This window comes from Curtobacterium phoenicis (assembly GCF_047238015.1).
Taxonomy (GTDB): domain Bacteria; phylum Actinomycetota; class Actinomycetes; order Actinomycetales; family Microbacteriaceae; genus Curtobacterium.
Genome location: NZ_JBDFLZ010000002.1, coordinates 1,763,915 through 1,994,600, shown reverse-complemented (window position 1 = coordinate 1,994,600; position 230,686 = coordinate 1,763,915). Strand labels below are relative to the sequence as shown.

Sequence of the window (230,686 nt, the reverse complement as noted above, 5' to 3'; positions counted from 1 at the left end):
AACGGCTCGGTCCGCACGGCCTCGTCGAGGATGTCGACGCTGGCGTGCAGGTCGGCGAAGGTCTCGAACAGCGGGATGACGTCGAGCACGGGGGCCGCCTCGACCGAGCCGAGCGCGGCGACCGCGAGCTCGTGCACGTTCGCCAGGTCCGCGGCGGACTGTGTGAAGGACACGATGTAGCGGTGGGCCGCACGGACGCCGAAGCGGGACTGGAGGTCCGCGATGGTCCGGAAGACCGACAGGACCTCTTGCGTGGTGTCGCTCAGCTCGCCACCGGCGCGGATCTCGGCGAGGGCGGTGCGGTGCACCTGGGAGTGCTGCCGGACCTCGAGCTCGGCGAGGTGGAACCCGAAGGTCTCGACCTGCCAGATGAGGTTCTGGAGCTCACCGTTCGCCGGGCGCACGGCACCGGCGGCGACGAGCGACGCCTGGATCGTGCGCAGGTCGGCGAGGAGTTCCTCGGGGCTCGCGTAGGCGGTGCGGTCGTCACGGCGACGGGTCGCACGGATGCGGGCGGCCACGAACAGCAGCGCTCGGCGGTGCGTCTCGTTCGGGGCGCGGACGCCGATGCGCTCGGCGACGGCCGGGTCGAGGCGCTCCTGCTCGGCGACGAGCGCGGTCAGGCCGGCGTCGGCGGGCGTCTCGCTCGCGTCGAGGGTGAGGGCGCTGCCGATGCGGGTCGCGGCTCGGGCGAGGCCGAGCAGGATGTGCTCGGACGCGATCTCGGCGGCCTGCCGGGTGACGTCGGCGGTCACGTGCGGGTTGCCGTCACGGTCGCCGCCGATCCAGGTACCGAACCGGACGAACGCCGGGGCGACCACCGGGGCACGCCCGGCGTCGTCGCCCTGCAGGCGGTCGTCGAGCAGGCGGTAGACCTGCGGGACGATCTCGAAGAGCGTCTGGTCGAAGACGCTCATGGCCGTGCGGACCTCGTCGAGCGGGGTCGGACGGGTGGTCCGGAGCGGCGAGGTCCGGAGGAGCGTCGTGATCTCCTCGAGCAGGCGCCGCTCGTTCTCGGCCCGCGCGGTGGCGTTCCGCGCACGGTCGCGCTCGTCGATGAGGTCGGTGATGCGTCGGACGGCCGTGGTGACGGCCCGTCGGCGGGCCTCGGTCGGGTGCGCGGTGAGGACCGGGTGGAACCGGAGGCCCTCGAGCCGCGCCGCTGCCTCGTCGGCGCCGACCTGCTCGACGAGGGAGCCGTACGTCGCCGGGAACGAGTCGCCGGGGAGCCCGCCGTCGTCCCCGCGCTGCCGGAGCACACGGACGCGGTGGTGTTCCTCGGCGAGGTTCGTGAGGTGGAAGTAGGTGGTGAACGCCTGCGCGACCGCCTCGGCCCGCTCGGCGGACATGCCGGCGACGAGTTCCTCCGCGCGCGCCGCCCCGTCGGTGCCCGAGCCCTCGTAGGCCTCGATCACCGCGGCACGCAGCGTCTCCACGTCGTGCAGCAGGTCGTCGCCGCCGACCTCGCGCAGCACCCGCCCGAGCAGGTTGCCGAGGTAGCGGACGTCGGAGCGGAGGTCGCTGTCGACCGCTCCGCTGACGTCGTCCCTGGCGCGTCCGTGACGCGTCTGGCCGTCGATCGCCGTCATGTCGTCCTTTCCGGGTCTGCCGGGGACGAGCCCCGGTATCCCAGCAGCGTATCGGGCCGCCGGGACGGGTGACGACAACCGTCCGGACGGACCAGCACCCGTCCGGCCGCACGGAACGGCGGCAGCAGCAGCCGACCGTCGCTGCGCGGACGGCCAGCGGTGGCGCCGGGACCGCGGCACGCGGCAGGAGCACCCCTGCTGTCGCCGTGCGCCGCGGTCCCGGCGGGTCGGAGACGCCGGGTCAGCCGGCGCGCGGAGCGGTCGTGGGCGTCCGCAGCGCCTCGAGCTCGGCGAGGAGCCGCCGGTCGAGCGCGTGGGCGGTCTCGACCTCGGCGATGACCCGCTCCTGCTCGTCGGCGTCCCACGGCGCCCGGTCGAGCTGCTCGCGGTAGGTGTCACCGAACGCCGCGGGGTCGGCGACCTGCTCGCAGATCCAGAAGAGCACGCCGTTCGTCTCGAAGCCGAAGCGCTCGCTCAGCACGGTGCCGATCGCACGGCCCCCGGAGAGGTCGCCGAGGTACCGCGTGTAGTGGTGCGCGACGAACCCACCGGGCCAGGTGGCCGCGACCTCGTTGAGCCGTCGCACGTAGGCGGTCGTCGCCGGCAGGGGGCACACCAGCTCGGGCCAGTCCGGTCCGACGAGGTACTCGAGGTCCGCACGGATCGCAGGCATCCGGGTGAGCTGCGGCGTCACGAACGGTGCCACGACGGGGTGGTCCGCCATCCGTTCGGCGGCGCGCTCGAGGGCGTCGTACACGAACGCGTACTGACCGAGGAGGTCCGCGTGGTCCGCCACGTCGCACGTCCCCGCGGCGAGGTCCTGGAGCAGCCCGTCGCCCGTCGCGGAACCCGCAGCACGCCGGGTGCGGCGGCGCAGCAGCTCCGAGAACGGCGTGACGGTGGTGTCCATGAGGTAAGGCTAACCTCACCTCCTGGACAGTCAAGCGCCACACCGATGAACCGAGACCCGAAGGAGAGGAGACTCGTCCCCGATGAGTCCCAAGCCGAACCGCCCCCAGCACGTCTTCGTCGTCGACCGCACCGAACGCCTGAGCCCCCACATGGTGCGGGTGCACCTCGGCGGTCCCGCCTTCGCCGACTTCGTGGCCGGTGCGGACCCCGATCGGATCGCCGCGACGGACCGGTACGTCAAGCTCCTGCTCGCGAAGCCGGAGCTCGGCCTCGAACCGCCGTACGACCTCGACGCACTCCGTGCGACGCTCCCGAAGGCGGACCTGCCGACCCGCCGCACGTACACGGTGCGGCACATCGACCACGCGGCCGGCACCATCGCGATCGACTTCGTGGTGCACGGCGACGAGGGACTGGCTGGTCCGTGGGCGGCCTCGGCGCGCCCCGGCGACCGGCTCGCGCTGTCCGGCCCGGGCGGCGGCTACGCGCCGTCCGGCGATCCCGCGGTCACGCACGTCCTCCTCGGCGACGACAGCGCCCTGCCCGCCATCGGGTCCGCCCTGGAGGCACTTCCGGACGCCGCCACGGGCGTCGCCCTGGTGGAGGTGGCCGGTCCTGCTGACGAGCAGCCCATCGCCCACCCTGCCGGTGTCGACCTGCGATGGCTGCACCGCGACGCCGCCGGCGCCGAGCCGGGCACGCTCCTGCTCGAGGCGGCGCGTGCGCTGCCCCGTGCCTCCCGGCCGGTGCAGGTCTTCGCGCACGGTGAGCGGTCTGCGGTGAAGGCGATCCGCCGACTGCTGCAGGACGACTGGGGACTCGAGAAGTCGGAGCTGTCGCTGTCCGCGTACTGGGCGCTCGGCCGGGCGGAGGACCGGTTCCAGGAGGAGAAGCGGGAGCCGATCGGGGTGATCTTCGAGGAGTGAGCGACGACGAGAGGGGATCCGGCGGCCGCTGGGCGCTGCCGCTGCGACGAGTGATGCCGTGGTGGTACGTCGGCGGTGCCGTCGCGACCATCGCGGTGACGGCGATCGTCAACCCGGAGGGCAACCAGTCCGCCGTCACGGCGTGGGGGCCGATCATCGGTCTCGCCGTCCGGGACCGCCAGCTCGCTGCCCGGGGACGAGTCGACCGGGGCCTCCCGCCCCGCGATCCGTCGGGTCGGGCGCCGAGATGGCCGGAGCCGGTGCTCGCCGTGCTCCTGACGGCGGGCGTGGTGGGCCTCGGACTCCTGCTCGACGCGCTGCTCGGCCACCGGACGGTCGTCACGACCTGGGTGGGCGGTGGCCTCGCCGCGGTGTGCGTGCTCGGGGTCGTCGTGGTCGGGCTGCTGCTCCGCCGACGACGGGCTGGCGACGGTGCCCGAACGGACGGTGCGGTCAGCGGACGGCGCTGAGGGCCCGCCGACCGGCGCCGGGTTGGATGACCGCATGACGAGTGAAGCATCCGACAGCGCCACCGACGGCCCCCTGCTGTCGCTGGTGTACTCCAGCCGCGCGGTCGTCGGCTTCGGGCTCGACGCACTCGACGAGCTGCTCGTGCACGCGCGCACGGCCAACGAGGCGGTGGGCATCACGGGACTCCTGCTCTACCGGGACCACCGGTTCCTGCAGTTGCTCGAAGGTCCCGAGGCGGCGGTGCGCGAGAAGATGGCCTTCATCACGGAGGACCCGCGCCACGACCACGTCACGGTGCTGCTCGAGGAGGACGTGGCCGAACGGCAGTTCCCGGGGTGGACGATGGGGTACGCCGCCGAGGACAGCCTGCGGCACGCCGAGGTCCCCGGCTACCGGACGACGTTCGACGACATCGACTTCCTGCCCGACGACCACGAGGCCGAGCCGATCGTCCCCGCGCTGCGCGAGCTCATCCGGTGGTTCCGGGAGACCCGACCGGCCGGCACCGAGCAGGCCACGGCGCAGCCGGCGTAGTGGCCGACGGGGTCGCGGCGTCGCTCACGCGGGCGCCGGCCCGGCCCGACCGACGATGGTCAGCAAGGCTGTCCAGTCCGACGGAGCAGCGCCGCCTCCGGCGCGCACGCCCTCGTACACGGCGCGCGCATCCTCGTACGCGGCGCGCGCATCGTCGTACCGGGCAGCGGCCTGGAGGACCGTGGCCGGGCTGAGTGGACCGGCCAGCGCGGCGAGGGCGCGGGCAGCGGCGGCGTCCGTCGCGGACCCGGACCGGTGGTGCGTGGTCCCGGTGCGGAGGTCCTCCACGGCCATCCAGAGTTCGAGCGTGCTCCTGACGACCCCGAGGACGAGGTGCAGTCCGATCAGGTCGGCGCCGCGGCCGAAGCGGGTCGCTGCGAGGGTGAGGTCGAAGCGCACGGCGTTCTCCGGCGACGGCTCCGGCAGCCGCACGGTCCCGCCCCGGACCGCGGCGTCGACCCGCCGTCCGTCGGCGAGGACGAGCCGGAGTCGCTGAACGGCGTCGTCGACGTCGTCCAGGGAGTCCTGCCATGCCCAGGGCGTCCCGGCGAAGAGACGCCCGGCGTCCACGTCGGCGGTCAGGTCGAGCTCGACGTCGAGGTCGCTCCACCGGTCGAGGCGGTCGGGTGTCACGACGGACCCGTAGGGACGAACGTCGAGGACGACGGGGTCGGCCGTGCCGAGCCGTTCAAGGAGATCGGTCTGCCAGTGCATGCCCGCACCCTACGAGGATCGGTAGCGTCACGGTCGTGGGGATGATCACGGACACGCGTCGGGGCGACTGGCTGCTGCCGCGCGCTGGCGGCTGGGCCACGGCGGGTGGCGTCGCCGGGACGGGCTTCGCGGCGTACGCGCGGGTGCTGCACCCGCTCGACGCACGGCGTCACGACCTCGCGGTCACCGACGGGTGGGGCCTGCACCCCGTCGTGGAGGAGCGCCGGTGGCGGTGGGCCGAGGTCGCGGCGCGCCGGGGTCGGGACCTGCACCCGCTGGTGCAGTGGACGCGGCTCACCGGGGCGGAGCCACCACGGACGTTCGAGACCGATGACGGGTGGACGGTCGGTCCGCCCGAGGAGGGGCAGCTCGACACGGACGTCCTCGCCGCGCTCACGGAGCACCTGGTGCCGGCGACGACGACCCCGGACGACCTGGTCGCCGCCGTGTGGGACGGGTGGGGCGACCTCAACGGGAGCTCCGCGACGATCTCCTTCTTCGTCGGGGAGCCCAGCGAGGAGGACATCCGTGAGCAGCAGCGCAGCGATGCCGAACGCGCGCTCCGGGAGGATGCCGTGCAACGAGGGCTGCAGGGGCCGGTGTTCGGGTGGCCGGGGCGGTCGTTCCACCTGATGACGGCGTCCATACGGTTGTTCGCGGACCCGACCTGGCTCGACTCCGCGGACCTCGAGGCCTGGCCGGCCGCCGGCCACACGCCGCAGATGCTGTGGCCGGAGGACCGCGCGTGGGTGCTCGCGACCGAGATCGACTGGGACGCGACGATCGTCGGTGGCAGCCGGGACCTCGTGGACGACATCGTCGGCGACGACCGGTTCGAGGCGTTCGAGGTGCGGGTGGACGACGACCTGAGCTGGGCGGGGGACGTGGACGACCAGGGTTGAGCCGTCGCTGTCGTCGGGTCGTGTGAGACTCCCCGGGTGACGAGCTGCTGCGCACCCGGGTGCGACTCCCCCGCGACGGACGACAGCGCTGTGGTTCCGCTCTGCGGCGTGCACCACGAGGCCGTGGTCGGCGCGGGCGGTGTCGAGGACGTCCTGCCCGGCCCGTGCCTGCTCTGCGGGTCCCGTGTCGGCGTCCGCTACCCGAGCGGCGCGGTGTGCGCGGTCTGCGAGTGGCGCTGGGGGGACGTCCCGGACGGTGACCTCGCTCCCCCGCGGGTCGACGTCGTGTACTACCTGCGGATGCGGGACGCGTCGGGCGACCGCATCAAGATCGGCACGACCGCGAACCCGCGGCAGCGCCTCGCGGCCATCGCGCACCAGGACCTGCTCGCGTTCGAGCGCGGGGACCGCACGCTCGAACGCCGCCGTCACGCGCAGTTCGCCGCGACACGCTACCCGGGCACCGAATGGTTCCGGACGTCGCCGGAGCTGCTCACCCACGTCGACACGGTCGCTGCCGGCGTCGCGGAGCCGTGGGAGCTGCTGGCCCGGTGGCGGAGCGAGGCGCTGGCGCTGCGGGGCTGATCGACGTCTGCGGTCAACCGCTCAGGTCTGTCGACGCGATCGGTTCGAACCGCATCGCGCCGCCGACCTCGCGGTACCGGACGAGGGCGAGGCACGCTCCTCGGAGGTCGCCGAGCGGCACGTCGCGCGCCGAATCGACGAACGCGGCGACATGCGATTCCGGCGCGGCTGCGCGGTGCACCGTCAGGGAGACGTGGGCGGTGTCGCGGACGAACGCCGGCGTGGGCGGTTCTCCGCCGTGCAGGGCGGCACCGACCTCGCGCATCCGTCGCCGGACGGCGAGCAGTCGGTCGTCGGCGAAGCCCTGTGCGAACACGCCAGCAGCCGAACCGCCGAGGCCGCGGAAGGACACCTGTGGCATCCCTCCACGGAGCGCTTCTCCGGCCGCCACCCAGTAGGCGTCGACGAGTACGGGGTCCACCTCGTCGCGGTACGGCTCGAGGCTGGTGACGGTCATGTGCAGATCGGACGGAGCGACCACGGTCTGTGGGCCGGCCATCCGGTCGGCGAGCGCATCCGTCGCCTCGACGAGTCGTGCGTGCAGCTCCGCGCCCGGGAGCACGACGAGGCTGAGCCCCCAGCGTGCATCGCCGTCCACGGGCGGGCGGTCGATCACGAGGTCCCCCGTCTCGTACGAGGAACGCGCACGGGCCCACAACGCGTCGTACCTCGACAGGTACTCGTGCACGGTCATGCGCTAAGCACACCACACCCGTCTCCCGACACGGTACGGTGCGGACGTGTCGACGTCGCCGCTGCCGTTCTCCCCGCTCCCGGTCGTGACCGGCGCGATGCACTACACCCACGGGCCGTCATCGAGACGGGCGGAGGGCGTGCCGCGGGGTCGGGTCGTGCAGTTCGACCTCGACGACAGCACGGTGTACCCCGGGACGACCAGGACCGTCCGCGTGTTCGTGCCCGCCCAGTACGACGGCTCGGAGCCGGCCGCGCTCATGGTCTTCCAGGACGGTCGGCTGTACCTCGACGATGCCGAGGACATGCGTGCCGGGACCGTCCTCGAGAACCTCGTGCACGAGGGCTCGATGCCCGTCACCGTCGGGGTCTTCGTCGACCCGGGCCAGCCGACGAACCGCAACGCCGAGTACGACCCTGCCGACGACCGCTACGTCACGTTCCTGCTGGACGAGGTACTGCCCGCCGTCGAGCAGCGAACCGGTGTCCGGTTCACCGACGACCCCGCGCGGCGCGCGATCTGCGGCGGTTCGAGCGGCGGCAACTGTGCGTTCACCGCTGCCTGGCACCGACCGGACGCATTCGGTCTCGTGCTCGGCTTCGTGTCCAGCTTCGCCCAGATCCCCGGAGGCGACCCGTACCCCGCACTCATCCGTTCGACCGAGGACAAGCCGATCCGGGTCTTCCTGGAGGCGAACCGCTTCGACCTGCGACACGACCAGCGGGAACGGAACTGGTACAGCGAGAACCTGCTGGTCACCGCCGCCCTCGCCGAACGCGGGTACGACCACCGACTCGTCCTCGGCGACGGCGGTCACAGCCCGAACCACGGCGGGGTGGTCCTGCCTGACGCGCTGCGGTGGCTCTGGCGCTGACGCCGGCTCAGCGGGCGTAGGCGTCCACGAACAGCGGCCCGCGCAGGTCGCGCAGGGTGTCTACGAGCTGCTCGATCGTCCGCTTCGAGATGCCGGACACCTGCAGGTCGTGCGGTCCGAGCGCGGGGAGCCGCCCGGTCCGGATGCGGACGACCTCCCACCCGACGGCGCGGACGGCGCGGTCCTTCCGCCGGTCGGTCTCCTGCCTCGGGCCCACGTGCTCGAGGCCGTGCCGCCCAGTGGAGTCGTACTCGATCGCGACGCGGAGCTCCGGCAGCACGATGTCCGGCCAGGCCTCGACGTGGTCGAAGAACGGTCGGTCGAGCCGGATCGCGTTCCGGTCGAAGGTGAACTCGAAGCGTTCGGAGAGGGCCGCACGCAGCTCGGCCTCGACCGCGGAGGCCATCGCGGGCGCGCAGACGCTCGTGAACGCTTCGCCCGAGGGCAGCCGAGGCGTCTTCGGACAGATCGTGCGCGGGACCGGGCGCCGTTCGCCCGCCCGCCGTGCTCCGGTACGGTCCGGGCGGTTCCGCGAGGTCGGGACCGCTCCGGCCGGGACACCCCGAGCAGGTGCGGCGGGCAGGGTCTGCCGGCCGGTCAGCCGCACGACCCGCTGGGGTGCGGGGACGGCCGCCGGCCAGTCGGCGGGCAGGACGGGCCACCGCTGCGGCTGTGCCTGCACGGCGCACTCGGGGCACCAGACCGACCGGCGTCGCTCACGGCCCGGCCGTCCGCGCTGCTCGGCGGGGGTGGCGACGAAGACGTGTCCGACGTCGCACTCCCACGTGAGCAGGACCTCGGCCGCCGGCGGGACCTGGGTCAGGACGACGCCGTGGTTCCACTCGGGGTGGTACTGCCTCACGAGCACCGGGTAGGACTCCCACGCGGCGCGGAACTCGCCGACGGCGTACGGCACCGCGACGCCACGCGACCACTGCCGGCGGCGCCACCACGCGTCCACGGGTTCGACCACACGGCCACGGTAGGAGCGACCGCTGACAACCGGTCGCTGCACAGACCGCGTGTGAGCACGTACTGTCCACAGGGCGACCCGGAGCCGTGGCGTCCGACGCGAGGGCGTGCCAGGGTCGAGAGCGTGTACACCGACATCACCGGCCCCGCCCTCCTCGCACACCGCGGCAGCGCCGTCGAGCCCGACGACTTCGACACCTTCTGGCGCGACACCCTGGCGTCGTCCCGCCGGCACCCCATCGCCGTCGAGATGCCGCGGGTCGACACCGGGCTGTCGACGCTCGACACGTACGACGTGTCGTTCGCCGGGTGGGACGGACAGCGCGTCCGTGGCTGGCTCACGGTCCCGGCGGGCACCACGGCCGACGCCCCGCTGCCGGCGGTGGTCGAGTACATCGGGTACGGCGGCGGCCGGGGGCTCGCGACCGAGCACCTGCTGTGGGCGTCCGCCGGCTACGCACACCTCGTGATGGACACGCGCGGCCAGGGCTCGGGCTGGTCCGTCGGCGACACCCCGGACCCCGACGGCAGCGGCCCGGCCTCGCCCGGCGTCATGACCCGGGGCATCGAGTCGCGCGAGACCTACTACTACCGGCGGCTCACGGTCGACGCGGTCCGCGCCGTCGACGCCGTCCGCTCGATCGACCTCGTCGACGCGGAGCGTGTGGCGGTCCTCGGCGTCAGCCAGGGCGGTGGCCTCGCGATCGCGGTCGCCGGCCTCGTCGAGGGGTTGGCCGGGGTGTTCCCGCGGGTGCCGTTCCTGTGCGACTTCCCCCGGGCCTCGGTGATCACCGACGCCGATCCGTACCGCGAGATCGCCCGGTACCTGACCGTGCACCGCGACCGCCGCGACCAGGTGTTCAGCACGCTCGCGTACTTCGACGGAGCCCTGCACGCCGCACGCGCGACCGCGCCCGCGTGGTTCTCGACGGCGTTGATGGACCCGATCTGCCCGCCGTCCACGGTGTACGCGGCCTACAACGCCTACGCGGGACGCAAGGAGATCACGGTGTGGGAGTACAACGGGCACGAGGGCGGCGGCGCGCACGAGGACACGGCGACGCTCCCCCGACTCGCGAGCGTGCTGGGCGGCTAGGGCCCGCCGAGCACGGGGCGCGCGCCGAGCCCGTGCCGCGCGCCGAGCCCGTGCCGCGCGCCGAGCCCGTGCCGCGCGCCGAGCCCGTGGCGCGTGCCGAGCCCGTGGCGCGCGCCGAGCCCGTGGATGTCCAGCCGGAGGCGGTTCAGCGGCCGAGTGCGTTCCGCGCGTACGCGACGAGGACGTTGGCGTGACCGTGCCCGAGGCCGTGCTCCTCCTTGAGCCAGGAGACGACCTCCATGTGCTGGTGGTCGTCGAGCCGGTCGGCCACCAGGTCCAGCCACTCCTGCACGGGGCGGCCGTACTTCGCCTCGATGCTCGGGAAGTACGACTGCGGCCCCGTCGCCTTCGTGCCCGCGGCTGGCGGCTCGGGCGCGGTCACTCGGTGCTGTGCGGTCATGCGCTCACGGTAGCGCCGCACGCGGCGCCACAGAAGGCCCCTCGTGCGCCGCTGAGCGTCATCGGACGTCACACCCGGCCCCGGTGTGACGGATTGTTCCGTCCCGTGGCGGCGTGTTGCGACGGCCGTTGTCGAGGTGCACACGTGCCTCCTACGGTCGCCGCATGACCGACACCACCGAGGTCCCCCGACGGGACGCGTCCCGCGTCCACGACGCGACGAGTGCTGCGGACGCGCACCGTGCCTCCAGGCCGGAACCCGCGGGCAGCGCGGCGATCGACTCCGGAGGCGCAGCCGACGACGCGCTCACCGCCGCCAGCCGCGCCGCCCTCGACCGCCCCGTCGTCCCGCTCCGCCACCCGGTCCGCTGGATCGCCGCCGCACTCGTGCTGATCATCCTGCTGAACTTTGTCGAGACGCTCTTCACGAACGAGCAGTGGGGTTGGCCCGCCGTCGGGAAGTGGCTGTTCAGTCCCGCGATCCTCACGGGTCTGCAGCTGACGCTCGTCGCGACGGGTCTCAGCGCGGTTATCAGCTTCGCGGGCGGGATCGTGGTCGCGGTCGCCCGACTGTCGCGGAACCCCGTGCTGTCCGGTCTCGCGTGGGGGTACGTGTGGCTGTTCCGGTCGGTGCCGCTCATCCTCGTGCTCGTGTTCCTCTACAACCTCGGGTCGCTGTACCCGACGATCGGCATCGGGATCCCGTTCGGTCCGCAGTGGGACATCCCGACGGCGAACGTCCTCGGCGACCTCGCGATCGGGGTGATCGGCCTGAGCCTCAGCGAGATCGCGTACGCGTCCGAGATCGTCCGCGCCGGGGTGCTCGCCGTCGACCACGGGCAGCTCGAGGCGGCGCAGGCCCTCGGCCTGTCGCGACGTCGACAGTTCACCCGGGTGGTGCTGCCCCAGGCGCTCCGCTCGATCGTGCCGGCCTTCGTCAACCAGATCGTCGGGTTGCTCAAGGCCTCGTCGCTGCTGTTCTACGTGTCGCTGCTCGACCTGTTCGGCGTGGTCCAGAACCTGTCGAGCACCTACCCGACCGACATCATCCCGCTCCTCGTGGTCGCGACGATCTGGTACCTCGCGTTGACGAGCGCCGTGTCCATCGCCCAGTACTACGTGGAGCGCTGGACGTCACGCGGCTCCGCACGGGCGCTCCCGCCGACGCCGTTCCAGCGGCTGCGTGCCGCGGTGCGGCGGGGCCGGCCTGGAGGCACGGATCACGAGGCGCAGGCCGCCTCGGCCCGGCGCGTGGTCACGTCCGGAGACAACGACGGGAAGGTCATCTCGTGAGCGCGTCCATCGCCGTCACCGGCGCCGTGAAGTCCTTCGGCGACCTGCGGGTCATCGACGGCATCGACCTGTCGCTCGCCGCCGGCAGCGTCACGGCCGTCCTCGGGCCGTCCGGCTCCGGGAAGTCGACGCTCCTCCGGGCGATCAACCACCTCGAACCGCTCGACCGGGGCGTCGTCACGATCGGCGGGGAGACGATCGGCGTCCGCCTCCGGACGCACCGCGACGGCTCGGCCCGCTACCGGGAGCTCCCCGAACGGCTGATCCGGCGCCAGCGGTCGCGGATCGGGTTCGTGTTCCAACGGTTCGAGCTGTTCCCGCACCTGACCGCGCTGGAGAACGTCGCCGAGGGCCCGATCGCCGCCGGGGAGCCCCGCGCGCGAGCGCTCACCCGCGCGCGGGAGCTGCTCGAGCAGGTGGGCCTCGGCGACCGCGGGGACGCACGGCCCCGGCAGCTGTCCGGCGGCCAGCAGCAGCGCGTCGCGATCGCCCGGGCACTGGCCCTGGAGCCGTCGGTCGTGCTCCTCGACGAGCCGACCTCCGCGCTCGACCCCGAGCTCGTCGGCGAGGTGCTCGGCGTCATCCGGTCCCTGGCCGACTCCGGGACGACGCTCGTGATCGTCACCCACGAGGTCGCCTTCGCTCGGGAGGTCGCCGACCACGTCGTCTTCCTCGACCACGGGCGGGTCGTCGAACAGGGGCCGCCGGCACAGGTCATCGACGCCCCGGAGCACCCGCGGACCCGCGACTTCCTCGCCCGCGTCCGCTGACGGCTCCGTACCGCCCTCCACCGAACCACACCACTGCCGATCCGAACCAGGAGAACCATGTCCACGATCACCCCTGCCCGCTGGCGCCACCAGGCCGGCGCCCTCGTCCTCGCCGCCGGCGTCGTCGTCGCACTCGCCGGGTGCGCCGCGAACGCCTCGGCCGGCACGTCCGCCGCCGCCGACGGGACCGTCACGATCGGCGCACACGCGAACGGTGCAGCGACCGAGACCAAGCTCACGGTCGAGGAGGACGCGAAGCTCCACGACGAGCTCCCGGCAGCGGTCAAGCAGTCCGGCAAGCTCACCATCGGCGTCGGTGCGCTGCCGTCCGGGTTCCCGCCCCTCGCGTTCACCGGCGACGACCAGAAGACGCTCACCGGTTCCGAGCCGGACCTCGGCCGCCTCGTCGCCGCCAAGCTCGGACTCGAGGCCGACGTGCAGAACGCGACGTGGGACAACCTCTTCGTCGGCATCGACAGCGGCAAGTACGACGCCGGGTTCTCGAACATCACCGTCACCGAGCAGCGCAAGGAGAAGTACGACTTCGCCTCCTACCGTCAGGACAACCTCGCGTTCCAGGTACTCGCTTCGGCCTCGTGGACGTTCGACGGCGACCCGGCGGTGCTCGCCGGCAAGACCCTGTCGGTCAGCTCCGGAACGAACCAGGAGAAGATCCTGCTCGAGTGGCAGAAGGAGCTCCAGGCGAAGGGGAAGGACTTCACGATCAAGTACTACCCGGACGGCAACGCGATCAAGCTCGCGCTCGACTCGGGGAAGATCGACGGCTACTTCGGCCCGAACCCGACCATCGCGTACCAGAACACCCAGAGCAAGGGCACCGCGAAGCCGACCACGACCGCGGGCACGTACTCCGGAGCCGGCTCGACCCTGCAGGGGCTCATCGCGGCGACCACCAAGAAGGGCAGCGGCATCGCGAAGCCCGTGGCCGCGGCGATCAACGAGCTCATCGCGGACGGCACCTACGCGAAGTGGCTGCAGGCGTACAACCTGTCGAACGAGGCCGTGAAGACCTCCGAGGTGAACCCGGAGGGGCTTCCGCTCGACAACAGCTGACCCGCCCACGTACGACGCCGCCCCGCTGCCGATCGGCAGCGGGGCGGCGTCACGTCCGGGCGTTCCTTCCGCACCACGGCTCATCACGCGCGCACGCGTCAGGCGGGGACCGCGAGGTTCCCGCGCGTGCGCGTCGTCCGGCGGCCCCACTCCGCGGCGAGCAGCTCGTACGAGCGGACCCGTGCGGCGTGGTCGTGGGTGATCGTCGTGACGAGCAGTTCGTCCGCGCCGGTGACGCGACGCAGGGTCTCGAGCTGGTCGGCCACGGACTGCGCGGTGCCGACGAACCGGGTCGCGACGCGATCGGCCACCGATGGCGCGTCCGCGGGGTCGAGGGGATCCGCGCGGGCCTCGCTCGGCGTCGGGTACGGGATCGCACCGACGCCCGAACGGATCGAGTGCACCCACCGGTCGTAGCCGAGGGCGAGTTCGTCGGCCTCGTCCGCGGTGCGGCCGACGACGACGTCCGCGGAGACGATCACGTGCGGCGCGGCGAGGACCCCGGGTCGGAAGGCCGCCCGGTACGCCGCCACCGAGTCGAGGACCGTTCCGGGCGACGAGTGGTAGTTCGCCCCGTAGGGCAGGCCGAGCGTTCCGGCGATCCGGGCGCTCTCGCCCCCGGTCGACCCGTGGATCCACAGCTCGACGGGAGCGCCGGACGCCGGGGGTGCCACCACCACGTCCCCGTCGCCGACGGTGTGCCCACCGGCGAACAGGTCCCGGACGAGCGCGAGTTCGTCGGCGAAGCGTTCGACGTCACCCGGTACCCGGCCGAGCAGCTCCCCCTGCAGCGCGAACCGGGACCCGGGGGCGATGCGGAAGGCGTACGGCGCCGGGACGAGCAGTCCGTCGACGACCTCGTCGGGACGTGTCGCGGGCGTCGGCGGCTTCGGGGCCCCGGGGGCGGGCGCCCCCGAACGGCCGAGCCCGAGGTCGATGCGCGGGCCGTACAGCGCCGCGAGCGTGCCGAAGGCCTCGGCGATCTGGAGGCCGCGGACGTTGCCGACGAGGGTGGCCGCGCTGCCGACACGGATCGTCGAGGTCGCGGCGGCGACGGCGCCGATCACGATGTTCGGTGCGCTGCCAGCGACCCCGGGGTTGAGGTGGTGTTCGGCCAGCCAGTACCGGGCGTACCCGACCCGCTCCGCCGCTCGGGCGAGGTCGATCGTGGCGTGCAGGGCGTCCGCAGCGGTGGAACCGGACGGCACCGGGACGAGGTCGAGGACCGAGAGCGGGGTGGTGCTCACGCCGACACCGCCTGCCGGTGCGTGATCCTGCCCGGGAGACCGAGGGTCTGTCTGAGGGTCGCCCCGTCGCCGTACGACTCGCGGTACACGCCACGCTCCTGCAGCAGCGGCACGACGCGGTCGACGAACTCGTCGAGGCCGTACGGGTTCGTGTGCGGCACGACGACGAACCCGTCGGACGCGCGTTCCTGCACGTACCGGTCGATCTCGGCGGCGAGGTGGTCGGGCGTGCCGACGAAGCCGCCACGGGTCGAGACCGCGATGACGAGCTCCCGTGTGGTGAGGTGCTCCGCCGCGGCCCGGTCCCGCCACTCCTGCACGGTGGCGCGGGGGTCCCGCACGTGCCGGACCCGGCCGCGCGTGATCGCGTCGGCGTCGACGTCCGGGTCGTCCGTCGGCAGCGGGCCGTCGACGTCGTGGTCGGACAGGTCGCGGTTCCAGACCTGTTCGAGGAAAGCGATCGCGGTGGCCGGGCTGACCTGGGCACGACGGATCGCCCGGGACTTCTCCTCGGCGTCAGCCGGGGTGTCGCCGATCGTGAAGGTCGCCCCGGGCAGCACGAGCAGCTCGTCCTCGGTCCGGCCGACGGCCGCGAGCCGGGCCGTGAGGTCCCGGCGGAACGCCCGCGCGTCCTCGAACTCGGTGTGCAGCGAGAAGACCACCTCGGCGTGCCGGGCCGCGAGGTCGCGCCCCTCGTCGGAGTCGCCGGCCTGCACGACGACGGGGTGCCCCTGCGGACTCCGTGGAACGGGGAAGGTCCCGACGACGTCGAACTGCGGACCGTGGTGGTCCACGTCCCGGATCCGGGAGCGGTCGGCGAACCGTCCGGCGGACAGGTCGGCGACCACGGCGTCGTGCTGCCACGTGTCCCAGAGCTCGCGGGACAGCTCCACGAACTCGGCGGCCCGCGCGTACCGCTCGGCGTGGTCGAGGAAGCCTCCGCGCCGGAAGTTCGCCCCGTGGAACGCGTCCGAGCTCGTCACGACGTTCCAGCCCGCGCGCCCCTCGCTCAGGTGGTCGAGGGTCGCGAGCTGCTTCGCGAGCTCGACCGGCTCGTTGAAGGTCGTCTGCAGCGTCCCGACGAGACCGATGTGCTCGGTGACACCGGCCAGCGCGGCGAGGACGGCGAGCGTGTTCGGCCGCCCGACGACGTCGAGGTCGTGGATCCGGCCCTTCTGCTCGCGGAGCCGCAACCCCTCGGCGAGGAACAGGAAGTCCAAGAACCCGCGCTCGGCGTTCCGCGCGAAGTGCTCGAACGAGGAGAACGCGATCTGGCTCTCGGCACGCTCGTCGCTCCACACCGTGGTGTTGTTGACCCCCGGGAAGTGCGCGGCGAGGTGGACCTGGCGCTTGCGGCTCATGCGGGTACCCCTTCGGTGGCGTGGCGGCTGACCGCGGGCGCGAGGCCGAGCCTCGTCCGGAGGTCGGCGGTGGGACGGGAGGCGACGTCCGCCCGGAGGCCGGCCGTCACGAGTGCGGGGACCAGTCGTCGGGCGATCGCGGTGCTGTCCTCGGGGATGCGCAGCGGCCGGAGCCGGACACCGGCGTACCCGAGCGCGCGGAGCCCGGCGATGTGCTCGACCAGTTCGGGCACCGTCGTGGCGAGCACGGCCGCGTCGGAGCTGGCGGCGTAGGACGACCCGGCAGCGGCGTCGAGCGCGGCGAGGTCGTCGGCGGCCTCCGCCGCCGAGGTCCCGATGAGGACGGCGACGTCCGCGAGGACCGGACGCACGCGGTCCGACCCGGCCACCTGCTCGGCGTCACGGACGAGCGCCAGGGCGTGTCGCGCCTCCAGGCCGGGGCCGGGCGTGACCAGCACGACGTCCGCGGCGTCGACGGCGAGGGCGGCAGCGTCGTCGCGGTGCGCGAGTGCGAACACCGGCGGCCGTCCCTGCGGCGAACGCGGCACGATCGACGCGCCGTGCACGGACACGTGCTCGCCGACGAACTCGGCGTTGTGTATCCGGTCCCGGTCGATGAACCGGCCGGTCGTCACGTCGCGGATGATCGCGTCGTCGTCCCAGCTGTCCCAGAGGCGGGTGACGACCTCGGCGACCTCGCGGGCCTCGGCGAAGAGATGCTCGCTGGTCTCGCCGCCGGGGCGCCGGCCGAAGAGGGCCGCTTCGCGCGGCGTCGGGCTGACCTGGAGACGCCAGCCGGCGCGGCCGAGCGAGACGTGGTCGAGGGTCTGGAGGCCCGTGGCGACGTGGAACGGTTCGGTGTGCGTCACCGAGACGGTCGGCACCAACCCGACCGACCGGGTCGCCGGGGCGACCGCGTTCGCGACGAGGAGCGCGTCGAGTCGACCGACGACCGTCGAGGTGTCGAGCTCGCCGGTCACGTCGACGGGTCCGGCGGAGAAGGAGTCCTCGATCGTGACGGCGTCGATGCCGGCGCGGTCCTGCTCGACGACGAGCTCGCGCCAGTGACGGAGGCTGCTCAACCGGGTGGCGGTCGGACCGGCGACACGCCACGCAGCGGGGTGCCAGCCGGCGCCGTGCAGGGCGGTGACGAGGGTGGTGCGGTCAGGCACGGTGCGCCTCCGGACGGTGCTGGGCGTCGGTCATGCCGTGACGCTACGGCGGATCACCGTGGTCGACGACCGGTGTTGCCGCGCATGACCGGACGTTGCGTCGTGTGACGCGAGCGGTGGCGCTGCGGCGTCGCGCACCGTCATGCGAGGGGGCGCTCGTGGTCGGCGGACCGCGGCGCCGCGTCGGCAGTGCACGGCGCCGGGCCGGGCCGCTACGAGACGCAGACGCCGGTGTGCGAGGGTCGGGGCATGACCGTCTGGTTCGTCACGCACGCGGAGCCCGTCGTGGACCCGGCCGCACCGATCGAGTCGTGGGGGCTCTCCCCCGTCGGTCGGGCGCGGGCCGGGGCGTGGCGTGCGCCAGCGGCCTGCCCCGTGGTGTCGAGCACCGAGCGCAAGGCCATCGAGACCGCGGAGCTCGTCGCCGAAGGCCGCTCCGTGGAGCAGGATCCGGCCCTCGGCGAGATCGACCGGAGCGCGACCGGGTACCTCCCGCTCGACGAGTTCGACGCCGTCGTCGAGGCGTTCTTCGCGCGGCCGTCCGAGTCGGTGCGCGGGTGGGAGCGGGCCGTCGACGCCCAGGAGCGGATCGTCGCGGCGGTGCGGTCGCACGCCTGCGCCGGCGATGTCGTGCTCGTGTCGCACGGTGCGGTGGGGGCGCTGCTCCTCGCGTCGTTGTCCGGCAGGCCGATCGCCAGGACCTTCGAGCAGCCGGGCATGGGCAGCGTGCTGACGCTCGACCCGGTGTCGTGGCGCGCGACGAGCGGCTGGCGGCGGCTGCCCCTGCCGGCCTGACCGCGCTGCCGGCCCGTCCGGCTCAGGCGGCTGCGGCTGCGGCTGCGGCAAAGCGACACTCGCGCCGGATGGACCCAGACGAGTGCTCCGGAAGCGACAGATCGTGCTGCGGAACCCGCGGAACACTGTCGCTCTCGCGAAAGCGACAGACCGCCAGCCGCGGTCGCGACCACGCCGCTACGCGGGCAGGCGCTCGCCGGCCTCGACGGCGACGTCGAGGCGGTTCTCGGCGGGCGGCAGCGGGCAAGTCGCGTGCGGCGTGTAGGCGCACGGCAGGTTCGTCGCCCGGTTGAAGTCGATGCTCGTCAGGCCCGAGCCGTCCGGTGCCGGCACGGCGAGGCTCCGCGTCGCGGCGTACGTCGTCACGCCCGAGGTCCGGTCGGTGAACAGCACGAGCAGTCCGTCGCCGTGCCCGTTGAAGGCCGTCAGGGTGCGCGGGCCGTCGAGGTCGAACCGCAGCACGCCCGGCGCGGTGTAGACGTGCTGGAGGCCGTCGACGACCGAGCCCACGGTGACCTCGCGCGGCTCGTCGAACGGTTCGAAGCGTGCCTCGACGACGAACGACGGGTCCGGCGCGTACGCCGGTGTGCCCCGGTAGGACGTGCGCAGCGGCGTCGAGGGCCGCCGTGGCCGGATGATGTCGCTGCCCCCGCGCCGAGCGACCTCGATCACGACGGTCTCGTCGCCGTCGCGCCAGAGCACGTCGACACCGGAGCGTTCGGCGAGCGACCCGAACCGGTGCGAGCCGGTCACGACCTGTCCGTCGACCTCGATCGACTCCCCCGGGTCGAGCGCGACGACGGGCCCGTCCGCGGAGGTGGACCACGCTCCGGGTGCGTCGTCGAACCGTTCGGGCTCGGCCTGCAGCCACCGGATGCTCGTGATCGCGAGGAACCCGTGCTCGCTCGCCCGCGCGGCTTCGTGCGCGTCGTGCCACGTGGTCCAGTCGGTGGCGAAGGGTGTGGTCGTCGAGGTGGTCATGCAGCGACGGTACGACGAGCAGCCGTCGGCCGCGACGCGGTCGGTAACACGGCGCCGTCCTGGAGGCACGACGCGGCTCCACGACGCTCGTCGCTCACCAGGGGTGGCTGATGCTCCGGGCGTGCACCGTGCCTCCCGTCCGCTGCCGCTGGGCCGGGACGGGTGCCGCCGTCTCGAGGCTCCGCGCGACGGCGGAGCACGCCGCGCCGCGCGCGACGGCGACGACGCCGGCGGTGGAGAACACGACCTCCGCGAACGGTCCACGCGGCAGGCGGTCCCGGAGGCGCGACCGGACCGCCTCGAGGAAGGGCTCACCGCCGAGGACCGCGGCGCTGCCGCCGATCGTGACCCGCGGCACGTCGAGGAGTTCGACCACGTGCGCGAGTGCCGACCCGAGCGCTGCGCCGCCCTCGGCGACGAGGTCGGCCGCGGCGGGCTCCCGGCACATCCGGGCGTAGGCGGCGCGGACGGCCGCGGCGTCGTCGGACGCGACCTGGACGTCGAGGACGCCCGCGGACACCGCGCGCCGGACCTGCTGCAGCGGCTGGCAGGCCTCCCACACCGCGGTCCACCGACCGTGCGCGTACACCGGCATGCCGCCGAACTCCCCCGCGTTGCCGGTCGAGCCCCGGACGACCTCCCCTGAGGCCACCGCGGCCGCGCTGAGTCCGCTCCCGAGGTGGACCGCCACGAGGTCCTCCGGTTCCCGTGTCGTCCAGGCCTCACCGAACGCCCCGGCCACGGCGTCCTTCTCGAGGTGCACCTCGGCACCGGTCCGTGCCGCGAGTTCGGCGGCGACCGGGTACGCGGACCACGGGCGCATCTGTGCCGGGGTCCGGAGTCGCTCGGAGTCGCGGTCGATCGGGCCAGGGACAGCGACGGTGATCCCGTCCACCACGCGGCCGGGCGCCTCGGCCCGGAGTCGTCCGACCGCGGCAGCCATCGCGTCGAGCACCGCTGCGGGGGCCGTCCGGGCCGCGATGTCGTGGTGCTCCGCGGCGAGCACCGTCCCGGTGAGGTCGACGAGGACCGCCTCGAACGCCGCTGGGTCGAGGTGCACGCCGATGCCCGTCCGTGCCGACGGCACCACGGCGAGCGCCCGGTCCCCGTCCTGCTGCACGAGTCCCTCGGCGACGAGTCGCGCCGTGATGTTCGAGACGGTCTGCGCGCTGAGGCCGGTGCCCCGGGCGAGTTCGACGCGCTGGACGGGGCCCGTGCGGCGGACGAGGTCGAGCACGAGGGCGCGGTTCCGGGTGCCGACGTCGGCGATGTTGGTGCCGCCGTGGGGCGTTCCACCGTGCAGCACGGTGCGGCGGGAGGGTTGACGGGGCTGCTCCATGCTCCTTAGCATCGCTGCTCGAGGGGTTTTGTCAATCGATTGGATTGAACGGTCCGGTCGGGTGGGCCCCTCGTGTTCGACCGAGGTCACGACGGGGTGGCCCGGGACCGAGAGGACGCTCGTGACGACGACGACACGAACAGGGACCGCAGTACCTCCGAGGCCGACGACCCGCAGCATCACCACCGCGGGCTCCGGCAGACGCCACCGCGAGAAGCACCCGTGGACCGCGGCCGAGAAGCGCCGCCTGCGGATCGGGCTCGCGTTCGTGTCCCCGTGGATCGTCGGCGTGCTCGTCTTCATCGGGTACCCGCTCGTGTACTCGTTCGTGATCAGCCTCACCCGGTACTCGGGCATGCAGGGCGCGACGTGGGTCGGGTTCGGCAACTACGTCGCGGCGTTCATCGACCCGCTGGTCCACACCGCGGTGGGCAACACGGTGTTCTACGCGGTCATCGCGGTACCGGTCGGCATCGTGGTGGCGATCGTCATCGCGGTCGCCATGAACCAGGACGTCCGCGAGATCAGCTGGTACCGGACGGCGCTGTACATCCCGTCGCTCATCCCGACGTTCGCGCTCGCGTTCATCTTCGTCGTGCTCGTGAACCCGCAGACCGGGCTCGTGAACCAGGCACTCAAGCTCGTGGGGATCCCCGCGACGAACCTGCTCGGGGACCCGACGACGGCGAAGCTCGTCATCGTCGCCCTCGCGCAGATGGGTGCCGGCAACGCGGCGCTGATCTTCCTCGCGGGCATGCGGGGGATCCCCAAGACGCTGTACGAGGCCGCGCGGGTGGACGGAGCCGGACCGGTGCGGCAGTTCTTCGCGCTGACGCTGCCGCTGCTCTCCCCGGTGATCCTGTTCAACCTCATCACCGGGATCAGCAACGGGCTGCAGGTCTTCACCGAGGCGTACGTGATCTCGTCCGGGACGGGAGGCCTCGGCTCGCCGGACAACGGGACCTTGTTCTACATGCTCTACCTCTACAAGAACGCGTTCAGCTACGCGCAGCTCGGGTTCGCGAGCGCGATGGCCGTCCTGCTGTTCCTCGCCGGGATGCTCCTGTCGGGGCTCGTCTACTGGCTGTCCAAGCGGTTCGTGAACTACGACGTGACCGGGGAGTGACGCGATGACCACCGAGACCACGAAGTCCGTCACCACCGTGGGGGCCCGCTCCACCCGGGACGACCGCGGCAGCTCACGGAACGCCGACGGGTCCGTCCGTTCCGTCTGGTCGTCGATCACCGCGCGCATCGTGCTCGTCCTGATGAGCGTGCTGTTCCTCGTCCCGATCTACTGGATGGTCATCTCGGCGCTGAAGGGCAACACCGAGCTCGGTGCCTTCCCCGCCACCTGGTTCCCGCACTGGCTCGACTGGGGCAACTTCGCGCAGGCCGTGCAGGCGATGCCGTTCTTCACGTTCTTCCGGAACACGCTGATCATCACGGTCCTCGTGACGGTGTTCTCGGTCGTGTCGAACCTCGTCATCGCGTACGGCTTCGCGTGCATCGACTGGCGCGGCCGCGACCGGCTGTTCTACGTCGTGCTCGCGACGCTGTTCATCCCGTTCCCGGTGACGCTCATCCCGATGTTCGACCTGTACGCCCGGCTCGGGTGGATCAACACGTTCCTGCCGCTCGTGGTGCCGGCGCTGTTCGGGTCGGCGTTCTACACGTTCCTGCTCCGGCAGTTCCTCCTGCAGATCCCGAAGGACCTGCTCGACGCCGCCCGCATGGACGGGGCGTCCGAGTGGCGGATCCTCTGGACGATCGTGTTCCCGCAGGCCCGTGCGGCCCTCGTGACCGTCGGCATCTTCGCCGCGGTCGGCGCGTGGAACGACTTCCTCGGGCCGCTCATCTACCTGCAGGACCAGAGCGTGCAGACCCTGTCGATCGGTCTGCAGGTGTTCCGGCTCAACAACTCTCAGGACTTCCAGTTCAACCAGCTCATGGCGGCGTCGGTGCTCATCATCCTGCCGCTCGTGGTCCTGTTCTTCGTGTTCCAGCGGACGTTCCTCAAGGGCGTCCAGATCGGGAGCTTCAAATGACCTCCGCGTTCAGCCGCCGTTCCTTCCTGCGGGGGGCGACCGCCACGGCCGGTGCCGGTGCCCTCGCGCTGCTCGCCGCGGGCTGCGCGACGGGGTCTCGGTCGTCGAACCCGAACCAGGTGTCGCTCTGGGGTGTCACGGGAACGTTCGTGCCGTTCCAGACGAAGGTGATCAAGCAGTTCCAGGAGCTGCACCCCGAGGTCGACGTCGTCGTCAACCAGGTCCCCTCGCAGGGCACCGGCGACGCGACGAGCATCATCACGGCCGTCCGCGGCGGCACCGCCCCGGACCTGTGGCTGCTCGACCGGTTCAGCGCCGCGCAGTACGCCGCGATCGGGCTCATCGAGCCGATCGACGACCTCATCGCCGAGTACGAGGACGAGTCGAAGGAGGAGTTCCTGTCGCAGTGGCTCGGGTTCGCGGTCGGCGAGGTCTCCTACGAGGGCAAGACGTACGGCCTCCCGCACGACACCGACGCCCGCGGCATGTTCGTCAACCGCACGATGCTCAAGGACGCCGGGGTGGACCTCGACGAGTTCGACTGGGAGCAGAACGGCCCGGTGACGATGGACCGGATGTGGGAGGTCAGCCAGCAGGTCACGAAGAAGTCCGGCGGCGACTACACGCACATGGGCCTCCTGCCCTGGTACGGCGAGGGCTGGCCGTTCACCTGGGGCCTCGGGTTGGGCGCGTCGTACTACGACCAGCAGGACTCGCGGATGACGATGGACTCGGCGAGCGTCCGGAGCATCTACGACTTCTACGCGGACTGGGCGGAGCGCCTGGACTACCGCGCGGCGGACACGTTCATCGCGACCTACGAGCCGACCGGACACCCGCCAGGACAGACCGCGTTCATGGGCAACCGGATGGCGTTCATGGTGAGCGTGCCGTCGACCATCCAGAGCTTCGACAACTTCGGCCCGAAGGACCTCGACTGGACGACCGCGTTCTTGCCCGTGCAGCAGGAGGGCGACCCGAAGTACACCTGGTCCGGCGGCTTCGCGCTCTGCCTGCCGAAGGGGTCGAAGAAGACCAAGGCCGTCTGGGACCTCATGAAGTACTTCACGGGCAAGCGCGGCCAGGAGACGTACATGGTCCCCGCGACGAGCGTGCCGACGAACATCGCCGCCCTCGAGGACCCGAAGGGCTCCGCGAAGTCGATCCGCTACTTCGTCGAGTCGATCACCGCGAGCACCTGCCGCCCGCCGCTGCCCGTCGGCGGTGCGTGGTGGGACTCCCTCGCCGACGCGCGTTCGAGCGTGCTCCTCGGGACCGCGACACCCGAGCAGGCCGTCGAGCGGGCGCAGAACCGCGTCGACCCGATGATGCAGACGTACGCGCCGTTCAGGCTGCCGAAGGACTACGACAAGGTCCGCATCTAGCGGACCGCCGCCTGTCCGTGCGGCGCGACCCGTGCCTCCAGGCCGTCACGACGCACCACGAGACCACCGGGACCAGCGCGTCCCGACCCGACCGACGAGGACCAGATCCATGCCCACCGCCCCCATCCGCGTCGCCGTCCTCGGCTTCTGGCACGTCCACGCCGGCGACTACGCCCAGCAGACCGTCGACCACCCCGACACCGAACTCGTCGCCGTCTGGGACGACGACGAGGCCCGCGGCCGCGAGGGCGCCGAGCGCTTCGGCGTGCCGTACACGGGCGACCTCGACGCACTCCTCGCCCGGGACGACGTCGACGCCGTGACGATCACCACCTCCACCGTCGTGCACCACGACGTCATCACCCGCGCGGCACGCGCCGGCAAGCACGTCTTCACCGAGAAGCTGCTCGCGCCGACCGTCGAGGAGTGCGAAGCGATCGTGCGGGCCTGCGACGAGGCGGGTGTCGCGCTCGTCGTCTCACTCCCGCGGCTCCACCACGGGTACACGACGGCGATCCGGGACGAGATCGCGAGCGGCCGCCTCGGCGAGCTCACGTACGCACGCGTCCGGCTGTCGCACGACGGCGCGATCGCTCCCTGGCTGCCCGAGCGGTTCTTCGACCCGGCGACGGCGATCGGCGGCGCACTGACCGACCTCGGCTGCCACCCGGTGTACCTGACGCAGCTGTTCCTCGGCGCGGCACCGGACTCCGTGTCGGCCGTGTACCGCTCGCTGACCGGTCGCGCCGTCGAGGACCACGCGGTCGTCACGGTCGGCTACCCGTCGCAGGCGATCGGGGTCATCGAGGCCGGCTTCGTCGCGGGCACGCCGTTCACCATCGACCTGTTCGGCACCACTGGCCGCCTCTCGTACACCGACGACGGCAACCGCCTCACCGCCGGCGGACCCGGCTACGGCGGCGAGACGGTCGACCTGCCGGTCCCGGACGACGCCCCGGACGCCTTCGCGCGGTGGGTGACGCACGTCCACGACGGCACCCGCGCCGACGACAACGTCGCGCGGGCGATCGAGCTCACGCGGCTCGTCGTCGCCGCGAACGCCGCAGCCGCCAACGCCGTCGCCGCGGACGCCGCAGCCTCGACCGACACCGCCGCACCCGCGGCGCCGACCCCCGCCCCCGCCTGACCCGCACGACACCACCAACCGGAGCACACGCATGACCACCTCCCTCGCCACCCCGATCCGCGTCGGCCTCATCGGCGGCGGCGGCATCGCCACGTTCCACATCAACGGCTACCGCGAGCACGCCGACACCATCACCATCGGTGCCGTCGCCGACGCCGTCCCCGCGACCGCCGAGGCGCGCGGTGCCGAGCTCGGCGTGCCGTCGTTCACCGAATACCGCGACATGCTCGACCAGGCGGACATCGACGCCGTCGACATCTGCCTGCCGCACCACCTCCACCGCGACGCGATCGTCGCCGCCGCGCGGGCCGGGAAGCACGTCCTCTGCGAGAAGCCGCTCTGCCTCACGCCGGAGGAGGCCGCCGACGTCGAGACCGCCGTCCGCGAGGCCGGCGTCACGCTCATGTGCGCCCACAACCAGCTGTTCATGCCCGCGGTCGCGAAGGCCAAAGCGCTCATCGACGGTGGCGCGCTCGGCACGGTGTACGAGGTCCGTACGACCGACTCGTTCCGGAACGAGTTCGACCCGTCGAACATGGGCTGGCGGGCGCACGCCTCGACGAGCGGCGGCGGCGAGCTCATCGACACCGGCTACCACCCGAGTTACCTGCTCATGCACCTCGCGGGTGGGGTCCCGGTGTCGGCGACCGCGATGCTCTCCACCCACCGCCTGTCGTTCATGGAGGGCGAGGACTCCGCGCAGTGCCTGTTCCGCTTCGACAACGGCGCCGTCGGGCAGCTCGTCACGAGCTGGGCGTACGAGCCGGCCGCCGGCACCGAACGGTTCAGTGTCGTCGGCGGGCTCGGCGCACTGACCAGCGACGGCACGACCCTCCGGTGGGACCTGCACGACGCGGACGGTCGACCGACGACCAGCGAGACCGTGACCTTCGACGAGGTCGACACGTTCTCGGCCGAGATCGCCGCGTTCGGCGCCTGCCTCCGCGACGGCACGCGCCCGATCCACACCGAGCGCGAGGGGCTCGCCGTCCTCGGGATGATCCTCGCCGCGTACGAGGGGGCGCGCACCGGTACGATCGCCCCCGTCCGCACGGCCGACCGCGCGGTGTCGGTGTGACCGCCCGCAACGGGGTCGACCGCCCGGGGTCGCTGTGATCATCGGCGACGGCGTCGCCGCGCTGCTCCGGACCGCCGCCGACGCGGTCCGGACGAGCGCCGGCGAACGGGCGGGCGACCTGGTCGAGGACGCCCTCCGCCGGACGCTCGAGGACACCATCACGATCGACGAGGACGGCTCCGCGTTCGTCATCACCGGGGACATCCCGGCGATGTGGATGCGCGACTCGACCACCCAGATGCTCCCGTACCTTCGGCTCGTGGCCGCGGCGCCCGCTGGAGACCCCGCCGCCCGGGAGCTCGCAGACGTCCTCGTCGCCGTCGTCCGGCGGCAGTTCGCCAGCATCGCACACGACCCGTACGCCAACGCGTTCAACCGCGGCCCGACCGGCGCCCACTACGACGACCGCGACCTCTGCGACGACCCGGAGGTCTGGGAGCAGAAGTACGAGGTCGACAGCCTCGCCTACCCGGTGCAGTTCGCCGCGGCGGTCCACCGCGCGACCGGCCGCACCGACCACCTCGGTCCGGAGGCCCACGCGGTCGCCCGGACGATCGTCGACCAGCTCCGGCTCGAGACCGACCACCGCCGGTCCTCGTACCGGTTCGTCCGCGACGTTCCCGAGCCGACCGAGACGCTCGTCCGCGACGGCCGCGGCACCCCCGTCGCGGTCACGGGTATGACGTGGTGCGGCTTCCGCCCCTCCGACGACGCCTGCACGTACGGCTACAACGTGCCGGAGAACCTGCACGCCGCGTCAGCACTCGGCGACCTGGCGATGCTCGCGACGGACGTCTGGGCGGACCGGGAACTCGCTGCCGACGCGACGGCGCTCCGTGACGGCATCCTGCGTGGCGTGACCGAGCACGGTGTCGTCCCGCACCCGCGCGACCCGGGCACGCGGGTCTACGCCTATGAGGTCGACGGTCTCGGCGGCGCGGTGCTCATGGACGACGCGAACACCCCCTCGCTGCTGTCCCTGCCGCTCGACGCGCCGGACGTCCTCGACCCGGTGGTCGCCACCGCGACCCGCGCGTTCGTCCTCGGGCCGGACAACCCGTACTGGTTCAGCGGGTCGGCCGCCGCGGGCATCGGGAGCCCGCACACCGAGCCGGACCGGGTGTGGCCGATCGCCCTCGCGGTCGAGGGACTCACCGGCACGCCGTCGCGCCGCCGGGAGCTGCTCGACGTCCTGATGGCGACCGACGCGGGCACGGGGCGCATGCACGAGTCCTTCGACGTGGACGACCCGTCGGCGTTCTCGCGGCCGTGGTTCTCGTGGGCGGACGCGATGTTCTGCGAACTCGCGTTCGCGGTGGCCGAGGACGCGGGCGCGTCGCTGGCGAGTGCCGCGCGCGTCGTCCAGGGGACCACCTGACGGACGGGAGGCACGGTTCGGCCCCGCCCCGTGCCTCCCGACCGTCGGCGGTAGCGTTGTGCCGTGGGGAACCGGGTCTCGTGCATCGTCCGATCAGCAGCGACAGCCGGCGAAGGCGCCGTACCGGCGCCTGCAGGCGACGAGCCCACGACCGAGGTCGTCGGGTCGTGGGACGTGCAGTACGTGCTGCCGTTCGGGTGGTGCGGGTTCGTGCCCGCCACGTTCTGGGCGGCACACGTGGACCGACTGGCCACGGCGATGGCCGCGGGAGCCGGGCCGGACCCGTCCGACACGGACGTCGTCGTGGCGTGGTCGGTGGCGGAGCGAGCCTTCACGCAGCGGTTGCCGGGAGTCGCCGCCGCGATCCCCGAGGCCGCGGAACCGCTGGGGCGCTTCCTCGAGGACGTCCGGTCGGTGGCCGACGGGACCGACCGGCCCGTCGTCGAGCTCGTGCTCGGGGAACTCGTCGAGATGTACTGGGACGAGGAGGACCTCGAGCGGTGGACGGCCGACCTCCGTCGTGAGACCGCCATCTGGGAATCACCCGGGACGGCTCTCGGCGACGAGCGCACCGAGCTCACCGAGCTCGGTCGGGCCGTCGCCTCCCGGGAACCCGATCGGACGTTCCTCTTGACCGGCGAGTGGACGCTCGGCGGCTCGGCAACGCCGAGCGATCGTCCTCCGCAGCTCTGACCCGTCGACCCCCGGTCAGGTGCACTGCCAGAGCACCGCGGCCCGGGCCCCGTCGCTGAAGACGTACGCGCGACCGGCGTCCCCGAAGTCGAACCCGAGTGGTCCCGACTCGATCGACGCCACGAACCCGAGGCCCACAGGCGTCTCGTCCTCCTGGATCCACTCGGGCTCGCCGCCGTACTGCCCTGCCGTGACCGCTCCGGCGGCATCGAGCACAGCGGCAGCGTCCTCACCACCCGTTGCCGTGACCGTCGCGGTTCCGAGGAGCATCGAGTCCGGCAGGAGGGGCGGGTACGCGGGTTCGGGGTCGTCCGGATCGCCGTGGGGTGAGACCGGCGGGTCGGCCAGCACGAGACCGCGGCCGCTGAACACGAACGCCGCGTTCGCCCCGCTGTCGGGGTCCCACGAGTCGCACGTCCCGGGGTCGAACTGGCACACGAACGCGCTGACGAGCGTGCCACGGTGCTCGATCTGCGCCGTGAACTGCATCGGTTCGTCGTGCTCCACGCACATCGGCCACTCCCAGCTCCGAGGGACCGCCGGCGCGCCACCGATCCGCGAGGCCGTGATCGGGGACGGGGAGTCGGACCGGTAGGCGCCCAGCACGACGGCAGCGGAGGACGGGCCGTGCGGGCGACGGGGGGCGGGTCGCGCGGCTGCCGGGGGTGCGGCCGCGACACGAGGGGTCTCCAGCGTCAGGCGGGTCCGCTCGGGGGAACCGCCCCGCCCCGGTGTGCCGAGCCGCTCGGCGACCACCGTGGTCCGGGAGCGACCGCCAGCGAGCGGCAGGTCCCAGCGGAGCAGCGGCCAGTCGGCACCGCCGCGCTCCCCGGTCCCCGGGTCCGGCCCGTTGTCCCGCGCACGGAGCATCCGGAGCACGCCCGCCTCGTCGAGCTCGGGCAACCCGGCGGTCCGCGCAGCCGTCAGGAGTCGTCCCGCCGCGCGTCGGAAGACCGCATCCTGGCGTCGCGCGAGCGGACCACCACGTCGGAACACCACCGCGTGCGTCGCGTGGACGACGACGAGCAGGGGTACCGCCCACGCGGCACCGATCCAGAACGACGTCGCGACGTCCCGGTACCGCCAGGCGTCCTCGTACACCGAGACCGCGACGAAGGCGGAGAATGCGAGGATCCACGCCGTGACGAACACGGCCGGCCACGGGTTGCGCGGACCGTTCCAGCGCGCCCGTGCGGCGTCGTCGGTGTCGACCTCGACGACCGTCCGTTGCTGCACGTCGCTCATCCGCTCCCCCGGTTCCGGACGCCCCACGCGCCACCCGCGCCCTGCGCATCCCCGGCAGCAGGCTACCGGTCCGCGACGGACGGTCGCGCGGGGTCGGGGTCGGGGTCGGGGTCGGGACAGGTGACGAAACGCGCGCGTTCCGACGTCGCGCGCGTCGATCCCGTGGTGCTTCGTCGCACCGTGCGCGTGCATCGATGCCGACGACGCGTGTGCGACGACCCGCGCGTCGATCACGACGTGTTCCGTCGTACTCGTGCCGTGCGCGACGCTCTGTCCGTGGCTGCGCGTCCCGTGTCCGGCGTCCGGTGTCAGGCGTGGCCGCGCCCGACGCACCGTCCGTGGGTGCGCGTCCCGTGTCCGGCGTCCGGTGTCGAGCGTCCTTCGTCCGGCGTCGCCGCGCTCGGCGCTCCGTTCGTGGGTGCGCGTCCGGCGTCCTGCGTCCGGCGTGGCCCGCTCGGCGCTACCGACGCGACCGCACGACGAGCGCCGCGGCGACCGCGAGCACCCCGCCCCACGCGAGCGGCCGTGTGACCCGCCGCCGCTTCGCCACCCAGCCGCCGTTCGTCGCGTTCCCGGTGTCGGCGGGGACGTGCAGGTTGCCGTCGGTGGGCTCCTGCCGGCCGCGGAGCGCGAACGTCTCCACCATCGGCTTCGTGATCAGGTGGAACAGCCCCGGGAACACGTACTGCAGCGGCACGAGGGACGCCTGGACCCGCCCGACGAACCGGTAGCGCTTCGGGTGCAGCGCCGCACGGACGACCGCGCGTCCGGCCCGTTCGACCGAGACCGTCGGCGGCAGCGGGTGCGAGGCCTTGCCGGTGTAGTTGGCACCGTTCTGGTAGATCGGGGTGTCGATCGTCGACGGCAGCAGCGAGGTGAAGCGGATCCCGGTCCCCGCGAACTCGTCGCCGAGGACGTCGACCAGACCGAGCGCGGCGTGCTTGCTCGTCACGTACGCCGACTGGTACGGCGCGCTGAGGAGCGACTGGATCGACCCGACCAGCACGTAGGTGCCCTTCCCGCGCTGCTTCCAGTGCGGCAGCAGGTGGGTGATCGCGTTGAGGTGGCCGTACAGGTTCGTGTCGACCACGCGCTTGAACGACTCCGTCGGGGTCTGCTCGAACAGGCCGTAGACGAACAGGGCCGCGTTGCCGACGAACACGTCGATCCGGCCGAACCGGGTCGTCGTCGTCCCGATGAGGTCGCGCACCGCGTGCTCGTCGGCCACGTCGGTGGGGATCGCGACGGCCTCGGGTGCGCCGAGCCGTCGGCACTCGGCGGCCGCTGCCTCGAGGCTGTCGTGGGACCGCGCGGCGAGCACGAGCGTGGCGCCCTGCCGCGCGAACTCGTGCGCTGCAGCCCTCCCGATGCCGCTCGATGCTCCCGTGACGACGACGACCTGACCGCGGAACCGATGTGTCATGCCCCGGTGTTACCCGGCGGCGCGTCCGACTCGGCACAGGAAGGACGCAGAGCGCCCGACACCGGAGCGTCGGTGCGGACCACTAGCGTGGGCGTGTGCACGACGACGCGGTGGACACCCTGGGCCACGACGGAGTGTGGTTCGACCCGCTCTGGCGTGTCGAGGTCGCGCTCACCCCGACGGAACGCGCCCTGCTCACCGCGTGGCCGGTCCGGCGCCTCGCGTTCGTCGCCCACGCGGGTGCGGCATCGATCACCACGACGCAGGCGTACTCCCGGCTGGAGCACTCCCTCGGCGTCCTGGCCCTCGTCGCCCACTTCGCCCCGGACGACCACGACGCCCGAGTCACGGCGCTGCTCCACGACGTCGGGCACCTGCCGTTCAGCCACACGCTCGAGGGGATCGCCGGGCTCGAGCACCACACCCTCGGACGTGCCGCGGTCCGGTCCCTCGCCGAGGACCACCCGATCGACGCTGAGCGGATCATCGCCCTCGACGACGGTCGCGTGGCCTCGGTGCTGACGCCGGCGCACGGCGGGCTCAAGCTCGACCACCTCGACTCGTTCCTGCGGAGCGGGCAGGTCCACGGTCGCACGACGACGCCCCCGCACGAGTTGCTGCGGCGGCTCCGGCTGGTCGACGGTGCGGTGGACGCCGACCCGGACGACGCCGCGGAACTCGTCGACCTCGCCGTCCGGGAAGCCCGTGCGCAGCGATCGACCGCGAACCTCGTGCCGGTCACGGTGCTCCGCGCGCTCGTGTCTCGTGCCGTGACCGACGGCGCGCTCGACGACACCGGGCTCTCTGCCGCGACCGACGACGAACTCTGGGGTGTGCTCGCCGCCCACCCCTCGACCGCGGCCGAGGCGCGCTCGCTCCGCCGGCACCCCGAGCGGTGGCGGCTCCGGGTCGGCCGGACCTCCGGCGTCGGCGTGTACCGCCACGTCGTCCGTCGCAGCTACCTCGACCTGCCGACCGCCGACGGCCGACGTGTGCACGACCCCCGGGTCGACGAACTGCAGGCGTCACTGCCGTACGAGGTCGCGGTCCGCCACGACGCCGACCCGAGCGGGGCAGGCGCAGGCTCGGGCGCGACGGGGGCGAACGCGAGCGGGACGGGCGCGGGCTCGACCGGCGCGAGCGCGACGAGCACCACGAGTGCGACGATGGGCCCATGCGCAAGGACGAGCTGACCGTCGAAGAGGCGACCGCCATCGCCGAGCACGCGAGGTCCGGCTCCCTCCCGCTCGACGACCCCGAGGTGCGGAAGGTCGTCGACCAGGCGAACCGGGTCCTCGTCCGCGCACAGATGTGGGGCGAGGACCGGAGCCCGAAGCTCCGCCGCCGACGCCGGTGGATCGCCGTCGGCGGCCTCCTCGTCGTCGCAGCGTGGGTGGCCGGGCTGATCCTCCCGCTCATCTGGCACCTCACCCGCTGACGAGCCGGAGCACCCCGGCGCCGCGAGACCTGCGGAATCCGGAGGAACGCTGGACCCCGCCGACGTTGCATCCGACAATTCCGCTCATGGATCAGGGACCAGCCATCGACCGACGTCGCTTCGTGACGCTCGGCCTCACGGGCGCCGCGGCCACCGCAGCCGCCACGACCGCCGCACTCGCGCGCGGCTCCGACACCGCCCGCGCGGCGACCACCGGCACCACGACGCTCCTCGCCGCCGACGAGTTCGACGGAGCCGCCGGCAGCGCCCCGAACCCGGCGATCTGGCGGTACGACCTCGGTGCCGGTGGCTGGGGCAACGGCGAGCTCGAGACGTACACGGACTCACGTCGGAACTCGCAGCTCGACGGCACGGGCAACCTCGTCATCACCGCCCGCCGCGAGGCCGACGGCACCTACACCTCGGCGCGACTGAAGTCCGAGGGCACCTACACCGCGCAGTACGGCCGGGTCGAGGCTCGCATCAAGATCCCGCGTGGTCAGGGCATCTGGCCGGCGTTCTGGATGCTCGGCGCCGACATCGGGCAGGTCGGCTGGCCGGCGTGCGGGGAGATCGACGTCATGGAGAACGTCGGCTACGAACCCACGCTGGTCCACGGCACGGTGCACGGCCCCGGCTACTCGGGCGCGAACGGCATCTCGTCGACCTACCGGAACCCGTCCGGCGCCGCCTTCGCCGACGACTTCCACGTCTTCGGTGTCGACTGGCGCCCCGACTCGATCACCTGGACCGTGGACGGCACGGCCTACCGCACGGTCACGCGCGCGGACGTCGGCACGAACCCGTGGGTGTTCGACGGGCCGTTCTTCGTGATCCTCAACGTCGCGGTCGGCGGCGGTTGGCCGGGCTCGCCGGACGCCACCACGCGGTTCCCGCAGCAGATGCTCGTCGACTGGGTCCGCGTCTCCCAGCTCGCCTGACGACGGCCTGGAGGCCCGTGGCGGCGCCGGCCCGTGCCTCCCGTCCGCCCGTCAGTTGCGAAAGCGACAGATCCCGCCTCCCCGCGCCGGTGGCCGTCGCGAAAGCGACAGAACGCGCCGCGCGCCGCGCGCAACGCGCGCAACGCGCGCGCCGTCAGCGCCCGCTGCGCGCCGCTCGCGCGGTCAGCCAGAGGTACGTCGCGTGGCCGGCGAGGGCGAGCCCGAAGAAGATCGCCGCGACGGCGTACACGCGGTCGAACTTGCCCTGCCCGATGACGAGCATGACGATGCAGAACAGCACGGCCGCGGACAGGACGGCGACCTGCACGGTCGACCAGAACTTGCGGAAGCGGGGCATGCCGGTGAAGCTCACCCGGCCATTGTCGCGCACCCGACCGAACGTCGCGACCGGGTGTCCGAGCACCCGGTGGACAGACCGGTACGGCCGTTCGTCCCCCAGATGAACAGCAGATGTCGTCAACCTGGCAAGGACCTGGCATCTTCGAACCCCACCCAAACCGGTCCGAGAAGCCCCCCGAATCGGGGGCATGACCTCGACCGATACCCCCGTTCTGGTGTCACCCGAGACCGAGGCCCCATCTCCGGTCCGCGCTGCCCGTGCCGCGCGCCTGCTCACCCTGGGACGCCAGATCGCGTCCTTCGGCACCATCGGCGCCGTCTGCTTCGTCATCGACCTCGCCGTGTACAACCTGCTCCGCGCCACCGTCCTGCCCGACGGCCCGATCTGGGCGAAGGTCGTGTCGGCCGTGGTGTCGACCGCCGTCGCCTGGATCGCGAACCGGTCCATCACCTTCCGCTCCGAGCGCGGCGTCGACCGTCGCGCCACCGTCCGCGAGGGGCTCCTCTTCGCCCTCGCGAACCTCGTCGGCCTCGGCATCGCGGCCGCCTGCCTGTTCGTCTCGCACTACGTCCTCGGTCTCCGATCCACCCTCGCCGACAACGTCGCCGGCAACGGGGTCGGCCTCGTCCTCGGCACAGCGTTCCGCTTCGCCGCGTACAAGGCCCTCGTCTTCCGTTCCACCGACGCTCGTCCCACGAAGGAGGCTCCGGCCTGATGACGACCACCCTCTCCGCCGCGCTGGTCACGGCGGCCGCTCCCCTGCTGCAGCCAGGCTCCCCCGCCACGTCCGACACCGTGCCGAACCGTGGCACCACGAACGTCCCGACCGGAGGCTCGGGGCAGCTCGCGCACGCCAGCTGGTCGCTGGGCGAGTGGATCGGGTACTCCGCCCTGGTCGCGGTCTCCGTGCTGCTCACGCTGGTCGCGCTGTCGACGCTGTGGTGGATGCTGCACGCGTGGCGCTCGCGCGACGCCCTCAAGGCGACCCGGTTCAGCGAGACGCCGCGTCCGGCGGCGCACCGCTTCACGCTGCTCGTGCCCGGCCGGCACGAGCAGGACGTCATGGGCCAGACGCTCGACATGCTCGCCACGCAGGACCACCCCGACTTCGAGATCATCGCGATCGTCGGTGAGGACGACCCGGAGACCGACGCCGTCGTCCGGGCCGCCGCCGCACGCCACCCGGAGCTCATCCGGGTGGTGGTCGACGACACCGCCCCGAAGAACAAGCCGAAGGCGATGAACCTCGCCCTGCAGTACGCCACGGGCGACATCGTCGGCGTGTTCGACGCCGAGGACGAGGTCTACCCGCACCTGCTCACCCTCGTCGACTCCCGGTTCCAGGAGACCGGCGCCGACGTCGTGCAGGGCGGCGTGCAGCTGATGAACTTCAAGTCGAGCTGGTGGTCGCTCCGCAACGTGCTCGAGTACTACTTCTGGTTCCGCTCGCGCCTGCACTTCCACGCCGAGTCGAAGTTCATCCCGCTCGGCGGCAACACCGTGTTCGTGACCCGCGAGCGACTCGAGTGGTCGAACGGCTGGGACGCCCACTGCCTCGCCGAGGACTGCGAGCTCGGCGTCCGTCTCAGCGCGGACAACGCCAAGGTCGTCGTCGCGTACTCCCCGGAGGCGGTCACCCGCGAGGAGACCCCGCCCACGTTCGCGTCCCTGCTCAAGCAGCGCACCCGCTGGAACCAGGGCTTCCTCCAGGTGCTCGGCAAGGGCGAGTGGAAGAAGCTCCCGACCCGCAAGCAGCGCTTCTTCGCGCGGTACCTCCTGACGATGCCCTTCATCCAGGCGGCGACCGGGCTCCTCATCCCGCTCAGCGTCCTGATGATCGCGTTCGTGAAGGTCCCGACCTCGATCGCGCTCATCTCGTTCATCCCGCTCGCCCCGACCCTCATGCTGCTGGCCGTCGAGATCGTCGGCCTCGGCGAGTTCGGGCGGCTCTACAAGGAGAAGGTCCGCGTCCGCGACTACGTGAAGCTCGTCCTCGGCCTGATCCCGTACCAGGTGTTCCTCGCCGCGGCAGCCGTCCGGGCGGTCGTGCGGCACGTCCAGGGCCAGAACGGCTGGGAGAAGACGGAGCACACCGGGCAGCACCGCACGCCCGCGCCCGAGGTCGTCGGCTTCCCGAACGCCGTGACCGCGGACGATCCCCGAACCGCCGACGACGCCCGTGAGCTGCAGACCACCGGAGGCACCCGATGACCGCCAGCATGACGAACACCACCGGCATCCCGATCCGGGGTGCGCTCTCCCGCAGCGGCGCGGCCGGCTGGGTCCGACGCCACGCCGTCAGCCTCGCCTGGCTGCTCCCCGTCCTCGCGGTCGCCGCCGCCGTGCAGCTCTGGAACATGACCGGCACGCCGCAGCGCATCGACGACGAGGGCACGTACACCGCGCAGGCGTGGGCGATCACCAACCTCGGTGAGCTCACGCACTACACCTACTGGTACGACCACCCGCCGCTGGGCTGGATCCAGATCGCGGCGTACACGTCCGTGACCGGTGCGTTCGCCCGCTACCCGTTCGCCGTCGAGGCGGCGCGTGAGTCGATGGTGTTCTTCACGGCGGTGTCGAGCGTGCTGCTGTTCGTGCTCGCCCGTCGCATCGGTGCCGCTCGTCCCACGGCAGCGGTCGCCGTGCTCCTGTTCGCACTGTCGCCGCTCGCGCTGCAGTACCACCGCACGGTCTACATCGACAACGTCGCGACCCCGTGGCTCCTCGCCGCGTTCGTGCTGGTGCTGAGCCGCCGCAAGCAGCTCGCCGGGTTCGCCGGAGCGGCCGCCTGCCTCGGCATCGCCGTGCTCTCGAAGGAGACGTACCTGCTCGCGCTGCCGTTCCTCGTCTGGATCGCGGTGCGCGGCGCCGACAGGAGCACCCGCCGGTACACGCTCAGCGTCGCCGGTGCCGTGCTCGCGGTGATCGGTGGCGGGTACATCCTGCTCGCCGCCGTCAAGGGCGAGCTCCTCCCCGGGCCCGGTCGGGTCAGCCTCCTCCAGGGCATCACCTACCAGCTCGGCTCGCGCACGGCATCGGGGTCCGTCTTCGACGGCGGCAGCCTCGCCAACCAGGCCGCCGCGCAGTGGTGGGCACTCGACCCGGTCTTCATCGTGCTCGGGAGCGTCGCCGCACTGGTCGGGTTGTTCCTCCGCCGGGTGCGCCCGATCGCCGCGATGCTCGTCTTCCTGCTCGCGTTCATGTTCCGCCCGAACGGCTACCTGCCCGTGCCGTACGTGATCATGCTCATCCCGTTCGCCGCGCTCCTCGTGGCCTGGACCGCCGACCGCGCCGTCGTCGCGATCGCCGGATGGTCCCGGAGCCGCAGCCGACTCCCCGGCGGCGTCCGTCGCACCTTCGGCATCGCCTGGGCGGCAGTCACGGTGGCCGCCCTCGCCGTCGCCGCACCGCTCTGGACCGCCCAGCTCCGCGGCTTCACCACGAGCGACCTCGACCAGCCGATGCAGCAGGCCGAGCGATGGGTCGGCGACAACGTCCCGAAGTCCTCGCGACTGCTCGTCGACGACGCGATGTGGGTCGACCTGGTCAAGGCCGGGTTCGCCCGCGACAACGTCGTCTGGTACTACAAGCTCGACACCGACGCCGCCGTGGAACGGCAGTCGCCGAACGGCTGGAAGGACTCCGACTACGTCGTCACCACGGACTCGATGCGGACCGGCGGCAACTCGTCGAAGGACGTCGCCGACGCCATCCGCAACTCGACCTCGGTGGCGGTGTTCGGCACCGGCGACCAGCAGGTCGACGTCCGACGGATCCACTCCGAGGGCGAGGCCGCAGCCGAGCGGGCGATCACGAAGGCCACGGACCAGCGGAAGGCGATGGGCACCGAGCTCGCCGCGAACCCCGCCCTCGAGGCGGACGCCGGCACGAAATCGCAGTTCCGCGCGGGCCAGGTCGACAGCCGGGCGATGATCGCACTCGGCCAGGTGCTCGCGGACCAGCGCGTCTCCGTCGACCGCTTCACCCCGCTCACCGGCGAGACCGGCCAGGCGTTCCGCCGCGTGGTCCTGCACGCCGACGACGCTGCCGCGACGACCCGGGTCGAGCGCACCCTCGACGCGATGTCGGACGCGTACCGCCCCGAATCGGTCGAACGGCACGGCACGGAGCTGGTCGTGACCTACGCGCCGATCGACCCGACCACCGCGCCCACCTCCGCCTGATCCGGCACCGGGGGTCCGGTCCGTCGCCGAGAGCGGCGTCCCGGGCACCCGCCCCAGCACGTACCCGAACCGCACCTCCATCCGAAGGAGCACCACCATGACCGCACGCACCCGCACCGCACGCCCCGTCGTCGTCGGCACCCTCGCCGCGGCCCTCGTCGCCGCCACCGTCGGCCTCGCACCCCAGGCGGCGTCGGCCGCGACCCCCGAGGACGGCTGGCTCCGCGTCGGGCACCTCTCACCCGACACGAAGGGCGTCGACGTCGAGCTGTCGAGCCTGTCCGGCGGCAAGAAGGTGTTCGAGCTCGACGACGTCACCTACGGCCAGGTCAGCCCGTACCAGGAGCTGCCCGTCGGCACGTACGTCCTGTCGATGCGCGCCGCCGACGCGCCGGACTCCACCCCGGTGATCTCGACCGACGTCACGGTCAGCGCGGGTGACGCGAACACGGTCGTCGCCTACGGCAAGAACTCGGACCTCAAGACCACCGCGTTCACGGACGACCTGCAGCAGCCCGGAGACGGGAAGGCGAAGCTCCGGCTCGTCCAGGCCGCGACCACGGCGAAGCGCGTCGACGTCGCCACCTCGACCGGCACCACCGTCGCGGAGGACGCCGCGTTCGGCACCGCCACCGGCTACGCCACGGTGAAGAGCGGGAAGTGGACGCTCGACGTCTCCGGCAGCGGGCAGCGCGGCACGGCGAAGGTCGACCTCGCCGGCAACACCGTCTCGACGCTGTTCGTCCTCGACGACAGCAAGGGCGACCTCACGGTCGTGCCCGTGACCGACGCGGCGGCGACCGCCGCCACCCCGAAGGGCGGCGTCCAGACGGGCGGCGGCGGCACCGCCGCGGACCGCCCGGTCACGGACGCGTTCCACGCGCTGATCGCCGCGTTCCGCAGCATCTTCGGTTGACGGCCTGGAGGCGCGGTGCCGGTGCGTCGACCGGCGCACCCGCACCGCGCCTCCCGTCCGGACCCCCACCCGACACCCAACGAGAGGCAGGCCCCGTGCAGCGCAGGACCTGGATCCCGGTCGCCGCGATCGCGGCCGTCGCCGTCGCCGCCGGCGCGGCGGTCGTCGCCGTCCACCCCTGGTCGGACGAGCAGTCGCCGCAGGCGGCATCGACCCCCACCTCCACCACCGCCCCCGACACCACCCGGTCCGCCGCACAGCTCCGGACCGCGTTCCTCGACCGCTACGTCGAGGACGGCCGAGTCGTCCGGAAGGACCAGGGCGGCGACACCGTCAGCGAGGGCCAGGCGTACGGCCTGCTCATCGCCTACGCCGCCGGCGACCGCTCGACGTTCGACGACGTGTGGCGCTGGACCGCGCGGCACCTCCTGACCGACGACGACCTGCTCGCCTGGCGGTGGACGCCGGAGGGCGGCGTCGCCGACGAGCAGTCCGCGAGCGACGCGGACCTCGACGCCGCGCGTGCCCTCGTCCTCGCCGGCAAGGCGTGGGACGAGCCCCGCTACACCGCCGCCGGGAAGCGCATCGCGTCGGCGATCCTCGAGCACGAGACGGTCGAGACGGACGCCGGCCGCATCCTGCTCGCGGGGCCCTGGGCCGACCAGGAGCCCTACCGGTACGACGCCTCGTACGCCTCACCTGCGGCGTACCGGATCCTGGCCGGGGCGACCGGCGACGACCGGTGGGACGAACTCGAGCGGGGGTCGCGCACCGTCACCGCCTCCCTCCTGCGTGCCACCGACCTGCCGAGTGACTGGTCGCAGGTGCACGCGGACGGCCGCGTCGAACCGATGCCCGCGTCCGCGGACGACGGCCGGGTCCTCTACGGCTACGACGCGATGCGCCTCCCGCTGCGGTACGCCGAAGCGTGCAGCACCGCTGACCGGGAGCTCGCCGGGTCGATCGCGCCGACGCTCCGACGCACGACGCAGCTCGCGGCGCAGCTCGACCTCGGCGGCACCGCGGTCACGGGCGACACGAACGCCCTCGCCTACGCGGCACGAGCGGCGGCCGAGCACGCTGCCGGCAGCACCTCGGCTGCGCGGGCCGACCTCGAGCGGGCCGACCGGACCGCGGCCACGACGCCGACGTACTACGGCGACGCGTGGGCGGCACTCGGTGCGACCATGCTCACCTCCGACGTGCTCGGCGGGTGCGCGGCCGGCTCCGGGAGCGACTCGTGAGCCGCCGGACCGCGTCGCACCGGACACCCGACGCTCGTCGCTCGCCGCGTCGCGGGACGCTCGCGATCGCGATCGGCGTCGCGGTGGTGCTCGCCGGCGGGGCGGTGGCCGGTGTCGCCGTTGCCGCGTCGAACGGCGGTGCACCGCAGGCCGCCAACACCGTCAGCGCGAGCGCGACCCGTGCCGCGGGCGCGACCGGCGCGGCGGGCAGGTCGGACTCCGCGACCGAGGGGTTCCAGGACCCGGCAGCCCCCGCGGCCACCTCGACGGCGACCCCGGTCCGCGTGGAGATCCCCGCGATCGGGGTGTCGAGCGGACTGGAGGACCTGCACCGCGGGCCGGCCGGCGAGCTCGACCCGCCGAAGGACTGGGACAGCGCGGGCTGGTTCAGCGACGGCATCGTCCCCGGACAGGTCGGCCCGGCGGTCATCGCCGGGCACGTCGACTCCCCCACGAGCGCAGCCGTGTTCTACCGGCTCGACGAGCTCGTCGCCGGCGACCGCATCACCGTGGGGATGTCCGACGGCAGCGAGCGGGTGTTCCAGGTGCAGCGCTCGGAGCGGGCCGCGAAGTCCGCGTTCCCGACGAGCGACGTGTACGGCACCTCCCCCACCCCGGCGCTGCGGCTGATCACGTGCGACGGCACGTTCGACACCGCCACCGGGCACTACACCGACAACCTCATCGTGTTCGCGACCCTCGTGCACGACTGACCGACCGACAGGAGACCGAGATGAACGAGTCACTGGTCATCATCCCGACGTACGACGAGGCGGAGAACATCCGCCCGATCGTGGCGCGCACCCTCGCTGCGACCGACGAGTCGGTGCACGTGCTGGTCGTGGACGACAACTCGCCCGACGGCACCGGGGAGATCGCCGACCAGCTCGCGACCGAGACCGACCGGGTGCACGTGCTGCACCGCACCGTGAAGGACGGCCTGGGCGGGGCGTACCTCGCCGGGTTCGCGTGGGGGCTCGAGCACGGCTACGACACGCTCGTCGAGATGGACGCCGACGGCTCCCACCACCCCGAGTACCTGCCCTGGATGCTCGAACTCGCCGACACGAACGACCTCGTCCTCGGCTCCCGCTGGGTCAAGGGCGGGCAGGTCGAGAACTGGCCGTGGTACCGCGAGGCGCTCTCCCGCGGCGGGAACCTCTACACCCGGTTCGCGCTCGGGATCGCGGTCCGTGACGCCACGGGCGGGTTCCGGGTCTTCACCCGCAGCGCGTTGGAGCGAATCGAGCTGGACGGGATCGCGTCGAAGGGGTACTGCTTCCAGGTCGACCTGTGCTGGCGTGCCCTCGAGGCGGGGCTGCGGGTCGTGGAGACCCCGATCACGTTCACCGAGCGGGAGCACGGGGTGTCGAAGATGAGCGGCAACATCGTCCGCGAGTCCCTGACCCTGGTCACGAAGTGGGGCATCGACCGACGCCTGCGCGAGGTGCGGGCCCTCGTCCGCGACCACCGACGCCTGCCCTCCGTGCGCACCAACGCCCACGTGGCGTGACGTCCGGCCTCAGTGGTCGCGCAGGGCGTCGATCAGTTCGCGCTTGCGCTTCGACGAGTACCCGGTGAGTCCGAGCTCCTTCGCCCGCTTCTTGAGGTCGGCGACCGTCCAGTCGTCGTAGGAGCCGGACTCACCGCCCTTCTTCCCCACGGCCTTCGTGCCCCGGGCTGCCGCGGCGTTGCTGATGCGCGCGGCCTTCTCCTTCGAGGCGCCCTCCTTGCGGAGCTCCTCGTACATGTCCGGCTTCTTCAACTGGTTCGGCATGGCCCGGAGGCTACGCCGACGGCCTCAGTCCTTCTCGGGGTCGTTGCCCCAGTTCATGAGCGAGTACCGCCACTTCGTGTCGTGCACGTCGCCCTTCGGCCGCTGCTTCGAGTGTCGTGCGACGTACCCGACGACCTTCTTCATGTGGGCGTAGTCGTCGTCGGTGTAGTCGCCCTGCTTCTTCTCGAGGATCCGCACGATGTGCCGGCCGCTCTCGTGCCCGGTCGACTCACCGCCGCCGTCGGACTTCTGCCCGACCTCCTTCGACTCGTCGGTGTCGAGCCACTTCTTCAGCTCGGAGGCGGTCATGTTCACGGCGTCCGCGAAGTCGTCGCGGATCTCCTTCTGGTCGTCGCTCATGCTCCGACCCAACCCGGTCGACCTGATCGTCGACGTGCGGTGCGCTCAGCGGACTGGTGCTCCACGTCCTCGGAGCGGCCGACGGGTTGTGTGGTGTGCGCGAAACCCCACGAAGGAAGAGGAAGACATGCGCGCAGTCGTCTGGCACGGCATCGGGGACATCCGACTCGACGAGGTCCCGGAACCCACCATCCAGCACCCCGAGGACGCGATCGTCCGCATCACGAAGAGCGCGATCTGCGGGACCGACCTGCACTTCGTCCGCGGAACGATGGCACCGATGGAGGAGGGCACGATCCTCGGCCACGAAGCGGTGGGCGTCGTCACCGAGGTCGGCGACGCGGTCCGCGGCTTCAGCCCGGGTGACCGCGTGGTCATCAACTCGACCATCTCCTGCGGTGCCTGCCGGTACTGCCGGATGGGCAAGACGGCGCAGTGCGACGTCGCGAACCCGAACGGACCGCAGGCGGGGACGAGCTTCTTCGGCGGCCCGCAGTCCACCGGGCCGGTGAACGGGCTGCAGGCCGAGTACGTACGGGTCCCCTGGGCGCGCAACACCATGCACCCGCTGCCCGAGAACGTCAGCGACGAGCAGGCGATCCTGCTGTCCGACATCTTCCCGACCGGGTGGTTCGGCGCGGAGCTCGCCGGCGTGACCCGCGGCGACGTCGTCGTGGTGTTCGGCGCGGGCATCGTCGGACAGTTCGCCGCCGCCTCGGCGTACAAGCTCGGTGCCGCCCGGGTCATCGTCGTCGACGGCGAGGAGACCCGGCTCGCCGCCGCCCTCGAGCAGCACTGCGAGGTCGTCAACTACAACACCGAGGACCCGGTGCAGGCGATCATGGACCTCACGAACGGCATCGGTGCGGACTGCGTGATCGACGCCGTCGGGGTCGACGCCGAGCGACCGAAGCACGGTCCGGCTGCGGTCGACGACCAGCAGGCGGCGGACTTCGACGACGAGGTGGCGCAGGTCGCGCCCGATGCCTCGGCGAAGGGCCGCGGCGAGGAACAGCAGTGGAAGCCGGGCGACGGGCCGTCGCAGGCCGCTCGCTGGGCTGTCGCGTCGGTCGCGAAGTACGGCCGGATCGGCATCATCGGCGTGTACGGACCGACTGCCGAGCACTACCCGATCGGCGAGGCGATGAACAAGAACCTCACCATCCGGATGGGGAACTGCGACCACCACTCGGTGACGCCGCCACTGATCGACATGGTCGCCGCGGGCCAGTTCGACCCCACCGCGCTCATCACCGAGCACGAGCCGATCGGCTCCGCGATCGAGGCGTACGAGGCGTTCGACCGGCGCGAGCCGGGCTGGATCAAGGTGGAGCTGGAGCCGACCCGATGAGCACGGGAGACCAGGCCACACCGTCCGACCAGTACGGATGGGCGGACCCGCGCACCCGCTACCCGAACGTCTCACCGGAGCCGCAGACGCAGACCGAGCCGGGCCTCCAGTCCGCGATGACGCCCGTCCCCGACCTCGGCGAGTCGACGTACCGCGGCACCGGCCGGCTCGCCGGCCGGAAGGCACTTGTGACCGGCGGCGACTCCGGCATCGGCGCGGCCGTCGCGATCGCGTTCGCCCGCGAGGGCGCCGACGTCGCGATCGCGTACCTGCCCGAGGAGCAGTCCGATGCCGACCACGTGGTCGAGCAGATCGAGGCGGCCGGTCGCACGGCGGTCGCGATCCCGGGCGACCTCCGCGACCGGTCGTACGCGAGCGAACTCGTCGAGCGGGCCGTCGAGGGGCTCGGCGGTCTCGACGCCCTCGTCAGCGTCGCCGGCAAGCAGCGCTGGCAGCCCGACCTGCTCGACATCACCGACGAGCAGTTCGAGGCCACGTTCGACGTCAACGTCTTCGGCCTGTTCCGGCTCGTCAAGGCAGCGCTCCCGCACCTGCAGCCGGGCTCGACGATCACGACGACGGCCTCGATGGAGGCCTACAAGCCCGCGCCGGACCGGCTCGACTACGCGGCGTCGAAGGGAGCGATCAACAACTTCTCGAAGGGGTTGTCGCAGCTGCTCGTCGAGCGGGGCATCCGTGTCAACGTGGTCGCGCCCGGACCGACGTGGACCGTCCTGCAGCCGAGCGGCGGGGTGGACCCGTCGACGCTGCCCGAGTTCGGGTCGAGCGAGTCGCCGATGGGCCGCGCGGCGCAGCCGGCCGAGCTGGCGCCCGCGTACGTGTTCCTCGCGTCGCAGGAGTCGAGCTACGTCGCCGGGGAGACGCTCAACGTGAACGGCGGCATGGTCACGCCCTGACGACGACCACCACGTCGGTCTGGGCGGTGGCCGGTCCGGTGCGCGATCCCCGGGATCCGCACACCGGATCGGCCACCGGCCGTTCGGGCGTCCGCCTCCTGACGCACACCGGGACGGACGGGCGCACCGCTCAGCGGCGACGCGGAGCGCTGCGCGGGGTGCGCCGACCGAGCCTGCGAGGGAGGACGGTCCGGCCGGCACCGTGCCTCCCGTCCGTCCGTGGTCGCGCTGGGGGCCGTGTGGCAGTTCCGTGACGAGGGGCGACGCGCCGCGCTGCGCCGCGCGGCGGCGCGGGGGCCGCTGGTGTCCCGGACTGCCGCAGGGCTGTGACACGCGGGACCTAGCGTGCCGCCATGACCTTCCCCACGCGCGAGACCGACGACGCCCCTGCTCAGGACGACCTGGTGGTCCTGCTGCTCGAGGTGGCGATCGCCGTGACGTTCACCGTCATCGTCGGCCTCGCCGTGTTCCTGGTGCTGCCGGTCACCCACTGACGCCGGACCGGACCTCGGCGTCGGCCGGCCGGAGCTCGACGACCGCCGCTGCGCCGGTGCCCGGGTCCTCGAGCCGGAGGACCGCACCGAACGCAGCGAGGTGCTGCAGCACGATCGCGAGTCCGATGCCGGCACCGGCGTGCGACCCGAGCGCACCGAACCGCCTCGGACCGTCCCGCAGCAGGTCCTCGGGGAACCCGGGTCCGGCGTCACGGACGGTGAGCGTGGCGCCCTCCGTGCGGAGGACGATCGGCTGGGCGCCGTGTCGTTCGGCGTTCGTCACGAGGTTCGTCACCGCTCGGGCGAGGTGCTCCGGGTCCACCATCACCGTGTCCGTCGGCCCGGTCTCCCGCTCGACGCGGCCGTCGAGTCCCTCGCGGCGGAGCACCTCGTCGACCGTGCTCCCGAGGTCGCGCGGGACCGCGTGCACGACCCCGGCCTCGTGGGCGGCACGGGAGAGGTCGAGCAGGTCGTCGAGGAGCTGGCGTAGGCGATCGGCCACCCGTCGGACCCGCTGGGCGTCCGGGCCGTCCGGCAGGAGTTCGGCGGCACCGACGAGGGCGGTGACGGGCGTGCGGAGGTCGTGCGCCACCTCTGCCGTGACCGCCCGCTCGTGGTCGAGGCTCCGCGCGAGGGCGGCAGCCGTCTCGGCGAGCCCACGGGAGAGCACGGCGACCTCGTCGTCCCCGGCGACCTCGTCCGGCGTCCGGCCCGCCACGGTGTCGTCGACGGCCGCCGCGGCCCGACGCAGTCGCGCGGTCAGTCGTCCGGCGGCGATCCAGGAGCCGACGGCGGCGACGGCCGCGGCCAGGACCGCGGCGACGACGAACGTGCGCTGCAGGGCGGCCCACTGGTCACGGACCGGCGCGTCGTCGATCCGGGTCGCGATGACGCCGGAGCTCTGACGACGAGCCGCCCACATCGAGTCGCCGTCGTCGTAGGTGACCGGGCCGCCGGCGTCCAGCGCCCGGCGCAGGGCGGCCGGGAGCGCCGAGGGGTCGTCGGTGGCGCGCGGCGGGAGGTTGCCGCCGAACGCCTGGGTCGCCGTCGTCTCGTCGAGCTGCGTGAGCGCCTGCTGCCGGAGCTGCGCGGTCGCCCCGTCGATCGCGGTCCGCGCGAACACCGCTCCGGCACCGACGACGAGCGTCGTCGCGAGGAGGGTCATGGCGACGGCGGTCCGGAAGCGGAGCGAGCGCCACCAGGGGACGCGCTCGTTCGGGGCCGCGGGGCGACGCACCGTGTCCGCGGAGGACCAGGCCCGGTTCATGCGCGGTCGGCCTCGATGCGGTAGCCGAACCCGCGGACCGTCTCGACGACCTCCGGCCCGAGCTTCCGCCGGAGCCGCTGCACGTTGGTGTCCACGATGCGGGGGTCCTGCCAGGTGCTGTCCCACGCCATCGCGACGACCTGCTCACGACTGAGCACCGCGCCGCGCTCCCGGAGCAGGGCCTCGAGCACGCGGAACTCGACCGAGGTGAGGCTCACCGGTGCGCCGTTCCGCTCGGCGCGTCGGGCCCGGAGGTCGATCCGGACGTCGCCGATCGTGACGACCTCGGAGACGACGCCCCGCGCACGACGGAGCACCGCGTGCAGCCGCGCCGAGAGGACGTCGGCGTCGAACGGCTTCGTCACGTAGTCGTCGGCGCCCGCGGCGAGTCCCGAGACCTCGTCCACGGCGAGGCTGCGGGCCGTGAGGAGCACCACGGGGACCCCGAGCGCCGTCAGCCGTCCCGTGAGGTCGAGGCCGTTCATCCGCGGCATCGCGACGTCGACGACGGCGATGTCGGGCACCTCGGCGTCCACCGCGGCGAGCGCGTCGACACCGTCGGCGGTCGGGGTCACCCGCCAGCCGCGGCGCAGGAGCAGCAGCTGGGTCGTCTCGCGCACGTCCGGGTCGTCCTCGGCGAGCAGGACGAGCGGGGCGGGTCCGTCGGCGTTCCCGCGTCTCACGGGCGCGTCTGGTCCGAGAGGAAGCCGAGGTCGCCCCAGAGGAAGTGCATCGTGGGGCGGACGGCCCACGCCGGCCGGTCGGCAGCGAACGTGATGCTGAGGCGTCCGTACCGCTGGACGGCACCGACGGTGGTGGGGTCGTCGAAGCGGACCGCGACCGGGTAGGTCGTGACGGTGCCGTCGGCGCAGTCGCAGGGGTTGTCGGTGAAGACGCCGGTCGCGAGTGCTCGGCTGCCGCCCCAGGAGGACCAGGTGAGGTCCTCGAGGCGTTGGTCGGCGGACTGGCACCAGATCGGGACGGACACCGGCTCGGCGACGGCCTGGTCACCGCAGCCGGCGTAGTACGCGGTGCGGACGGCGGGGTCGGCGCGGACCGGTGCGGCGTCGTGTCCGAGCGGTGCGGCCATGGCGCCGGTGGCGGCGACGAGGACGCTCACCACGGCGAGCGCGGCGGCGACGAGGCCGGTGGTCCGCCAGGGGCCGGTTCGGGTCATGGTGTGAGCCTCCGTCCTGTCGGTCTCGGTCGCGCTGCAGCGATGTGTCAGTCCCGTGACAGATGTTCCCACGGCCTCGTGCGGTTCGGGGACGCCGTGCGGTGGTCGGCGCGGCCGAGCTGTCGTGGTGCTGCGACGACGGGTGGCTACGGTCGGTGCCATGCAGCTCCGCTCGTCTCTCGTCCGTCCGGCGATGATCGTCGTCGCCGTGTCCACGCTCGCGCTCTCGGGCTGTGCCGTGTCCGGGTCCGTGGAGCCGTCGGGCTCGGCGACCGTCGCGTCGCCGGGGTCCGGCTCCCCCACGGTGGCGGCCTCCACACCGTCGGGGACGCCCGAGGCGGGTGCACCGTCCGCGGGCCGGACTCCGGGTGGACCGTCCGGCGCGACGGCGGACGGGTCCGGCGACAGCGGTGGCACCGGCATCGGCGGCAGCAGCGTCGACGGCGGCGGCGTGTTCCCGTCCGGGCAGCCTCCTCGGCCCGGCGCGCAGGACACGTACCCGGAGGCGACGACGGTCGCCGGGCTGCAGCAGGCGATCGCCGCGACGCCGCACCCCGGCCTGCAGATCTGCGACGGTGACCTCGCCTCGCTGGTGACGGCCTCGGGCGACCTCCGCGGGGACGGTGGTCAGCAGTACCTGGTGGACACGACGTGTTCGCTGGCAACCGCGAGCTCGCCGGACGAGGTCGCGGTGTACGACCGGCGGGGCGGGGGGCTCGTCCGGAGCGCGGTGCTGTCGGAGTTCACGGCGAACCGGCCGAAGCCGAGCGCCTACCCGTACCTGTGGCAGGGCCACACCGTGGTGCTCGCGTACGACGACGGGGCGTCCTACCGGCTCGTGCAGCTGTCGCCGCGGGGCGAGACCACGAGCGACGTCCGTCCGTTCCGCTGAGCGTCGACGGGTGCCGGTCGGTAGCGTCGGGTGGGTGACGACGGGGTCCTGCCCGCTCCCCCGCCAGCGACCCCGAGGACGCCATGCCCTTCCTGCACCGGACCACCGCCCCCATCAACGGCCGGCGGTCGCTGTGGTCGGACCCGTTCGGTCGGCTCGCGGTCCGCTGCGTGCAGCTCGTCGTGGTGGTCGTGGTGGCGTCGATGATCGTCCTGGCGACCGTGAAGCTCAGCCTCGTGACGATCCCCGTCCTGCTCGCGCTCATCGTGGCGTCGGCGCTGTACCCGCTCGTGTCGTGGCTCCGGCGACACGGGGTGCCGTCGGTGCTCGCGACGATCGCGTGCTTCCTCGCGGTGCTCGCGGTGATGGCCGGCGTCACGTGGCTGCTCGTCGCGGCCGTGGCGAACCAGTGGTCGCGCCTGCAGTCCTCGGCGGTGGACGGCCTCCAGCAGGTGCAGGACGTGCTCCACGACCTGCCGGTGCGGATCACCGACTCGCAGATCAACGACGCCGTCGACGGTGTGGTGTCCTTCGTCACGAGCCCCCAGTTCGGCTCCGGGGCGATCGCCGGCATCTCGGCCGTGACGAACTTCGTCACCGGCGCCGTGCTGATGGCCGTGATCCTCTTCTTCTTCCTCAAGGACGGCCCGGCGCTGTGGGAGTTCCTGCTCCGCCCCTTCACCGGCCGCCAGTACGACCGGGCGCGCCGGGTCGGCGACCGGGTCGTGCAGACGCTCGGGGGCTACGTGCGCGGGACGGCGGCCGTGGCGGCGTTCGACGCCCTCGCGATCGGGACCGGTCTGGCGATCCTCGGGGTGCCCCTGACGATCCCGCTCGCCGTCGTCGCGTTCGTGACCTCGTTCATCCCGATGATCGGCGCGCCCATCGCCGGCACGCTCGCGGCCCTCGTGACGCTCGTGTCGGTCGGACCGGTGCAGGCGGTCATCGTCGTCGCGATCGTGGTCCTCGTCAACCAGATCGAGGGCAACTTCCTCCAACCGGTGCTGATGGGCAGGACGCTGAGCCTGCACGGGCTCGTCATCCTCGTCGGCCTCACCGCCGGCACGATCCTCGGCGGTGTCACCGGCGCGATCATCTCGGTGCCGCTCCTCGCGGCGACGTGGGGTGTGGTGCAGGTGTGGAACGGGCCGGCGCAGCCGGCCGAGCCGTGGCGGCAGAAGCGCCGCGAGGACGTCCCCGTCGGCTGACGCCCCGACTGTCGGGTGGTCGCCGCGTCGGGTGGTCGCCGTTCCGACGGCGGCAGCCGTCCGCCGATCCCGCGACACGGCCGGGAGGCACGGTGCGCGTCCGACGTGCACCGTGCCTCCCGGCCGTGGCTGGCGTGGTCAGGACCGGGCGGGCCGCCGGAGGGGCGGTGCCACGAGGAGCACCAGCGCGATCCCGAGGAGTGCCAGGCCGGCCCAGCCGGCCGGAGCGAGGCGCTCGCCGACGACCAGGACCGCGAGGACCGTCGCGACCGCGGGTTCCAGGAGGGTGATCGTCGTCGCGGTGCTCGGTCGGACGGCGGCGAGACCGACGCCGAAGAGCAGGTAGCCGAGGAACATCGGGACGAGGGCCGTGTAGAGCGCCACCGCGGCGTCGGACGGTGCGGTGACGAACGGCGCGCCGGTCAGGAGGAGCGCGGGCAGCAGGAGCACCCCGCCGGTGCCGAACACCGCTCCCATGGACGCGGCTCGTCCTGCGCCGACACCCATCAGGCGGTGCGCCGCCCACGAGTAGACGGCGTACGTCGCCCCGGCGACGAGGCCGAGCAGCACGCCGAGCACCGTGGCGCCCGGGTCGGTGTCGGCTGGACCGGGTGCGTCGGTGGCGCCGTGTACTGCGCCCGCGCCGGAGAGACACAGCACGGCGCTGCCCGCGACGCCGATCGCCGCGGCGACCACCCACCGACGTCCGAGCGGACGGTGGTCGACGACGCGCTCGAGGACGCCCGATGCGAGCGGCGCCGACGCCAGCGACACCACCGTCCCGACGGCGACGCCCGCCACGTGCATCGAGCTGTAGAACGCGAGCGGGTACACCGCGACCGCGAGGCCACCGAGGACCACCAGCCCTCGGTGCCGTCGCAGCACCGGCCACGCGGCGCGCAGGGGTCGGACGGCGATCGCGGCTTGCAGAAGTCCGCCGATGCCGAGGGCTGCGGCGCCGATCGCGAGCGGACCCGCGGTGGGTGCGGCGGCAGCGGCGGCGCCGGTGGTGCCCCAGAGCACGGCGGTGACGATGATCGCGAGGACGCCCAGCCGGACCGAGGCAGGGCCGCGGCCCACGCCGTCGCGGTCGTCAGGTACTGCGGGCACCGGTCACCTCCGGGCCGTCGGGGCGGTGATGGTGGGCCCTGACGGACTCGAACCGCCGACATCTTCGGTGTAAACGAAGCGCTCTACCAACTGAGCTAAGAGCCCCTGCCGCTCCATCCTAGGGGTCGAGCCGCTGCGGACCCGGTGCGCGGCGGGTCATGAACACGTCGACGTCGTCCTCCTCGTCGCTGACGAACCCGTGCCGCTCGTACAGGCTGCGCGCGGCACTCCCCTGCAGCACGTTGAGCCGCGTCGCTCCGGTGTGCGGCTCGTCGAGCACGGTCCGCAACACTGCGGAGCCGATGCCCCGGCCCTGCACCTCGGGCGCGAGGTAGAAGTGCTCGATCCACCGGGTGTCGCCGTCGGGACGGGTCGTGACGGAGCCGACGTCCGTGCCGTCGACGACCACCACGCGGGCCCACTCCGGCCGCCACGCGTCCCGCATCCTGGAGCGCACCCGCTCCTCGTGGAACACCCCGAGCCGGGTCAGGTCATCGCGCAGCACCACCGCCCGGAGTTCGACCAACCAGTCGATGTCAGCGGCGACGGCTGGTCGGAGCGCGGTGTGCACCCGACTCAGCGTAGGGAAGGGGTTGTCGGCGGTCGCTCCGGATGGCATCGTCGGGCGCATGACGTTGCCCGCCGACGCGCACGTGCACAGCGAGTTCTCCTGGGACGCGGGATCGGACCCGGCATCTCCGGGCTCGATGCGGCGCACCTGCGAACGAGCGGTCCGGATCGGCCTCCCGGCGCTCGTGTTCACCGAGCACCTCGACCTCGAGGACCACTGGCGAGCCGAACCGGACGACCTCGGCACGCACGCCCGTGCCCTGGTCGACGAGCACGGCGCGGTCCGGCTGCCGCCGCTCGACGTCGACGGGTACCTGGACGCGATCGAGCGCTGCCGGCACGACTTCCCGGAGCTCACGATCCTGACCGGCGTCGAGTTCGGGCAACCGCACCTGTGGGACACCGCCGCGGCCGACGTGCTGAGCCGGGTCGACCGGGTGAACGGGTCGCTCCACATGCTGCCGCTGGAGGGTGCGGACCGTACCGAACCGGCCACGCTCTACCACCACCGGTCACCGTCGGACGTCATGTGGGCCTACCTCGAGGAACTGCCGCGGATGATCGCCGGCTCGGACTCCTTCGCGGTCCTGACCCACATCGACTACGCCGCCCGGGCGTGGCCTTCCGCCACCGCGGGACCGTTCGACCCCAGGGTGTTCGAGGAAGGTTTCCGCGCCGGGATGCGCGCACTCGCCGCGTCCCACCGAGCATTGGAGATGAACACCCGGCGGCTCTGGTCGTGGGTGCCGCAGTGGTGGGCCGAGGAGGGCGGGCGCGCCGTGACGTTCGGGAGCGACGCGCACAGTGCGGACGTCCTCACGTCGGGCTTCCCGGAGGCAGTGGCGATGGTGGAGCACTTCGGGTTCCGCCCCGGCCGGCGGCCCGAGGACTTCTGGACGCGCTGAGACCTCAGCGTTCGCGGCCGGGCATGGTGACGGCCCCCTGCCACACCCACACCCGGTACCGCGAGCCGTCGCGCCGTGCGACCTCCACCTGCACCGCGCGATCGGTGTACGCGACGACGACCGCTCGCTCCTGCACGCGGACCTCCACGAACCGCAACCACACGTCGACCACTTCACCGTCGGTCACCGGGGTCGCCGGCTCCGGGCCGATCTCCTCGCGCGTCAGGGTCACCGGGTACGGGCGCGTCAGGAACTCGTTGACCGCAGCGCGGGAGACATCGGTTCCGTACCGTCGGTTCTGACCCATGCCGACCATCGTGCCACGGATTCGAACACACGTTCGAACGGCAAGATGGAGGAATGGACCCCGCTGACGCGTTCCTCCACCACCTCACCCCGGCCCAGCCGTGGACCGACGTGGTCGCGATGCTCGAGCAACTCGGATGGACCCCCTGCGGAGCCGGCGACTGGGCGGTCGCGCTGCGCTCCCCGTCCGGGGCCCTCGCCGCGCGCATCAGCCCGTTCGACCCCGCCGGGCCGTACTCCGCGCTGCTGTACCGCCGCGCGGCCCACACCCGACAGGTGCCCGCGCTCGTCGAGCACCGCGTCCTCGAGGGCGGCGCCGACCTCACCGTGATGGAGTACCTCGAGCCCGTCTCCGAGGACGTCGGCGCCGAGTACCACCGTGCCCTCGCGGCGAGGGACCCGTCGGTTGCGGAACTCGCCGACCACATCGACCACGTGCACGCCCTGGGCCGGGCCGAGCAGCCGTGGTGGGGGCCCCTCGACGACAACCCCGCGAACGTCATGCACGGGTCGGACGGCCGACTCGTCGTCGCCGACCTCTTCTACGCGGACGGTCCCGCGCTGTACGCGACCGTGCGTGCCGACCCGGACCGGATCGTCCGCGACTACCCGGAGCACCTCCGGCGGTACATGACCGAGCTCCCGCTCACGAGCTCGGGCGGATGGCCCGCGGGCGATGCCGAGCGCATGCGAGCGGCGCTCGCCGCCGCGGACGCACGAAAGCGGATGGCGCTCGCCGCGGCCGACGGGCGGATGCGGGGTCGCTGACGCGACCGCTCCCGGACGGGAGGCGCGGGTCGGGCCCCCACCGCGCCTCCCGTCCGTTCTCGTGACCACGTGACTGAGTGAGCGTCGACTTCTCATCCCTCCGGATGATGCGCCGTGGCGCGCGCCGCGCGATGCTGGGTCCGCGGAGGGGAATCCGGTCGTCCGCGGCCGCGGTCGTGGGGGCCGCGGTCGCGGCTCGGGCCCGCTACTTCGTGAGCACCGCCGCGACCTCGGGGATCCGGTCGACGTAGCCGCGCACGAGGTCCCGCGCGACACTGACGCTGTCGACGAGCGGGTGCAGCGCGAACGCCTTGAGTGCTTCGTCCTTCGACCCCGTGAGCGCCGCCTGGATCGTGTGCCGCTCGACCGCCTTCACCTGGGACATGAGCCCGATCTGGTGGAGGTCGGGCTGGTCGGTCGTCATCGGGTGGACCCCGATCGCGTCGACCATCGTCGGGACCTCGACCACGGCGTCCCGCGGGAGACCGGCGATCGTGCCGTTGTTGCGCACGTTGAGGATCATCGTCTGGCGCTCGTTCCGGCTGATCGCGGCCATGACGCCGAGCGCGACCCCCGCGTACCCCTGGTGCGACGGGTCGGTCTCGCGCTCCTTCGGGTCGACCGGGTCGTCCTGCGTGCCGCCCTTCGCCTCGGCCATGTACGACGCGCTGCGGCGGGCGACGGTCTCCCGCCAGAGGTCGGCGACACCGTCGCCCGCGGCGGTGGCGCGCTCGTAGAAGGCGGACTGGCTCTCGGCGAGGAAATCACCGCGGGTCTTGCCGGACGAGACGATCGACCGGACCGCGTCACGGTTGAAGTAGTAGTAGTACAGGTACTCGTTCGGGATCGCGCCGAGCGAGCGGATCCAGTCGAGGCCGAAGACGTGGCCCTCCTCCATGGCGCCGAGCCGGCCGTCGTCGGCCATCAGCTCCGGGAGGACGTCGCGGCCGTCGTACATGACGCGCCGCATCCAGCCGAGGTGGTTCAGCCCCACGTAGTCCATCTGCACGCGCGTGTGGTCGAGCCCGAGCATGCCGGCGACCCGTCGACCGAGGCCGGAGGGGGTGTCGCAGATCCCGAGGACGCGGTCGCCGAGCACGGTCTGCATCGCTTCGGTGATGATCCCGGCAGGGTTGGTGAAGTTCATCACGTAGGCGTCCGGGGCGAGGTCACGGATGACCTTCGCCGCGTCGACCATGACCGGCACGGTGCGGATCGCGTACGCGAGACCGCCGGGGCCGGTGGTCTCCTGCCCGAGGACGTCCAGGTCGAGTGCGACGTGCTCGTCACAGCGGCGCCCCTCGAGCCCACCGACCCGCAGCGCGGCGAACACGAAGTCGCTGCCCTCGACGGCGCGGTGCAGGTCGGTCGTCGGTTCGAGCACGGGCGCGTCCGGGAACTCGGCGGCGAGCTCCGTGAGGATCGCGACCATGGCGTGCAGCCGGACCTCGTCGACGTCGTACAGCGCGACCCGCTCGACGCGGGGGCTGCCGGTGTCACGGAGCAGGGCCTGGTACACGTACGGCGTGCGGAACCCGCCGCCTCCGAGGATGCAGAGCTTCATGTGGTGATGACCTCTCCGCCGGCGTTCCGGCTGTGGGCGAGTGTGTCGTCGGGGGCGCCGGTCGTGGTGATCAGCGTGTCGACGTCGGTGAGGGAGCAGAGCCGGAGCGCTCCGGTCCCGGGGAACTTCGCTTCGGACGCGAGCAGCACGACGCGCTCGGCGGCGGCGATCATCGACTGCTTGATGGGCGCCTCGACCGCCATGTTGTCGACGACGTGCCCGTTCGCTCGAACACCGGTGCACGACAGGAACAGGACGTCCGCGCTCACCTGCTCGAGCGCGGCCTCGGCCAGCGACCCGACGAGCGTGCGGTAGTTGCGGCGCACGACCCCGCCGAGCAGGACCAGCCGGACGGCGTCGTCGTCGCGCAGGACGTCGAAGACCGCCAGGTTCGTCGTGATGACCGTGATGTCGCGACCACGGAGGAGCTCGGCCACGAGGGGCGTCGTGGTACCGATGTCGAGGATGACGACCTGGCCGTCCTGCACCATGGCCGCTGCGGCGACCGCCATGCGGTGCTTCAGGTCGTAGTCCCCGGCGGCCTCGAACGGGGCTTCGACCACCTCGTCGTCCTCGCCGCCGGACGCACCGCCGTGCGGTCCGCGCGACGGTTCGCGGGTCGTCTCGCCCGGCGCGACGACCGCGCCACCCCAGGTCCGCACGAGCTCCCCGTTGCGGTCCAGCATCTCGAGGTCACGGCGGATCGTCGCGGCGCTGACCCGCAGCGCGAGCGCGAGCTCCTGCACCGAAGCGGCGCCGTCGGCACGGAGGGCCTCGATGATGCGGTTCTGCCGCTCACGCAGGATCATGCGACCCACCGTAACCCACGATGCGCAGAATCGCGCAACAATGAACATGTCGCACCCCAGACTCGAACAGACTTAACAAATCTGGCGCAATCGAGTAACGTCGCCGCAACATCGATCGCACAGGCTCGAACACACGCGGTCGACCCCCTGATCCGCGACGACGAGGAGCAGCCGTGACCCAGCCGAACCCGACGCCGGCCCCCGGAGCCCTGCTCTTCGCGGGGGACGTCTACTGCGACCTGGTCTTCGCCGGCGTGACGGCCCCCGAGCAGGGCGCCGAGGTCTTCGCGGACGCGTTCACGGTGACGCCCGGCGGTGTCGCGAACCGTGCGGTCGCTGCAGCGCGGGCCGGTGCACCGACGAAGCTCCTCAGCCGACTCGGTGACGACGTCCTCGGGCGGCACGTCCACCAGGTGCTGACCGAGGAGCCACTGCTCGACACGTCCATGCTCGACCTCGTCCCCGGCGTCCAGAGCGCGGTGTCGGTCGCCCTCACCGGCCCCGAGGACCGCAGCTTCATCACCTACGAGGAGCACCTCGGTCCCCTGCACGTGCCGGACGACCTCGGCCCGGTCGCGGCGACGCACGTCGGCATCGCCCGGCCGCTCCCCGACTGGGTGTCCGCGCTCCGCCGGGGCGGGACGACCGTCGTCGGCGGCGTCGGGTGGGACCACACCGGCGAGTGGTCCGGCGACGTGCTCGACCGGCTCGCCGAGGTCGACGTGTTCGTCCCGAACGACGTCGAGGCCATGCGGTACACCCGCACCGACACCGCGCTCGAGGCCGCGAAGGTCCTCGCCGAGCGCGTCCCGCTCGCCGTCGTGACCCGCGGAGCCGACGGCGTGGTCGCGGTGGACTCAGCACACGGTGTCGTCACCGCGAGCACGCTCCCGGTCGACGTCGTCGACCCCACGGGCGCCGGCGACGTCTTCGTCGCGGCCTTCATGGCCGGCGGACACCACGGCTGGGACCTCGCCACGCGCCTCCGGTTCGGCGCGGCATCGGCCGCGTTCGCCGTCACCGGGCTCGGCGGCGCGGCGAGCGCCCCGCACCCCGACCAGCTCCGCACGTTCGTCCGCCGTGCGGCCCCGGACGACGACTGGTCGTTCCTGGACGCCGTCGCCCTCACGGACGCCTGACCTCCCGCTCCCTCCCACCCGAAGAACGGACCACCATGAAGCACTCCAGCAAGGCGACGCTCCTTCTCGGCGTCGCGGCGGCCGTGGCCATCGGCCTGACCGGCTGCACCCCGGGCGGATCGGCAGCGCCGGCCGCGTCACAGAGCCTCGGACCGGTGTCGAAGGACGTCGGGTCGGGCAAGACCACGCTGACCGTGTGGGACCAGAACACCGACACGGGCATCAACGACGCGCAGCAGGAACTCAACGACGAGTTCGAGAAGGCGCACCCGAACATCACCATCAAGCGGGTGTCCCGCTCCTTCGCCGACCTCAAGACCACCCTGAAGCTCGCTCTGTCGGGCAACAACCCGCCGGACGTCGTCCAGGCGAACCAGGGGTACCCGGACATGGGTGCCTTCGTGAAGGCGGGGTTCCTCCGCCCGGTCGACGACTACGCGAAGCTGTACGGCTGGGACTCGTACTACCCGTCGAGCCTCCTCAAGCTGAACTCGTTCTCGTCGGACGGGAAGACGTGGCAGGGTGACGACCTCTACGGCGTCTCGCAGACCGGCGAGCTCGTGGGCCTCTACTACAACAAGGCGGTCCTGCAGAAGGCCGGCATCGACTCCCCGCCGAAGACCGTCGCCGAGCTCACCGAGGACATGCAGAAGGTCAAGGCTGCTGGAACGCTGCCGCTGAGCTACGGCGACGTCGAGAAGAGCCCCGGCATCCACCTCTACGGTCTGGTGCTGTCCGCGCTCGCCGGTCACGACGCGGTGAACGACCTCGTCGCGGGCAAGTCCGGCAGCTGGACGGGCGACGACGAGGTGCAGGCCGCGAAGACCATCTCGGACTGGGTCGACAAGGGGTACGTGACGGAGGGCGCGAACGGCGTCTCGCGTGACGACGCCGTCGCCGCGTTCGGCAAGGGCCAGTCGGCGTTCCTCATCACCGGCACCTGGTACCAGGCCACCCTCGAGGCGGCGTCGTCCGCGAAGGACATCGGCTTCACCGCCCTCACCCCGGACGGCGCCAGCGGCCCGGTGACGATGGGCGGTGAGGGCCTTGCGTGGGCGATCACGTCGAAGACGAAGAACGCGAACGCCGCCGCGGCGTACATCGACTTCGTGACGAACAAGGACGCCGCGAAGGTGCTCGTCGACAAGGGGAACCTGCCGACCGTCGTGCCGGACGGCGACGACCCGGCCTCGGGCACGATCGCCGGCGACATCACGAGCAACTACGAATCGATCTCGTCGTCGAATAGCATCACGCCGTACCTCGACTACGCCACCCCGACCTTCTACGACACCATCACGGCGGCGATGCAGGACCTCGTCGCGGGCAAGGCCACCCCGGAGCAGTTCACGAAGACGCTCCAGGACGACTACGCCGGATTCGTGAAGCAGTAGGCAGGAGCACCGTGACCCAGTTCACCGGAACCACGGCGGGCGCTGCCGACCGCAGCGCCCGCCGTGGCCGGACCCGTCAGGCCACCGGCGGCGTCCGCAAGCGGCGACGGAGCCTCGTCGCCTACCTCTACGTCCTCCCGGCCTTCGTCGTGTTCGCGGTCTTCCTCGGCGTGCCGTTCCTGCAGAGCGTGCAGTACTCGTTCTACGACTGGGACGGCCTGTCGGTCGCGACGTGGGCGGGGTTCGCGAACTACGCGAGCGTCTTCACGGACGCGCAGCTCCGCGCCTCGTTCGGGCACGCGCTCGTCCTCATGGTCTTCTACGCCGCCGTTCCCGTCGCACTGGCACTGTTCCTCACCGCGCTCATCTCGCGGGCCAACGCGCTCCGGGGCATGTCGTTCTTCCGGACGGTGCTGTTCCTCCCCCAGGTGATCGCATCCGTCGTCGTCGCGACGATCTGGGTGTCGATCTACTCGGCCGACGGACTCCTCAACGACGCGCTCCGACTCGTCGGCCTCGGGCAGTTCGCCCAGGTGTGGCTCGGCGGGTACGACACCGCGTTGCCCGCGATCGGGTTCGTCGGAACGTGGCTCAACGTCGGACTCTGCCTCGTGCTGTTCCTGTCCGGCGTCGGCAACATCCACCCGAGCCTGTTCGAGGCCGCGCGCATCGACGGCGCCGGTGCCGCCCGGGAGTTCCTCTCCATCACCCTCCCGTCGCTCCGCGGGCAGATCGCCGCCGCGCTCACGCTGACCGTGGTGTCGGCGCTGAAGACCTTCGACCTCGTCTACGTCACGACGAGCGGCGGCCCCGGGAACTCGACGTCGGTCCCCGCGTTCGAGGCGTACAACCGGGCGTTCCAGACCGGGCAAGTGGGATCGGCGGCCGCCGTCGCCGTGTCCCTCACGGTCGTCATCATGATCGTCACGGCGCTCATCAGCCGCCTCCAGCCGAAGGACGTCGCATGAGGCTCTCCCTCCGCGAGAAGACCGTCGACTACGTCATCCTGTCGCTCTTCGCGCTGTTCGCGATCATCCCGCTCGTCGGCGTGCTGCTGTCCTCGGTCACGCCGTCGGCGCAGAACTCCGGCGGCTTCACGGTCCCGACCACGATCGACCTCGGCAACTTCGGCGCTGCCTGGAACCAGGGCCACTTCGCGTCGTACATGCTCTCGAGCGTCCTGGTGACCGTGTCGGTGGTCGTGCTCACCGCGGTCCTCGCCGTGTTCGCCGGGTTCGCCTTCGCGCGGCTCGACTTCTTCGGCTCGAACGTCATCTTCTTCGTGATGCTCGCCGGCCTGATGCTCCCCGCCGAAGCGTTCATCATCCCGCTGTACTTCAACCTGCGATCCGTCGGCCTGACCGACACCTACACGAGCCTGATCCTCCCGCAGACCGCGCAGTCCCTGGCGTTCGGCATCTTCTGGATGCGGAACCAGTTCCGCAGCTTCCCCGGCGAGGTCATCGAGGCCGCCCGACTCGACGGCGCCCGCGACGTGCGACTCCTCTGGCAGGTCATCGTGCCGTCGTCGGTCGCGCCGATCATGACGATGGCGCTCCTCATCACCATGTGGACCTGGAACGAGTTCCTGCTCCCCCTCGTCCTCATCACCAGCGAGGACCACCGGACCGCCCCGCTCGGCCTCGCGTTCTTCAAGGGCGCACACCTCACCGACTTCTCACTGCTCTCCGCCGCGGGGGTGATCGTCGCGCTGCCGATCGTCCTGCTCTACTTCTTCCTGCAGAAGCGCTTCATCTCCGGGATGCTCGGCGGCATCGCCGACCGCTGAGCGGGTGGTCGGCGGTCGCCGCGGGCTGCGCGTCGGGACGGGCCGACCACCGGACGGGAGGCGCGGTGCGGGCCCGCACCGTGCCTCCCGTCCGGCCGGTGGTCACGCCGGACGCGAGACCCCGTCAGAGGGCGCGCGCGTAGTCGACCGTCGGGTAGGCGACGAACCCGAGCGACTCGTAGAGCGCGCGAGCCGGCGCGTGGAACGGGTCGCCGCCCGTGCCGATGTGGACGACACGGACGCCGCGCCCCCGGAGCTGGTCGACGACGTCGACGCACAGTGCACGAGCGATGCCACGGCGGCGGGCGTCGGGGCGGACCGCGACGAGTTCGAGCCGTCCGGAGGTCCCGCCGGTGACGTTCCAGCCGACGTAGCCGAGCGGGCGATCGTCCTCCTCGGCGAGGGTGACGAACCGGTCCTCGGCCGGCGCGAGGAGCGACGGGACCTCGGCGCGGTAGTCGTCCTCCCAGCGACCGTGGTCGTGGGCGGTGACCTCGGGCCGGGCAGCGGGCAGGGACGTGGTGAAGAGCGGGCGGAAGACCTCGATGGTGAGGTCCGTCAGCGCCGGCAGGTCGGCCGGCGTGCAGTCGCGGATGCGCATGGGTGTCCTTCGGTTCGTGAGCGCGCTGACGAGCTCCCCTCCGGGTGGACGGGAGCGGTGGACGGCTCGGGGCCGTCGGTCAGCGGCGGGTGCGCCAGCTCGCGAAGCACTCCATGCCGACACGGTACGCCCGAGGGGCGCCTGCCCGACACCACCTGGTGGGGCACGGGAACGGCGGGTACCGTCTGCACCGTGCAGGGCATCGGGATGGTCGACGAAGCGGGACGCCTCCGTCTGATCGGGGCGGGCACCGCGGGTGCGGCGTTCGGTGTCGTCCTGGTGGTGCTCGTGTTGTCGTCGTGGACACCCGCGACCCCGACGGTGCTGGTCGTCGTCGGAGTCCCTGCCGGTGCCGCAGGGGCCGCGATCGGTGTGCTCACGACGATGCGCTCATGGCGACTCGACGGCGGCTACGAACACTCGGTCGAGGCGCAACGCTGGGTGGCGGAACGGGAGGTGCCCGCCGACGTCCCGGCCGAGGTCTGGATCCCGATTCTGCAGGCGCAGGCCGACCGCGAGGGCGCCGGGTGGGGCAAGGTCCTGCTCGGCGTGCTCTGGATCGCGATGTCGTGGTCGATGCGCGACCAGCACGGCCCGCTCATCACGACGATGCTCATCGCCCTCTGGGTCGGGCTCGCGCTGTGGGGCGGCGTGGTCGTCGTCCCCCGGGCGCGCGCGGCTCGGGCGCTGCTGCGCGAGCGGGTCGCCGCGCTCTCCTGACACGACCGGACGGTCCGCCCTGCGCGCTGCCCGGAACCACCCGCAGACGCGTGACTACGCTCGGCAGCATGCAGAGTCGCACCCTGGGCCGTACCGGCCGCGAAGTCTCCCCCGTCGGCCTCGGCACCTGGCAGTTCGGTGGTGACTGGGGTCCCGTCAGGGAGCAGGACGCGAACGCCGTGATGGACGCCTCCGTCGAGGCCGGCGTGACCCTCTTCGACACCGCTGACGTCTACGGCGACGGCAGGAGCGAGCAGCTCATCGGCGCCTGGCGGGCGTCGAACCCCGACGTGCCGCTGACGATCGCCACGAAGATGGGTCGTCGGGCCGAGCAGGAGCCGTCGAACTACGTCGCCGCGAACTTCCGCGAGTGGGTCGACCGCTCGCGGACCAACCTCCGCCAGGACACCCTCGACCTCGTGCAGCTGCACTGCCCGCCCACGCCGGTGTTCGAGGACGACGCCGTGTACGACGCCCTCGACGCGCTCGTCGCCGACGGCTCGATCGCTGCCTACGGCGTCTCGGTCGAGACGACCGACCAGGCGCTCACCGCGATCGCCCGGCCGGGCGTCGCGAGCGTCCAGATCATCCTCAACGCGTTCCGGCTCAAGCCGCTGGACCGGGTCCTCCCGGCCGCACGGGAGGCAGGGGTCGGCATCCTCGCGCGCGTCCCGCTGGCATCGGGGCTGCTCTCCGGCAAGTACACGCCGGACACCGAGTTCCCCGAGCAGGACCACCGCAACTACAACCGACACGGTGAGGCGTTCGACCAGGGCGAGACCTTCAGCGGCGTCGACTTCGAGGACGGCGTCCGCGCCGCCCAGGCCTTCGCCGCGTCCCTGCCCGAGGGCGTCTCGGTCCCGCAGGCCGCCATCGCGTGGGTGACCGCCCAGGACGGCGTCACCGCGGCGATCCCCGGTGCCCGCAACCCGGAGCAGGCACGCTCGAACGCCGAGGCCGGATCCCTCCCCGAGGTCGACGGCCTCGATCGCACCGTGCACGACCTCTACGACGAGTGGTTCCGCGCCACCGTCCACGACCGGTGGTGACCCGAGCCGGGCGTGCCGGACGCGCCCTCGTCGCCGCCACCGCCGCAGCCCTCCTGCTCGCCGGGTGCTCGTCCGGTGCGGTGATCGGCACGTCCGCGGGGACGACCACGGACGCTCCGCCGTGGCCGGCGCCGACCGACCTCACGACGCGAGCCGACGCCGCCGGGCTGTCGAACGTGTGGGGTGAGAAGCTCGCCGAACACGTGCACACGCACCTGACGATCCTCGACGGCGACGAGCCGGTCACCGTGCCGGGGAACATCGGACACTCCGACCGGGCGAAGTTCGCGGCGCAGATCCACACGCACGACACGTCGGGGATCATCCACGTCGAGTCCCCGACGAAGGACACCTTCACGCTGGGTCAGTTCTTCGACGAGTGGGGCGTATCGATCGGCCCCGCCCACGTCGGCGGCCTGCACGGCGACCTGACCGTGTGGGTCGACGGGCGGCGGTTCTTCGGCAACCCGCGCTCGATCGAGCTGACCAACCTGCGGCAGGTCGTCCTCGAGGTCACCACGATCGGTGAGGCCCCTCGTCGCCCGGCCCCGTTCGACTGGCCGCCGCAGTACCACTGACCGCGACCGCCGCCCGCGCCAGCGCCGAGCGCGGTGCCGGCAGACCGCGGGCGCTCAGGCCTCCTTCGGGGCGGTCCACGACAGGTCGAGGTCCCACTCCGCCACAGCCCCGGCGCCGAGCTGCCACACGTACTCGTTCTTGAGCTTCCGCCCGTCGTCGCGGAACGGCCCCGTCCGGTAGGGGTAGAACGCCACCGTCGGCAGGGTGCCCGGGGGTGCGGTCCGGATCGCGTTCGAGAAGTCCTTGTTCAACCGCCGCAGCTCCGAGACGACCGCGGGGCGAGCGCCGTCGGCGTCGAACCCCGAGGCGCCGGAGGCGAGCTGGAACGCGATGTGGAGCTGCCGGTCCCCACGGTCGTCCTCGTAGCTGATGAGCCGGTGGTTCTCCACGGCCTCGAGGAGCCCCGGATCGCCGTACACGACGTCCCGCACCACGTCGGGCGCGACCACCGCACCGTTGTAGTCGACGGAGAGGTCGGAGCGTCCGTAGTGGAACAGCAGCGGCAGATCGAGCTCGGCGGAGTCCGCGAGCTCGTCGAACCCGTGTGCACGGAGCGTCTGCTGCAGCGGACGCATCCGGACGACGTGCCCACGGTCGTGGATGTTGTACCGGATCCGCGGGCTGATGTTCTCCGACCGGGTGATCGTGACCACGAGCTCGCCGCGGTCGTTCGTCTCGATGAGGTAGCCGAACGGGTTGAACTGGAAGATCATCGGGAGGACGCCGTACTCCCCCTGCTTCGTCAACGCGGCCGACAGCTCGGGCGACGCCGCGATCGCCCGCCGCAGTTCGACCGAGAAGGGCGTCTCGATGCCGAGGTTGATCTCGAGGTCGCTCGCCCCGTACGACCCGAGCACCGCCTGCGCGTACTGCTCGATGTGGGCGCGCATGTTCTCGCTGATGCCCTCCCCGCCGAACGCCGCGACGATCGTGTACCGGCTCCAGTCGAGCCGGTCGTCCTCGAAGAGTGCCTTGAGGAAGGGCGGGTAGCTGCAGATGATGTAGGTGAAGTCCGGGCCGAACTCCCGCATCGTCTGCACGATCTTGTCGCGGTCGGGACCGATCGACTTGATCATCGACGACTCGGTGAGCGACGCCGTCACGTTCATGCCGGTCGCCCACGCCCCGAGCGAGAAGGCGTTCAGCACGAACGGCTGCTTGGGCAGGTCCTTCGCCGTGCGGGAGAACCCGAGCTGCAGCAGCTGCCGGGTCGCCTGCCGCTCGTCCGGGCCCCGGACCCAGCTCGTCGGCGTACCGCTCGACCCGCTCGACTCGTCGACGACGACACCGCGCCGTGGCAGCCGACCGTCGAGACACCGCTCCGGGATGCTCCACCGCTTGACGTAGGAGTCCTTGTCCATCTCGGGCAGGCCCGCCAGCGCGGCCGCGATGCCGCCGCGGGTGTCCAGCCGGGAGGCACGCCCCTGCTCCGCCAGGAACGCTCGGTAGGCGGGCACCCGCTTCGCGGCGCGCTCCGCCGTCCGCCACGCACGCCACCGTCCGAGGGTCCACCGCAGCGGCTCGATGCCCGGGGCGAGCAGGAGCTTGTGGGTCTGCACGCGCGGCATGAACAGCGCGACGAACGTCTCGACAACCCACACGACGGAGAACACGGCCGCGCGCTTCACGAGTCCGCCCCGATCGTCATCGCCGACGCCGGGCGGCGGTGGGCCAGCGGTGGCGGGTCGCTGTGCCCGAAGCGGAAGAGCATCCACGCCATGTCGCCGCCCGACTCGTCGACGCCCGCTCGCTCCACGAACGCGGCGTGCGAACGCGGGTTCGTGATCACCGTGCCGAAGGGGTGGAGCGCGATGCCGCGCGCCGTGAAGTCGAGCCAGATGCGCATGAACACCCGGCCAGCCTCGACGTACTCGGCGGGCGAGGCGAACGGCCCCTCCAGCCAGCCGAGCTGGCGGACCCCGCGCATCGTCGACAGGTACACGCGCTTGAACAGCCCGCCGACACCGGGCGCCTCCCACAGCCCGCGGTGCTCCATCGCGAACCGCAGCACCGGCCCGGGCATGAGCATCGTCTCGGCGGACAGGCCGTCGCCGGTCTCGGCCGCCTGCCGCTTCGAGAAGCGCAACCAGTGCAGGATCTCCTCGTGGACGGCGTCGTTCCGGAGGTCGTCGAACAGGGTCTCCTGGTTCACCCGCACGATCTCGTCGACCGTCGCACGGTCGGCGGTCGTCCGGAACCGGTGCCCCGAGGCCGCCGCGATGTCGACCGCGGCGGACACGGCGGAGGCGTCCACGAGCGTCGCGTCGTACGGCCTGCGCGACGTGCGTCGCGCGGTGAAGCGCGCCAGGGCCTCCCGGTCGTCCGCGGTGACGGTGTGCGGACGCAACGTCACCCGCCCGAGCCGGTGCAGGTGGTCCGACGCGTCCCGGTCGAGCCGGGTGAAGTCCATCTCGGCGTGGTCGAGCTCCTCCGTCACCGCGAACCCGTGCGCGCGGGCGACGACGTCGAGCCCGGCGAGGAAGACTCCGGCGCACACGTGCCCGAACGGGATCCCGAACGACTCGGCCGGCAGCCCTCGTCGCAGGTCGTAGAACACGGTCGCCGTCCGGTCGTCCTCGACGCGGAGCACGATCGGCTGCGAGTTGTGCGGTGACGGGTAGTGCCGGGCGTCCTCGACGATGCCGGTCCACGGTGATGCCATCGTTCCCCCTCGGTGGTCGTGGCGCCGATGCTACCCACACGCCTCCGACGCTCATGCCCGCGGCGACATGCACGGTGCCGAACGCGGGTCGTGGGCAGGCACGCGGAGGCGAGACCCGCGGGTAACCTGACGGCATGACCGTGATCCGGACGGGCACCGACCTGGCCGACGTCGAGGACGTCATCCGCGGCATCGCGGCCCACGGCGAGCGCTACCTCTCCCGGGTGTTCACCGTGCAGGAGCGCGTCGACACCGGCGACGACCCCGAACGCCTCGCTGCCCGCTTCGCCGGTAAGGAGGCGGTCGTCAAGCTCCTCCGTCCGTCCCGCACCGACCCGGTGCCCCTCGCGGACGTCGCCGTCGTCCTCGACCAGCACGGCGCGCCCACCGTGCAGCTCGCCGGTGCCGCCGCGGCCCTCGCCGAGGCGGTCGGCTGCGGGCCGATCGCGATCTCGTTGTCGCACGAACGCGGCCTCGCCGTCGCGACCGCCGTCGCCCTGAGCGAGCGGTGACGGAGCGTGACGCGGCGACGGAGCGGGGCGCGACCACGGCCGTCACCCCGCGCTGAGCGCCCTCGCCGCGGGTCGTGTCGCCGACCCGGACGTGTGCCGCCGAGGGCGCCCACCCCGTTCTCCGCGCTCCTGTACATCCACTCAGGGCGCGCACGAGGTCGTGCGGTTTCGCGCACCCAGGCGGCGGCTTTCCGGGGCGCGATCCTCATTACGGTTGCCGCATGGACCAGGACCAGCAGACCCGCGCGACCGCCGTCGCGCTCGCCGAACCCAGCACCGAGCAGGCCGTCCGTCGTGCCCTCGCCGCCCACGGACGCCTCACCGTCGACGCGTGGGACGTGGCATCGATCGCGGACCTCTACGCACTCGGTCTGACCTCGCACGCCACCGTCAACGTGATGCTGGCGGTCGAGAACGAACTCGACGTGGAGTTCCCGGACGCCGTGCTCAACCGGTCGACGTTCGCCACGGTCGAGTCGATCGTGCACGCTGCCGGGCTCGCCTCGTGACGGTGATCGACGCGGCTCCGCCGACCGCGCCGGTGCCGGTGGTCCCGGCAGCGGGCCGGAGCGGCTCCGGCCGTCGCGCTCACCGCGCCGCGAAGCCGGACGTCGAGCTCGTCGCTGCGGCAGCCGCCAGCGCTCCGGCCGCCACCGTCTCCGCCACTCCGGGCCGCGGCGACGCTCCGGCCGTCTCCGCCGCTCCGGCCGCTGCAGCCGCTCCGGCCGCTGCCGCCACGGAGCCGAGCGTCACCGGTACCGACCCGTGCGGGCGCTTCGCGACCCGCACCGGACTCGTCGCCGACGTCGCCCGGCTCTTCGCCGACGAGGTGGACCGGGACGCCCGGCCCCCGCGCGAGGCGATCGCCGCCATGAAGGAGCACGGGCTCCTCGCCGCGGCCGTCCCGGCGGCGCTCGGTGGCGAAGGAGCCACCGTCGCCGAGCTGTCGGTCATCGCGACCGAGCTCGGACGGGCCTGCGCGGCGACCGCGATGGTGTTCGCGATGCACCAGGGCCAGGCGATGGCGCTGTGGCGGCACGGCGGCGACGGTGCCGGCGTGACCGACCTCGTGGCGCGGGTGCGCGAGGGTGCGCTGCTCGCGTCCTCGACCACCGAGCGCGGCATCGGCGGTGACGCCCGTCGGAGCACCTGCGCGCTCGAGCCCGACGCCGACGGTCGCATCCGGCTCCGCAAGGACGCTCCGGTGATCTCCTACGCCACCGAGGCGGACGCGATCCTCGTCACCGCCCGCCGGGACGTCGACGCCGCGGCCTCCGACCAGCGCGTCGTGGTCGCGCTGCCCGAGCACACGACGCTCACGCAGACCTCGACGTGGGACACCCTCGGGCTCCGCGGCACCTGCAGCAACGGCTGGGTGCTCGACACGGAGACCACGGCCGACCACGTGCTCCGCGACGACTACGCCACCGTCAGTGCCCGCACCGTGCTCCCGGTGTCGCACGTGCTCTGGGCATCGGTCTGGCTCGGCATCGCCGCCGACGCAGCCGACCGGGCCCGCGCGGCCGTCCGGAAGCAGGCCCGCGCCGCCGTCGGGTCGACACCGCCCGGCGCGCTCCGGCTCGCCGAACTGCTCGTCGAGCTGCAGTCGCTCGCCGACTCCGTCCGGCACGCCGCGGAACGCTACGACGTGATCGCCGAGGACACCGACGTCCTCGACTCCACGGCGTACGCCCTGTCCGCGAACGCCCTCAAGATCGGGGCGTCCGAACGCGTCACCGACCTCGTCACCCGGTCCCTGCGCATCGTGGGGATCGCCGGGTACGCCGCGAGCGGTCCCGCCAGCATCGCCCGACACCTCCGAGACGCCCACGGGGCCGCCGTCATGGTGAGCAACGACCGTCTCCTCCACAACGACGCCGGCCTGGCGCTCATGACGGGAGCACTCCTGTGACCATCCACCTCGACCACGACACCGCCGTGGACGCCGCATCCACGTCCGCCGCTGCAGACGGCGCCGCCGCTGACGGCGCCGCCGCCCCGGACGCCCTCGGCGCGGCCCGCGCGGACCTCCGCGGCCGCCTGCTCGCCGACGGCGTGCTCCTCGACCTCGGCTCGCCCGGCCTCTACGGCCGGACCGGGGTGTTCGAGCGCGTGTACTCCGCCGTCGACGCCGCCGCCGTCCGCAGCCAGGCCGACCTCGACGCCGAGGTCCTGCGGTTCCCGCCGGTCGAGCCGCTGGCGTCCTTCGAGCAGACGGACTACATCGCCTCGTTCCCGGACCTCGCCGCGTCGATCTCCGGCTTCACCGGGGACGACCGCACGCACCGGGCGCTCCTCGCCGCCCGCGAGCGCGGGGAGCGCTGGGAGGGCTTCCTCGAACCCGCCGACCTCATGCTCACCCCGGCCGTGTGCCACCCCGTGTACGGCCTCGTCGGCGACGTCGTGCCCGAGGGGGGCCGGTCCTTCGACATCCTCGGCGACTCGTTCCGCCGCGAGCCCTCGCTCGACCCGATGCGACTCCAGGCGTTCCACATGCACGAGTTCGTGCACGTCGGCACGCCGGACTCGGCGAAGGCCCACCGCGACGGCCGGATCCCGGTCATGCGCGACCTGCTCGAGTCCTTCGGGCTCGAGATCGACGTCGTGCCGGCCAACGACCCGTTCTTCGGCCGGGTCGGGCAGATGCTCGCCCGCAACCAGGTCGAGCAGGCACTGAAGTTCGAGTTCGTGACCCCGGTCTACGGCCCGGACCACGACGCGACCGCCATCAGCTCCGCGAACCTGCACGAGGACCACTTCGGCACCGCGTTCGGCATCCGGAGCGCGGACGGCGCCGTCGCCCACAGTGCCTGCATCGCGTTCGGCCTGGAGCGCATCACCATCGCGCTCTTCGCCGCGCACGGCACCGACCCCGACGAGTGGCCGGCTGCCGTCCGCTCGGCGCTGGCGCTGTGAGCACCCTGCACGGTTGGTCCGGCTCCCCAGCCGTCCGCGTGGCTGTGCAGCTGCCGCCCGCCGCGCGGGCCGGGGTGGTGGTCGTCCCACCGCTCGGTCAGGAGGGCGTGATCGCGTACCGCACCCTCCGTCTGCTGGCGGACCGCCTGGAGGCTCGTGGCGTGGCCTCGGTGCGCTACGACCCGTCCGGACGTGGAGACGCCGCCCCCGACACCGACCCGCACGCGCAGGTCCGGTCCGCTGGGCACGCGGCCGCGCTGCTGCGCAGCACGGGCGTCGATCGGATCGCCTTCGTCGGTCTGGCCTCGGCTGCGCTGGTCGCCGCCGCGGCAGCCGGTGACGACGACGCGCTCGTCGTCTGGGACCCACCGGCGTCCGGTCGTGCGTGGCTCCGCGGGCAGCGGGCGCTCGCGACGATGACGATCGGACCGGACCGCGTCGTCGACGGCTACGAGACGCTCGTCGGCATCGACGTGGACGCGGCCGAGGCCGACGTCCTCGGCGCGCTCGCGTACGCCCCGCGGTCCGCGCCGACGGTGGCGTTCGTCCGCGAGGGTGCTCCGGCGCCCCGCGCGATCGGCCCGGTCGAGCGCGTCGAGGTCACCGGCAGCGCCGAGCTCCTCGACCGGACGAGCATGCACGCCCGGATCCCCGCCGCCGCGGTGGACGCCGTGGTCTCCTGGCTCGACGGCTGGGCCCCGACGGAGCCGGTGCCCGTCCGGGAGCCCGCCCTACACGAGGTGCTCGACGTCGACGGGCGCGTGTCCGAGCGCATGGTCCGGATCGGCCCCGAAGCCCTGTTCGGGATCGAGACGGTCTCGTCCGCGCAGCACCACGACGCCCCCACCGTCCTGCTGCACAACGGCTCGGCGGAGCACCGCGTCGGCGCCACCGACTACCAGGTCGCACTCGCCCGGGACCTCGCGCGGGACGGCGCCCGGGTGCTCCGGATCGACCGACGCGGCACCGGCGAGAGCTCGGTCGTACGGCCGGACGAGCGGGACTTCATGTTCGCGCAGGAGTGGATCGACGACCAGGCCGCGGTGGTCGACGCGCTCGACGTCCCCCCGGAGCGGCTCGCCCTCGTCGGGATGTGTGCCGGCGCCTGGCTCGCCGGACGTGCGGTCGAGGAGGCCCCACGGCTCGTCGTGGAGATCAGCCCGAACGACTACCGGCGCACGCCGGCTGCGCCGGGCAGCTACGCGGACCACGTGCGAGCGGTCGACGAGCCGTCCGCACGGCGGCTCCGTGTCCGGGAGCTCTACAACCGCTGGGTGCCCGAGCGGCTCCGTGCCCGGATCGCCCGGCGCGACCGGATCGGCGGCGTCGTCGGACACGTCCGGCCGCTCGTGCAGCACGGCACCGACGTCGTGCTCGTGGTGGCACCGGAGGACGCCGAGCTGTTCGACCGGCTCGGTGGACGTCGTGCGGTGAAGCGGTGGTCGGGCCAGGTGGACGTCGTGCGGGTACCGGAGGGCGACCACGCGCTGTTCTCCCCCGCGATGCGCGCAGCGGTCCGTGCGGAGGTCCGCGCCCGCGTGGCCGCGACGTTCCCCGCCCGCGTCTGACACCCCCTCCCTCCCTCACGAAACGCGCGCGTTCCGACGACCCGCCCGTCGCTCGACACGTGGAACGTCGAAACGCGCGCGTTTCGTGAACCCGGAGGTCCGGACCCTGGGGTGCGCGTCAGGGGGCCAGGAGCGCGGCGACCGCGGCGGGGTGCTCGACGTGGGCGAAGTGGCCGCAGTCGTCGAGGAGCTCCGTGCGGGCGTCGGGCACCAGCCGGCGCAACTCGTCGAGGTCCGCGGGCCGCGCGAAGACGTCGCCGCGCCCGAGCACGGCCGTGACCGGGCAGGCGATGCTCCCCCAGCGCTCGGTGTCGTACGCCGCAGCCGACCGGGCAGCGCCCGTGAACCCCCGCGGCCGGAGCTCGCGCACGAACGCTTCGAGCACGCTGCGGTCGAGTCGGCCCACGTGCGTGAACACCGGGGCAGCGAGCAGTCGGAGCAAGCCGACCGCGGCGAGTCCACGGAGCAGCGGCACCGCGGCACGCCCGGTCACCAGGAGCCCGGCGCGGAGCAGCGTGTACGCGGGGAGTGTCCGGAGCGCGCGCCACGGGTGCCGAGCGGCACGGACCGTGGCCGCGGTCGTCGGCGACACGAGGACGAGCGAGCGCACCCGCGCCGGCAGCACCACGGCGACGTGCAGCCCGATGAAGGCGCCCATCGAGTGCCCGACGACCCGGACGCGGTCGGTGCCGAGGGCGTCGAGGACCTCGGAGACGACGACGGCCGCGTCGTCGATGGTCACCGGCTCCGACGGGGCGGGCGAGGAGCCCCAGCCGGGCAGGTCGAGCAGGACGACGCCGTGGCCACGCAGACCGTCCGCGGCGTCGAGCAGCGGCGTCCACGTGGTCCACGACCCCGCGACGCCGTGCAGCAGCAGCACGGGGTCCGGTCCGGGTCGGTGGTGAACGACCACGGGACCGGCCGACGTGGAGACGGTCGTGCGGACGAGTGACCAGCGGGCGGGTTCGTCACGCAGGGGGAACGGCGCGTAGGCGCCGTCGCGGGAGGCGACCACGTCGTCGACCGTGTGTCCGTCGATGAGCCGCACCGAGCCTCCGATCCGTCCGGACGCGTCAGCGTCCTCCGGAGGGGTTCGGAACGCTAGCCGACGGGGACGGGTGCTGCGCAGGCGGCGAGGCGGTCGAGCGCGGCGCGGTACTCGGCGACGTCGCGCTGCAGGCCCGGCTCGGTGATGATCGAGGCCTTGATGCGACCCTGCACGTCGATGACGAAGGTCGCCCGGGTGGCGAACCCCTTCTTGTCGAGGAACACGCCGTACTCCTTCGACACCGCGCCGTGCGGCCAGAAGTCAGCGAGGAGCTCGAAGTCGTACCCGTTCGCCTCCGCGAACGAGCGGAGCGTCGCCTTGGAGTCGACCGAGATGCCGATGAGCTCGACACGCTGGTCCTGGAACATCGCGATGTTGTCCTGCAGGACGCAGAGCTCGTTGGTGCACCCGGATGAGAACGCCAGCGGGAAGAAGACGAGGGCGACGGGGCGGATGCCGCGGAAGTCGCTGAGGCGGACGTGCTCGCCGAACTGGTTCGGGAGCTCGAAGTCCGGCGCGAGTGAGCCGATCTCCAGTGCCATCGGTGCGTGTGCTTCTTCCCCGGGCGTGGTGTGTGCCCGTCCTCGTGTGCAGGCGCGGGTCACGCGTGCACGATCGGCAATCGTACGCCGACGTCACCCGAATGCAAGCACCTGTCCACGTGCACGTCACCATCAGCCTGGCGGTCGGTGGTGGGGCCTAGAGTGGTGGGGGTTTCCCTCAGGTCCGACCCGACCGCCGGAACCCGCCATGTCCACCACCACGAGAACGAACGAGGTCAAGGGTGACGGTGAACGACCAGGACCCGTACAGCGCCGGCAGCAACGACCAGGACCCGGAGGAGACCGCCGAGTGGCGTGAGTCCCTCGACGGCCTGGTGCAGACCCACGGCCACCAGCGCGGCCGCGAGATCATGCTCAGCCTGCTCAAGCGGTCCAAGGAGCTGCACCTCGGTGTGCCGATGGTCCCCACGACGGACTACGTCAACACGATCGCTCCGGAGAACGAGCCCGAGTTCCCCGGCGACGAGGAGCTCGAGCGCCGCTACCGCCGGTGGATCCGCTGGAACGCCGCGATCACGGTGCACCGTGCCCAGCGCCCGGGCATCGCCGTCGGCGGCCACATCTCGACCTACGCGTCGAGCGCCGCGATGTACGAGGTCGGCTACAACCACTTCTTCCGCGCACAGGACCACCCGTCCGGCGGTGACCAGGTCTTCTTCCAGGGCCACGCCTCCCCCGGCATGTACGCCCGCGCCTACATGGAGGGCCGCCTCAGCGAGGACCAGCTCGACGGCTTCCGGCAGGAGAAGTCCCACGCCGGCGGCGGCCTCTCGTCGTACCCGCACCCGCGTCTCATGCCGCACTTCTGGCAGTTCCCGACCGTGTCGATGGGCATCGGCCCGATCAACGCGATCTACCAGGCGCAGCAGGCCAAGTACCTCTCGAACCGTGGCATCAAGGACGCCTCCGACCAGCAGGTCTGGGCCTTCCTCGGTGACGGCGAGATGGACGAGGTCGAGTCGCGCGGACAGCTCCAGGTCGCCGCGAACGACGGCCTCGACAACCTGAACTTCGTCATCAACTGCAACCTGCAGCGTCTCGACGGCCCGGTCCGCGGCAACGGCAAGATCATCCAGGAGCTCGAGGCGTTCTTCCGCGGCGCGGGCTGGAACGTCATCAAGGTCATCTGGGGTCGGGAGTGGGACGACCTGCTCGCCCGCGACACCGAGGGCGCGCTCCTCAACCTCATGAACGCGACGCCCGACGGCGACTACCAGACGTACAAGGCCGAGAACGGCGCGTACGTGCGCGAGAACTTCTTCGGCCGCGACCCCCGCGCGCTCGAGCTGGTCAAGGACTACTCCGACGACCAGATCTGGAACCTCAAGCGTGGTGGCCACGACTACCGCAAGGTCTACGCGGCGTTCAAGGCCGCGACCGAGCACAAGGGCCAGCCGACCGTCATCCTCGCGAAGACGGTCAAGGGCTACGGCCTCGGCCCGAGCTTCGAGGGCCGCAACGCGACCCACCAGATGAAGAAGCTCACGCTCGACAACCTCAAGCAGTTCCGCGACGAGATGCGCATCCCGATCTCGGACGCGCAGCTCGAGGAGAACCCGTACACGCCGCCGTACTACCACCCGGGGAACGACGACGAGGCGATCCAGTACATGCACGAGCGCCGCCGCGAGCTCGGTGGCTACGTGCCGGAGCGCCGGTCGAAGTACACGCAGGTGACCCTGCCAGACGACTCGAAGTACCAGGTCGTCAAGAAGGGCTCCGGCAAGCAGGAGGTCGCCACGACGATGGCGTTTGCCCGTCTGCTGAAGGACCTGCTGCGCTCGCCCGACTTCGGCGACCGCGTGGTCCCGATCATCCCGGACGAGGCCCGGACGTTCGGCATGGACGCGTACTTCCCGACCGCGAAGATCTACAACCCGAACGGCCAGCACTACACGTCGGTCGACCGTGAGCTCCTCCTGGCCTACAAGGAGAGCCCGCAGGGCCAGATCATCCACGTCGGCATCAACGAGGCAGGCGCCCTCGCGGCGTTCACCGCGGTCGGCACCTCCTACTCGACGCAGGGCGAGCCGCTCATCCCGGTCTACGTCTTCTACTCGCAGTTCGGGTTCCAGCGCACCGGCGACGCCATCTGGGCCGCCGGCGACCAGATGACCCGTGGGTTCATGATCGGCGCGACCGCCGGCCGCACCACCCTGACGGGCGAGGGACTGCAGCACGCCGACGGCCACTCGCTGCTCCTCGCGGCGACGAACCCCGCGGTCGTGTCCTACGACCCGGCCTACGGGTACGAGATCGGCCACATCGTCAAGGCCGGCCTCGAGCGCATGTACGGCACGAACGAGGACGGCTCGCCGAAGCACGCCGACCCGAACGTCATGTACTACCTCACGGTCTACAACGAGCCGCTCGTCCAGCCGGCCGAGCCCGAGGGCGTCGACGCCGAGGGCATCGTCAAGGGCATGTACCTGCTCAAGCCGAGCGAGCAGGACGGCCCCAAGGCCCAGCTGCTCGCGTCCGGCGTCGCCGTGCCGTGGATCCTCGAGGCGCAGCAGCTCCTCGCGGAGGACTGGGGCGTGTCGGCGGACGTCTGGAGCGTCACGAGCTGGGGTGAGCTGTACCGCGACGGTCTCGACGCGGAGCAGCACGCGTTCCTCAACCCGAACGAGGCCCCGCGGACGCCCTACGTCACCGAGTGCCTGCTCGGCACCGAGGGACCGGTCGTGGCGGTGAGCGACTTCATGCACCAGGTGCAGGAGCAGATCCGTCCGTTCGTCCCGACCGACTACGCCACGCTCGGCGCCGACGGCTTCGGCTTCTCGGACACCCGTCCGGCGGCGCGCCGCTTCTTCCACATCGACGGCCCCTCGGTCGTCGTGCGGACGCTGCAGCAGCTGGCGAAGCAGGGCAAGGTCGACCACGCCCTCGTGCAGCAGGCGATCGACAAGTACCGCCTGCACGACGTCACCGCCGGCACCACCGGCAGCGCGGGCGGCGAGAGCTGAGTTGTCGACCCCCCGCACCGACCCTGCCGTGAGCCAGCAGAGCGATCGCGAACGCGCGCTCTCCTGGCTCCGGCAGGTGTCGGGCGAACTCTCCACCGCGACGATCAAACGGCTTGAGGACACGCTGCCCTGGTACAGCGAGATGCCTCCGGGTCGTCGATCCGCCGTCGGCCTCGTCGCACAGGCCGGCATCACGTCGTTCATCGGCTGGCTCGAGGGCACGTCCTCGACCCCGTGGATCGCAGCGGCGGACGTCTTCGGGTCGGCGCCGCGTGAACTCCTCCGCTCGGTGAGCCTGCAGCAGACCCTGCAGCTCATCCGGGTGGTCGTCACCGTCGTCGAGGAACGCGCCAAGGACGACGAGATGCTGCAGGAGGCGATCCTCAAGTACTCGCGGGACATCGCCTTCGCGGCCGCCGACGTCTACGCCCGCGCTGCCGAGGCCCGCGGGCTCTGGGACGCCCGCCTCGAGGCGCTGGTCGTCGACTCGATCCTGTCGGGCGAGTACGACGACGAACTCCCGTCCCGGATCGCGGCGCTCGGATGGCACGGCCACGGTGAGGTCGCGGTGCTCGTCGGCACCGCACCGAAGCAGCTCGAGGTCGACCAGATCCGCCGGACGGCCCGCCACATGGACGCCGACGTCCTGATCGGCGTCCAGGGCTCACGGCTGGTGGTCGTCATCGGCAGGGCCACGCCGCGCGACGACGTCCCCGAGGGCGAGGACCCGGTGTCGTTCACCGCGATCGCCCAGGCCCTCGAACCATCGTTCGGGGAGGGCCACCTCGTGCTCGGCAACGAGGTCCCCGGCGTGGTCGACGCGTCGACGAGCGCCAAGGCCGCCCTGGCCGGGTTCGCCGTGGCACGAGCATGGCGTGGGGCTCCGCGTCCGGCGCTCGCGGACGACCTGCTGCCCGAGCGCGCCCTCGCCGGCGATCCGTTGGCACGGTCCGCGCTCGTGCAGCGCATCTACGTCCCGCTCAAGGACCAGTCGACCGAGCTGCTGCAGACGCTCTGGTGCTACCTCGACACCGGGCGATCCCTCGAGGCGACCGCTCGCGAGCTCTTCGTGCACCCGAACACGGTCCGGTACCGACTGCGTCGTGTCGCGGACATCATCGGGTGGGACGCCACGCACGCCCGTGACGCCCTGATCGTGCAGTCGGCGCTCATCCTCGGCGCGATGTCGGAATCGGCGTCCGGCCGACGCCGTCTGCCCCAGCGCCGGTGAGCTGCGAGCAAGTCGACACCGGAAGCGGGACGCGGACCGGCGTCGCAGCGCACGGTGTAGGGCTTCACACAATGTCGCGCGGGGATTCGTGTGGGAAGCCCACACGAATCCCGCGTGCCGTCCCCGGCAGGATTGTCCGGTGATCGTCGTCGTAGCGCCCGGACAGGGCTCCCAGACCCCAGGCTTCCTCGCCCCCTGGCTCGAGGACCCCGCAGTCCGTGACCGTGTCGGAGCCTGGTCGGACGCCGTCGGCGTCGACCTCGTGGCGCACGGCACCGTCTCCGACGCCGAGACGATCAAGGACACCGCGCTCGCGCAGCCGCTCATCGTGGCCGCCGGGCTCATCACCGCCGACGCCCTGCTCGCCGATGGTCGTCGCGACCTGGTCGGCGGCGTCGCCGGACACTCCGTCGGAGAGTTCACCGCCGCCGCGGTCGCCGGCGTCCTCGACCCGACCGACGCCCTGACGCTCGTCGCCGAACGCGGCCGCGCGATGGCCGACGCCGCTGCGCTCGAGCCGACATCGATGGCCGCGGTCCTCGGTGGCGACGCCGACGAGGTCGCCGCCGCGCTCGGCGCCCGCGGCCTCGTGCCCGCAAACCACAACGGCGGCGGCCAGACCGTCGTCGCCGGGGCTGCGGACGCGATCGCCGACCTCGCCGCGGACCCGCCGGCCAAGGCACGGGTCGTCCCCCTCGCCGTCGCCGGTGCGTTCCACACGCGGTACATGGCCCCCGCCGTCGAGCGCGTCGCCCCCGTGGCCGCTGCCGCCACGGTGCACGACCCCACGCTCCCGATCTGGACGAACGCCGACGGCTCCCGGGTGGACGACGGCCGACGTTTCGTCGACCTGATGGTGCAGCAGATCGCGAGCCCCGTGCACTGGGACGCCGTGATGGAGTCGTTCTCCACCGCCGGCGTCACCGGCATCATCGAACTGGCCCCGGCCGGTGCCCTCGTCGGCCTCGCCAAGCGCGGCCTCCGCGGCACGCCGACCGTGGCGATCAAGACCCCCGACGACCTGCCCGCAGCCATCGAGCTCCTGCAGGCCGCGAAGACGGAAGCAGAGGCGACCGCGTGACGGACGCGACCGACAGCACCAACCCGACCCGCGCCTCCAGGCCGATGCTGCAGCAGCGTCGCGGTCACGAGTTCACCCGCATCCTCGCGTACGGTGCCGCCCGCGGCGAGAACGTCGTGCCGAACGACGACCTCGTCGGTCCGATCGACTCGTCCGACGAGTGGATCCGGCAGCGCACCGGCATCGTCACGCGCAAGCGTGCCGGAGCCGACACCGAGGCCGTGGACCTCGCAGAGGTCGCCGCGCGGGAAGCCATCGCGAAGGCCGGCATCGAGCCGTCGCAGATCGGTGTCGTCCTGGTGAGCACCGTGACGCACACGGTCGCGACCCCGTCGATGGCGTCGCTGCTGGCCGAGCGGATCGGGGCGACCCCGGCTGCCGCGTACGACGTCAGCGCCGCCTGCGCCGGGTACGCCTACGGCATCGCGCAGGCCGACTCGTTCATCAAATCCGGCCTCGCCGACCACGTGCTGGTCATCGGTGCCGAGAAGCTCAGTGACGTCGTCGACCCGACCGACCGGTCGATCTCGTTCCTCCTGGGGGACGGCGCCGGCGCGGCCGTCGTCGGTCCGAGCGAGTTCCCGGGCATCGCCCCGACGATCTGGGGCTCGGACGGCTCGAAGTGGGACGCGATCGGCATGACCGCGACCTACAACGAGTGGGCAGCCGGCGCACCGCGGCCGACGATGCGGCAGGCCGGGCAGACCGTGTTCCGCTGGGCCGTCTGGGAGATGGTCAAGGTCGCCCGTGAAGCGATCGAGGCCGCGGGCGTCCGCCCCGAGGACCTCGCCGCGTTCGTGCCGCACCAGGCGAACATCCGCATCATCGACGAGTTCGCGAAGCAGCTCGGTCTGCCCGACACGGTGGCGATCGCACGCGACATCACGACCACCGGCAACACGTCCGCCGCGAGCATCCCACTCGCGACCCACCGGCTGCTCGAGGAACACCCCGAGCTGTCCGGCGGTCTGGCGCTGCAGATCGGCTTCGGAGCCGGTCTCGTCTTCGGCGCCCAGGTCGTCGTCCTCCCCTAGTCCCCCGGCGGTCGCGCTCCGGCACGACCGCCCCACCGGGGTCGCCCCGCGATCCCCCGCCAGCCTCCGGGCACCCGCACCACGAGTGCCCTAGGCTGGTCCACGGTCAAACGACACCCCCTCAAGGAGAATCCCCATGGCCCTGTCCAACGAAGAAGTCCTCGCCGGCCTGGCCGAGCTGATCAACGACGAGACCGGCATCGCGACCGACACCGTCGCCGCCGACAAGTCGTTCACCGACGACCTCGACATCGACTCGATCTCGATGATGACCATCGTCGTGAACGCCGAGGAGAAGTTCGACGTGAAGATCCCGGACGAAGAGGTCAAGAACCTCAAGACCGTGGGCGACGCCGTCGACTACATCGTCAAGGCGCAGGCCTGACGCGAGCTTCCTGAGCGCCGCGGCCCCGGTGGAACAGCCGCGGGCCGCGGCGCTCGACTCGTCCACCCCCGGACCGGCCCACCCCGGTCCCACCCGGCCCGGCGTTCGTCGGTCCGCCCCGGCTCCGTCCGGCTCCGCCACGAGCGACCGGACGTCCTCACGAAAGAACACGTCGTTCCATGACCAACAAGACCGTCGTCGTCACCGGGATCGGTGCGATCACACCCCTCGCCGCGACCGCCCCGGAGACGTGGGAGGCGCTGCTCGCCGGCAAGTCCGGCATCACCCGCATCGAGGATCCGCGCTACGCCGAGCTCGAGCTTCCCGTCGAGTTCGCCGGTCAGGCGCGCCGCTTCGTCACCGACCAGCTCACCCGGCCGGAGACCAAGCGCTTCGACCCGTCCTCGCAGCTCTCGCTCATCGCCGCCCGTGAGGCCTGGGCCGATGCCGGCATCGACGCCGAGTCCGTCGTCCCCGAGCGCCTCATCGTCGACTGGGCGACCGGCATCGGCGGCGTCAACACGCTGCTCGACGCCTGGGACACCCTGCGTGAGAAGGGCCCGCGCCGCGTCATGCCGATGACGGTGCCGATGCTGATGGCCAACGGTCCGGCCGCCGCGATCGAGATGGAGTTCGGCGCCCGTGGCGGTGCTCGCACGTACCTCTCCGCCTGCGCCTCCTCCACCGAGTCGCTGGCCGAGGCGTACCGCCACGTCGCGACCGGCGAGGCGGACATCGTCATCGCCGGTGGCGCCGAGGCCGCGCTGCACCCGCTGCCGCTCGCCGCGTTCGCCGCGATGCAGGCACTGTCGCGTCGCAACGACTCCCCCGAGACCGCCTCGCGTCCGTACGACGTCACGCGTGACGGCTTCGTGCTCGGTGACGGCGCGGCGGCGCTCATCCTCGAGACCAAGGAGCACGCCGAGGCACGCGGCGCGACGATCTACGCCGAGGTCGCCGGTGCCGGCATCACCTCGGACGCGTTCCACATCACCGCCCCGGACCCCGAGGGCAGCGCCGCTGCGCGTGCGGTCCTCCAGGCGCTGGAGCACGCGGGCGCCTCCCGCGAGGACGTCGTCCACGTCAACGCGCACGCGACCTCCACGCCCGTGGGCGACGTGGCCGAGTACCACGCCATGCGCCGGGTCTTCGGTGACCACCTCGACGACGTCGTGGTCTCGGCCACGAAGGCGTCGACGGGTCACCTGCTCGGTGGTGCCGGCGCGATCGAGGCCGTCTTCACGGTCCTCGCACTGCACAACCGGGTCGCACCGCCGACGATCAACCTCACCGACCAGGACCCGGAGATCGTCATGGACGTCGCGCGCGAACCGCGTCAGCTCCCGGACGGCGACCTGCTCGCGGTGAGCAACTCGTTCGGCTTCGGCGGGCACAACGCCGTGGTCGCGTTCCGCAACGCGTAGTCGCGCCGGTCGCGTCGCGTTCGCGCCCGTTTCGGCCTGGAGGCCCGCCCCGCGTCCTCGGGGCGGGCCTCCGCTGTTCGCGTGGCCGGTCTGCTGCCATACCGCCGGGCGGCCAGGTCGGGCCTGGGTAGCGCGAGCCCGCTCCCACGAAAGCGACAGGTTCCGCGCGTGCCGTCACAACCTTCTGTCGCTTTCGTCGACCGCGACCTGTCGCCATCGCGAAGGCGACAGATGAGCGCGAGCGCAGGCCAACGAAGTGTCGCTTTCGGCATCGGGCAAGCCGGCCGGACTCGGGCAGCGTCGTACGCGGCTCTCGGGTGCGCCGGGAACGACGAACGCCGCCGGGCACGAGGCCGGGCGGCGTTCGAGGAAGCGGAGGAAGCGCGGGAGACTGTCAGCCGACCCGGTGGAGCCAGACGACGGGGTTCCCCTCGGCAGCGTGGCGGAACGGCTCGAGTTCATCGTCCCACGCCTGTCCGAGGGCCAGTCGCAGTTCGCGGTGGAGTTCGAGCGCGTTGCTGCCGGCGACCTCCATGGCGTAGCGCACGCGGTCCTCGGGCACGACCATGTTGCCGGTGACGTCCGTCTGCGCGTAGAACACCCCGAGGTCGGGCGTGTGCATCCAGCGGCCACCGTCAGAGGTGCTCGTCGGCTCCTCGGTCACCTCGTACCGCAGGTGCTCCCAGCCGCGCAGGGCAGACGCGATCGCCGCACCGGTGCCGACCGTGCCGGTCCACGTGAACTCGGTCCGCCGAGCGCCGTCCTGCGCCGGCTGGTCGAGCCACGAGAAGTTCACGGCGCGGTTCATCGCGCGACCTGCCGCCCATTCGACGTGCGGGCAGAGCGCGCGGGGTGCGGAGTGCACGTAGAGCACCCCGGTCGTCGTTCCGTTCACGATTCCTCCGATTCGTCAGGTGCGACTTCCCCATCGACCTGAGCACTCGGAACCGTCCGCGGAACCATCGGTATGCGATTGTGATGTCCTGACGGACACGCCCATTATGCAGCGTCAGCGCTGGGAGCGCCAGGGCGCGGCCGGCATCAGTGCAGAACCGCGCCCGACGTGTCGACGGGATGGCGCTCCCCCGCGATGATCGGCGTCGGGATGCGGTTCTCGGCGGGCGGCACCGGGCAGGCGAACAGGTACGAGAAGGCGCACGGCGGCAGGACGGCCGTGTTCCAGTCGAGGACGACCTCGCCGGCCGCGCCCGGATCGTCGAGGTACAGGAAGCGGCCCATCGAGTACGTGCTCGACGGATCGTCCTCGGGCAGGGCACTCGTGGCGTCCTGCACGATGAGCTGCAACCGCGCCACGCCGCGGAACGCGGCCGACCGCACCGCCACCAGGCGCACGGCGACGTCGCCGACCGTGGTGTCGACGTGCCCGGCGACCGGGAGCGGGACGCCGGCGGCGTCGAGGACGCTGCCCGGTGCCTCCAGGACGTCACCCACCGGTTCGTACCTGCCGGAGGTGACCCATGCCGCATCGTGGTCGAAGCGAGCGATCCCGCCGAAGCGCGCGATCGCCTCCGCGGAGGGGTCCCACACGCGCAGCGTGCGGTCCGCGACCGTGCCCGCGAGGCGGTCCGGGAAGGACACCACCGACGGGACGACGGCCTGGTCACCCGCGACGAGGACCGTGCCGTCGACCGGGACACCGTCGACGACCACCCCGTCCTCGAGGTCTGCGGTGACGCTCAGGCCACCGGCAGCCGGAGCCCACCGGCCGGGAACGGGCCACACCGGCTGCTCGACGTCGACGAGCTGCGCGTTCACGAGGGCGAGCGGACCTCGGGGACCGCGCGCCCAGCGGTCCCGGTCAGCGACGTGCTGGGCGAGGTCCGTCACAGCTGCTGCTGCCGCGGGTAGATGACCTTCTGGACGATGATGATCACCGACGCGGCGATCGGCACCGCGACGAGGGCGCCGAGCACCCCGCCGATGGTGCCACCGGCGACGGCGGCGATGACCACGAGGGCGCCCGGCACCTGGACCGCGCGCGACATGATGCGCGGGGAGATGACGTACGCCTCGACCTGCATGTACACGAGGTAGTACACCGCCGCCGTCAGCGCCGTCGCCGGTGAGGCGAACAGGCACAGCAGCGAGATCACGACCGCTGCGGTGAGCGTGCCGACGAGCGGGATGAGCGAACCGAGGAAGGCGAAGGACGCGAGCAACACCGGCAGCGGGGCGCCGATGATGAGCAGGAAGACCAGGCTGAGGACGCCGTTGATCAGCGCCTGCGAGATCTGACCGACCACGTAGCGGCCGACCGCCTGGGTGATCTGCTCGCTGACGTCGACGAAGTTCTCGCGGCGGGAGGCGGGCACGAACCGGTAGGTCATCGACTTCAGGCCGCGCATCGACGCGAGGAAGTAGAGCATCAGGATGAGCACGATGAGGGCGCCCGTCAGCCCGGACAGGATGCCACCACCGACCGCGAGGATGCCGCCGCCGAGGTTGAGCAGGTTGCCCGGGTCCTCGGCGAAGGACTGCACGGACTGCAGCGCGTGCTCGACGTCGAATGCCCCGCTGAACTGCTTCGAGAGGTCCTGGAACCAGTCCTGCCGCGAGATGTCCTGGATGATCTCGGGGAAGTTCTGGATCAGGTTCGTCGCCTGCTGCACGAGGATCGGCACGACCGCGAAGATCACCCCGACGAACGCCGCCAGCACGGCGACCACCACCGCGAGGATGGCCGTCCAGCGCGGGATGAAGCGCTCGAGGAACGACACGAGGGGGTCGATCCCGAGCGCCAGGAACAGCGCGACCCCGATGTAGACGAGGACGGTGCTGAGCTCCCGGACCACCGCGCCGGCCGCGAGGGCGACGAGCACCCCGATCGCGCCCATGAACCCGATGCGGAACGCGTTGACGCGCACGCCGGTGCCGCCGCGGGTCACCTCGAAGGTGACGTTCGGGGTCGGCCCGAGCGGTTCGTGGTCGTGGGGCTTGCGCCGTGGAAGCTGCATGGGCGGCCTTGTCGTCTGTCGGGCGGGCCTTGTCTCGTGTGCTGCTCGAACCCGCGTCGGACCGTCCGCGGGCCGCGTCTCGCATCGCTGCTCGAACCCGCGTCGGGATCGTAGGGCGGGCGGGACTCGAACCCGCGGATCGTTCGGTTATGAGCCGACTGCCTTGACCAGCTTGGCTACCGCCCCTCGCCGGCGACCCGTCAGGCCACCGGCTCCCCACGATACAGCGCCTCGAACGTCGCGAGCGTGCGGTTGATGTCGTGTGGCTGGATCATCTCGAGGCTCCGCTGCCGCATCGCGACGTAGTCCTCGTCCGACGCGGTGAGCACGGTCGTGAGCTTCTCGGCGAGGTCGTGTTCGTCGCCGGGGCGGAACAGGTACCCGTTGCCGTCGATCAGGTGCGGCAACGCCATCGAGTCGGCTGCGACGACCGGGAGGCCCGACGCCATGCCCTCGAGCGACGAGATGCTCTGGAGCTCGGCCGTCGACGGCATGGCGAAGACGGTCGCGTTGGTCAGCGCCGTGCGCTTGTCCTCGTCGGACACGAACCCCGCGAAGCGCACGTGGTCCTCGATGCCGAGCTCGCGGACGAGCGCGGTGAGCTTCGGGATCATCTCGCCGCCGCCGACGATGGTCAGGTGCGCGTGCAGCTCCGGTGGGAGCAGCGGCAGCGCCCGGACGAGGACGTCGAGGTTCTTCTCCGGCGCGACACGGCCCACGAACACGATCTCGTTGTTCACCGGACGCCCGTCCCGTGCCACGTACCGGGTGACGTCGAGTCCGCAGGAGATCGCGAGGACGCGCTGTCCGGCGATGGCCTTGCGCAGGTAGTCGGCCGCGAGGTTCGTCGGCGTCGTGATCGCGTCGGCGATGCGGTACGTCTTCGCCGCGTCGCGCCAGGCGATGCGGATCGCGGTCGGGATGATCCACTTGCTCAGCGGGACGTAGTCGAGCAGGTTCTCCGGCATGAAGTGGTTCGTCGCGACGACGCGGATGCCGCGGTCGTGCGCTTCGCGGGCGACTCCGCGGCCGACGACGATGTGCGACTGGATGTGCACGACGTCGGGCCGGACCGCGTCGAGGATCGGCGCCATCAGCTTCCGGACGCTCCACGGCCAGACGAACCGGAGCCACGCGTGCGTCGGCCACTTGTAGGACTTCAGGCGGTGCACGACGAGCTGGACACCGCGGTGCTCCTCCTCGAAGGTGCCGTGGTGGCTGGAGGACGCGGGCGCGACGACGTGGACCTCGTGGCCACGCTCGGCGAGCCCGACGGCGAGCTGTTCGGCGAAGGTCGCAGCGCCGTTGACGTCGGGCGGGAAGGTGTCCGCCGCGATGAGGACCCGCAGCGGCCGGCGTCCGCCCGTCGCATCCGTCGACTCGGCGGTGGCGGTGGTGGCATCTGCTGACACGGCGGGCAAGGTCCTCTCGTGGGCGGTGTCCTGGTCGGTGTGGAACGCTACCGTACGCGCTTCCGGCCCGGCGTCCGCCTCGCGGTGGATCGTCGGCCGCACAGGTCACCGATCCGGGCCGCGCCCGTCGGCGGCGCGCACGCCAGGACCGGGTCCGTCAGGACCGGGTCTGCGGGTGGTGCTTCGCGAGGAGGAACACCCCGGTGATCGCGATGGCCGCGGCGACGACGAACCCGAGCACGGCACCGACGGGGGCACCGGTGGCCTCGTCGAGGACGATCACACCGATGCCGACGGCGACGATCGGGTCGATGACGGTGAGCCCCGCGATGACGAGGTCGGCCGAGCCGCTCGAGTAGGCGTTCTGCACGAAGTACCCGCCGAGCGACGCCGCGACCACGACGCCCAGGATCGCGACGACCGTCAGCCAGTCGAAGGTGCCGTTGAGCAGGCGGTTCAGCACGACCTTGGCCAGGGTCGCCACGAAGCCGTAGAGCACTCCGGCCCCGACGATGTAGTACAGCGCGTTGCGGTGCTGCGCCACGAACCGGAAGGACACGAGCACGAGCGCCAGCACGACGGCGAGGATGACGAGCACCGTGATGAGCTGCGGGCGCGTGATGGCGCTCTCACGCCCGACGAAGGCCGCGATGGCGACGAAGATGCCGACGCCGATGATGCAGGTCCACACCGCCCGTCGAGCTCGGCGCCCGAGCGGGATGCCGCTGGCGCGCGAGGAGAACCACGTGGTGATGACGAGCGCGACGGCACCGAGCGGCTGCACGACGATGAGCGGTGCGTTCGCGATGCTGAACAGCTGCAGCACCACGGCGAGCCCGAGCATGAGCGTGCCGAGGACCCAGTAGCCGCTCGACACCAGCGCCAGGACGTGCCGGATGCTCAGCCCCTTCGACTGCCGTCCGAGCCGGGCCTCGACCCGCTGGACGCCGCGGCTCTGGAACTGGGCGCCGAGGGACAGGAAGACCGCACCGAGCAGCGCGACGGGGATCATGAGCGCCTGGAACGGCGTCAGGTTGACCGCGTCGGGGAGATGCAGGTCCGTCGTCACGCGTCGAGGCTACCGGTCCTCGCCGGATAACCTGGGTGAATGGCCGTCCTCCCGATCCGCATCACCGGTGAACCCGTCCTCCACGAGCGCGCGGCGGAGGTGACCGAGTTCGACGACGACCTCCGCGAGCTCGTCGCGGACATGTTCGAGACGATGGACCTGGCCCCCGGTGTCGGACTCGCCGGGCCGCAGGTGGGTGTCGGGAAGCGGCTCTTCGTCTACTCATGGACCGATGATGACGAGGTCCAGCACCGCGGCGCAGCGATCAACCCCGTCCTGTGGATCACTCCCCCGGTCCCCGAGGCTGTGGAGGAACTCGACGAGGACGACGAGTCCGAGGGCTGCCTCTCGATCCCGGGCGAGCGCTTCCCGCTCCGGCGCTCCGAGGGGGCGCTCCTCCGCGCGTTCGACGAGCACGGTGCGCCGTTCGAGGTCGAGGCCCACGGCTGGCTCGCCCGCGTCTTCCAGCACGAGTACGACCACCTCGACGGCTACCTCTACGCGGACCGCCTCGGGCACCCCTACGGCAAGCAGGTCACGAAGGCGATCCGGAAGAACAGCTGGGGCGGCCCGGGCAAGTCCTGGCTGCCCGGCCGCGACCACCCGGAGGGCTGAGCAGCCCGCAGCCTGGCGCGCGGCTGCTCTGCACGCTGGCGGCCCGGCCTGGAGGCACGGATCACCCCCGGTACGACGTCAGCGCCTCGCGCAGGCGGTCCCGCTCGGGGTGTCCCGGACAGTACGCAAGCAGACCGGCAGCGCGCTTCGCGGCCGCCGCGGTGCGGACTCGCTCGACCCACGCGCCGGCGCCGCGCTCCGCGCACGACGCCGCGAGCTCGTCGAGCGTCGCGGTGCCGTCGGCAGCGCGGACCGCGTCGGCCTGCTGGTCGGACATCGCACTGCCGGTGGTCCGGGTGGCGGTGCACGACGCGCGACGGTCTTCCCACACGGCTGAGTAGGTCGTGTAGGTCTCGGTGGAGTCGCCCTTCCCCGTGCGGCACGTGAACGCAAACATGACCGGAGCGGTGCCCGCCACCGCGTCGCCGGCTGCCCGCGTGCTCGAGGGCTCCTCCGGGTCGGCCTCGGCGGAGGTGCACGCGCTCAGCAGCACGCTCGCCGTGACGACGAGCGCCACGGCGAGGGCGGGCCGGATCGAGTGCACCTGAGAACGCTAACAGGCTCCCCCTCGTGCGACCCGAGTCTCGACCTCACCTGTCCGAGAGTCGTACCGAGGCCGCCGAGTCTCGTGCGCCCACCGCCGAGTCTCGTGCGCCCACCGCCGAGTCTCGTGAGCCCACCACCGAGTCTCGTACGCCCGCCGCCGAGTCTCGTACGCCCGCCGCCGATCCTCGTGCGCCCGCCGCCGATCCTCGTGCGCCCGCCGCCGAGTCTCGCGCTGGCGGACACGTCTCGTGCTCACGAACACGAGAAGTGTCCGTCTCCACGAGTCTCGGGTACTCGGCTCGGCACGCCACGACACCGCGCCACCGCCACCGCCCCGTCACCGAGCCACCGGCCACCGGCCACCGGTCCACGGGCACGCAAAAGACCCCCACCGCGAACGGTGGGGGTCTGACGCTCCCCGAGTTGGACTCGAACCAACAACCTGCCGGTTAACAGCCGGCTGCTCTGCCAATTGAGCTATCGAGGATCAGTTGCTCTGCTGAACAACGGGTAACAGCATAGCAGTACGCGGACCCCGCTCACCGCATCGGGAGCACACCCCGGGCGTGGCGGGCCGCAGTGGCGGCGGACGACCGGCTCAGTACCCCGCGGCCGGGTCCACCACGCCGACGAAGCCCGTGCCGTCCCCGCCGAGGAACGCCGCCGTGTTCGCCCGGACGCGCTCGGCCAGGAGCGGCGCCACCATCTCCGGTGTGTCCGCCTGGTGCGGGGTGATGATCGCCCCGGGCTCGGTCCAGAGCGGGTGCCCGTCCGGCAGTGGCTCCGGGTCGGTCACGTCGAGCCCCGCGGCCGTGATCGATCCCTCACGCAGCGCGGTCACGAGCGCATCGGTGTCGACCAGGCCCCCGCGCGCGATGTTCACGAGCCGCGCCGAGGCCTTCATGATGCCGAACTGGTGCGCCCCGAACAGCTTCGCCGTCCCGGACGTCATCGCGGCGGCGATCATCACGACGTCGGCGTCGGGCAGGACCTCGTCGAGCTGGTCGGTCGACACCGTCCGGTCAGCGGACTCCACCGGCGTCGACGAGCGCCGCACGACGGTCACGTGCACGTCGAACGGCCGCAGCAGCCGGATGTACTCGAGCGCGATCCCTCCGGCGCCGATGACGACGACGTTCCGCCCGTACAGCGACACCCCCTCGGGCTCGGTCGCCCACGACGTCGCCCGCGCCCGCTTCTGGAGCACCCGCAGCGTGCCGAGGGTCAGGGCGAGGGCGTGCTCGGCCACCGGCTCCGCGTACGCACCCTTGGCAGAGGTGAACAGGACGCGGTCGCCGTGTGCCTCGATGAGCCCGGCGAACGCGTCGACGCCGGCGAACGGCAGCTGGACCCAGCCCACGTCGGGAGCCTCGTCGAGCGCGGACGCGAGCCCGTCCGGATCGCGCGGGTCGAGCCAGACGATCCCGCGCGTTCCCGGTCCCAGCGGTGCGACGGTCCCGCCGACCTCCACCACGGCGGACACGTGCAGGCCGGACTCCGCGGGCAGGATCGCGACCGGACCGGCCTGCGGCGGGGGGACGGGCAGCGGCGCGCCGGCGTCGGTGACCACCGCCCGGTGTCCGCGCGGCCCCGTCGGTGCCACGACTCGGTCGAACGTGGCGCTCACGCCTGCTCCTGCCGTTCGAGCCGAGCGACGGTCGCAGCCGGCACGGCGAGCGACGAGCCCCTGGCGGCCGGCGAACCCGCAGCGGCCGGCGTACCCGCAGCGGCCGACGAGCCAGCAGCCGCGGACGGCGCCGCAGCAGCTGACCCGGCCGAGCCGGGCCGCCGCGGCGCGGACGAACGACGGGGCGCGGCGGGCCCACCAGCAGCCCCGCCACCGGCCGGCCGACGCTTGACCGGCCGCGAAGCCGTGGCGGCGAGGGTCTTCACGTAGGGGTCGACCGGGTTGTCGAGCACCTCGTCGAAGGTGCCGAGCCCGACGAGCCGGCCGTCGGCCATCACCGCGACGCGGTCCGCGAGGGCCCGAGCCTCGCGGAGGTCGCTCGAGACCACGATCGCCGAGAACTGCCGCCCCTGCTGCAGGTTGGCGAGGGCTTCGAGCACCGACTGGCGCACGAGCACGTCGACGCCACGGGCGGGTTCGTCGGCGACGAGCAACTGCGGCTCGAGGATGAGGGCACGGGCCAGCGCGACCCGCTGCCGCTGTCCGCTCGAGAGCTCCCACGTGTTGAGACGCATCGACCCGAGCGGCAGGTGGACGGCGTCGAGCAGCCGGGCGACCATGAGCCCCGCTTCTTTGCGGTCGAAGCGGCGGTCGCGGACGTAGATCGGCTCCGCGACGGCCTCACCGACGGTGAGGTCGGGGCTCAGTCGGTCGGCGGCGTCCTGCGGAAGGTACCCGATCCGACCGCTCAGTCGGTCGAGCTTCCGCGACGACGCCCGGAGACCGCGGGTCTTCTGCCCGAGCACGGTCAGCTCGCCGCCGACGATCTGGCGTCGGTACGCCCCCTCGCCCTCACCGTGCGCACCGAGCTGACCGGCGATCGCCGCCGCCAGCGTCGACTTGCCCGAGCCGGACTCGCCGAGGACCGCGAGGATCTCGCCCTGTCGCAGCGACAGGCTGACGCCGTCGACCGCGCGGATCGGTTCCCCCGCTCGCCCGCTCCGGTACTCGATCGACACGTCGTCCGCGACGACCGCCGGGCCGTTCACCGCGATCATGGGTCCCCTTCCACGCCGCCCCCTGGCGGCGGTCCGCGCGGCGACGTGGGAGACGTCGCCGCGTGTGCACAGCAGTGGAGGTGACCGCCTGGAGGCGCGACTCGCGTCGTCGACGCGGGTCGCGCCTCCAGGCTGGCCCGGTCAGGTCAGGACCCGACGTTCTCCAGTCGCTCCAGCGTACGCCGTCGCTCGGCCTGTTCGGCTGGGTCGGGCACCGGGAGCGACGCCAGGAGACGCTGCGTGTAGGGGTGCTGCGGCGCGCCGAGCACCTGCGCGGTCGTCCCGGTCTCGACGAGGTCGCCGCGGTAGAGCACCGCGATCCGGTCGGAGAGCGCGCCGACCACGGCGAGGTCGTGACTGATGAAGAGCGACGCGAACCCGAGGTCCTGCTGGAGTTCCAGGAACAGTTCGAGCACGCGTGCCTGCACCGACACGTCGAGCGCACTGGTCGGCTCGTCGGCGATGAGCAGCTTCGGCCGGAGCGCGAGCGACCTGGCGAGCGACGCGCGCTGCCGCTGGCCGCCGGAGAGCTCGTGCGGGTAGCGGTCGCCGTAGGCCGCGGGGAGCTGGACGGCCTCGAGCAACTCGTCGACCCGCTTGCGCGCGGCCCGGGGACTCCGCACCTCGCCGTGCACGACGAGGGGTTCGGCGACGCACTCCGCGATCGTGAGCAGCGGGTTGAAGGACGTCGCCGGGTCCTGGAACACGAACCCGATGTCCTTGCGGTGCCGCTTGAAGTCACGCTCCCGGTACCCGAGCATCTCGGTTCCGAGGACGTTCAGCGAGCCACCCGTGACCCGGGTGAGCCCGGCGATCGCCCGGCCGATGGTGGTCTTGCCCGAGCCGGACTCCCCCACCAGGCCGAGGACCTCTCCGGGGCGGATCGCGAGGTCGACGCCCTTGACCGCCTTGAACGCGTGCGATCCGAGCCGGCCGGGGTACTCGATCTCGAGTCCCTTCGCCGACACGAGCGGCTCGACGTCCTCGGAGATCGCTGCACGGCGCGCCGTGCCCGTTGACGCCTCGAGTCGGGGCACCGCCGCGAGCAGTCGCTTCGTGTAGTCGGCCTGCGGGTTCGCGAAGAGTTCGCGGACCGGGGCCTCCTCGACGATCTCGCCCTGGTACATCACGGCGACGCGGTCGGCCAGGTCGGCGACCACGCCCATGTTGTGCGTGATGATGACGATCGCCGCGCCGAACTCGTCGCGGCAGCGCCGGAGGAGGTCGAGGATCTCCGCCTGCACGGTCACGTCGAGCGCGGTCGTCGGCTCGTCGGCGATGATGACGCTCGGCTCGAGGGCCAGCGCGCTCGCGATGACGACGCGCTGCTTCTGCCCGCCGGAGAACTGGTGCGGGTAGTGGTCGACGCGCGTCTCCGGGTCGGGGATGCCCACGCGACGCAGGTAGTCGATCGCCTTCGCCCGGGCCTCCTTCTTCGAGACACCACCGTGGGCGCGGAGGCCCTCGGCGATCTGCCACCCGACCGTGAAGACCGGGTTGAGCGCGGTGCTGGGTTCCTGGAAGACCATCGCGCCCGCGGTGCCGCGCAGCTCGCGGAGCTTCTGCGCACCGACGCTCACGACGTCGGTGCCGTCGAGGTACACCGCACCCCCGAGCGTCGCGGTCTCCGGCATGAGCCGGAGCATGCTCCGCGCCGTGACGGACTTGCCGGAACCGGACTCGCCCACCAGGGCGAGGACCTCGCCCGGCCGGACGTCGATGCTGACGCCCTTGACGGCGTCGACGGCACCGTTGTCGGTGGCGAAGGTGACGGTCAGGTCGTCGACGACGGCGACCGCCTCGGTCGTGGTGTCACCGGCCTGGAGGCGCTTGCTCGCCCCCGGCGCGTTCGTTGCGTCCGTCACGCGGCCGCTCCTTCCGTGCTGGCCGCCTGCTTGCGCGACACGAGCTGCCCCAGCCGGCGGCGGGCGCGCAGACGGGGGTCGGAGATGTCGTTGAGGCTCTCCCCGATGAAGGTCACGCCGAGCACGAGCACGACGATCGCGACACCCGGGAACACACCCGTCCACCAGACGCCCGACGCGACGTCGGACAGCGCGCGGCTGAGGTCGTAGCCCCACTCGGCGCCCGCGGTCGGGCCGATGCCGAACCCGAGGAAGCCGAGGCCCGCGAGTGTCAGGATCGCGTCGCTCGCGTTCAGGGTGAGGATGAGCGGCAGGCTCCGGGTGCTGTTCCGCAGCACGTGCCGGGTCATGATCCGCCAGGGGTTCGTGCCGACGACGCGGGCCGACTCGACGAACGCCTCGTTCTTGAGGCGGACGGCCTCGGCGCGGACGACGCGGAAGTACTGCGGCACGTAGACCACGGTGATCGAGATCGCCGCGGCGATGATCCCGCCTGCGTAACTGGAGTTGCCGCCCGAGACCACGATCGAGACGACGATCGCGAGGAGCAGGGACGGGAAGGCGTAGATCGCGTCGGCGACCACGACCAGGACGCGGTCGAGCCAGCCGCCGAGGTAGCCGGACACCATGCCGAGGATCACGCCGATCGTGATCGACACGATGACGGCCACGATGACCACGAGCACGGCCGTGCGGGCGCCGTAGACGACGCGGCTGAACACGTCGAAGCCGCCGACCGTGGTGCCCCAGATGTGCTCGGGGCTCGGGGCCGCCGTCCGCGGGAAGCCCTGGCCGTCGGCGCCCTGGAGCTGGCCGAAGCCGTACGGGGCGATGAGCGGTGCGGCGATCGCGACGATCAGGTAGAGGGCGCAGATGACCACGCCGGTGATGAGCATGGCGCGCTGCCAGCCGGTGCTCCTGCGGAGCTGGACGACCACGGGCAGCCGCTTCCACAGCGGCTCGTGGCGATCGACGAGGGCGGTGTCGGCCATCGCTAGAACCTCACTCTCGGGTCGATGAGCGCAGCGACGACGTCGACGACGAAGTTCGTCACCGCGACGATCACCGCGAGCATCGCGACGATGCCCTGCACCGCGACGAAGTCGCGGGCCGACAGGTACTGGTTGAGCTCGAAGCCGAGCCCGCGCCACCCGAAGGTGGTCTCGGTCAGGACGGAACCACCGAGCAGCATCGCGATCTGGAGACCCATGACCGTGATGATCGGCACGAGGGCGGGACGGAAGGCGTGCGTCCGGACGAGCCGGGCCTCCCGGACGCCGCGTGAGCGGGCCGCGTCGACGTACTCGGAACCGAGCGAGCCGATCATGTTCGCGCGCACCAGGCGCAGGAAGATGCCGGCGGTCAGCAGGCCGAGCGTCAGCGCGGGCAGGACCGCGTGCGCCAGCACGTCGCCGATGATCTGGGCGTTGCCGGTGCGGAGCGCGTCGATGATGTAGATGCCCGTCGCGCCGGGGATGTTGTCGAGGACCAGGGACACCCGGGTCGACGCGCGGTCGCCGAGCGGCAGCCACCCGAGCCACACCGAGAACACGAGCTTGAGGAGCAGGCCGCCGAAGAACACCGGCGTCGCGTACGTCAGGATCGCGAGGGCGCGGAAGAGCACGTCCGGCCACTTGTCGCGCACGTACGCGGCGAGCATGCCGAGCGGGATGCCGAGCACGAGCGCGACGATGAGCGCGTAGAACACGAGCTCGGCCGTGGCACCGCCGTACTGCAGGATGATCTCGGTGATCGGGCGGTGGTCCGTCGTCGTCTCGCCGAAGTCCAGCCGGACGATGTTGCCGAGGTACTCGAGGTACTGCACGAGCACCGGTCGGTCGTAGCCCGCGGCGTGCAGGCGTTCCTGCAGCTGGTCAGGGGTGAGTCGACCACCGACGGAGGCGGTGATCGGGTTCCCGATGACGCGCATCAGGAAGAACACGAGCGTCACGAGGATGAAGACGGTCGGGAAGATCAGGAGGAACCGGACGAGGACGTACCGGCCGAGTCCGCCGCCCTGTCCCGTGGCACGTCGCTGTGCCGGGGGCTTGGTGGGGTCGGTGGCCAGGTCCGCGCTCGCTCCGGGTCCGACCTCGGGAGTGCTGAGGGTCACGGGGTGGGTGCCTTTCGGGACGTGGTCAGGGGGCGCTCCGTGGCGGAGCGCCCCCTGGGGTCACATCGGTGTTACTTGGAGAGGGTCGCGTAGCGGAACTTGAAGGAGGCGTCGAGGGTCAGACCCTTGACGTCCTTGCCGGCCACGGCGATCGACTTGCCCTGCAGGAGCGGCAGGGTCGAGATCTGCTCGGCCTCGCGCTGCTGGGCCTGCTCGATGAGGTCGGCGCGCTTCGACGCGTCGGACTCCGCCTGCTCCTCGGAGATGAGCTTCTGGATCGTCGGGTCGTCGTAGTGGTTCTGCACGAAGTTGTCCTTCGTGAAGAACGGCGACAGGTAGTTGTCCGCGTCCGAGAAGTCCGGGAACCAACCGAGCTGGTACACCGGGTAGGCGTCCTTCGTGCGGTCGACCGCGTAGGTCGTGTAGACCGTCGACTGGATGTTCACGGTGAACAAGCCCGAGTTCTCGAGCTGCGTCTTGAGCTCGGCGTACTCGTCGTCCGAGGTCGAGCCGTAGTGGTCCGGCGCGTACTGGATGTCGAGCTGCACCTTGCCGGTGACACCGGCGTCGGACAGGGTCTTCTTCGCCTTGTCGACGTCCGCGCCGCCGTTGCCGTCGCCGTAGAGGGTCTTGAACGGGGTCGCCGCGCCGGTCAGGCCGTCCGGGACCATCGAGTACAGCGGCGAGTACGTGTTGTTGTACACGTCCTTCGCGAGCTTCTCACGGTCGACGACGTCCGCGACCGCCTGGCGCACCGCGAGGGCCTTCTTCTCGTCCGCGCCGGACTGACCGGTGCCGAACGGCTGCGTCTTGAAGTTGAAGACGAGGTAGCGGATCTCGCCGCCGGGGCCGTCGGTGACCTTGACGTTGTCGTCCTTGCGGAGGTCGGCGATGTCCGTCGGCGTCAGCGAGCGGTACGCCACGTCGACGTCGCCCTTCTGCACGGCGAGCTTGAGGTCGGTCTCCTTGGTGTAGTAGCTGGCGGTGACCTCGTCGGTCTTCGCCTTGCCGAGGAGGCCGTCGTACGCCTTGTTCGCCTTGTACTGGATCGTGTCGTTCTCCTTGTACGAGGTGATCTCGTACTGCCCGGCGAACGCCTTGCCCTTGACGATGTCGGCCGCCGGGGTGAGCTCGTCGGCGGAGAAGACCTGCTCGTCGACGATCGGACCGGCGGGGCTCGAGAGCACCTGCGGCCAGGTCTGGTCGGCGTGGTCGAGGTTGAACACGACCGTCGTGTCGTCCGGGGTGTCGATGCTCTTGAGGTTGGCGAGCAGGGACTGCGGACCGTTCTCGTTGTTGATCTTGAGCTCGCGGTCGAACGAGAACTTCACGTCGCTCGACGTGAGGTCGTGGCCGTTCGCGAACTTCAGGCCCTTCTTGAGCGTGACCTCGTACGTGGTCGGGTTCGTGAACTCGCCCTTGGTCGCGATGTCCGGCTTGACGTCCGGGCTGCCGACGGGGGTGTTCATCAGGAACGGGAACACCTGGTTCTGCACGGCGAAGGAGCCGTTGTCGTAGGAGCCGGCCGGGTCGAGCGACGTGATCTTGTCGGTCGTGCCGATCGTCATGCCGTTCAGGTCGGCGGACGACACGCTGCCGCTCGCGCAGCCGGTGAGCACCAGCGCCGTCGCTGCTGCCCCGGCGCCGAGCGCGATGCCGCGCTTGCCCCACTTGGTGACGGATGCCATGTCCGTGTACCTCTCTGGTGATGATTGCAGGAGTCCTGACCGGCGGGTGGAACGACTGTGTGCCCGGTCAGGAACGCTCATTGGTACCACCCTGTCACGGAACCGAACGAACCGAGGGCGATTTGTTTACACCGCTGTAATGCAGGACCGCGTCGCCTGACGCATCATGTCGCTGGTCTCGAGCGGCGTGTCGTGCAGGATTGTTGCGTCGGGCAACACCCCGTGATCGCCGGGCGTGTCGGGCGGCCGCGCCGCTCGCTCAGGTGCGGGGATCCGTCGAGGTTCCGAAAGCGCGGCATCTCGCGCCTCGCGCACGCTGCGTGAGGAACCTCGGCGTCGGGAGCGCGGCGAGTTGCGGAACCTCGGGCGGGCGAGCTGGGCGCACGACATGCCGCTGCGTGCCGCGCTGGTCGCGCAACACGCCACGCGCAGGCAGCGCTGGTCGCACGACATGCCGCACGAGGCCGCGAGGACCGACACGTCCCGCGACCAGCCGCGTCCCGCCGGGAGGCAGGGCTCGCCTCCGTCCCGCCACGTTCGTCGGCGGGTACTCGCCCTCGCCGTCCGCAGTGCGCCTGCAGGAACGGAGAGCGGGCAGCGTCAGCGCTGGCCGGCAGCGGCCGCAGCGGCCTCGGAGTCCGCGCGGAGACGCATCCGCTGCGCGTCGATGTCGACGAGCTGCCGCTGGATCTCCGCGCGACGGTCGGCCTGCTCGTGCGGGTCCGCCCGCTGCAGCTGTCCGAGCAGCGACGCCTTGCGTGCGAGGAGGTCGCGCTCGACCAGCGCCACGACGATGCTCCGGCAGTAGAGCGCGAGGTCCTCGTCGGTCCGTGCCGGGATGGGCGACAGGGCGAGCTCCTGCACGAGGCTCCGGAGCGGCGCGGGCACGTCGGAGATCAAGCGGTCGAGCCAGTCCCCCGCCCCGATCGCGTCGACGTTCGCCACGACGGCGTCCCGCACGACCGCGAGCATCGGCGCCGAGAACGTGGCCGCTGCCGCGAGGCCGAGCAACGGCGCGCCGACGTGCCCCGGCTGCTGCACCATCGCCATCACGGCATCCCGCTCCATGCGGGTGATCGGGTCGTTGGGCAGGGACCGGAGCCCGGCCACGGGCTCGTCGGCGGGCGCGACCAGTTGGCCGCCGGGGCCTGCCTGCGCGACCGGGACCGTGCCTCCGCTGCGGTCGTCCTGCGCGCCGCGCGCCCGCTGCCGGGCGTTCTCGACCGCACGACGGACCTCCGGGATGTCGAGGCCGAGCCAGCCGGCGAGTTCCCGCACGTAGCCCTGGGTGAGCGAGCGGTCGCGGATGGTCGCGAGCACAGGGGCCGCGGCCCGGAGCGCACCGACGCGACCCTCGACGGTCTCGAGGTCGTGCCCGTCGAGGGTGCGGCGGATCATGAACTCGAACATCGGCCGCTTGTTGGTCACGAGGCGTCGGATCGCGTCGTCGCCCCGCGCGAGCCGGAGGTCGCACGGGTCGAGGCCCTCCGGCGCCACCGCGACGAAGGTCTGCGCGGCGAACCGCTGCTCCTCGGCGAAGGCCCGCGATGCGGCACGCTGCCCGGCGTCGTCCGGATCGAACGTGAACACGACCTCGCCGTTGGCGTTCGGGTCCGCGCCGCTCACGTCGCCCAGCATCGGTCGCAGCACCTTGATGTGGTCGACGCCGAACGAGGTGCCGCACGTCGCCACCGCGGTGGTCACCCCGGCGAGGTGGCACGCCATGACGTCGGTGTACCCCTCGACGATGACGACCTGCTTCTGCTTCGAGATGTCCCGACGGGCGAGGTCGATCCCGTAGAGCACCTGGCTCTTGTGGTAGATCGGCGTCTCGGGGGTGTTGAGGTACTTCGGGCCCTTGTCGTCGTCGAGGAGTCGCCGCGCACCGAATCCGATCGTGGCCCCGGTGACGTCGCGGATCGGCCACATGAGCCGTCCACGGAAGCGGTCGTAGGGCGAACGGTCACCCTGGCTGACGAGCCCGGCGCTCGTGAGCTCCTCGAGCGTGAAGCCGCGTCCGCGCAGGTGGTCCTTCAGCGCGTCGTACGACTTCGGGGCGAAGCCGACGCCGAAGTGCTGCGCGGCGCCCGGGTCGAACCCGCGCTCGCCGAGGAAGCGCCGTGCGGGGTCGGCAGCGCCGGTGGTGAGCTGCGACGTGAAGAACTCGAGCGCCGCCTCGTTCGCCGCGATGAGCCGAGCGCGCGTGTTGTAGTCGGTGCGCGGCCCGTCACCCTCTTCGTAGTGGAGGGTGTAGCCGATCTTCGCGGCCATGCGCTCGACGGCCTCGGCGAAGGTGGTGTGGTCCTGCGCCATGATGAAGCTGAAGACGTCGCCGTCCTCGCCGCAGCCGAAACAGTGGTAGCGCCCGACCTGCGGTCGGACGTGGAACGACGGAGACCGCTCGTCGTGGAACGGGCAGAGGCCCTTCATGGAACCGACGCCAGCGTGCTTCAGGGTCACGTAGTCGCCGACGACGTCCGCGATGTTGACACGCGAGCGGACCTCGTCGATGTCGTTCCGCGCGATCCTGCCAGCCACCCCTCGATCCTAGTTCGTGCCGCCGACCCCTGCCTGCCGCCGTCCGTCCTGTGGACGGCGTCCCGGCCTGGAGGCACCGTGCAGGACCGGCGCGCACCGCACCTCCGATGCGTGGTCGCGTCGTGGCGGTCACGGCGGCTGCCGCGGGCATCCGGTGCGATGTTCCACACCTGGTGACCGCACGTGCGCGTCGCACCGCGCACCGAGCGCGACCCCGTCACACCGGGATGTGCGTCCGCTCCCGCTCCCCCACGACGAGCCGACGGTGCCAGGCGAGCGCTCCCTGGTCGGTCAGGCTCGCGACCTGGTCGACCACGGCCCGCAGCCGTCCGGAATCGTCGGACGCCGCCCGCCAGTCGGCCGCGAAGCCCGGCTCGAGGTCCGCGCTGCCGGTGGCCGCGAGGGCGTCGAGCAGTTCGGTGAGGATGCGTCGCTGCTCCTCGTACACGGGCTGCCGGTCGCCGTGGGTCATCACGAACGCGGCCACGATGCCCTTGAGCACCGCGATCTCGCCGATGATCTCCGGGGGCGTCACCACCGAGGCGGCGAAACGCACGAGCGACCCGGACGCGTAGGACTCCCGCGTCGCCGCGGTCGCCGTCCGTGCGAACCGCCCGATGAGCTGTGAGGTGAGGTTCTTCAGGCGGGCGAGGTCACGCCGGGAGCCGTCGTAGGACGTCATCCACAGCGGCAGTGACCGGAGCCGGTCGAAGGCCTCGAGCAGCTCTTCGCGGCTGAGGTCGTCCCCGACCCAGGCGTGCATGGCGGTGACGATGTCGTTCTCGCCCACGCGGTCACCGAGCGCCGCGACGTCGATGAACCCCGCGACGACGGCGTCCTCGAAGTCGTGCACCGAGTACGCGATGTCGTCGGAGAGGTCCATGACCTGCGCCTCGATGCACCGCTGCCGGCGGGGAGCCCCGGCACGCAGCCACTCGAACGCCGCGTGGTCGTCGTCGTAGAAGCCGAACTTCGTGCGGCCCGATGACGACTCGGACACGCCCTGTGACGCAGGCCACGGGTACTTGCAGCTGGCGTCGAGGGACGCCCGCGTCAGGTTCAGCCCGTACGCGCGGTCGTCGTCCGGACCGGAGCCGTACACCTTCGGTTCGAGACGGGTGAGCAGCCGCAGTGTCTGCGCGTTGCCCTCGAACCCGCCGATGTCCGCCGCCCATGCGTTCACGGCGGTCTCGCCGTTGTGCCCGAACGGCGGGTGACCGATGTCGTGCGCGAGGCACGCGGTGTCGACGACGTCCGGATCGAGCCCGAGCGAGTCGGCGAGCTCCCGGCCGACCTGGGCGACCTCGAGCGAGTGCGTCAGGCGGTTGCGGGCGAAGTCGAGCCCCGTCGTGGGGCTGAGCACCTGGGTCTTCGCGGCGAGGCGTCGGAGCGCGCTGGAGTGCAGCAGCCGGGCGCGGTCCCGGGCGAAGTCGGATCGGCGGTTCGAGTGCTGTTCGGCGAGCCAGCGCTCGGCGTCGGCCGGACCGTACGAGGCGGTGGCGCTCATCCGCCGCTGTGGTGCAGCTCGGCCGCGGCGAGCACCTTGCGGAACTCGGCGTCGACGTCACGGGACTCGAGCCAGCGATCGGGCAGGGCCGTGCGCTTCGGGTGACCGGCGCGCCCTCGGGGTCCCTCGACGTCGGCGCCCGGGTACGGAGCGGACCAGTCGAGCTTCCCCAGGAGGTCGTTGATCTCCTGCAGGGAGGACGCCATCGCGAGTCCGGAGCGCACGTCGCCGCCGATCGGGTACCCCTTGAAGTACCAGGCGACGTGCTTGCGGACGTCGCGGCAGCCGTGGTCCTCGGAGCCGAAGAACTCGACGAGGAGCTCGGCGTGCCGACGGAACGCGACCGCGACCTCGCCGAGGGTCGGCATCGCCCGGACGTCCTCGCCGCGGAACGCCGACGCGAGGTCGCCGAACAGCCACGGACGCCCGAGGCACCCGCGCCCGACGACGACGCCGTCGCAGCCGGTCTCGTCGACCATCCGCAGGGCGTCGGCGGCGGACCAGATGTCGCCGTTGCCGAGCACCGGGATGTCGGTGATCGTCTCCTTGAGCGTGGCGATGGCGGACCAGTCGGCGTGGCCCGAGTAGTGCTCGTCGGCAGTGCGGGCGTGCAGCGAGATCGCGGCGACACCGGCGTCCCGGGCGATGCGGGCGGCGTCGAGGTAGGTGAGGTGGTCGGCGTCGATGCCCTTGCGCATCTTCACCGTGACGGGAACGTCACCGGCGGCCCGCACCGTCTTCTCGACGAGGTCCTTGAAGAGGTCCAGCTTCCACGGCAGCGCAGCGCCGCCGCCCTTGCGGGTGACCTTCGGCACCGGACACCCGAAGTTGAGGTCGATGTGGTCGGCGCGGTCCTCGCCCACCAGGATCGTCGCGGCCTCGGCGACGGTGTTCGGCTCGACGCCGTACAGCTGGATCGACCGTGGGTCTTCCGACTCGTGGTGCTGGATGAGCTGCATCGACACCGGGGTCCGCTCGACGAGCGCGCGCGACGTGATCATCTCGCAGACGTAGAGGCCGGCGCCGTACTCGCGGCACAACCGGCGGTACGCCATGTTCGTGATGCCCGCCATCGGCGCGAGCACGACCGGCGCCTCGACCTCGATCGGGCCGATGCGCAAACCCTTCGGAGGCGCTTGTGTGATCGTCATACGCTGCTCATTCTCCCACGTCGGTGCGCGCCGGTAGCGTTCTCCACATGACCGACACCGCAATCGCCCGCTTCGACGCCGATGCCGCCTCCAGGGGCCTGCGTGTGGACGTCGTCGAACGGCCCGCCGCGAACTCCCTCGAGGAAGCCGCCGGGCTCCTCGGCATCGAACCGGGTGACATCGTCAAGACCCTCGTCGTGAAGCGCCACGACGGCGCCAGCAGCACTGGACGGAGCTATCTCCTCGCACTCGTCCCCGGTGGCCGCAGCATCGCGTGGAAGAAGCTCCGCACCGTCGTGGGCGTGAACAAGCTCTCGATGCCCGACGCCGCGACCGCGCTCGAGGCGTCCGGTTACGAACGCGGCACCATCACGCCCATCGGTGCGACGGGCGACCTGCCGGTCTACGCCGACGAGCGGATCCTCGGCCGTCGGGTCGCGCTCGGTGCCGGCCGCCACGGGGCGAGCGCCTTCGTGGACGCCGACGCGCTGATCGCGGCCTACGAGGCCACGGTCGCCGACATCACCGACGAGGAGCCCGCGCGCAGCTGACGGTCGGCAGCCTGACGGTCGGCAGCCGTCGGGCAGCGGCCGTCGGTCAGTCCGGGACCTCCGCCCAGACCCCTTCCGCGCCCGGCACGAAGCACGCGTCCCCTTCGCAGACCGGCGCACCGCCGGGGGTGACGAGCGTGAGCAGGCCGGGGCGAGCCTCCCGGTCGATCACCGTCGACGCGCCGGTGAGCGCGTCGGGCACCGACACGGGCGGAACCGCGGACGGGAGGCCGGGCCGCGCCGCGCCCGTCGGCTGCACGGCCGTCATCGGGTCGCCTCGGCGTCCGCGCGGGCGTCGTCCGCGGCGCGCTGCGCCGCTTCGGCGAGCTCCTCGGGCGTGGTCTGCCGGAGCTGCACGACCTGCTGCAGGACCTGCGCGAAGGCGGCGGGGTCCTGCGCGCCGGAGACGCCGTACTTGCCGTCGATGACGAAGAACGGGACGCCGTTGATGCCGAACGCCTGGGCCTGCGCCTGGTCGGCGCGGACCGCGGCGAGCTGGGCGTCGTCGCGGAGCGTCGCCAGCACTTCATCGCGGTCGAGCCCGACCTCGGCGGCGAGGTCGGCGAGCGACTCGTCCTGACCGACGTGCTCGCCGCGCTCGAAGTAGGCGGTGAACAGGCGCTCGACCATGTCGAGCTGCTTGCCGTGCTCCTTGGCGAGGTGGATGACCTGGTGCGCCTTCACCGTGTTGGTGTGGTGCATCGCCTCGAAGTCGTAGGCGAGCCCGACCGAGCTCGCGATGCCGGTGACGTGGTCGAGCATCTGCTGCGCCTGCTCGACCGGCATGCCCTTGTGGCCGGAGAGGAACTCGGCCTCGGTGCCCTCGAAGTCGACGGGCGTGTCGGGGCTGAGCTCGAAGGAGTGGTACTCCACCTCGACCGGACGGGCGTCATCCGATGCGGCGAACGCGGCGACTCCGGACTCGAACTTCCGCTTGCCGATGTAGCACCAGGGGCACGCGATGTCGGACCAGACATCGACCTTCACGCTGTCGTTCATGCTGACTGCAACGCGCACTTCCCCTCCCTATTCCGCGCCGGAACCAGGTTCCGGACGCAGCACCGCGGGGAAGCGCGGTTCCGAGTCCGGAACCTGGTCCCGGGCACGCGAGGGGAGCTGCGCCGAGGCCGAGCGCTACGCGCCGAGGAGGCGCGTGGCGAGGTACCCCTGCAACTGGTCGAGCGAGACACGCTCCTGGCTCATGGTGTCGCGCTCGCGCACGGTGACGGCCTGGTCGTCGAGCGTGTCGAAGTCGACCGTGATGCAGAAGGGCGTGCCGATCTCGTCGTGGCGGCGGTAGCGACGACCGATCGCACCGGCGTCGTCGAAGTCGACGTTCCAGTGCTTGCGCAGGTCGTCGGCGAGACCGCGCGCGACCGGCGAGAGCTGCTCGTTGCGCGACAGCGGCAGCACCGCGGCCTTGACCGGGGCCAGACGCGGGTCGAGTCGCAGGACCGTGCGCTTGTCGACGCCACCCTTCGCGTTCGGGGCCTCGTCCTCGTGGTAGGCGTCGATGAGGAACGCCATGAGCGCACGGGTCAGGCCGAACGACGGCTCGATCACGTACGGCACGTACTTCTCGTTGGCGGCCTGGTCGAAGTAGCGGAGGTCCTTGCCGGAGGCCTCGATGTGGTTCTTGAGGTCGAAGTCCGTGCGGTTCGCGACGCCCATCAGCTCGCCCCACTCGGAGCCCTGGAACCCGAAGCGGTACTCGATGTCGGCGGTCGCGTCCGAGTAGTGCGCCCGCTCGCCGTCCGGCACGTCGAAGCGGCGCAGGTTCTCCGGGTCGATGCCGAGGTCGGTGTAGAACGCGACCGAGTCGGCGATCCACTGCTCGTAGTGGGTCTCGGCGTCGGCCGGCGGCACGAAGTACTCGATCTCCATCTGCTCGAACTCGCGCGTGCGGAAGATGAAGTTGCCGGGCGTGATCTCGTTGCGGAACGCCTTGCCGACCTGCCCGATGCCGAACGGCGGCTTCTGCCGACTCGTCGTGACGACCTGCGCGAAGTCCACGAAGATGCCCTGCGCGGTCTCGGGGCGGAGGAAGTTCAGCCCTTCCTCCGACTCGACCGGGCCGAGGTAGGTCTTGAGCATGCCGGAGAACTCACGCGGCTCGGTCCACTGCCCGCGGGTGCCGCAGTTCGAGCAGGCGATCTCGGCCATGCCGCCCTCTGGCTGGCGGCCCTTCTTCGCGACGAAGCCCTCGATGAGGTGGTCCTCACGGAAACGGTGGTGGCAGTGCAGGCACTCCACGAGCGGGTCGGTGAAGGTCGCGACGTGACCCGAGGCCTCCCACACCTTGCGCGGCAGGATCACGGCGGAGTCGAGGCCGACCATGTCACCGCGGCCGCGGACGAACCGCTGCCACCACTGGCGCTTGATGTTCTCCTTGAGCTCGACGCCGAGGGGACCGTAGTCCCACGCGGAGCGCGATCCGCCGTAGATCTCCCCCGACTGGAAGACGAAGCCACGGCCCTTGGCCAGGGCGATGACGCTGTCGAGACGGGAGGACTGTGCCAAGAGGGACTCCATGGGTCGCCGGACTGGGTGCCCGGTGCGGGAAGGTACCGGGCAAGCGTACCGGCCTCGCGGCCGTCGGCGGACGGGAGGCGCGGCACCTGTGGACCGGTCGTGTCACCCCACAGGGCAGAAGGCGGACAGTCCCCCGAGCACGTCGACGACGCGTGTCACGTCCTCCTCGTCGTTCCACAGGTGGAACGCCAGCCGGAGCCGACCGGCGCGCCCGCTCGCCGTCACGCCCGCGTCCGCCAGCGCCCGGAGCGCCGAGCCGTCCCGGTCCGGGAACGTCGTGATCGCCTGACCGCTCCGCGGTGAGCCGAGCGCGTCGGCGAGCCGATCCGTGAGACCGGTGGCGTGCCTCCAGGCCGACCCTGCGTCGACGGACGCGAGGTGTCGCAGGGCGGCGACCGCTCCGGGCCAGGCCTGCCATGCCGGGGACACGTCGAACCGGCGGGCGTCGTCGGCGAGCCGCATCGTGGGTCCGTAGCACGAGGACCACACGTCGGCGCCCGCGTACCAGCCGGCCTGTACCGGGCGGAGGCGCTCGAGCGCGGCGTCGGAGAAGGTCGCGAACGCGACCCCGCGCGGGGCGCACAGCCACTTGTAGGCGTGCGTGACCGTGACGTCGAACGGCACTGCGGACACCGGGAGCACCCCGGCGGCCTGCGTCAGGTCGCACAGCGTCAGCGCGCCGACGGCGTGAGCCGCGCCGAGCACCGGCTGCGGGTCGGTCACGGTCCCGCTCGAGGACTGCACCGCGGACCACGCGACCATCGCGGTCCCGGGACGCACCTCGTCGGCGAGCCGGTCGAGCGGGACACTGCGCACCCGGACGCCGCGGTGCGCCTGGGCGTGGAAGGGGAAGACGACCGAGCTGAAGTCCCCTTCGGGGACGACGACCTCGGCTCCGTCCGGCAGCGCTGCGGCGGCGACGGCGACCATGGCGGAGGTCTGTGAACCGGTCGCCACCCGAGCGGGTTCGACGCCCACGATGCGGGCGAAGAGCGCGCGGCCCTCCTCGACGAGCGCACCGTAGGACACCGGTGACGATGCAGCACGTTGCCACTCGTCGAGGTCGGCGCGCATCGCCGCGAGCGTGCCGTACGTCGGGAGCCCGGCGGTGCAGGCGGCCAGGTACCCGGAGCCGTCGACGAAGGAGTCCATGCCTCCACGGTGGCGTCGACGCTTCCATCACACCAGGGCAGCTTCCTTCGCTCCCCCATAACATGGCGTTGTGGACGGTCTCGATCCCCAGCTCCTCCGTGTCCTCCGCGCCGTGCGCGACGCCGGTTCGATCAGCCGCGCCGCCGGCACCCTCGGGTACAGCCAGCCCGCCGTCAGCCAACTCCTCGCCCGGGCGGAACGGCGGCTCGGGCACGACCTCGTGCTCCGTGGTGCCCGGGGCGTCACGCTGACGGAGTCCGGACTGGTGCTCGCCGAGCACGCCCTGACGGTCGACGCCGCCCTGGCAGCTGCCCGTGAGGACCTCGACGCGGTCGGCGGCCTCGCCCGCGGACGGGTGCGGATCGCCGGCTTCCCGAGTGCCTCGTCGACGCTCGTGCCGTCCGTGCTCGCGACGATGGCGTCCGACGCTCCCGGCGTGCTGACCTCGTACGTCGAGGCCGAGCCGCCCGAGGCCGTCGACCTCCTGCGCCGCGGTGAGGCCGACGTCGCGATCACGTTCTCGCACGCCCCGCAGGACGACGACGTGCTCGCCGATCCGACACTCACCGCGCGGGTCCTCGGGCGGGACCCTCTGGCTCTCGTGACGCCGGCGAGCGCGGCACCCCCGAGGACCGCCGACCCACACAGCGCCGACGTGGTCGCCGACCTCGCGGCGCAGCGGGACGCCCGTTGGATCGGTGGCTGCCCCCGGTGCCGTGGCCACCTGCTCGCGTCGTGTGCGGCGTCCGGCTTCACCCCCGACATCGTGCTCGAGACGGACAACGCGGCCGCGGTCTTCGGGCTCGTCGCGGCCGGGTTGGGCGTCGCGCTCCTGCCGCGGCTCGCGCTCACCACGACGGTGGTGCCGCCGGGCGTGGAGGTGACGCCGGCGAGCGACGAGCTCGCCCGTCGCGTCGAGGTGGTCGTGGCACGCGGAGCCGAACGGGTGCCGAGTGTCGGCGCCGCGCTGGCCGCGGTCGGCGCGTCGGCGCACCTGCTCGGCTGACCGGCGTCGCCTCCGGCGCCAGCGCAGCGTGCACCGGACGGGACGCACGGTGCAGGCCCGCCGCGGGCCTCCCGTCAGGCGGTCGGCGCGTCCACGGCACCGCCGTAGCGTCGGTCGCGGCGCGCGTACTCCTCGATCGCTCCCCACAGGTCGGTGCGACGGAAGTCCGGCCAGAGGCGGTCGAGGAACACCATCTCGGCGTACGCGGACTGCCAGAGCATGAAGTTGGACGTGCGCTGCTCGCCCGAGCTCCGGAGGAACAGGTCGACGTCGGGCAGCTCGGGCACGTAGAGGCGCTTGGCGAGGGCCTTCTCGGTCACCTGGCTCGGCTTGAGACGCCCGGCGGCGACGTCCTCGGCCATGCCCCGCACCGCGTCGACGATCTCGTTCCGGCCGCCGTAGTTCACGCACATCGTCAGCGTGCAGACGTCGTTGTGGGCGGTCATGCGCTCCGCCGTCTGCAGCTCGTCGATGACGCTCCGCCAGAGACGGGGCCGGCGCCCTGCCCACCGGACGCGGACGCCCCACGCGTGGAGCTGGTCACGCCGACGGTGGATGACCTCGCGGTTGAAGCCCATGAGGAACCGGACCTCGTCGGGCGAGCGCTTCCAGTTCTCGGTGGAGAAGGCGTACGCCGAGACGTGCTTGACGCCGATCTGGATCGCACCGGCGACGACGTCGAGGAGTGAGGCCTCGCCCGCCTTGTGCCCCTCGACCCGGGTGAGGCCGCGCTGGTTCGCCCACCGGCCGTTGCCGTCCATGACGATCGCCACGTGCTCCGGGACGAACTGCGCGGGGACGGCCGGTGGCTGCTCCCCGGTCCAGTCGACGGGACGCAGGGGTTCGGACTCGGCGTACCGGCGTGGGCTCATGCAGGGGTTCCTTCGGCGTCGGCGGCGGTCGGGGTGGGCACCGTTGGGGTCGGGGTGGCTGCGACGGCCGCCGGGACCCCGCCCGGCGTCGGGGCGACCGGGGCCGGGTGCTCGGTGCGGTCGACGTGCGGCAGCGACCGGAGCGATCGTTCCAGGTGCCACTGGGCGTACGCCGCGACCACGCCGGACGCCCGTGAACGGGTGCGTTCGTCGGCCGCGTCGACCGTGGCCCAGTCGCCGGCGAGGAGGGACCCGAGCAGTCCGAGCGTCACCGGGTCGAGCCGTGGGGTCCCAGGGGGTGCCGCGTGGTCCGCGACGACCCCACCGAGCTGCACGACGAACGCCGAGTGCGGCCCCGGTTCCCCCGTCACCGCGCAGTCGCCGAACGAGGGCGCCCACCCCGCGATGCTCATCGCCCGAAGCAGGTAGGAGTCGAGCGTCGCCGTCGTCGCGTGCTCGCCCCGGGCCAGGGACCGGAGCGCGCCCACGAGCAGGAGGTACTGCTGGAGGCCGGCGTCCGCCTCGCTGAGCCGGTCGGCGGTCTCGACCATCGCGCTGGCAGCCGTGTAGGCCCCGTAGTCGGCGACGATCTGCGCGCCGTACGAACCGAGGGACTCCGCCTGCGTCACGATGTCGAGGGAGCGACCCTCGTAGAACTGCGCGTCGACGACCATGAACGGCTCGAGGCGGCTGCCGAACTTCGACGCCGTGCGCCGGACGCCCTTCGCGACCGCGCGGATCTTGCCGTGCTGGCGACTGAGCATCGTGACGATGCGGTCGGCCTCACCGAGCTTGTGGGTGCGCAACACGACGCACTCGTCCCGGTACAGCGGCATTGCTCCAGTATCCCCCTCGCCACCGACGGCGCGGTGCGGGACGGTGACCCGACACGGGCGTCCCTGGTCGAACCGAGTGAACCTGGCGGAACCGGGCGTACCTGGTCGAAACGGGCATACGTGGTCGAACCGGGCGAACCTGGCCGAACCGGGCGTACCCGATCGGGACTTCCGACCACGTACGCCCGAAAGCACAAGCCATCGCACCCGTTGTGGGAACCTTCGAGCAGGCGCCCGACAGCGCACAGACGGGAGGCGCGGTGCGGGACGTGCCCGCACCGCGCCTCCCGGCGGTGGACGCGACTAGGCCGAAACCAGCTCCGGCGACGCCCCCGACGCCGCACCAGCGCGGACCGCGCGGTTGACCGCCGACACGATCGCCTTGAGCGACGCGGTGGCGATGTCCGCGTCGATGCCGACACCCCACAGCCGCGTGCCGTCCACGTCGAGCTCGACGTACGAGGCTGCCTGCGCGTCACCGGAGGCGCTCATGGTGTGCTCCGAGTAGTCGTACAGCGTGACGTCGATGCCCTGACCCTTCAGCACCTGGAGGAACGCGTCGATCGGACCGGTCCCGACCGCTTCGGCGCTGACCGACCCTTCGTCGACGCGCATCGCGACCGAGAGCGTGGTCGTGCCGTCGAAATCCGACGCGGTGGCGGTCTTCGTGATCTCGTAGCGGCCCCACTTGTCGGACTCGTCGTCGGCCGGGAGGTACTCGTCGCGGAACAGGTCCCAGATGCGCTCCGACGAGAACTCGCCGCCCTCGGAATCGGTGTGCTGCTGCACGACGCCCGAGAACTCGATCTGCAGCTTGCGCGGCAGGTCGAGCGCGTGGTCCGTCTTCAGCAGGTACGCGACCCCGCCCTTGCCCGACTGCGAGTTCACGCGGATGACTGCCTCGTACGAGCGGCCGATGTCCTTCGGGTCCACCGGCAGGTAGGGCACCGCCCACGTGATCTCGTCGATCGACTTCCCCGCAGCGGACGCCTTCGCCTGCATGGCGTCGAAGCCCTTGTTGATGGCGTCCTGGTGCGAGCCGCTGAACGCCGTGTAGACGAGGTCGCCCGCCCACGGCTGCCGCTCGGGCACCGGCAGCTGGTTGCAGTACTCGACCGTGCGCTTCACCTGGTCGATGTCGCTGAAGTCGATCTCGGGGTCGATGCCCTGCGTGAACAGGTTCATGCCGAGCGCGACCAGGTCGACGTTGCCGGTGCGCTCACCGTTGCCGAACAGGCACCCCTCGATGCGGTCGGCTCCGGCCATGTAGCCGAGTTCGGCGGCCGCGACGGCGGTGCCGCGGTCGTTGTGCGGGTGCAGCGAGAGGATGACGTCCTCGCGGTGCGCCAGGTTCCGGGACATCCACTCGATCGAGTCGGCGTAGACGTTCGGCGTCGCCATCTCGACGGTCGCGGGCAGGTTGATGATCACCTTCCGCTCGGGCGTCGGGCGGAAGACCTCGAGCACGGCGTTGCAGATCTGCACAGCGACCTCGAGCTCGGTGCCCGTGTAGGACTCGGGCGAGTACTCGTAGAACACCTGCGTGTCGTGCTGCAGGTCGGCCTCGGCCGCCTTGCAGAGCTCGGCACCGTGCACCGCGATGTCGACGACGCCCTGCACGTCGGTGCGGAACACGACCTCCCGCTGGACGATCGACGTCGAGTTGTACAGGTGGACGATGGCCTGCTTCGCGCCGTCGATCGCCTCGTAGGTGCGGTTGATCAGGTGCTCACGCGCCTGCGTCAGGACCTGGATGGTGACGTCGTCGGGGATGGCGCCCTCGTCGATGAGGGAACGGACGAAGTCGAAGTCGGTCTGCGAGGCACTCGGGAACCCGACCTCGATCTCCTTGTAGCCCATCCGCACGAGCAGGTCGAACATCGCCCGCTTGCGCTCGGAGTCCATCGGGTCGATGAGGGCCTGGTTGCCGTCGCGGAGGTCCACGGCGCACCACCGGGGAGCCCGGTCGATGCGCTTCGTCGGCCAGGTGCGGTCGGGGAGCTCGACGCGGATCTGGTCGTGGAACGGGACGTACTTGTGGATCGGCATCCCGGAGGGCCGCTGCGTGTTCTGCATCGTTTCGTCGCTTTCGTCGTCAGGTGTGGGTCAGGCCACGACGGACTCCGCGACGAGGTGGGCCGTTGTGTCAGGCCTCGTCGCGGCAGCGAAGGAGGAGGAGTGCCGAGTACATCGGGACCACCGTAGCACTGGTGTACCAACCGTGTGCAAGCGACCTGGAGGCGCGGTGCGGGTCAGCACCGTGCCTCCAGGCCGGAACGTGGTCGCCGTCGGGGCGTCCGTCCTGCGGACGCGACCGCGCGCTGTCAGTCGACGGCCAGCGCCTCCGTCGGCGGGACGCGCATCGCGCGTCGCACCGGCGCGATCGTCGCGACGACGGCGAGCACCACGGCACCGACGACCACGATGCCCACCGTCGTGAGCGGCAGCACGGGCGCGACGACGGTGCCGAGCGTCCCGAGCAGCGTCTGACCGCCGATCCACCCGTACACGGTGCCGAGCACGAGTCCCGTGGCCACGGCCGCCACGACCATCTGCACCGCTTCGGTCACGATCATCCGACGCACCTGCGCGCCGGTGAGCCCGAGGACGCGGAGCAGGCCGAGCTCTCGACGACGCTGCAGCACACCGAGCGCGAGCGCGTTCACGACGCCGACCGCTGCGATGACCGCGGAGAACCCGACGATCACGTTGACCACGCTGCCCAGCTGGACGAAGAAGTCGCGCTGCGCCTCGATCATCGCCGGCGACGTGCCGTCGCCGGAGAGCGTCGCTTCGAGGGTGTGCTGCATGATGCCCAGCGCCACCGCGAAGGTCACGAGGAGCGTCACGCCGATCACCAGACCGATGGTGGCGCGCGACGACCGGCCCGGCGCGCGCATCGCGTTCCGTCCGGCGAGCAGGACCACCGGGTCCTTCGCGCCGATGCGTCCGATGAGCTGGAGTACCGGGGGCATCACGATCGTCGCGCCGACGGCGACCCCGGCGAAGGACACGAAGCCGCCCAGCGCCGCCGGCAGCACCGCGATCGGCGACGCCGCGCTGGCCGCGAGCCCGACCGCCATCAGGCCACCGCCGAGGACCATGAGCACGACCGCCCACACGCTGCGGACTCGACCCGAACGGACGTCGTCGTGGCTCGGTTCGACGCTCGACGACAACGCTTCGAGCGGCGTGACCGTGAGGACCCGTCGGGACCCCACCGCGAACGCACCCCAGGTGGCGAGGACGACCGCCACGATCGGCAGCACGAGCTCCCACGGGACGAGCGTGTACGTCGTGTCAGGCAGGAACCCGTTGCCCCGCAGCACCATCACGAACACCGCGCTCAGACCGATGCCGACGACGGCGCCGAGCACACCGCCGACGACGCCCACGAGGAGTCCCGCCCGGGTGATCCGCGACCGCAGCGTCGCACCCGTCGCACCGACCAGCCGCTGCAGGGCGATCACGCGCGTCTGGCCGGCGATGAGGGTCGCGCAGGTGTTCGCCGTGACGATCGCGCCGACGTACAGGGCGATGCCGAGGAAGAGCCACCCGATCACCGAGAGGATCGCCTTCACGGTGGCGATGTCGTCGAGTCCGGCGGCCGCGAGTGCCTCCGACACGATGCCGGGTGCGATGACCAGGGCGGAACCGAAGGTCGTGCCGAGTGCGGCGACGAGGATCGTGGGGCGGAACGCGCGCAGGGAGGTCAGGGCGTTCACGCTGCGGCCTCCATCCCGAGCATCGTCGCGGAGATCTCGGCGGCGTCCATCGCGGGACGGTCGCCGACGATGCGCCCGTCGGCGAGGAACAGGATGCGGTCCGCGTTCGCGGCGGCGACCGGGTCGTGCGTCACCATGACGACGCTCTGCCCCCACTCGTCGACGGCACCGCGCAGGATGCCGAGGACGTCGCGCCCCGTCCGCGAGTCGAGCGCGCCGGTGGGCTCGTCGGCGACGACCACCGCCGGCCGCGAGGCGAGTGCGCGGGCGATCGCGACACGCTGCTGCTGCCCACCGGAGAGCTGGTGCGGACGGTGCGTCAGACGGTTGCCGAGCCCGAGCATGTCCACGAGCCGGTCGATCCACGCGTTCTCCTCGCGCGACGTCCGGTGGCCGCCGAGCAGGAACGGCAGACGGATGTTCTCGCCGACGTCGAGCGTGGGCACGAGGTTGAAGGACTGGAACACGAACCCGAGCCGACGGCGTCGGAGCCCGGTGAGGTCGCGGTCGCCGAGACCGGTGATGTCGACCCCGTCGATCTGGATCCGGCCGCTCGAGACCGCGTCGAGCCCGGCGGCGACGTGCATGAGCGTCGACTTGCCCGACCCGGACGGGCCCATCACCGCGGTGAACTCCCCCGCGCCGATGTCGACGCTGACGTCGTCGAGTGCGGTCACCCGGCGGGCGGCATCACCGTAGTGCTTGGACACGTGGTCGAGTCGGATGATCGGAGCGTGGCTGCTGGTCATGACTCCACGATGACGGCCGGGAGGCTCGTCCCGCGTCGGTCGGTCGGCTCCTGTGGATGGTCCCCTCGGCTGGCTCGCCTGTGGACGGGTCATCCGTCCGGATGACGGCCCGTCGGGCTGCCGGCCCTGCGCGCGGACGACGGCCCGTCGTGCCGCCGGCCCTGCGCGCGGACGACGGCCCGTCGGGCCGCCGGCCCTGCGCGCGGGTCAGTCCTTCGCGACGAGCCCGTGCTCGTGCGCGAAGACCACGAGCCGGACGCGGTCCCGCAGCTCGAGCTTCGTGAGCACCCGCGAGACGTGTGTCTTGACGGTCGCCTCGCTCACGAACTCGTGCGAGGCGATCTCGCTGTTGCTCAGCCCCTTCGCGGCGAGGTCGAAGATCTCCCGCTCGCGCGGGGTGAGCTCCGCGAAGGCCGGCGGCACCGAAGCCGCCGAGTTCGTCGTGTCCTCGTACCGGCGCAGGAGCTCGCGCGTCGCCGACGCCGCGAACACGGCCGTGCCGGCGTGCACCGTCCGGATCGCCGCGAGGAGGAACTCGGGGTCCGCGTCCTTCAGCACGAAGCCGCTGGCACCCGCCCGGATCGCCTTCGCCGCGGCTTCGTCGAAGTCGAACGTCGTGAGGACGAGCACCTTCGCGCCGTCCGTGCCCGACTGCTCCACGATCCGCGACGTCGCCGTGATGCCGTCCATCACCGGCATGCGTACGTCCATGAGCACGACGTCGGGTCGGGCGCGCCGGACGAGCTCGACGCCCTCGGCGCCGTCGCCGGCCTCCCCCACGAACTGGAGGTCGGGCTGGGAGTCGATGAGCATCCGGATCCCGGTGCGGAAGAGCGCCTGGTCGTCGACGAGTGCCACACGGATGCGGGCCTCGGGGTTCGGGGTCGTGGTCATCGTGCGGTCTGCTCCTGCTGGATCGAGGTGATGCGGTCACGGGGCATCTGCCCGCTCGCGGGGACGGCCGGCATCCGGACGGCGACGACGAAGTCGTCCCCGCGCGGGCCCGCGGTCATCGTGCCGCCGGTCATCGTCGCACGCTCGCGCATCCCGACGAGACCGTGACCGGTCCCGGGCCCCGAGCGGCCGTCGTCGGCGCGCTCGTTGACGACCTGGATCTCGACGGTGTCCGGACGGTAGGTGAGCCGAGCGTGCACCGGAGCGCCACGTTGCCCGTGCTTGTACGCGTTCGTGAGGCTCTCCTGCACGATCCGGTACACCGCGAGCTGGGTGGTCGTCGGCAGGGTCGAGGGGTCACCCTCGCGCTCGACGTCGACGTCGAGCCCGATGTCGCGCATCTCCGTCACGAGCTGCTCGATGTCGTCGACGTCCGGCGTCGGCGCGGTGCCCTGTTCGTGCCGGAGCGCCCCGAGCAGCTCCCGCACGTCGCCGAGCGCCCGGCGGGCCGTCCCGGAGATCGTGGTCAGGGCCTGGTCGGCGATCGCTGGGTCGGCCTTCAGCGCGTACCGCGCCCCGTCGGCCTGCGCGATGACGACCGCGAGCGAGTGCGCGACGATGTCGTGCATGTCGCGGGCGATGCGCACACGCTCCTGCTCCACGGCGACCGCACGGTCGGCCCGGGCAGCGTCGCGTTCGGCGAGGAGCTGCGCCTCACGACTGACGCTCGCGAGACGACGGGTCCGGCGGACCAGCCCGGCGAGCCACGGGAGCAGGAGGACGAGGAGCACGCCGGCGAAGGTGCCGAGCACGAGCTGCGCGAACTCCATCGGCGTCCGGGTGAAGCCGCCGTCGTGCTGCTGCTGTACGTCTTGCAACCCGACGTAGCCCGCGGCCACGAGCGCCCCGCCGACCGCCGAGAGGAGACCGGCGAGCCGGACCCGGGCGCTCCCGTAGGCACTCGTGGTGAACATCACGCCCGCGATGAGCACGTTGGCCGGGTCGGGCGTCTGCCAGGTCGCCATCTGCAGGACGGCGAAGAGCCAGGCGATGCCGAGCGCGAGTCCCGGTGACAGCCGACGGAGCGCCAGGGACGCGGTGAGCCCGGCGACGACCACCACGCTCAGCGGCCCGTTGCCCCCACCGGCCCGGAGCAGCAGCAGCACCACGCCGAGGAGGACCGCGACGATGACGTCGAAGAGGACCTGCGAGCGCAGCACGGGACGGAACACCACCCCACGGTACGGCGCGCTGACCCGACGCGCGTCAGTCGATCGACTGACGTGTCCTCGACCTCGCGATGCGGTCGGCGGTCGGCGGGTGCTCAGAAACCGAGCCGGCCGAGTTGCTTCGGGTCACGCTGCCACTCCTTCGCGACCTTCACCCGGAGGTTCAGGTACACGTGCCGCCCACCGAGCAGCGACTCGATCTCGGCCCGGGCGCGTGACCCGACGTCCTTGAGACGCTCCCCGCCACGGCCGATCACGATCGCCTTCTGGCTGTCGCGCTCGACGAACAGGTTCGCGAAGATCCGCAGCGGACCGTCCGGGTCGTCGTCCGGGTCTGGCTCGACGACGTCCTCGACGACGACGGCCAGCGAGTGCGGGAGTTCGTCGCGGACGCCCTCGAGCGCGGCCTCGCGGATGAGTTCGGCGATGCGGTCCTCGTCGGTCTCCTCGGTCACGGTCGCGTCGTCGTAGAGCTGCGGCGACTCCGGCAGCAAGGCCGTGATCTCGTCGAGCAGCGGTTCGAGCTGCAGCCCGCGGGTGCCCGACGTCGGGATGATGACGTCCCACTCGCGCAGCTTCGACACCGCCAGGAGCTGCTCGCCGACCTTGTCCTTCGAGACGCGGTCGATCTTCGTGACGATGGCGATCTTCTTCGCCCGCGGGTACTGGTCGAGGGAGTCGTTGATGAAGCGGTCGCCGGGCCCGATGGGCTCGTTCGCCGGGACGCAGAAGCCGATCACGTCGACGTCGCCGAGTGTCGACTGCACGAGGTCGTTGAGGCGTTCGCCGAGCAGGGTCCGCGGCCGGTGGACACCGGGCGTGTCGACGATGATGACCTGACCGTTCGGTCGGTGCACGACGCCGCGGATGGCCCGACGGGTGGTCTGCGGTTTCGACGAGGTGATGGCCACCTTCTCGCCGACCAGGGCGTTCGTCAGCGTCGACTTGCCGACGTTCGGTCGGCCGACGAAGGAGACGAAGCCAGCGCGGTACGGCTGGCCCTCTGGCGTGGTGGTGTCGGTCATGCGGAGGTGTTCCCTGTCGTGGTCGGCGTGGTGTCGTCGAGGGCGTGTTCGACGTCGGCGAGGGCGTCGGTCCGCTCGGCGAGGACGGAGACGAGGTGACGGCGCTTGCCCTCCACCCGGTCGGCGACGAGCACGATGCCGTCGACGGTCACACGGTCGCCGCGGGTGGCGAGGTGCCCGAGCTCCTTGACGAGCAGACCGCCCGCCGTGTCGACGTCGTCGTCGTCGAGTTCGATCCCGAAGAGGTCGCCGAGCTCGTCGACGGGCATCCGGGCCGACACGCGCCAGACGCCCGGTTCGACCTCGACCCGGTCGACGACGGTGCGGTCGTACTCGTCCGAGATGTCACCGACGAGCTCCTCGATGAGGTCCTCCATCGTGACGAGTCCGGCGACGCCGCCGTACTCGTCGACCACGAGCAGCAGGTGGTTCTTGCCCGCCTGCATCGCGCGCAGCGTGTCGTCGGCGGCCTTCGATTCCGGGACGAACCCGGCCGGACGCAGCAGGGCCGTGACCGGCTCGGCGCCCGCTCCCGACCGTTCGTAGAGCGCACGCGAGACGTCACGGAGGTAGAGCACGCCGAGCACGTCGTCGCTGTCCTTGCCCGTGACCGGCATGCGGGACACCCCGGCGACGAGGAACTGTTCCATCGCCCCGGCGAGCGTGTCGGCGCCGTCGACGGTGACCATGTCGGTACGCGGCACCATGACCTCGCGCACGAGGGTGTCGCTGAACTCGAACACCGAGTGGATGAGCTCACGGTCGTCCGCTTCGAGGACGTTGCTCTCGGCCGCCTCGTCGACGAGCGACAGCAGCTGCTCCTCGCTCGACACCGTCGACGCACTGCGACCACGTCCGGGCGTGACCCGGTCGCCGATCGCCACGAGGAGTCCGGCGAGGGGCCCGAGCACGATGCGCACGGCGCGGACGAGGCCGCCCGTGACCGCGATCAAGCGTTCGGCGTGCGCGCGACCGACGCTGCGCGGGCTCGACCCGACGAGGACGAACGACACCGCGGTCATCACGGCGGCGGACACGACGAGCGCCACCCACCAGGTGTCGAACACGGTCACGAGGGCGATCGTGACGAGCACCGCGGCAGCGGTCTCGGCGAGCACCCGGACGAAGTTCAGGGCGTTGACGTGCGCGCCGACGTCGTCGCCGATCGCCTCGATCGCACGACGGCGCTTGGCACCGCGCGCGATCTCGTCGAGGTCGGCGCGGGACAGCACCGACAGCGCCGCATCGGACGCCGCGAGCACACCGCCACCGACGACGAGCACGAACGCCACCGCGAGCAGGACGGCGACGAGCAGCATCAGGTCACCGCCCTCGGTGCTGGGCGGCGAACGCGGAGAGGATCTCCCCCTGGATGCCGAACATCTCGGCCTTCTCCTCCGGCTCCGCGTGGTCGAACCCGAGGAGGTGGAGGATCCCGTGGCAGGTGAGCAGCAGCATCTCGTCGGTCGTGGAGTGCCCGGCGGTCTTCGCCTGTTCCTCCGCAACCTGCGGGCAGAGCACGATGTCGCCGAGGAGACCGGCGGGCGTCGGGTCGTCCTCGGTACCGGGGCGCAGTTCGTCCATCGGGAAGCTCAGCACGTCGGTCGGGCCTGGCTCGTCCATCCACCGCACGTGCAGCTGCTCCATCGCGCCCTCGTCCACGAGCACGATCGCGAGCTCGGCATCGGCGTGGACGTGCATCGCGTCGAGCGCGAAGGAGGCGAGTCGCTGGATCGCGGCCTCGTCCACCTCCACACCGGACTCGTTGTTGAGCTCGATGCTCACCGGTTCCCTCCTCGGGAGTCGTTCTGCGGGTACGGCGACCGCTGGCGGTCCTGCGGCGGTCGACCACGGCGCTCAGCGCGGTTCACCCCGGCGGGGTTGCCCTCCGCCGCCGAGCCACGGCCGCCTGAGCGGTACCCGGCCTGCTCGGCGAGGCGCTCCTCGTCGTAGGCGGTGTACGCGTCGACGATGCGACCGACGAGCGTGTGCCGGACGACGTCCTCGCTGCCGAGGCGGGCGAAGTGGATGTCGTCGACCTCGTCGAGTATCCGCGTCACCAGCCGGAGACCGGAGAGGTTGCCGGGGAGGTCGACCTGGGTGATGTCGCCCGTGACGACCATCTTCGACCCGAACCCGAGACGCGTGAGGAACATCTTCATCTGCTCGGGTGTGGTGTTCTGCGCCTCGTCGAGGATCACGAACGAGTCGTTGAGCGTCCGCCCGCGCATGTACGCGAGCGGCGCGACCTCGACGGTGCCGGCCGCGAGGAGCTTCGGCACGAGCTCGGGGTCCATCATCTCGTTGAGGGCGTCGTACAGCGGGCGCAGGTACGGGTCGATCTTGTCCGTGAGCGTGCCCGGCAGGAACCCGAGTCGCTCGCCCGCCTCGACCGCGGGGCGCGTGAGGATGATGCGGTTCACCTCGCGCCGCTGCAGCGCCTGGACGGCCTTCGCCATCGCCAGGTACGTCTTGCCGGTACCCGCCGGACCGATCCCGAACGTGATCGTGTTCTCGTCGATCGCGTCGACGTAGGCGCGCTGCCCGTCGGTCTTCGGACGGACGGACTTGCCGCGACTCGACACGATCGGCGTCCCGAACGTGTCCGAGGGCTTGCGGTCGTCGTCGAGGATCCGCGCGGACATCGGGATGTCGGCCGGGCCGATGTCCTGGCCGCGCTTCACCATGCCGACGAGTTCGTCGACGAGCGCCCGCGCCCGTGCGACGTCGCGCTCCGGGCCGGTGAGGCTCACCTCGTTGCCGCGTACGACGACGCGGACCCCGGGGTACTGGCGTTCGACGGTCTTGAGCAGCCGGTCCTGGGGACCGAGCAGCTGCACCATGGCGATGCCGTCGACGGTGAGCTCGGACGTGGTGTCCTGCTCGAGTGGTTCGTTATCCGGCAAGGGTGCCTTCCTGCAGTTCACCTGCGAGTACGTGCGCGTGCACGTGGAACACGGTCTGACCGGCTGCTTCGCCGGTGTTGAACACGAGACGGTACTGGCCGCCGGCGCGCTCGTCGGCGATGCGCTGCGCGGTGGCGACCACGTGGGCGAGGAGGTCCGGGTCCCCGGACGCGAGCTCCGTCACGTTGCGGTACTGCTCGGTCTTGGGGACGACGAGCACGTGGACGGGAGCCTTGGGCGCGATGTCCTCGAAGGCGATGACGCGGTCGTCCTCGGCGACGACGGTCGCCGGGAGCTCGCGCGCGATGATCTTCGAGAAGACGCTGGGCGTGCTGGTGCTCATGTCCCCATCGTAGAACGCGCCGCCGACGGCGGGCCTACCAGCGTCCGAGCCGCGTCTGGAGGATCGACAGCGCCGCCGGACCCGCGGTGGAGGTCCGGAGCACGGTGTCGCCGAGCCGGACCCGCACGGCGCCGGCGGCGACGAGGCGGTCGAACTCGCTGCCGTCGATGCCGCCCTCGGGCCCGACGACGAGCGCGATGTCCTCGACGTCGTTCTGCGGTTCCCACGCGGAGAGCCGGACGTCGCCGACCGGGTCGAGCACGAGCACCACCCGACCGCCGCCGACGGATCCGGCAAGCTGCGCGGTGGTCACGACCGGTTCGACGACCGGCACCCGCGGACGGATCGCCTGCTTCGAGGCCTCGTGCGCGATCGCTTCCCAGCGCGCACGGCCCTTCTCGACCTTCGCGCCCTCCCACCGGGAGACGCTGCGGGACGCCGACCACGGGACGATCCGGTCGACGCCGATCTCGGTCGACGCCTGCACCGCCATCTCGTCGCGACCGCCCTTGGCGAGGGCCTGCACGAGCGTCAGCGTGGGCGACGGCGCCGGTGAGCGGTCCACCGCCGCGACCTCGAGCACGAGGGCATCGCGGTCGGTGGACAGCACGGGGCCGGTCACCACGGTGCCCTGCCCGTCGCCCAGACGCAGCGTCTCGCCGATCCGGACCCGCGCGACCGACACGGCGTGGCGACCTTCCGCCCCGCCCAGGGACACCTGCGCCCCGACGGTCACGCCGTCGAGCGACGGCACGAGGTACAGCGAGGCCATCAGAAGTTGAAGAAGCGGTCGCGGAGCTTGCCGAACATGCCCTGCTGGAACCGGGCGAGCTGGGGCTTCGTCGCCTTGTGCGACTTCGCGAGCTGCTCGACGAGCTGCCGCTCCTTGTGCGAGAGCTTCGTCGGCGTCACCACCTGCACGCCGATGCGGAGGTCACCGCGCCCGTTGCCGCGCAGCTTCGTGACGCCGCGGTCCTTGAGCACGAGCACGTCCGCGCTCTGGACACCGGGTCGGATCTCGAGCTCGACCGGACCGTCGAGGCCGTCGATCGTCGCGGTGGTCCCGAGGATCGCGTCGGTCATCCCGACCTCGAGCGTCGCGAGCAGGTCGTCACCGTCGCGGCTGAAGACGTCGTGGTGCCGCACCCGGATCTCGAGGTAGAGGTCACCCGACGGGCCGCCGGCGGGACCGACCTCGCCCTGGCCCGGCATCTGCAGGCGCAGACCGGAGTCGACACCGGCGGGCACGTCGACCGGGATCGATCGGCGGGCACGCACGCGGCCCTGGCCCTGGCACGTCGGGCACGGGTTCGGGATGACGGTCCCGTAGCCACGGCAGGTGCCGCAGGGCGCGCTCGTCACGACGTTGCCGAGGAGCGATCGCACCTGACGCTGGATGTGGCCCGAGCCACCGCAGATGTCGCACGTCCGCGGGCTGGTGCCCGGTGCACAGCACGAGCCGTTGCAGGTCTCGCACAGCACGGCGGTGTCGACCTCGACCTCCTTGTGGGTGCCGAAGACGACCTCGTCGAGGTCGACGTCGATGCGCAGCAGGGCGTCCTGCCCCCGCTCGGCGCGGCTGCGCGGACCGGAGCCCCGGCCACCGCCGCCCCCGCCGAAGAAGGCGTCGAAGATGTCGCTGAACCCCCCGGCGCCGCCGCCGAACGGGCTGTCCGCCTGGGGTCCGGCGTCGTACCGACGGCGCTGCTCGGGGTCGCTCAGCACGTCGTAGGCGTGCGTCACGTCCTTGAAGCGCTCGGCCGCCTCGGGACTGGGGTTCACGTCCGGGTGGAGCTCACGCGCCAGGCGACGGTAGGCCTTCTTGATGTCGGCATCGGAGGCGTCCGGCTGGACGCCGAGGACGTCGTAGTGGTCTGCCACGTATCCCTCAGTGTGTTTCGGTTCGGTCGGTCTGGAGGCCCGGTGCGGGTCGTGCGCGTGGGTCGCGACGGTCGCGGTGCGGGCCGGTCAATGTTCGCCCAGGAGCTTGGACAGGTACCGTGCGACGGCCCGGACGGCGGCCATGTTGCTGCCGTAGTCCATCCGGGTCGGCCCGAGCACCCCGAGCCGTGCCACCTCGCCGCCGGCGAGGTACCCGCCGGCGACGATGCTCGTGGCATCGAGGCCGTACTCGGCGTTCTCGGCGCCGATGCTCGCCGCCACCGCGATGTCGTCCACCTGCATCTCCCCGAACAACCGGAGCAGGGTGACTTGTTCCTCGATGGCCTCGAGCACGGGGAAGAGGCCGCCGGAGAAGTCCGACTCGCTCTTCGCGAGGTTCGCCGCGCCCGCCATGAGCAGGCGGTCCTGACGGTTCGCGGCCACCTGCTCGATGAGGGTCGCCACGACGACCCCGGCGAGGGGCTGGACGTCGGGACGGAGCTGCTGCGGCACCGCGCGGAGCGCCCCGGGTACGTCCTGCAGGAGGAGCCCGACCGTCGCGCCGTTCACCACGCTGCGGAGTTCGGAGAGGGCGGACTCGTCGAGGCGGACGTCGCTCTCGACGACGCGCTGCTCGACCCGGGCGGTGTCGGTGATGAGCACCACCATCAACCGGGTGTCGCCGAGCCGGACGAGTTCGACGTGCTGGACCCGGGCGCGCACCATCGAGGGGTACTGCACGAGGGCGACCTGGTTCGTCAGCTGGCTCAGCAGCCGCACGGTGCGCCCGAGTACGTCGTCGAGGTCGCCGGAGGCGCCGAGGAACGTCTCGATCGCGTGGCGCTGCGCGCTGGAGAGCGGGCGGGCAGCTGCCAGGTGGTCGACGAAGACGCGGTACCCCTTGTCGGTCGGGACCCGTCCGGACGACGTGTGCGGCGCGACGATGAGCTGCTCGTCCTCGAGCTGGGCCATGTCGTTGCGGATCGTCGCGGCACTCACCCCGAAGGCGTGGCGGTCGACGATCGACTTCGAGCCCACCGGTTCGCGGGACGCGACGTAGTCCCGCACGATGGCCTTGAGGACCTCGAGGCTGCGTTCACTGACCACCCGGACCCCTTCCGCTCGCGTTGGCACTCTCGTGTGTCGACTGCTGATCCTACGCCCGACGCCCGACAGGACGGGACTTCCGTCGGCACCCGTCGGTACGCTTCCCGCATGACCTACGGACAGCAGCCCGGCGGCCCAGGCGGCCCCCAGTACCCGCCGAACTACCAGGTGCCCCAGCCCATGAGCCCCGAGGACCAGCGGCTCTGGGCGACCCTGACGCACGTCGGCGCGATCTTCTTCAGCCTGCTCGTGCCGATCGTCGCGTACCTCGTGCTGCGCGACCGCGGCCAGTTCGTGCGGGAGCACACCCGCCAGGCACTGAACTTCCACATCACGGCCGCGATCGCCGGGGTCGTGTGCGGCCTGCTCTCGATCATCCTCATCGGCCTGGTCCTGCTGCCGATCCTCGGCGTGCTCGTGATCGTCTTCTCGATCCTCGCCGCGATCGCCGCCAACCAGGGCCGCTTCTACAAGTACCCGCTCACGATCGAGTTCATCAAGCAGTAGCGCAGGGCGCCCGGGAGCCGACGGCTCAGTCGAGCAGCTCGCGGACCACCGCGTCCGCGAGCAGCCGGCCCTGCCGGGTCAGCTCGACCCGACCCCGCACCGCGGCCGAGCCGTCCACGAGACCACGTGCGATGAGCCCGGCGACGCGGCCACGGGCCTCCCGGCGGAGCTCCGAGGTGGCGAGCTCACCGCGGACCCGTGCCGCGAGCAGCACGCGCTCGACGTACCGGGTCTCGTCGTCGAGGGTCTCGCGACCGGCCGCCGGCGACTCCCCGGACAGCACCCGGTTCGCGTACGCGGCCGGGTGCTTGACGTTCCACCAGCGGGTGCCGGCGACCGCGGAGTGTGCTCCGGGCCCGACACCCCACCAGTCGTGCCCCTTCCAGTACGACAGGTTGTGCCGACTCGCGTGGCCCGCCGTGCCGCCGTCGGCATCGGTGCGCGCCCAGTTCGACACCTCGTACCAGGAGTACCCGGCCGCGCCGAGCACGTCGTCGGCGAGCTCGTACATGTCCGCGGCGAGGTCGTCGTCGGGTGCCGGGAGCTCGCCCCGGGCGACCATGCGCCCCATCGCGGTGCCCTCCTCGACGATGAGCGAGTACGCCGAGACGTGGTCGGGCGCGCAGGCGATCGCCGCGTCCAGCGAGGTCCGCCAGTCGGCCAGCGACTCCCCCGGCGTCGAGTAGATGAGGTCGAGCGACACGTCGAGGCCCTGCCGCTTCGCGAGGTCCACCACGAGCGGCACACGCTCGGGGTCGTGCGTACGGTCGAGTGTGGCGAGGACGTGCGGGACCGCGGACTGCATGCCGTAGCTGACGCGGGTGAAACCGCCCTCGCGGAGTGTCTGCAGCGACTCCGCGTCGACCGAGTCCGGGTTCGCCTCGGTGGTGACCTCGGCGCCGGGCAGGATCCCCCACGTCTCGTCGATCGCACGGAGGATCATCACGAGGTCGTCCGCCGGCAGCATGGTCGGGGTCCCCCCGCCGAAGAACACGGTCGACACCGGACGGCGCGGCACACCCGAACGCTCGAGGACGTCCGCTGCGAACCGGATCTCCTGCACGGCGTGCCCCGCGTAGTCGTCGCGACGGACGCCGCGCAGCTCGGACGCCGTGTACGTGTTGAAGTCGCAGTAGCCGCACCGGACCCGGCAGAACGGCACGTGCACGTAGACGCCGAACGGGACGTCGCCCGCTCCCGTTCCGGGGATGATCAGTCCGTCCGACGGAGCGGGATCGGCGATCGGCAGGGCGCTCGGCATGGACTCCATTCTCGGTCATGATGGAGGCATGGAGCACCACACCGTCCCCACCACGGTGCTGTGGGACATCGACGGCACCCTCGTGCTGAACGCCGCCTCGCCGGGCAACCTGTACCACCTGGCACTCGAGCGGGCGGTCGGTCGCGACCTCACCCTGCGCGTCGGGCACCAGCACGGACGGACGGACGCCGGTCTCATCGCCGAGCACGTCCGGGCCCACGACTTCGACGACGCGCTCATCCCGACCGTGTCCGGACACCTGCGCGACCTCACGGACGAACGCTTCCGGGCCGGCGACCACCGTAAGCCGGCGCCCGGCGCCCGCGAGCTCGTCCAACGCTTGGCGGTCCTCGGCTGGCGCAACGGGCTGCTCACCGGCAACTCCGAGCACCGGGCTCGGGTGAAGCTCCGCGGCGCGGGGTTCGACCTCGAGGCGTTCGACTGGACGCACTCGTTCTTCGGCGACGAGGAGGTCGACCGCGCCGGCGTCACCGGACGTGCCGCGGCGGCGCTCCGGGGCGAACGGGCCGTGATCGTCGGCGACACCCCACGGGACGGCGAGGCCGCGGACGCGGCTGGCATCCCGTTCCTGGCGGTCGCGACGGGCGTCTACGACGTCGACGCGCTCCGGGCGACGAGTGCGGTCGCGGTGGCGCGGGACTGCGTCCAGGACGTGCAGATCATCGAGGACGCCATCGCCGCACTCCCCCCGCTGCGCTGAGCCGCGTCGGTCGCGTCCGCGTCGGTCCGCGTCGGCGCGCGACGGTCCGCGTCGGTCCGCATCGCTGGGAGGCCGACGTCGGGCGCTGTCCGCGAGCGCCCGGTCGTCAGCGGTCGCCGAGACTCGGGTCCGCGGACACTTTCGCGGTGTCCGGGCCGCGAAACCGTCCGCCGGGCCGAGTCTCGGCGCGCCGTCGCTGAGCGCGCTCCACGGACCGGTCGCCGAGCGGCGGCGCTGCGTCAGTCGCCGAGCGGCGGAGCTGCGTCAGTCGCCGCGCAGCGCCGCGAGGTACTTCTCGGCCATCACCTTCTGCTGCCGGCGGAGCAGCGGCTCCACGAGGCGCCACTTCCGGCTCGCCGGCTGCGAGAACTGCCGCAGCTGCAGCCAGACCGAGCCGTCGGACGTCCGCTCGACGACGAACGACTCCTCGCCCGAGAGCGGGTGTCCTTCGAGCGTGCCGTAGGCGAAGCCCTTCCGGTCGGTCTCGTCGATGATCGACACGACCCGGACCGGCGCGTGCACGGTCTGCCCGAACGCGTGCATCGTGAGTGTCGCGGTCGTGCCCGCGGTCAGCAACGGTGTGCCGTCCGGCGCGAACCGCTCGACCTTCGGCGTGCCGATCGAGGCGGGGGCGATCGGCACGCCGTGCTCGTCGAATGTCACCGGGTTGTAGCGGACCTCGTCGTCGTCGGGCTGGTCGTCGACGTGCACGCGGATGCCGCTGCGCTCCTGGATCTGCCAGGACAGCGCCTGCGTCACGGCGGTCTCGAACCGCGCGTCACCGTGGCCGATCCGCGCGCGCGACTCGCTGGGCGTGAAGCCCTCGGGCGGGTAGGTCATGAGGTCCGACGCCTGGGTCGCGCCGACCGCGCCGTAGGTCAGGGCGGTCCGGTAGCTGCCGCGGGAACTCATGCCGACCAGCCTACTTGGCGGTGCGTACCGTCACGACCCAGCTGCCGCGGGAACGCACGCCGACCAACCCCCTCGGCGGTGCGCACCGTCACGACCCAGCCGCCGCGGGAACACACGCCGACCAGCCTCCTCGGAGCGGGAACCGGCCGCTGCACGCGGGATGCCCCGAACTGGAGGCTCGGATCACCTCCGTCACACCGCTATCGTCGGTCGGTGCCCACCCCGACCGACGACCACCGTCCGCAGACCGACCGCACGGCGCGGACGCTCGGCACCCTCACTGCCGCCGCCTTCGGGCTCGCGGTCGCCGCACGGCTCGCCGTCGACGCGTACGAGGCACGTGCGGCCCTCCCCGTGCGGTACACGACCGAGCCCCCGGTCGACCGCTACCCGATCGCCAGCACCCTGCTCGCCCAGGTCGCCGTGGCGAGCATCGGCGCCGGCGTGCTGCTGTTCGGCGCGCTGCTCGTGGTCGTCGTCCGACGCTCCCGCCGACACACGGTCGCACCGTGGCTCGTCGGCGGTACGGTCCTCCTCGCCATCGGCGCGGCAGTCGCGTCCGTCGTTGCGGGCGAGCAGACGACGTTCGTCGCGATGACCGAGTGGAGCACCTGGCGGACCGCGCTGGCCGGACTCGCGACCGCGTGCCTCCCGGCCGTGTGCCTGGCCGTGTGGCGGGCGCGCACCGAGCGCGCCCGCTGAGCCGCTACTTCTTCTTCTCCTCGACGTCGCCCGAGAGCGCCGCGATGAAGGCTTCCTGCGGGACCTCGACGCGACCCACCATCTTCATGCGCTTCTTGCCCTCCTTCTGCTTCTCGAGGAGCTTGCGCTTGCGGGTGATGTCACCGCCGTAGCACTTCGCGAGGACGTCCTTGCGCATCGCCCGGATGTTCTCACGGGCGATGATGCGCGCGCCGATCGCAGCCTGGATCGGGACCTCGAACTGCTGCCGCGGGATGAGCTTGCGGAGCCGCTCGGCCATCATCGTGCCGTACGCGTACGCCTTGTCGCGGTGCACGATCGCGCTGAACGCGTCGACCTGATCGCCCTGCAGGAGGATGTCCACCTTGACCAGGTCGGCCGCCTGGTCGCCGGACGGCTCGTAGTCGAGCGAGGCGTAGCCCTGGGTCTTGCTCTTCAGCTGGTCGAAGAAGTCGAACACGATCTCGCCGAGCGGGATCTGGTAGCGGAGCTCGACGCGGTCCTCGCCGAGGTACTCCATGCCGAGCAGGGATCCGCGGCGCGACTGGCAGAGCTCCATGATCGCGCCGACGTAGTCCTTCGGAGCGAGGATCGCGGCGCGCACCATCGGCTCGCGGACCTCGACGATGCGGCCGGACGGGAACTCGGACGGGTTCGTGACCTCGACCGTCGCGCCGTCCTCGGTCGTGACGTCGTAGATCACGCTCGGGGCGGTGGTGATGAGGTCGAGGCCGAACTCGCGCGAGAGCCGCTCGGTGATGATCTCGAGGTGCAACAGACCGAGGAACCCGCACCGGAAGCCGAAGCCCAGCGCGACGGAGGTCTCGGGCTCGTACACGAGGGCTGCGTCGGAGAGCTTGAGCTTGTCGAGCGCCTCGCGCAGGTCCGGGTAGTCCGAGCCGTCGATCGGGTACAGGCCGGAGAAGACCATCGGCTTCGGGTCGGTGTAGCCCGGCAGCGCGTCGGTCGCGGGCTTCTGCGCGTTCGTGACCGTGTCGCCCACCTTGGACTGGCGGACGTCCTTCACACCGGTGATGAGGTAGCCGACCTCGCCGACGCTGAGGCCCTTCGTCGGCTTCGGTTCGGGCGACGAGACACCGATCTCGAGGATCTCGTGCGTCGTCTTCGTCGACATCATCTGGACCTTCTCGCGCGGCTTGATGGTGCCGTCCACCATCCGCACGTAGGTCACGACGCCGCGGTAGCTGTCGTACACCGAGTCGAAGATCATCGCGCGGGGCTCGGCGTCCACGTTGCCGACCGGCGCCGGGACCGTGTTCACCACGCGGTCGAGCAGCTCCGGCACACCGACACCCGTCTTGCCGGAGACGCGGAGGACGTCGTCCGGGGACCCGCCGATGAGCTGCGCGAGCTCGGCCGCGTACTTCTCGGGCTCGGCCGCCGGCAGGTCGATCTTGTTGAGGACGGGGATGATCTCGAGGTCGTTCTCGAGTGCCAGGTAGAGGTTGGCGAGGGTCTGCGCCTCGATGCCCTGCGCGGCGTCGACGAGCAGGATCGCGCCCTCGCACGCGGCGAGCGAGCGCGAGACCTCGTACGAGAAGTCGACGTGCCCCGGGGTGTCGATCATGTTCAGGGCGAACGTCTTCCCGTCGAGCTCCCACGGCATGCGGACCGCCTGGGACTTGATCGTGATGCCGCGCTCGCGCTCGATGTCCATGCGGTCGAGGTACTGCGCTCGCATCGCCCGCTCCTCGACGATGCCGGTGATCTGCAGCATGCGGTCGGCCAACGTCGACTTGCCGTGGTCGATGTGCGCGATGATGCAGAAGTTGCGGATCGCCTCGGCCGGGGTCGCGGCGGGCTCGAGCGGCGCAGATGCTTGTGGGCTCACGGTTCCTCAGGGGTCGGGACGGTCGAACGATTGTCCCACGTCCGCGCGCCGGGGGCGCGCACCCGCGGGACGCCCTGTGGAGACGGGGCGCGGCCCTGGACGCTGTGCAGGACGGCCGGGAGGCGCGGGGCGGGCCCGCACCGCGCCTCCCGGCCGTCGAGCGGTCGCAGTGGCGAGCGATCGCGCCGCGTCGTCAGCACGGTGCCGCGCGCCCGCCGCGCGGCTCGCCCTCGTCGCCGGACCGTGACCGTGACCGTGGCGGCCTCGCGCCGGTCGGACGGCCGCCGTCGCGGGCTCGCGCGCGGTCGTCAGACGGCGGCCGTCGCGGGCTCGCGCGCGGTCGTCAGACGGCGGCCGTGGCGGGCGCGGGCAGCGCGCCGAGCCCGCGCCGGAGGTCCGCGGCCGTCGCGGCCAGCGAGATGCGGATCCACCCCTCGCCGGTGCGCCCGAACGCGCTGCCCGGCGCGACCGCGACGTGCTCGCGGTGCAGCAGCGCGAGCGCCCACTCGGCGACGTCACCACCCGACGCGTGCGAGACGTCGACCCAGAGGTAGAACGCGCCCCGCGGATCGAGGTAGCGGATGCCGGCGGCGTCGAGCACTTCCTTCGCCACCTCGAGGTTCGTCCGGTAGTGCTCCCGGGCGTCCCGGACCGCCGAGTGGTCCCCGACGATCGCCGCGAGGGCTGCGTACTGGTCGGGTTCGGCGACGCAGCTGATCATCGCCTCCTGGGTCGTCCGCATGGTCGGGCCGAGCCCCTTCGGCGTCACGAGGTACCCCACCCGGACACCCGTCATCGCGTACGTCTTGCTCAGCGAGAACGCGGAGAACACCCGGTCGTCCTCGTCGAGCGCGGCGGTGCTGACGTGGCGGGTGCCGTAGGTGAAGTACTCGTAGACCTCGTCGCTGATCACCCAGAGGTCGTGTCGCTGCGCCAGCGCGAGGAGCGCGCGGAGGGTCTCCTCGCCGAACACCGAGCCGAGGGGGTTCGACGGCGAGTTCACGATGATCGCCCGGGTGCGCTCGGTGATGCTCGCCTCGAGGGCCGCCATGTCCGGCTCGAACCCGTGCTGCGGTGTCAGCTGGTAGGGCACCGGGACCGCACCGAGGATGTGTGCGTTCATCGTGAAGGTCGTGTAGCCCGGGTCCGGCACGAGGACCTTGTCGCCCGGGCTCAGGACGAGGGTCATCGCCTGGAAGAGCGCCTGCGTCGCGCCGATCGTCGTCCAGACCTGTTCGAGGTCGACGTCGATGCGGTTCTCGCGGAGGAGCTTCTCGCGGATCGCCTGCCGGAGCGGGGCGATGCCGCCGTTCGGCGTGTAGTCCGTCCGGTCCTCGGACCACGCGCGGCGTGCGGCCTCGCCGATGTGGGGTGCCACCGGGACGTCGGGCTCGCCGATCACGAGCATTGTCACGTCCGTGCCGTCCTCGCGGAGCAGCGCGGCCTGCTCGAAGACCCTCCGGATGCCGGAGGCGGGGACGGTGTCGATGCGTGGTGCGAGGGACGGCATGCCCGCCACGGTAGCGACCGTGTGTTGCCGCGCGGTTTCGGCCGGTTCCGGTTCCGGGGCACCTCGACCGCCGGGCCCCGGTCCGCGGCCGGTCGGACGCCGAGCCGCGGCCGGTCGGACTCCGAGCCGCGGCCGGTCGGGCTCCGATCCCCGGCCTGTCGGGCTTTGGTCGGCGCCACCGACCCTGGTAGTGTTGGTGGCTGGCTTCCGCGTTCCCCGCCCACGGGTGGAACGCGATGCGACCAAGGGCCCCTCTACCCAGCGGTCGCGACCACCCGTAGAGACGAACAGGAGCAACACGCATGGCGAACATCAAGTCGCAGATCAAGCGCATCAAGACCAACCTCAAGGCCACCGAGCGGAACAAGGCGTACCGCTCCGAGCTCAAGACGTACATCCGCCACACCAACGAGGCGATCGCCTCGGGCGACAAGGACAAGGCCGTCGCGGCCCTCGCCCTCGCGTCGAAGAAGCTCGACAAGGCCGTGAGCAAGGGTGTCATCCACAAGAACCAGGCCGCGAACCGCAAGTCGGCCATCGCGAAGAAGGTCTCTGCTCTCTGAGTCTGACTCCCGCACGAAGGCCCCGCACCGTCCGGTGCGGGGCCTTCGTCGTTCGTGAGGCGGGTGGCGGCTGGCGGAACGCGCGCGTTCCGACGCCGGAGGTGTCGATCGACGGGTGCTTCGTGGCGCCGGCGCCGCGGGACTGCGAGCATGACATGACTTCGACGCCGCAGGTGTCGATCGACACGTGCGCCGTCGGCTCCGCGGTCGTCGCGCCGGCGCAGTCGAACGCGGGCGGCCACGCGCGGCCGCGGCAGTTCGCCGCTGGACGTCCTGCGGAGCGAGCGGTCAGCGGTCTTCGCCGCGCCGGGCGATGGTCCGGACCATGACCTCGAGGGCGTAGTGGGCGTCACGAGAACCGCCCTTCACCGCGGTGTCGGCGGCGGCGATGCTGAGGATGGCGTTCGCCAGCCCGGCTTCGCTCCATCCGGCGACGTCACGCTGCGCACGCTGCACCTGCCACGGCGCCATCCCGAGTGCGGACGCAGCCTGGCCGCTCGACCCGCGGAAGGCGCTGACCTTCGCCATCGTCCGGATCTTGCTCGCGAACGCTGCGACGATCGGCACGGGTGCCTCACCGGTGGCGAGGGCGTGCCGGAGCTCCACGATCGCGGGCGCCGAGCGGCCGGCGAGAGCGATGTCCGCGACCTTGAAGGCGTTCGTCTCGACACGGCCGCCGTAGTACTTGTCGACGACCTTGTCGGTGATCTCATCGGCGGAGTCGGCCAGCAGCTGTCGGCACGCTGCGGCGAGCTCGGCCAGGTCGTCCGCGAAGGCCGCCACGAGGGTCCGGACGGCTGACGGAGCGATCTTGCGTCGAGCGGCCCGGAACTCCGCGTTCACGAAGTCGATCCGGTCGGTCTCGCGCTTGAGCTCGTCGCACTGCACCTCGACGCCTCCGCCGACGCCGCTGCGGATCGTGTCGAGCAGCTTCTTCCCGCGCATGCCACCGCCGTGCCGGAGCACGAGGGTGACGTCGTCCGCCGGCCCCTCGAGGTAGGCGATCGTCTCCGTGATGAACGCGTCGGTGCACTTCTCGACGTTGGTCACCCGGACGAGCCGGGGTTCACCGAACAACGACGGGCTGGCCAGGGTCGCGAGGAGCCCCGGCGCGTACTGGTCGGCCTCGAGGTCGTGGATCTCGAGCGCGGGGTCCTCGCCGACGAGCAGGTCGCGGAGCACGCTCATCGCGCGGTCGGCCAGGAACGCCTCCGGCCCGGTCACGAGGACGACGGGTGCGGGTCGGACACCCGACCACGGGACCTGGTCGATCTTCGCGGCGGCGCGCGCGGGCTTCTTGGCGGGCATGCGGTCCTTCCGGTGCTGCGATCGGCGGTGGTCCGGTCGCGCTGACGATCCTACGGCCGACCGACGACGCCCTGGCCCGACCGGTCGGCCCGCTGCGCCAGGAGGCGCCGGTCTCGTGGCCGCTGTCGGCCACGGTCGCGCACGCGCACCGGGAGCGCTGCCGGGTGACCGCTCGGTCCACACCCGCGGCCCGTCCGCTCCGGGCGCCACCACGACCGTGCCGTGGACGTCCGTTCGGTAGACGGCGGTGCCGGTCGCAGCGAGCATGTCGAGTGTCCGACGGGTCGGGTGGCCGTAGGAGTTGTCGGCGCCGACACCGATCAGGGCCACGCGCGCTCGCACCGCCCGGTAGAGCCCGGCGTCCTGGTCGGCCGAACCGTGGTGCGACACCTTCACGACGTCGACCGGCTCGAGACCTGCCCCGCCGTCGAGGGACGACGTCCGCAGCCGCCGCTGCGCCGACTCGCCGAGGTCGCCGAGCAGCAGCGCGGACGCCACCGCGGCGTCACCCTCCCTCGGCCGGACGTCCAGGACGATGCTGGCGCCGTTCCCGGACTCCGACGACGTGGGGAGCGGCCAGGCAACGTGGATGCGGACGTGCCCGAGCTCGAGGGACGTCCCGGCGGCGGCACGGTGCACCTCGACGCCGGCCTGCCGGAGCCCGTGCACGACGCGGTCGTCCACCGGACGGCCGACCGGGCCGACCAGCGCCGTCGTCACGGAACCCTCGACCTCGGGCACCGCTCCGACGTGGTCCCTGTCGAAGTGGGTCAGCACGAGCACGGCGATCCGGTCGACCCGCAGCAGGTCGAGGCAGGCACGCAGGAGCTCGGGCTCGTCGCCGGTGTCGACCAGCGCGACGGCGGCGGCGGAGCGGAGCAGCACGGCGTCGCCCTGGCCGACGTCGCACGCGGCGACCGTCCAGTCGGCGGGGACACTCCCCCGCACCACGAGCCGCGGCACACCGACCGCTCCGACGCCCACGACCAGGACGACCGCCGACGCGAGCAGCAGCCGGACGCGGACCGACGTCCGGACGAACACCGCGACGGCGACGCCCGCGCACACCATGACGGCGAGCAGCACCCCGGTCGGGCCGCCCGGCCACGGCGCCGAGGCACCGGGGAACGTCGAGGCCGTCCGAGCGACCTGCCCGACGAGGCTCGCCGGCACCCACGCCACGCCCGCGACGACCGCTGCTCCGCCCGGCCACACCGGCGCGACGAGGCACGATGCGAGGCCCAGGACGGTGACGATCGGAGCGAGCGGCTCCGCCAGCAGGTTCGCCGGCACGCCGTAGGTCGGCAGGAGCGGTGCGAGCAGGATCGTCACCGGCCAGCACGCCACCTGCGCGACCACGGGCACCGCGATCGCCGCCGCGACGGGCGGCCAGACCCGGCGAGCGAGCAGCTCCGTCAGCGGCGGTGCGAGGACCACGATCCCGGAGGTCGCGAGGACGGACAGCGCGAAGGCGAACGACCTCGCGTACCAGGGGTCGACGGCCAACATGCCGACGACGGCGAGGGCGATGAGCGGGACGCCACGGACCGGACGCCCCGTCAGGTGCACCACGAGCACCACGATCGCCATCACGGTCGCGCGGACGATCGAGGGGTCGGGCCGAACGAGCAGGACGAAGACGAGCAGGAAGCCCACGGCGACGGCCGCGCGCACGACCCGTGGCAGCCCGAGCGCCCGACCGAGCAGGACCACGAGGCCGACGATCACGGCGCAGTTCGCCCCGGACACGGCGGTCAGGTGGGTGAGCGCGGTGGTCTCCATCGCGGCCTCGGTAGCCGGGTCGAGCCCGCTCCGGTCGCCGATCGCCATACCCCGCAGCAGCGCGGCCCCGGGTTCGGGGAGGTCCGCGGTGACCGCGACGAACGCCTGCCGCGAACGATCGGTCGCAGCGAGCAGGCCGGTCGGTGGATCAGCCTGCACCGAGCCCCGCACGAACACCACGAAGGCAGTCGGCGATCCGGGGTCGTCCTGCTGCACAGCCGCCCTCCCGTGGATGGTGCTGCCGGCAGCGAGCCGTCCGGTCTGACGGCCGTCACCGTCGGGGACCACGCGGACCGGGACGTGCAGCGCCGCCACGTCGTCTGCTGCGGTCAGGGTCCCCGTGACCGAGCGTGCACCGGGTTCGAGGTCACGATCGAGCGTGATCCGCACCGTCCGCGTGCCGTCGGCTCCGGACAGGACGGCTGGTGACCGGCGCTCCTGACCGACGGCGACCGCCACCGCGACCAGCGCGACGAGCAGGGCGCTCGTCACGACGATGGTCACCGCTGCGCCGAGCCACAGTGCGCTGCCAGCGGCGCCTCCCCCGACGCCGCGCACGAACAGGACCACGATCCCCACGGCTGCGATCACGCCCGCAGCGACCACCACGGAAAGGGCCCGGTCCGGGCTCCCGACGAGGACAGCCGACCCTGCCCAGGCGGACACCGCGGGTACGGCGACGCGCAGGTCCGAGACCCGTGCGCCGGCTGCTCTCCCGACGCGGGCGACGACGTCAGACACGGACGCGGTCCCGCAGGTCCGCGAACTTCGCGTCACCGATGCCGCTGACGTCGAGGAGGTCCTCCACGGAGGAGAACCGCCCGTGCTCCGCACGCCAGGCGATGATCCGTGCCGCGAGTGCCGGACCGATGCCCGGCAGGGTCTCGAGCTCGGCCGCGTCGGCGCTGTTCAGGTCGACCACACCCTCCGCAGCACCCGAGCCGCCGCTCCCCGGGGCCGCCGCGGCGTCCCCCGGCGGGACGTCCGGCGCGATCTCCGGCGGCGGGTCGTCCTCGCCCACGCGCGGCACGTAGACGCGTTCCCCGTCGACGAGCAGGCGGGCGAGGTTCAGCCGGCCGAGGTCGGCGTCGCGGACCGCTCCCCCGGCCCGTTCGACGGCGGCTGCGACCCTGCTGCCCGCCGGCAGGGTGACGATGCCGGCATCCGCCACCGCACCGGCGACGTGCACGACGACGGCCGACGCGGACGGCCCCGCCGACGCCTGCGCGGACGCCACCGGAACATTCGACCCGGCCGAGCCCGATGCCAGCGGACCCGGTGCCGCAAGGCCCTCGCTCGCCCCGCTCACCAGGACCTCCGTCGACTCCGATCCCCCGCCGGTGCCGCCGCCGAGGACGACGACCGCCAGCGCGACCGCGGCGACGACACCGGCGAGCAGCACCGCCGCCCGTGGCGACGACGCGAAGCGCGACGACCACGAGCCCGACGATGAGGGAGCACCCGGTGATGCAGGACCCGGTGACGAGGGACCGGTGGACGAGGACATGCCCCGCACGCTACGGAGCCCGACCATCCGGCCGCGCTCCGTCAGCGTGGTCCGTGGAGAACCGCACCGCGACGATCCGCGGTGCAGGAACGGAGACGCGGGACGCGCCTGCGGCTACCCCTTGATCGCGATGTTGACCAGCTTCGGCGCCCGCACGATCACCTTCACGATCTCGCGGTCACCGATGTAGCGCTGGACGTTCGCCGACTCCCGCGCGAGCGACTCCAGCTCCGACGGCTCGATCGACTTGGAGACCTCGAACGAGTCGCGCACCTTGCCGTTCACCTGCACGACCGCCGTCAGCGTGTCCTGCACGAGGAGCGTCGGGTCGGCCTTCCGCCACCCGTACGTGGCGACGGTCGGCTCGTAGCCCAGCTTCTCCCACATCTCCTCGCCGACGTACGGCGCGAACACGGCGAGCCCGAGCGTGATGGTCTCGACGGCCTCGCGCACCGCGGGGTCACCGGCGCCGGGGCCGCTGTCGATCGCCTTGCGCGTCACGTTCACGAGGTCCATGAGCCGCGCGATCACGACGTTGAACTTGAACGACTCCATGAGCCCCGGTGCGTCAGCGAGGAACCGGTGCGTCACCTGGCGGAGTGCCCGGTCGCCGTCGGCCCACACGACGTCCTTCGACGACGTGACGTCGAGCGCGAGCCGGTAGGCGCGGGCCAGGAACCGTGCGGACGCCGACGGGGAGACGTCCTCCCAGTTGATGTCGTCCTCCGGCGGCCCGGCGAAGCCCATCACCAGGCGGATCGCGTCGACACCGTTCGCGTCGAGCTCGTCGCCGAGTGACACGCCGCCCTTCGACTTCGACATCTTCGAGCCGCCGGACAGCACCATGCCCTGGTTGAGCAGCGCCGTGAACGGCTCCGTGAAGTCGAGGTAGCCGAGGTCGAACAGGACCTTCGTGACGAAGCGCGCGTAGAGCAGGTGCAGGATCGCGTGCTCGATGCCGCCGATGTACTGGTCGACCGGCGCCCACTTGCGCGCGATCGCGGGGTCGAATGCCTGCGTGTCATCGTTCGCGGCGAGGAAGCGCAGGAAGTACCACGACGAGTCGACGAACGTGTCCATCGTGTCGGTGTCGCGCGTCGCCGGGGTGCCGTCGACGGGGTTCGGGACGTTCACCCAGTCGGTCGCGCCGCCGAGCGGCGAGGTGCCCTTCGGCTTGAGGTCGAGCCCTTCGGTGGACGGCAGGCGGACCGGCAGCCGGTCCATCGGCACCGGGTGCTCGGTGCCGTCGGCGCCGTGGATGATCGGGATCGGGGTGCCCCAGAAGCGCTGACGCGAGATCAGCCAGTCGCGCAGACGGTAGGTCTTGGCCGCCCGGCCGGTGCCGCGCTCCTCGAGCAGACGGATCGCCGCCGTGATGGCGTGCTGCTTCGACATGCCGTCGAGCGGCCCGGAGTTGATCATCCGACCGGTGCCGGTCAGGGCCTCGCCCGTCGACACCGGGTCGAGCGCCGGCAGGTCCTCCGGCGTCGCGCCGTCCGGGATCACCGGGATCGCCCCGGTCACCGGAGCGTTCGTGTCCACCACGACCTTCACGGGCAGGTCGAACGCCCGCGCGAAGTCGAGGTCTCGCTGGTCGTGCGCCGGCACGGCCATCACGGCGCCGTGGCCGTAGTCGGCGAGGACGTAGTCGGCGGCCCAGATCGGCAGGCGCTCCCCGGTCAGCGGGTGGATCGCGAAGCGGCCGAGCGGCACACCGGTCTTCGGGCGGTCGGCGTTCTGCCGGTCGATCTCGGAGGTCTTCTGGGTCGCGGTCAGGTACGCGTCGAAGTCGTCACGGACCGAGGACGACACGGACGGGTCGGCCACCAACGCGGCCGCCAGGTCCGAGTCCGGCGCCACGACCAGGAACGTCACCCCGTGGATCGTGTCCGGGCGCGTGGTGAACACCGTGACGGGCTCGTCGCGCCCCTCGATCACGAAGTCGACGTCGGCACCGACCGACCGGCCGATCCAGTTCCGCTGCTGCGCGATGACCTTCGCCGGCCACCGCCCCTCGAGCTGGTTGAGGTCGTCGAGCAGCCGGTCCGCGTACTCCGTGATCTTGAAGTACCACTGCGTCAGCTTCTTCTTGACGACCACGGCGCCGGAGCGGTCCGAGGTGCCGTCGGGGAGCACCTGCTCGTTCGCGAGCACGGTCTGGTCGACCGGGTCCCAGTTGACCCAGCTGTCCTTCCGGTACGCCAGCCCCTTCTCGTACATCTTGAGGAACAGCCACTGGTTCCACTTGTAGTACTCGGGGTCCGAGGTGTGGATCTCGGTCGTCCAGTCGAAGGACGGCGCGTACCGCTTGAACGAGGCCTTCTGCTGCTCGATGTTCGCGTAGGTCCACTCCTTCGGGTCCACGCCGCGCTTGATCGCCGCGTTCTCCGCCGGCAGGCCGAAGGAGTCCCACCCGATCGGGTGCAGCACGTTGAAACCCTGCTGCCGCCAGTACCGCGCCACGAAGTCGCCGAGCGCCCAGTTCTCGGCGTGCCCCATGTGCAGGTCGCCCGACGGGTACGGGAACATCTCGAGGATGTACTTGCGCGGCCGGGTGTCGTCGAGGTCCGTGGTGAAGAGCCCGAGCTCCTCCCAGCGGGGCTGCCACTTCTCCTGGAGACGACGGAAGTCGTAGGCGTTCGGGTCCTCGGCGTACTGCTCGGTGGTCACGGTCAACAAGATTACAAGGCCTGGAGGCCCGGCCCGGCCCCGTGACGTCGGCACCGGCCCGCCAGGTGGCGGCCTGGCAGCAGGTCAGACGCCGACGAGTCGCCCGTCCCGCATCCGCAGGGTCCGGTCGACGAGGTCGGCCGGCACCGGGACGTGCGACACGATGAGGACGGTCCGTCCGGCACGCCGGGCTGCGCCGACGAGGTCGCGCAGCAGCACGTCCGCCAGGTCGGGGTCGATGTCGGCGGTCGGTTCGTCCAGCAGGAGCACGGGGAAGGCATGCAGGAGCGCCCGCGCGAGGGCGAGCCGGTGCGCCTGGCCGCCGGAGACGAGGACGCCGCGCTCCCCCACACCGGCGTCGAGCCCGCCGCGTCCCGCGACCCACGGGCCGAGACCGACCCGGTCGAGCACGTCGAGCAGTTCGTCGTCGGTCGCGGTGTCCCGTGCGAAGAGCAGGTTCTGCCGGACGGACTGGTCGAACACGAACGGGTCCTGCTCGATGAGTCCGATGCGTGCGCGGACGGCGTCCGGGTGCATGTCCTTCGCCGGCACCCCGTCGATCGTGAACGACCCGCGGTGGTCGACGAAGCGCACGAGCGCGTCGACGAGTGTGCTCTTGCCCGCGCCGCTCGGCCCCTCGAGCACGACGACCTCGCCGGGGAGCAGGTCGAGCGATACTGCGGACACGGCGTCGACGCTCGCGCCCGGCCAGCGCACCGACAGGTCTCGCAGGGACACCGACACCGTGCCGTCCACGACGAGCGACGCAGGGTCGGCCGGCGCGGCGGGCTCCGGCACGATGCCGTCCGGCACCGTCGCGGGCACCACCTGCTCGACGCGGTCCGCTGCCGCCCGGACCCGCCGGAGGGTCAGGACCGCCAGCGGGACGCCCCCGACGACCTCGAACAGGGCGAGCGGCACGAACACCGCGAGCGCCCACAGTGGCCCGTCGAGGGCGCCGGACACCACGGCGGGCGCACCGACCGCGAGGATCCCCACGACGGCGCCGCCACCGATCAGCGCGACGAGCGCACCGACGAGCGACTCGACGGCACCGCGACGACGCACCGCCGCGGTGACGCGTGCGTCGAGCCGTGCGATGTGCTCGAGTCGTTCGTCGAGCGTGCCGTACGCGGTGAAGACGTCGAGTGTGCGGACGGTGTCGAGCACGAGGTCCGCGACGCGACCGCGCTCGGCCGCCGTCCGCTCGTCGGAGCGTCGGGCGACCGCTGCGGTCACGACCGACCCGAGGAGCGAAGCGACCCCGAGCGCGAGCAACAGGACGACCGCGGCGGGCACCGACACCAGCGCGACCCCGACCACCGAGAGCACCGCGACCGTCCCTGCGGAGACGAGCGGGCCGACGACCCGGATCGGCAGGTCCTGCAGCCGGTCGGTGTCGGTGACGAGCCGGGTGAGGAGGTCCCCGCGGCCCGTCGACCCCAGCCCGGCGGGGGCGACCGACGACAGTCGGCGGTACATCTCCGTGCGCACGACCGCGAGCTGCCGGAACGACGCGTCGTGCCCGGCGAGCCGGTCGACGTAGCGCAGTGCGGCTCGGCCGAGTGCGAACGCACGCACCCCGACCATGACGAGCGTCAGGTACAGGATCGGCGGGTGCTCCGCCGCGCGTGTGATGAGGTAGCCACTCGCGGCGAGCAGCGCGACCGCGCACAGGGCGCTCAGCGCGCCGGCCGCCACCGCCTTGCCCCAACCGGCCCCGTGCGGCATGGCGAGCCGCAGGACGGACGTGGGTCGGGCCTCCCGGCTCATGCTCGCGCCCCGCTCGTCACGGCGACCGATGCGCACCCGACGTCGACCCGCAGGTCGGCCGCGGCCAGGACGGCGGGTCGGTGGCTGGCGACGACGACCACGCGGCCGTCGGCGGCGAGGCGCCGGATGGCGTCGACGACGTGGATCTCGGCCTCCGCGTCGAGGGCCGAGGTCGGCTCGTCGAGCAGGACCAGCGGCGTGTCGGCGCGGGCGACGCGGTACAGGGCGCGCGCGACGGCGACACGCTGCGCCTGACCGCCGGACAGGCCGGCGCCGCCGGATCCGACCGGGAGGCCCGGGTCGAGTCCCAGCCCCGCCGCACCGAGCGCGGACACCACGGCGGGTCCGTCAGGAGTCGCGCTGAGCGCGACGTTCTCGGCGATCGTCCCGCGGACGAGACGCGGACGCTGGTCGGCCCAGGTCGTCCGCTGCGCCGCGGTGTTGCCGGCCAGGCCGGGGACCGTCACCGTCCCGTCGTGCGGGAGGGCGCCGCGGATCGCGGCGAGGAGGCTCGACTTGCCCGAACCGCTCGGACCGGACAGCGCGATCACGGTGCCCGGCTCGGCGCGGAGGCTGATCGGTCCGATGACGACGTCGGGACGGCGGACCGTCAGCCCGTCGAGGACGAGGGCGCGCGATCCCGTGTCGTCGTCCGCGGGCGCCCGGTGCACGCCGCCGCGGGTGTCGTCGTCGAGCACGTCGAGGACGGCCGCCGCGGCTTCGACACCGTCCTGCGCCGCGTGGAAGTCGGCACCGACCTGCCGGATCGGGGCGAAGGCCTCCGGCGCGAGGACGAGCACGAACATCGCGGCGCCGAGGCCGAGCGACCCGTCGACGAGCCGGACACCGATCGACACGGCGACGAGGGCGACCGCGAGACTCGCCGCGAGCTCGAGCGCGAACCCACTGACGAACGAGAGCCGGAGGACCCCGATCGTCTGCTTCCGGTAGGCGTCCGTGAGCGTCCCGATCCGCCCGACCTGGCGCCGCGCCCGCCCGAAGACCTTGAGCGTGGCGAGGCCCTCGACGGCCTCGGTGAAGGCGCCGCCGAGGGTCGCGAGGGCGTCCGACTGCTTCCGCTGCAGCGCCTGGGTCGCGAGGCCGATGAGGATCATGAACACGGGGATGACCGGCAGCGCGCACAGCACGATGAGTCCGCTCGTGAGGTCGCCGACGCCGATCGCCACCAGCAGCGCCGGGGTCGCGACGGCCGTGAGCGCGAGCTGCGGGAGGTAGCGACCGAAGTAGGCGTCGAGGGCGTCGAGGCCGGGTCCGAGCGTCGTGGCGAACCCGGCGCTCGACCGCTCCGCCAGCCAGGCCGGACCACGCTCGGCGGCCCGGGAGAGGACGGTCGCGCGCAGCTCGCTCTTCACGCGCGCGGCGGCCCGGGCGGCGAGGTCGTCGGTCGCCCAGGCCGCCACCGCACGCACGACGAAGGCGCCGCCGAGCAGGCCGAGCGACTGTGCGAACGCGGCGGGGAGCTCGCCGTCGTGGACCGCGTCGACCCCGACGGTGACGGCCGCGGCGATGCCCCAGGCGATCACGATCGTCGCCAGGGTCCGGAGCAGCCCGGTGCCCGCGGCCGCGACGATGAAGCCGCGCGCCGTCCGCGACAGACGCAGCAGTCGCGGGTCGAGCGGCTTCACGTGGTCCTCCTGGTCGGTCGGTGGGGCGGGGCGCTAGTGGGCTGCCTGGCCGATGTGTGCCCGCGAGACGCGCTTGCGGAACACCCAGTAGGTCCAGGCCTGGTAGGCGAGCACGAGCGGCACGAAGATCAGCGCGACCCAGCTCATCACGGTCAACGTGTACTGCCCGCTGGAGGCGTTGACCACGGTCAGGCTGTTGGCCGGGTCGTTCGAGGCGGGCATCACGTTCGGGAAGATCGCCGTGAACATCGCCAGCACGACCGCCGCGATCGTCACCGCCATGAGCGTGAACGCCCGCCCCTCCTTGCCCCACGCGGTGCAGAGGACGGCGAGGACGAGCGCGAGCGCTGCGACCACGGACAGCACGAGGCTCGCCGGCGTCGCCCGGACGAACGCCATCGCGACGAGGAACGCCGCGCCGACGACGATCGTCAGGATGCCCGCACGGGTCGCGAGGCGCTTGGCGCGGACCCGGATCTCCCCCTCGGTCTTCAGCGCGACGAACACGACACCGTGCGTGAAGAACACCAGCAGGGTCGCGAGGCCGGTCAGGAGCGCGAACGGGTTGAGCAGGTCGAACAGCGTGCCGGTGTAGTTGTGGCCGGCGTCCATCGGGATGCCCCGCACGACGTTGCCGAACGCGACGCCCCAGAGGAACGACGGGAGCGCGCTGCCGACGATGATCATGAGGTCGAAACGGCGCTTCCACTCGGCGTGCTTGTTCTGGTGGCGGTACTCGAACGACACCCCGCGGGCGATGAGCGCAGCGAGGATGAGCAGCAGCGCCAGGTAGAAGCCCGAGAACATCGTGGCGTACCACTCCGGGAACGCCGCGAACAGACAGGCACCCGCGACGATGACCCAGGTCTCGTTGAGGTCCCAGACGGGGCCGATCGTGTTGATCAGCACGCGGCGGTCGGTGTCGTCCCTGCCGAGGAACGGCAGGGACATGCCGACGCCGAAGTCGAAGCCGTCGAGGACGAAGTAGCCGACGAAGAACAGCGCGACGATCGCGAACCACAGAACCGGCAGATCCATCAGTAGACCGTCACTTCGTGCTTGACCTCACCGGTCTCCTCGTCGACCTCCGCCGGAGCGGCGGGGCCCTCTTGCGCGACCTTCTTGATGAGCCGGAACTCGACCACCGCGAGCGCGCCGTAGATGAGCGTGAACACGACGAGCGAGATGAGGACCTCGAGCCCGGTCACGTTCGGCGACACCCCGTCCGCGGTCTTCAGCAGCCCGAAGACCAGCCACGGCTGGCGGCCCATCTCGGTGAAGATCCAGCCCATGATCATCGCGGCCATCGGCAGCGGCATCGCCCAGGTGGCGATCCGCCAGACCCAGCGCTGCTGCGGGAACCGGCCCTTGCGCGTCAGCCAGAGCCCGACGAGCGAGACCAGGACGGCACCCACGCCGAGGGCGATCATCCAGCGGAACGCCCAGTAGGTGACCCAGATGATCGGCTTGTAGTCGCCGGCGCCGTACACCTGCGAGTACTGCGCCTGCAGGTCGTTGATGCCCTCGACCGTGCCGTTGAACGTGTGGGTCGAGAGGAACGACAGCAGGTAGGGGATGCGGATCGAGAACAGCTCGTGCACCCCGTCCGGCGTGCCGAGGGTGAAGATCGAGAACGAGGCGTCCTTGCCGGTCGAGGTGTTGTACAGCGCCTCGGCAGCAGCCATCTTCATCGGCTGGGTGTCGACCATCGTCAGTCCGAGCTGGTCGCCGGTGAGGACCGTGAGCGCCCCGGACGCCAGCATCGTCCACATGCCGAACTTGAGCGCCGGCATCATCGTCTCGAGGTTCTGGTTGCGGGCCAGGTGCCACGCGGCGACCGCGATGATCACCGACGCGGCGACCATGAACGCCCCGAACAGCGTGTGCGGGAAGGCCGCGAGGGCGACCTTGTTCGTCAGCACGGCCCAGATGTCCGTGAGTTCCGCACGGCCCTTGGCCTCGTCGATCGCGAAGCCGACCGGGTGCTGCATGAACGCGTTCGCCGCGAGGATGAAGTACGCCGACAGCATCGTGCCGATGCTCACGCACCAGATCGTGGCGAGGTGCACCTTCTTCGGCAGGCGGTCCCAGCCGAAGATCCAGAGGCCGATGAACGCCGCCTCGAAGAAGAACGCGAGGATGCCCTCGAGCGCGAGCGGCGCACCGAAGACGTCACCGACGAACCGGGAGTAGTTGGACCAGTTCATGCCGAACTGGAACTCCTGCACGATGCCGGTGACCACGCCCATCGCGAAGTTGATGAGGAAGATGCGCCCGAAGAACCGGGTGAGCTGCAGGTAGTGCGCCCGCCCGGTCCGGACCCAGGCGGTCTGGAACACGGCGACGACCACGGCCATGCCGATGGTCAGGGGCACGAAGAGGAAGTGGTAGATCGTCGTGAGACCGAACTGCCACCGCGACAGGATGAGCGGATCGAGGATGTCGTTCATGCGGCGTTTCCGAGCCGGGTCGCCGCGCGCTGTTGGTGCACGTCAGTTGCTTCCTGTGGAAGGGGGAACTTCTGGTGTCACAGGCCGTTGGGACACCTCCACGCTACCGTCCGGACACCTGCTTCGACAAGTTGTAGAAGCCCGCTCTGCACGAATGTGCAGGAGAACTGCACGGCACGGTTGTGCGGAACAAGCGTGCTGTGAACGCGTCCCGGAGAACGACGACAGGCGCCGGGCCGAAGCCCGACGCCTGTCGCCGATCTGGCTTGTGCGCGTGCGCCTAGAGGAGGCCCTTCTCGGTGAGGAAGTCCTTCGCGATGGTGGACGCCTTCTCCTTGTCGTTCACACTCTTGGCGTTGAGGTCGATGAGCGCGTCGGTCGTGAGGACCTTGCTGACCTTGTCGATGTCGGCCGCGGCCTTGTCGTCGACCTTCTTCGAGACGACCGGGATGACGTTCTGCGGCAGGATCAGGTTCTCGGGGTCCTTGAGCGAGACGAAGTCGTTCGCCTTGATGCTCGGGTCGGCGCTGTAGATGTCCGCGAGCTGGACCGTGCCGTCCTTGAGCGCCTTCACCGTGAGCGCTCCGCCGGAGTCCTCGATGGCCTTGAAGTCCACGTCGACGCCGTAGACCGACTTGAGCCCCTTCGGTCCGTACGGACGGGTCTGGAACTCGGAGTTCGCACCGACGGTCAGGGTCTGCTTGACGTTCTTGAGGTCCGCCAGGCTCGTGACGTCGTTCTCCTCGGAGAACTTCTTCGTGACCGTGTAGCTGTCCTGGTCCGTCGCCTCGGCCTGGTCGAGCACGCGGAGGCCGGACGGCAGCGCCTTCGTCAGGGCGGAGTCGATCTCCGAGGAGGTCTTCGCCGTCGACTTCTTGTCGTAGTACTGCAGCAGGTTGCCGCTGTACTCGGGCATGACGTCGATCGCGCCCTTCTGCAGCTGCGGGAGGTAGATCTCCCGCTGCCCGATGTTGAAGTTCCGCTTCACCTGGAAGCCGTCCTTCTCGAGGACCTGCGCGTACATCTCGGCGATGATCTCGTTCGAGTAGTACTGCTGCGACCCGATGACGATCGTCTTCGAGTCGCTGGAGGCGCTGGAGCCGCTGTCGAGCGGGTTGCTCGACGCGCAGCCGCTGAGGGCTGCCGCGACACCCAGTGCCAGCGCTGCTGCGACGCCGGCACGGATCTTTGCTGTGATCACGATGGATTTCCTTCCGGGATGGGATTGCGGGACCGCTCGCGCGACCCCCGGCGCCGCCGGGCCGACGGGTCGACGGTGCCCTTCGGCACCACCGCCCGCTGGAGTGCGGCGAACACGATCTCGAACGCGATCGCGAGCGCGATCACGAGGATTGAGGCGCCGAGCATCTCGGCGTAGTCCTGGGTCTTGAGGCCGAGGAAGAAGTAGCCGCCGAGCCCGCCTGCCCCGACGTAGGCGGCGAGCGTCGCGGTGGCGACGACCTGGAGGACCGCCGCGCGGATGCCACCGATGAGCAGTGGCAACCCGAGGGGGATCTCGACCTTCCAGAGCACCTGCAACCCGGTCATGCCCTGCGCCTTCGCGGCGTCGACGGTGACCGGTTCGACGGACTCGATCCCGGAGTACGCGCCGGCGAGGACGGACGGGATCGCGAGGATGACGAGTGCCAGGAGCGGTGCTTCGAGCCCGATGCCGAGCAGGAGCCCGAACAACGACAGGACGCCGAGGGTGGGGAGCGCCCGCACGCCACCGGACGTCGCGATCGAGAAACCCCGGAGCTTCCCGGTGTGCCCGATGGCGTACCCGAGGGGAACCGCGATGACCGACGCGATCAGGACGGCGAGGAGGGTGATCCAGACGTGCTCCCAGAGTCGTCCGGGGATCGCGTTGTAGCCGGAGTAGTTCTGCGGGTCGAACACCCACGCGAACGCGCTGCCGATGATCACGACGTCACCTCCGCCTGCTGGAGCACCCGTCGGGCGGACCGCTGGCCGGTCCGGGTCCGCCGGGTCCACGGCATCACGATCCGGCCGAGCAGCACCAGCAGGCCGTCGATGGCGAACGCGAGCACCAGCACCATGACGATGCCGGAGATGATCTCCTCGAAGATGCCGCGGGCGAGGCCGTCCGTGAAGAGCGATCCCAGGCTCTGGATGCCGAGCACGGCGCCGACGGTCGTGAGCGAGATCGTGGACACTGCGACGACGCGGAGGCCGGCGAGCAGGACCGGGCCGGCGAGCGGCAGCTCGACACGGAAGAACCGCTGACCGGACGAGTAACCCATCGCGGTCGCGGCCGCGGCGGTCGCGGGGTCGACGGAGGTCAGCCCGTCGACCGTCGATCGCACCATGAGGGCCAGTCCGTAGATGGTCAGGCTGATGATGACGTTCACCGGGCTGGTCAGGCTCGTGCCGATGATGCCCGGCAGCGCCACGAAGAGCGCGAGCGACGGGATCGCGTACAGCAGCCCGGCGAACGTCACGATGCCGCTGCCCAGACCGGACGCGATCCGGGACCCGCCGGGGCGCTGCAACCGGACGACGACCCAGCCGATCGGGATCGAGAGCAGGAACGCGATGATGATCGGCGGGATCGCGATCGCGAGGTGCGCGACGGTCGCGTCGCCGATGGTGTCGAGGTTCGACAGGACCCAGTTCACCGGGGTCCCCCACCCTGCGCCGGAGCACCCGGAGCGGTGTCACGCGCCCCGGCCTCTGTTCCCTGCGGCACGGCGGCCGCTGCGTCCACCACCTGGACGGGCCCGGTCAGGACGCCGGCGGCGCGACCGTCACCGTCGACGACGATCGGCCCGGTCGGGGTCTGCTCGACCCGGAGCGCACGACGACCACGACCGGCGCCGATGAAGTTCGCGACGAAGTCGTCCGCGGGCTCGGCGAGGATCTCGGCCGGGGTGCCCTGCTGGGCGATCTCGCCGCCCTTCTTGAGGATGACGACCTGGTCCCCGAGCTTGAACGCCTCGTCGATGTCGTGCGTGACGAACACCACCGTCTTGCCGAGCTCGCGCTGCAGCCGGATGAGCTCGTCCTGCAGGTCGTTGCGCACGAGGGGGTCGACGGCACCGAACGGCTCGTCCATGAGCAGGATGTTCGGGTCGACCGCGAGCCCGCGCGCGACGCCGACGCGCTGCTGCTGCCCGCCGGAGAGCTGGGAGGGGTACCGGTCCGCGAAGGCGCGGTCGAGCCCGACGGTGTCCATGAGCTCGAGGGCACGCTCGCGGGCCTTCGCCTTGGACACGCCGGTCAGGAGCGGCACGGTCGCGATGTTGTCGACGACGCGCCGGTGCGGCAGGAGTCCGGCGTTCTGCATCACGTAGCCGATGCGGCGGCGCAGCTGGACCGGGTCCACCGAGGCCACGTCCTCACCGTCGATGGACACCGAGCCCGACGTCGGATCGACCATGCGGTTGATCATCCGGAGGAGCGTCGTCTTGCCACAGCCGCTCGACCCCACGAAGACCGTGGTGGTCCGAGAAGGGATGACGAGGTGGAAGTCCTCGACCGCGGTGGTGCCGTCCGGGTACGTCTTGCGTACCGAGCGGAACTCGATCATGGGTGCCCTTCTGTTCGGAGGTAGCCCGACTCCGCACGAGCGTACCCGCGAGGACCGACACGGGTTCCGTCGTGACGCCCCGTGTCGCCTCATGGACAGCGAGCACGACCGAGCGCAGACGCGACGACGCCCGCGACTCCTCTTCGGAGCGCGGGCGTCGTCGGATGGGCTGCTGCGACTCAGGCGTCGCGGAGGACCGTCTCGAGGTAGCTGTGCGTCATCGCCCGGTACGCCTCGATGAGGGCCTGGTCGGGGTGGTCGCGGTCGACGTGCGCCCGGGCGAGCACGGCGTGACCGGACTCGGCGAGGACCGTCCAGGCGCGGTCGAGCGCCTCGCTCGCCGGCAGGTCGAACCGCTCGCGCATGACCTGGCTGACGGCGCCCCCGAGCGCGGCCATCCGGTCGTCGTCGTCCCCCGTCCCGGCGTCGGCCGTGTCACCGAAGCCGATCGCGCGGAACCCGGGCTCGGTGCGGTACATCTCCGCCGTCATGTCGATGAGCGCGTCGCAGCCGGCCTTCCAGTCGGCCGCGCCGCTGGACTCGAGCGCATCGACGAAGCGCGCGGCCAGGCGCTGGGTGCAGCGGATGGCCAGGGCCTCGACCACGGCGATGCGGTCCGGGAAGTAGCGGTAGACGGTGCCGATCGACGCCCCGGCGCGCTCGGCGACCATGGCCGTGGTCAGGCGCTCGAACCCGATCTCGTCGATGACCGCGGCGGCGGCGTCGAGCAGACCGGCGAGGCGCGCCGAACTGCGGGCTTGGACCGGCTCGTTCCTGAGCAGTGATGATCCCCCCGGCAGTGCGTTCGAAACCTCGGTGACGAGCACGTGTACTCCTTCTCGCGTCCTCGACGCGCTCCCCGCGCGGCGGTCCGCACGGCGGTCGTGTTTCACCGTCCACACGACAGTGGACGGTGGTGTCCGGCCAATGCTCGCAGACTTCGTCTGGAACTCGGCTGCGACTCTCCCGGACGAGGATGAGCAACCTCGGGTCCGGCGGGGTCCCCACGTGGAATGATGGGGCGATGCCCGACCCGACTCCCCACGAGCCGTCGCTGGCCGAGCCGATCCTGCACCGCGCGGCACGCATCGAGGACGCCGTGCAGGAGTTCCGCGAACAGCGCGCCCGCCGCCGCGGACTCGTCCCCACCGTGATCCCGTACACCGGGTACGGCGCCCCGGGGTGGGTCCGCGTCCTCGCTCGCGTGCTCCTCACCCGGCGCGGGCTCGCCTCGGACGCGTCGTACATCGGGGTGCGCGGGTGGCGCAGCTTCACGAGCGTGGCGGTCGACTCGGCCGAGGTCACGATCACGGCCGGTGGTCGCAGCCACGTCGTGCAGTCGGACCGCGGCGGGGTGGTCGACGCCATCGTCCCGATCGACCTGGAGCCCGGGTGGCGCACCATCGAGCTCTCCGCGGGGGGCCACCGTGCGGTCCAGGCCGACGTCTTCGTGGTGCACCCGGACACCCGCTTCGGGCTGCTCTCCGACATCGACGACACCGTGATGGTGACGAGCCTGCCCCGCCCGATGCTCGCGGCGTGGAACTCGTTCGTCCTCACCGAGCACGCCCGACGTCCGGTACCGGGCATGTCGGTGCTGTACGAACGCGTGCTGGCACAGCACCCCGGTGCCCCGACGGTCTACCTGTCCACGGGAGCGTGGAACGTGGCGCCGACCCTGCAGCGCTTCCTCACCCGGAACATGTACCCGACCGGCACCCTGCTGCTGACGGACTGGGGCCCGACGCACGACCGCTTCTTCCGGAGCGGGCAGCTGCACAAGCAGGAGAACCTCCGGCGCCTGGCGCGGGACTTCCCGGACGTGCAGTGGCTGCTCGTCGGCGACGACGGCCAGCACGACGAGTCGCTGTACGGCGAGTTCTCCCGAGAGCACCCGGGCAACGTCGCGGCGGTGGCGATCCGCCAGCTCTCCACGAGCGAGGCGGTCCTCGCGGGTGGTCGTTCGAAGGCGCAGGAGCGGTCTCGTGACTCGGCGGCACCGTGGGTGTTCGCCCCCGACGGCGCCGGCCTCTGGACGGAGCTGCAGCGGGTCGGCGTCGTCGAGGCCGACTGACCCAGTGCCACGACGAGGGCGGACCGGCTGAGCACCTCTTCAGCGCAGCCTTCACCGGGCGGTGGCGTGGTTCGATCAGGGCATGCACTCTGCGCGCATCGAGGACCACGCCCTGATCGGCGACACCTACACCGCGGCGCTCGTCACTCGTGACGGCACGATCGACTGGGCCTGCCTCCCCCGCTTCGACAGCCCGTCCACCTTCGCGGCGCTGCTCGGGTCCGCCGAGCACGGTGGCTGGTCGCTCCGCCCCACCGACGACGACGCCACCGTCCACCGTCGGTACGTCGGCGACTCGCTCGTCCTCTCGACGGTGTGGACGACGAGCACCGGCGTCGTCGAGGTCACGGACTTCATGCCGATGGGCGCGCACCGGGCCTCGATCGTGCGCCGGGTGCGCGGACTCCGCGGGCAGGTCGAGATCGAGCAGGTCCTCACGATCCGGTTCGACTACGCCAGGGCCCTGCCGTGGGTGCGGCAGATCGGCGGCGACGAGGACCCCGCCCTCCTCGCCACCGCCGGCCCCGGCTCGGTCGTCGTGCGCGGCCCGCGCTTCCGATCACGCGACCGCCACCACCGGGCGACCACGACCGTCCGCGACGGCGAGGTCCTCGACACGGTGCTGACCTGGTACCCGTCCCACCGCGAGCCGCCGGAGCCCCTCGACGTCACCGCGGCGCTGCACCGGACCACGCGGTGGTGGGAGGACTGGATGACTCCGGTCCGCACCCACGGGCGCTACGTCGAGGCGACGCGGCGGTCCCTGCTCCTCCTCCGCGCCATGACCCACGGCGAGACCGGTGGCGTCGTGGCGGCCGCGACCACGAGCCTCCCGGAGGACCCGGGCGGCGAACGCAACTGGGACTACCGGTACGTGTGGCTCCGCGATGCCTCGCTCGCGCTCGCCTCGCTCATCGCGCACGGGTACCGTGACGAGGCCGCGCACTGGCGCGGCTGGCTCCTCCGCGCGATCGCGGGCGACCCGGCGGACGTGCAGATCATGTACGGGGTCGCGGGCGAGCGCGACCTGCCCGAGCGGACCCTCGACGAACTGCCCGGGTACGCGCACTCGACGCCGGTCCGGATCGGCAACGGGGCCTACACCCAGTACCAGGGCGACGTGTTCGGCGAGGTCCTCGCGGCCCTGCACGACGCCCGTGAGCTGGGCGTCGAGGAGAACGCTGACTCGTGGGCGCTCCAGCGGGCCCTGCTCGGGTACGTCGAGGAGCACTGGCAGGAGCCGGACAACGGCATCTGGGAGATGCGCGGACCCCGCCGGCACTTCACGCACTCCCGGGCGATGATCTGGGCGGCGTTCGACCGGGGCGTCGCGGCCGTCGAGGAGTTCGGCCTCGAGGGCCCGGTCGACCGCTGGCGCACGCTCCGCGACCAGGTGCGCGCCGAGATCGAGGAGCACGGCTGGAACCCGGAGCGGAACAGCTACCGGCAGCACTACGACACCGACGAGGTCGACGCGAGCCTGCTCGTGCTCCCCCAGATCGGCTACGTGAAGGCCGACGACCCGAGGATGACGGGCACGGTCGCCGCGATCGAGCACGACCTCCGCACCGGCGACGACGGACTGGTCCTCCGCTACCGCACCGAGGCCGGGTTCGACGGCCTGTCCGGGAGCGAGCACCCGTTCCTCGCGTGCTCGTTCTGGCTCGTCGAGCAGTACGCCGCCTCCGGCAGGATCGAGGACGCCGAACGGCTCATGGACGTCCTGGTCGGGTTCGCGAACGACGTCGGCATGCTCTCCGAGGAGATCGACGTCGCGACGGGGCACCACATCGGCAACACCCCGCAGGCGCTGTCACACCTGACACTCGTCTCGGCGGCCGACGCGATCGCGCGCGCCCGCGGCGCGTCGGCGGGGCACCGGACCCGCCTCGCCGTCCACGACGGCGGCACGCGCTCCTGGACGGGTGAGGGCGAGCGCGCCGGCACGACGTCCTGATCGTTCCGCGCGTCGGAGGACGTTCCCTCCGTCCTCCGACGCGCGATTCGTCGTTCCAGGTCGGTTGCGATGAGCAGGACGCAACCCACCGCAGGACGTGACCCCGCAACGGACTGGAGGCACGGTGCCAGCCGGCACCGTGCCTCCCGTCCGTCAAGCCCGCCCGTTCAGGACGCGACAGGCGCGTCCGTCAGGACGAGCTCACCCAGTCCGCGGGTCCGCGCGAACCGGCGCGGTACTCCTCCAGCGGGACCTCGTTCGCCTTCCAGGCGTCCACGACCGGCTCGACGATCTCCCAGCAGCGCTCGGCCACGTCACCGCGGATCGAGAGCAGCGGGTCGTCGTGGAAGATGCCGTTGAGGACCTCGCCGTAGGGCGTGAGCTCACCGTCGTCGAACGACGAGGACAGCGTGATCTGCCCCATCTCGAACGGGTTGCCGCCACCGTTCGCCGACACGCTCAGCTCGATCTCGTCCGGGTTGAGGACGATGCGCAGCGTGTCCTGCTTCGGCCGACCGGTCAGACCGGAGGGCAGGCGCGTCACGGGCTTGAAGGTGATGAGGACCTCCTTGCGGCTGGCGCCGAGCGCCTTGCCGGAGCGGAGCGTGAACGGCACGCCGGCCCAGCGGGCGGTGTCGACCTCGACCTCGATCTCGGCCAGCGTCTCGGTACCGCGCGTCTTGTCGACGCCGTCCTCGTCCTGGTACGACGGCAGTTCCTTGCCGTCGATCGTGCCCTCGGTGTAGACGGCACGGCGCGACGCGACCTTCGGGTCGTCGCCCTTGAGGCGCGTCGAACGCAGCACACGGGCGAGCGACGACCGGAACTCGACGGCGTCGATGGCGGCTGGGGCGTCCATCGTGACGAGCCCGAGGATCTGCAGCAGGTGCGACTGGATCATGTCGACCAGAGCGCCGGCCTCGTCGTAGTACTGCGCGCGGTTCTCGAGGCCCAGGGTCTCGTCGTAGAAGACGTCGACCTTCTCGATGTTGTCCGCGTTCCAGATCGGCTCGAACAGACGGTTCGCGAAGCGCAGACCGATGATGTTGAGGACCGTGGTGCGACCGAGGAAGTGGTCGGTGCGGTGCACACGCTCCTCGGGGACGAGCTCGAGGACGGTCTTGTTGAGCGCCTCGGCGCTGGCGACGTCCGTGCCGAACGGCTTCTCGAACGCGAGCGTCGTGCCCTCGGGGAGCTCGACCTCCTGCAGCGCCTCGCAGATGTCCGACGCGATCTGCGGCGGGAGCGCGAAGTACAGGATCGGCTCGGCCTCGGCGGCCGCGAGGAGTGCCTCGAGGTGCTTCGGGTCCGTCGGGTCGCCCTGGATGAACTGCGTCGACTCGAGGGTCGCGTCGACCTCCGGGCCCTTCACGTCCTGGGACGCGAACGACTTCGTGACGACGTCCTTCCACTGCTCCTCGCTCCGGGCGCTGCGACCGGTGCCGATCAGCTGGACGGGGACCGCTCGACCGCTCTGCAGGAACGTGCCGAGGCCCGGCAGCAGCAGGCGGGAGGCGAGGTCGCCCGTCGCGCCGAAGATGATGAGGGTGCGCTTGTCGGTCACCTGAGGTGACTCCTTTCGCTGTTGTGGGGGTGGTCCGCTCCGAGTCAAGTCGGTTGCGGGCCGTGTTGTTCCCAGTCCGGGGGCTGGGGAGTCGTGCGGGCGCCGGGGCACGCCCTGGTCCGGACGCACTTCGGGCGGCACCGGATGTGGTGCCGCCCGAAGATCGTCAGGGGTGGGACGGGGTCAGTGCCCGAAGTTCCCGCGGTAGTACTCGTAGACCCAACCCACGAGCGTCACGGCGACGAACGCCATGCCGATCGGCACGAGCCAGAGGCCGGCCGCGACGCCGAGGAAGCAGATGCCCACGGCGAAGGCCAGGAGGATCGGCCACCACGACCACGGGCTGAAGTGCCCGAGCTCCGCGTCGCCGTCCTCGATGTTCGCATCGGCACGGTCCTCGGGGAGGACACCGCCCTGCGACGACATGACCTTGCTGAGGTAGAACGCGATGAACGCGGACATGATCCCGGTGAGGCCGATCGACACCGTGCCGACCCACTCGATGACGCCGTCGTAGTAGATGTACGACCAGATCGTGTAGGCCGCATCCGCGAGGATGAAGAAGACGAACAGGATCCAGAACAGGTTCTTGTTGGCGCGCATGGCGTTACTTCACCTCGCCCTTCGCGGCGTCGTAGGTCGGGGCGTCGGGAGCGTCCTTCGCCGGGCCCACACCGATCGGCACGCCGGCCTCGGGGTGGTTCAGATCGAACGCCGGGGACTCGGAACGGATCCGCGGGATCGACGTGAAGTTGTGGCGCGGCGGCGGGCAGCTGGTGGCCCACTCGAGCGAGCGGCCGTAGCCCCACGGGTCGTTCACGGCGACCTTCGGCGCATTCCGCGCGGTCACGTAGATGTTGTAGATGAACGGCAGGAACGAGATCGCGAGGATCATCGAGCCGATCGTCGACAGCTGGTTCATCCAGGTGAACCCGTCGTTCGGCAGGTAGGTCGCGTAGCGACGCGGCATGCCGATGACGCCCAGCCAGTGCTGGATGAGGAACGTCGTGTGGAAGCCGATGAAGAGCAGCCAGAAGTGGATCTTGCCGAGGCGCTCGTTGAGCATCTTGCCCGTCCACTTCGGCCACCAGAAGTAGAACCCGGCGAACATCGCGAAGACGACGGTGCCGAACACCACGTAGTGGAAGTGCGCGACGACGAAGTACGAGTCGGACACGTGGAAGTCGAGCGGCGGCGAGGCCAGGATGACGCCGGTGAGACCACCGAAGGTGAACGTGATGAGGAAGCCGACCGACCAGAGCAGCGGCGTCTCGAAGGTCACCGAGCCGCGCCACATCGTGCCGACCCAGTTGAAGATCTTCACGCCGGTCGGGACCGCGATGAGCATCGTCATGAGCGAGAACCACGGCAGCAGGACGCCACCGGTGACGTACATGTGGTGCGCCCACACCGTGACCGAGAGGGCCGCGATGGAGATGGTCGCGTAGACGAGCGTCTTGTACCCGAAGATCGGCTTGCGGCTGAACACCGGGAAGATCTCGGACACGATGCCGAAGAACGGCAGCGCGATGATGTAGACCTCGGGGTGGCCGAAGAACCAGAACAGGTGCTGCCAGAGCAGCGCCCCGCCGTTGGCCGGGTTGAAGATCTGGGCGTTGAACACTCGGTCGAGGCCGAGGCCGAACAGCGCCGCCGCGAGGACCGGGAAGGCCATCAGGACGAGGAGCGCGGTCACGAGGGTGTTCCACGTGAAGATCGACATGCGGAACATCGTCATGCCCGGGGCACGCATCGTGATGATCGTCGTGATGAAGTTCACCGCGCCGAGGATCGTCGAGAAGCCGGTCATGCCGAGGCCGAAGACCCAGAGCGTCCCACCGAGTCCCGGTGTGAACGTCGTGTCACTCAGCGGCGCGTAGGCGAACCAACCGAACGAGGCCGCGCCCTGCGGGGTGAGGAAGCCGCCGACCGCGATGAGCGCGCCGAAGACGTAGAGCCAGAAGGCGAAGCCGTTGAGTCGCGGGAAGGCGACGTCCGGTGCGCCGATCTGCAGCGGCATGACCGCGTTCGCGAAGCCCGAGAAGAGCGGCGTCGCGAAGAGCAGCAGCATGATCGTGCCGTGCATCGTGAAGAGCTGGTTGTACTGCTCCTTCGTCGCGACCACGTGCAGGCCGGGCTCGAAGAGCTGGGCTCGGATGACGAGCGCCATCACACCCGCGAGCAGGAAGAAGATGAACGACGCGATCAGGTACATGTACCCGATGGTCTTGTGGTCGGTGGAGGTGATCCACCGGACGATGATGTTGCCCTTGCGGCCCACCTTCGACGCCTGGAAGTCCAGGGTCGTGGTGCCTGCCGCCGGCTGGCCGACGAGCGACGTGGTCATCTGACGGAGCCCCTAATCGTTCTCGGACGCCGTCACGGGCGCCTTGTTGTTCGGTTCGTTCGTGTTGGTGTTGTACTCGTCACCGAGGAGACCGGTCTTGCCCTGCTCCGCGAGGGAGTCGAGGTACTTCTGGTACTCGGTCGGCGTGACGACCTTCACCTGGAAGAGCATGAGCGAGTGGTACTCACCGCAGAGCTCCGCGCACTTGCCCTGGTACGTGCCGAGCTTCTCGGGGATGAAGTACTCGTCGTTCTGCTTGCCGGGGATCATGTCCTTCTTGTAGAGGAAGTCGATCACCCAGAAGGAGTGGTTGACGTCGCGGGAGGACAGCTCGATGTGCACCTTCTTGCCCTTGGGCAGGTACAGCGTCGGGAGCTGCGACTCGTCGATCGCGCCGTTCGCGTTCTCTTCTTCTTGGGCCTGGATGCCCTGGTAGTAGACGCTCTTGGACTTGTCGTCCTCGTTGATGTAGTTGAAGTCCCACGCCCAGCGCTTGCCGTAGACGTGGATCGTCGCGTCGGCCTTGGCGAAGGGCTGCTCGATGGCGGCCTGGTCCTTCGCGGTGAAGGCGAAGAAGCCGAGCACGAGGATGAGCGGGACGATCGTGTAGAAGATCTCGAGCGGCATGTTGTACCGCATCTGCACCGGGAGGCCGGTCTGCCCCTTGCGGCGGCGGTAGACGATCGCGGCCCAGATGATCAGGCCCCAGACGATCAGACCGACCGCGAGGAGGACGACCCAGCTCGTGGTCCACAGACCGACGATGCGACTGGTGTGGTTCGTGACGTCACGCGTCTGCTCCGTGCCGGGGAGCCATCCGTTGAGCTGCTGCTGCGTGCAGCCAGCCAGTGCGATGACCAGACCGACGGCCACCGGGATGGCCGCCCAACGTATACGGCGATTCGAACGCACTATTACCTCTCGGAATGACGTGAACCCGGAGGAGCCGCGACGTGAAGGTCGCGCATGGCTCGCTCCCAGCTTGGTTGGAACACTCCTAGCTTACTCGCAGCCGGGGACAGCTCGCGCCAACCGGAGCTCCGCGTGGCCCCGTTCCGCAGCTGCCGAGGCCGTTCTGACCGGGACGAACGCGAGCGGGGAGCGACCTGCTCGGTCGCTCCCCGCTCGCGTGTCGGCTGGTGGGCGTCAGTGGAAGCTGTCGCCGCACGCGCAGCTGCCCTGCGCGTTGGGGTTGTCGATCGTGAAGCCCTGCTTCTGGATCGTGTCCTCGAAGTCGATCGTGGCGCCGTCGAGGTACGGGACGCTCATCTTGTCGACGACGACCTCGACGCCGGGCTCGAACTCGGCGGTGGTGTCGCCGTCGAGCATGCGCTCGTCGAAGTAGAGCTGGTAGATCAGGCCCGAGCAGCCACCGGGCTGGACGGCGAGGCGCAGGCGGAGGTCGTCACGGCCCTCCTGCTCGAGGAGGCTCGCCACCTTCGCGGCCGCCGCGTCGCTCAGCTGCACGCCGTGCGTCGGCGTCTCGGTCGCCGTTGCGGTCTGCGCTTCGGTGATGGTGTCGCTCATCGCGCGTCTCCCTCCGGGCGGTGCGGATCACCGCGCCTCGTGACGATTGTAAGCACGCTCCACCGACGTCCGCAGCAGGCGGCTGCGCGCTGTGGAGGGACGGAGCCCTGTGGAGAGCGCGGACGGACGGGAGGCCCGTGGCGGCGTCGTCACGGGCCTCCCGTCCGTCCTGCCGCGCGTCAGCGCGTCGCGAGCCGCGCCAGCAGGATCGTCTCGGAGGCGATCGCGCGGTGCAGCACACCGAGGTGCTGCGACTCGTTCGGGCTGTGCGCGCGGGTGTCCGGGTCCTCGACGCCCGTGACGAGGATCTGCGCGTCCGGGAACTCCGCCGCGAGGTCGGAGACGAACGGGATCGACCCGCCGATCCCCTGCTCGACGGGGTCGGCGCCCCAGCCCTCGCGCATCGCGGTGCGCGCGTCCTGCACGGCCCAACCGGCGGTGTCGACGAGGAAGCCGTCGCCGGCGTCGGGCTCGCTGATGTCGAGGCGGGCGCCGAAGGGCACGTGCGCGCGGAGGTGGCGCTCGACCGCCTCGTACGCGTCGGCGGCCGACTGCCCGGGGGCGATCCGGACCGAGACCCGTGCGGAGACCGTCGGCAGGAGGGTGTTCGACGCGTTCGCGACGCTCGGCACGTCCATGCCGGTCACGGTGATCGACGGCTGGAACCACATCCGGCTGAGGACCGGCCCGGTGCCGACCGGACGGACGCCGGGCAGCAGGGCGGCGTCGGCCGCGAGCTCCTCGTCCGAGCGCTCGGGGACGTCGGCCTCGTACGAGGTCAGCCCCTCGACCGCGACCGAGCCGTCGTCGTCGTGCAACGAGGCGAGCAGGCGCACCATCGGGATCATCGCGTCGGGCGCCGCTCCCCCGAACATGCCGCTGTGGCTCGCGTGCTCGAGCGTCGTCAGCGTCAGCTTGAACGTGACGTTGCCGCGGAGGGACACCGTGATCGAGGGGACCTCGGTGGACCAGTTGTCGCTGTCCGCCACGACGATGACGTCGGCGGCGAGGTGCTCCTTCTGCTCGCGGAGGAACGTGCGGAACGACCTGGAGCCGAACTCCTCCTCACCCTCGACGAACAGCACGACACCGAGGTCGAGGTCGTCGCCGAACTGCGCGTGCAGGGCCCGGAGCGAGGCGATGTGGGTCATCACACCGGCCTTGTCGTCTGAGGCACCGCGGCCGTAGAGGCGGTCACCGCGGAGGGTCGGCTCGAACGGCGGCGTCTCCCAGAGCGCGTCGTCGCCCTGCGGCTGCACGTCGTGGTGGGCGTAGAGCGTCACCGTCGGCTTGCCGTTCCGGGCCGGACGGACCGCGAGCACGGCGGGCTGGCCGAGCTGCTCGGCGGCGTCCTCCTCGGCGACGTCCGACGTCGCGCCGTCGAACGCCGACCGGACGATCCGGACGTCGTCCGCGCCGAAGACCCCGGTCGACCGCGCCAGGTCCGCGACGGCCTCGGCGCTCGCCCGCACGTTCGCCGGGTCGAACGCCGACCACGACACCGAGGGCAGGCGGACGAGGGCGGACAGGTCGGCGATGGTCGCCGGCAGCGCCCCCTGCACCTGTTCGCGCAGGGCGTCGAGGAGTGCGGGGTCGGTGGCTGCTGCGTGCTGGTCGGTGTCGGTCATGTCCCGTAATCTAGAGGACGATCCAGCACGCAACCGCAGTCAGGAACCCACCGTGGCGAAGGCAGCCCCCAAGACCAACACGACCGTCAACCCGACCGAGGCCGAGCTCCTCGAGCAGGGCAAGGGCCGGCCGACGCCGAGTCGTCGTGAGCGTGAGGCCGCGAACCGCCGCCCGCTCGTCGGCAACTCCCCCGCCGACAAGAAGGCCGCGCGTGCTCGTCTCAACACCGAGCGCGAGAAGGCCCGCGTCGGCATGGCGAACGGTGAGGAGCGCTACCTCCCGGCGAAGGACCGCGGCGAGCAGCGTCGCTTCGTGCGCGACTGGATCGACGCCCGCTGGAACGTGGGCGAGGTCATGATGCCGGTGCTCGTGATCTTCCTCATCCTCGGGTTCGCCGCCGCGCAGACCGTGCTCGCCTCGTACGCGCTGCTGCTCGTGTGGGCGTTCGTGGCGCTGTTCGTCGTCGACTGCGTCGTGCTCTGGCTGTCCCTCCGCAAGAAGCTCACGAACAAGTTCGGCGCGATGCAGCGCGGCACGTTCTTCTACATCCTGACGCGGGCGTGGCAGCTGCGGTTCCTCCGCCTGCCGAAGCCGCAGGTGCGTCGCGGGCAGTACCCGGCCGTCTGACCCCGGGTTCGTCCCGCTCGGAGCGCCGCTCGACCTCGGTCGGGCGGCGCTCCTGTGTGTGCGGCGCGCGCGGCGCGGCCGGGCGGGCGGCCGGCGCGAGTCGGTCGCACGACATGCCGCTCGCGTTCGCCGGAGCCGACCCTTCGTGCGCCCAACGTGACACGCGCACGGCAGGTCCTGCGACCAACGCACGTCCCCCGACGGACGGGAGGCACGGGTCGGGCCGGCACCGTGCCTCCCGTCCGATGCGAGGACGGTGAGGTTCCACGACTCGCCGCGTGCGTGGTCGGTGAGGTTCCACGACTCGCCGCGTGCGTGGTCGGTGAGGTTCCACGACTCGCCGCGTGTGTGATCGGTGAGGTTCCACGACTCGCCGCGTGTGTGGTCGGTGAGGTTCCACGACTCGCCGCGTGTGTGTCGCCCAGGTTCCGAGGACGGGCGTCGTTGGGCCCGAGATGCCGAGATTCTGGAACCTCGACGGGACGAACGACGCGCGCGAGGGCGCGTGCGCCGGCGCGCGTGGCGCGGCGCACGGCGCGCGCGGCGCTCAGCGCGCGGCGCGACGCAGCCGACGACGACGCAGGTGGTTGATCCGCGCCGCCCAGGTCGGCCCCTCGTAGAGGAACGCCGTGTAGCCCTGCACGAGCGTCGCCCCCGCGTCGATGCGCTCCTGCACGTCCCGCTCGCTCGTCACCCCGCCGACCGCGATGACGCAGAAGTCCTCGGGCACGGCCGAGCGGACGCGGCGCAGGACCTCGAGCGAGCGGGCGGCGAGGGGTGCGCCGGAGAGTCCCCCGGCGCCCATGGCCTCGACCTCGGCCGCCGGCGTCCTCAGCCCGGAGCGGTCGATCGTGGTGTTGTTCGCGATGACCCCGGCGAGCCCGAGCTCCACCGCGAGCCCGGCGATGGCGTCGATCTGTTCGTCGGTGAGGTCCGGCGCGATCTTCACGAGCACGGGTGTGCGCCCGGCGGCGTCCCGCACGGCGGTCAGGAGCGGCCGCAGCTGGTCGAGTTCCTGCAGCCCGCGGAGTCCCGGGGTGTTCGGCGAACTGACGTTCACGGCGAGGTAGTCGGCGAACGGCGCCAGGAGCCGGGTGGACTCGAGGTAGTCGTCGACCGCGTCCACCACGTCGACCACGCGGCTCTTGCCGATGTTGACGCCGATGACCGGACGGCCGGGGTTCCGACGGGCTCGTTCGAGCCGCCGCGACGCGGCCGGGGCGCCGTGGTTGTTGAACCCCATGCGGTTGATGAGCGCCCGGTCCGGGATGAGCCGGAAGAGCCGGGGCTTCTCGTTGCCCGGCTGCGGCTTCGCGGTGATCGTGCCGACCTCGACGTGCCCGAAGCCGAGCACCCCGAGCCCGCGGATCCCCTTGGCGTCCTTGTCGAACCCGGCGGCGAGGCCGAACCGCGACGGGAAGTGGATCCCCATCGTGGTGATGCCGTCCGCTGCGGAGGGGCGGGAGGACCGCTCGACCAACCGGCCGATGAACGGCACGTGCGGGATCACCCGGATCACCGCGAACGCGAGGTGGTGGGCCCGCTCGGGGTCCATGTTCGCGAACACCGACCGGAAGACGACCTCGTACCCGCCGCGGATCGCCCGTTCGACGCCGACGCTCATGCGTCCGCAGCCTCTGCGCGGGAGGCTGCGTGGTGGTCGAGTCGGAGCTGGGCGATGGCGTCCTCGAAGTCCTCGAGGGAGTCGAAGGCCTGGTAGACGCTCGCGAAGCGGAGGTACGCGACCTCGTCGAGCTCCCGGAGCGGCACGAGGATCGCGAGGCCGATGTCGTTCGCGTCGATCTGGCTCGACCCGGACGACCGCACGGTCTCCTCCACCCGCTGCGCGAGGACGGCGAGGTCGCCGTCGGTCACCGGCCGGCCCTGGCACGCCTTCCGAACGCCGGACACGATCTTGTCGCGGCTGAACGGCTCGGTCACGCCGTTGCGCTTCACCACGTTGAGCGACGCGGTCTCGGTGGTCGAGAAGCGACGCCCGCAGTTCGGGCACTGGCGACGGCGACGGATTGAGGTGCCGTCGTCGCTGGTGCGGGAGTCGACGACGCGGGAGTCCGGGTGGCGGCAGAAGGGGCAGAACATGTCGGACCCAGGCTACCGGCTCGTGCGCTCCGTCACGGCGGCCCCGTGCGCCGGCAGCTGCTCCTCCGTCGCGAGCGCGACGATGTGCGGCGCGACCTCGGCCAGCGCCGCCGGCGAGTAGCGGATGACCTGCTGCGGCCGGAGGAACGTCGACGCGGAGAGCCCCGAGCCGAAGCGGGCCTGTCCGCCGGTCGGCAGGACGTGGTTCGATCCGGCCAGGTAGTCGCCGAGGCTCACGGGCGTGCTCGGCCCGACGAAGACCGCTCCGGCGGCATCGATGTCGGCGAGCACCGCGTCGTCGTCGGCGGTCTGGATCTCGAGGTGCTCCGGGCCGTACGCGTTGCTCACGGTCGCGGCGTCGGCGAGCGAGTCCACGAGGACGACCGCCGACTGCGGACCGTCCAGGGCGACCTGGAGGCGCGTGGCGGTCCCGACGCGCGCCGTGCGTTCCGGGATCGCCGCCTCGACCGCGTCGGCGAACGTCGACGAGGTGGTCACCAGGACGGCGCCCGCCTGCTCGTCGTGTTCCGCCTGGCTGACGAGGTCGGCCGCGACGTAGCCGGCGTCGGCCGTGTCGTCGGCGATCACGAGGATCTTGGTCGCCCCGGCCTCGGAGTCGATGCCGACGGTGCCGCGGACGATCCGCTTCGCCGCCGCGACGTAGTTGTTGCCCGGCCCGGTCACGAGGTCGACGGGCTCGAGGTCGATCTCGGGAACGCCGTACGCCAGCGCACCGATCGCCCCGGCACCGCCCATCGCGTAGACCTCGTCGACACCGAGGAGTCCGGCTGCCGCGAGGATCGTCGGGTGCACGTGTCCGCCGTGGTCGCGCTGCGGCGGGGACACGAGCGCGATCGAGCCGACGCCGGCGACCTGGGCCGGGACGACGTTCATGACGACGCTCGACGGGTAGACGGCCTTCCCGCCGGGGACGTAGAGGCCCACCCGACGCATCGGCTGCCAGCGCTGGTGGACCTCGGCGCCGTCGGCGAGCGTCGTCACGGAGCCGGCCGGTACCTGCGCGGCACTCGCGGCACGGACGCGCCGGATGGCCTCGTCGAGCGCGGCGCGGAGCTCGGGGGTGAGCCCGGCGACCGCGGCGGCGATCTCGGCAGCGGGGACGCGGACGTGCTCGGGCGCTCCCCCGTCGAACCGCTCGGCCTGCTCGCGGAGCGCCGTCGCACCGTGCTCCCGGACCGCGTCGACGAGCTCGCGAGCGGCGTCGACGGCGTGCGAGACGTCGCCGGCGGCGCGGGGCATGAGTCGGAGGAGTTCGGCACGGGCGGGCAGGCCACCGCGGAGGTCGATTCGCTGCATCATCAGGTCGCCAAGCCTACCGAGCACCCCCGACCGCCCCCTGCGGGCCGTGACCGCCCGGGCCGCGAGCCGCCCGGGCCGTGAGGGCCCGGTCCCTGACCGCCCGCTAACGTGAGGGTCGATGAACTTCGAGAAGGCGCGACGCCTCGTCACCGACCTCGTGCGTGTGAACGAACGGTACGCACGGGACGGCCACTACCGGAACGACGTCCGCGAGCGACTGGGACGCACGGTCTCCCGGGTGGACGTCCGCGTGGCGCGACGTGAGCGCGACCGTGCGCCGCTCGCCGCCCGCCCGTTCGAGGGACTCGTCGAGACCAGCCTCGCGATCGCCGGGATCCGCACCGTGGAGCGCGAGCCGGAGGTCGTCCTCGTCGTCGACGAGCTGCGCGAGGGCGCGGCTTTCGCCGGCGTGCAGACGGCCCTCGCGGTCGCCCTCGCACTCGGCGAGCGCACCGGCCGCCGGGTCCGGGTCGTGATGGTGCGTTGGACCACGCCGGGCAACAGCGCCGCCGCCGCTGAGGCCCTGGTCGCGGACCGTTTCCCCGAGTCGCGCGTCGACGGCCGCCCCGGTGTCCGGGTGGTGCGCCGCGAGGACGTCCTCGACGCGACGTTCGGCCGCGACGACGTGTGGATCGCCACGCACTGGAAGACGGCGCACCCGCTCGACGTCGCCGTGACCGCCGGGGTCGTCCCGCGTGACCGCGTCGTCTACCTCGTGCAGGACTACGAGCCCGGGTTCAGCCCGTGGTCGACCGAGTACGCCGTCGCTGCCTCGACCTACCGTGCGGGCTTCCGGATGCTCGTGAACTCCGAGCCGCTCCGGCAGTACCTCGCCGAGGTCGAGGACGTCGACGTCCCCCGTGACCGGTCGTTCGCCCCGCACCTCGACCTCGACCTGCTCGAGCGGGTCGCAGCGGCCCGGGAGCACGAGGACACCGTCCGCGTCCTCTTCTACGGGCGTCCGAGCAAGCACCGCAACCTGTTCCGGCTCGGTGTCGCGGCCCTCCGTGTCGCGGTGCAGGAGCTCGAGGGCGACGGCCTGCGGGTCGAGTTCCACTCCGCGGGCGAGCAGCACGGCGACGTGGAGCTCGACGGCGGTGCCGGCGACGTGAAGCTCGTGTCGCACGGGACGATGCCGTGGGACGACTACTTCCGCTTCATCGCGTCGACGAACGTGGTGCTGTCGCTGCAGCACAGCCCGCACCCGAGCCACCCGCCGTTCGACGGGGCGATCTCGGGTGCGCGCGTGGTGACGAACGAGTTCCGCGACACCCGGGGGCACCTGCACCCGAACCTGACGGCGGTGCCCGCGGACGCCCGGTCCCTCGGTCTCGCCGTCGCCGACGCGGTCCGGCGGGCAGCGGCCGGGGGGCCGACCCCGTTCGCCCCGGTCGCCGACGGTGCGCTCGGCGGCCCGCTCGACGCAGCCGTGGACGCCCTCGCCCGAGCACTCGGCGGGCACGCCACCGATCCCACCGAGGAGCAGACCCGATGACCCGTACCACGCTCGTCGTCGTCCCGGTGTACGGCGACCTCGAATCGCTCCTGCGCTGCGTCGACGGCCTGGTCGAGCATCTCGACACCGAGCGCCACCGCGTCCTGCTCGTCAACGACTGCGGCCCCGACGCCGACACCATCGAGCGCGCGCTCCTCGACCGCACCGCGGGTCTCCCGGGCTTCCGGTACGAGCGCAACGACCACAACCTCGGCTTCGTCGGCACGTGCAACCGCGCCGTGACCGAGCTGGACCCGGGGCACGACGGCGAGGCCGTCCTCCTGCTCAACAGCGACGCCGTCCCGACCGCGGGCTTCCTCGACGCGATGCTCGCCGTCCTCGACGAGGACCGCACGGGCGTCGTCACCGCCCGCAGCGACAACGCGACGATCGCGAGTATCCCGTACCGGCTGACGAACCGCGGCGCCGCCCGCACAGAGGAACGCACCCGCGAGGTCTGGTCCGCGATCGCACCGCTCCTCCCGGCGTCGCAGGTCCTCCCCGTCGCGATGGGCTTCTGCTTCCTCACGCGCCGCGAGCTCATCACCGAGCACGGCCTGTTCGACGAGGCGTTCGCGCCGGGCTACGGCGAGGAGAACGACTACTGCCTCCGCATCGCCGGCCACGGCTGGCTCGCGAAGATCGCGAACCACGCCCTCGTCCTGCACGCGGGCGGCAAGAGCTTCTCCGGCAACCGGAACGCGCTGCGCGCCGCCCACCAGCGCGAGCTCGAGCGGCGGTACCCGTTCCTCCCGGACGCGGTGGCCGCCTACCAGCGGCACGGCACGACGGCGACGGAACGCTTCGCGGACGTGCTCGTCCCGGCCGGTCCGGCAGCGCGGCTCGCGGTCGACCTGCGGCACGTCGCGGACGCGGACGCACTGGTCCGGCAGATCGACGCGGCCTTCGGCGACGGCTTCGCCCTGGAGGCGCGGCTCCCCTCCGGCACGTCGGCCCCCGACACGTGGACCGTCACCTCCGACGAGCCGAACCCGGACGACCTCGTCACCGTCCAGGTCCTCGTCGACCCGACCCCCGCGGACCTCGTGACCGCGAACCGTCGCGCCGCGCACTGGGTCGTCGTCGACACCGGCGCCCCGGCGGTCCCGTGGTCGTCGGAGCAGTACCGCGCCGGTTCCGCGCGGGTCGCCGACCTCGTGCGGCCGTTCGCCGACGTCGTCACCCCCGACGAGCTGGAGAGCGCCCGTGCCGGGGTCGAGAACAGCATGCTCGCCCCGCTCGACGGCACCTCGGCCGCACTCGAGCGGCGTTGGGCGGCGTTCCTGCCGCTCGACCTCGCGGCGGCGCAGGCGGCCTCGGCGTCGTCGTCCGACGAGGTCACCCGGCTGCGCCGTGAGCTCGACGACCTCCGCGCGAGCCGCTCGTTCCGCACCGGCCAGGCCATCGCGAAGGTCGCCTCCCGTCTGCCGGGGCGCCGCTGATGCCCGGGCCGAAGAACGGTCAGGACGGCCTCGGTCGGATCGCGCGTGGGCTCGCGCGACGCCTGCGCGGCCCCGAGCGCCCCCTCTCCGTCGCGGACCGGCTCGACCGCTGGGCCGCCCGCATCGTCGAGTTCGGCATCGTCGACCGCGCGTACCTCGAGGCGCAGACCGGCCGGACCTTCGCGACCGACGCCGAGGCGGTGTCGTTCTACGTCCACAACGACGGACGACGCGGATTCTCGCTCAGCCCACTGGTCGAACCGGAGTGGATGCGCGAGCACCAGCCGGACGCCCGGATGTCCTGGTACGACGCGCTCCACCAGGAGGGGCCCGAGCTCTTCCAGACCGGCCCGCTCTTCGACGCCGGGGTGTGGGCGGCGTCACGGCCGGAGGGTCGCCGACCGGCGACCACACTCGATGCCCTGCGCGACTTCCTGCGCGAGGCGACCGACGAGACCGCGCTCCCCGTGCCTCCCGGCCGACGCGGCGCTGCACCGACGTGGGCCGCTGCGCGCGACGCCGCCCTCACCAACGCACGCGCGTACGCGGCCGCACAGCACCGCACGCGCCGCCGCTACCGGCAGCAGTGGGACGGGCCGAGCACCGACGAGGCGCTCGCGGCCCTGGCTCGCGGGGCCGCCCGCCGTGACGCGGAACGCCCCCTGGTGTCCGTCGTCATGCCGGTGTTCCGGCGACCCGACGTCGTGACGGCCGCGATCCGCTCCGTGCAGGCGCAGACGTACCCGCACTGGGAGCTGCTCGTCGTCGACGACGGCTCCGGCGACGACACGCTCGACGTCGTCCGTGCCGCTGCCGACGGTGACGACCGCGTCCGCGTGCACGAACGGCCGAACGGCGGCGCCGGGGCGGCACGCAACACCGGACTCGCCGCGGCTCGGGGTGAGCTCGTCGCGTTCCTCGACGCCGACAACACCTGGCGGCCCGAGCACCTCGCCGCCGCGGTCGCCGGGATCCTCGAGACCGACGCGCCCGGCGCGCACACGGGCCTGCGGATGGTCGGCGCGAACAACGACGACGACGCGACCGCCCCGGTCGAGACCTTCCGTGGCGAGGACGGCACCGTCGAGGACCTCCTCGCCGGCAACTTCATCGACCTCAACGCGCTCGTCGTCCGGCGGGACGTCGCCGACGCCGTCGGGCCCTTCGACGAGACGCTCCGCCGCTGGATCGACTGGGAGTGGCTGCTCCGCATCGCGCGGCACGCCGGGATGCCCGCGTACGTGCCGGTGATCGGCGTCGACTACGACAACGTCCGCGACGTCCGCCGGGTGTCCTCCGGGCAGCCGGCATCCTGGCAGGAGGTCGCCCTCGCGCGCCACCGCCTCGACTGGGACGCCCTCGCCGCCGCGCCGCGCACCGCGGGGCTCGTGTCCGTCGTCGTCCCGACGTACCGCGACTGGACGATGACCCGCCGGGCCGTCGACGCCGTCCTCGGCGCTGCCGACCACGACGGCGACGACGTCGAGGTGGTCGTCGTCGACAACGGCTCACCCCGCTCGGTCACCGGCGTGCTCGACGCCTGGTTCCGGGACGAACCGCGGGTCGTGCTCCAGCGCGAGGACCGCAACCGCAACTTCGCGCTCGGCAGCGACCTCGGGCTCGCCCGCTCCACCGGCGACGTCGTGGTGATGCTCAACAACGACACCGAGGTCACCACCGGCTGGCTCCGACCGCTCGTCACCGCGCTCGACGACCCGACCGTGCTCGGCGTCCAGCCGCTACTGCTCTACCCGGACGGCATCGTGCAGGCAGCCGGCACCGTGTTCGGCGGCGACAAGGTCCTGCCGTGGCACTTCCTCGGCGAGCACCCGCGGTACGACGCGACCGCTGCCCTGTCGGAGCCCGCTGCCCGGCGCTTCTCCGCGATCACGGCCGCCGCCGCAGCCTTCCGCGCCGCGGACCTCCTCCGCTGGCACGGCTTCGACCCGGTGTACGCGAACGGGCTGGAGGACGTCGACCTCTGCCTCCGCGCCCTCGCCGACGCCCCCGCGGGCTCGGCGTTCCTCGTCGAGCCCACGTCCGTCGTCGTCCACCACGAGAGCCGCACCGAGGGCCGCGACGACGCGCGCATCGAGAACCGGCGGGTGTTCGACGAGCGGTGGCGCGGACGCTACCCGGCGTCCGACGCCGCACCGCGGTACGAGGCTGCGGGGCTCCGGTACGCCGGGGTCGCGCCGGGGATGCCGAAGGGGCACGCGGTCATGGTGCGGTCGTCGCGGCCGGTGGTGGTGCGGTCCGTCCCGGACGTCGCCGCTCGTGCGGCCGGCGACGGCGCCGTTGACGCCTCGCGTGCTCCGCTCCGCGTGGCCGTCAAGCATGACGGGTCGCGTCCGCACGACGCCGCCGCCCTGGTGTCCGGCCTGGAGGCACTGGGTCACCTCGTGCAGGTCGACGTCCCGTCCGCCTGGTACCGCGGTTCGAGCGGGCTCGACGACGTGACCGTCCTCGTCGCGTCCGGCACGAGCAGCTGGGTGCCGCAGCCCGGGGCGCTGAACGCCGCGTGGGGCGCCGTGGGAGCTGAGGATGACTACGGATTCGTGGTGCCCGCCGATCGTCCGGCAGCAGCGATCCTGGAGCTGATCACAGCAATCGACTAGCCAGCCGACAGTCCGCTGATCCAGTGGGTTCGTTCACGGTTCTCCGAGGCTTCCGCAGCCGTCTGTTAACCATGGCGGAGCATGATCTCCTCATGTCGCTCCTCTCCGATGCCATCCGCTCGACCTTCACCGTCCGGTGCGTGGTCTGCGGTGCCGTCATCAGCAAGCGAGCTGCACTCGACCACGACGGCCTGGCGTTCTGCTCGGTCCTGCACGAGGCCGAGTACATCGTCGCTACGCTCGACTGACCCGCCGCCCACAGGATCGGGAGTCGTCCGATCCGCGCTGCAGCCCCTTGCCTCGATTTCGATTCTTCGCGGTCGTGGATGTGTCATCCAATTGTACGAGCGACGTTCCCTTTGCTCCTTCTCGACGAGACGTGACAAGTTGAACTGGCTTCTTGAAACGTCGATCGGACCAGTCCGTGTGCAGCGTACGTGATTCCATCCGCCTGACAATGACCTGCGCAGTGTTTCAATCGGGCGGGCCCTTCTCGATGTTCCCTCCGAAATAGTGGCCCTATCTTCTGATCGGCAGCGGTCTGCCGAAAGAGCCCGGTCGGAGAGGAACGATCATGCTGTGGATTCGAGGAGTCACTCTCCTGGCCAGTGCGGCAATCGCCATGGCAACGTTTCTCACCCCTGCCGCCACGACCTATGGCATGAGAGATCCCTTCACGCCGTGCGACGGGGTGGTCCGCCCGACCTCTGCCACGCAGGTATCAGAGCACGACTTCTGCTCGTTGGCCGTTCGCAACATCGGGCGCTTACGAGCCGGTCAAGCGGCACTTGTAACAGGCGCTGTTGTCGTCGACGACTCGAACAATGCTCCCCGAATTGATCAGCGCGCCTTTCTCAACGTGCAGCTCCGCTGCTTCCTCGCTGATCGGCCAGACCGCGCAGTCTTCGGAACCGATGCGGTGCGGAACGTTTACACAGGAATCCCGCGAACAACGATCTCGCCGCGTGCTGTTCTCCTTGTAAGGACGACTGGTGACTACACCTGTGTTCTCGACGCCAGGCAGTACAACGTCGCCGCAAACGTGCCGGACAGGACGTGGAGGATGGACGCGCCGCAGATAAAGTCGCAGACGGCGCCCCACGGAGTGAGCACAGCGGGACCGAACCACGACAAGTGGCCGCTCACGCGGGATGACGTCGTCCCGCAAGACGGGCCCGTCTCCGCGGCACGCCTGGACTTCGAACCAAGCCGCGGTGTCCGCAGGGTGCAGATCGACACGAGCGTTCCCCTGTCAACCTGCGCCTACCATTCTCCGGACACGGACGCTTGCTGGCCCGCAGCCGATCCGGCACCGCTGCTCAACCCTGGACAGCCGTTCGTCGCGATGGTGCAGCTGCGGGCCGAACAACACGAGCGCGGCTCTCGAGGCGATTCTTGTGGCACGCCGCTCGATGTACACACGCGTATCGAAGTGACCTCCGTCACGCATCATCTGACAGTGGAACTCGGCGGTACCCTCCGCTTGGACAGCCGCTGCTCAGGACCCGTCACGGTCGATTCGGTCGTTTCCGCGGTCGCTGGTCGCGGGTACATCGGCACGGCTGGCCCGGCGCGCGGAGAAGCAGGCAAGGCTTTCCAGGACGACATCGGCGCTTTTTGGGGCTGACGCGATGCCGTCCTGATCGGAGCCTCTTGCGCGCCGGCCGTCAGCGATTCAGTGGCTGCGTTGCAGCGGCCTGACGAATGAAAAGCGGCATCCGAGCAGCAGCTTCGGCCGAGGTATCCGGCGACGGGTTGACTCCATCGCCGCTCGCGCCTCCGCCCCAGGCGTTGTTCGACGCTCGTGCGAACGCGAACGGATCCGCAACAACCCAGCCTCTTCGTGCTCCGAGTTCGAACAGGTGCCGGTTCGCCACAATGCCGTTCGTCCGCCGGTTCACCTCGCCGTCAGTTCGATTGTTCGGCGGAACGAGACAGAGCAGCGCGGTCTTGCATTCAGCGAAACGAACGATCTTCTCGATGTTGGCGGTCATCGTCTCGAACGGTACGGAGGCGCGGACATCCTCCATGCCGAGCATCACCACCAGGACGTCAGCGAGGGACCGGCGTACCTGCCCGAAGGCGCGCTCAGAAGTGGCGCCCTCCTCCGCGAAGCCTCCGACCAGACGCAGATGGCGATCCGAGATCTGCTCTTTCCAAGATCCCGCTCTGGCGGTGATGCCGTCGCCAGAGACGGCGAACGAAAGCGAAGAGTGCGGGCTGATGCGGGATCGTCCTGTGAACATCGGTCGAGCCTATCGACCGCCGAGAACACGCAACGCCCGGCGATACCGGTCAGGCGACTGCCCCGCTCGTCCTCGACAGGACCTTGTCGATGAGCGACCTCATGGACGAGCCGAGCGACCGGTACTGCTCGGGACCTGCCGGATGCGTCCCGTCCTCGGACACTCCAGGCTTCCATCGGCGGCCGTCGCGGGCGAAGGACCATGGGTCGCCCCAGGACCATCCCTCTGCCTCAGCCAGCAGCCTCAGGTCCCGGTTGTACCGTTCTGCCGCTGACGGTTGCCACGCATACGGTGGGATCGCGGCCACCAAGACCTCACGAGGTCGTACGACGGATACGATTCGCCTGTAGGACGATGCTTCCTCTGCCAGTGTCTTGTGGAGGCGAACCGCGTTCGTGCCCCCGAGGATCACGAGGACATCGACATCATCGACGGGTCGCACGTTCTCAGCCATGCGTTGGGGTGTCGCGCCCGACCGCGCCCAGCCGCCTGCGAACTCGACGCCGTCCCCGACGGCACTTGGGATCCATGTGCCGTCGTCGAGACCGTTCCCGAGGAACTTCGTCGTGCCTGCGCTCAGCGAGTCACCGACCACCGCAAGCCGCGCGTTCTGAACCGAACCGCCGTCGTCAGCGGCCAAAAGCGTCGCGCGTTGCACCGTCACGAGTGAAAGCGCAAACGCGAGGGCTGCCAGCACCCCGACGATGGACCAGGCTCGGTGGATTCGCATCAGATGATTCTCCCGGAGGATCCACGCTCCTGCTTCATCACCTCGTACGATCTTCGGGTGTCCAGCACTGCAAGCGCCGTTCTCGCCCCATCGCGACGTCGACTCGCCGTCTTCCCGGTGTACCGCGACAACCCGTACCTCAACTTGCTGCTGCTGGCGCCTCGAGCGGCGGGCTGGAAGGTGCTCGAGTCGGCGCGGCTCGAAGCGTTCGAGAAGGACGTGCGGTCCTTGGGAAGAGGTGATGTCGTCCACGTGCACTGGACGGCTCCGATCGTGCAACGTGCAAGCACTTCAGAGGAAGGGACGGAGCGGCTCCGACGCTTCCAGGTCGCGGTTGACGACGCGCAACGTCGCGGGGCGACGGTCCTCTGGACAGTCCACAACGCCCTTCCACACGACGTTCAGCACAGGGCCTTGGAGCTTGAGTTGAGCAGATTCCTCGCCTCGACGGCGGATGTGATCCACGTGATGAACTCCGGCACTGCACGGGTGGTCGAAGACGACTACTCGCTTCCGCGCGCGAAGTTGGTCCACATTCCTCATCCGAGCTATCGAGGTGTCTACGAGACCGGCCTCTCGCGAGAAGAAGCCCGCGCCTCGTTCGATTTCGCTGAGGACGAGTTCGCCGTGCTCTTCTTCGGCCAGGTGCGCCCGTACAAGGGTGTTGATCTCTTGATCGAAGCCTTCCACAGGACGACGAGCACGGGTCGGTTCGTGTTCATGCTCGCTGGCAGGACCTCACCCGAGGACAAGGCGGTCATCGATGGCATGCTTCCCGAGGGGCTCCGCTGCGTGCGGCATCACGACTTTCTCGCCGACGAGGAGGTCGAGCGCTGGTTCGCAGCGGCCGATCTCACCGTCCTGCCGTACCGCCGCATCCTCAACTCGGGCACACTCCACCTCGCTGCGACCTACGGTGTTCCGGTCGCGCTTCCCGACGAGGACCACCTCCGGAAGGAGTTCGGAGCGGAGCAGTGGATTTCGTGGTTCAGCCCGGGAGATGTCGACGACCTCGCTGCTCTCCTGGAGCAGCGGCCACCCAGCGCGAACGGGGCGGCCGCCTTTTCCGATCGCTTGCGACCCTTCTCCGTCTCCCGCACTTATGCGAAGGTGCTCGCCCGGGCCGCCGGCTCGTGACGACCTGTCCGTCTGCTCATACTGAGGCATAATCGTTCACTGTTGCTCGCTCGAGCTCTGTCGGACGGAGAACCAGTGCCACTTCCCAAGATCGCGATCATCGGTTCTTGCGTCACCCGCGAAGCGTTCATCACGCGCAACAATCCGCACTACAAGGAGGTTTACGACCTCGGACCCCTGGCGTGGCAAACGGGTCTCGTCAGCTTCCTGGCACCGCCGGTGCCGGCTCGGTTAGCTGAGGCGATCGTGCCAGGCGAGAACGTCAACGAGCACGGTGCTCGGACCATGGCACGGGACTTGGCAAAGGTCGACCGCACCGAGATCGAAGACTTCAAGCCGGACTACCTCCTCTTCGACCTGTACTCCGACGTCCGGTACGGCATCGCCCGGTTCGGTGATTCCGCGATCACGAACAATCCGAACAGCTTCCGGAAGACGGACTTCTTCACACGGGGCGATGGCTTCGAGACGCTCCACATGGCCAAAGCAAGTCGTGAGTACCTGCCGCTCCTCGAAGACGCGGTCGATCGTCTCGTCGATTGGCAGCGTGCAGTGCTGCCGAACACGACGCTGGTACTGAACTGCTTTCGGTACAGCTCGTACTACCGGACCAGCACCGGAGACCTCAACTTCGTCAAGTACCGAGGCGATGACAAGCGCGACGACCTGTACCGCCGTCTGCTCCTGGAAAACGATCGGTACGACCGGCTCTACCGCTCGATCCTCGCGCGGCACACGCTGAAGACGATCGACAACCGCGAACGCTCGTACCACGCAGACGGCGCACACCCCTTCGGCACCGCTCCGTGGCACTTCGGGCGCCCGTTCTTCCAGGACTTCCTCGCCGACTTCGACCGTATGGTGCTCACCGACTCCTTGAGCGGCTCGATGGCACTTTCCGATGCCGAAGTCGAACCGGTCACGGTGTCCGCGCGGCGCCGCTGGTTCAGCGCACGAGCCTCCTGAGGAGCGCGCGCGCACGCTGGACGACACGGACGGGGCGACTGGCTGGGACCAGCCTGTCGACGAGGAATCGCCACCCGTCATAGCGATCCGCGAGCGGTTGCAGTTGCGTGCCGTGTTCCACTGGAGGAAGCGGCATACGCGCGGTCACCACCGGGAGGTCGATCGAGATGTGGTCGAGCATCACCCGAAGGGTGACTCTGTGCCGGCCGGCACGGATCGCTCGCGCGTCCAGTGCCGAGTGCCAGCGATTCCCCTCGACGGCGACACCGAACGTCGACTGGTGGCCTGTCGAGTCCGTCAGGACGAGGCTGCAGCGCGGAAGTGACGGCAGCGCACTCGGGAGGGGTCCAGCGACGGACATGACGTTCGTGGTCGGCTTCGCGTCGTCGATCACCAGGGGAGCAACATGCCGCACCGCTGACACGACCCGCAACAGGGTGTGGTCGCCGCTCCGGAGCGCGGCGGCCACCGCGTCCAACAATTCGGAGCCGGCAGACTCTTCGCGGAGGTACGGCGCGAACGCCACCACTGCTCGCCGAAGGACCTCGTCCTCCGCATGCTCTGCACGGTTCGCCAAGAGGACGAGAGGACCTTCGCTCAGTGCCGACCATCCATCGATCGCGAAGGCAGCGTCTGTGCCGCCGGACACGATGATGTCGATGACCTCGCGCCACGCATCGACGAGGTCGTCCGTGATCGTCGCGTCACGGTCAGCCTCGGCCACAGCTTCGGCGAGACGGACGGCGACGCCGGTTCGCCCAGTGATCATGAGCAACCAGAGCGCCGCTCGATCCATCCGGAGCAAGCCACTCTCCAGCGAGTACAGCGCGGCCAAGAGTGTGCGCACCTTGTCACCGACTGCAGTGACGTCGCCGCGGGACGGACTGGACCGAAGGAACCCCTCCAAATGCACGAAGCCGTCCGCGTTGAGGACGATCAGCGAATGCTGGCGTCGCACAGCAGCACTGCTCGTGGCCAGCATCCGCGCTACCGCGATCTCTTGATCGAGGTAGCTCGAGATCCCGACAAGACTTGATGCCCGCGCGGTCATGGATGATCGGCCAGGCCGCTCCCGGTACAGGTACGAGACTTCCGGGACCATCACGATGCGGCGGGCGGCGACGGCCGCTTTGACCATCGGAACGATGTCGTTGGATCGAGCAACCTCTGGGAAGCGGATGCGGTGCGCCCGGAAGAAGTCTGCGCGGAACACTCGATTCCAACAAGCACGGTTGGCGAGGATCGCTGGCATCGTCTCAACGTCCACCACCGCGTGTTGCCCGACGTCGTACCAGGTCCTCATCGGCTCCCACGTAGCGCCGGAGCTGAACTTGAGGTGCCTGCCAATCGCGACTTCGGCGTCCGCCGCCCGGGCGGCCTCGATGAGCGCGCGGTACGCCCCGTCCGGCACCAAGTCATCGGCATCCGCGAACGCGAGGAACTCGCCCGATGCAAGGTCGGTACCCGTGTTGCGCGCGGACGCTCCGCCGGCGGTCTCGGCGCGCACCGCTCGAACTCGCGGATCGTGCTCGGCGACGAGGGCGGCGATCGCGTACGTCTCATCGGTCGAGTGATCGTCGATCACGATCACTTCGAGATCGACGTCCTGTCGGAGGATGCAGTCGAGCTGCTCAGCGATCCAAGGAGCGACGTTGTGCGCGGGTACCACCACGGACATCTCGACCATCAGGCACTCCGGCTGCATCGACGAACAACCGAGACCAGTGTGTGGAGCCCGCGACGGCGCGCGACCGGAGTCCTGAAGCACATCGTCCGGTCCCGAGCCAACAGGAACTCGACGACCACCTGGTCGATCGATCCTCTGGTCGAGGGCAGCGAATTGCGTCCCGGCTTGATCGTTCCGTCGAAGATGAGCTCCGGACGGCCTCGGTGCTCGGTCCACACTCGACCGCGGCAGTCTCGAGAGAGCCCGACGAACTCGACGAGGAGGGCGCCACGGGTTCGTGCCGCGGACACTCGCAGGCGCCTGTGAGCGCGGAGGAAAGCGACGTCGTCGACATCGCCGGTGCGCAGCGCGGCAACCACGGTCTGCTCGTGCTGGTCAAGCCCGTCCACGTCGAAAGCGTCGAAGAAGTCGACCACCACCGACGGAGGCACCGGCAGTTCTTCCCCGCGTTGCGCCGCATCGACAGCCGGCCTGAACAGCCGCTCGCGCCACAGGGCCGAACTGATCGACCGGTCGTTCCCGTCCCGTTCCAACAGCGGCAGCAGGAGTTCCCACTCCTGTACGACACGGGAGCTCGGGCCGTCGAAAGCATCGACGAAGCGCGCCGCGAGATCGGCTTCGCCGGCGTGCAGCAGACAGTAGGCGGTGCAGGGATACGCGCTCAGCTCCGAGAACACCTCCGAGGGAACCCAATCGGCGAGCCAACGGACCTGATCGACGAGCAGACGCTTGTCCGATTCGGAGAGATTCGCGACACGGCGCACTCGCGACCACGCTTCGCGCCGCACCATACGCTTCCCGAGCAGAGCCAAGGCTTCCTCCGCTTCGGCTGCCCGGTACGTCTCGACGGCGGCGCGGGTCTGAACGGTCCAGTCACGGAAGTCCTCCCCGCGAGCGATTCCGGCGGTGACAGACCGATCGTGGCGTCGGTGACGGTACACGACCTCGGGTGTCACATCGATGACGGCCCGGACGACCACCTGTGACCACCAAGAAACGTCCTCGCAGGTCGTACCGACCGGGAAGACGACACCGGTCCTTCGCAGCCAGGCGGCGTCGAAGACCTTGTTCCACGGCGTGTGATCGAACGCGAGTTCGGCCGCGTCTCGCAGCGTGAGGTGGCGACCGCGTGTTGCCCAGAGCTCGCTGTCGAGTGTCCAGTACACCGTCGACGGGCCGTTTTCAACGAACTGCTCGGCCCGCCCACTGACGATTTGCGCATCGGAATCGCGGAGGATGCCGAGCATGTGCTCGTACGCATGCGACGGGATCAGATCGTCAGCATCAGCGAAGGCAACGTACGTGCCGGTGGCGGCGATAAGCCCAACGTTACGCGCATGCCCGGCCCCCCGACGGATCTCCTGTGGCAACACTCTGACCCGAGGATCGTGACGGAATCGAGCGTTCAGTGCGTCCACTTCAGCGTCCGCCAGCCCGTCCAGGACGAGGACGATCTCGAGGTTCGAGTACGTCTGGCCCAGCAGACCTCGCAACGCCGCTTCGAAGTCGGTGTCCACTCGACCGACTGGCACGACGACAGAGATCTTCGGGGGCGGTACTTTCACGCGTTGTTCTCCACGAGTTGTCCGGTTGCGGGTTGCACGATCTGCGACGAGCCGCCCTCGACTTCGCCCTAAACTATCGCAGCACGAACCATCGCAGCATGCTCCTCGCAACGACAGGGAACCGATCTACTCCATGGCATCAGCCACCCCGCTCATCTCCGTGGTCGTCGCAGCACACGACGTGGCGCGGTACCTCCCGACGCTGCTCGGATCGTTTGATGCGCAGACCGTTCAGCCTACCGAGCTGCAGTACGTTTTCGTGGACGACGGCTCGACCGACGAGACGGCTGCCCTGCTCGAACGCTGGGTCGGGGGCTTCGCAGGTGAGGCTCTGCTGGTGCGTCAGGAGCACGGCTGGATCGCTGCCGCCCGCAACGCCGGCCTCGAGCACGCGACGGGTGAATGGGTCACCTTCGTCGATGCCGACGACGAACTCGACCCTCGCTACTTCGAAGAGGTCAAGAAGTTCATCGGTCTTCATGCTTCTGACGAGGTCGCTCTCTTGGCGGCTCACGTACTCCTGCTCGACGACGACGGCAACGTCAAGGACGAGCACCCGTCACGGAAGCGGTTCGAGAAGGGCTCACGCATCACCGACATGCGGCTGGATCCCATCGTGCAGATGGGCGTCAACGCCGCTTTCATGCGACGGGACCTCATCGAAGCGTCGAGCCTCCGTTTCGACGGGCGCGTGCGTCCCACGTTCGAAGACGCGCACTTCGTCGGCCGGTACCTCCTGCAGAACGGGCTGCACAGGATCGGTTTGATGGCGTCTGCGAAGTACCGGTACCGGCAACGTGGCGACGGCACCTCGACCATACAGACCAGCTACGAGGACCGTCGAAAGTACTCGGACGTCCTCCGACACGGCCACCTCGGGCTGCTCAACGAGGCCGCGTCACGCGGTGCGGTAGACAGATGGGTCGCCAACACCGTGCTGTACGACCTCGTCGGGTACTTCCGACGGGAGCGCGCGATCCGTTCACCGTCTGCCCTTGCGCCGACTGAGGTCTTCGACGAGTTCCACTCGTTGGCGCGAGACGTCCTCGCGCGGGTCGGCACCGAGGCCGTCCGCTCATTCGACCTCCTGCCCGTCGAGTTCGCGGTCCGGCGAGCGATGCTCGTGGGGTACCTCGACGAACCGGACCTCCCGGCGACGGTCATCCTCGCGGCCGTCGATGAGGCGCACCAACTCGTCCAGCTGCAGTACTGGTTCACGAAGGACGTTCCCGACGAGCACATCACGGTGGACGGACACATGGCGTCCCCGGTGTTCGAAACCGTCCAGGACTTCGTCTTCTACGGTCGACCGCTCGTACGGAGGCGCATCCTCTGGATTCCACGCGGCCACGTCACCGAGATGCACGTCGCGGGTCGCCAGGTCGTGTTCGCGCGAGGCGAGGTACCGAACCACTACGCGACCCTCACTCGTCGCCAACTGGACCCGCAGATCCTCCAGCAGCGACGGCGACTCATCGATCCGAATGAGATCGAACTCAGCAACAAACAGTACGTGTGGCGAGCGTTGCGGAAGTGGGCGGCGGACACGCGGGTCTCCTTCTCGAAGGTCGGGGTACGCAACAAGGTCGCACCGGCACTCGCAAGGACCCGGCGCGCACGCGAGCGGTTCCGAGATGCATGGGTCTTCATCGATCGTGACACCGATGCGAACGACAACGCTGAACACGCATACCGGTGGGTGCAACGGAACCGTCCGGACATCAACGCGTTCTTCGTGCTCAACCGGGACTCGAAGGACTGGGATCGGCTCGCTCGCGAAGGCTTCCGGATGGTCGCATTCCGCTCGGTCGAGTGGATGCAACTGATGCTGCATGCCAAGCACGTCGCTTCGTCCCACATCGCGGACTTCGTGACCAAGCCGCTCTCGACGCGCGTCTTCGGCCAGCCGCGTTTCCGGTTCACCTTCCTCCAGCACGGCGTCATCAACTACGACTTGTCGCGATGGCTGAACTCGAAGCGGCCGGACCTCTTCGTCGTGTCGACGCCGCAGGAGAAGGCGGCCATCGCGGGCTGGGGTCAGTGGATCTTCTCAGAACACGAAGTCGTCTTGACCGGCCTCCCTCGCTTTGACGCCCTCCTCGAGAAGCGCCGGCAGAAAGCAAAGGAAGAGCGTGATCTGATCCTCGTCATGCCGACGTGGCGCCACTACCTCGTCGGCGCCCAGGTCGCCGGCTCAGGCGCTTGGGAGCGCGACGATCGCTTCATGGAGAGCAAGTTCGCCAAGGAGTACACGGCGCTGATGAGTTCTCCGGCCCTCCGCGAACTCGCGGCGAGTACCGGGAAGCAATTGGCGCTGATGCCGCACCCGCTTCTGCGACCGTACCTCTCCGATTTCGACTTGCCGTCCGATGTCCTCGTGCTCGACTTCGCGACGAACGGGATCCAGGACGTCCTCTCGCGCACGGCGGCGTTCGTCACCGACTTCTCGTCACTCGCTTTCGATGCTGCCTTCATCGGCGTGCCCGTGGTGTACTTCCACTTCGACATGAAGGAGTTCTTCGGCGGGTCGCACAGCGGCCGGCGGGGGTACTTCGACTACGACCGTGACGGGTTCGGGGAGATCACCGGCTCGGTGACCGAGGTGGAGGAGGCAGTGGCGCGGATCGCGTCCCTCGACTACGAACCCTCCGCCACGTTCCGCGACCGTGCATCGGGCACTTTCGTCACCCGTGACGGCCGCAATACCGAGCGTGTCATCGCGGCGATGGAGTGGTTGGAGGGCGGCCCGAGGCACGTCGAACCGAAGGCAACAGACGAGCGTGAAGCTCAGTCGAAGTCTTCGGTCAGTTCCCAGTAGTCGGAGCGCTCGACCGTCGAGGCATCGGGCTTGTAGAACGGGGGCTTCAACGAGAGGTGCGGCCGCTCCCATGCGATGTCTTTCCTGACAACTTTTGCGGGCGTGCCGACGGCGATGCAGTTGTTCGGCACCCGGCCGGTCAGGATCGAGCCGGTGCCGATCACTGAACCCCGACCGATGACGGATCCACCGAGGAGGGTGACTCCCAGGGCCAGCCAGACATGATCGCCGACGTCGATCGACCGCGAGATGTTGACGCGCTCCCCGCTTCGAACGTCGAAAATGGGGTGCGCATCGTCGGCGCGGATCTGCACCGATGACGCGATCATCACGTCGTCGCCGATACGGACTGACGTGCCTTCCGTCGCGGAGATGACGCAGTTGGCCGTCGTTGAGGTGTTCGCGCCCACAGAAACCGTGGAATCCTGCCCGATACGCACGTTGGCCTCGAACGACGGCGCCCCTGCGTTCGGCCCGATCTCGAACAGACCGTTGTCACAGTCCATGTTCAGCACGAGCCGGCCGAGCCGGGCCCGCCCGTGCACTCTCACCACGTTGTTCGCTCCGCGGAACGTGATTCTCACGTTCTTCCGGATCGGGCCGTCGTACTCGATCCGGTTGCCATGTTCATCCGAGTAGGGACTGAGCTCGTCGAGAACTGTCTGCACCCGGCAAGCCTATGGCCCCCAACCCCGGGGTCAGACAGTCGCCTCGTACGCCGAGATGACGTCCTTCGCGTCTCCGACCATCTTCATCTCGCCCTCGTTGAGCCAGGCCACCTGATCGCACATGTCCTTGACGGTACCCATGGAATGGGAGACGAGGATGACCGTGCGCCCTTCCTTCTTCATCTCCCGGAACTTCGTCTGGCAGCGCTTACGGAACGTCGCGTCCCCGACTGCCAGCACCTCGTCCACGACCAGGATGTCCGGCGTCACCGCGACGGCCACGGAGAACCCGAGCCGCACGTACATGCCCGACGAGTAGTTCTTCACGGGCTGGTCGATGAAGTGGCCGACGCCCGAGAACGACACGATCTCGTCGAACTTCCGCGCGACCTCCTTGCGGCTCATCCCGAGGATCGACCCGTTGAGGAAGACGTTCTCGCGCCCGGACAGCTCCGGGTGGAAGCCGGACCCCACCTCGAGCAGCGACGCCTGCTTGCCGCGGGCGGTGATGGCGCCCTCCTCGGGCCACAGGATCTTGGCGAGGCACTTGAGGAGCGTGGACTTGCCCGACCCGTTCTTGCCGATGAGGCCGAAGGTCGTGCCGTGCGGCACCTCGAACGAGACGTCCTTGAGGGCCCAGAAGTCCTCGTGCACGGACTTCTTCCCGCGCATCACCATGCTCTTCAGCGAGTCGTTCCGCTCGTGGTACATGCGGAACCGCTTGGAGACGTGTTCGACGGACACTGCAGCATCGGTCACAGGAGTTCAGCCAGCTTCTTCTCGTTGCGGGAGAACACGAAGTAGCCGAGTGCGAGCGATGCGAAGCCTGCGATGGCGCACGCGACCAGGTCGGTCCAGTTCGGGAGGCGGTTGTCGTACATGAGGTTGCGGAAGACCTCGGAGAACCGCTCGATGGGGTTGAGCTTGTAGACGTGGATGATCCACGGGTGCCCGGCCTTGTTCGCGGCGTTCTCCACGAGCTGCAGCGGGTAGATGATCGGCGAAAGGTACATCCACATCTGCAGGGCGATGCCGACGAGGTGCTGCATGTCGCGGAAGTGCACGTTGACGATCGACAGGATCAGCCCGAGGCCGGCCGCGAACATCGCGAGGAACACCATCGTCAGCGCGATGAGCGGGATGAAGAGCCAGAACTTCGAGCCGGCGATCGCGAGCGCGATGAGCAGGACGCCCATCTCGACGACCCAGGTGAACCCGAAGGACCCGACGGCCGCGAGCGGCAGCGTCATCCGCGGGAAGTACACCTTCTTGATCAGCGACCCGTTCGACACGATCGAGGTCATGCCGGAGTTGATGACGTTCCTGGCGAAGATCCACGGCAGCAGACCGCACATGAGCCAGAGCGGGTAGATGTTCAGCCCGCTCGGGTCGCCGACCTCGAGCCTCGCCCGGAAGATGAACGAGTAGACGATGGTGTAGATGAGCATCGTCGCGAGCGGGTTGATGAGCGACCACAGCTGGCCGAAGACGGTGCGGCGGTACTTGCCCTTCACCTCTCGCGCCGTGAGGTTCGCCAAGAGTTCCCGTGACGACACGAGCTCGTTCAGGTACGACATGCTGCGGGCGGAGGCTCCTCCGGGGCGCGCGCGAGCACGCTCCTGATCGGTAGGGTGACGAGACATTCTCGCACAGGGTCGACTACAACCTGGATGCCGCGCCTGCAAGACCACTCATGTGACTGCATGAAGAACCCTCGGTGAACGCGTAGGCTGTCACGGTGCTCATCAGCTTCGTCAACCACTCGACGGCGCCTGTGAGCCTCGGGGGCGCGGAGCGGAGCCTGCTCAGGTTCGTCGAGGACTGGCAGGCAGCGGACCCGTCGATGTGTCCCACCTTCGTCACGAAGGCACCCCGCGGGAAGTTCACCGCGGCGCTCGACGAGCGCGGTTGGCAGTACACCGCCCTCCGGTATCGCGGTTGGGCCCTCCCGAGCCCCCAACCCGCGCCGGCTGCTGAACGCGCCGCATTCGCCACGGTCGACTACGCCGCCGTGAACGCGATCATCCGCCTGTACGAGCGTGAGCGTCCCGACCTCGTCGTGACGAACACGCTCGTCGCCCCGTGGGCGTCGTTCGCCGCAGCCGTGCTCGGGATCCCGCAGGCATGGTTCGTCCGCGAGTACGGCGACCTCGACCACGGCCTGCAGTTCCAGACCGGGCGCGCAGGCGTCCTCGGTGACATCGGCCTGATGGCGGGTGCCGTCGTCACGAACTCCGAGGCGATGCGCACGCACCTCGCCCAGTACATCCCCGCCGAGAAGCTCTCAGTTGCCTACCCGACGGTCGACACCGAGCGATTGCTCGCCACACGCTCGGACTCCCCCGCCGTCGCGCCGTTCCCGCAGGCCGACCCCGGGCTCCGGATCACGGTCGTCGGGCGGGTCGAGGAGTCGAAGGGCCAGCACCGGGTCGTCGACGCGCTCGGCCAGCTGCGCGAGCGCGGCACCGCGGCGAGCGTCTGCTTCGTCGGTGGGTGGAAGCACCCCGGCGAGGACCAGCGCCTGACCGACCGCGCCCGCGCGCTCGGCGTCGCTGACCGCGTGGTCTTCGCCGGCGAGCAGGCCGCGCCCGCGCCGTTCATCGAGGCAGCCGACGTCTGCGTCACGCCGTCGACCATCGAGGCGTTCGGTCGCACGACGGCCGAGTACATGACGCTCGGCAAGCCCGTGGTCGCCACGCGCACCGGCGGCAGCGCCGAGCTCATCGAACCGGGCGTCACCGGCGAGCTCGTCGACGCCGACGACACGACGGCGCTCGCGGACGCACTGGCGGCCTACGCCGCGGACCCCGACTCGGCCAGGAGGCACGGTGCGGCTGCGCGGGAGCGGCTCACGTCGGTCCTCGGTGCCGGCCACGACAACGCTGCAGCGATCGCGCGCCTGACCGCGCTGGTCGGCACGGACGGCTACCGGCTCCCCCAGGCAGCGCGCTACTGGTTCGAGTTGCCGGGCGCGTACGCGTCGCTCGGCGCGACGAGTGCCCGCGCCGCCGTCGGCCTCCTCGCGGACCGCGTCCGGACCCGGAGCGGTGCGGTCGGCCGCGTCCTCGCGCGCCCGGGCGCCGTGGTCCGGAAGCTGGTCCGCCGATGAGCGCGGCACGGCGGCCGGTGACCATCGTCGTCCCGGTCTACGACGACCTGCCGGGGCTCGAGCGCTGCATCGAGGCGCTGCTCGAGACCGTCGACTTCAGCGTCGACCGGGTGCTCCTCGCGAACGACGTCGGCCCCCGCGTCGACACGATCGAGGCCCGCATCCTGGAGCTCGTCGGCGACCACCCCGGCTTCGAGTACACCCGCAACGCGCGCAACCTCGGCTTCGTCGGGAACTGCAACCGTGCCGTGCTCGAACTCGACCAGACCGGCAACGACGTCCTGCTGCTCAACAGCGACACCGTGCCGCTGCCCGGCTTCCTCGACGAGATGACGGCCGTGCTCCAGGAGGACGACTCGATCGGCGTGGTGTGCGCGCGGAGCGACAACGCGACGATCGCCTCCTACCCGTACGCTCGGCGGAACCCGCGCGCGAACCTCGCACCACGCCGCACCCGTGAGCTGCACGGCCGGACGAAGTACCTGCTGCCGCAGTACACGGTCTCCCCTGTCGCGATGGGCTTCTGCTTCCTCATCCGCCGCGAGATGATCGACCGCTTCGGCCTGTTCGACGACGCGTTCTCGCCGGGCTACGGCGAGGAGAACGACTTCTGCCTCCGCATCAACGAGCACGGATTCCAGTCCGTGCTCGCGAACCGGGCCCTCGTCCTGCACACCGGGTCGACGAGCTTCAGCGGTGACCGTGGCCCGTCGCTCCGCCTCGAGCACGAGCGGATCCTGCTCGAGCGGTACCCGTTCTACGCCGGCGCCGTCGCCCTGTTCCTCGCGCGGTACCGGGACGCGGTCGACGTCTTCGCGGACGCGTTCCTGCCGGACGACGACGTCGTGCGGGTCGCTGTGCACCTGCCCGAGGCCCTCACCACCTCCGTCATCGGTCGTGCGCGGGAGATCCTCGGGGCGGTGCCGGACGACGTCATCGTGACGCTGATCGTCGCGAAGACGCAGCTCCGGACCGCTCGCCAGGCGTTCCCCCGAGCGGCGATCGCCGTCGGCGGACGCCCTCGACAGATCTTCGACGTCGCCGTAGCGCTCGGCGCCCTCACGACGTTCGGGCAGCTCTCGGCGCTCAACGCGAACGCCCCTCGGTGGATCCTGGTCGACCCGGTGTCGCAGGACGTCCGCTGGGCGCACGCCGTGTCGAACCACCGTGCGTCCGCCATCGACCGCATCCTCGGCCGCTTCGAGAACCGCAGCACGAGCTGGACGAGCGGCGCGGACCTCGTCGACCTCGTCCGCACCACCGCGGCGACGGAGATCGACGCGACTGCGCTGCGGGCGCGCTGGCACGCGGTCTCCGACATCGCCGAGGCGACGGGCCTCCTCGTGCACCGCGCGACGGTGTCGATCCGCCGACTGACGGCGCTCACCTTCGGAGCCCGCAACCCGCGCATCGCGCAGCGGTTGCGCGGCATCATCGGCCGCAGCGCCTGACGTCGACCGACAGCACTGCGCGACCCGTCGCCGGCCTGGAGGCGCGTGGCGGACCCGCACCGCGCCTCCAGTCCGATGGCCGGTCCCGTCCGCACTGATCGAGCGGCCCAGCACGGTCAGGTGAGCGCGCCGACCACCCGACGGTGGTGCGCCGCAGCAGCCGCGTCCCACGCGCCGAGCAGGTGGAGCGTCGCGATGCGGAACGCGAGGGCGCGGACGAGCAGTTGTGGCCACTCGGCCGCGCCGCGGCCGAGTGCGCGCATGCGCGCCGTCGGCACGCCGTGCCAGCACACGGCGTCGACGACGGCGACGGCCTCCCCGAACGCCGCTGGTCGCCAGTAGGGCGGCCAGTCGATGACGGCGGGTGGCCGACCGGACGCGAACAGGACGTTGCCGAGCAGGTCACCGTGCACGAGCTGCGACGGCAGGTCGACGGGGCGGAACGCTTGAGCGAGCCGGTCGAGCGTCGGGTCGGCCGGGAGCGGCCACTCGCCCCAGGCCATCCGGTCGGCGCGCGACCAAGCGTTGTCGGCGCGCTCGGGAGCGGAGTCGTCGAGGAAGGACGGCCGCTCGAGGTGCGCGACCGCGCAGTGGAAGGCGCTTCCGGCCTCGAGGACCTCTTCGATGCAGGTGGGATCGGTACGGGCGTCGAGGTACTCCCACGCCTCCCAGCCGCCGCACCGCCACCCGCCGTCGACCGTCGCGACCGGGCGGGGTGTGCGGAACGCCGGGGTGTGCGGGAGCGTCACGAGGACCTCCGCACGCCAGTCGGTCACCGCGGCACCGTCGTCCGGTCGGAGCACGACGTCGCCCGCACGCCAGGTCAACCCGCGGCCACCGTCCAGCCGGACGGGCGGCACACCGGCCACCCCGAAGGCGCGGAGGACCGCGGCGTCGGGGTGGTCGGGCGGCACGTCAGACCAGGCAGCGCGGCCCGAGCAGGCTCTTCAGTTCACCGAAGAGGTCGGGCGTCAGGTTGACCGGGAACGGCAGCTCGAACGTCCGGGCGACGTCGTCCTTGAGGAGCTTCAACCGCACCTCGGTCGCGCCGCTGTGCCGCCCGAGGACCGCCGCGAGCTCGGTGACGATCTCGGTCGTCGCCTGACGCTCGGGCAGGCTGAGGGTCAGCGGGCCGGAACCCATGACGTCGCCCACGTTCGGCTGGAACATGCTCACCGCGTGCAGGGCCTTGCCGTCGTCGCGGACGTTCACCCGCCCACGGAGCACGACGATCGAGTCCGCCACCAGGGACGGGCCGAACTCCTGGTAGGTCTTCCCGAGGAACATCACGCCGATCTCGCCGCCGAAGTCCTCGATCTGCACGATGCCGTACGGGTTGCCGGACGACTTCGCCACGCGGTGCTGCACGCTCGTCAGGAGGCCCGCGACCGTGACGGTCTCGCCCTCGACCGAGTCGTCGGCGCCGATGAGGTCGGCGATGGTGATCGACTGGTGCTTCGCGAGCTCGATCTCGAGGCCGGCCAGCGGGTGGTCGGACACGTAGAGGCCGAGCATGTCGCGCTCGAAGGCGAGCTTGTCGCGCTTGGACCACTCCGGACGGTCGGGCACCTGCGAAACCGGCGCGGCGGACGGCTGCTCCTCGGCGACCTCGGCGAACAGCGAGTCGAAGTCGAACCCGACGTTGCCGTTCGCCTCGTCGCGCTTGACCTTCACCGCGGACTCGACGGCACCCTCGTGGATCTCCACCAGGGAGCGCCGGGTGTTGCCGAACTCGTCGAAGGCGCCGGCCTTGATGAGGGACTCGACCGTGCGCTTGTTCGCGGACGAGATCGGGATCTTGCGGAGGAAGTCGTGGAACGACTCGAACGCGCCCTTCTCGGTGCGGGCCTTCACGATGTCGTCGACGACGTTGAAGCCGACGTTGCGGATGGCGCCCATGCCGAAGCGGATGTCGTCGCCGACGGCCGCGAAGAAGCCGATCGACTCGTTGACGTCCGGCGGCATGACCTTGATGCCCATGCGGCGGCACTCGTTGAGGTACAGCGCGAGCTTGTCGCGGGCGTCGCCGACACTCGTGAGGAGCGCCGCCATGTACTCGGCCGGGTAGTGCGCCTTGAGGTACGCCGTCCAGAACGAGACCACGCCGTACGCCGCCGAGTGCGCCTTGTTGAACGCGTAGTCGGAGAACGGCAGCAGGATGTCCCACAGCGTCTTGATCGCCGCGTCGGAGTACCCGTTGTCCTTCATGCCCTGCTCGAAGCCGGCGAACTGCTTGTCGAGCTCGGACTTCTTCTTCTTGCCCATCGCGCGGCGGAGGATGTCCGCCTGTCCGAGCGAGAAACCCGCGACCTTCTGCGCGATCGCCATGACCTGCTCCTGGTAGATGATCAGACCGTAGGTCTGGTCCAGGATGTCGGCGAGGGGCTCGGCGAGCTCGGGGTGGATCGGCGTGATCGCCTGCTCGCCGTTCTTGCGGAGCGCGTAGTTCGTGTGCGAGTTCGCACCCATGGGCCCAGGACGGTACAGGGCGATGAGCGCGGAGATGTCCTCGAAGTTGTCCGGCTTCATCAGCCGGAGCAGGCCTCGCATCGGCCCGCCGTCGAGCTGGAACACGCCGAGGGTGTCACCGCGCTGCAGGAGCTTGTAGGCCTCTTCGTCCTCGAGCCCCATCGTCTCGAGGTCGAGCTCGATCCCCCGGTTCGTCCGGATGTTGTCGAGCGCGTCGCTGATGATCGTGAGGTTGCGGAGCCCCAGGAAGTCCATCTTGATCAGGCCGAGCGACTCCGCTGCCGGGTAGTCGAACTGCGTGACGATCTGGCCGTCCTGCTCCCGCTTCATGATCGGGATGATGTCGATCAGCGGGTCGCTCGACATGATGACGCCGGCCGCGTGGACGCCCCACTGGCGCTTCAGCCCCTCGAGCCCGAGCGCGGTGTCGAAGACGGTCTTCGCTTCCGGGTCGGTCTCGACCACGGTGCGGACGTCGACGGCTTCCTTGTAGCGCGGGTGGTCCTTGTCGAAGATCCCGGTGAGCGGGATGTCCTTGCCCATCACGGGCGGCGGCATCGCCTTCGTGAGCTTCTCGCCCATGCCGAACGGGAAGCCGAGGACGCGCGAGGAGTCCTTCAACGCCTGCTTCGCCTTGATGGTGCCGTACGTCACGATCTGCGCGACGCGCTCGGAGCCGTACTTCTCGGTGACGTACTTGATCGCCTCACCGCGGCGCCGGTCGTCGAAGTCGACGTCGAAGTCGGGCATCGAGACGCGGTCCGGGTTGAGGAAGCGCTCGAAGATCAGGCCGTGCCGGATCGGGTCGAGGTCGGTGATGCGCATCGCGTACGCCACCATCGAGCCGGCACCGGAACCACGGCCGGGGCCGACGCGGATGCCGTTGTTCTTCGACCAGTTGATGAAGTCGGCGACCACGAGGAAGTACCCCGGGAAGCCCATCTGGTTGATGATGCCGACCTCGTAGTCGGCGCGCTCCTGCACCTCGGGCGTGATGCCGTCCGGGTAGCGGTACTCGAGGCCCTTTCGGACCTCTTTCTCGAACCAGGAGTGCTCGGTCTCGCCCTCGGGCACCGGGAACTTCGGCATGTAGTTCGCGGCGGTGTCGAACTCGACGTTGCACCGCTCGGCGATGAGCAGCGTGTTGTCGCAGGCCTCCGGCGTGTCGCGGAAGAGGTGCCGCATCTGCTGCGGGGTCTTCAGGTAGAACTCGTCGGCGTCGAACTTGAAGCGGTTCGGGTCGTTTAGGGTCGCGCCGGACTGCACGCAGAGGAGCGCGGCGTGGGACTTCGCGTCGTGGGCGTGCGTGTAGTGGAGGTCGTTCGTGCCGACCAGCGGGATCCCGAGGTCCTTCGCGAGGCGGATGAGGTCGCTCATGATCCGACGCTCGATCTCGAGCCCGTGGTCCATGATCTCGGCGAAGTAGTTCTCCTTGCCGAAGATGTCGCGGTAGTCCGCCGCTGCCTTGACCGCTTCGTCGTACTGGCCGAGCCGCAGGCGCGTCTGGATCTCCCCCGAGGGGCAGCCCGTCGTCGCGATGATGCCCTCGTGGTACTGCTCGAGCAGCTCGATGTCCATGCGGGGCTTGAAGTAGTACCCCTCGATCGAGGCCCGGCTCGACAGCCGGAAGAGGTTGTGCATGCCCGTCGTGTTCTCGGCGAACATCGTCATGTGCGTGTAGGCACCGGAACCGGAGACGTCGTCCCCGCCGCCGTCGCCCCAGCGCACACGGGTCTTGTCGGAGCGGTGCGTCCGGGGCGTGATGTACGCCTCGGTCCCGATGATCGGCTTGACGCCGCCGGCCTTCGCGGCCTTCCAGAACTCGAACGCGCCGAACATGTTGCCGTGGTCGGTGACGGCGACGGCGGGCATGCCCTGCGCGGCCGTCTCGGCCACGAGGTCCCCGAGACGTGCGGCGCCGTCGAGCATCGAGTACTCGCTGTGCACGTGCAGGTGGACGAAGGAGTCGGAATCCGACACGGAACCTCCGGTTCGCGGGAGCTGCTGCGGTGTGGGAACAGCCTAACCGCGACCACCCACATCCTCGGCGCGTCGACGCGGCGGTGCGTGCGTGCACGGCGACACGCGCGGGCACGCATCGCCGAGGTCGCACGACGTGCCGCGTGCGTGCCGCCGAGGTCGCGCGGAGTGTCGCCTCGGACAGTCGAGAGCGACACATCGTGCGACCTCGGCGACCGCGGTCGGGCGCGTCGGCCGCACCCCCGACCGAGCCGTGCCGCGCGCCGCCGCAGCGCGTCGCGTCGACCGCCGCCGCACCCCCGACCGTGCCGTGCCGTGCCGCGCCCGGCTTCACCGCACCAGCGGCAGCCAGATGTCGTCCACGATCTCGACGATCCGTCGATCCGGCAGCGTCCGCAGCGACATCATCAGGTCGTGCCGCACGAGGTCCGACGGCAGCGACGCGATCCCGTCCGGCCAGTCCCGCCGCGGGATCTCCCCGCGCTCCGCCGCCCGCTCGAGCATCACCCGCCCGATCGTCGAGCGTCCGCCGAGCAGCCGGTCGCGGAGGTCCCCCGGTGACATCCCCGTCTCCTGGTTGATGCTCGCCATGTAGACGCTGATCGCCGCCATGAACCCGGACCGCGAGGCGTTGAAGTCCCGCAGGGCGCGGAGGACGTCGCCGCGGAGCGACCCGGTGTCGACGAGCTCGCGGCGCCGGAACAGCCCGCCGTGCTGGAGGGCGGCGAGCACGAGGTCGACCTTCGTCGGCCACCGTCGGTAGAGGACGGGCTTCGACGTCGCCGCCCGGGCCGCCACGCCGTCGAACGTCAGCGCCGGGTAACCGACCGTCTGCAGCTCCGTCCACGCGGCGTCGAGCAGCGCGGTCTCGAGTTCTTCCCCGCGGCGACGCGTCTTCGCAAGATCCACTTGCGTATCTTAGCGCGCGGGTCTACGGTCAGCCTCGTTAAGAAACGAATCCGTATCCAAGGAGCATCGTGGACCGATCCCTCTCCAGACTCGCCGTCGCCCTCGTCGTGGGTGCGATGGCACCGTTGTTCGACTCGACGATCGTCAGTGTCGCCCTGCACACCCTCGCGCGCGACCTCCACGCCGGCGTCCACGCCGTCCAGTGGGTGAGCACGGGGTACCTCCTCGCGATGGGCGTCACCGTGCCGGTCGTCGGCTGGCTCCAGCACCGCCTCGGCGGACGTCGGCTCTGGATGGCCGCGCTCGTGGTGTTCCTCGTCGGCAGCATCCTCTGCTCGCTCGCCTGGGACGTCACGAGCCTCGTCGTGTTCCGGGTCGTGCAGGGCGTGGGCGCCGGCGCGATGATGCCGCTCCTCACCACGCTGCTCGTGCAGGCTGCCGGTGGCCGGGACGTCGGTCGCCTCATGGCCGTCGTGTCGCTGCCGACGGCGCTCGGGCCGATCCTCGGGCCGGTGATCGGCGGGTTGGTCCTCGGCGCGGGTCCATGGCAGTGGCTGTTCTGGGTGAACGTGCCGTTCGCCGCCGTCGGACTCGTCCTCGCGCGGGTGTGCATCCCCGCGGACGGCCCGACGGGCGCCGGACGGCTCGTCGGACTCGTGCTGCTGTCCCCCGGCGTCGTGGGCGTCCTCTTCGGTCTGAGCAACGCGAGCCGGGCAGGGGGCTTCGGCCGCCCCGACGTGTGGGCCCCGCTGGCGGCCGGGGTGGCCTTGCTCGTCCTCTTCGTGCTCCGCGCCACCCACCGCGGGAGCCGGTCCCTCGTCGACCTCACCCTGCTGCGGCACCGTCCGCTGGCAGCGGCGTCGCTCGGGATGTTCCTGATGGGGGCGTCCCTCTACGGCGGGATGCTGCTGCTTCCGCTGTCGTTCCAGGAGCTCCGCGGCGCCGACGCCCTCGGGGCCGGACTGCTCCTCATCCCGCAGGGCGTCGGCTCGCTGCTCAGCCGCTCGCTGGCCGGCCGCCTGACGGATCGGCTGGGTGCACGCTGGGTCGCGGTCGTCGGCTTCGCGGTGGTGCTCGTGGCGACGATCCCGTTCGCCCTGACCGACGGGAACACGCCCGTGTGGATGACGAGCGCCGTGCTCGTCGTGCGGGGCATCGGGCTCGGGGCGGTCATGATCCCGATCATGGCCGTGGGCTTCACCGGACTCGCGAAGCCGGAGATGCCGCACGCGAGCACGATCACCCGCCTCGCACAGCAACTCGGAGGCGCGTTCGGCACCGCCGTCCTGGCGGTGGTCCTCTCCGGAGCGGCAGCGGGCGGACACCCGGTCGCGGCCTTCCACGAGGCGTTCTGGTGGGCGATCGCGATCACCGCGCTGGCGACCGCGACGGCGCTCCTCCTCCCCGGACGTCGGCCCGTGGAGCCGGCCCCGCCGTCCAGCGTGCCGACGGCCGTGGGCGCGATCCGCTGACGGACGGGAGGCGCGGTGCAGCCCGGCACCGCGCCTCCCGTCCGTCGTCGGGTCGCGCCACGTGCGGTGCGCGACGCCGAGCGCGCACAGCGCCCCCGCCGAGGTCCCACGACTCGCCGCCCGCGTGTTGCTGAGGTTCCGCCAACCGGCCGTGCGCGCCGCGAGATGCCAGCATTTCGGAACCTCGGCGCGGCTCGCGGTCCGGGCGACGCGGACCCGGCGGGGCGCCCCCCCCGGTGCCCTACGCGGCGCGGATGCGGTCGAGCGCCACCTGCAGGTCGTCGGGGTACGCGGCGGAGAACTCCACCCAATCCCCCGTGCGCGGGTGCTCGAACCCGAGCCGCACGGCGTCGAGCCACTGCCGCGTGAGTCCGAGCTCGTTCGCGAGCACCGGGTCAGCCCCGTACATCGTGTCGCCCACGAGCGGGTGCCGCGTCGCCGCCATGTGTACGCGGATCTGGTGCGTGCGGCCGGTCTCGAGGTGCACCTCGAGCAGGGTCGCCGCCCGGAAGGCCTCGAGGGTCTCGTAGTGCGTGACGCTCGGCTTGCCGTCCGCCGTCACCGCGAACTTCCAGTCGCTCGACGGGTGCCGGCCGATGGGCGCGTCGATCGTGCCGGAGGTCGGGTCGGGGTGGCCCTGGGCGAGCGCGTGGTAGACCTTGTCGACCGTGCGCTCCTTGAACGCCCGCTTCAGGTGCGTGTACGCGAGCTCGGTCTTGGCGACGACCATGAGCCCCGACGTCCCCACGTCGAGCCGGTGCACGATGCCGGCACGTTCGGCGGCGCCCGACGTCGCGATGGTGAAGCCCGCTGCGGCGAGGCCCCCGGGGACGGTCGGCCCGTCCCATCCGGGCGACGGGTGCGCCGCGACCCCGATCGGCTTGTCGACGACGACGATGTCCTCGTCGTCGTGCACGATCGTCATGCCCGGCACCTCGACCGGGACGATCCGCGGGGCCTCCTTCGGCGTCCACTCGACCTGCAGCCACGAGTCGGCGTGCAGCCGGTCGGACTTGTCCGCGGTGACGCCGTCGACGGTCACGCCGCCAGCGGCGACGACGTCAGCCGCGAAGGAGCGGCTGAAGCCGAGCAGCTTCGCGATGGCGGCGTCGACGCGTTCACCGGCGAGTCCGTCGGGGACGGGCAGCGATCGGGATTCGGTCACGGACGGCTCCTCACGTCGCGTCGTGACCGAGCTGGTCGCGGCCGAGCTGGTCGCGGCCGTGCTGGTCGCTGCCGTGCTGCTCGCTGCCGTCGCGCATCGAGCGCGGGTCCTCGACGAGCGGCCGGGAGGCGCTGCCCGCTCCCGCCCCGCTGGTCGCGACCGCGGCGTCCTGCTCGCGTCGCTGCTTCTCGCTGACCGCGCGCGTCCCGTCGAGGTTCACCCCGAGGATGACGAGGAGCACGAAGATCACCATGCTCACGCAGATGAAGGAGTCGGCGATGTTGTAGATCGCGGGCATCATCCACGGCGTCGAGATGAAGTCCACGACGTGTCCGCGGCCGAACCCCGGCTCACGGAAGAGCCGGTCGAGCAGGTTGCCGAGCGCGCCCCCGAGCAGCATGCCGAGGACGATCGCCCACCACATCGAGCGGATCCGTCGGGCGAACACGATGATCGCGACGACGACGGCCGCCGAGACGATCGAGAACACCCACGTCATGTTCACCGCGAACGAGAACGCGGCCCCGGGGTTCCGGACGTAGAAGAACTGCAGGGCGTTGCCGAGCACCGCCACGGGCCGGCCGTACGGCAGGTTCGCGACGACGAGCGCCTTGACGACCTGGTCGAGCGCCACGACGACGACAGCGGCGAAGGCCAGTGCCGCGATCGCGCGGACACTGACCTTCGCTCGTGGTGCTGGTCGTGACAACGTCAGTTGCCGACGCCCGAGGCAGAGGCCGGGGCGAACCCGGACTGCTCGGTGCCGCCAGAGGTCTCGAGCTCGTTGAGCTGCCCCTGGATGTAGCTCTTCAGCTGAGCGCGGTAGTCGCGCTCGAACGTGCGGAGCTCGTCGATCTTGCCCTCGAGCTGGCGCTGCTCCTGCTCGAGCACCGCGACACGCTGACGGTTCGTGTTCTCGGTGTCGGCGATGATCTGACGCTGCTTGGCCTCGGCGTCGGAGACGAGGCGGGCGGCCTGCGCGGTGCCCTCGGCGATGAGCGCGTCACGCTTCTCGATGCCCTCGCGGACGTGCTCCTCGTGCAGACGACGAGCGAGCGTGAGGAGGTTCGTGGTGCCCTCGGTGTCCTCGTCCGGGGAGACCGTGGCTGCGGGCGCGGCAGCAGCGGCGACCGGCGCGGGCTCCGGAGCGGCGGCGACGGGGGCCGGCTCGGGCTCAGGGGTCGGGGCGGGCTGCTCGGTCGCGGCCGGCTTCGGTGCCGACTCGGCGGCCTGCAGGCGCTGGCGCAGCTCCTCGTTCTCCGCGGTCAGGCGACGGAGCTCGACCACGACCTCGTCGAGGAAGTCGTCGACCTCGTCCTGGTCGTAGCCCTCGCGGAACTTCGTCGGCTGGAACCGCTTGTTGACTACGTCTTCCGGCGTCAAAGCCATTGCCGTCACCTCAATAGAACTGCTGAACGTGTGGAACCACTACCGGTGCGACCGAATCTACCAGTCGTACCGCGTGGTGCGGATGCCGCGCCGGAGCGGGCATCGATCCCGACCACCGTACACCGACGGGGGTGGGGAGTCGTCACCGCGCCTGGCGTGGCGCGTGTCGGGGCTGCCGATCAGGTCGAAGCCGCGATGAGCAGTCCGACGATGAACCGGACGATGATCGCGACGAGCAGCACGATCGTCCAGCCGAAGTCGAGCGCGACCGGTCCCATCCGCATGGGCGGGAGGAGTCGACGCACGAAGCGGATGGGCGGGTCCGTGACCGTGTAGACCACGTCCGCGACGACGAGCATGCCGCCACGGGGACGCCACTGCCGGTTGAAGGTCTGCACGAGGTCCAGGGCGAACCGGCCCCAGAGCACGATGATGTACAGCAGGAGTGCGTAGTACAGGACCAGGAGGATCGCGGTCACGGTGGGGCTCGCTCGTCTCGGGTGACCGTCAGCCGTGCTGCGTGCTCACGGGATGTCGGTCACGGGCGGGTGGGCCGGCCGGTACGACGCAGGCGGTGAGCACGCGCCGGGTCCGGCTCAGGACTGGGCGAAGAAGTTCGCCTCGATGTCGGACTCTACCTCAGGCGCCTCACCGCTCACTGCGACGTGGGCCGGGGAGAGCAGGAAGACCTTGTTGGTGACGCGCTCGATCTTGCCGTACAGGCCGAGCGACAGCCCCGACGCGAAGTCGATCATGCGGCGCGCGTCGGCCTCGGTCATCTGCGTGAGGTTGATGATCACGGGGATGCCGTCGCGGAAGCTCTCGGCGATGGACTGCGCGTCCTTGTACTCGCGGGGGTGGACGGTGAGGATCTCGTTCATTTCCTGGACCGGGGTCGCCTTCTGTGCGGTCGTGTGCGAGCGGCGGAGCGGGGTGACCTGGGCACCGCGCTGCGCGGTGTGCGCCTTGGGCTCGGGAGCCGGGGTCGGTGCGGGCGCAGCCGCCGCCGGGGCCTCCTGGGCAGCCGGAGCGGGAGTCGTGGCCGGAGCCGCCTGGGAACGCGCCGGGGCGGCCTGCGGCTCGTCCTCGTACTCGAGTTCCTCGTCGGCGAGGCCGAGGTAGACCATCGTCTTCTTCAGCGGACCAGCCATGGTTCCTCCCGGGTTCGTGCTCGTGGTTGCCCTGCTGTCGAGGCTACGGTGCGTCCGGGCGTTTCCCCGTGATTGCGGTCCCGATCCGGAGGTGTGTCGCGCCCTCGGCGATCGCCTCCGCGTAGTCGCCGCTCATGCCGGCGCTGATGTCCGTGGCATCGGGTGCGAGCGAGACCACGCGCTCCGAGATCCCCCGCAGCCGGGCGAACGCCGCGCGGGGCTCCTCGTCGAGCGGCGCGACCGCCATCACACCCCGGAGCCGGATCGTCCCGGTCCCGAGCACCCGCTCGACCATGGCTTCGACGGCGTCCGGTCGGACTCCGCCGCGGTCCGGGTCGTCCGTGAGGTTGACCTGCACGAAGCCGTCGATCACGGGCGGTTCCGGATCGGCGTCGGTCGGGGCGAACGCGTCCACCACCGAGTCCCGGTCGAGCGACTGCACGACGTGCGCGTACCGGCGCACCTGCCGCGCCTTCTTCGACTGCAGCTGCCCGACGAAGTGCCACGTGAGCGGCAGGTCGGCGAGCTCCGCGGCCTTCGCCTGTGCCTCCTGGTGGCGGTTCTCCCCCACGTCGGTGACGCCGAACGCGGCGAGCTCGCGGACGAGCGACGCCGGCTGGTACTTCGTCACGACGATGAGCGTCAGCTCGTCGGGGCCGCGCCCCGCGACCCGCGCCGCGTCGGCGATGCCGCTCCTGACGGACGCGAGACGCGCCTCCAGTCCGTCGTCTGGTGACGAGTCGGACGGGAGGCGCGGATCACCTGCCACGGCAGTGTCACTTCAGGAAGTCGGGGACGTCGAGCTCGTCGTCGTCGTCGTCGAACGCCGGGTCGGCGGCGCGCTGCGCCGGCGCCTCGTGCTCCTGCGACGCCCAGGAGGACGACGAGTCCTCGATGGCACCGGTCGCACCGGCGGCACCGGCCGAGGCGCCGGCGGACGCGCCGCCGTCCGCCTCGACCCAGCTCGAGCGGCGCTCCTTCTGCTGCGCGGTCGGCTCGCCGCCGTCGAAGCCCGCGGCGATGACGGTCACGCGGACCTCGTCGCCGAGGGTGTCGTCGATGACCGCACCGAAGATGATGTTCGCCTCGGGGTGCACGGCCTCCTGCACCAGGCGGGCTGCGTCGTTGATCTCGAAGATGCCGAGGTTCGAGCCACCCTGGATCGAGAGCAGCACGCCGTGCGCACCGTCGATCGAGGCCTCGAGCAGCGGGCTGGCGACGGCGAGCTCGGCGGCCTTGATCGCGCGGTCGGCTCCCCGCGAGGACCCGATGCCCATGAGCGCCGAACCGGCACCCTGCATGACCGACTTGACGTCGGCGAAGTCGAGGTTGATGAGGCCGGGGGTCGTGATGAGGTCGGTGATGCCCTGGACGCCGGCGAGGAGGACCTGGTCGGCGGTCGCGAAGGCCTCCACCATCGAGATGCCCCGGTCGGAGATCTCGAGGAGGCGGTCGTTCGGCACGACGATGAGCGTGTCGACCTCGTCCTTGAGCGACGCGACGCCGTTCTCGGCCTGGGACTGCCGGCGCTTGCCCTCGAAGCTGAACGGCTTCGTGACGACACCGATGGTCAGCGCGCCGATCGACTTCGCGATGCGGGCGACCACGGGAGCACCACCCGTACCGGTCCCGCCGCCCTCGCCCGCGGTGACGAAGACCATGTCGGCACCCGCGAGGGCCTCCTCGATCTCCTCCGCGTGGTCCTCGGCGGCGCGACGGCCGACCTCGGGGTCCGCGCCGGCACCGAGGCCGCGCGTGATCTCGCGACCGACGTCGAGCTTGACGTCGGCGTCGCTGAGCAGCAGGGCTTGCGCGTCGGTGTTGATGGCGATGAACTCCACGCCGCGGAGGCCGAGCTCGATCATGCGGTTCACGGCGTTGACACCGCCGCCGCCGACACCGACGACCTTGATGACGGCGAGGTAGTTGTGGTTCGTGGTCACGTCAGTCCGGCCTCCGGTTGAACCCTCAACCTCTACTTGAAAGTCAGGGTTTTTGCTGCTAGGTGTGGTGCTTGCGTCGACGCTACGGGTGCCCTCCCGACGAGGCACAGCCGCCACGCCGCGTGTCGCCCGATTCCGCCCGACTCCGGTGCCCGGGGCGGGCCGGAGGACTACTTCGCCGAGCGGATCACGCCGTTGTCCGGCGCGCTGACGTCGTACTCGACGACCGACCCCGGGTCGCGGGCCTCGTGGTCCTTCACGAGCGCGGCCAGGAGCCGGGCCTTCGCGTCCGACGAGTCGGGGCTCCCCCAGACGACCTTCGAGCCGTCCTGCAGGGTCAGCGTGACGTCGTCCGCAGTGGAGGCCTTGACCGCCTTCGTCTGCGAACGGACCGACGACGGGAGCGCCAGGACCACCTCGGACATGGTGCGGAACACCGTTGACCCGAGCTCCGCGCTGCCGATGTCGGCGAGGGGCATCGACGCCGGGCGGTCCTTCGCCGACTGCACGACGATGCCGGCCGGGTCGACGAGGTCGAACGTGCGGCCGGACTTCACCGCGACCACGGGCGTGCGCTCGGTGACGGTCACGACGAGGGTGTGCGGTGGGGCTTCTTCCGTGACGTAGCTCTCGATGAGCGGGAACCGGGCGATGTCGCGCTTCACCTCGTCGAAGTCGAGCCGGGCGAGCGGCGTGCCGATCTGGCCGGACAGCGCCCGTCGCAGCGCCGCGTCGTCCACCCGGTTCGTGCCCTTGACCTCGATCGTCTGCAGCGCCATGAGCGGCGAGTACACCGCGACGAGGATCGACGCGCCAAGCACGACGACGATGGAGGCCGCGGTGATCCAGGCGGCACGGCGGTGACGACTGCGGCGGGTGAACCGGCGGACCTCGGCACGTTCGAGGAGGCGGCGGCGACGCTTGGCGATCCGGGCCTCACGAGCGGTCTCGGCGGCGCGGACCTTCGTCCCGATCGGGGTCTCGAGGACGTCGGTCACTCGCGCGTCGCCGTGTGCCGACTCCTCCGCGTCGTCCGCGCGGGGACGGGCCGTGTTCCGCTCGGCGGACGGGTGGTCCTCGTCCGGCGCGTACTCCCGGAGGCGTCCGGCGACCGACGACAGCCCGGCACCCAGGCGGCGGCCGGCCGCGCCGGCCAGGGCGGACGCGCGATCACGCGAGCTCGACGGCTCTTCGGCCCGGTCCCCGGCGTCCCCGGGGACGGTGGCCGGCGGGGCGGGGTCGATCCGTGCCTCCAGGCCGTCCCCTGGGGACTGCGCGACCGGACGGCGCGGCGGACGGGGGGCACGACGTTGCCGGGGCGCCGGGGCGCCCTCGTCGGGAGCGGCCTTCTCCGGACGCTCGTCGAACCCCTCGGGACGCTTCACCGGGACTGCGCTCCCTCGTGCAGTGCGTCGAGCACCTGCGGGATGATCCGGTACACGTCGCCGCAGCTGAGGGTCATGATGAGGTCACCGTCCTGCGCGACCGCGGCCGCGCGGGCCGAGGCCTCGTCCCAGTCGGGCAGGAAGTCCACGCGGGACTGGTCCGCGAAGCGCTCCTGGACGAGGGCGCCCGTGACGCCCGGCTCCGGGTCCTCACGCGCACCGTAGACGTCCAGGACGACGGTGTGGTCCGCGAGCTCCTCGTACACCTTCGCGAAGTCGCCGGCCATGAGCCGCGTGCGCGAGTAGAGGTGCGGCTGGTGGATCGCGATGATCCGCCCGTCACCGACGACGTTGCGTGCCGCCCGCAGGGCCGCCGCCACCTCGGTCGGGTGGTGCGCGTAGTCGTCGTACACCGACACCCCGCGCTCGACGCCGTGCAGCTCGAAGCGTCGCTGGGTGCCGCCGAAGGCCTCGATCCCGCGGATCGCGTCGGCGGGCTCGACGCCGAGGCCGGTGAGGACCGCGAAGGCACCGACGGCGTTCACGGCGTTGTGCCGGCCGGGCACGCGCAGGGTCAGGTGGTGTGCCTCGCCACCGGCGCGGAAGTCGACCTCGACGCCGGCGGACTCGGTGATGCGCTCGATGCGGACGTCGGCGTCGGCAGCTTCGCCGAACGTGACGATCTCCGGCGCGTCGGGGCGGGCACGGACACCCGCGGTGACGCGCTTGGCCTCGCCGTCGTCGCTCGAGATGACCAGGCGCTCGGAGGCCTTCGCGGCGAAGTCGACGAACGCCTCGGTGAACGCCTCCTCGCTGCCGTAGTGGTCGAGGTGGTCGGCGTCGACGTTCGTGACGAGCGCCACGGCGACGTCGTACAGCAGGAAGGAGCCGTCGGACTCGTCGGCCTCGACGACGAACAGGTCGCTCGAGCCGGGCGCCGAGCTCGTGCCGAGGGACTGGATCACGCCGCCGTTGACGAAGCTCGGGTCGAGACCGAGCTCGACGAGGGCGGTGACGATCATGCCCGTCGACGTGGTCTTGCCGTGGGCACCCGCGACCGCGACGAGCCGCTGCCCGGCGATGAGCGCCGCGAGGGCCTGGGAGCGGTGCAGCACGGGGATGCCCCGGCGCCGTGCCTCGAGCAGCTCGGGGTTGTCCGGCCAGAGCGCGCTGGTGACGACGATCGTGTCGGCGTCGCCGACGTTCGCGGCGTCGTGACCGATGTGCACGTCGGCGCCGAGCTCGCGCATGGTCTGCGTGGTCGCGGTCTCCCGTGCGTCGCTGCCGCTGACGCGGTGTCCGGCGGCGAGGAACATCCGGGCGATGCCGCTCATCCCGGAGCCGCCGATGCCGACGAAGTGCACGGCACCGAGGTCGTCCGGGATCGGCTGGGTCAGGTCCGGCTTGATGGTCATGGTTCCTCCGTGGTGCGTGCCGCGCGCGACGCGGCGTCGAGGACGAGGTCGGTCATCCGGTCGGCGCCGTCGCGGTGTCCGACGCTCGCGGCGCGGACCGCCATGCTCGCGATGCGGGCGCGGTCCTGCAGGAGCGTCAGGAGTTGGAACGTCACCCAGTCCTGGTCGAATTCCTCGTCGGCGACGAGGACCGCTCCCCCGGCGTCCACGACGTCCTTCGCGTTGTGCCGCTGCTCGCCGTTGCCCACCGGGTACGGCACGAGCACGGCCGGGAGCCCGACGGCGGTGAGCTCGCACACCATACCCGCGCCGGAGCGCGAGACCACGAAGTCGCTCGCGGCGTACGCGAGGTCCATCCGGTCGCAGTACGGCAGCACGTGGTAGCCGTCGAGGTCGCTCGGGCCGATGTCCGACTTCGCGCCGACGACGTGCAACACCTGCCACCCGGCGCCGACGATCGCGGCCGCGCTGCGGTTCACCGTGCGGTTGATGCTCCGGGCTCCAGAGGACCCACCGGTCACGAGCAGCACCGGACGGTTCGCGTCGAGACCGAACTCGGCGAGCCCCTCGGCCCGGCTCGCACGGCGGTCGAGCGACTCGACCTCACGACGGAGCGGCATGCCGACGACGCGGCCGTGACGGAGCCGTGTGTTCGAGAACGTGACGCCGACGTGCTCGGTGAGGAACGCGGCGAGACGGTTCGCGAGCCCCGGCTTGGCGTTCTGCTCGTGCACGACGATGGGCGTCCCGGTGCGTCGGGCGGCGATGTACGCGGGTGCCGCGGCGTAGCCACCGACGCCGAGCACGACGTCGATGCGGTGCTCGCGGATGATCTCCTCGGTCCGCCGGACCGCACGGGCGAAGGCACCGGGGAAGCGCAGGGCCGCGGCGTTCGGCTTCCGCGGGAAGGGCAGGCGCGGGATCGTCAGGAGTTCGTAGCCGCGCATCGGGACGAGTCGGGACTCGAGGCCCTCTGCGGTGCCGAGGACGAGCACCTCGGCGTCGGGGTCGCGTTCGGTCAGCCGGTCGGCGACCGCGAGCAGGGGGTTCACGTGGCCGGCGGTCCCGCCGCCGGCGAAGAGGTACTTGCTCACCGGAGTGTTCCGTTCAGGGTGGTGCGGGCGTCGATGCCGGCGTCGTCGGAGCGCTTGCCCGGCAGCTCCCGCGCGAACGAGAGCACGACGCCGATGCCGACGAGGGTCATGATGAGCGCCGAGCCACCCGCGGAGATGAGTGGCAACGGGACGCCGAGCACCGGCAGGAGTCCGAGGACCACCGCGATGTTCACGAGCGCCTGCCCGATGATCCAGGCGAGGATGCCGCCCGTGACCGTCTTGACGAAGGGGTCGCGGCTCTGGCGGATGACCTTCATCATGCTGATCGCGAGGACCACGAAGAGGGCGAGCACGACGACGGCGCCGATGAGGCCGAGCTCCTCGCCGATGATCGCGAAGATGTAGTCGTTGTCGGCCTCGGGCAGCCAGGACCACTTCGCCTTGGAGTTGCCGAGCCCGACCCCGAAGACCCCGCCGGACGCGAGCGCCCACATGCCGTGCACGGGCTGCCAGCAGAGGTCCTGGTACTGGTTGGAGTCGGTGCAGCCGGAGAGCCAGGCGTTGATGCGGTACGAGCGCGACGCCGAGGTCATCGTGATGAACGGCAGCACGACCGCGATGGTGCCCACGACCACGAGCAGGTGCTTCGCGCGGGCGCCGCCGACGTAGAGGGCGCCGAGGACCAGGATGAGCATGATCATCGCCGTGCCCTGGTCACCGCCGAGGAGCACGAGGCCGAGCGGCAGCACGATGGCGATGCCGATCGGGACGAACAGCTCCTTCCAGTTGTCGAGCTTGTCCCGCTTGACGTACATGATCGCGCCCACCGCGAGGGCGAGTCCGAGCTTCACGGCCTCCGACGGCTGCGCACTGAACGACCCGATGGAGATCCAGTTCCGGTTGCCCTGGATCTCGACGCCGAGGGGCGTGTAGACGAGCAACTGCAGCAGGAGCGCCGCACCGAGGACGGCCATCGCCCACTTCCGCCACGCCCGGGCCGGCACCCGGCTGGCGATGAGCATGAGCGGCACGCCGAGCACCGCGTAGAGACCCTGGCGGGAGGCGGCACCGAAGAAGTCGTGCGTGGCAGCGTACTGCTCGACGCTGGACGACGAGAGCACCATGACGACGCCGAAGACGACGAGGAAGAGCGTGACGCCGAGGATCGTGTAGAACGTCGCCGACTCGGCGACGAACACGTTCTTCACCGCGACGACGGCGCCGGACGGGCGGCGGCGGGACGACGCGCTCGCACTCGGTACACCCCGCGCGGCCGATCCACCGCGCGCGGCCGACGCGCCGCCGGCAGCGCCGCTCGTCGTGCCGCGGGCCGCTGCGCCGCTAGGGCCGTTCGCCGGAAGGTCCGCCATCGCCGTTTCCTCCCAGGTGCTCGTGGACCGCCGCCGCGAACCGACGCCCCCGGTCGGAGTACGAGTCGAACTGGTCGAACGACGCCGCCGCCGGGGCGAGGAGGACCGTGTCGCCCGGCCTCGCGACCGATGCGGCATGCCGGACCGCCTCGGGCATGACCTGATCAGTGTCCGATGCCTCGACCTGCAGGACCGGGACCGACGGCGCGTGTCGCGCGAATGCCTCGAGCACCGGCGAACGGTCGGTGCCGATGACGACGACCCCGCGGACCCCGGGGCCGAAGCGCTCGACGAGCCCGTCGATGTCGACGCCCTTGAACAGCCCGCCGACGATCCACACGACGGTGTCGAACGACGCCAGGGACGCGGTCGCAGCGTGGGGGTTCGTCGCCTTCGAGTCGTCGACCCAGGTGATGCCGTCCGCGGAGGCGACGAGCTCGGTCCGGTGGTGGTCGGCGCGGAAGCCCCGCACGGCCTGCTGGATCGCGGCGGGTTGCACGGTGGCCGCCCGGGCGAGCGCGGCCGCGGCGAGGACGTTCATCGTCATGTGCGGACTCGCGAGCCCCGCTTCCTCGAGGTCGGCGAGGGTCGCGAGCTCGAGGGCGCTGGAGCGGCGGTCCTCGGTGAAGGCGCGGTCGCAGAGGACGTCCTCGACGATCCCGACGTCTCCGGGCGCGGGCACCCCGGGCGTGAAGCCGACGGCACGGCAGCCGTCCACCACGTCGGCGCCCTCGACCATGGTCCGGGTGACCTCGTCGGTCGTGTTGTAGACGCACGCCATGACGGTGCGCTCGTAGACCTTCGCCTTCGCTGCGCGGTAGGCCTCGGCGGACCCGTGCCACTCGAGGTGGTCGTCCGCGATGTTCAGGCAGGCGCTCGCGAGCGGCACGACCGCGCCGTCGCCGCCGTCGGCCATGTAGTGCAGCTGGTGGCTCGACAGCTCGACCACGAGGACGTCGAAGCCGTCGGGGTCGCGCACGACGTCGAGCACGGGCACGCCGATGTTGCCGCAGGACACCGCACGGAGCCCGGCGGCCTCGAACATCGCGGTGGTCAGCTGCGTCGTGGTGGTCTTGCCGTTCGTGCCCGTGATGGTCACCCACGGTGCGGCGACCGGGCCACGGACGACCTTGTCACGGACGCGCCAGGCCAGCTCGATGTCGCCCCAGACCGTGCTGTGCTCGACCGACCAGCGCACCGACGCGTTGTGCGGCGGCAGGCCGGGCGAGACCACGACGACGTCCGGCGACTGCGCGACGAGCGCCTCGGGGACGGTGTCGAGCGTGGTGCGTTCGAAGCGTGCCCCGATCACGTCGAGCAGCTCGACCGTGTCGGCCGGGCCGTCCGGCGCGTACACCGTGACCTCGCTGCCGAGCTCGACCAGGGTGTCCGCGACCGAGAAGCCGGTCGATCCGAGGCCGAGCACGGCGACCCGGAGCCCCTTCCAGCCCTCCGCGTACCAGCTGTCCAGCCCGGCGAGGCGGTCCGTCGCAGGAGCGTCAACCGACACGGGTGATCCACTCCAGGTAGAACAGGCCGACGCCGCCGACGACGCACAGCCCCGCGATGATCCAGAACCGCACGACGACCGTCACCTCGGCCCAGCCCTTGAGCTCGAAGTGGTGGTGCAGCGGACTCATCCGGAAGATGCGCTTGCCGTGCGTGATCTTGAAGTACGCCCGCTGCAGGATCACCGAACCGGTGACGATGAAGAACAGGCCGCCGATGAGGACGAGCAGCAGCTCGGTGCGGCTGAGGACCGCGAGGCCCGCGAGTGCGCCGCCGAGGCCGAGCGAGCCCGTGTCGCCGAGGAAGATCTGCGCCGGCGACGTGTTGTACCAGAGGAAGCCGATCAGCCCACCGACGACGGCCGCGGCGACCACGGCGAGGTCGAGCGGGTTCGACACGGTGTAGCAGGCGTGCGCGGTCGTGTCGTCGAGGCGGGGGCTGCCGCACTGCTGGTTCGACTGCCAGAACCCGATGATGACGTACGAGCCGATCGCGAGGATGCTCGACCCGGTCGCGAGTCCGTCGAGGCCGTCCGCGACGTTGACGCCGTTCGACGTCGACACCGTGAGCAGCACGATCCACGCCAGGAACAGGATCGTGCCGACGACCGTGCCGAGCGCCATGAGGTCGAGCCACGGGATGTCCCGGATGGCGGAGATCATCGTCGACGCCGGCGGCTTGCCGTTGCCGGATGGCACCACGAGGGCGACCGTGGCGAAGATGACGCCGACGATCACCTGGCCGAGCACCTTGGCCCAGCCGCCGAGCCCGAGGCTCCGCTGTCGCCGCACCTTGAGGAAGTCGTCGACGAACCCGACGAACCCGAGACCGACCATGAGGAACAGCACGAGCAGACCGGACAGGGTCACCGAGTCACGGCCGACCAGGTGCCCGACGAAGTAGCCGAGCACCGAGCCGATGATGAGGACGATGCCGCCCATCGTCGCGGTGCCGCGCTTGGTGTGGTGCGACTGCGGGCCGTCGTCGCGGATGAACTGCCCCCACCCGAGACGGTGGAACAGCTTGATGAAGAGCGGCGTCAGCAGCAGCGTGAACACCAGCGACACGGCGCCGGCGACCAGGAGCGCGATCATTCGGTGACTCCTCCGAGTCGGTCTCCGAGGAAGCGCAGTCCGGCGGAGTTCGAGGACTTGACGAGGACCACGTCGCCGGGGCGCAGCATGGTCTCCAGGGTGCGGACGGCCTCGTCGACGTCCTCGGTGAACACGGACTCGCCGTCCCACGATCCCTCGAGGGTTGCGGCCTGGTGGATCGGCATCGCCCCGCGGCCGACGACCACGAGCTGCCCGATGCCGAGCCGGACCACGAGCCGGCCGAGCCGGTCGTGCTCTTCGGTCGCGAACTCGCCGAGCTCGCTCATCTCGCCGAGGACGGCGACGGCGCGCTCCCCCGGTCGCACGATCTGCGCGAGGGTCCGCAGCGCGGCTGCGGTCGAGTCCGGCGACGCGTTGTACGCGTCGTTGATGATCGTCACGCCCTCCGGGCCGCCCGGGAGGATCTCCATGCGCCAGCGCTCGGCTCGCGTCATCGACGCGAGCGCCTCGGCGCCGGTGGCGAGGGGGACGCCCCACAGGTTCGCCACCGTGAGCGCCGCGCTGGCGTTCATCGCGTGGTGTTCCCCGATGATCGCGAGGCGGACGTCGGCGGTCTCGGCGGGGTGGTCCGTGCCTCCCGGCTGGTCGCCGGTGGGCCCTGACAGGGTGAAGCGCGTCCCGGTCCGGTCCGTCTCGATGCCCGCGATGCGGTAGTCGGCGTCGGCCGACGTGCCGAAGCCGACGACGCGGGCGCGCGTCAGGTCGCGCATCGCTGCGACGCGGTCGTCGTCGACGTTGAGGAGTGCCGTGGCGGTCTCCGGGAGGTCGGTGACCATCTCGGACTTGGCCTTCTGGGTGGCCTCGATCCCGCCGAACTCGCCGGCGTGCGCGAGGCCCACCTTGAGGACGACGCCGACGTCGGGCTCCGCGATCGAGACGAGCTTGGCGATGTGGCCCTTGCCGCTCGCGCCCATCTCGACCACGAGGAAGCGGGTGTCGTGGGTGATCCGCAGCATCGAGATCGGTGCGCCGACGTGGTTGTTGAACGAGCCCTTCGGCGCGATCGTCTCGCCCTGGGTCGACAGGATCGTCGCGAGCATGTTCTTCGTGCTCGTCTTGCCGTTCGACCCGGTGATGCCGACGACGCGCAGCGGTGCCGGACGGCCGTCGGCGTCGACGCGGTCGGCGCTCGATGCGCGCACGCGGGCGACGACGTCGTGGGCGAGGGCAGCCAGCGCGGCGTACCCGTCGGCGACGACGATCTGCGGCGCGGTGGTCTCGACGCGCTCGGGCGTGACGATCAACGCGGCACCGGCCTCGGTCGCGGCGGGCACGAAGCGGCGGCCGTCGGTGACCTCGCCGGGGAGGGCGAAGAAGACGCTGCCGGGGCCGACGAGGCGCGAGTCGGTCTCGACCGAGCCCTCGACGACCAGGTCCGTCCGGGCGCCACCGATCAGCTCGCCGTCGACCGCGGCGGCGATCTCGGCGAGGGTCATGGGGATCATCGGGTCTCCTCCACCGGGCCGCTGTTCGGTTCCCAACCGGCTTCGCGGAGCGCCTGGCGGGCCTCGTCGCGGGCCGAGTAGGGCGTGCGGACACCCTGGATGTCGCGGTAGTCCTGGTGGCCGGGGCCGGCCCAGAGGATCGAGTCCCCCTCACCGACCAGGCTCACGGCCGTGCGGATCGCCGCCTCCGGCGGGCTGACCTCGTAGAGCTCGTGGTCCGGGTAGGCCTCGCGTGCGGCGTCGACCAGGGTCTTCCGGATCGACGCGGCGTCCTCGAAGCGCGGGTGGTGGTCGGTGATGACCAGGACGTCGCTGCCGGCGGCGGCGACCCGCGCCATGTCCGCACGCTTCGTGGTGTCGCGGTCGCCGTCGGCACCGAACAGCATGAGGACGCGGCCCGGCGTGAACTGGCGGACGGCGGCGAGGGTGTTCTCGAACGCGTCGGGGCTGTGCCCGAAGTCGACGTAGACGCTCGGGCCGTGCTCACCCGAGACGCGCTCGGTCCGGCCCGGGAGGTAGCACTCGATGGCGCTTGTCCGCTCGCCGCGCTCCTCGCGCTCGTCCTCGTCCGGGTAGCGACGGTGGCCCGTCTCGAGCGCCTGGGCGATCGCACCGAGCTCGAACCCGCCCTCGACGAGCATGACGATCGCGAGCGCGGCGTTGGCGGCCATGTGCCAGCCGATGAGCGGCACACGGGTGGTCAGCTCGCGACCCTCGGGCCCCGTCAGCCGGAACTCCGTGTACGCCGCGTGCGCCGCGACGATGTCGACGTGCCACTCGGCCTCGACCTCGGGGTGCACCGTGATGGTCGTCACCGGGATGCGGGAGTCCTGCACCACGCGGTGGCCCCAGTCGGTGTCGAGCGACACCACACCACGGCGGGCGTGCTCGGGCTGGAAGAGCGGCAGCTTGGCCTGGTAGTACTCCTCCATGTCGGCGTAGTCGTCGAGGTGGTCGTGCGACAGGTTCGTGAACCCGGCGACGTCGAACACGATGCCGTCGACACGGTGGCGGCTGAGCGCCTGTGCGCTGACCTCGACGGCCACGGCACGGACCTCGGCCTCGCGCATGCGGGCGAGGAGCGCGTGCATCTCGCTCGCCTCGGGCGTGGTCAGGCGGCTCGTCACGCTGAGGGAGCCGATGTGCCGCTCGGCCGTGGAGCTCAGCCCGGCGACGAGACCGAGCTGCTTGAGGATGCCCTCGAGGATGTACGAGGTGCTCGTCTTGCCGTTCGTGCCCGTCGTCGCGAAGAGCTGCGGGAGGTCGGTGGCCTCGTCGGGGTGCGTGCGGTAGACCCATGCGGAGACGTCGCCGAGGGCCGCACGCGGGTCGTCGACCACGAGCACGGGCAGACCGGACGGTTCCGCGAGCGCGACACCGTCGGCGTCGGTCAGGACCGCGACCGCACCGCGCTCGGCGGCCTCGGACGCGAACTGGGCGCCGTGGCGGTTCGCGCCGTGCACACCGACGAACAGGTCACCGGGCTGCACCTCGGCAGCGCTCAGGGTGACACCCGTGGTCTCGACGCCGTCGAGCGAGCCGACGACGCGCAGCCCGAAGCCGTTCGCCAGTTCGGCGACCGATCGGGGGGTGGGGTGTTCGGGTCGGAGGACCGGGGGGATCCGTGCGGACAAGTGCTCCTTCTTCCTCACCACGTGGACGGGTACAGCTGCGCCTCGGACGCGGAGGGGGTTACTCGGTACTTCTCGAGCACCTGGGACATGAGGGTTCGGAACGCCGGAGCCGCACCGGACGAGAACTTGCTCGTCTGCGGCTTCGTGAACGTCACCGTGACAACATACTGGGGGTCCTCCGCAGGTGCCATTCCGGCCACCGAGATGATGCGCTGGCTGCCGTAGCCCTTCGACCCCTCGGCGACCTCGGCGGTACCGGTCTTCGCGGCCACGTTGTAGCCCGAGATCGGCTGCATGCCGACGAGTGTCCCGCCCTTGACGACGCTCTGCAGCATCTTCACCGTCTGCTGCGCGGCGCTCGTGGACACGACCCGCTCCGGCTGCACGTCGGGCGCGTCGATCATCTTGCCGTCGGCGGTCTCGCAGCCCTTGACGAAGTGCAGCGGGATCCGGACACCCTGGTTGGCGAGCGTCTGGTAGATGCCGGCGACCTGCAGCGCGGTCGTCGAGATGCCCTGGCCGAACATCGAGTTGATGTTCGTCTGGCTGCTCCAGTCGGGCGACGCGCCGTACTCCATGGCGGGCTGACCCGGGTAGTCGACGGCGCTCTCGGGCTCGAACAGACCGAACTTCTTCATGTACTCGTAGCGCTGCTGCTGCGTCAGGCGTTCTCCGAGTTCGGTGATGCCGACGTTCGAGGAGTCCTGCAGGATGCCCGTGAGGGTGAGCCGCTCGGTCTCGTGGTACTCGGCGTCGTGGATCGACCCGCCCCACGGGAAGCTCCGCGAGTACGGGACCGTGGTGCCGTCCGTCGGGCTCGACTTGCCCTCGTTGATGAGGGCGGCGGCGATCGCGGCCTTGATCGTCGAACCGGGCTCGTACGTGTCGGTGATCGCGCGGGATCCGAACGCGCCCTTGTCGGTGGTCGCGTCCACGTCGTTCGGGTCCACGGTCGGCCAGTCCGCGATCGCGAGGACCTCACCGGTCTTCGCGTTCGTGACCGTCGCCGTCGCGGACTGCGCCTGCAGCTGCTTGCCGGCGGACGCGATCGTCTGGTTCGCCATGTACTGCAGGTCGCTGTCGATCGTCGTCTCGAGCGTCCCACCGTCCTTGGCCTGCTTCGTCGTCACGGTCGAGCCGGGGAGCTGCACGCCGTCCGCACCGCGCTCGTACGTCTGCGAGCCGTTCACCCCGGCCAGGCACTTGTCGTACGCCAGCTCGAGGCCGGCCTGTGCGCCGTCGGTGCCCAGGAAGCCGGTGATGTTCCCGGTGGTCGCTCCGGTCGGGTACACCCGGGCGGCCTGCGGTTCGGCGTAGACCCACGGGATCTGCAGGGCGGTGACGGCTTCATAGTGCTTCACGTCGAGACCCTTGACCAGGTACGCGAAGTCCGACTCCGGGTCGGCCGCGATGTTCTGCCGCATGGTCTTCAGGTCGCCGCCGGAGGCCTTCACGAGGGCGTCCAGCGCGGTGCCGACGCTGACGGACTTCACCCGCGTGCCGCCGAGCTTCCCCTTGAACGTCGACACCAGGCGGGGAGCCGTCGTGATGTTGTACCGGGTGACGCTGTCCGCGAGTTCGACCCCGTTGCGGTCGACGATCGCGCCGCGGTCCCCGTACACCGTGACCGGGATGCTCCGCTTGGCCTCCGACGCCTTGTCGAGGTCGGCCGCCTGCACCACCTGGATGTCGACGAGCCGGACGACGAACACCGCCACGAGGGCGATCACGGCCATCATCACCACGCTGTAGCGCAGTCGTCGGTTGCGAATCGTCTTGGTCACGCGGCGCGGTCCTTCCCGGTGGTGGCGGTCCCGGTGGTGCCGGTCCCGGTGGTGGCGGTCCCGGTGGTGGCGGTCCCGGTGGTGCCGGTCCCGGTGGTGGCGGGCACCAGCGCCACGGTCACCGGGTGGTGGGGGCCTGGAGCTGGTTCGGGTCGGACTCTACGGACGACTCCGGGGATGCCCCGTCCGACGCGCTGGCGCCGCCGGTCTTCTCAGCGTCGCCCGTGCTCGTCGTGTCCTTCGCGGCGCCGCCGTTGCCCGTCGTGTCCTTCGCGGCGCCGCCGCTGCTCGTCGTGTCCTTCGCGGTGTCGCCCTCTTCCGCGGCGGCCTTCTCGGTCCCCTCGCCCTTGGTGACCAGCGGCACGTCCTGCAGGAGCGAGTTCGGCACGAGGTTCTGGGTCGCTGCCGTCGCCTGGTCCGCCTTGGCCGGGGTCGGCGTGCCGTACACCCGCCCGGTCTCCGGGTCGAGGTACACCGGCGTCGAGTTCGCGATCATGCCGAGGCCCTGTGCGTTCCGGGCGAGGTTCTGCGGCGAGTCGAGCACGCGGAGTTCCTCGGAGAGCGACTGCTGCGTCCGCGTGAGCTTCGTCTGCTCGGCGTCGAGCGAGTTGAGGGTGTACGCCCCCTGGCTGAGCACCATGCTGATCCCGAGCTGCGCCAGGAGCAGGACACCGAGTGCCGAGACGGCCACGATCGCGTAGGCGATCCGGGGCCGTGCACGACGCTGCGCCCGGCTCGGTGCGACCTCGACGAGCTCGGGCCGCTCGCGCCGGTCCTCGCGGGACGGTCGGGGCGCGCGGGACGGGGCGACGGGGTCGACGAGTGCGAGGTTCGTGCTCATGTCACTTCCGGATCCGTTCGGCCGCGCGCAGGCGCACGGGGATGGCTCGGGGGTTGGCGGCGCGCTCGGACTCGTCGGCCAGTTCCGCGCCCTTGACGACCAGCTGGAAGGTGGGGCGGTGCTCCGGCAGTTCGACCGGGAGCCCCGCGGGGGCGCTCGATGTGGTGCGTGCCGCGAGCTCGCGCTTCACCATGCGGTCCTCGAGGGACTGGTACGACTCGACGACGATCCGTCCGCCGACCGCGATCGCGTCGAGCGCGGCCGGGATGGCCCGCTCGAGCACGCTGAGCTCGGCGTTCACCTCGATGCGCAGCGCCTGGAACACGCGCTTCGCGGGGTGCCCCTGGCGCTGGACGGCAACCGGGGTCGCGTCGTGGAGCACCTGCACGAGGTCGCCCGACATCTCGAAGGGCTTCGTGGCGCGACGCTCGACGATGGCCCGGGCGTACCGGCCGGCGAGCTTCTCCTCGCCGTAGCGCTGGAAGATCCGTCGGAGGTCGCTCTCGTCGTACGTCGCGAGGACGTCCGCCGCGGTCTGTCCCTCGGTCCGGTCCATCCGCATGTCGAGCGGGGCGTCCTGGCTGTAGGCGAAGCCGCGCTCGGCCCGGTCGAGCTGCAGCGAACTGACGCCGAGGTCGAACAGGACGCCGTCGACCTCGTCGAAGCCCGCACCCGCGATCGCGTCGGCGATGCCGTCGTACACGGTGTGCACGAGGTGGACGCGGTCACCGAAGCGGGCGAGCCGCTCCCCCGCGATGCCGAGGGCGTCGGTGTCGCGGTCGAGCCCGATCAGCGTCAGCTCCGGGAACCGCTCGAGCAGCCCCTCGGAGTGGCCGCCCATCCCGAGCGTGGCGTCGACGACCACCTTGCCCGGGCCCTCGAGCGTCGGTGTGAAGAGCTCGACGATGCGCTCGAGCATCACCGGCGTGTGCGGGAAGCGTTCCCGCTGTTCGTGCTGTTCGTCCGCATCGGCCATGTCAGCCCCTGTGTCCTCCGGGCCGCGGGTCCGGATCCCCATCCATGCGACCTGACGTCGGGGAAGTGACGTCAGGGCACCACGGCTGGGAGTCCCGATCCGCGGATCAGAAGATCCCCGGGATCACCTCCTCGTCGTTGTCGGCGAAGCCCTCTTCGACCTCGGCGTAGTAGGCCTCCCACGCGGGGGTCGACCAGATCTCGGCACGGTCACCGGAGCCGATGACCGTCAGGTCCCGTTCGAGCCCCGCGTAGTCGCGGAGGTTCTGCGGGATCGTGACGCGGTTCTGCTTGTCGGGCTGCTCTGCGCTCGCTCCGGAGAGGAACAGGCGCATGTAGTCCCGGGTGCGCTTCGACGTCATCGGAGCAGTGCGGATGCGCTCGTGGAGTTCCTCGAACGTGTCCGCGCTGAAGACGACGACGCAGCGCTCCTGCCCGCGGGTCATCACGAGCCCCCCGGACAGCTCGTCCCGGAACTTGGCGGGGAGGATCACGCGACCCTTCTCGTCGAGCTTCGGGGCGTAGGTACCGAGCAGCACGTCGGGCCTCCCCTCCGCTCCACCGGACCGTTGCAAGCCCCACTTTACTCCACTCTCCTCCCCCTGCCCAGGTTTCCGCTCCCGAGAACGGCGCTGTGCCCCCAACTGGGGCGGTCGTCTTGGACCCGGATGGTCGCTCAGGCCCGCCACACCCCCGGGAATCCAAGGATGTGGAGCGCCGTGGAGGACGTGGAGGAAAGTGGAGGGCTTTCGGAGCCGAGTGGCGCCCCGGAGGCGTGGCGTACCCCCGCCACGCCGCTCACGTCCGCCGAACGGTCACGCCCGGCGCCGCGCGCGACAGCTCCCGACCGTGCGGCTCACCTCCACCCCGCGCCGTTGGTCGCACTTCGTGCCGCTGGCCCCACTTCGTCCGCGAGGGCCGGTCATGACTCCCCGTGCGCTCCACGCCGCGCGGTCAGAACGGTCACTCCGGAACGTCGTGAGCGACACTTCACGACCCCTCGGCGACGTGCACGCGGGGTGTCGTGACCACGGCAGCTGACGCCGGGTGCACGCGGCACGTCGTCTCCCGCCACCGAGGTTCCACGACTCGCCCCGCGTTGCACGCCGAGGTTCCACAGACCGAGGCGCGCACGCTCGACATGCCCGGATCGCGGAACCTCGGGCTGGACGGCGCTCGGAGTGAACGGCCCGCGCCGCGGACACACGCAACGGGGCCGGTCCCGAAGGACCGACCCCGTTGCGACGTGTGGAGGAAGGAGGAGCTACTGCCCCTGCTCGTTGCGCTTGTCCCAGCGCTCGTTCATGCGGTCCATGAAGGAACCGCCCGACGACGACCGCTTCGACCCCGACGACCCGCCGGACTTCGGCGTCCGACCCGGCTTCGCCTTGGGCACCCGCATGCCCGGGCGCAGCGCGAACAACACGCCGGCGAGCATGATCACGAACCCGAGGATGCCGATGAGCGGCTGCCGCAGGACCAGTCCGACGATGACCACGGCGACGCCCGCGAGTGCACCGAGCACCCCGAGCGCGATCGACGTGTAGGTCGGACGGCCCTGGCGTCGCGTGACGCGCGCGACGAAGTCGGAGTCGTTCTGATAGAGGCTGCGCTCCATCTCTTCGAGGAGGCGCTGCTCTTGCTCCGAGAGTGGCATCTGTGTTCCCTCTGTTCCTGGGATCGACGCAAGGACTTGGTCGGCCGATTCTACGTCCCGGCCACTCCACTAGGGTAGGGAGTGTGGCTGAGAGTACGCGATTAGTGGACCTCGTTTCCGCACGGATCGAACGGGCCCTCGACGAGCAGCGGGAGCGGCTCCTCACGATCAGCCCCGACCTCGCTCCGTTCGACGAGTACGCGCGGGACCTCCTCTCGGGCGGCAAGCGGTTCCGGGCCCTGTTCTGCTACTGGGGATGGCAGTCGGTGGCCGGACGTTCCGGGTCGTTCGACCCCCTCGCCGAGGGCTCCCGCCAGACCACGGCGGAGGCCGTCGTCACCGTCGCCGCGGCCCTCGAGGTGTTCCACGCCGCGGCGCTCGTGCACGACGACATCATTGACCGCTCGGACACCCGCCGAGGCCTCCCCGCGGTGCACCGTCGGTTCGAGGCGCTCCACCGTGACTCCGGGTTCACGGGCGACCGCGCGCAGTACGGCACGAACTCGGCGCTCCTGCTCGGCGACCTGCTGCTCTCGCTGAGCGACGCGGTCTTCGACGAGGGCCTCGCACTCCTCGATCCCGCCCGCGCCCGGATCGTCCGTCAGGAGTTCCACGCGATGCGGCTCGACGTCACCGCGGGGCAGTACCTCGACGTGCACGAGGAGACCGCGTGGCCCGCGATCGACGAGGGCGAGCACCTCCTCCGGGCACAGCGCGTCATCGTCTTCAAGTCGGCGAAGTACTCGGTCGAGGCGCCGCTCGTCATCGGTGCCCTGGTCGCCGGAGCGAGCGAGTCGCAGCTCGAGGGCCTCCGGTCCTTCGGCCTGCCCCTCGGCGTGGCGTACCAGCTCCGCGACGACATGCTCGGCGTCTTCGGCGACCCCGAGGTCACCGGCAAGCCCGCCGGCGACGATCTCCGCGAGGGCAAGCGCACCGTCCTGATCGCGAGTGCCCGCAAGACGCTCCCCGCCGGTCCCCGACAGCTGCTGGACGAACTGCTCGGCGACCCAGACCTCGACGAGGCGCAGGTGCAGATGCTCCGCGCGACCCTCACCGACTCGGGGGCCGTGGCCGCGGTCGAGCGCTCGATCGACCGGCACGTGCAGCGGGCGAAGGCCGCGTTGGACGCGGCCCCGCTGACGCCGTCGGCGCGCGAGCAGCTCGCATCGTTGGCCGACACGGTCACCCGCCGCGTCGCGTAGACGGGACCCCCGGACGGCCTGGAGGCGCGGTGCGGGCCCGCACCGCGCCTCCAGGCCGTCTCCGGGTCGCAGCCAGAGCAGCGGTCACCCCGGAGCAGCGGTCCCCGCTACAGCAGCGACTGCGCGATGCGGCGCACCTCGGCCTTGCGACCCGCGCGCAGCGCGTTGATCGGCGAGTCACCGATCGCGTCGTCGACGGAGAGCATCCAGCGGACGGCCTCGTCGTCGGAGAACCCGTTGTCGGCGAGCACGATGAGCGTGCCCCGGAGCTCGGGGAGCGGCTCGGTGCCGTCGAGGAACTCGCTCGGCACCCGGAGGACACCGTCCACCCGGGCGGGCAGGAGCGTCCTCTGCTCGAAGAGCCGGTGGATCCGGCCGGGGGTCACACCGAACAGCTCGACGAGGTCGGGGACCGTCAGCCAGCGCTCGGAAAGGGTCGCGTCGTCAGTGGGTGCAGGACTCACACGCCCATGTTGCCAGAGCGACGCGACGTACCGTGCACCTCGTTCGTCCCAGGAGTCACACGCGCAACATCCGACTCTCTGGTTGACTTGGGAATCAGCCCATGCCAGCGTTGAGCCGCCTGTGAGTGCGCACACGCGCGCGTGAACGGCTCACCGAGGACAGGAGACCACCGTGGACAACGCTGCAGACGAGGCCGCCCGGCGCGCACGATCCGCCCGGTTCGCGACCATGCCGATCGTCCTCGCCGGGACGATCGCCGTGACGGCCGGCCTGACCGGACCCGTCGCGCACGTCCAGGCTCGACACGACGACGAGGGCGGCGCGAACAAGCGGCACGTCGACGAGGACCGCAACGAGAGCGACGGCCCGGTCTTCACCACCGCCGTCGCGCGACCGGCAGAGACCACCGTGGCCACCGTCGCGGCCGTCACGAAGCCCCCGACCACCTACACCGTCCGGCAGGGCGACACCGTGTCGGCGATCGCCGCCCGCTACGGCCTCTCCGCGCAGGAGGTGCTCGTGCGCAACGGCCTCGGTTGGAACACGATCATCCACCCGGGCCAGACCCTCCACCTCGCGAGCACCCCCGCCGTGCAGGCCGCTCCTGCGCGGACGACCACGACGTCGGCCACGGGCAGCTACCACGTGCGATCGGGTGACACCGTCTCGGGCATCGCCTCCCGCATCGGCGTGTCGACGCAGTCACTCCTCCGCGCGAACAACCTCTCGCAGCGGAGCGTCATCTACCCGGGACAGACCCTGCGGGTGCCCTCCGCCTCGGCCCCGAGCGCCCCGTCGGCTGCTGCACCGTCCCGACCGGCGGTCGCCACCTCCGCCAGCAGCAGCGGACACGTGAAGATCGCCTCCGGCGACACGATCGCGTCCATCGCGGCCGCGCACCACGTGTCGGTCAAGGCCCTCCTCGCCGCGAACGGTCTCAGCTACACGAGCACGATCTACGCGGGCAAGACCCTCGTGCTGCCGGGAGCCACGGCGACGGCCGCCGTGTCGACCTCGACCGGGTCCACCGGAGCATCGGTCTCCGGCACGGTCCTCAGCGCGGAACAGTGGCGCAACGCGGCGACGATCGTCAGCGTCGGCCGGTCCCTGGGCGTCCCGCAGCGCGGACTCGTCGTCGCCCTCGCCGCCGCGATGCAGGAGTCGAGCCTCCGGAACCTGTCGCACGGCGACCGTGACTCGGTCGGCCTCTTCCAGCAGCGGCCGAGCCAGGGCTGGGGCAGCGCCGACTCCCTGCAGGACCCGGCGACCGCGGCCAAGCGCTTCTTCGCGGGGAACCCGGGCAAGACGCGCGGGCTGCTCGGTGTCCCCGGTTGGGCGTCGATGAGCGTGACGGACGCCGCGCAGGCCGTGCAGGTGTCGGCGTACCCGAAGGCGTACGCGAAGTGGGCCGGCCCGGCGGAGACCTGGCTCGCCTCGCTCTGAGCGCAGGCGTCTCTTCCTGACCATCGCTCATCCGATCGGCCAGGGCGGTTCATCCCAGAGGTCGAGATCGGGTAACGGTCGGAGCGTCAGTACGGGCTCCTGCAGTCCGGATTCGTAGAATGCCGCAGATGACCACGAACGCCACGGACCCCATGATCGGTCGGATGATCGACCGACGGTACCGTGTGCGCTCGCGCATCGCCCGCGGCGGCATGGCGACGGTCTACCTCGCGACCGACGTCCGGCTCGAGCGGCGCGTCGCGATCAAGATCATGCACGGGCACCTCGCCGACGACCAGGCGTTCCGGGAGCGCTTCATCCAGGAGGCCCGTTCGGCCGCCCGGCTCTCGCACCCGAACCTCGTCGGCGTGTACGACCAGGGTGCCGAGGACGACACCGCCTACATCGTCATGGAGTACATCCCGGGCATCACCCTGCGGGACCTCCTGCAGGAGCACCACGCCCTCACGCCGGAGCAGGCGACGGACATCCTCCGCGCCGTCCTCGCCGGGCTCGCGTCCGCCCACCGCGCCGGGATCGTGCACCGCGACCTCAAGCCCGAGAACGTCCTGCTCGCCGACGACGGACGGATCAAGCTCGGCGACTTCGGCCTGGCCCGTGCCACGACGGCGAACACCGCGACCGGGGCCGCGCTGCTCGGGACCATCGCGTACCTCTCCCCCGAGCTCGTGACGCGGGGCGCTGCCGACTCCCGCAGCGACATCTACGCGCTCGGCATCATGCTCTACGAGATGCTCACCGGCGAGCAGCCGTACAAGGGCGACCAGCCGATGCAGATCGCGTACCAGCACGCGAACGACACCGTTCCCCGCCCGAGCGCAGCGGTGCCCGGGGTCCCCCCGGAGCTCGACGAGCTCGTGGCGTGGGCGACCGCGCGGAACCCGGACGACCGGCCGGCCGACGCACGCGAGATGCTCGACCACATGTCGGGCGGTGCCCAGCGCGCGACCGGGCAGTACCGGACCGCGGTGCTCCGTCCCGAGAACGCCACCGCGATCCTCCCGTCCGACGGCCCGGCCTCGCACACCCCGGCGTCGTACGGCTCGGCGCCGGAGGACGACTCCGACGACACGACCGTCCTCGACCGCGCGGGCGCCGGCGCGGCGGGCGTCGCCGCTGGTGGCGCCGCCGTCGGCGCCGCGGGAGGGGCCGCTCCGCGTCAGCGCGGACGGAACCAACCCGGTCCGCGTCGCACCGGTGGACAGCCCGGCGTGCTCTCCCCGGCCGGGCAGCGGCTCGCGGACAAGTCCGCGAAGCGTCGCAAGCGCGGCTGGATCGTCCTCGCGGTCGTGGTGCTGCTGGCGCTCATCGGCGGGACGATCGGCTGGGTGTACGGACCGGGGCCGCTCGGCAACGTCCGCATCCCCGAGGTCGCCGGCAAGAGCGTCTCGCAGGCCCGCGAGCTCATCGAGGCCCAGGGCCTGCGGACGGCAGCCTCGAACGGCCACCGGTTCGACGCCGTCATCGCGAAGGGCGAGGTCTCGACGACGAAGCCGGCCGCGAAGCGCGAGGTCCGCAAGGGCACCGCGATCCAGCTCGTCCTGTCCGACGGCCCGCGCATGATCGCCCTCCCCGCGATCATCGGCCAGCCGGTGTCGACCGTCACCGCTGCGCTCGACGACGACTTCGAGTTGCAGGACACGCAGTACCAGTTCTCGGCGGACGCCGCGAAGGACACCGTCATCGCCGCGACCGGGCGTGACGCCTCCGGGGCGGTCGACCTCGGCAAGGCCGAGACCTACGCCGAGCGCGGCCCCGTGACGCTCACCGTCTCGCTCGGCCAGGTGCCCGACGTGGTCGGCAAGACCGTGGACGATGCCCGCTCGACGCTCGAAGCGGTCGACCTGCAGCTCGGCACGCAGGACGCCAAGTACGACGACCAGGTGCCCGAGGGACAGATCATCTCGGCGAAGGCGACCGACGACCCCGCCGTGCGCGGCACGTCGATCGACGTCGTCGTGTCGAAGGGCCCGGCGCCGATCCAGCTGCCGGACGTCCACGGCAAGACGATCAACGACGCGACGAGCACCCTCGAGGGCCTCGGGCTGCAGGTGTCCGTCCCGGACTGCACGAACATCCTCTGCGGCTTCTACGACTGGAAGGCGACCCTCCCCGTGTCGAGCACGGACCCGCCCGCCGGCAGCACGGTGCACCGCGGCGACACGATCACCCTCGCCTACGAGCAGTAGCGCCGCGCGCGGCGCGCGGGAGCGCGGACGCGCGGACGCGCGGACGCGCGGACGACCGTCCCGCGAAAGCGACAGAAGCGCGCTGCCGGCCGCCGTCCGCTCCGCGAAAGCGACAGACGTGTGCCACCGCTCCGCGCAAGACTGTCGCTTTCGCGACCACCCGACGGCCGGGAGGCACGGTGCCAGCCCGCCCCGCGCCTCCCGGCCGTCACGTGCGCACCCGGCGCGACCGCACTGCGGAAGCGACAGGAGCGCGCGGCGCGCCGCCGGACGCCCCGCGAGAGCGACAGAACCCCGCGACGGGGTCGCGGGGTTCTGTCGCTTTCGCGGGCAGGTGCGCCGCAAGCGGCGCGCGCGCAACACGCGCACGCGCACGCGCGCCGAGCGCGCTCAGCGCGCGGTGTGCGGGTGCGCCCCGAGCTCCTCCGCGACGAGGAAGGCCAGCTCGAGCGACTGCATGTGGTTCAGTCGCGGGTCGCAGAGGGACTTGTACCGGGTCGCGAGCGTGGCCTCGTCGATGTGCTCGGAGCCGCCGAGGCACTCCGTCACGTCGTCGCCGGTGAGCTCGACGTGCATGCCACCCGGGTACGTGCCGACCTCGCGGTGCGCCTCGAAGAACCCGAGCACCTCGTCCACCACGTCGTCGAACCGGCGCGTCTTGTAGCCGGTCGGGGTGGTGAGACCGTTGCCGTGCATCGGGTCGGTCACCCACAGCGGGTTCGCGTCCATGCCCTTGATGGCCTCGAGGAGCTTCGGCAGCTCATCGCGGATCTTGCCGGCGCCCATGCGCGTGATGAACGTCAGGCGGCCGGGCTCGCGGTTCGGGTCGAGCTTCTCGACGAGCGCCTTCATGTCGTCGACCGAGGTCGTCGGGCCGAGCTTCACGCCGATCGGGTTCCGTACGCGGGACAGGAAGTCGACGTGCGCGCCGTCGATGTCGCGGGTGCGCTCCCCGATCCAGATGAAGTGGCCGGAGGTGTCGTACGCCTGCCCGGACCGGGAGTCGATCCGGGTCATCGGGCGCTCGTAGTCCATGAGCAGCCCCTCGTGCGAGGCGTAGAACTCGACGTGCTTCAGCTCGTCGAAGTCCGCACCGCAGGCGTCCATGAACCGGATCGCGCGGTCGATCTCCTTCGCGAGGTGCTCGTACCGGGCGTTCGCGGGGTTCGACGCGAAGCCCTTGTTCCACGAGTGCACCTGACGGAGGTCGGCGAACCCGCCCTGCGTGAACGCGCGGACGAGGTTCAGCGTCGAAGCAGCCGTGTGGTACCCCTGCACGAGACGACGCGGGTCGGCCTGGCGGCTCTCCGGCGTGAAGTCGTACCCGTTGACGATGTCGCCGCGGTAGGCCGGCAGCGTGACGTCCCCCCGGGTCTCGAAGTCGCTCGAGCGCGGCTTCGCGAACTGCCCCGCCATGCGGCCCATCTTGATGACGGGCATCGAGGCGCCGTAGGTGAGGACGACGGCCATCTGCAGGATCGTCTTGACGCGGTCGCGGATCGAGTCCGCGGTGGCGCCCGCGAAGGTCTCCGCGCAGTCACCGCCCTGGAGCAGGAACGCCTTGCCCTGCGCAGCCGCGGCCAGTCGGTCGCGGAGCTTGTCGACCTCGCCCGCGAAGACGAGGGGCGGCAGCGTGGCGATCTCGGCGGAGGCGGCCTCGGCGGCGGCGGGGTCCGGCCAGGTCGGCTGCTGCTTGATCGGGAGCGTGCGCCAATAGTCGAGCCCCTCGATGACGTCCGGATCCTGCAGGGCGACGAAGTCGGTCGACTCGAACAAGGGCGTTACCTCGGTGTTCTGGGCTCACGGCCGGTCGGACGACCGGTTGTCCGGTCGTCGACCCGCCGTCCGGCCGGGTTGCCGGACCCTGCGAGCCTACCGTCCGGAGGCGCTGCCCCGCTCCTTCATGACCTGCTCCCGCGCGGAGCTCGCGCGTTCCTTGACGCTCGTCGCGTAGACGTCGACGTACTCCTGCCGGCTCAGTCCGGCGAGCTCGTGCATGACCTCGTCCGTGACGCTGCGCAGGATGAAGCGGTCGGTCTCGAAGCCCTGGAACCGGGAGAAGTCGAGCGGCTTGCCGAACACGACGCCCACGCGCTTGAACTTCGGGAACCGCTGGCCGATCTGCTGGACCTCACGGGTGCCGACCATGGCGACCGGGACGACGATGACCCTGCCCTCGAGGATCATCCGTGCGATGCCGGTGCGGCCGCGGTACAGCTTGCCGTCGGGGCTGCGCGTGCCCTCGGGGTAGATGCCGAGCTGCTCCCCGCGGGCGAGGACCTGCAGGCCCGTGTGCAGCGAAGCCTCGGACGCCTTGCCGCCGGAGCGGTCGATCGGCAGCTGGCCGATCGCGTTGAAGAACGTCTTCGTCGCCCAGCCCTTCAGGCCGCGGCCGGTGAAGTAGTCGCTCTTCGCGAGGAACGAGATGCGTCGGTCGAGGACGGCCGGCAGGATCACCGAGTCGATGAACGAGATGTGGTTCGACGCGAAGATGACCGGGCCCTTGGAGGGCACGTGCTCGCGACCGACGACCCACGGGCGGAAGAGCGTGAGGATGAGCGGGCCGAGCAAGAAGTTCTTCAGCAGCCAGTAGGTCATCATCGACTCCAGTTCGGGACGGGTATCCGTGGCGACGGGACCGTGCCCGACCCTACGCCGTCCGGGCGTGGATCCGGGCGAGGTCCGCGGCGCCGACGACGCCCGCGTCGTTCACGAGCTCGGCGATCACGAAGTCGGGCTCCGGGTGGTACCCGCGCGCCGGGAGGTTGCCGAGGTACGCCTGCTTGATCGGCTCGAGCAGCCGGTCCCCCGCGCTCGCGACGCCGCCGCCGAACACGAACAGCTGCGGGTCGAGCACGGCCGACAGCGAGGCGCACGCCTCACCGAGGTGTCGGCCGAGACGACGGAGCGCCGCGAGGGCGCCCGGGTCGTCCGCGAGGATCAGGTCGCCGACGATCTTGCCGTCGAGGTGGCCGCCGTTCTGCTCGCGGGCGTCCGCGAGGGCGGAACCGATGCCGCCGGCGTCCGCGACGTCGTTCGCCATCCGCTGCAGTGCACGACCCGAGCCGTACTGCTCGATGCAGCCACGGGCGCCGCAGCCGCAGGGCAGGCCGTTCGGGACGATGCGGAGGTGGCCGATCTCGCCGCCGGTGCCGAAGCCGCCGCGGAACAGGCGGTCCTCGGTGACGATCGCGCCGCCCACGCCGGTGCCGATCGTGAGCATGGTCATGTCCGACACGAGCCGCCCGGCGCCGAAGCGGAACTCCGCCCAGCCGGCCGCGTTGGCGTCGTTGTCGACGGTGATGTGCAGGTCGCCGATGCGCTCCTGGAGCTTCTGCCGCAGGGGCTCGTTCCGCCAGCGGATGTTCGGCGTGTAGTAGACGATCGACTGCGACGCGTCGATGAAGCCCGGCGCCGCGACCCCCACCGCGCTGACCTCGTGGGAGGCCCGGAGGCGCGTGACCATCGTCACGACGTCGTCGAGCATGGCGTCCGGGTCCGCAGCGTTCGTGGCGACGCGGTCCTCGGCGAGGATCTCGCCGAGCTCCGAGACGACCGCTCCCGCGATCTTGGTGCCCCCGATGTCGATTCCGATGGCGTGCACGGTCCACGAGCCTACCGGTTCGCCGTGTCCACACCGAACGCACGGCCTGCTCCACGGGGTTCTCCGTGCGTCGGCCCCTATGCTGGCGGTGTCGCCTCGACGATGAGGCGCACTCGAATCGAACCGGCCGACGAGGGAGTCACCGTGAACGATCAGCGACCCGAGCGCCTCACCAGTGCCGCCGCCGAACAGGACGCCGCCGCGACCGGCACCGAGCCCACCACGCGGTCTGCCGCGGCCCCGGCGGACGCCACGCCGTCCGGGAGGCACGCCTCGCATCCCGGCGCCGGTCCTGTCGCGCCCGACCACGGCTCGGCAGCCCGCCTCCTCACCGAGCGTGCGCGGCTCACGCCCGACCGGCCGATCCTCGCGCAGCGGCAAGGCGACACCTGGACGCCCATCACCGCGGCCGAGACGCTCGCCCGCGTCCGTGCCATCGCGAAGGGCTTCGTCGCCGCGGGCCTCGAGCCGGGCGCGCACGTCGCGATCCTCTCCCGCACACGCCTCGAGTGGACCCTGGTCGACTTCGCGGTGTGGACCGCCGGACTCGTCTCGGTCCCCGTGTACGAGACGAGCTCCCCCGACCAGATCCGCTGGATCCTCTCGGACTCCGAGGCCGTCGCGATCGTCGTCGAGCAGGAGCAGCACGCGCGCCGGGTCGCGGGCATCGCGCCGGACCTGCCCCACCTCGGGCAGCACTGGACGATGGACGGCGGCGGTCTCGACGACCTGGCACGGCTCGGCGAGGACGTCAGCGACGCGGAGCTCGACGCCCGGACGGCCGACGTGCACGGGCACGACGACGCGACGATCATCTACACGTCGGGCACCACCGGTCGGCCGAAGGGCTGCGTGCTCCGGCACGACAACTTCACCGGAACGGTCGAGGGCGCGTCCGAGGCCATGCCCGAGGTCATCGCCGAGGGGTCGTCCACGCTGCTCTTCATCCCCATGGCCCACGTCTTCGCGCGGTTCATCGCGGCGATGTCGCTCTCCGCCGGCGTGCTGGTGGGCCACGAGCCGGACACGAAGGACCTCATGAAGGCCGTGTCGACCTTCAAGCCGACGTTCCTCCTCGCCGTCCCCCGGGTGTTCGAGAAGATCTACAACTCGGCCGAGCAGAAGGCCGACCTCGGTGGCAAGGGCCGGATCTTCCGCGCGGCGGCGGCCACGGCGGTCGCGCACTCGGAAGCGCTGACCACGGGCAGGGCGCCGCTCGGGCTCCGCCTGCGGTTCGCACTGTTCGACAAGCTCGTCTACGCCAAGCTCCGGGACGCCATCGGCGGCCGTGTCCGGTACGCCGTCAGCGGCTCGGCTCCCCTCTCCCCGCGGCTGTCCCACTTCTTCCGCTCGATCGGCGTCCACATCCTCGAGGGCTACGGCCTCACCGAGACCACGGCGCCGGCCACGGTGAACCGAGCCGCGGAACTCCGGATCGGCACCGTCGGACGGGCGCTCCCCGGGGTCGAGGTCCGCATCGCCGACGACGGCGAGATCCTCATCCGCGGCGTCGACGTGTTCGACCGCTACTGGCGGAACGACGAGGCGACCGAGAAGGCGTTCGTCGACGGCTGGTTCCGGACGGGCGACCTCGGCCGCCTCGACGCCGACGGCGTGCTCACGGTGACCGGTCGGGCCAAGGAGCTCATCGTCACCGCGAGCGGCAAGAACGTCGCCCCGGCCCCGCTCGAGGACGGCATCCGCGAACACCCGCTCGTCGGGCAGGCGATCGTCGTCGGCGAGGGCAAGCCGTTCGTCGCCGCGCTCGTGACACTCGACCGTGACATGCTCCCCGGCTGGTGCGAGGCCCGGGGCATCTCCCCCGTGCTGGACCCGCACGAGGCGGCCTACGACGAGCGGGTGCACCAGGCCGTGCAGGAGGCCGTGGACACCGCGAACCAGCGGGTGTCGCGTGCGGAGTCGATCCGGTCGTTCACGATCCTCGACACCGACCTCACGGAGGCGTCCGGGCACCTCACCCCGAAGCTGACGATCAAGCGTCCGGTCATCATGCGGGACTTCGCCGCGGACATCGAGCACATCTACTCGGGCTCGAAGGTGCAGACCACCGCCACGCCGGTGGTGACCAGCCGTCGCCGACGCGGCTGACGGGACGCGACAGCACTGACGCAACCGCCGGGAGGCCCGGTGCCGGTCCCTGGGACCGGCACCGGGCCTCCCGGCGGTTGCGGTGTGCGCGGGGCGCGACGCGCCCTCCTGCGCTCAGCCCTGCGCGGGCTGCTCCGTGCTGGGTGCGTCGAGCACGGCCGTCGACGACGTCGTCGAGGCGACCGTCTGCGGTCGGAGGTTGGTGCGGGTGCGGTGCGAGCTGAGCTCGTTGTCCTGAGCGGCCATGATGCTGTCCTGGGGGTGTGGGATACGTCGTCGGTGGGAAGCCGACGACGGTACGGTACCTCCTCGTCAGGACAAGACGACAATCCCCCGTGGGGGTGTCACCCGTCGACTCAGTGGAACCACTCCTGCGCGCGGATGTCGCGGAGGGCCTGACGGCGGATCTCCGGGTCGAGCGTCATCACGTAGACGGTGCCGTCGAGGTGGTCGACCTCGTGCTGCAGGGCCTCCGCCATGAGCCCGTCGCCCTCGAGCACGACCTCGTTCCCGTCGACGTCCACGCCCCGGACCTTCGCGTGCGGGTACCGCCTCGTCGGGTAGCCGAGTCCGGGCACGGAGAGGCAGCCCTCGTCCATGAGCTCGGGCTCGCCGGAGACCTCGACGACCTCGGGGTTGAGGACGTACCCGACCTCGCCGTCGACGTTGTACGAGAACGCCCGCAGTGCGACGCCGATCTGCGGCGCGGCGACCCCGGCGCGGCCGGGCTCCTTGACGGTGTCGATGAGGTCCTGCACGAGGTCCCGGACGCCCTGGGAACCCAGCGCCTCGGGGCGGATCGGGTCGGACGGGGATCGGAGGACGGGGTCGCCGAAGAGGCGGATGGGACGGACGGTCACGTTACTGCAGCACCACCAGGAGGTCGCCGGCGTCGACCTGTTGCGTCGCCGGGATCGCGAGACGGCCGACGGTGCCCGCCACGGGCGCCGTGATGGCCGCTTCCATCTTCATCGCCTCGATGCTCGCCACGGCCTGACCGGCTGCGACGACGTCACCGACGGCGACCTTGAGCGTCACGACGCCGGAGAACGGCGCGGCGACGTGCTTCGGGTCGGACGGGTCGGCCTTCTCGGCGGCCTTCGTCTCGACCTCGATCGAGCGGTCTCGGACCGACACCGGGCGGAGTTGCCCGTTGAGGGTCGCCATGACCGTGCGGAACCCGCGCTCGTCGGCCGCACCGATGGCCTCGAGCCCGACGAAGAGGTCGACGCCCTTCCCGAGCGGCACCGTGTGCTCCTGCCCGGGACGGAGTCCGTAGAGGTAGTCGACCGTCGGCACGACCGAGAGGTCGCCGTACTGCTGCCGGACGGCCTCGAACTGCCGCGTCGGCTGCGGGAAGAGCAGGCGGTTCAGGGCCTGCTGCCGCTCCGGGCCCGGGCGGTCGAGGTGCGCGCGCTCGGCGTCGGGCACGGGCGTGACCTCGATGCGGACGTCGCGACCGGCGAGGACCTTCGAACGGAACGGTTCCGGCCAGCCGCCGGGCAGGTCGCCGAGCTCGCCGGCCATGAAGCCGATGACGGAGTCGGGGATGTCGTACTGCTCGGGGTGCTGCTCGAAGTGCTCAGGGTCGGCGTCGACCGCGGCGAGCTGGAGTGCGAGGTCACCGACGACCTTCGACGACGGCGTTACCTTGGTCGGGCGGCCCAGGATGCGGTTCGCCGCCGCGTACCAGTCCTCGACCTGCTCGAAGCGGTCGCCGAGGCCGAGCGCGATCGCCTGCTGCCGGAGGTTCGACAGCTGACCACCCGGGATCTCGTGCTGGTACACGCGTCCGGTCGGACCGGGCAGACCCGACTCGAACGGGGCGTACGCGCGGCGGACGGCCTCCCAGTACGGCTCGAGGTCGCCGACCGCTGCGAGGTCGAGGCCGGTGTCGCGTTCGGTGTGCGCGAGGGCGGCGACGAGGGCGGACATGCTCGGCTGGCTCGTGGTGCCGGCCATCGGGGCGGCGGCGACGTCGACGGCGTCGGCGCCCGCGCGCGCCGCGGCGAGGAGCGTCGCGAGCTGACCGCCGGCGGTGTCGTGCGTGTGGACGTGCACCGGCTGGTCGAAGCGCTCCCGCAGGGCGCTGACGAGCCGCTCGGCCGCGCCGGCGCGGAGCAGCCCGGCCATGTCCTTGATGCCGATGACGTGCGCGCCGGCCTCGACCATCTGCTCCGCGAGGCGGAGGTAGTAGTCGAGCGTGTAGAGGTCCTCCGCGGGGTCGAGGAGGTCGCCGGAGTAGCAGAGCGCTGCCTCGGCGACCGACGTGCCGGTGGCGAGCACGGCCTCCAGGGCGGGTCGCAACTGGCTGACGTCGTTGAGTGCGTCGAAGATCCGGAACACGTCGACGCCGCTCGCGGCGGCCTCGGCCACGAACGCGTCGGTGACCTCCGTCGGGTACGGCGTGTAGCCGACCGTGTTCCGGCCGCGCAGCAGCATCTGGATCGGGATGTTCGGCATCGCCGCACGCAGCGCCGTGAGGCGCTCCCAGGGGTCCTCGCCGAGGAACCGGAGCGCGACGTCGTAGGTGGCGCCGCCCCAGGCCTCGACGGACAGCAGCTGCGGGGTCAGTCGGGCGACGTGCGGTGCGACCGCGACGAGGTCCTTGGTGCGGACGCGGGTGGCCAGGAGGGACTGGTGTGCATCGCGCATGGTCGTCTCGGTGACGGCGAGGGCGGTCTGTGCGCGGAGTGCGCGTGCCCACGCGGCCGGACCGAGCTCCAGGAGCTTGTCGCGCTGCCCGGGCGGAGGCGCGACGGACAGGTCGACCGCGGGGAGCTTCTCGCTCGGCTCGACGGTCTGCGGGCGCCGCTCGCCGTTCGGCTTGTTCACCGTGACGTCGGCGAGCCAGTTCACGATCTTGGTGCCGCGGTCCTTCGACACGTGGCCGCCGAAGAGCTGCGGGCGCTCCTCGATGAACTTCGTCGAGACGTCGCCCCGGTCGAAGTCCGGGTCCTCGAGCACAGCCTGCAGGAACGGGATGTTCGTGCTGACGCCGCGGATCCGGAACTCGGCGAGGGCGCGCTTCGCCCGGGACACCGCAGCCGGGAAGTCGCGCCCGCGGCAGGTCATCTTCGCCAGCATCGAGTCGAAGTGCGGGCTGATCTGGGCACCGGTCGCGATCGTGCCGCCGTCGAGCCGGACGCCGGCGCCGCCCGGGCTGCGGTAGGTGGTGATCTTCCCCGTGTCCGGGCGGAAGCCCTGCGTCGGGTCCTCCGTGGTGATGCGCGTCTGCAGCGCCGCGCCGTGCACGGACACCGTGTCCTGCGACAGCCCGAGGTCGGTGAGGGTCTCCCCCGCGGCGATCCGCATCTGCGACTGGACGAGGTCGACGTCGGTCACTTCCTCGGTCACCGTGTGCTCGACCTGGATCCGCGGGTTCATCTCGATGAAGACGTGCTGGCCGGCCCGCTCGCCCTCGGTGTCGAGCAGGAACTCGACGGTGCCCGCGTTGACGTAGCCGATCGACCGCGCGAACGCGACGGCGTCGCGGTGGAGGGCTGCGGCGATCGACGGGTCGAGGTTCGGCGCCGGGGCGATCTCGACGACCTTCTGGTTGCGGCGCTGCACGGAGCAGTCGCGCTCGAAGAGGTGGATCGTGCCCTCGTCGGTACCGGTGGCGTCGGCGAGGATCTGCACCTCGATGTGCCGCGGACGGATGACGGCCTGCTCGAGGAACATCGTCGGGTCGCCGAAGGCGCTGTCGGCCTCGCGCATGGCCTCCTCGAGCGCCGGGCGCAGCTCGGCCTTCGTCTCGACCCGGCGCATGCCGCGACCGCCCCCGCCGGCGACGGCCTTCGCGAACACCGGGAAGCCGATCGCGTCGGCGCCGGCGAGGAGCTCCTCGACGTCGCGGCTCGCCGGGGTGCTCGCGAGGACGGGCACACCGGCCGCGATCGCGTGCTCCTTCGCGGTCACCTTGTTGCCGGCCATCTCGAGGACGTGCTCGCCGGGGCCGATGAACGTGATGCCGGCTGCGGCGGCCGCGGCGGCGAGCTCGGGGTTCTCGGACAGGAAGCCGTAGCCCGGGTAGATCGCGTCGGCGCCGGACTCCCGCGCGACGCGGATGATCTCGGAGACGTCGAGGTAGGCCCGCACGGGGTGGCCCGGCTCGCCGATCAGGTAGGCCTCGTCCGCCTTCAACCGGTGCAGGGAGTTGCGGTCCTCGTACGGGTAGACGGCCACCGTCCGGGCGCCCAACTCGTACGCGGCGCGGAATGCACGGATGGCGATCTCGCCACGGTTCGCCACGAGGATCTTGCTGAACACGAGGTCCCTTTCAGCCCGGGTTGAGGTGAGACAACCCTAGTCGCGGTAACGTTGCTCACCGTGCATGTACTCAGCGTGAGCTCCCTCAAGGGTGGTGTCGGCAAGACGACGGTGACGCTCGGCCTGACCTCGGCCGCGTTCGCCAAGGGACTGCGCACGCTGGTGGTGGACCTCGACCCGCAGTCCGACGTGTCGACGGGGCTCGACATCAACCTCGCCGGGCACCTCAACGTGGCCGACGTGCTCGAGAACCCGAAGGAGAAGATCGTCCGCCAGGCGATCGCGCCGTCGGGGTGGACGAAGGGCTCCCAGGGCAAGATCGACGTCATGGTCGGGTCGCCCTCGGCCATCAACTTCGACGGCCCGCACCCGTCGATCCGCGACATCTGGAAGCTCGAGGAGGCCCTGGCGAACGTCGAGCAGGACTACGAGCTCGTCCTCATCGACTGCGCGCCGTCGCTGAACGCCCTCACCCGCACCGCCTGGGCTGCGTCCGACCGGGTCACCGTGGTCACCGAGCCCGGGCTCTTCTCCGTCGCCGCTGCCGACCGTGCCCTCCGCGCGATCGAGGAGATCCGTCGCGGTCTCTCTCCCCGCCTCCAGCCGCTCGGCATCATCGTGAACCGTGCCCGCGTGCAGTCGCTCGAGCACCAGTTCCGCATCAAGGAGCTCCGCGACATGTTCGGGCCGCTCGTGCTCTCGCCGCAGCTGCCGGAGCGGACGTCGCTGCAGCAGGCGCAGGGTGCGGCGAAGCCGTTGCACGTGTGGCCCGGTGAGTCGGCGCAGGAGATGGCGAAGAACTTCGACCAGCTGCTCGAGCGCATCATGCGCACGGGCAAGATCGGCCCCTACGCCGAGGGCGGCGCCGCCTAGGTCCTGCCGGGGTAGGCGGGGCGGGGCCCTGCGGGGGGCGTCGAGGTTCCAGAATTTCGGCATCTCGCGCCGCGCGAGGGCTTTCCGTGGAACCTCGACGACCCGCATGCGGCATGTCTTGGAACCTCGCCTGACTCTCTTGCAGCCCGATTGAGGGCACGAGGCGCGGTCGCACGACATGCCGCTCACGTCCGCGTTGGCCACACGCCCCGTTGCTTCCGGGCGTCGAGTGCGACGAGTTTCGCGACCGAGCCGATCAGCAGACGGGAAGCCGCGCGACGGAACTGGCCCGGGGAGCTGCGTCCATCAGGCGGCACGCGGCCGGGTCAGCTCAGGATGCGCGGGAGGCCCTGCGGGCAGCGAGCTCGTCGTCGGGGTCGGCCGCGGGGGCGGCGTCGAGCTCCACGAGGGAGGACTCGACCTCGCGCAGGACCTTGCCCACGGCGATGCCGAACACGCCCTGGCCTCGGGAGACCAGGTCGATGACCTCGTCGTCCGAGGTGCAGAGGTAGACCGAGGCACCGTCCGACATGAGGGTGGTCTGGGCGAGGTCGGACACGCCAGACTCCCGGAGCTGGTTCACCGCGGTGCGGATCTGCTGCAGCGAGATGCCCGTGTCGAGGAGTCGCTTCACGAGCTTGAGCACCAGGATGTCACGGAAGCCGTAGAGCCGCTGCGAGCCGGACCCGGCAGCGCCCCGGATGGTGGGCTGCACGAGTTCGGTGCGGGCCCAGTAGTCGAGCTGTCGGTAGGAGATGCCGGCTGCCCGAGCGGCGACGGTGCCGCGGTAGCCGTTCTGCTCGTCGTGCTCGGGCATGCCGTCGGTGAAGAGCAGCCCGAGGTCGTACCGCGTCATGTCCGACCCGGTACCGGGGGTGTCAGTCCCACTCATGCGCTTGCCTTCCACGACGATCGAGCCCCCACCCGAAGCTTCAATGCCGGGTTGAGAGTTGTTCCGAGGTCCACGGTAGCGACTCCGAGCCGTCGCGCGCGGGACATCCGCTCCGGCGCGTCCGGCGTGTCGAGGATACGCCCCGCCCTCCGACACCCGCCAGGCACCGGCGCACCGCCCTCGACCGCACGAGCCGCCCCCGGAACGCCGCTCATGGGTCGAGACGACCGATCGCCGACCGGATGAGCTGCGACCGGATGGTCTCGAGGTGCCCCGCGATCTCCCGCGCGAGCTCGGTGGCCTTCGCCTTCGACGTGGCATCACCGCGGCGCGACACCGGCATCAGCGCGGACTCGATCAGGCCGACCTCACGCTCGGCGGTGGCCCGGAACGTCCGCAGGTGCCGCGGCTCGATCCCCGACCGCTGCAGTTCGACGAGCGCCTTGAGCACCGCGACGGCGTCCTCGCCGTAGGTGTCCGTCGCGGGGAGCAGCGACGACGACACGGCGTCGGACAGCAGCATCGGCGTGGCTCCCGCCGCCCGGACGGTCTCGTCACGGGTGTAGCGCCGCTCACGACCGAGGATCGAGGGCTTCGGCGCCTCGCCCCCGCCCGGCAGCGTCGGCTCGCGCCCGGCGTCGAGGTCGGCCAGGTACTCCTTGATGACCTTGAGCGGGAGGTAGTGGTCTCGCTGCAGCCCGAGGATGATCCGCAGCCGCTCGACGTCGGCCGGCGAGAACTTGCGGTAGCCGCTGGCCGTGCGCACCGGTGTCACGAGGTCGCGTTCCTCGAGGAACCGCAGCTTCGAGGAGGCGAGGTCCGGGAACTCCGGCTTCAGGCGAGCGAGGACCTGCCCGATCGTGAGCAGCTCCGGCGCCGCGGACCCCGCCCGGGCCGCGGCGGACCGCGCAGGCACTACGCGTTCGCCAGGCGCGCCAGGTCGACCCGGGAGGCGTAGAAGGTGAGGCGGAACTTGCCGACCTGCACCTCGGAGCCGTCGGTGAGCAGCGCCTCGTCGATGCGCGCACCGTCGAAGTAGGTGCCGTTGAGCGAACCGAGGTCCTTCACCGTGAAGCTCGTGCCGTGGCGGAGGAACTGCGCGTGCTTGCGGGACACCGTGACGTCGTCGAGGAAGATGTCGGCGTCGGGGTGCCGACCCGCCGTCGTGACGTCGGAGTCGAGCAGGAACCGCGCGCCCACGTTCGGACCGCGGCGGACGACGAGCAGCGCCGAACCAGAGGGCAGCGCCGTGATGGCGTCGCGCTCTTCCGTCGAGATGCCGGACTCGGGCGTGAGGGCCGCCGCCTGCTCGAGACTGAAGGTCATCGTGGTGTCGACGAGTCGCTGCTGCTGGGTGCGACCGTCGCTGCCTGCCGGACCCTGCTGCGGGACCACTGGATCGGACATCGTGGACCTCCCTCTCTTGGCCCATCAGCGTATCGGAAACGGGTGACCCCGCGGGAGCCCAGAACGGGGCTGTGGACAACTCGGCAGTGCGCGATCAGCGAACGTCCACGAAACGCGCAGCGAGACGGCCGGGAGGCGCGGTGCCGGCTGGCACCGCGCCTCCCGGCCGTCGCCGGTCCTCCCGTTCGACGGCATGCGCGCGCAGCGTCGTGCCGGGCCGGGCACGTCAGCGGCCGCGGGCCAGCAGCCAGAGGAGGTACGGCGCCCCGACGACCCCGGTGACGACGCCGACGGGCAGGGCGGTGCCCGGGATCGCGAACTGGGCGACGAGGTCGCTCGCGAGCGTCACGACCGCACCGACCGCGGCCGCGGGAGCGAGTGCGACGCGTCCGCCGCCGACGACCCGTCGCGCGATCGGCGCCGACATGAGTGCGACGAACGACACGGGACCCGCGGTGGCCAC

At 71.3% G+C, this 230,686-nt stretch carries 208 protein-coding genes, 3 tRNA genes and 1 pseudogene (2 of these 212 cut by a window edge); 79 read left to right on the top strand and 133 right to left on the bottom strand.

Annotated features, from left to right (window positions below):
- Together ABC270_RS09700 and ABC270_RS09695 are read right to left on the bottom strand one after the other, a co-directional pair.
- Window positions 1–1,589, bottom strand: partial view of a phosphoenolpyruvate carboxylase gene (locus ABC270_RS09700; protein ID WP_412880596.1) — the 5' portion only. The gene continues 1,069 nt to the left of window position 1, outside the view; 1,589 of the gene's 2,658 nt are visible here — the first part of the coding sequence; it begins with the start codon at window positions 1,587–1,589; the stop codon falls past the left edge of the window.
- 241 nt (window positions 1,590–1,830) lie between these two features.
- Window positions 1,831–2,499 (bottom strand): biliverdin-producing heme oxygenase, encoded by a 669-nt coding sequence (locus ABC270_RS09695; RefSeq protein ID WP_412880595.1) that lies wholly within the window; start codon window positions 2,497–2,499, stop codon window positions 1,831–1,833.
- Between the two features lie 82 nt (window positions 2,500–2,581).
- Between ABC270_RS09695 and ABC270_RS09690 the strand changes: the two genes are divergently transcribed.
- Genes ABC270_RS09690 through ABC270_RS09680 form a run of 3 tightly spaced genes read left to right on the top strand, consistent with a single transcriptional unit; the run spans window position 2,582 to window position 4,432 of the window.
- Complete coding sequence (locus ABC270_RS09690) at window positions 2,582–3,427, top strand: siderophore-interacting protein (RefSeq protein ID WP_412880594.1); 846 nt, start codon at window positions 2,582–2,584, stop codon at window positions 3,425–3,427.
- Window positions 3,424–3,897 (top strand): hypothetical protein, encoded by a 474-nt coding sequence (locus ABC270_RS09685; RefSeq protein ID WP_412880593.1) that lies wholly within the window; start codon window positions 3,424–3,426, stop codon window positions 3,895–3,897. The genes ABC270_RS09690 and ABC270_RS09685 overlap by 4 nt, the downstream gene beginning before the upstream one ends.
- Window positions 3,898–3,931: 34 nt before the next feature.
- Window positions 3,932–4,432 carry a BLUF domain-containing protein gene (locus ABC270_RS09680; RefSeq protein ID WP_412880592.1) on the top strand — a complete coding sequence of 167 codons (501 nt, stop codon included), beginning with the start codon at window positions 3,932–3,934 and terminating at the stop codon, window positions 4,430–4,432.
- Window positions 4,433–4,456: 24 nt separating this feature from the next.
- Here the strand turns inward: ABC270_RS09680 and ABC270_RS09675 are convergent, their stop codons facing one another.
- Complete coding sequence (locus tag ABC270_RS09675) at window positions 4,457–5,146, bottom strand: hypothetical protein (RefSeq protein WP_412880591.1); 690 nt, start codon at window positions 5,144–5,146, stop codon at window positions 4,457–4,459.
- Between the two features lie 35 nt (window positions 5,147–5,181).
- Here ABC270_RS09675 and ABC270_RS09670 point away from each other — a divergent pair, with 35 nt between their 5' ends.
- A complete protein-coding gene (locus ABC270_RS09670) occupies window positions 5,182–6,048 on the top strand; it encodes a hypothetical protein (RefSeq protein ID WP_412880590.1) in 867 nt (288 codons plus the stop codon).
- Window positions 6,049–6,084: 36 nt separating this feature from the next.
- The gene (locus ABC270_RS09665; RefSeq protein WP_412880589.1) at window positions 6,085–6,633 is read left to right on the top strand and encodes a GIY-YIG nuclease family protein; all 549 of its coding nucleotides are present in this window, start codon (window positions 6,085–6,087) and stop codon (window positions 6,631–6,633) included.
- A gap of 13 nt (window positions 6,634–6,646) precedes the next feature.
- Here ABC270_RS09665 and ABC270_RS09660 read toward each other — a convergent pair whose 3' ends face one another.
- Window positions 6,647–7,327, bottom strand: a complete 681-nt coding sequence (locus ABC270_RS09660) for a 2'-5' RNA ligase family protein (RefSeq protein WP_412880588.1) — start codon at window positions 7,325–7,327, stop codon at window positions 6,647–6,649.
- Window positions 7,328–7,373: 46 nt separating this feature from the next.
- Between ABC270_RS09660 and ABC270_RS09655 the strand changes: the two genes are divergently transcribed.
- Window positions 7,374–8,201 (top strand): alpha/beta hydrolase, encoded by an 828-nt coding sequence (locus ABC270_RS09655; RefSeq protein WP_412880587.1) that lies wholly within the window; start codon window positions 7,374–7,376, stop codon window positions 8,199–8,201.
- A gap of 7 nt (window positions 8,202–8,208) precedes the next feature.
- Here ABC270_RS09655 and ABC270_RS09650 read toward each other — a convergent pair whose 3' ends face one another.
- Window positions 8,209–9,174, bottom strand: a complete 966-nt coding sequence (locus ABC270_RS09650) for a hypothetical protein (RefSeq protein ID WP_412880586.1) — start codon at window positions 9,172–9,174, stop codon at window positions 8,209–8,211.
- 123 nt (window positions 9,175–9,297) lie between these two features.
- Between ABC270_RS09650 and ABC270_RS09645 the strand changes: the two genes are divergently transcribed.
- Window positions 9,298–10,269, top strand: coding sequence for an acetylxylan esterase (locus ABC270_RS09645; RefSeq protein ID WP_412880585.1), 972 nt, complete (start codon window positions 9,298–9,300; stop codon window positions 10,267–10,269).
- Between the two features lie 145 nt (window positions 10,270–10,414).
- Here ABC270_RS09645 and ABC270_RS09640 read toward each other — a convergent pair whose 3' ends face one another.
- Window positions 10,415–10,669 (bottom strand): DUF4287 domain-containing protein, encoded by a 255-nt coding sequence (locus ABC270_RS09640; RefSeq protein ID WP_412880584.1) that lies wholly within the window; start codon window positions 10,667–10,669, stop codon window positions 10,415–10,417.
- Window positions 10,670–10,833: 164 nt separating this feature from the next.
- Here ABC270_RS09640 and ABC270_RS09635 point away from each other — a divergent pair, with 164 nt between their 5' ends.
- The 3 genes from ABC270_RS09635 to ABC270_RS09625 are packed head-to-tail and all read left to right on the top strand — an operon-like array spanning window position 10,834 to window position 13,805.
- Window positions 10,834–11,961 carry an amino acid ABC transporter permease gene (locus ABC270_RS09635; protein ID WP_412880583.1) on the top strand — a complete coding sequence of 376 codons (1,128 nt, stop codon included), beginning with the start codon at window positions 10,834–10,836 and terminating at the stop codon, window positions 11,959–11,961.
- Window positions 11,958–12,731, top strand: a complete 774-nt coding sequence (locus tag ABC270_RS09630; protein ID WP_412880582.1) for an amino acid ABC transporter ATP-binding protein — start codon at window positions 11,958–11,960, stop codon at window positions 12,729–12,731. Before ABC270_RS09635 ends, ABC270_RS09630 begins: the two co-directional genes overlap by 4 nt.
- 57 nt (window positions 12,732–12,788) lie before the next feature.
- Window positions 12,789–13,805 carry a transporter substrate-binding domain-containing protein gene (locus ABC270_RS09625; protein ID WP_412880581.1) on the top strand — a complete coding sequence of 339 codons (1,017 nt, stop codon included), beginning with the start codon at window positions 12,789–12,791 and terminating at the stop codon, window positions 13,803–13,805.
- Window positions 13,806–13,903: 98 nt separating this feature from the next.
- Here the strand turns inward: ABC270_RS09625 and ABC270_RS09620 are convergent, their stop codons facing one another.
- Genes ABC270_RS09620 through ABC270_RS09610 form a run of 3 tightly spaced genes read right to left on the bottom strand, consistent with a single transcriptional unit; the run spans window position 13,904 to window position 17,585 of the window.
- Window positions 13,904–15,052, bottom strand: coding sequence for an LLM class flavin-dependent oxidoreductase (locus ABC270_RS09620; RefSeq protein WP_412880580.1), 1,149 nt, complete (start codon window positions 15,050–15,052; stop codon window positions 13,904–13,906).
- Entirely contained in the window at window positions 15,049–16,413 is a 1,365-nt protein-coding gene (locus ABC270_RS09615; RefSeq protein ID WP_412880579.1) for an NtaA/DmoA family FMN-dependent monooxygenase, read from the bottom strand. Before ABC270_RS09615 ends, ABC270_RS09620 begins: the two co-directional genes overlap by 4 nt.
- Entirely contained in the window at window positions 16,410–17,585 is a 1,176-nt protein-coding gene (locus ABC270_RS09610) for an LLM class flavin-dependent oxidoreductase (RefSeq protein ID WP_412880578.1), read from the bottom strand. The genes ABC270_RS09615 and ABC270_RS09610 overlap by 4 nt, the downstream gene beginning before the upstream one ends.
- A 249-nt stretch (window positions 17,586–17,834) precedes the next feature.
- On the opposite strand from ABC270_RS09610, the gene ABC270_RS09605 reads away from it, so the two are divergent.
- Window positions 17,835–18,380, top strand: coding sequence for a histidine phosphatase family protein (locus tag ABC270_RS09605; protein WP_412880577.1), 546 nt, complete (start codon window positions 17,835–17,837; stop codon window positions 18,378–18,380).
- Window positions 18,381–18,557: 177 nt separating this feature from the next.
- On the opposite strand, the gene ABC270_RS09600 is transcribed toward ABC270_RS09605, so the two are convergent.
- A complete protein-coding gene (locus tag ABC270_RS09600; RefSeq protein WP_412880576.1) occupies window positions 18,558–19,361 on the bottom strand; it encodes a DUF1684 domain-containing protein in 804 nt (267 codons plus the stop codon).
- A 94-nt stretch (window positions 19,362–19,455) separates the two neighbouring features.
- Window positions 19,456–20,700, bottom strand: coding sequence for an ROK family transcriptional regulator (locus tag ABC270_RS09595; RefSeq protein ID WP_412880575.1), 1,245 nt, complete (start codon window positions 20,698–20,700; stop codon window positions 19,456–19,458).
- A gap of 121 nt (window positions 20,701–20,821) precedes the next feature.
- Between ABC270_RS09595 and ABC270_RS09590 the strand changes: the two genes are divergently transcribed.
- From ABC270_RS09590 to ABC270_RS09560, 7 genes are all read left to right on the top strand, one after another.
- Window positions 20,822–21,826, top strand: coding sequence for a carbohydrate ABC transporter permease (locus ABC270_RS09590; protein ID WP_412880574.1), 1,005 nt, complete (start codon window positions 20,822–20,824; stop codon window positions 21,824–21,826).
- A 4-nt stretch (window positions 21,827–21,830) separates the two neighbouring features.
- On the top strand, window positions 21,831–22,748 hold the full coding sequence (locus ABC270_RS09585) for a carbohydrate ABC transporter permease (protein ID WP_412880573.1): 918 nt from the start codon (window positions 21,831–21,833) through the stop codon (window positions 22,746–22,748).
- Window positions 22,745–24,133, top strand: a complete 1,389-nt coding sequence (locus ABC270_RS09580) for an extracellular solute-binding protein (protein WP_412880572.1) — start codon at window positions 22,745–22,747, stop codon at window positions 24,131–24,133. The genes ABC270_RS09585 and ABC270_RS09580 overlap by 4 nt, the downstream gene beginning before the upstream one ends.
- A 109-nt stretch (window positions 24,134–24,242) precedes the next feature.
- Window positions 24,243–25,280 (top strand): Gfo/Idh/MocA family protein, encoded by a 1,038-nt coding sequence (locus tag ABC270_RS09575; RefSeq protein WP_412880571.1) that lies wholly within the window; start codon window positions 24,243–24,245, stop codon window positions 25,278–25,280.
- A gap of 31 nt (window positions 25,281–25,311) precedes the next feature.
- The gene (locus ABC270_RS09570; RefSeq protein WP_412880570.1) at window positions 25,312–26,358 is read left to right on the top strand and encodes a Gfo/Idh/MocA family protein; all 1,047 of its coding nucleotides are present in this window, start codon (window positions 25,312–25,314) and stop codon (window positions 26,356–26,358) included.
- Window positions 26,359–26,392: 34 nt separating this feature from the next.
- Window positions 26,393–27,736 (top strand): glycoside hydrolase family 125 protein, encoded by a 1,344-nt coding sequence (locus tag ABC270_RS09565; protein ID WP_412880569.1) that lies wholly within the window; start codon window positions 26,393–26,395, stop codon window positions 27,734–27,736.
- A 63-nt stretch (window positions 27,737–27,799) separates the two neighbouring features.
- The gene (locus tag ABC270_RS09560) at window positions 27,800–28,429 is read left to right on the top strand and encodes a hypothetical protein (protein ID WP_412880568.1); all 630 of its coding nucleotides are present in this window, start codon (window positions 27,800–27,802) and stop codon (window positions 28,427–28,429) included.
- Between the two features lie 15 nt (window positions 28,430–28,444).
- On the opposite strand, the gene ABC270_RS09555 is transcribed toward ABC270_RS09560, so the two are convergent.
- Window positions 28,445–29,674, bottom strand: a complete 1,230-nt coding sequence (locus ABC270_RS09555) for a hypothetical protein (RefSeq protein WP_412880567.1) — start codon at window positions 29,672–29,674, stop codon at window positions 28,445–28,447.
- 460 nt (window positions 29,675–30,134) lie between these two features.
- Window positions 30,135–31,097: an SDR family NAD(P)-dependent oxidoreductase gene (locus ABC270_RS09550; protein WP_412880566.1), complete on the bottom strand. Its 963-nt coding sequence runs from the start codon at window positions 31,095–31,097 to the stop codon at window positions 30,135–30,137.
- Window positions 31,098–31,192: 95 nt separating this feature from the next.
- On the opposite strand from ABC270_RS09550, the gene ABC270_RS09545 reads away from it, so the two are divergent.
- The 3 genes from ABC270_RS09545 to ABC270_RS09535 all read left to right on the top strand — a co-directional run bounded on the left by ABC270_RS09545 (window position 31,193) and on the right by ABC270_RS09535 (window position 33,476).
- Complete coding sequence (locus ABC270_RS09545; RefSeq protein WP_412880565.1) at window positions 31,193–32,290, top strand: HD domain-containing protein; 1,098 nt, start codon at window positions 31,193–31,195, stop codon at window positions 32,288–32,290.
- On the top strand, window positions 32,272–32,535 hold the full coding sequence (locus ABC270_RS09540; RefSeq protein WP_412880564.1) for a hypothetical protein: 264 nt from the start codon (window positions 32,272–32,274) through the stop codon (window positions 32,533–32,535). Before ABC270_RS09545 ends, ABC270_RS09540 begins: the two co-directional genes overlap by 19 nt.
- 86 nt (window positions 32,536–32,621) lie before the next feature.
- Window positions 32,622–33,476, top strand: a complete 855-nt coding sequence (locus ABC270_RS09535; RefSeq protein WP_412880563.1) for a glycoside hydrolase family 16 protein — start codon at window positions 32,622–32,624, stop codon at window positions 33,474–33,476.
- Window positions 33,477–33,630: 154 nt separating this feature from the next.
- Here ABC270_RS09535 and ABC270_RS09530 read toward each other — a convergent pair whose 3' ends face one another.
- Window positions 33,631–33,849 carry a hypothetical protein gene (locus tag ABC270_RS09530; RefSeq protein WP_412880562.1) on the bottom strand — a complete coding sequence of 73 codons (219 nt, stop codon included), beginning with the start codon at window positions 33,847–33,849 and terminating at the stop codon, window positions 33,631–33,633.
- Between the two features lie 175 nt (window positions 33,850–34,024).
- Between ABC270_RS09530 and ABC270_RS09525 the strand changes: the two genes are divergently transcribed.
- From ABC270_RS09525 to ABC270_RS09495, 7 genes are all read left to right on the top strand, one after another.
- Window positions 34,025–34,552 (top strand): GtrA family protein, encoded by a 528-nt coding sequence (locus tag ABC270_RS09525; protein ID WP_083513673.1) that lies wholly within the window; start codon window positions 34,025–34,027, stop codon window positions 34,550–34,552.
- The gene (locus tag ABC270_RS09520; protein ID WP_412880561.1) at window positions 34,552–36,048 is read left to right on the top strand and encodes a glycosyltransferase; all 1,497 of its coding nucleotides are present in this window, start codon (window positions 34,552–34,554) and stop codon (window positions 36,046–36,048) included. Before ABC270_RS09525 ends, ABC270_RS09520 begins: the two co-directional genes overlap by 1 nt.
- Before the next feature lie 8 nt (window positions 36,049–36,056).
- Window positions 36,057–38,024 carry an ArnT family glycosyltransferase gene (locus tag ABC270_RS09515; RefSeq protein ID WP_412880560.1) on the top strand — a complete coding sequence of 656 codons (1,968 nt, stop codon included), beginning with the start codon at window positions 36,057–36,059 and terminating at the stop codon, window positions 38,022–38,024.
- A gap of 97 nt (window positions 38,025–38,121) precedes the next feature.
- Window positions 38,122–38,940 carry a DUF4397 domain-containing protein gene (locus ABC270_RS09510; RefSeq protein ID WP_412880559.1) on the top strand — a complete coding sequence of 273 codons (819 nt, stop codon included), beginning with the start codon at window positions 38,122–38,124 and terminating at the stop codon, window positions 38,938–38,940.
- Between the two features lie 95 nt (window positions 38,941–39,035).
- On the top strand, window positions 39,036–40,184 hold the full coding sequence (locus ABC270_RS09505) for a family 8 glycosyl hydrolase (RefSeq protein WP_412880558.1): 1,149 nt from the start codon (window positions 39,036–39,038) through the stop codon (window positions 40,182–40,184).
- Window positions 40,181–40,897 (top strand): class F sortase, encoded by a 717-nt coding sequence (locus tag ABC270_RS09500; protein WP_412880557.1) that lies wholly within the window; start codon window positions 40,181–40,183, stop codon window positions 40,895–40,897. Before ABC270_RS09505 ends, ABC270_RS09500 begins: the two co-directional genes overlap by 4 nt.
- Window positions 40,898–40,917: 20 nt before the next feature.
- Entirely contained in the window at window positions 40,918–41,697 is a 780-nt protein-coding gene (locus ABC270_RS09495) for a polyprenol monophosphomannose synthase (RefSeq protein WP_412880556.1), read from the top strand.
- Between the two features lie 9 nt (window positions 41,698–41,706).
- On the opposite strand, the gene ABC270_RS09490 is transcribed toward ABC270_RS09495, so the two are convergent.
- Together ABC270_RS09490 and ABC270_RS09485 are read right to left on the bottom strand one after the other, a co-directional pair.
- Window positions 41,707–41,961, bottom strand: a complete 255-nt coding sequence (locus tag ABC270_RS09490) for a DUF7218 family protein (RefSeq protein WP_412880555.1) — start codon at window positions 41,959–41,961, stop codon at window positions 41,707–41,709.
- Between the two features lie 24 nt (window positions 41,962–41,985).
- Entirely contained in the window at window positions 41,986–42,321 is a 336-nt protein-coding gene (locus ABC270_RS09485; RefSeq protein WP_058725761.1) for a DUF3140 domain-containing protein, read from the bottom strand.
- A 127-nt stretch (window positions 42,322–42,448) separates the two neighbouring features.
- On the opposite strand from ABC270_RS09485, the gene ABC270_RS09480 reads away from it, so the two are divergent.
- The 3 genes from ABC270_RS09480 to ABC270_RS09470 all read left to right on the top strand — a co-directional run bounded on the left by ABC270_RS09480 (window position 42,449) and on the right by ABC270_RS09470 (window position 45,083).
- Window positions 42,449–43,672, top strand: a complete 1,224-nt coding sequence (locus tag ABC270_RS09480) for a zinc-dependent alcohol dehydrogenase (RefSeq protein ID WP_412880554.1) — start codon at window positions 42,449–42,451, stop codon at window positions 43,670–43,672.
- The gene (locus tag ABC270_RS09475) at window positions 43,669–44,589 is read left to right on the top strand and encodes an SDR family oxidoreductase (RefSeq protein WP_412880553.1); all 921 of its coding nucleotides are present in this window, start codon (window positions 43,669–43,671) and stop codon (window positions 44,587–44,589) included. Before ABC270_RS09480 ends, ABC270_RS09475 begins: the two co-directional genes overlap by 4 nt.
- Before the next feature lie 353 nt (window positions 44,590–44,942).
- Window positions 44,943–45,083 (top strand): hypothetical protein, encoded by a 141-nt coding sequence (locus ABC270_RS09470; protein ID WP_412880552.1) that lies wholly within the window; start codon window positions 44,943–44,945, stop codon window positions 45,081–45,083.
- Here ABC270_RS09470 and ABC270_RS09465 read toward each other — a convergent pair.
- Genes ABC270_RS09465 through ABC270_RS09455 form a run of 3 tightly spaced genes read right to left on the bottom strand, consistent with a single transcriptional unit; the run spans window position 45,073 to window position 47,527 of the window.
- The gene (locus tag ABC270_RS09465) at window positions 45,073–46,350 is read right to left on the bottom strand and encodes a sensor histidine kinase (RefSeq protein ID WP_412880551.1); all 1,278 of its coding nucleotides are present in this window, start codon (window positions 46,348–46,350) and stop codon (window positions 45,073–45,075) included. The two genes, ABC270_RS09470 and ABC270_RS09465, sit on opposite strands and share 11 nt — an antisense overlap.
- Window positions 46,347–47,033, bottom strand: coding sequence for a response regulator transcription factor (locus tag ABC270_RS09460; protein ID WP_412880550.1), 687 nt, complete (start codon window positions 47,031–47,033; stop codon window positions 46,347–46,349). Before ABC270_RS09460 ends, ABC270_RS09465 begins: the two co-directional genes overlap by 4 nt.
- Window positions 47,030–47,527: a hypothetical protein gene (locus ABC270_RS09455; protein ID WP_412880549.1), complete on the bottom strand. Its 498-nt coding sequence runs from the start codon at window positions 47,525–47,527 to the stop codon at window positions 47,030–47,032. Before ABC270_RS09455 ends, ABC270_RS09460 begins: the two co-directional genes overlap by 4 nt.
- A gap of 160 nt (window positions 47,528–47,687) precedes the next feature.
- Here ABC270_RS09455 and ABC270_RS09450 point away from each other — a divergent pair, with 160 nt between their 5' ends.
- A complete protein-coding gene (locus tag ABC270_RS09450) occupies window positions 47,688–48,419 on the top strand; it encodes a hypothetical protein (protein ID WP_412880548.1) in 732 nt (243 codons plus the stop codon).
- 83 nt (window positions 48,420–48,502) lie between these two features.
- Window positions 48,503–49,627, top strand: a complete 1,125-nt coding sequence (locus ABC270_RS09445) for an AI-2E family transporter (protein WP_412880547.1) — start codon at window positions 48,503–48,505, stop codon at window positions 49,625–49,627.
- 138 nt (window positions 49,628–49,765) lie between these two features.
- On the opposite strand, the gene ABC270_RS09440 is transcribed toward ABC270_RS09445, so the two are convergent.
- The 3 genes from ABC270_RS09440 to ABC270_RS09430 all read right to left on the bottom strand — a co-directional run bounded on the left by ABC270_RS09440 (window position 49,766) and on the right by ABC270_RS09430 (window position 51,308).
- A complete protein-coding gene (locus ABC270_RS09440) occupies window positions 49,766–50,737 on the bottom strand; it encodes a DMT family transporter (protein ID WP_412880546.1) in 972 nt (323 codons plus the stop codon).
- 29 nt (window positions 50,738–50,766) lie between these two features.
- Window positions 50,767–50,842, bottom strand: a tRNA-Val gene (locus ABC270_RS09435).
- 13 nt (window positions 50,843–50,855) lie between these two features.
- On the bottom strand, window positions 50,856–51,308 hold the full coding sequence (locus ABC270_RS09430) for a GNAT family N-acetyltransferase (RefSeq protein WP_412880545.1): 453 nt from the start codon (window positions 51,306–51,308) through the stop codon (window positions 50,856–50,858).
- Window positions 51,309–51,366: 58 nt separating this feature from the next.
- Between ABC270_RS09430 and ABC270_RS09425 the strand changes: the two genes are divergently transcribed.
- Window positions 51,367–52,212, top strand: a complete 846-nt coding sequence (locus tag ABC270_RS09425; RefSeq protein ID WP_412880544.1) for a PHP domain-containing protein — start codon at window positions 51,367–51,369, stop codon at window positions 52,210–52,212.
- A 4-nt stretch (window positions 52,213–52,216) separates the two neighbouring features.
- On the opposite strand, the gene ABC270_RS09420 is transcribed toward ABC270_RS09425, so the two are convergent.
- A complete protein-coding gene (locus ABC270_RS09420) occupies window positions 52,217–52,519 on the bottom strand; it encodes a hypothetical protein (RefSeq protein WP_412880543.1) in 303 nt (100 codons plus the stop codon).
- Between the two features lie 53 nt (window positions 52,520–52,572).
- On the opposite strand from ABC270_RS09420, the gene ABC270_RS09415 reads away from it, so the two are divergent.
- The gene (locus ABC270_RS09415) at window positions 52,573–53,286 is read left to right on the top strand and encodes a hypothetical protein (protein WP_412880542.1); all 714 of its coding nucleotides are present in this window, start codon (window positions 52,573–52,575) and stop codon (window positions 53,284–53,286) included.
- Between the two features lie 205 nt (window positions 53,287–53,491).
- Here the strand turns inward: ABC270_RS09415 and ABC270_RS09410 are convergent, their stop codons facing one another.
- Window positions 53,492–54,850: a 6-phospho-beta-glucosidase gene (locus tag ABC270_RS09410; protein WP_412880541.1), complete on the bottom strand. Its 1,359-nt coding sequence runs from the start codon at window positions 54,848–54,850 to the stop codon at window positions 53,492–53,494.
- Entirely contained in the window at window positions 54,847–55,659 is an 813-nt protein-coding gene (locus ABC270_RS09405) for a DeoR/GlpR family DNA-binding transcription regulator (RefSeq protein ID WP_412880540.1), read from the bottom strand. The genes ABC270_RS09410 and ABC270_RS09405 overlap by 4 nt, the downstream gene beginning before the upstream one ends.
- Before the next feature lie 173 nt (window positions 55,660–55,832).
- Between ABC270_RS09405 and ABC270_RS09400 the strand changes: the two genes are divergently transcribed.
- The 4 genes from ABC270_RS09400 to ABC270_RS09385 are packed head-to-tail and all read left to right on the top strand — an operon-like array spanning window position 55,833 to window position 59,981.
- On the top strand, window positions 55,833–56,798 hold the full coding sequence (locus ABC270_RS09400; RefSeq protein WP_412880539.1) for a carbohydrate kinase family protein: 966 nt from the start codon (window positions 55,833–55,835) through the stop codon (window positions 56,796–56,798).
- Between the two features lie 35 nt (window positions 56,799–56,833).
- A complete protein-coding gene (locus ABC270_RS09395) occupies window positions 56,834–58,192 on the top strand; it encodes an extracellular solute-binding protein (RefSeq protein WP_412880538.1) in 1,359 nt (452 codons plus the stop codon).
- A gap of 11 nt (window positions 58,193–58,203) precedes the next feature.
- Window positions 58,204–59,160: a carbohydrate ABC transporter permease gene (locus ABC270_RS09390; RefSeq protein WP_412880537.1), complete on the top strand. Its 957-nt coding sequence runs from the start codon at window positions 58,204–58,206 to the stop codon at window positions 59,158–59,160.
- Window positions 59,157–59,981 carry a carbohydrate ABC transporter permease gene (locus tag ABC270_RS09385; RefSeq protein WP_412880536.1) on the top strand — a complete coding sequence of 275 codons (825 nt, stop codon included), beginning with the start codon at window positions 59,157–59,159 and terminating at the stop codon, window positions 59,979–59,981. The genes ABC270_RS09390 and ABC270_RS09385 overlap by 4 nt, the downstream gene beginning before the upstream one ends.
- A 124-nt stretch (window positions 59,982–60,105) precedes the next feature.
- Here ABC270_RS09385 and ABC270_RS09380 read toward each other — a convergent pair whose 3' ends face one another.
- On the bottom strand, window positions 60,106–60,582 hold the full coding sequence (locus tag ABC270_RS09380; RefSeq protein ID WP_412880535.1) for a GNAT family N-acetyltransferase: 477 nt from the start codon (window positions 60,580–60,582) through the stop codon (window positions 60,106–60,108).
- A gap of 192 nt (window positions 60,583–60,774) precedes the next feature.
- Here ABC270_RS09380 and ABC270_RS09375 point away from each other — a divergent pair, with 192 nt between their 5' ends.
- The 3 genes from ABC270_RS09375 to ABC270_RS09365 all read left to right on the top strand — a co-directional run bounded on the left by ABC270_RS09375 (window position 60,775) and on the right by ABC270_RS09365 (window position 62,929).
- A complete protein-coding gene (locus tag ABC270_RS09375; RefSeq protein ID WP_412880534.1) occupies window positions 60,775–61,302 on the top strand; it encodes a hypothetical protein in 528 nt (175 codons plus the stop codon).
- A gap of 68 nt (window positions 61,303–61,370) precedes the next feature.
- Window positions 61,371–62,351 (top strand): aldo/keto reductase, encoded by a 981-nt coding sequence (locus ABC270_RS09370; protein WP_412880533.1) that lies wholly within the window; start codon window positions 61,371–61,373, stop codon window positions 62,349–62,351.
- Window positions 62,345–62,929, top strand: coding sequence for a hypothetical protein (locus tag ABC270_RS09365; protein WP_412880532.1), 585 nt, complete (start codon window positions 62,345–62,347; stop codon window positions 62,927–62,929). Before ABC270_RS09370 ends, ABC270_RS09365 begins: the two co-directional genes overlap by 7 nt.
- Window positions 62,930–62,983: 54 nt before the next feature.
- Here the strand turns inward: ABC270_RS09365 and ABC270_RS09360 are convergent, their stop codons facing one another.
- On the bottom strand, window positions 62,984–64,558 hold the full coding sequence (locus ABC270_RS09360; RefSeq protein WP_412880531.1) for a phenylacetate--CoA ligase family protein: 1,575 nt from the start codon (window positions 64,556–64,558) through the stop codon (window positions 62,984–62,986).
- Window positions 64,555–65,592, bottom strand: a complete 1,038-nt coding sequence (locus ABC270_RS09355) for a nitroreductase family protein (RefSeq protein WP_412880530.1) — start codon at window positions 65,590–65,592, stop codon at window positions 64,555–64,557. The genes ABC270_RS09360 and ABC270_RS09355 overlap by 4 nt, the downstream gene beginning before the upstream one ends.
- A gap of 134 nt (window positions 65,593–65,726) precedes the next feature.
- Between ABC270_RS09355 and ABC270_RS09350 the strand changes: the two genes are divergently transcribed.
- The 5 genes from ABC270_RS09350 to ABC270_RS09330 all read left to right on the top strand — a co-directional run bounded on the left by ABC270_RS09350 (window position 65,727) and on the right by ABC270_RS09330 (window position 70,588).
- Entirely contained in the window at window positions 65,727–66,104 is a 378-nt protein-coding gene (locus ABC270_RS09350) for a holo-ACP synthase (protein ID WP_412880529.1), read from the top strand.
- Window positions 66,105–66,325: 221 nt separating this feature from the next.
- Window positions 66,326–66,613: an acyl carrier protein gene (locus tag ABC270_RS09345; protein WP_412880528.1), complete on the top strand. Its 288-nt coding sequence runs from the start codon at window positions 66,326–66,328 to the stop codon at window positions 66,611–66,613.
- The gene (locus ABC270_RS09340; protein ID WP_412880527.1) at window positions 66,610–68,016 is read left to right on the top strand and encodes an acyl-CoA dehydrogenase family protein; all 1,407 of its coding nucleotides are present in this window, start codon (window positions 66,610–66,612) and stop codon (window positions 68,014–68,016) included. Before ABC270_RS09345 ends, ABC270_RS09340 begins: the two co-directional genes overlap by 4 nt.
- Window positions 68,013–69,020, top strand: a complete 1,008-nt coding sequence (locus ABC270_RS09335; RefSeq protein ID WP_412880526.1) for an amino acid--[acyl-carrier-protein] ligase — start codon at window positions 68,013–68,015, stop codon at window positions 69,018–69,020. Before ABC270_RS09340 ends, ABC270_RS09335 begins: the two co-directional genes overlap by 4 nt.
- A complete protein-coding gene (locus ABC270_RS09330) occupies window positions 69,017–70,588 on the top strand; it encodes an alpha/beta hydrolase (RefSeq protein ID WP_412880525.1) in 1,572 nt (523 codons plus the stop codon). Before ABC270_RS09335 ends, ABC270_RS09330 begins: the two co-directional genes overlap by 4 nt.
- Before the next feature lie 118 nt (window positions 70,589–70,706).
- Here ABC270_RS09330 and ABC270_RS09325 read toward each other — a convergent pair whose 3' ends face one another.
- A complete protein-coding gene (locus ABC270_RS09325; RefSeq protein ID WP_412880524.1) occupies window positions 70,707–71,636 on the bottom strand; it encodes an alpha/beta fold hydrolase in 930 nt (309 codons plus the stop codon).
- Between the two features lie 53 nt (window positions 71,637–71,689).
- Window positions 71,690–72,178 carry a peroxiredoxin gene (locus ABC270_RS09320; protein ID WP_058724724.1) on the bottom strand — a complete coding sequence of 163 codons (489 nt, stop codon included), beginning with the start codon at window positions 72,176–72,178 and terminating at the stop codon, window positions 71,690–71,692.
- 242 nt (window positions 72,179–72,420) lie between these two features.
- Here ABC270_RS09320 and aceE point away from each other — a divergent pair, with 242 nt between their 5' ends.
- The 6 genes from aceE (at window position 72,421) to fabF (ending at window position 80,320) form a co-directional block, all read left to right on the top strand.
- Window positions 72,421–75,165 carry a pyruvate dehydrogenase (acetyl-transferring), homodimeric type gene (gene aceE / locus ABC270_RS09315; protein ID WP_412880523.1) on the top strand — a complete coding sequence of 915 codons (2,745 nt, stop codon included), beginning with the start codon at window positions 72,421–72,423 and terminating at the stop codon, window positions 75,163–75,165.
- Between the two features lie 28 nt (window positions 75,166–75,193).
- On the top strand, window positions 75,194–76,396 hold the full coding sequence (locus ABC270_RS09310) for a PucR family transcriptional regulator (protein ID WP_412880522.1): 1,203 nt from the start codon (window positions 75,194–75,196) through the stop codon (window positions 76,394–76,396).
- A gap of 139 nt (window positions 76,397–76,535) precedes the next feature.
- Window positions 76,536–77,477: an ACP S-malonyltransferase gene (locus ABC270_RS09305; protein ID WP_412880521.1), complete on the top strand. Its 942-nt coding sequence runs from the start codon at window positions 76,536–76,538 to the stop codon at window positions 77,475–77,477.
- A 44-nt stretch (window positions 77,478–77,521) separates the two neighbouring features.
- Window positions 77,522–78,511 (top strand): beta-ketoacyl-ACP synthase III, encoded by a 990-nt coding sequence (locus tag ABC270_RS09300; RefSeq protein ID WP_412882068.1) that lies wholly within the window; start codon window positions 77,522–77,524, stop codon window positions 78,509–78,511.
- Window positions 78,512–78,647: 136 nt separating this feature from the next.
- A complete protein-coding gene (locus ABC270_RS09295; RefSeq protein WP_022903951.1) occupies window positions 78,648–78,896 on the top strand; it encodes an acyl carrier protein in 249 nt (82 codons plus the stop codon).
- A gap of 179 nt (window positions 78,897–79,075) precedes the next feature.
- Window positions 79,076–80,320, top strand: a complete 1,245-nt coding sequence (gene fabF / locus ABC270_RS09290) for a beta-ketoacyl-ACP synthase II (protein ID WP_412880520.1) — start codon at window positions 79,076–79,078, stop codon at window positions 80,318–80,320.
- A gap of 394 nt (window positions 80,321–80,714) precedes the next feature.
- Here the strand turns inward: fabF and ABC270_RS09285 are convergent, their stop codons facing one another.
- The 6 genes from ABC270_RS09285 to ABC270_RS09260 form a co-directional block, all read right to left on the bottom strand.
- The gene (locus tag ABC270_RS09285) at window positions 80,715–81,194 is read right to left on the bottom strand and encodes a DUF3145 domain-containing protein (protein WP_412882067.1); all 480 of its coding nucleotides are present in this window, start codon (window positions 81,192–81,194) and stop codon (window positions 80,715–80,717) included.
- A 167-nt stretch (window positions 81,195–81,361) separates the two neighbouring features.
- Window positions 81,362–82,168 (bottom strand): DUF1684 domain-containing protein, encoded by an 807-nt coding sequence (locus ABC270_RS09280; RefSeq protein ID WP_412880519.1) that lies wholly within the window; start codon window positions 82,166–82,168, stop codon window positions 81,362–81,364.
- Window positions 82,165–83,295: an AI-2E family transporter gene (locus ABC270_RS09275; RefSeq protein ID WP_412880518.1), complete on the bottom strand. Its 1,131-nt coding sequence runs from the start codon at window positions 83,293–83,295 to the stop codon at window positions 82,165–82,167. The genes ABC270_RS09280 and ABC270_RS09275 overlap by 4 nt, the downstream gene beginning before the upstream one ends.
- A 111-nt stretch (window positions 83,296–83,406) precedes the next feature.
- Window positions 83,407–83,481, bottom strand: a tRNA-Ile gene (locus tag ABC270_RS09270).
- Between the two features lie 14 nt (window positions 83,482–83,495).
- Entirely contained in the window at window positions 83,496–84,707 is a 1,212-nt protein-coding gene (locus ABC270_RS09265; protein ID WP_412880517.1) for a glycosyltransferase, read from the bottom strand.
- A gap of 157 nt (window positions 84,708–84,864) precedes the next feature.
- Window positions 84,865–85,776, bottom strand: coding sequence for a DMT family transporter (locus tag ABC270_RS09260; protein WP_412880516.1), 912 nt, complete (start codon window positions 85,774–85,776; stop codon window positions 84,865–84,867).
- A 39-nt stretch (window positions 85,777–85,815) separates the two neighbouring features.
- Between ABC270_RS09260 and def the strand changes: the two genes are divergently transcribed.
- Window positions 85,816–86,391: a peptide deformylase gene (def, locus tag ABC270_RS09255; protein WP_412880515.1), complete on the top strand. Its 576-nt coding sequence runs from the start codon at window positions 85,816–85,818 to the stop codon at window positions 86,389–86,391.
- A gap of 61 nt (window positions 86,392–86,452) precedes the next feature.
- Here def and ABC270_RS09250 read toward each other — a convergent pair whose 3' ends face one another.
- From ABC270_RS09250 to dusB, 11 genes are all read right to left on the bottom strand, one after another.
- A complete protein-coding gene (locus tag ABC270_RS09250; RefSeq protein ID WP_412880514.1) occupies window positions 86,453–86,935 on the bottom strand; it encodes a hypothetical protein in 483 nt (160 codons plus the stop codon).
- A gap of 416 nt (window positions 86,936–87,351) precedes the next feature.
- A tRNA-Asn gene (locus tag ABC270_RS09245) sits at window positions 87,352–87,424 on the bottom strand.
- Window positions 87,425–87,535: 111 nt separating this feature from the next.
- Window positions 87,536–88,507 (bottom strand): D-isomer specific 2-hydroxyacid dehydrogenase family protein, encoded by a 972-nt coding sequence (locus tag ABC270_RS09240; RefSeq protein ID WP_412882066.1) that lies wholly within the window; start codon window positions 88,505–88,507, stop codon window positions 87,536–87,538.
- Window positions 88,508–88,560: 53 nt separating this feature from the next.
- Entirely contained in the window at window positions 88,561–89,622 is a 1,062-nt protein-coding gene (locus ABC270_RS09235; protein WP_412880513.1) for an ATP-binding cassette domain-containing protein, read from the bottom strand.
- Window positions 89,623–89,768: 146 nt separating this feature from the next.
- Window positions 89,769–91,400 carry an ABC transporter ATP-binding protein gene (locus ABC270_RS09230; RefSeq protein ID WP_412882065.1) on the bottom strand — a complete coding sequence of 544 codons (1,632 nt, stop codon included), beginning with the start codon at window positions 91,398–91,400 and terminating at the stop codon, window positions 89,769–89,771.
- A gap of 83 nt (window positions 91,401–91,483) precedes the next feature.
- On the bottom strand, window positions 91,484–92,479 hold the full coding sequence (locus ABC270_RS09225; RefSeq protein ID WP_412880512.1) for an ABC transporter permease: 996 nt from the start codon (window positions 92,477–92,479) through the stop codon (window positions 91,484–91,486).
- Between the two features lie 2 nt (window positions 92,480–92,481).
- A complete protein-coding gene (locus ABC270_RS09220) occupies window positions 92,482–93,555 on the bottom strand; it encodes an ABC transporter permease (protein WP_412882064.1) in 1,074 nt (357 codons plus the stop codon).
- 116 nt (window positions 93,556–93,671) lie between these two features.
- Window positions 93,672–95,288, bottom strand: coding sequence for an ABC transporter substrate-binding protein (locus tag ABC270_RS09215; RefSeq protein WP_412880511.1), 1,617 nt, complete (start codon window positions 95,286–95,288; stop codon window positions 93,672–93,674).
- Between the two features lie 600 nt (window positions 95,289–95,888).
- A complete protein-coding gene (gene dnaG, locus ABC270_RS09210) occupies window positions 95,889–97,826 on the bottom strand; it encodes a DNA primase (RefSeq protein ID WP_412880510.1) in 1,938 nt (645 codons plus the stop codon).
- Between the two features lie 217 nt (window positions 97,827–98,043).
- Window positions 98,044–99,333, bottom strand: coding sequence for a deoxyguanosinetriphosphate triphosphohydrolase (locus tag ABC270_RS09205; RefSeq protein ID WP_412880509.1), 1,290 nt, complete (start codon window positions 99,331–99,333; stop codon window positions 98,044–98,046).
- Complete coding sequence (dusB, locus tag ABC270_RS09200) at window positions 99,330–100,484, bottom strand: tRNA dihydrouridine synthase DusB (RefSeq protein ID WP_412880508.1); 1,155 nt, start codon at window positions 100,482–100,484, stop codon at window positions 99,330–99,332. Before dusB ends, ABC270_RS09205 begins: the two co-directional genes overlap by 4 nt.
- Window positions 100,485–100,531: 47 nt before the next feature.
- Between dusB and ABC270_RS09195 the strand changes: the two genes are divergently transcribed.
- Complete coding sequence (locus ABC270_RS09195) at window positions 100,532–101,035, top strand: aminoacyl-tRNA deacylase (protein WP_412880507.1); 504 nt, start codon at window positions 100,532–100,534, stop codon at window positions 101,033–101,035.
- Between the two features lie 46 nt (window positions 101,036–101,081).
- Here the strand turns inward: ABC270_RS09195 and ABC270_RS09190 are convergent, their stop codons facing one another.
- From ABC270_RS09190 to ABC270_RS09175, 4 genes are all read right to left on the bottom strand, one after another.
- On the bottom strand, window positions 101,082–101,303 hold the full coding sequence (locus ABC270_RS09190; protein ID WP_412880506.1) for a hypothetical protein: 222 nt from the start codon (window positions 101,301–101,303) through the stop codon (window positions 101,082–101,084).
- Window positions 101,300–102,034 (bottom strand): DsbA family oxidoreductase, encoded by a 735-nt coding sequence (locus ABC270_RS09185; protein ID WP_412882063.1) that lies wholly within the window; start codon window positions 102,032–102,034, stop codon window positions 101,300–101,302. Before ABC270_RS09185 ends, ABC270_RS09190 begins: the two co-directional genes overlap by 4 nt.
- Window positions 102,035–102,169: 135 nt before the next feature.
- On the bottom strand, window positions 102,170–103,555 hold the full coding sequence (locus ABC270_RS09180) for a glycine--tRNA ligase (protein WP_412880505.1): 1,386 nt from the start codon (window positions 103,553–103,555) through the stop codon (window positions 102,170–102,172).
- A 114-nt stretch (window positions 103,556–103,669) separates the two neighbouring features.
- Window positions 103,670–104,719 carry an aminotransferase class V-fold PLP-dependent enzyme gene (locus ABC270_RS09175; RefSeq protein WP_412880504.1) on the bottom strand — a complete coding sequence of 350 codons (1,050 nt, stop codon included), beginning with the start codon at window positions 104,717–104,719 and terminating at the stop codon, window positions 103,670–103,672.
- A gap of 70 nt (window positions 104,720–104,789) precedes the next feature.
- Between ABC270_RS09175 and ABC270_RS09170 the strand changes: the two genes are divergently transcribed.
- A complete protein-coding gene (locus tag ABC270_RS09170; RefSeq protein WP_412880503.1) occupies window positions 104,790–105,725 on the top strand; it encodes a LysR substrate-binding domain-containing protein in 936 nt (311 codons plus the stop codon).
- A 74-nt stretch (window positions 105,726–105,799) separates the two neighbouring features.
- On the opposite strand, the gene ABC270_RS09165 is transcribed toward ABC270_RS09170, so the two are convergent.
- From ABC270_RS09165 to hrcA, 15 genes are all read right to left on the bottom strand, one after another.
- Window positions 105,800–106,597 carry an isoprenyl transferase gene (locus ABC270_RS09165; RefSeq protein WP_412880502.1) on the bottom strand — a complete coding sequence of 266 codons (798 nt, stop codon included), beginning with the start codon at window positions 106,595–106,597 and terminating at the stop codon, window positions 105,800–105,802.
- Window positions 106,594–107,433: a DNA repair protein RecO gene (gene recO / locus ABC270_RS09160; protein WP_412880501.1), complete on the bottom strand. Its 840-nt coding sequence runs from the start codon at window positions 107,431–107,433 to the stop codon at window positions 106,594–106,596. The genes ABC270_RS09165 and recO overlap by 4 nt, the downstream gene beginning before the upstream one ends.
- A 303-nt stretch (window positions 107,434–107,736) precedes the next feature.
- Window positions 107,737–109,509 (bottom strand): 2-isopropylmalate synthase, encoded by a 1,773-nt coding sequence (leuA, locus tag ABC270_RS09155; protein ID WP_412880500.1) that lies wholly within the window; start codon window positions 109,507–109,509, stop codon window positions 107,737–107,739.
- Window positions 109,510–109,757: 248 nt separating this feature from the next.
- Window positions 109,758–111,158, bottom strand: coding sequence for an ABC transporter permease (locus ABC270_RS09150; protein ID WP_412880499.1), 1,401 nt, complete (start codon window positions 111,156–111,158; stop codon window positions 109,758–109,760).
- The gene (locus tag ABC270_RS09145) at window positions 111,155–111,907 is read right to left on the bottom strand and encodes an ABC transporter ATP-binding protein (protein ID WP_412880498.1); all 753 of its coding nucleotides are present in this window, start codon (window positions 111,905–111,907) and stop codon (window positions 111,155–111,157) included. The genes ABC270_RS09150 and ABC270_RS09145 overlap by 4 nt, the downstream gene beginning before the upstream one ends.
- 207 nt (window positions 111,908–112,114) lie before the next feature.
- The gene (locus tag ABC270_RS09140) at window positions 112,115–112,801 is read right to left on the bottom strand and encodes a response regulator (RefSeq protein WP_412880497.1); all 687 of its coding nucleotides are present in this window, start codon (window positions 112,799–112,801) and stop codon (window positions 112,115–112,117) included.
- The gene (locus ABC270_RS09135) at window positions 112,798–114,033 is read right to left on the bottom strand and encodes a sensor histidine kinase (RefSeq protein WP_412880496.1); all 1,236 of its coding nucleotides are present in this window, start codon (window positions 114,031–114,033) and stop codon (window positions 112,798–112,800) included. The genes ABC270_RS09140 and ABC270_RS09135 overlap by 4 nt, the downstream gene beginning before the upstream one ends.
- Before the next feature lie 92 nt (window positions 114,034–114,125).
- A complete protein-coding gene (gene era / locus ABC270_RS09130; protein ID WP_412880495.1) occupies window positions 114,126–115,055 on the bottom strand; it encodes a GTPase Era in 930 nt (309 codons plus the stop codon).
- A complete protein-coding gene (locus ABC270_RS09125; protein ID WP_412880494.1) occupies window positions 115,052–116,374 on the bottom strand; it encodes a hemolysin family protein in 1,323 nt (440 codons plus the stop codon). The genes era and ABC270_RS09125 overlap by 4 nt, the downstream gene beginning before the upstream one ends.
- A 4-nt stretch (window positions 116,375–116,378) precedes the next feature.
- A complete protein-coding gene (gene ybeY, locus ABC270_RS09120; protein ID WP_290132045.1) occupies window positions 116,379–116,840 on the bottom strand; it encodes an rRNA maturation RNase YbeY in 462 nt (153 codons plus the stop codon).
- Window positions 116,837–117,961: a PhoH family protein gene (locus ABC270_RS09115; RefSeq protein WP_412880493.1), complete on the bottom strand. Its 1,125-nt coding sequence runs from the start codon at window positions 117,959–117,961 to the stop codon at window positions 116,837–116,839. Before ABC270_RS09115 ends, ybeY begins: the two co-directional genes overlap by 4 nt.
- A complete protein-coding gene (locus ABC270_RS09110; protein ID WP_412880492.1) occupies window positions 117,951–118,304 on the bottom strand; it encodes a histidine triad nucleotide-binding protein in 354 nt (117 codons plus the stop codon). The genes ABC270_RS09115 and ABC270_RS09110 overlap by 11 nt, the downstream gene beginning before the upstream one ends.
- 34 nt (window positions 118,305–118,338) lie before the next feature.
- The gene (locus tag ABC270_RS09105; RefSeq protein ID WP_412880491.1) at window positions 118,339–119,076 is read right to left on the bottom strand and encodes a 16S rRNA (uracil(1498)-N(3))-methyltransferase; all 738 of its coding nucleotides are present in this window, start codon (window positions 119,074–119,076) and stop codon (window positions 118,339–118,341) included.
- Window positions 119,076–120,185 (bottom strand): molecular chaperone DnaJ, encoded by a 1,110-nt coding sequence (gene dnaJ / locus ABC270_RS09100; protein WP_412880490.1) that lies wholly within the window; start codon window positions 120,183–120,185, stop codon window positions 119,076–119,078. Before dnaJ ends, ABC270_RS09105 begins: the two co-directional genes overlap by 1 nt.
- An 87-nt stretch (window positions 120,186–120,272) precedes the next feature.
- Window positions 120,273–121,292: a heat-inducible transcriptional repressor HrcA gene (hrcA, locus tag ABC270_RS09095; protein ID WP_412880489.1), complete on the bottom strand. Its 1,020-nt coding sequence runs from the start codon at window positions 121,290–121,292 to the stop codon at window positions 120,273–120,275.
- A 108-nt stretch (window positions 121,293–121,400) separates the two neighbouring features.
- On the opposite strand from hrcA, the gene ABC270_RS09090 reads away from it, so the two are divergent.
- Complete coding sequence (locus tag ABC270_RS09090) at window positions 121,401–121,799, top strand: DUF4870 domain-containing protein (protein WP_412880488.1); 399 nt, start codon at window positions 121,401–121,403, stop codon at window positions 121,797–121,799.
- 25 nt (window positions 121,800–121,824) lie between these two features.
- Here ABC270_RS09090 and hemW read toward each other — a convergent pair whose 3' ends face one another.
- Window positions 121,825–123,060 (bottom strand): radical SAM family heme chaperone HemW, encoded by a 1,236-nt coding sequence (hemW, locus tag ABC270_RS09085; protein ID WP_412880487.1) that lies wholly within the window; start codon window positions 123,058–123,060, stop codon window positions 121,825–121,827.
- 28 nt (window positions 123,061–123,088) lie between these two features.
- Here hemW and ABC270_RS09080 point away from each other — a divergent pair, with 28 nt between their 5' ends.
- On the top strand, window positions 123,089–123,781 hold the full coding sequence (locus ABC270_RS09080) for an HAD family hydrolase (RefSeq protein ID WP_412880486.1): 693 nt from the start codon (window positions 123,089–123,091) through the stop codon (window positions 123,779–123,781).
- Between the two features lie 264 nt (window positions 123,782–124,045).
- Here ABC270_RS09080 and ABC270_RS09075 read toward each other — a convergent pair whose 3' ends face one another.
- On the bottom strand, window positions 124,046–124,693 hold the full coding sequence (locus ABC270_RS09075; RefSeq protein WP_412880485.1) for a DUF1990 domain-containing protein: 648 nt from the start codon (window positions 124,691–124,693) through the stop codon (window positions 124,046–124,048).
- Between the two features lie 213 nt (window positions 124,694–124,906).
- Between ABC270_RS09075 and ABC270_RS09070 the strand changes: the two genes are divergently transcribed.
- The gene (locus ABC270_RS09070) at window positions 124,907–125,395 is read left to right on the top strand and encodes a hypothetical protein (RefSeq protein WP_412880484.1); all 489 of its coding nucleotides are present in this window, start codon (window positions 124,907–124,909) and stop codon (window positions 125,393–125,395) included.
- A 4-nt stretch (window positions 125,396–125,399) separates the two neighbouring features.
- Here ABC270_RS09070 and lepA read toward each other — a convergent pair whose 3' ends face one another.
- Both lepA and ABC270_RS09060 read right to left on the bottom strand, forming a co-directional pair.
- On the bottom strand, window positions 125,400–127,247 hold the full coding sequence (gene lepA / locus ABC270_RS09065; RefSeq protein ID WP_412880483.1) for a translation elongation factor 4: 1,848 nt from the start codon (window positions 127,245–127,247) through the stop codon (window positions 125,400–125,402).
- 343 nt (window positions 127,248–127,590) lie between these two features.
- Window positions 127,591–128,757, bottom strand: a complete 1,167-nt coding sequence (locus ABC270_RS09060; protein ID WP_412880482.1) for a pyridoxal phosphate-dependent aminotransferase — start codon at window positions 128,755–128,757, stop codon at window positions 127,591–127,593.
- 302 nt (window positions 128,758–129,059) lie between these two features.
- Here ABC270_RS09060 and rpsT point away from each other — a divergent pair, with 302 nt between their 5' ends.
- Window positions 129,060–129,320 carry a 30S ribosomal protein S20 gene (gene rpsT / locus ABC270_RS09055; RefSeq protein ID WP_058725860.1) on the top strand — a complete coding sequence of 87 codons (261 nt, stop codon included), beginning with the start codon at window positions 129,060–129,062 and terminating at the stop codon, window positions 129,318–129,320.
- A 288-nt stretch (window positions 129,321–129,608) separates the two neighbouring features.
- Here the strand turns inward: rpsT and holA are convergent, their stop codons facing one another.
- The 13 genes and pseudogenes from holA to ABC270_RS08990 all read right to left on the bottom strand — a co-directional run bounded on the left by holA (window position 129,609) and on the right by ABC270_RS08990 (window position 146,833).
- Window positions 129,609–130,628 (bottom strand): DNA polymerase III subunit delta, encoded by a 1,020-nt coding sequence (holA, locus tag ABC270_RS09050; RefSeq protein WP_412882062.1) that lies wholly within the window; start codon window positions 130,626–130,628, stop codon window positions 129,609–129,611.
- 738 nt (window positions 130,629–131,366) lie between these two features.
- A pseudogene (locus tag ABC270_RS09045) lies at window positions 131,367–132,458 on the bottom strand (ComEC/Rec2 family competence protein); the annotation flags it as partial.
- Between the two features lie 685 nt (window positions 132,459–133,143).
- Window positions 133,144–133,917, bottom strand: coding sequence for a helix-hairpin-helix domain-containing protein (locus ABC270_RS09040; RefSeq protein WP_412880481.1), 774 nt, complete (start codon window positions 133,915–133,917; stop codon window positions 133,144–133,146).
- A 114-nt stretch (window positions 133,918–134,031) separates the two neighbouring features.
- A complete protein-coding gene (gene leuS, locus ABC270_RS09035; RefSeq protein WP_412880480.1) occupies window positions 134,032–136,587 on the bottom strand; it encodes a leucine--tRNA ligase in 2,556 nt (851 codons plus the stop codon).
- Window positions 136,588–136,671: 84 nt separating this feature from the next.
- Window positions 136,672–138,360 (bottom strand): thiol reductant ABC exporter subunit CydC, encoded by a 1,689-nt coding sequence (gene cydC / locus ABC270_RS09030; protein ID WP_412880479.1) that lies wholly within the window; start codon window positions 138,358–138,360, stop codon window positions 136,672–136,674.
- Window positions 138,357–140,006 carry a thiol reductant ABC exporter subunit CydD gene (cydD, locus tag ABC270_RS09025; RefSeq protein WP_412880478.1) on the bottom strand — a complete coding sequence of 550 codons (1,650 nt, stop codon included), beginning with the start codon at window positions 140,004–140,006 and terminating at the stop codon, window positions 138,357–138,359. The genes cydC and cydD overlap by 4 nt, the downstream gene beginning before the upstream one ends.
- A gap of 33 nt (window positions 140,007–140,039) precedes the next feature.
- Window positions 140,040–141,044 carry a cytochrome d ubiquinol oxidase subunit II gene (gene cydB / locus ABC270_RS09020; RefSeq protein ID WP_412880477.1) on the bottom strand — a complete coding sequence of 335 codons (1,005 nt, stop codon included), beginning with the start codon at window positions 141,042–141,044 and terminating at the stop codon, window positions 140,040–140,042.
- Entirely contained in the window at window positions 141,044–142,456 is a 1,413-nt protein-coding gene (locus ABC270_RS09015; protein ID WP_412880476.1) for a cytochrome ubiquinol oxidase subunit I, read from the bottom strand. The genes cydB and ABC270_RS09015 overlap by 1 nt, the downstream gene beginning before the upstream one ends.
- A gap of 280 nt (window positions 142,457–142,736) precedes the next feature.
- Window positions 142,737–143,657 (bottom strand): ABC transporter substrate-binding protein, encoded by a 921-nt coding sequence (locus ABC270_RS09010; RefSeq protein WP_412880475.1) that lies wholly within the window; start codon window positions 143,655–143,657, stop codon window positions 142,737–142,739.
- Complete coding sequence (locus ABC270_RS09005) at window positions 143,654–144,382, bottom strand: ABC transporter permease (protein ID WP_412880474.1); 729 nt, start codon at window positions 144,380–144,382, stop codon at window positions 143,654–143,656. Before ABC270_RS09005 ends, ABC270_RS09010 begins: the two co-directional genes overlap by 4 nt.
- Window positions 144,379–145,095, bottom strand: a complete 717-nt coding sequence (locus ABC270_RS09000; RefSeq protein ID WP_412880473.1) for an ABC transporter permease — start codon at window positions 145,093–145,095, stop codon at window positions 144,379–144,381. The genes ABC270_RS09005 and ABC270_RS09000 overlap by 4 nt, the downstream gene beginning before the upstream one ends.
- Entirely contained in the window at window positions 145,092–146,006 is a 915-nt protein-coding gene (locus ABC270_RS08995; RefSeq protein WP_412880472.1) for an ABC transporter ATP-binding protein, read from the bottom strand. The genes ABC270_RS09000 and ABC270_RS08995 overlap by 4 nt, the downstream gene beginning before the upstream one ends.
- Before the next feature lie 179 nt (window positions 146,007–146,185).
- On the bottom strand, window positions 146,186–146,833 hold the full coding sequence (locus ABC270_RS08990; protein WP_412880471.1) for a TetR/AcrR family transcriptional regulator: 648 nt from the start codon (window positions 146,831–146,833) through the stop codon (window positions 146,186–146,188).
- A gap of 197 nt (window positions 146,834–147,030) precedes the next feature.
- Between ABC270_RS08990 and ABC270_RS08985 the strand changes: the two genes are divergently transcribed.
- Entirely contained in the window at window positions 147,031–148,080 is a 1,050-nt protein-coding gene (locus ABC270_RS08985; RefSeq protein ID WP_412880470.1) for an App1 family protein phosphatidate phosphatase, read from the top strand.
- 82 nt (window positions 148,081–148,162) lie between these two features.
- Window positions 148,163–150,037: a glycoside hydrolase family 15 protein gene (locus tag ABC270_RS08980; RefSeq protein WP_412880469.1), complete on the top strand. Its 1,875-nt coding sequence runs from the start codon at window positions 148,163–148,165 to the stop codon at window positions 150,035–150,037.
- Window positions 150,038–150,227: 190 nt separating this feature from the next.
- Here ABC270_RS08980 and ABC270_RS08975 read toward each other — a convergent pair whose 3' ends face one another.
- The 6 genes from ABC270_RS08975 to ABC270_RS08950 form a co-directional block, all read right to left on the bottom strand.
- Window positions 150,228–151,601: a glucose-6-phosphate dehydrogenase gene (locus tag ABC270_RS08975; protein WP_412880468.1), complete on the bottom strand. Its 1,374-nt coding sequence runs from the start codon at window positions 151,599–151,601 to the stop codon at window positions 150,228–150,230.
- Between the two features lie 183 nt (window positions 151,602–151,784).
- Entirely contained in the window at window positions 151,785–152,204 is a 420-nt protein-coding gene (locus ABC270_RS08970) for a cytochrome c oxidase subunit 4 (RefSeq protein WP_412880467.1), read from the bottom strand.
- Between the two features lie 4 nt (window positions 152,205–152,208).
- Entirely contained in the window at window positions 152,209–153,948 is a 1,740-nt protein-coding gene (gene ctaD, locus ABC270_RS08965) for an aa3-type cytochrome oxidase subunit I (RefSeq protein ID WP_412880466.1), read from the bottom strand.
- Between the two features lie 12 nt (window positions 153,949–153,960).
- On the bottom strand, window positions 153,961–154,860 hold the full coding sequence (gene ctaC, locus ABC270_RS08960) for an aa3-type cytochrome oxidase subunit II (RefSeq protein WP_412880465.1): 900 nt from the start codon (window positions 154,858–154,860) through the stop codon (window positions 153,961–153,963).
- 234 nt (window positions 154,861–155,094) lie between these two features.
- Window positions 155,095–155,475 carry a HesB/IscA family protein gene (locus ABC270_RS08955; protein WP_058725877.1) on the bottom strand — a complete coding sequence of 127 codons (381 nt, stop codon included), beginning with the start codon at window positions 155,473–155,475 and terminating at the stop codon, window positions 155,095–155,097.
- 179 nt (window positions 155,476–155,654) lie between these two features.
- On the bottom strand, window positions 155,655–157,103 hold the full coding sequence (locus ABC270_RS08950) for a dipeptidase (RefSeq protein WP_412880464.1): 1,449 nt from the start codon (window positions 157,101–157,103) through the stop codon (window positions 155,655–155,657).
- 52 nt (window positions 157,104–157,155) lie between these two features.
- On the opposite strand from ABC270_RS08950, the gene ABC270_RS08945 reads away from it, so the two are divergent.
- A complete protein-coding gene (locus ABC270_RS08945; RefSeq protein ID WP_412880463.1) occupies window positions 157,156–157,731 on the top strand; it encodes a DUF3043 domain-containing protein in 576 nt (191 codons plus the stop codon).
- A gap of 547 nt (window positions 157,732–158,278) precedes the next feature.
- On the opposite strand, the gene ABC270_RS08940 is transcribed toward ABC270_RS08945, so the two are convergent.
- Genes ABC270_RS08940 through hisD form a run of 3 tightly spaced genes read right to left on the bottom strand, consistent with a single transcriptional unit; the run spans window position 158,279 to window position 161,151 of the window.
- Window positions 158,279–159,355 carry a quinone-dependent dihydroorotate dehydrogenase gene (locus ABC270_RS08940; RefSeq protein ID WP_412880462.1) on the bottom strand — a complete coding sequence of 359 codons (1,077 nt, stop codon included), beginning with the start codon at window positions 159,353–159,355 and terminating at the stop codon, window positions 158,279–158,281.
- A complete protein-coding gene (gene nrdR / locus ABC270_RS08935) occupies window positions 159,352–159,831 on the bottom strand; it encodes a transcriptional regulator NrdR (protein ID WP_412880461.1) in 480 nt (159 codons plus the stop codon). Before nrdR ends, ABC270_RS08940 begins: the two co-directional genes overlap by 4 nt.
- Before the next feature lie 12 nt (window positions 159,832–159,843).
- Window positions 159,844–161,151, bottom strand: coding sequence for a histidinol dehydrogenase (gene hisD, locus ABC270_RS08930; RefSeq protein WP_412880460.1), 1,308 nt, complete (start codon window positions 161,149–161,151; stop codon window positions 159,844–159,846).
- Between the two features lie 118 nt (window positions 161,152–161,269).
- On the opposite strand from hisD, the gene ABC270_RS08925 reads away from it, so the two are divergent.
- The 5 genes from ABC270_RS08925 (at window position 161,270) to ABC270_RS08905 (ending at window position 168,333) form a co-directional block, all read left to right on the top strand.
- Complete coding sequence (locus tag ABC270_RS08925; RefSeq protein ID WP_412880459.1) at window positions 161,270–162,646, top strand: rhamnosyltransferase WsaF family glycosyltransferase; 1,377 nt, start codon at window positions 161,270–161,272, stop codon at window positions 162,644–162,646.
- Window positions 162,643–164,088 (top strand): glycosyltransferase family 2 protein, encoded by a 1,446-nt coding sequence (locus ABC270_RS08920; RefSeq protein WP_412880458.1) that lies wholly within the window; start codon window positions 162,643–162,645, stop codon window positions 164,086–164,088. Before ABC270_RS08925 ends, ABC270_RS08920 begins: the two co-directional genes overlap by 4 nt.
- Window positions 164,088–166,706 (top strand): glycosyltransferase, encoded by a 2,619-nt coding sequence (locus ABC270_RS08915; RefSeq protein ID WP_412880457.1) that lies wholly within the window; start codon window positions 164,088–164,090, stop codon window positions 166,704–166,706. Before ABC270_RS08920 ends, ABC270_RS08915 begins: the two co-directional genes overlap by 1 nt.
- Window positions 166,707–166,798: 92 nt before the next feature.
- The gene (locus ABC270_RS08910) at window positions 166,799–166,954 is read left to right on the top strand and encodes a hypothetical protein (RefSeq protein WP_176491703.1); all 156 of its coding nucleotides are present in this window, start codon (window positions 166,799–166,801) and stop codon (window positions 166,952–166,954) included.
- A gap of 326 nt (window positions 166,955–167,280) precedes the next feature.
- On the top strand, window positions 167,281–168,333 hold the full coding sequence (locus tag ABC270_RS08905) for a hypothetical protein (protein WP_412880456.1): 1,053 nt from the start codon (window positions 167,281–167,283) through the stop codon (window positions 168,331–168,333).
- Between the two features lie 40 nt (window positions 168,334–168,373).
- Here ABC270_RS08905 and ABC270_RS08900 read toward each other — a convergent pair whose 3' ends face one another.
- Complete coding sequence (locus ABC270_RS08900; protein WP_412880455.1) at window positions 168,374–168,952, bottom strand: SGNH/GDSL hydrolase family protein; 579 nt, start codon at window positions 168,950–168,952, stop codon at window positions 168,374–168,376.
- A 49-nt stretch (window positions 168,953–169,001) separates the two neighbouring features.
- Entirely contained in the window at window positions 169,002–169,682 is a 681-nt protein-coding gene (locus ABC270_RS08895) for an SGNH/GDSL hydrolase family protein (RefSeq protein WP_412880454.1), read from the bottom strand.
- Window positions 169,683–169,739: 57 nt separating this feature from the next.
- Here ABC270_RS08895 and ABC270_RS08890 point away from each other — a divergent pair, with 57 nt between their 5' ends.
- Both ABC270_RS08890 and ABC270_RS08885 read left to right on the top strand, forming a co-directional pair.
- The gene (locus ABC270_RS08890) at window positions 169,740–170,819 is read left to right on the top strand and encodes a glycosyltransferase (RefSeq protein WP_412880453.1); all 1,080 of its coding nucleotides are present in this window, start codon (window positions 169,740–169,742) and stop codon (window positions 170,817–170,819) included.
- A gap of 75 nt (window positions 170,820–170,894) precedes the next feature.
- Window positions 170,895–171,785: a DUF6270 domain-containing protein gene (locus ABC270_RS08885; RefSeq protein ID WP_412880452.1), complete on the top strand. Its 891-nt coding sequence runs from the start codon at window positions 170,895–170,897 to the stop codon at window positions 171,783–171,785.
- On the opposite strand, the gene ABC270_RS08880 is transcribed toward ABC270_RS08885, so the two are convergent.
- Complete coding sequence (locus ABC270_RS08880) at window positions 171,766–173,472, bottom strand: glycosyltransferase family 2 protein (RefSeq protein WP_412880451.1); 1,707 nt, start codon at window positions 173,470–173,472, stop codon at window positions 171,766–171,768. The two genes, ABC270_RS08885 and ABC270_RS08880, sit on opposite strands and share 20 nt — an antisense overlap.
- Complete coding sequence (locus tag ABC270_RS08875; protein WP_412880450.1) at window positions 173,472–175,037, bottom strand: glycosyltransferase; 1,566 nt, start codon at window positions 175,035–175,037, stop codon at window positions 173,472–173,474. The genes ABC270_RS08880 and ABC270_RS08875 overlap by 1 nt, the downstream gene beginning before the upstream one ends.
- A gap of 133 nt (window positions 175,038–175,170) precedes the next feature.
- Between ABC270_RS08875 and ABC270_RS08870 the strand changes: the two genes are divergently transcribed.
- On the top strand, window positions 175,171–177,855 hold the full coding sequence (locus ABC270_RS08870; RefSeq protein WP_412880449.1) for a bifunctional glycosyltransferase/CDP-glycerol:glycerophosphate glycerophosphotransferase: 2,685 nt from the start codon (window positions 175,171–175,173) through the stop codon (window positions 177,853–177,855).
- Here ABC270_RS08870 and ABC270_RS08865 read toward each other — a convergent pair.
- From ABC270_RS08865 to ABC270_RS08855, 3 genes are read right to left on the bottom strand one after another with little or no spacing between them, the layout of a single operon-like run.
- Entirely contained in the window at window positions 177,825–178,523 is a 699-nt protein-coding gene (locus ABC270_RS08865) for an acyltransferase (protein ID WP_412880448.1), read from the bottom strand. The two genes, ABC270_RS08870 and ABC270_RS08865, sit on opposite strands and share 31 nt — an antisense overlap.
- A 30-nt stretch (window positions 178,524–178,553) precedes the next feature.
- A complete protein-coding gene (locus ABC270_RS08860; RefSeq protein ID WP_412880447.1) occupies window positions 178,554–179,267 on the bottom strand; it encodes an ABC transporter ATP-binding protein in 714 nt (237 codons plus the stop codon).
- A gap of 11 nt (window positions 179,268–179,278) precedes the next feature.
- Window positions 179,279–180,100 (bottom strand): ABC transporter permease, encoded by an 822-nt coding sequence (locus tag ABC270_RS08855; protein WP_412880446.1) that lies wholly within the window; start codon window positions 180,098–180,100, stop codon window positions 179,279–179,281.
- Window positions 180,101–180,261: 161 nt separating this feature from the next.
- On the opposite strand from ABC270_RS08855, the gene ABC270_RS08850 reads away from it, so the two are divergent.
- Complete coding sequence (locus ABC270_RS08850) at window positions 180,262–181,632, top strand: glycosyltransferase (RefSeq protein ID WP_412880445.1); 1,371 nt, start codon at window positions 180,262–180,264, stop codon at window positions 181,630–181,632.
- Entirely contained in the window at window positions 181,629–183,083 is a 1,455-nt protein-coding gene (locus tag ABC270_RS08845; RefSeq protein WP_412880444.1) for a glycosyltransferase family 2 protein, read from the top strand. The genes ABC270_RS08850 and ABC270_RS08845 overlap by 4 nt, the downstream gene beginning before the upstream one ends.
- Before the next feature lie 116 nt (window positions 183,084–183,199).
- Here the strand turns inward: ABC270_RS08845 and ABC270_RS08840 are convergent, their stop codons facing one another.
- The 3 genes from ABC270_RS08840 to ABC270_RS08830 all read right to left on the bottom strand — a co-directional run bounded on the left by ABC270_RS08840 (window position 183,200) and on the right by ABC270_RS08830 (window position 188,441).
- Complete coding sequence (locus tag ABC270_RS08840; RefSeq protein WP_412880443.1) at window positions 183,200–183,997, bottom strand: hypothetical protein; 798 nt, start codon at window positions 183,995–183,997, stop codon at window positions 183,200–183,202.
- A gap of 1 nt (window position 183,998) precedes the next feature.
- On the bottom strand, window positions 183,999–187,481 hold the full coding sequence (dnaE, locus tag ABC270_RS08835; RefSeq protein ID WP_412882061.1) for a DNA polymerase III subunit alpha: 3,483 nt from the start codon (window positions 187,479–187,481) through the stop codon (window positions 183,999–184,001).
- Between the two features lie 381 nt (window positions 187,482–187,862).
- A complete protein-coding gene (locus ABC270_RS08830; protein ID WP_412880442.1) occupies window positions 187,863–188,441 on the bottom strand; it encodes a TetR/AcrR family transcriptional regulator in 579 nt (192 codons plus the stop codon).
- 68 nt (window positions 188,442–188,509) lie between these two features.
- Between ABC270_RS08830 and ABC270_RS08825 the strand changes: the two genes are divergently transcribed.
- Window positions 188,510–189,913, top strand: a complete 1,404-nt coding sequence (locus tag ABC270_RS08825; protein ID WP_412880441.1) for an MDR family MFS transporter — start codon at window positions 188,510–188,512, stop codon at window positions 189,911–189,913.
- Between the two features lie 241 nt (window positions 189,914–190,154).
- Here ABC270_RS08825 and ABC270_RS08820 read toward each other — a convergent pair whose 3' ends face one another.
- The 20 genes from ABC270_RS08820 to ABC270_RS08725 form a co-directional block, all read right to left on the bottom strand.
- Window positions 190,155–191,078, bottom strand: a complete 924-nt coding sequence (locus ABC270_RS08820) for an RluA family pseudouridine synthase (protein ID WP_412880440.1) — start codon at window positions 191,076–191,078, stop codon at window positions 190,155–190,157.
- 10 nt (window positions 191,079–191,088) lie between these two features.
- Window positions 191,089–191,787, bottom strand: coding sequence for a signal peptidase II (lspA, locus tag ABC270_RS08815; RefSeq protein WP_412880439.1), 699 nt, complete (start codon window positions 191,785–191,787; stop codon window positions 191,089–191,091).
- Between the two features lie 2 nt (window positions 191,788–191,789).
- On the bottom strand, window positions 191,790–192,467 hold the full coding sequence (locus ABC270_RS08810; RefSeq protein ID WP_412880438.1) for a DivIVA domain-containing protein: 678 nt from the start codon (window positions 192,465–192,467) through the stop codon (window positions 191,790–191,792).
- Between the two features lie 179 nt (window positions 192,468–192,646).
- Complete coding sequence (locus tag ABC270_RS08805) at window positions 192,647–192,946, bottom strand: YggT family protein (RefSeq protein WP_412880437.1); 300 nt, start codon at window positions 192,944–192,946, stop codon at window positions 192,647–192,649.
- Window positions 192,947–193,063: 117 nt separating this feature from the next.
- Complete coding sequence (locus tag ABC270_RS08800) at window positions 193,064–193,618, bottom strand: cell division protein SepF (RefSeq protein ID WP_412880436.1); 555 nt, start codon at window positions 193,616–193,618, stop codon at window positions 193,064–193,066.
- 43 nt (window positions 193,619–193,661) lie between these two features.
- Window positions 193,662–194,387, bottom strand: coding sequence for a YggS family pyridoxal phosphate-dependent enzyme (locus ABC270_RS08795; protein WP_412880435.1), 726 nt, complete (start codon window positions 194,385–194,387; stop codon window positions 193,662–193,664).
- 7 nt (window positions 194,388–194,394) lie between these two features.
- A complete protein-coding gene (gene ftsZ, locus ABC270_RS08790) occupies window positions 194,395–195,561 on the bottom strand; it encodes a cell division protein FtsZ (protein ID WP_412880434.1) in 1,167 nt (388 codons plus the stop codon).
- Between the two features lie 170 nt (window positions 195,562–195,731).
- Window positions 195,732–196,946: a cell division protein FtsQ/DivIB gene (locus tag ABC270_RS08785; protein WP_412880433.1), complete on the bottom strand. Its 1,215-nt coding sequence runs from the start codon at window positions 196,944–196,946 to the stop codon at window positions 195,732–195,734.
- Window positions 196,943–198,361: a UDP-N-acetylmuramate--L-alanine ligase gene (gene murC, locus ABC270_RS08780; RefSeq protein ID WP_412880432.1), complete on the bottom strand. Its 1,419-nt coding sequence runs from the start codon at window positions 198,359–198,361 to the stop codon at window positions 196,943–196,945. The genes ABC270_RS08785 and murC overlap by 4 nt, the downstream gene beginning before the upstream one ends.
- Entirely contained in the window at window positions 198,358–199,455 is a 1,098-nt protein-coding gene (gene murG / locus ABC270_RS08775; protein WP_412880431.1) for an undecaprenyldiphospho-muramoylpentapeptide beta-N-acetylglucosaminyltransferase, read from the bottom strand. Before murG ends, murC begins: the two co-directional genes overlap by 4 nt.
- Window positions 199,452–200,786, bottom strand: a complete 1,335-nt coding sequence (gene ftsW / locus ABC270_RS08770) for a putative lipid II flippase FtsW (RefSeq protein ID WP_412880430.1) — start codon at window positions 200,784–200,786, stop codon at window positions 199,452–199,454. Before ftsW ends, murG begins: the two co-directional genes overlap by 4 nt.
- The gene (gene murD, locus ABC270_RS08765) at window positions 200,758–202,296 is read right to left on the bottom strand and encodes a UDP-N-acetylmuramoyl-L-alanine--D-glutamate ligase (RefSeq protein ID WP_412880429.1); all 1,539 of its coding nucleotides are present in this window, start codon (window positions 202,294–202,296) and stop codon (window positions 200,758–200,760) included. The genes ftsW and murD overlap by 29 nt, the downstream gene beginning before the upstream one ends.
- Entirely contained in the window at window positions 202,286–203,389 is a 1,104-nt protein-coding gene (gene mraY, locus ABC270_RS08760; RefSeq protein ID WP_412880428.1) for a phospho-N-acetylmuramoyl-pentapeptide-transferase, read from the bottom strand. The genes murD and mraY overlap by 11 nt, the downstream gene beginning before the upstream one ends.
- Window positions 203,386–204,855, bottom strand: a complete 1,470-nt coding sequence (locus tag ABC270_RS08755; protein ID WP_412880427.1) for a UDP-N-acetylmuramoyl-tripeptide--D-alanyl-D-alanine ligase — start codon at window positions 204,853–204,855, stop codon at window positions 203,386–203,388. The genes mraY and ABC270_RS08755 overlap by 4 nt, the downstream gene beginning before the upstream one ends.
- Window positions 204,852–206,489 carry a Mur ligase family protein gene (locus tag ABC270_RS08750; protein ID WP_412880426.1) on the bottom strand — a complete coding sequence of 546 codons (1,638 nt, stop codon included), beginning with the start codon at window positions 206,487–206,489 and terminating at the stop codon, window positions 204,852–204,854. Before ABC270_RS08750 ends, ABC270_RS08755 begins: the two co-directional genes overlap by 4 nt.
- 14 nt (window positions 206,490–206,503) lie before the next feature.
- Window positions 206,504–208,273: a peptidoglycan D,D-transpeptidase FtsI family protein gene (locus ABC270_RS08745; protein WP_412880425.1), complete on the bottom strand. Its 1,770-nt coding sequence runs from the start codon at window positions 208,271–208,273 to the stop codon at window positions 206,504–206,506.
- Window positions 208,274–208,391: 118 nt separating this feature from the next.
- Window positions 208,392–209,114 (bottom strand): cell division protein FtsL, encoded by a 723-nt coding sequence (ftsL, locus tag ABC270_RS08740; protein WP_412880424.1) that lies wholly within the window; start codon window positions 209,112–209,114, stop codon window positions 208,392–208,394.
- Between the two features lies 1 nt (window position 209,115).
- Window positions 209,116–210,090 carry a 16S rRNA (cytosine(1402)-N(4))-methyltransferase RsmH gene (rsmH, locus tag ABC270_RS08735; RefSeq protein WP_412880423.1) on the bottom strand — a complete coding sequence of 325 codons (975 nt, stop codon included), beginning with the start codon at window positions 210,088–210,090 and terminating at the stop codon, window positions 209,116–209,118.
- A gap of 106 nt (window positions 210,091–210,196) precedes the next feature.
- Window positions 210,197–210,628: a division/cell wall cluster transcriptional repressor MraZ gene (gene mraZ / locus ABC270_RS08730; RefSeq protein ID WP_022904577.1), complete on the bottom strand. Its 432-nt coding sequence runs from the start codon at window positions 210,626–210,628 to the stop codon at window positions 210,197–210,199.
- A 725-nt stretch (window positions 210,629–211,353) separates the two neighbouring features.
- The gene (locus ABC270_RS08725) at window positions 211,354–211,746 is read right to left on the bottom strand and encodes a DUF3040 domain-containing protein (protein ID WP_412880422.1); all 393 of its coding nucleotides are present in this window, start codon (window positions 211,744–211,746) and stop codon (window positions 211,354–211,356) included.
- 83 nt (window positions 211,747–211,829) lie between these two features.
- Between ABC270_RS08725 and ABC270_RS08720 the strand changes: the two genes are divergently transcribed.
- On the top strand, window positions 211,830–212,948 hold the full coding sequence (locus tag ABC270_RS08720) for a polyprenyl synthetase family protein (protein ID WP_412880421.1): 1,119 nt from the start codon (window positions 211,830–211,832) through the stop codon (window positions 212,946–212,948).
- A 107-nt stretch (window positions 212,949–213,055) separates the two neighbouring features.
- Here ABC270_RS08720 and ABC270_RS08715 read toward each other — a convergent pair whose 3' ends face one another.
- Window positions 213,056–213,412, bottom strand: a complete 357-nt coding sequence (locus tag ABC270_RS08715; RefSeq protein WP_412880420.1) for an Rv2175c family DNA-binding protein — start codon at window positions 213,410–213,412, stop codon at window positions 213,056–213,058.
- 172 nt (window positions 213,413–213,584) lie between these two features.
- Here ABC270_RS08715 and ABC270_RS08710 point away from each other — a divergent pair, with 172 nt between their 5' ends.
- Window positions 213,585–214,856, top strand: coding sequence for a LysM peptidoglycan-binding domain-containing protein (locus ABC270_RS08710; protein WP_412880419.1), 1,272 nt, complete (start codon window positions 213,585–213,587; stop codon window positions 214,854–214,856).
- 128 nt (window positions 214,857–214,984) lie between these two features.
- The gene (gene pknB / locus ABC270_RS08705) at window positions 214,985–217,066 is read left to right on the top strand and encodes a Stk1 family PASTA domain-containing Ser/Thr kinase (protein ID WP_412880418.1); all 2,082 of its coding nucleotides are present in this window, start codon (window positions 214,985–214,987) and stop codon (window positions 217,064–217,066) included.
- Between the two features lie 390 nt (window positions 217,067–217,456).
- Here pknB and ABC270_RS08700 read toward each other — a convergent pair whose 3' ends face one another.
- The 3 genes from ABC270_RS08700 to ABC270_RS08690 form a co-directional block, all read right to left on the bottom strand.
- Entirely contained in the window at window positions 217,457–218,842 is a 1,386-nt protein-coding gene (locus ABC270_RS08700) for a class II 3-deoxy-7-phosphoheptulonate synthase (protein WP_412880417.1), read from the bottom strand.
- Between the two features lie 96 nt (window positions 218,843–218,938).
- Window positions 218,939–219,664 carry a lysophospholipid acyltransferase family protein gene (locus tag ABC270_RS08695; RefSeq protein WP_412880416.1) on the bottom strand — a complete coding sequence of 242 codons (726 nt, stop codon included), beginning with the start codon at window positions 219,662–219,664 and terminating at the stop codon, window positions 218,939–218,941.
- A gap of 52 nt (window positions 219,665–219,716) precedes the next feature.
- Window positions 219,717–220,670 (bottom strand): ROK family glucokinase, encoded by a 954-nt coding sequence (locus tag ABC270_RS08690; RefSeq protein ID WP_412880415.1) that lies wholly within the window; start codon window positions 220,668–220,670, stop codon window positions 219,717–219,719.
- Window positions 220,671–220,814: 144 nt separating this feature from the next.
- Here ABC270_RS08690 and ABC270_RS08685 point away from each other — a divergent pair, with 144 nt between their 5' ends.
- A complete protein-coding gene (locus ABC270_RS08685; RefSeq protein ID WP_412880414.1) occupies window positions 220,815–222,779 on the top strand; it encodes an AMP-dependent synthetase/ligase in 1,965 nt (654 codons plus the stop codon).
- Window positions 222,780–222,893: 114 nt separating this feature from the next.
- On the opposite strand, the gene ABC270_RS08680 is transcribed toward ABC270_RS08685, so the two are convergent.
- The 3 genes from ABC270_RS08680 to ABC270_RS08670 all read right to left on the bottom strand — a co-directional run bounded on the left by ABC270_RS08680 (window position 222,894) and on the right by ABC270_RS08670 (window position 227,051).
- Complete coding sequence (locus ABC270_RS08680) at window positions 222,894–223,025, bottom strand: hypothetical protein (RefSeq protein WP_290132123.1); 132 nt, start codon at window positions 223,023–223,025, stop codon at window positions 222,894–222,896.
- 110 nt (window positions 223,026–223,135) lie between these two features.
- On the bottom strand, window positions 223,136–223,639 hold the full coding sequence (locus ABC270_RS08675) for a peptide deformylase (protein WP_412880413.1): 504 nt from the start codon (window positions 223,637–223,639) through the stop codon (window positions 223,136–223,138).
- Between the two features lies 1 nt (window position 223,640).
- Window positions 223,641–227,051, bottom strand: coding sequence for a pyruvate carboxylase (locus ABC270_RS08670; RefSeq protein ID WP_412880412.1), 3,411 nt, complete (start codon window positions 227,049–227,051; stop codon window positions 223,641–223,643).
- A gap of 60 nt (window positions 227,052–227,111) precedes the next feature.
- Here ABC270_RS08670 and ABC270_RS08665 point away from each other — a divergent pair, with 60 nt between their 5' ends.
- Entirely contained in the window at window positions 227,112–227,924 is an 813-nt protein-coding gene (locus ABC270_RS08665) for a ParA family protein (protein ID WP_027465232.1), read from the top strand.
- Window positions 227,925–228,255: 331 nt separating this feature from the next.
- Here the strand turns inward: ABC270_RS08665 and ABC270_RS08660 are convergent, their stop codons facing one another.
- The 4 genes from ABC270_RS08660 to ABC270_RS08645 all read right to left on the bottom strand — a co-directional run.
- The gene (locus ABC270_RS08660; RefSeq protein ID WP_058725924.1) at window positions 228,256–228,816 is read right to left on the bottom strand and encodes a MerR family transcriptional regulator; all 561 of its coding nucleotides are present in this window, start codon (window positions 228,814–228,816) and stop codon (window positions 228,256–228,258) included.
- 211 nt (window positions 228,817–229,027) lie between these two features.
- Window positions 229,028–229,732: a transcriptional regulator FtsR gene (ftsR, locus tag ABC270_RS08655; protein ID WP_412880411.1), complete on the bottom strand. Its 705-nt coding sequence runs from the start codon at window positions 229,730–229,732 to the stop codon at window positions 229,028–229,030.
- Complete coding sequence (locus tag ABC270_RS08650) at window positions 229,732–230,142, bottom strand: FHA domain-containing protein (RefSeq protein WP_242863018.1); 411 nt, start codon at window positions 230,140–230,142, stop codon at window positions 229,732–229,734. Before ABC270_RS08650 ends, ftsR begins: the two co-directional genes overlap by 1 nt.
- A 307-nt stretch (window positions 230,143–230,449) precedes the next feature.
- Window positions 230,450–230,686, bottom strand: the end of a protein-coding gene (locus ABC270_RS08645; protein WP_412880410.1) for a FecCD family ABC transporter permease. 765 nt of this gene lie beyond the right edge of the window; only the last 237 of its 1,002 coding nucleotides appear in the window; its start codon lies beyond the right edge, outside the window; its stop codon occupies window positions 230,450–230,452.

Coding starts and splice junctions, on each gene's coding strand:
- ABC270_RS09695 (WP_412880595.1), bottom strand. CDS start 2,499: ATGGACACCACCGTCACGCCGTTCTCGGAGCTGCTGCGCCGCCGCACC.
- ABC270_RS09690 (WP_412880594.1), top strand. CDS start 2,582: ATGAGTCCCAAGCCGAACCGCCCCCAGCACGTCTTCGTCGTCGACCGC.
- ABC270_RS09680 (WP_412880592.1), top strand. CDS start 3,932: ATGACGAGTGAAGCATCCGACAGCGCCACCGACGGCCCCCTGCTGTCG.
- ABC270_RS09675 (WP_412880591.1), bottom strand. CDS start 5,146: ATGCACTGGCAGACCGATCTCCTTGAACGGCTCGGCACGGCCGACCCC.
- ABC270_RS09660 (WP_412880588.1), bottom strand. CDS start 7,327: ATGACCGTGCACGAGTACCTGTCGAGGTACGACGCGTTGTGGGCCCGT.
- ABC270_RS09640 (WP_412880584.1), bottom strand. CDS start 10,669: ATGACCGCACAGCACCGAGTGACCGCGCCCGAGCCGCCAGCCGCGGGC.
- ABC270_RS09635 (WP_412880583.1), top strand. CDS start 10,834: ATGACCGACACCACCGAGGTCCCCCGACGGGACGCGTCCCGCGTCCAC.
- ABC270_RS09625 (WP_412880581.1), top strand. CDS start 12,789: ATGTCCACGATCACCCCTGCCCGCTGGCGCCACCAGGCCGGCGCCCTC.
- ABC270_RS09615 (WP_412880579.1), bottom strand. CDS start 16,413: ATGAGCCGCAAGCGCCAGGTCCACCTCGCCGCGCACTTCCCGGGGGTC.
- ABC270_RS09605 (WP_412880577.1), top strand. CDS start 17,835: ATGACCGTCTGGTTCGTCACGCACGCGGAGCCCGTCGTGGACCCGGCC.
- ABC270_RS09600 (WP_412880576.1), bottom strand. CDS start 19,361: ATGACCACCTCGACGACCACACCCTTCGCCACCGACTGGACCACGTGG.
- ABC270_RS09595 (WP_412880575.1), bottom strand. CDS start 20,700: ATGGAGCAGCCCCGTCAACCCTCCCGCCGCACCGTGCTGCACGGTGGA.
- ABC270_RS09585 (WP_412880573.1), top strand. CDS start 21,831: ATGACCACCGAGACCACGAAGTCCGTCACCACCGTGGGGGCCCGCTCC.
- ABC270_RS09580 (WP_412880572.1), top strand. CDS start 22,745: ATGACCTCCGCGTTCAGCCGCCGTTCCTTCCTGCGGGGGGCGACCGCC.
- ABC270_RS09575 (WP_412880571.1), top strand. CDS start 24,243: ATGCCCACCGCCCCCATCCGCGTCGCCGTCCTCGGCTTCTGGCACGTC.
- ABC270_RS09570 (WP_412880570.1), top strand. CDS start 25,312: ATGACCACCTCCCTCGCCACCCCGATCCGCGTCGGCCTCATCGGCGGC.
- ABC270_RS09555 (WP_412880567.1), bottom strand. CDS start 29,674: ATGAGCGACGTGCAGCAACGGACGGTCGTCGAGGTCGACACCGACGAC.
- ABC270_RS09550 (WP_412880566.1), bottom strand. CDS start 31,097: ATGACACATCGGTTCCGCGGTCAGGTCGTCGTCGTCACGGGAGCATCG.
- ABC270_RS09540 (WP_412880564.1), top strand. CDS start 32,272: ATGCGCAAGGACGAGCTGACCGTCGAAGAGGCGACCGCCATCGCCGAG.
- ABC270_RS09535 (WP_412880563.1), top strand. CDS start 32,622: ATGGATCAGGGACCAGCCATCGACCGACGTCGCTTCGTGACGCTCGGC.
- ABC270_RS09525 (WP_083513673.1), top strand. CDS start 34,025: ATGACCTCGACCGATACCCCCGTTCTGGTGTCACCCGAGACCGAGGCC.
- ABC270_RS09520 (WP_412880561.1), top strand. CDS start 34,552: ATGACGACCACCCTCTCCGCCGCGCTGGTCACGGCGGCCGCTCCCCTG.
- ABC270_RS09515 (WP_412880560.1), top strand. CDS start 36,057: ATGACGAACACCACCGGCATCCCGATCCGGGGTGCGCTCTCCCGCAGC.
- ABC270_RS09510 (WP_412880559.1), top strand. CDS start 38,122: ATGACCGCACGCACCCGCACCGCACGCCCCGTCGTCGTCGGCACCCTC.
- ABC270_RS09495 (WP_412880556.1), top strand. CDS start 40,918: ATGAACGAGTCACTGGTCATCATCCCGACGTACGACGAGGCGGAGAAC.
- ABC270_RS09490 (WP_412880555.1), bottom strand. CDS start 41,961: ATGCCGAACCAGTTGAAGAAGCCGGACATGTACGAGGAGCTCCGCAAG.
- ABC270_RS09485 (WP_058725761.1), bottom strand. CDS start 42,321: ATGAGCGACGACCAGAAGGAGATCCGCGACGACTTCGCGGACGCCGTG.
- ABC270_RS09480 (WP_412880554.1), top strand. CDS start 42,449: ATGCGCGCAGTCGTCTGGCACGGCATCGGGGACATCCGACTCGACGAG.
- ABC270_RS09475 (WP_412880553.1), top strand. CDS start 43,669: ATGAGCACGGGAGACCAGGCCACACCGTCCGACCAGTACGGATGGGCG.
- ABC270_RS09470 (WP_412880552.1), top strand. CDS start 44,943: ATGACCTTCCCCACGCGCGAGACCGACGACGCCCCTGCTCAGGACGAC.
- ABC270_RS09465 (WP_412880551.1), bottom strand. CDS start 46,350: ATGAACCGGGCCTGGTCCTCCGCGGACACGGTGCGTCGCCCCGCGGCC.
- ABC270_RS09455 (WP_412880549.1), bottom strand. CDS start 47,527: ATGACCCGAACCGGCCCCTGGCGGACCACCGGCCTCGTCGCCGCCGCG.
- ABC270_RS09450 (WP_412880548.1), top strand. CDS start 47,688: ATGCAGCTCCGCTCGTCTCTCGTCCGTCCGGCGATGATCGTCGTCGCC.
- ABC270_RS09445 (WP_412880547.1), top strand. CDS start 48,503: ATGCCCTTCCTGCACCGGACCACCGCCCCCATCAACGGCCGGCGGTCG.
- ABC270_RS09425 (WP_412880544.1), top strand. CDS start 51,367: ATGACGTTGCCCGCCGACGCGCACGTGCACAGCGAGTTCTCCTGGGAC.
- ABC270_RS09420 (WP_412880543.1), bottom strand. CDS start 52,519: ATGGGTCAGAACCGACGGTACGGAACCGATGTCTCCCGCGCTGCGGTC.
- ABC270_RS09415 (WP_412880542.1), top strand. CDS start 52,573: ATGGACCCCGCTGACGCGTTCCTCCACCACCTCACCCCGGCCCAGCCG.
- ABC270_RS09410 (WP_412880541.1), bottom strand. CDS start 54,850: ATGAAGCTCTGCATCCTCGGAGGCGGCGGGTTCCGCACGCCGTACGTG.
- ABC270_RS09405 (WP_412880540.1), bottom strand. CDS start 55,659: ATGATCCTGCGTGAGCGGCAGAACCGCATCATCGAGGCCCTCCGTGCC.
- ABC270_RS09395 (WP_412880538.1), top strand. CDS start 56,834: ATGAAGCACTCCAGCAAGGCGACGCTCCTTCTCGGCGTCGCGGCGGCC.
- ABC270_RS09385 (WP_412880536.1), top strand. CDS start 59,157: ATGAGGCTCTCCCTCCGCGAGAAGACCGTCGACTACGTCATCCTGTCG.
- ABC270_RS09380 (WP_412880535.1), bottom strand. CDS start 60,582: ATGCGCATCCGCGACTGCACGCCGGCCGACCTGCCGGCGCTGACGGAC.
- ABC270_RS09370 (WP_412880533.1), top strand. CDS start 61,371: ATGCAGAGTCGCACCCTGGGCCGTACCGGCCGCGAAGTCTCCCCCGTC.
- ABC270_RS09355 (WP_412880530.1), bottom strand. CDS start 65,592: ATGGCATCACCGTGGACCGGCATCGTCGAGGACGCCCGGCACTACCCG.
- ABC270_RS09350 (WP_412880529.1), top strand. CDS start 65,727: ATGACCGTGATCCGGACGGGCACCGACCTGGCCGACGTCGAGGACGTC.
- ABC270_RS09345 (WP_412880528.1), top strand. CDS start 66,326: ATGGACCAGGACCAGCAGACCCGCGCGACCGCCGTCGCGCTCGCCGAA.
- ABC270_RS09320 (WP_058724724.1), bottom strand. CDS start 72,178: ATGGCACTGGAGATCGGCTCACTCGCGCCGGACTTCGAGCTCCCGAAC.
- ABC270_RS09300 (WP_412882068.1), top strand. CDS start 77,522: ATGCTGCAGCAGCGTCGCGGTCACGAGTTCACCCGCATCCTCGCGTAC.
- ABC270_RS09295 (WP_022903951.1), top strand. CDS start 78,648: ATGGCCCTGTCCAACGAAGAAGTCCTCGCCGGCCTGGCCGAGCTGATC.
- fabF (WP_412880520.1), top strand. CDS start 79,076: ATGACCAACAAGACCGTCGTCGTCACCGGGATCGGTGCGATCACACCC.
- ABC270_RS09275 (WP_412880518.1), bottom strand. CDS start 83,295: ATGCAGCTTCCACGGCGCAAGCCCCACGACCACGAACCGCTCGGGCCG.
- def (WP_412880515.1), top strand. CDS start 85,816: ATGGCCGTCCTCCCGATCCGCATCACCGGTGAACCCGTCCTCCACGAG.
- ABC270_RS09235 (WP_412880513.1), bottom strand. CDS start 89,622: ATGATCGCGGTGAACGGCCCGGCGGTCGTCGCGGACGACGTGTCGATC.
- ABC270_RS09225 (WP_412880512.1), bottom strand. CDS start 92,479: ATGGCCGACACCGCCCTCGTCGATCGCCACGAGCCGCTGTGGAAGCGG.
- ABC270_RS09215 (WP_412880511.1), bottom strand. CDS start 95,288: ATGGCATCCGTCACCAAGTGGGGCAAGCGCGGCATCGCGCTCGGCGCC.
- ABC270_RS09205 (WP_412880509.1), bottom strand. CDS start 99,333: ATGAGCGCCACCGCCTCGTACGGTCCGGCCGACGCCGAGCGCTGGCTC.
- dusB (WP_412880508.1), bottom strand. CDS start 100,484: ATGACGATCACACAAGCGCCTCCGAAGGGTTTGCGCATCGGCCCGATC.
- ABC270_RS09195 (WP_412880507.1), top strand. CDS start 100,532: ATGACCGACACCGCAATCGCCCGCTTCGACGCCGATGCCGCCTCCAGG.
- ABC270_RS09190 (WP_412880506.1), bottom strand. CDS start 101,303: ATGACGGCCGTGCAGCCGACGGGCGCGGCGCGGCCCGGCCTCCCGTCC.
- ABC270_RS09185 (WP_412882063.1), bottom strand. CDS start 102,034: ATGAACGACAGCGTGAAGGTCGATGTCTGGTCCGACATCGCGTGCCCC.
- ABC270_RS09175 (WP_412880504.1), bottom strand. CDS start 104,719: ATGGACTCCTTCGTCGACGGCTCCGGGTACCTGGCCGCCTGCACCGCC.
- ABC270_RS09165 (WP_412880502.1), bottom strand. CDS start 106,597: ATGAGCCCACGCCGGTACGCCGAGTCCGAACCCCTGCGTCCCGTCGAC.
- recO (WP_412880501.1), bottom strand. CDS start 107,433: ATGCCGCTGTACCGGGACGAGTGCGTCGTGTTGCGCACCCACAAGCTC.
- leuA (WP_412880500.1), bottom strand. CDS start 109,509: ATGCAGAACACGCAGCGGCCCTCCGGGATGCCGATCCACAAGTACGTC.
- ABC270_RS09145 (WP_412880498.1), bottom strand. CDS start 111,907: ATGACCAGCAGCCACGCTCCGATCATCCGACTCGACCACGTGTCCAAG.
- ABC270_RS09140 (WP_412880497.1), bottom strand. CDS start 112,801: ATGACCACGACCCCGAACCCCGAGGCCCGCATCCGTGTGGCACTCGTC.
- era (WP_412880495.1), bottom strand. CDS start 115,055: ATGACCGACACCACCACGCCAGAGGGCCAGCCGTACCGCGCTGGCTTC.
- ABC270_RS09125 (WP_412880494.1), bottom strand. CDS start 116,374: ATGCTGCTCGTCGCCGTCCTGCTCGCGGTGGCGTTCGTGCTCGTCGTC.
- ABC270_RS09110 (WP_412880492.1), bottom strand. CDS start 118,304: ATGAGCACCAGCACGCCCAGCGTCTTCTCGAAGATCATCGCGCGCGAG.
- ABC270_RS09105 (WP_412880491.1), bottom strand. CDS start 119,076: ATGGCCTCGCTGTACCTCGTGCCGTCGCTCGACGGCGTGACCGTCGGG.
- ABC270_RS09090 (WP_412880488.1), top strand. CDS start 121,401: ATGACCTACGGACAGCAGCCCGGCGGCCCAGGCGGCCCCCAGTACCCG.
- hemW (WP_412880487.1), bottom strand. CDS start 123,060: ATGCCGAGCGCCCTGCCGATCGCCGATCCCGCTCCGTCGGACGGACTG.
- ABC270_RS09080 (WP_412880486.1), top strand. CDS start 123,089: ATGGAGCACCACACCGTCCCCACCACGGTGCTGTGGGACATCGACGGC.
- ABC270_RS09075 (WP_412880485.1), bottom strand. CDS start 124,693: ATGAGTTCCCGCGGCAGCTACCGGACCGCCCTGACCTACGGCGCGGTC.
- ABC270_RS09060 (WP_412880482.1), bottom strand. CDS start 128,757: ATGCCGTCCCTCGCACCACGCATCGACACCGTCCCCGCCTCCGGCATC.
- rpsT (WP_058725860.1), top strand. CDS start 129,060: ATGGCGAACATCAAGTCGCAGATCAAGCGCATCAAGACCAACCTCAAG.
- holA (WP_412882062.1), bottom strand. CDS start 130,628: ATGCCCGCCAAGAAGCCCGCGCGCGCCGCCGCGAAGATCGACCAGGTC.
- ABC270_RS09040 (WP_412880481.1), bottom strand. CDS start 133,917: ATGTCCTCGTCCACCGGTCCCTCGTCACCGGGTCCTGCATCACCGGGT.
- cydC (WP_412880479.1), bottom strand. CDS start 138,360: ATGAGCCGGGAGGCCCGACCCACGTCCGTCCTGCGGCTCGCCATGCCG.
- cydB (WP_412880477.1), bottom strand. CDS start 141,044: ATGGATCTGCCGGTTCTGTGGTTCGCGATCGTCGCGCTGTTCTTCGTC.
- ABC270_RS09015 (WP_412880476.1), bottom strand. CDS start 142,456: ATGAACGACATCCTCGATCCGCTCATCCTGTCGCGGTGGCAGTTCGGT.
- ABC270_RS08995 (WP_412880472.1), bottom strand. CDS start 146,006: ATGATCGAGTTCCGCTCGGTACGCAAGACGTACCCGGACGGCACCACC.
- ABC270_RS08985 (WP_412880470.1), top strand. CDS start 147,031: ATGCCCGACCCGACTCCCCACGAGCCGTCGCTGGCCGAGCCGATCCTG.
- ABC270_RS08980 (WP_412880469.1), top strand. CDS start 148,163: ATGCACTCTGCGCGCATCGAGGACCACGCCCTGATCGGCGACACCTAC.
- ABC270_RS08970 (WP_412880467.1), bottom strand. CDS start 152,204: ATGCGCGCCAACAAGAACCTGTTCTGGATCCTGTTCGTCTTCTTCATC.
- ctaD (WP_412880466.1), bottom strand. CDS start 153,948: ATGACCACGTCGCTCGTCGGCCAGCCGGCGGCAGGCACCACGACCCTG.
- ABC270_RS08955 (WP_058725877.1), bottom strand. CDS start 155,475: ATGAGCGACACCATCACCGAAGCGCAGACCGCAACGGCGACCGAGACG.
- ABC270_RS08950 (WP_412880464.1), bottom strand. CDS start 157,103: ATGACCGACACCGACCAGCACGCAGCAGCCACCGACCCCGCACTCCTC.
- ABC270_RS08940 (WP_412880462.1), bottom strand. CDS start 159,355: ATGAGCGTCGGCGTCGAACGGGCGATCCGCGGCGGGTACGAGGTCGTC.
- nrdR (WP_412880461.1), bottom strand. CDS start 159,831: ATGTTCTGCCCCTTCTGCCGCCACCCGGACTCCCGCGTCGTCGACTCC.
- hisD (WP_412880460.1), bottom strand. CDS start 161,151: ATGATGCAGCGAATCGACCTCCGCGGTGGCCTGCCCGCCCGTGCCGAA.
- ABC270_RS08925 (WP_412880459.1), top strand. CDS start 161,270: ATGAACTTCGAGAAGGCGCGACGCCTCGTCACCGACCTCGTGCGTGTG.
- ABC270_RS08920 (WP_412880458.1), top strand. CDS start 162,643: ATGACCCGTACCACGCTCGTCGTCGTCCCGGTGTACGGCGACCTCGAA.
- ABC270_RS08915 (WP_412880457.1), top strand. CDS start 164,088: ATGCCCGGGCCGAAGAACGGTCAGGACGGCCTCGGTCGGATCGCGCGT.
- ABC270_RS08910 (WP_176491703.1), top strand. CDS start 166,799: ATGTCGCTCCTCTCCGATGCCATCCGCTCGACCTTCACCGTCCGGTGC.
- ABC270_RS08905 (WP_412880456.1), top strand. CDS start 167,281: ATGCTGTGGATTCGAGGAGTCACTCTCCTGGCCAGTGCGGCAATCGCC.
- ABC270_RS08900 (WP_412880455.1), bottom strand. CDS start 168,952: ATGTTCACAGGACGATCCCGCATCAGCCCGCACTCTTCGCTTTCGTTC.
- ABC270_RS08895 (WP_412880454.1), bottom strand. CDS start 169,682: ATGCGAATCCACCGAGCCTGGTCCATCGTCGGGGTGCTGGCAGCCCTC.
- ABC270_RS08880 (WP_412880451.1), bottom strand. CDS start 173,472: ATGGTCGAGATGTCCGTGGTGGTACCCGCGCACAACGTCGCTCCTTGG.
- ABC270_RS08870 (WP_412880449.1), top strand. CDS start 175,171: ATGGCATCAGCCACCCCGCTCATCTCCGTGGTCGTCGCAGCACACGAC.
- ABC270_RS08855 (WP_412880446.1), bottom strand. CDS start 180,100: ATGTCGTACCTGAACGAGCTCGTGTCGTCACGGGAACTCTTGGCGAAC.
- ABC270_RS08845 (WP_412880444.1), top strand. CDS start 181,629: ATGAGCGCGGCACGGCGGCCGGTGACCATCGTCGTCCCGGTCTACGAC.
- dnaE (WP_412882061.1), bottom strand. CDS start 187,481: ATGCTCGACGGCGCCGCACGTCTCGGGGACCTCGTGGCCGAGACGGCC.
- ABC270_RS08810 (WP_412880438.1), bottom strand. CDS start 192,467: ATGGCTTTGACGCCGGAAGACGTAGTCAACAAGCGGTTCCAGCCGACG.
- ABC270_RS08800 (WP_412880436.1), bottom strand. CDS start 193,618: ATGGCTGGTCCGCTGAAGAAGACGATGGTCTACCTCGGCCTCGCCGAC.
- murC (WP_412880432.1), bottom strand. CDS start 198,361: ATGACCATCAAGCCGGACCTGACCCAGCCGATCCCGGACGACCTCGGT.
- ftsW (WP_412880430.1), bottom strand. CDS start 200,786: ATGGCGGACCTTCCGGCGAACGGCCCTAGCGGCGCAGCGGCCCGCGGC.
- mraY (WP_412880428.1), bottom strand. CDS start 203,389: ATGATCGCGCTCCTGGTCGCCGGCGCCGTGTCGCTGGTGTTCACGCTG.
- ABC270_RS08755 (WP_412880427.1), bottom strand. CDS start 204,855: ATGATCCCCATGACCCTCGCCGAGATCGCCGCCGCGGTCGACGGCGAG.
- ftsL (WP_412880424.1), bottom strand. CDS start 209,114: ATGAGCACGAACCTCGCACTCGTCGACCCCGTCGCCCCGTCCCGCGCG.
- rsmH (WP_412880423.1), bottom strand. CDS start 210,090: ATGGCCGATGCGGACGAACAGCACGAACAGCGGGAACGCTTCCCGCAC.
- ABC270_RS08725 (WP_412880422.1), bottom strand. CDS start 211,746: ATGCCACTCTCGGAGCAAGAGCAGCGCCTCCTCGAAGAGATGGAGCGC.
- pknB (WP_412880418.1), top strand. CDS start 214,985: ATGACCACGAACGCCACGGACCCCATGATCGGTCGGATGATCGACCGA.
- ABC270_RS08695 (WP_412880416.1), bottom strand. CDS start 219,664: ATGACCTACTGGCTGCTGAAGAACTTCTTGCTCGGCCCGCTCATCCTC.
- ABC270_RS08680 (WP_290132123.1), bottom strand. CDS start 223,025: ATGGCCGCTCAGGACAACGAGCTCAGCTCGCACCGCACCCGCACCAAC.
- ABC270_RS08660 (WP_058725924.1), bottom strand. CDS start 228,816: ATGAGTGGGACTGACACCCCCGGTACCGGGTCGGACATGACGCGGTAC.
- ABC270_RS08650 (WP_242863018.1), bottom strand. CDS start 230,142: ATGACCTTCAGTCTCGAGCAGGCGGCGGCCCTCACGCCCGAGTCCGGC.